Source organism: Paracidovorax sp. (assembly GCF_057642795.1).
Map to the genome: position 1 here is coordinate 223,492 of NZ_JBXYZY010000001.1, position 224,219 is coordinate 447,710.

Sequence of the window (224,219 nt, forward strand, 5' to 3'; positions counted from 1 at the left end):
GCCAGCGATTCGAAGGCCGGCGGGCTCAGCTGCGAGGCGCGCAGGAAGTCCAGCAGGCTCTCGCGCCGGCCGTCACTCTCGGCCAGCAGCAGCACGCGGTGCTGCGTGTTGCGGATGTGCGCATGCAGGCGAGCCAGCGGATCTTCGGCGCCGCGCACCACGGAGAGATCGCCCAGCTTCTGGAAGTTCGGGTGGTCGGCCACGTCTTCCGTGCCCGGCCGCAGCGCGAGCTGCGCATGCGCGTTGGCGCGGGTGTAGAACTGCTCGGTGCCGAGGAACAGCGATTCGGGCGGCAGCGCGGGCCGGTCCGGGTCGCCCTGCACCAGGCGAAAGCGCTCCTTCGTGTCCTGCCAGAAGCGCTGGAAGGCCGGCTCCAGGTCGCCGTGCAGCACCACGGTGGCGTCCTCGCCCAGGTAATCGAACACGGTGGCCGTCTCGTCGAAGAAGAGCGGCAGGTAGTACTCGATGCCGGCGGTGGCCACGCCGTTGCCCATGTCCTTGTAGATGCGGCTTTTCGTGGGGTCGCCCTCCAGCAGCTCGCGCCAGCGGCTGCGGAACTTGGCCCGGGCCGCGTCGTCCATGGGGAATTCGCGGCCGGGCAGCAGGCGCACTTCCGGCACCGGGTAGAGGCTGCGCTGCGTATCCGGATCGAAGGTGCGGATGGAGTCGATCTCGTCGTCGAACAGGTCCACCCGGTAGGGCACGGGCGAGCCCATGGGGAAAAGGTCGATCAGCCCGCCGCGCACCGCGTATTCGCCGGGGCTCACCACTTGCGAGACATGGCTGTAGCCGGCCAGCGTGAGCTGGGCGCGGAACTTCGCTTCGTCCAGCTTCTGCTTGACCTTGAAGTGGAAGGTGTAGGCCGCCAGGAACGAGGGCGGCGCGACCCGGTAGAGCGCCGTGGTGGCGGGGACCAGCACCACGTCGGCGCCGGTGTCCTTGTCCTTTTGGCTGATGCGCCAGAGCGTGGCCAGCCGCTCGCTGATGAGGTCCTGGTGGGGCGAGAAGGTGTCGTAGGGCAGCGTCTCCCAGTCAGGGAACAGCGCGCAGCGCAGCCCAGGCGCGAAGAACGCCATCTCGTCGATCAGGCGCTGCGCGTCGGTGGCGTCGGCCGTGACGATGGCCACCGTGCGGTGCTGGGCCTTTTCCCGCTCGCCCAGGCGCGCCAGCAGCAGCGCATCGGCGCTGCCCGCGGGGCGGGGCAGGGTGAATCGTTTTCCGGGGGAGAGTTTGGGCAGTTCCATGCGAGGGGGCGGATTGGCGGGCGTCGGGCCGAAAGGCCCAGGCGCAGAAGGCACACGGGCTGAAGCCGCATGATTCTAGGGGGCGAGGATTGAAGGCATATGTGTCCTTTCCGTATCCCTGCAAGGGCCCCATGGCGGGGAGCCGGTCGCCCGTAGAATCGTTCGCCCATGACCCTCGACTCCGCCCTCGCTTCCATGCCCCCCGTGCCGCTGGCCGCCACCGGGCGCTTCTGGGCGATCATCCCCTGTGCGGGCGTTGGCGCCCGGGCGGTGGCGCCTTCCGCTGCGGGCGCGGCGCAGGGCGCGACGCCCCCCCAGCCCAAGCAATACCAGCCGGTGGCCGGCCAGCCCATGGTGCTGCACACGCTGGCGGCCTTCGCCGGCGTGGGCCGGCTGCTGGGCACGCTGGTGGCCGTGGCGCAGGGCGATGATTTCTTCGAGCGGCTGGCGCCCGTCAGCCCGCAGTTCTTCGTCATGCCCTGCGGCGGCGCGACGCGTGCGGACACCGTGCGCGGCGGCCTGCTGGCGCTCAAGGCGCGCGGTGCGGGCGAGGACGACTGGGTGCTGGTGCACGACGCGGCCCGCTGCCTGGTCACCACGGCGCAGATCGACGCGCTGATCGACGCCTGCGCGCACGATGCGGTGGGCGGGCTACTGGCGCACAAGCTGGCCGACACGCTCAAGACAGCCACCGACGGGCCTGGCGGCGTGCGGGTTGGTGCCACGGTGGACCGCAGCGACAAATGGCTGGCCCAGACGCCACAGATGTTCCGCCTGGGCCCCTTGCTGCAGGCTCTGGAGCACCTGGGGGCCGAGGCCACCGACGAGGCCAGCGCCATGGAGGCCATGGGCCACCACCCGCGCCTGGTGCCGGGCGGGGCGCAGAACTTCAAGGTCACTTATCCCGACGACTTCGCGCTCGCCGCCGCCGTGCTGACCCAGCGCGCGCACGGCGCCACGCTGGATCGCTTCGGCGGCCAGCGCGGCGAGGCCTCGGCCTTGCCGGCGCGCACCATTTTCTGAAACCGGGGCGGCCCGGCCATCGCGCGGCCGCCCAGCGCAGCACACACAAGGAATCTCATGGATCTGCGAATTGGCGAAGGCTGGGATATCCATGCTCTCATGCCCGGGCGCAAGCTCATCATCGGCGGGGTGGAGATCCCGCACACCCTGGGCCTGCTGGGCCATTCCGATGCCGACGTGCTGCTGCATGCCATCACCGATGCGTTGCTCGGCGCCGCCGCTCTGGGTGACATTGGCAGCCATTTCCCCGATACCGACCCTGAGTTCAAGGGCGCCGATTCGGTCGTGCTGCTGGTGGAGGCCGCGCGCCGCGTGCGCGCCCGTGGCTACGAGATCGGCAATATCGACAGCACGGTGATCGCCCAGGCGCCCCGGCTGGCGCCGCACATTCCGGGGATGCGCGCACGCATCGCCCAGGCGCTGGGGCTGCGCGAGGACCAGGTGAACGTAAAGGCCAAGACGGCTGAGCGCATGGGCCCGGTGGGGCAGGGGCTGGCCATGGAAGCCCGCGCCGCCACGCTGCTCTTCGGGCGCCCTGCGGCGGCCGCGGCGGCCTCCGCCTGAGCCCGCCGGAGGGCTTGGGCGTTCAGGTCAGGTTGCCCGCTTCATCTTCCGCACTGGGGCGCGGCGGCAGGTGACGCTTGATCTGCGGGCGCTGCAGGCGTTGCTTGGGGTCCTTGCCGCTGGGCAGCTCGGCGCGCTGTAGCTGGATGTGGGCCACCAGTCCGCCCGAGGCCGCATTCGCCAGCGCGAAGATGCCGCCCATGCGCTGAACGGTCTTGTCGACGATGGACAGGCCCAGACCGGCCCCGGCGGCGGCGGTGCGGGCCGAATCGCCACGGAAGAAGGGCTTGGTCAGATTGGCCAGCTGCTCGGGCGGAACGCCGCTGCCGTGGTCGCGCATCTTCAGCAGCACCCATTTTTCTCGGCCCTTGGCGGCGATATCCACACTGGCGGTGCCGCTGTCGGCCGACTTGCCGTAGCGCCGAGCGTTCTCCAGCAGGTTGGAGATGACCCGCGCCAGCTCCACCTCGTCGACCATCACGTTCAGGTCTTCGGGCACGTCCATGGTGATCTGCAGCTCCCGGTGGTCCTGCACGGCATACACGCAGGACGACACCACTGCATGCAGGTTGACCGGCGTCAGGTTCACGTGTTCGGGGCGGGCGTAGTCGAGGAACTTGTCGATCGTCGCGTCGAGCTGGACGATGTCGGCCACCATGTGCTCGCGTGCCACGTCGTCGTTCACGCTCATCTCGGTTTCCAGGCGCAGCCGCGCGAGCGGGGTGCGCAGGTCGTGCGAGATGCCGGCCAGCATCACGGCGCGGTCCTGCTCCAGCTTGGCGAGCTTCTGCGCCATGCGGTTGAAGCCGATGTTCACCTCGCGGATCTCGCTGGTCACCACCTCTTCGTCGAGCTGGCTGGCTGCGAAGTCGCCGTCGCGCACGCGGTTGGCCGCATACGAGAGCTGCTTGAGCGGCCGGTTGATGAGCCGTGCGATGGCCGCGGCGCCCGCCAGCGACAGCGCGCCGGCGGTGATGAGCCAGATCATCCAGGTCTTGCCGCCAGCCGCGCTCAAGCGCGAGCGGTCCATCAGCAGCCAGTTCGGGTCGCCGTTGATGGTGAAACCCACCCAGAGGCCCTTCTCGCCGTTCACGCTGCTGGCCACGATGGTGCCGGGGCCCAGGCGCAGCGTCAGCTCTTCGGTGAGGCGCGTACCCAGGGCGGAAGGGTCCAGCAGCTCGAACTTGTCTCCCGGCTCGCGCGGCAGGATGCGCACGCCCTCCTGGTCTGCCATGGTCTTGATGAGCGACACGCGGGCGATGGCGTCCGCATGGATCAGGGCGGCGCGGCTCAGGTTGACCAGCGAGGCGACCTGCTGCGCGGTCTGCAGCGTTCGGGGCTCGAACTCTAGGGCGCGCAGCGTCTGCAGCCAGGCCAGGATGCTGCCCACCAGCAGGAGGGCCAGCAGGAAGAAGGTGCGCCAGAAGAGATTCAGCCCCACGCGCGTGCGGGCGTTGCGTTCAGGGCGCGCGGCATCAAGCGGTGCGGGGCCGGTCGCATCGGAGGATGCTTCGTAGGTAGCGCTCATGTCATTCAGAAAGAAGGGCCTAGCGCTGCATGCCGTGCCGGCCCGGAGGGCTGCAGGGCGCCTGGGGCACCGAGCAAGCTGGATGGTGACTCGAAGCGACGCTGGAAAGGTCGCGGGCGCTCCGGACCGCAGTCGCGCCCATAGGCGACGACTGCGGTTGCGCTCGATGTCTTCGATGGCATCCCGGGCCAGCAGCCGCGCCAGGGTGTGGAGCGGTTCAGCATTGGCTGGGCCGTATCAGTTCGCTCCGTCCGGAACGAACACATAGCCCACGCCCCAGACGGTCTGGATGTAGCGGGGGGCGGCGGCATCGACCTCGACTAGCTTGCGCAGGCGGGAGACCTGAACGTCCAGGCTGCGGTCGAAAGGCTCGAACTCGCGCCCCCGTGCCAGCAGGGCCAGCTTTTCGCGCGACAGCGGTTGGCGCGGGTGGCGTACCAGCGCCTTGAGCATGGCGAATTCGCCGGTCGTGAGCGGCAGTTCCTCACCGTTGCGCTGCAGCGCGCGGGTGCCCAGGTCGAAGGTGAAGGGGCCGAAGGTCACCACTTCGTTGTCGCCGGAGGGCGCGCCAGGCGCTTCCTGTGGCGGGCGGCGGCGCAGCACGGCGTGGATGCGGGCCAGCAGCTCGCGGGGGTTGAACGGCTTGCCGAGGTAGTCGTCGGCGCCCACTTCCAGACCGACGATGCGGTCCACGTCCTCGCCCTTGGCCGTCAGCATGATGATGGGAGTGCGGTCGTTGGCGGCACGCAGGCGGCGGCAGATCGACAGGCCGTCCTCGCCGGGCATCATCAGGTCCAGGACGATGAGGTCCACCGTTTCGCGCAACAGGATGCGGTTGAGCGCCTTGCCGTCTTCGGCCACCATGACCTCGAAGCCTTCCTGTGTCAGGTAGCGCCGCAGCAGATCACGGATGCGGGCATCGTCATCCACTACGAGAACTTTGTCGGTACGGTTGGTTGTTGAGGCCATTTCTTTCCCAAATCCAATTTGTAACAGCGGCGATTCTGACCACCTTGCGTCCCAAAATTCGACTTTTTTGCGACGCCCTGACCAACTGTTACAAGTCTTGCGCCATCACGCCAAGACGTGCCGTGCGCTTCATGAACGCGGGCGCAAACCCCGTTAAGGTGGCGTTTCGGCGTCCCGAGTGGGGCGCTGCAACTGACGGAGCGTTGCGGATGACCATGAAAATCACTTCTAAATTGATAGCTGCAGGCGCACTGATCGCTTGCGCTGGCGCGGCTTTTGCCCAAGCCGCTCCGGCCCCGATGGAAAACGTGCTTCAGCTGTCGGCCCAGGGTTCGGTGGACGTGCAGCAGGACGTGCTGGTCCTGACGCTCGGCACCACCAAGGAAGGCTCCGACGCCGCAGGCGTGCAGACGCAGCTCAAACAGGCTCTTGACTCCGCGCTGGCAGAAGCTAAGCGCAACGCCCAGCCCCAACAGATGGAAGTGCGCACCGGCAACTTCGGCCTCTTCCCGCGCTATGGCAAGGACGGCAAGATCACCGGCTGGCAGGGTCGGGCGGAACTGGTGCTGGAAGGCCGTGACTTCGGGCGCATCACCTCTACGGCCGGCCGCATCCAGAGCATGCCCATCACGCAGGTCGCGTTCGACCTCTCGCGAGAGGCCCGTGCCAAGGTGGAGGGCGAAGCCCAGAGCCGCGCCATCGAAGATTTCAAACGCCGCGCGACGGAGCTCGCGCGCGGGTTCGGGTTCACCGGGTACACGCTGCGCGACGTGGTGGTGACCAACAACGAATCCATGCCCGGCCCGCGTCCGCGCATGATGGCGATGCAGGCCAAGGCCGAGGCCTTCAACGATGCACCCATGCCGGTCGAGGCGGGCAAGGCGCAGGTGCAGGTCACCGTGTCTGGCAGCGTGCAGATGCGCTGACGCCCCAAGGCCTGCGGCGCCCCGGCGCAACGATGCCTGTACCGCACCGCAGCTTTCTGAAGTCCCCGCATCGCGGGGTTTTTCTTGTGCGGCAGGATGTGGGGGTTGGGTGTTTCGGCCCAGGCGCCGCATTCGCAAGAAGGGGCGTGCGGGATGAATTAGGATGGCCGTGAAGGATCGGGCAACAGGCCCGACCCGTGATCTGCCGTCTCGCGGCGCGCACAGCAAGTCCCCGTTGTCCCATGACTGAACCCATCCTGCATCACGTCCTCTGCCCCGGGGTCCCCGCTGCGACATTCGAAGCCTCTCGGCTTGCGGAGCAGGCCCCTGCCCACCGCATGGCGTACTGGGAGTGGAACCGTACGGGCAACCCCCGGCACCCGCATGTGGTCGTCTGCGTGCATGGCCTCACCCGCCAGGGGCGCGATTTCGACGTGCTGGCGCGGCGCCTGAGCGCGCATGCCCGCGTGATCTGTCCCGACGTCGTGGGCCGTGGCCGCAGCGACTGGCTGGCCGATGCGGTCGGCTACCAAGTTCCCGTCTATGCGGCCGACATGCTGGCGCTGCTCGCGCAACTGCATGCGCAGGCGCCGATCAGCACGCTGGACTGGGTCGGCACCAGCATGGGCGGGCTGATCGGCATGGCGATCAGCGGTCAGCCCGGCTTGCCGCTGCCGGCGCCGGTTCGGCGGCTCGTGCTCAACGATGTGGGGCCGGTCCTTGAATGGGCGGCGCTGCGCCGCATCGGCAGCTATGTGGGGCAGCCGGTTCATTTCAAGTCGCAGCAGCAGGCGGCCGACGCGCTCTGGGCCATCTCCAGCAGCTTCGGCCCGCACACGCAGGCGCAATGGCTGGAACTGTCACGGCCCATGCTGCGCGCGGACGGGCAGGGCGGCTTCACGCTGCATTACGACCCGTCCATCGCCGTGCCGTTCCGGTCGTTGACCGAAGAGGGTGCGCAGGCCGGCGAGGCGGCGCTCTGGCGGCTCTACGATCAGATCACCGCTCAGGTGTTGCTGCTGCGCGGCGCGCAGTCGGATCTGCTCTCGCCCGCCACGGCGCAAGCCATGGCGCGGCGCGGCCCGCGTGCGCAACTGGTGGAATTCGCTGGTGTGGGGCATGCCCCCACGCTGGTGGCCGAAGATCAGGTGCTGGCGGTGGCCGACTTTCTGTTGCGGAGTGACGGTGAGGTGCCGACATGAAGAGCAGCGTCGTTGGGCAGGCCGTGCCTGGCGCCCAGCCGCAGGGCAGCCGGCCGGAATCCATGCCACAGCTCCTTGCGGCCACGGCGCAAACCTTGCCGGAGCAGGTCGATGCGTTGGCCCGCGCGCGTGCCTTCGCCGAGCCCCTGCTGATTGGCGAAACCCTGGAGACCGGCGAGAACACGTTGGCGCATGCTGATGCGGTGGCCGCCATCCTCAAAAGCATCGGCGGCTCCGAAGCCATGCAGGCGGCCTGCTATCTGGTCCATGCATCGTCGCACCTGAACAAGCCGCAGGAAGTCATCAGCAAGGCCTTCGGCGAAAACTTCGCCACGCTCGCCATCGAGACCACCAAGCTCATGCGCGTGCAGCAGCAGGCCCGCGATGCGCAGGTGGCGGGGACTCTGGTGGACGACCCGGCCGTGCAGACCGAGAACGTTCGCAAGATGCTGCTTGCGTTCTCACGCGACCTGCGGGTGGTCATGCTCCGGCTGGCCTCGCGCCTGCAGACGCTGCGCTACTACGCGGCCTCCAAGCGGCCGGTGTCGCCAGGCATCGCCCGCGAGGCACTGCAGGTCTTCGCGCCGCTGGCCAACCGGCTGGGCATCTGGCAGATGAAGTGGGAACTGGAGGACCTCTCCTTCCGCTTCCTGGAGCCCGATACCTACAAAGAGGTGGCCCGGCTGCTGGACGAAAAGCGCACCGAGCGCGAGCTCTATATGGAGCAGCTGCGTAGCCGCGTTGAATCGGAACTGCGCTCGCGCAGCATCAGCGCCAGCGTGCAGGGTCGGCCCAAGCACATTTACAGCATCGTCAAGAAGATGCGCGGCAAATCGCTCGACTTTGACCAGGTCTTCGACATCCGCGCGCTTCGCGTGGTGGTGCCGTCCGTCAAGGACTGTTATGCGGCGCTCTCGTGGGTGCATCAGCAGTTCAAGCCGATCGAGGCCGAGTTCGATGACTACATCGCCCGGCCCAAGCCCAACGGCTACCAGTCGCTGCATACCGTGGTGCGCGACGATGCCGGCAAGCCGATCGAGATCCAGATCCGTACCCAGGCCATGCACGACCACGCCGAGCACGGGGTGGCGGCGCACTGGGCCTACAAGGAGGCCGGCACCAAAGGCTATGCGGGCGTCACCGCCAGCGGTGAATACGACGCCAAGATCGCCGTGCTGCGGCAGCTGTTGGCCTGGGAGCGCGACTTGGTCGGCTCGGCCAGCCACAGCGGTCTCTTCGAGGATCGTATCTACGTGCTGACCCCGGGGGCCGCCGTGGTCGAGCTGCCCCAGGGGGCCACGCCCGTGGACTTTGCCTATGCCGTGCACACCAGCCTGGGCCATCGTTGCCGCGGTGCCCGCGTGGACGGTGCCATGGTGCCGCTCAACACCACGCTGCAGAACGGGCAGACGGTGGAGATCACCACCGTGAAGGAGGGGCGGCCCTCGCGCGACTGGCTGAATGCGGAGCTCGGCTATCTCACCAGCCATCGGGCGCGCGCCAAGGTGCGCGCCTGGTTCAACGCCCAGGCCACGCACGAAACCGTCGCGCGCGGCCGCGAAGCCGTGGAAAGGCTGCTGCAGCGCGAGGGCCGGACTGCCATGCGGCTGGACGATCTGGCGGTGCAGCTGGGCTTCAAGACGGCCGATGCGCTCTTCGAGGTCGTCGGCAAAGACGAGTTCTCCCTGCGCAGCATCGAGACGCTTCTGCGTCCGCCGCCAGAGCCGGCCATCCAGCCCGAAGACTTCCTTCCGGTGAAGAGGGCGCGTGGCGCTGATGCCAGCGGCAAGGGCGGCGTGCTGGTGGTCGGCATCGACTCACTGATGACGCAACTGGCCAAGTGCTGCAAGCCCGCGCCGCCCGACGCCATCCGTGGCTTCGTGACGCGTGGCAAGGGCGTAAGCGTGCATCGCGCCGACTGCCGCAACTTCCACGAAATGGCCGCGCGCAACGGCGAGCGTGTCATCGAGGTGGAGTGGGGCCCACCCAAGGCGTCGGCCGCACAGACCGCTGGCACCGCCGTGTATCCGGTGGACGTGTCGGTGGAAGCCTCCGACCGCCAGGGCCTGCTGCGCGACATCTCGGACGTCTTCGCCCGCGAGAAGACCAATGTCATCGGCGTGCAGACGCAGTCCGTCAAAGGCACGGCCTGGATGACCTTCACCGTGGAGGTCGCCGATTCGGGCCGCCTCGGCAAGGTGCTGGGTATCGTCGCCACCGTGCCGGGCGTGCGCTCGGCGCGGCGGCGTTGAATCGAAAAAATGCAATTCTTTCGGAGATCCGTTTTTTACTGCTATACTCTCGCTTCTCGAATACACACAGGCGCGTAGCTCAGCTGGTTAGAGCACCACCTTGACATGGTGGGGGTCGTTGGTTCGAGTCCAATCGCGCCTACCAACTAACCATTGGTACCCAAGCCCTCTAGATTAACGGTCTAGGGGGCTTTTTCTTTGTGCCGACCGTGCGGCATGTGTGCCTCCCGCCGTCCGGTGGCGGGCTGTGCAAGTCCTCCTTTCCCCCTCCCGTCCATCTGCGCTCGTTCATGGCCTTGTTGCCGTGGTGCCCAGTCGCGTGTGGCCCGTGCATGCGCATGGGTTGCGCCCGGATGTGTCTTTCCAAGGGGCGGCTAAGGGGCGTGCTGGCCCCGGGACCTTCCGCAACCTCTCTTGCGCAAGGTGCTGAAAATACTGTAAATTTAACCAGTATTTATCAGGAGTCCCTCATGGAAACGACGATCGCTGAATCCCCCTACCGCATCATGCTGTGCGATGTCCCTTCGAGCTTGCCTTGCGAGGCGAGGCTTGCCGCAGAGCGGCGTTATGCCCGCGAACTGGAGCGTGCCCTCGGTGGGCCGTATGAAGTGGTGGCGGCTTGCGAGGTGATCGCATCGTTGGAAGGAGCAGATATGGTTTCCGCGATCGATCAGGCCGTGGCTTTTCGCTGGCAGAGGGCTTCTTCCACCGCACGCGAGCGCGCGCTCTCGCACATCGGCGATGCTGAAGAAGCCTATTTCGACGTGCGGCTGAATTGATCGGCGCGACAGCGTTGTCCTGACGCCAGCCCGGGGCTCGCTTTCGGGCTTTGCGTTGCTGTCTTGCCGTGCGTTGCGGGGCGATGGTCGGCTTCGTGCAATTTGCCAGGCCCCCAAAAAGAAACCCGCCATTGAGGGCGGGTCAACTTGCGAGCTTCGCAAGGGAGGGAGGTGTCGAGGGTGTCGACGTAATGGAGTGTGAACTTGCTTTATCCCCCCGCTCGTAGGACTGCAGGCCGCCGCGGCAGAGGACGGCGCAGTTGCTTTGCAGCGGGCGCAAGTGGTGCAAGGGCATGGCGTCAGCACAGGAACACGTCTGACAGGCCCCAGCTTGGTGTGCGGCTAACTTTGCACACGTGGCTTTAAAAATGTTGCGAACCTTAAGGGAGTTTCCTATGCGCCATCTCTCAGACACCATGGTCTCAGCCGACTCGACAGGCACGCACGGTGCTGCCGCCGATGGCATGGGCGATGTGCGCTTGTTCTGGATTGCAGCAGCTATCGCAGTGGCCGCTGTGGTGGCTGTAGTGGCTTTCAAGATGGAAGGCCGTGAGCTGCGCAGCTCTTTGTTGTCGAGTTTTCCGGTACTGGCTCAGCAGTCTGTCGCTTCTGCGGCCGCTGGCGCCGGAACCCAAAAGATAGCCTTGCGGGCGGATTCGAAGCCGATGGGCGGCGGGGCGCGTTGATCGGGCCCTGCCCGCGTGCCCCTCAGGCGGGGTGGCCCGGCTCGCTGCTGGGTCTTTTGACTTTCCTGTATGGCATCTGTCAGCGCTTGTAGGCCACAGGCGGTGTGCAGGTTTCTTCCAGTCCGGCCATTTCGGCCAGCTTTCTGATCCGTGAGCGCCTTTCCTGGCAAGCGCGATATTGCGTGTCCGCTGCCTGTTGTTGGGCCAGGCGCGCAGCTTCGACGCGCTCTGACTGCAACTGCGCTACCCGTGCCCGGATGCGGGGCATGGCGGCAAGCGCGGCCTTTTCCCCTTCCATGATGGCGTGGGATCGCTGGCTGAAGTCCGCTGCGCCGATGTCCAGCACCTCTGGTCGGATGACGACGTCGGCGCGTGACAGCTCCGCCTGGCCCAGCTTCTGACCCATGATGGCGATCGATTGCCCCACTGTGCCCAGGAGGTCGCCAGGGGCCTTGCCACGCGCCTTACTCGAGATGTCGACCGCGATGACGATGTCAGCTCCCAGCTGTCGGGCTGCATCCACCGGAACGGGGCTGACCACGCCGCCATCCACGAAGTGGTATTTCCCGATGGTCACGGTCTGGAAGACTCCGGGCACGCTGCTGGATGCACGTACGGCCTGACCCGTGTTGCCGCGCGCGAAGACAGTGCGCTCGCCGTCTTCCAACCGCGTGGCGACGGCCACGAAAGGCTTGGAAAGCTTTTCCAGCGGAGCGTTGTGTACCTGCGCGTTCACATAGTCCTCCAGCTTCTGGCCCAGCAATAGGCCGCCCGAAGACAACTGCAGGTCGTGGATCTGCGATTCGTCCAGCGCCACCGCCTTGTCCTGCAGCTCGAAAGGGCTCATGCCGCTGGCGTAGAGCGCTCCCACCACGCTGCCCGCGCTGGTGCCTGCCACCATGGCAGGGGCGAAGCCGTTGGCTTCCAGCATCTTGATGACTCCGATGTGCGCAAAACCCTTGGCGGCGCCACCGCCCAGGGCAATACCGATTTTGACGGGCGGCACGCTGCTGGACGCGGTCTGCGTGGGGGTGATCGCGCCAGCGGCGGAGCGCTGGGTGGGCGTGGTGTTGCTGCAGGCGGCCAGCGCAGCCAGGCTCAGGATGGCAAATGGGCGCAACAAGGCGGTCAGGCGCATGCCGTCAATCCTGCTCTCGTGAAAGAAAACGCAGGAGTTTAGCGAGCCGATTTAAGGCATACGCCGCAGGTGTCTTTGCGGCCATTTGTTGCTTTGCCCGGCAAGGTCGGCTGCCTGGTGGCTGCCGGCTCAGCCTGCAGCCACGGCTTTCGCTACGGCCTCGCCGACCTGAGTGGTACTCGCCGTGCCGCCCAGGTCCGGCGTGCGCGGCCCGCTCTTGATCACCTCCTCGATCGCCGCCACGATGGCGTCGTGCGCCTGGCGCCCCGCGCCCTGGCCCTGCGTGAGGAAGTCCAGCATCAGCGCGCCCGACCAGATCATGGCGATCGGGTTGGCGATGTTCTTGCCGTAGATGTCCGGCGCCGAGCCGTGCACGGGCTCGAACAGACTCGGGAAGTGGCGCTCGGGGTTGAGGTTGGCCGAGGGGGCCAGGCCGATGGTGCCGGTGGTGGCCGGCCCCAGGTCCGAGAGGATGTCGCCGAAGAGGTTGGTGGCGGCCACCACGTCGAAGCGCCCGGGCTCCAACACGAAGCGGGCGGTGAGGATGTCGATGTGCTGCTTGTCCAGCGTCACTTCGGGGTAGTCCTGGGCGACGGCGTCGGCGCGCTGGTCCCACCAGGGCATGCTGATGGCGATGCCGTTGCTCTTGGTCGCGAGGGTCACGTGCTTCCTGGCGCGGCTTTGGGCCAGATCGAAGGCGAACTTCAGCAGCCGCTCGGCGCCCTTGCGCGAATAGACTGATTCCTGGATCACGATCTCGCGGTCGGTGCCCTCGTACATGATGCCGCCCAGAGAGGTGTATTCGCCTTCGGTGTTCTCGCGCACGACGAAGTAGTCGATGTCTCCAGGTTTGCGGCCGGCCAGCGGGCAGGGCACGCCTTCGAATAGGCGCACGGGGCGCAGGTTGATGTACTGCTCGAACTCGCGCCGGAACTTCAACAGCGAACCCCAAAGCGAGACGTGGTCGGGCACAGTGGCCGGCCAGCCCACGGCGCCGAAGTAGATCGCATCGAAGCCCTTGAGCTGCGCCTTCCAGTCGTCCGGCATCATCTGGCCGTGCGCTGCGTAGTAGTCGCAGCTCGCCCAGTCGAATTCGGTGACCTGCAGGTCGATACCGAACCGCTGGGCCGCAGCGCGCAGAACGCGCAGGCCTTCTGGCATGACTTCCTTACCGATGCCGTCCCCGGCGAGAACTGCGATGCGGGTGGTGATAGGTGCTTGCATGATGGTGTCTCCGATGACGTGGGGCCGCCGGCGCCTGAATGCGGAAACCGACGGCATGGCTGCATTGTTGTGCGGCGCCCGCATTCATACAATGGCCTTCCTGTGGTCTCATTGTTCACACATCGTGCATAGATTTCCTGCGACCGACGACCTGCGCGTATTCACCGTGGTGGCGCGCAAATCCAGCTTCGCAGATGCGGCGGTGGAACTGGGTGTGTCGCCGGCTTATGTGAGCAAGCGCATCCGGCTGCTGGAGGAGGACTTGGCCGTCAAGCTGCTGCACCGCACCACGCGCCGCGTGGCGGTGACGGAGGAGGGCGAGCGGGTCTTCCACTGGGCGCAGCGCATCCTGGACGACGTGGACCAGCTGATGCAGGAAGTGGCTGTTACCCGCCGCGAGCCGCGCGGCCTGCTGCGGGTGAGCTGCAGCTTCGGCTTCGGCCGGCGCGTGCTGGCACCAGCGCTCTCCACCCTGGTGGAGCGGCATCCGGCGTTGCAGGTGCGCCTGGAGGTGTTTGACCGGCTGGTGGATGTGGCGGGCGAAGGCTTCGATCTGGACGTGCGGGTGGGCGACGAGATTGCGCCGCACTTGATCGCGCGGCGGCTGGGAAGCAACCACCGCGTGCTCTGTGCGGCGCCCGCCTATCTGGCGCGCCAGGGTGTGCCGCGCACGGTGGCGGATCTTTCCGCTCATGATTGCCTGGTCATCAAGGAGCGCGACCATCCTTTCGGTGTGTGGCGGCTGCGCAGCGGCTCGGCGGAGCATACGGTCAAGGTGCGGGGGCCCTTGTCGGCCAACAACGGCGAGATGGCAGTGCAGTGGGCGGTGGATGGGCGCGGCATCGTGCTGCGCTCGCTGTGGGACGTGGGTGATGAACTGGAATCGGGCCGGCTGCTGCGCGTGCTGCCCGAATGGCAGCAGGAGGCGAATATCTGGGCGGTCTATCCGACGCGGCTGGACCGCTCCGCCAAGGTGCGTGTGTGTGTCGAGTTCCTGGAGGAATACGTCGCCCAGGCCGTGCGCGGCGGAGGGGGGCGGCCAGATGGAGCCGATCGCTCACCGGCGTAGCCACCAAGAAAAATGCCGGCACTCCAGGGATGGAGTACCGGCATCCGGTGTGCGGCTTCTGGCGTTAGGCCAAGCCCGGCGCTGCGGGCTCTGGCGGATCAGTTGGCCAGCGCGGCCTTCACAGCGGCGGACACCTGGCCCATGTCGGCCTTGCCGGCCAGTTGCGTCTTCACCGCACCCATGACCTTGCCCATGTCGCCGGGGCCCGAGGCGCCCAGCTCGGTCACGATGGCCTTGACGGCAGCGGCGACCTCGTCGGCCGACATGCGTTCGGGCAGATAGGCCTGCAGCACGCTCATCTCGGACTTTTCCTTGTCGGCCAGATCCTGACGGCCTGCGCCTTCGAAGGCAGCGATGGAGTCCTTGCGCTGCTTGATGAGCTTGTCCACGATGGCGACGATGGCTGCGTCGTCCAGCGTGATGCGCTCATCGACTTCCTTTTGCTTCATGGCGGCCTGCAGCAGGCGGATGGTGCCCAGGCGCTCGGAGTCCTTGGCGCGCATCGCGGTTTTCATGTCTTCGGTGATCTGGTCCTTGAGGCTCATGGGATGCTTTCTGTCGGTTGGTGGCGGTGGACAGGGTTTGCCCAAAGGCTTTCGATGTGGGCGCAGTGTCGTGCGCTGCAGGCGAAGGCGCGAGCGCGCCGGAAAGCGCTTGGGCAAACCCGATAAACGAAAAAACCCGCGCTCGGCGTCCCTAGCGCGGGTTCTCGGCGGTAAGGCCGGCTGTCTGGATCAGTACAGCTTCTTGGGCAGCTGCATGCTGCGCACGCGCTTGTAGTGGCGCTTGACGGCGGCAGCCTTCTTACGCTTGCGCTCTGCGGTGGGCTTTTCGTAGAACTCACGGGCGCGCAGGTCGGTCAGCAGGCCCAGCTTTTCGATGGTGCGCTTGAAGCGGCGCAGCGCCACGTCGAAGGGTTCGTTCTCTTTAACGCGAATGGTGGTCATTAGCTCAATTTTTCCAAAATGTGCCGGCAGAGGGTTTCCAGGAGATCGGGCCTGAAAGCCATACGCGGCGAAAATTCCCCGTCTATAACTAGTATTGGCCGACGGGGTTTGCCAGCAAAGCCGGAGATTATAGCCGGCTTGCAGGATGCATGGGCTTCAGTCCGCGCGGGGATGGTCCCGTGCTGCCTTCGAGCCTATGGGAAGGCGCCTTTCGGGCGTGCCGGGCTTGGCTCTTGCTTCGCTCTTGAGGCATCCCAAGCAGCGTATCGTCCGCCCAGGGCCTGACTACCTATTTTTTGTTCCAAGGGTCGCTTCACCGCGCTGCCCAACGCGCTTCCCATCGGGGTTTCCATCACATGTCTATCGTGCAACGAGTTTCCCGCTGGCTGGGCCGGCTCAGCGTGGGGCGCAAGCTCATGCTCATCTATTTGCTCGATCTGACGGCGGTGATCTACGTATCGGGCATCCTGATTCACGAAAAATTCCTGGCCATCGATTTCGCACGCAAGGAGATCGTGGGAACGGCCTATGCCTCGGCGGTGCGCGATGTGTTGCTGGAGGCCTTCCTTCATCAAGACGGCGGCCCCCCGACCCTGGTGGTGGAGCGTTTGCAGCGCGTGCGCTTGCAGTACGACGGCCAGCTCAAGACCGCGGACAGCGCGCAGCGTTTCGAGACGCTGCTGCGACCGCCCGAAGGCGATGCGGCGTCTACCGAACCACGCGATGCCGGCCGAGCCCGGCTGCTGAGCGAGGGGCGGGAGTTGATGACCACCGTGGGCAACCAGTCCAATCTCATCCTTGATCCCGATCTGGACAGCTACTACGTGATGTCGCTGATCCTGCTGCGCTTTCCGGAGCTCTTGCAGGTCACTCACGACATCGCCGGCTTCATGGGGGAGCCCGAGCGGCCTGGCCCGGCGGCGCATCGCGCGGCGGAACTGCTCACCCTCGCGGGCCGGCTGGACGCGGTGATGGTCGGCATTGATTCGGACTACAACCAGGCTTTTATCGCCGGCTCGCCTGCCTTGCGCTCTGCGCTGGCTCAGCATCGACAGGCGCTGGCCGCTGCGGGTGCCGACTTCCAGGCGCTGCTGCAAGCCATCGCGCAGGGCGATACGCATGCGGCCCAGGCGGAGCTGCCCGACCGCCAGCGCTCCCTGCTGGCCAATCTGCAGGTGGCCTGGGAGCAGGGAACGCTGCAGCTGGACGGGCTGCTTCAGACGCGCGTGCATGACCTGTTTGCCCGGATGTGGCTGCACATGGGCACGGCCCTGGTGCTGCTGGGCTGCATCCTGAGCGTGGTCACGCTGGTGGCTCGGCAGATCGCCAAGCCGCTGCAGCAGCTATCCCGCGTGGCCGACGAGGTGCGCCGGACCGGCGACCACAGCCTGCGCGCAAACTGGAGCAGCAGCGACGAGATAGGCCGTCTGGTGACAGCCTTCAACAGCATGCTGGCGCAGCTGGACCGCGAGCGCCTGCTGCAGCAGGAGCTGGCCGCCAGCGCCCGTGCCGCCGAGGCGCAGCGCGAGCTGGTGGAGGCCTTTCCGATCCCGATGGTGGTGACCTCGGTTCCCGAGCACGAGGTACTGCACGCCAACGAGCCAGCCATGCCCTGGCTCAACGGCACGATGCGCGACCCATGGCGCCGCGGCATGGACCCGGGTGTGCGCGCCCGGTTCTTTCAGCGCTTGGCGGACCAAGGCGTGGTCGATGAGTTCGAGGTGCGCTGGAAGGGCAGTGCCGAGCCGCTCTGGGCCGTGCTGTCGGCGCGCAGACTGCAATTCCAGGGGCGCGAGGCGATGCTGACGGCCTTCACTCCGATCAACGTGCTGAAGTTGATGGAGCAGCGCCTGGAGCTCTGGGCCAAGGTGTTCGAAGCCTCCTCCGAGGGCATCATCATCATGTCGGCCGACCAGCGCATCCTGAGCGTGAACCATGCCTTATGCCGCAGCACGCACCACGACTTCTACGAACTGCTCGGCGAAGACCTCGCTTTCTTGCTTGAGGACGCGGGCGACCCACCCCTTGGTGCCGTCATAGCCCGCACGCTGCAGGACAAGGAATCCTGGCAGGGTGAGGTGAGTCTGCGCCGCCGCTCTGGCGAAACTTACCCGGCCTGGCTGATGGTGTCGGCCGTGCGCGAGGGGGGCAAGGGCGGGGTGGTCACCAACCACATCGGCATCGCCATCGACATTACCGACCGCAAGCGCAACGAGGAACGCATCGAGTTCCTCGCGCACCATGACGTGCTGACCGAGCTGCCCAACCGCTCGCTGTGCGTGCAGCGGCTGCAGGCCGCGCTGGCGCAGGCCAGCGCCAGCGCGGAGCGTGTGGCCGTGCTCTTCATCGACCTCGACCGCTTCAAGGCCATCAACGACACGCTGGGCCATCACATCGGCGACGGATTGCTGCGCTCCGTGGCCGGGCGGCTGGCGCAGGCCACGCGCCATGGGGATACGGTGAGCCGGCTGGGTGGTGATGAATTCGTCATCATCATGCGAGACGTGGAAGGGCCGGCGGACGTGCTGCAAACCGTGGAGCACCGTCTGATCCCGCTGATCCGCCAGAGCCATATGGTGGAGGAGCACGAACTCAACGTGTCGTGCAGCGTAGGCATTGCCGTCTTTCCGGAAGATGGCGCCGATCTGGATGAACTCATGCGCCGAGCCGATGCGGCCATGTATGAAGCCAAGACCGCCGGCCGCGACATGGCGCACCTCTATTCGCTGGAGACCGACCAGCGCGTGCAGGCGCGGCAGGCCATGGAGCAGTCGCTGAGGCGAGCGCTGGATCGCCGGGAGTTCGCTCTGCACTACCAGCCCCGTATGTCGACCCGGACGTGCCAGCCCACCGGCCTGGAGGCGCTCCTGCGTTGGCGCCACCCGTCGCTCGGCGAGGTGCTGCCAGGCGAGTTCATTCCCATCGCGGAAGAAGCGGGGCTGATCCGGCCCATCGGCGCGTGGGTGCTGGACCAGGCCTGCGCGCAGTGGGCGCTCTGGCACGCCTCTGGGGCCCAAGGCGGGCTTGCCGGCTTGCCGGTGTCGGTGAATCTCTCGGCCGAGCAGCTAGCCGACCCGCAACTGGTGCCCGACATCGCGGCGCTGCTGGCGCGACATGGCATGCCTGCCGACCGCCTCGAACTGGAAATCACCGAATCTCAGCTGATGGACCACGCGGGCTTGGCGCAGGGGCAGCTCGCGGCACTCAAGCAGTTGGGCGTGCAACTGTCCATCGACGATTTCGGCACGGGCTATTCGAGCCTGGCCTACCTGAAGCGCTTCGCGATCGACAAGCTGAAGGTGGACAAGTCCTTCATCCGCGACATGCTCGCGAGTCCGGCCGACATGGCGATCACCCGCGCCATCATTGGTCTGGGACATACGCTGGGGTTGCAAGTGGTGGCAGAGGGCGTGGAAGACGAGGCCACGCGGGGCATGCTGGAGTCCCTTGAATGCGACGAGGTGCAAGGCTATCTTTTCAGCTGCGCGCTGCCGCCCGATGCGTTGCAACGCTGGATTGCAGACGCGCCTGCGAGGCCGCCGCAGCCTGCCCGTTGCGCAGAATCGACGGAGCAAGCCTGACGGCCATGCTTGCTCGCGATGCGGAACTGAGAGCCCGTTCAATCCCCCTGAAGGTGAGCGGCGCTCGGGGAACGAAAAGAGCGCTGGCGGAGATCATCAGGAGCCCGCCGTTCGAGATCCTCACGCCCGCTGCGGGACGGGGGCGCAAGGTGGATGGACATGGGGTGCGTTATGCACTCCCTTATGGAAGCAGGCCGTTCGCAACAGGTTCTGGGCACCCCCCCTGGGTGGGGATATGGTGGCATTGACGGCGCGATCTCCCTTCCGGCAAAGGAGGGGCCGTGACGTGGCGCACGGGTGCGGCTTCGCCCGCGCAGTGAACTTTTCGCGCATACACTGGGTTGCATCACCACAATGGAGTCCGCCCTCATGAAATCCCTGATCGCACTGGTTCTGCTGGCATCGTCCGTCGCCGGCTGCGCGGTATATACCCCGTCTGGTTCTGTCGTCGTCGACCCTGCCGGCCCCCAAGGCTCCGGGGGCGGAAAGTTCTGCCCTCCGGGCCAAGCCAAAAAAGGCAATTGCTGAGCGGAGATGCCCTGCCCGCGCTTCGTGCGGGCGTTTGTTCGTCCAGCCCGGGCGTCGGACCTCTCCCCTCCGGCAGCCCGATATGCGGGCTTCAGGAGTCCGCTGGGTTGAAGGCGGCTTTTTGATGGGCTAGCCTGGGCCGACCTGCGGCCTGGGGCGCGGCGGATCACCGAACGACCGCCGCCCTCGCGGCCGGGCCGCTGCGAGACTCGATACGCGCTCACCAGCAAGAGCCACGAAACCGAGACGTGTCGGTGGCGACTCCGGCCCGACGGAGTGGCGCAGGCAAACGGCCCCTTCGTTTGCTGGGATGCTCACGCCGACCGGGATGCGCCATTTGCTTTTGCATGCGCAGTGCCCCCCGCCATGGGATGCGGCAGGCGTTAGCCACGCATCTGCCGCAGGTGGGAAGATTGGCTGGGCGCAGCCCTCGCTGAACAAAGTCCAGCCGCCGCGCAGTGCTTGATTTTCGGGTGCTTTCTGCTCTCTAAATGATAGCGAATCCGGTCTATCAGAGCACAAATATCTTTCCGGGATTCAAGATGTTCTGCGGGTCCAGGGCCTGCTTGATCGCGCGCATCATGGCCACGGCGCCGGGGCCGGTTTCGTCAAGCAGGAAGCCCATCTTGTGGATGCCCACCCCGTGTTCGCCGGTGCAGGTGCCGCCCATGGACAGGGCACGGGCGACCAGCTGGTGGTTCAGGGCTTCGGCGGTCTGGCGTTCGGCGGGGCTGTCCGGGTCGATTAGGTAGCCGAAGTGGAAGTTGCCGTCGCCCACGTGGCCGACGAGGAAGTAGGGGATGCCGCTGGCGTCGGCCTCGGCCACGGAGTCCAGCAGGCAGTCGGCCAGGCGGCTGATGGGCACGCAGGTGTCGGTGCTGATGGCGCGGCAGCCGGGGCGGCTCTGCACGGCAGCGAAGTAGGCGTTGTGCCGCGCGGTCCACAGGCGCGTGCGCTCCTCGGGCGTGGTGGCCCATTCGAAGGCGTTGCCATTCCACTCTTGCGCGAGGGATTGCACGGTCTCGGCCTGTTCCTGCACGCCGGCGGGGGAGCCGTGGAATTCCATGAGCAGCATGGGCTCTTCGCGCAGGCCCAGCTTGCTATGGGCGTTGACCATGCGCACGGTGTTGGCGTCGATCAGCTCCACGCGGGCAATGGGCACGCCCAGCTGGATGGTCTGGATGACGGTGCGCACGGCGGCCTCGATGCTCGGGAAGGAGCAGATGGCGGCGCTCACGGCTTCGGGCAGGGGATAGAGGCGCAGCGTGACTTCGGTGATGACGCCCAGCGTGCCTTCGCTACCCACCAGCAGGCGGGTCAGGTCGTAGCCGGCGGCGCTCTTCTTGGCGCGGGTGCCGGTGCGGATGGCCTCGCCCGCAGCCGTGACCACTTCCAGCGCCAGCACGTTCTCGCGCATGGTGCCGTAGCGCACGGCGTTGGTGCCGCTGGCGCGCGTGGCGGCCATGCCGCCGATGCTGGCGTCCGCGCCCGGGTCGATGGGGAAGAACAGGCCCGTGTCCTTGATGGCTTCGTTCAGCTGCTTGCGGGTGATGCCGGGCTGCACGGTGACGGTGAGGTCGTCGGCATCTACGCGCAGCAGGCGGTTCATGCGCGAGACGTCGATGCTGATGCCGCCCTGGATGGCGAGCAGGTGGCCTTCGAGCGACGAGCCCGCGCCGTAGGGGATCACGGGCACGCCGTGTTGCGCGGCCAGGCGCACGGCATCCATCACATCCTGCGTGCTTTCGGCGAACACCACGGCCGAGGGCGGCGGCGCCTGGATCGAGCCTTCGTCGCGGCCGTGCTGCTCGCGAACGGCCTGAGCCTGCGAACACTGGCTGCCGAACCGGTCCTGCAGCGCCTGCAAAAAGGCCGGAGGCACCGGGCGCAGGTGGAACGTGGGCAGCAGGTGGGCGGTGGTGGTGGGGGCGTTCATGGCATGTGTCTCCGGGCAGCCGGGGGGGCTCTGGGGATTGTAGGCAGCGGATCGGGACGCTGCACCAGCGATGGCGAGGCCAGGAAAAAGGCCCGCCGCCCCCGGTGGAGGACGGCGGGCCGCAGGCCATGAAGTTTCAGTCAGTGAGGAATGAATGAGCGAGTGAGAAGAGGAAGTGTGCGATCTTCAGCGTTGGCGTCCTCCTGTTCTGGCGGAGCGATCCGCCCGGGTGGTTTCGGCAAGGGTTGCGCCACCCAATGCGGCGCGGGTTGCAGGACTGCTGGAGGTCGATGAAGACGTAGACAGCCTGGCTGAACTGGCCGGCGTGGGGCTTTGCGCCTGCGCTGTCACGCCGCCTACCGCGATGGCTGCGAACAGCATCACGCTGCGGGCATCGAACGGAAAAGACCTTCCTGACGGGGATCGGGGCATGGGGTCTGGCTCCTCGAATTGCGTTGAACAGGCCTCTATTGCACCGTGCCGTGGCGCTGCCAGCCAGCACTTTTGCCAGCCGTTGCCCGGTCACACAATCGGTTGGACCGTGTAACGCAAAAGCGCCGTCACGGCGTGGATTCAGGAGAAATCGCGCTAGGGGAAACCCACAGACACACATCGCCACAAGCGCATGGGCATGGGCATGGGCATGGGCATGGGCATGGGCATGGGCATGCAGCGTCCTGCTGCGGCGCGGCGCGATGGCCGGCGATGCCTCGCGGTCCTCACGCCAGCGGCGTGACGTGGTCGGCGAAGCGTTGGGCCGACGCGGGCAGGTCGGCGAAGCTGCGGGCGTACAGGTTGAGTTCGCGGTCGGCCCAGGCGTCGGTGAGCGCCACGGCGCGCAGCGTGGTCGCCTCGCCGAGCGCGCGGAAGGCGCCGGCCGGCATCACGCCCAGGCCCAGGCCGCTTTCGACCATGCGGCACATCGCGCTCAGGCTGTCTACTTCCATGCGGCGGCCCAGCACGCGGCGCGTGGCACGCGCCTCCTGCGCCAGCGCCTGCTGCACGGTGCTGCTGTCGCGCAGGCCGATCTGCGGGTAGGCCAGCGCGCGTTCGTAGGCCACCTTGCGCAGGCGTGCCAGCGCGTGGCCGCGCGGCACTACCAGCACCAACTGCTCGCGCCGGTAGGGGCGGGCCTGCAGGCCCAGCACTTCTTCGCTGGCGCCGCAGATGCCGATGTCGGCCGTGCCCTCGCGCACAGCCTGTGCTACCGCGCGGCTGGCTGCCTGGCGCAGGTCGATGCGGATGTCCGGGTGGCGCTGCATGAAACCGGCGATCTCGGCCGGCAGGAATTGCTCCACCACCGACGCGCTGGCGCACACCGTGACGTGCCCGCGCACGCCCTGGGCGAAATCGCCCAGATCTGCATGCAGGTGCTCCACCGCCACCAGGATGGCGTGCGCGTGCAGCAGCAGTTGCTGGCCTGCAGGCGTGGGCCGCGCGCCGCGCGCATGGCGTGTCAGCAGCGGGGCCTGGGCCAGCGCTTCCAGCTCGGCGATGCGCTTGCTCACTGCGGACGCAGCCATCTGCCCGCGTTCGGCTGCCCGCGCGATGCTGCCGGTGTCGCAGACCAGCATGAAGAGGTCGAGCGATCCCAGGTCGAGCTGGCGCAGGAAGTTGCGGGGAGAGAGCAGGCGGGACATGGACGCAGTGGGGGGCTGATGCGGGGGAATGGGCGAAGTCGGCAAGCCATCGCGGTTGGGAACGGCTGCCGGAGATTTTTGCACTTCTCTGCTGAGGGGCTGCGGCCTAGGATGGGTCGCTTGGCTTTTGGCACGCTTAGCAATGATCTTCTCTTCCCAGGATGCCGCGCGCATGGCGCTGGCACTCGTCGCCACTGATGCGGTACGCATCGCCGGCGACACGCCTTTCTTCTATACCTCGGGCTGGGCCAGCCCGGTCTATGTGGACCCGCACGCGCTGCTGTCCGATGTGGCCTGGCGCACCGAGCTGATGGATGCGGCTGCTCGCGCCGTGGCGCCGCTGGTGGGGCAGCGAGGCATTTGCGCCGTGGTCGGGGCAGAGAGTTCCGGCATCGCCTTCGCCGCGTGGCTGGCCGATCGGCTCGGCCTGCCCATGCTCTATTTGCGCAAGCGCCCCATCGGCTGGGGTGTGCAGGCCCAGTTGCAGGGGCGTCTGCCGCGCCGCAACGACGGGCTGCCGGCACGTGTGCTGCTGGTGGACGATGTGACCACCGATGGCCGCTCCAAGATGGCTGCGGCGCAGGCGCTGCGCCAGCTGGGCGTGGATGCGGGCGACGCACTGGTGCTGTTCGACTACGCCATCTATCCCGACACGCCGCAGCGTCTGGCGCAGCAGCAATTGAAGCTGCACGCGCTAGGCTCGTGGGCGCAACTGCATGTAGCGCTGCTGGAAGCAGGGCGCCTGAGTGCCGCGCAGGCGCAGACGCTGGCGGAGTTCACCGCTTCGCCCGCGCAGTGGTCCCTGGCGCACGGCGGCACGGGCGAAAGCCCCGCGGGAGTGACGGCATGAGCGCAGGCATCCACTTTGTGGGGGAAGCCGGAGCCGCAATGCCGTCGTCCGATACCTGGCGCCGCCAGGCCCAAGCGCTGCTGGCCGAGGTAGCCGACGCCACCCGCGACGGCCCCGGCATCACGCGCGAGAGCTATGGTGCCGGCGAAGACGCGGCGCTGCGGCTGCTGGAGCAGCGCGCCGCGGCCATGGGCCTGGCGTGTGAATACGACCGCGCCTGCAATCTCTGGATGCGCCTGCCGGAGGACGCGCGGGACGAGCCGGTGGTGGTGATCGGCTCGCATGTGGACTCCGTTCCCCAGGGCGGCAACTATGACGGTCTGGCCGGCGTGGTGGCCGGCATGCTGGTGCTGGCCACACTGCGTGGCCGCCATGCGGATGCGCCTCCAGTGCGCGTGCTGGCCCTGCGCGGCGAGGAGAGCGCCTGGTACGGCCGCGCCTACATGGGCTCCATGGCCCTGCTGGGACGGCTGCCCGCCGCGGCGCTGCAACTGCCGCACCGCGCCGGGCCGGCTCACGGCACGCTGGGCGAGGCCATGGCGCGGTGCGGCGCGGACGTGTCCGCCATCGCGCAGGGCACGCCGCTGCTGCCTTGCCCCATAGCCGCCTATCTGGAACTGCACATCGAGCAGGGCCCGGTGATGGTGGCGCGTGGCTGGCCGGTGGCGGCGGTGACGGGTATCCGCGGCAATGTGCGGCACAACCGCGTGCGCTGCCTTGGGGAGGCGGGGCATTCCGGCGCCGTGCCGCGTTGGCTGCGCAAGGATGCTGTGCTGGCCGTGGCTCAGCTGCTCTCGCGCATGGATGAGCATTGGCGGGTGCTGCTGCAGATGGGCATGGACCTGGTGATGACCAGCGGCATCTGCACCACGCCGGCCCATTCGCATGCGGTGTCGGTGATTCCGGGCGAGGTGCAGTTCAGCTTCGAGGCGCGCAGCCAGGACGCCGGCACGCTGGAGCGGTTCCACGCGCTGATGCTGGAAGAATGCCGGGCCATCGCCGCCGAGCGGGGCGTGCGTTTCGAGTTCGACGACCGGCTCCACACCCCGCCCGCCACCATGGACGAGGGCTGGATTCAGCGTTTCGAGGATGTGGCTGCGCGCGCGGGCCAGACGCTGGAGCGCATTCCCAGCGGGGCGGGTCACGACGCGGCGGTGTTCGCAGCTGCCGGCACTCCGGCCGCCATGCTGTTCGTGCGCAACGCCCACGGCTCGCACAACCCCCAGGAGGCCATGGACATCGGTGACTTCATGCAGGGCACGCAGTGGCTCGCCGAGGGCCTGCTGCGCGACTGAGCCCGGGCCGAGGCGCATGGCTGGCGGGGCGGGTGGCGCCGACTTGGTGCCGCCTGAGCCCTTCGAGTCCCTTGCTGAACCAACTTTGTGCGTCAATCTTGCATGCAAGCGGGCACGCTTCATGCTGGCATGCAAGGCATGGCGATTTCTTCCACCGATATCAGCGAACGCATCATCGAAGCGGTGATGGCGCAAAAGCTCGCACCCGGCGCACGCCTGGGCGAGCAGCAGCTGGCCATGCTGTTTGACTGCAGCCGCACCATCGTGCGCGAGGCGCTGACGCGGCTGTCGGTGCGTGGCATCGTCACCGTCAGTGCGCGGCGCGGCTGGTACGTGGTGGAGCCCTCGCAGGACGAGGCGCGCGAGGCCTTTGAGGGCCGCCGCGTGATCGAGCTGGGCCTGATCCGCAGCGCTCGGCCGCTGGGCAAGCCGGCGCTGAAATCCCTCAAGGCCCATCTGGCGCGCGAGCAGGCCGCAGTGTGCGGCAGCGACGTGGGCGCACGCAGCTTTCTGCTGGGCGACTTCCACGTCTGCCTGGCCGAGTGCCTGGGCAACTACCTGCTGGCCGACACGCTGCGCGACTTCACGGCGCGCACCACGCTCATCGCCATGCTTTACCAGTCGTCGCACGACGCCGCCCAGTCGTGCGAAGACCACGTGCGCATCGTCGCGGCGCTGGAGGCGGGCGACACCGCCGGCGCAGAAGCGCTGATGTCCGAGCACATCGACTCGGTGCAGAACCACTTGCGGCTACCGGCCCATGCCGACCCGCTGGCGCAGCTGCGCGGGGCCCTGGCCCCCGTGGTGCGCCAACCTTTGGCGCGCCCCACTGCACGCGCATTGCATTCCAAGGCCGGCAACGCACCGGCTGCAGTCCCTTCCTCGCCGATCGGCGGCAACGACGAACCCCCCTCACCTACCTAGGAGCGCTTCTATGACCCCCATCCGTCGCCACCTCACCCTGGCCCTGGCCGCTGCCGCACTGCTGGGCGGCTCGGCCGCCGTGTACGCGCAGGGCGTGCTGGACAAGATCAACCAGACCAAGACGGTCAAGATCGCCGTGCCCACCGACTACCCGCCCTACGGATTCGTCGGCCTGGATCTCAAGCCTCAGGGGCTGGATGTGGCCATGGCCGAGCTCATCGCCAAGCAGCTGGGCGCCAAGCTGGAGATGGTGCCCGTCACCAGCGCCAACCGCATTCCCTACCTGCAGACCAAGCAGGTGGACTTGGTGATCTCCACGCTGGGCAAGAACCCCGAGCGCCTGAAAGTCATCGACTTCACGCACGCCTATTCACCCTTCTTCCAGGCGGTGTACGCGTCCAAGAGCCTGCCGGTGAAGTCCTTCGACGACTTGGCCGGAAAGACCATCGCCGTTGCCAAGGGTGCGATGGAGGAGCAGGAGCTGGCCAAGGTCGGCCCCGCTTCCATGCAATTCAAGCGTTACGAAGACCAGGCCGCTTCGACCGCCGCCTTCGTGGCCGGACAGACGCAGGTCATCGCCACGAGCGTGTCCAACGCCGGCTTGATGATGCAAAAGAATCCGCAGCTGAACGCCGAGTACAAGCTGCTCATCAAGGACAGCCCCAACTTTGTGGGCGTGGCTAAGGGCGAGGACGCGCTGCGCTCCAAGGTCAACGACATCATCCTGGCCGCCAAGAAGGACGGCACGCTGGATGCAATGTCCAAGAAGTGGCTGGGCCGGCCTGCCGGCGACCTGCCGTTGAGCGAGTGAACATCTTCTTCTGAGGCGCTGCGCGCCTCTCGCCTCCCTCTCTCACGTTGCACGTGGCAGGACGGCGACGCCTGAGGCGGTGCGAAGCCCCTTGCGCGACGTCCGCTGCCGTGGCTTGGTCGTCGGCCCTCGGGCCGTTGACGGTGTGACAGTTTCCATGGGCCGCGCGCTGCGTGCAGCGCGCGGATGATCGATATGCAAATCCAACTCGACTTCGCGGCTGTGCTGGTGCAGTGGCCGTTCCTGCTGCGCGGCATGCTGTGGACGCTGGGCCTGACGGCCGTGTCCATGGCCATCGGCATGACGGTGGGCATCGCCTGTGCCTGGGTGCGCGTCAGCGGCCCGCTGGCGCTGCGCGTGGTGGTGGGCAGCTACGTGGAGCTGATCCGCAACACGCCCTTCATCGTGCAGCTGTTCTTCATCTTTTTCGGCCTGCCGTCCATGGGTGTGAAGCTCAGCCCGGAGGTGGCCTCCGTCATCGCCATGGTGATGAACCTGGGGGCCTATTCGACCGAGATCATCCGCGCCGGCATAGAGGCCACACCGCGCGGCCAGATCGAGGCGGCGCAGAGCCTGGCGCTCAGCCGCATGCAGGTGTTCACCCGCGTGGTGCTGCCGCCCTCGCTCAAGCGCGTGTGGCCGGCCATGGTCAGCCAGATCATCATCGTCATGCTGGGTTCGGCCGTCTGCGGGCAGATCTCGACAGAGGAGCTGAGCTACTCGGCCAATGTGATCCAGGCGCAGAACTTCCGCACCTTCGAGGCCTACATCGTCGCCACGGGCATCTATCTGCTGCTGTCGGTGGGCCTGCGCCACGCGCTGCATTGGGCGGGGCCGCGTTTCATCTTCGGAAAGTGAGAGAGGGCACCATGGTCGATTTCACCTTCTGGGACATCTTTCGCAACCTGCTGTTGGCCGCGCGCTGGACGGTGGTGCTGTCGCTGATCGCCTTCGTCGGCGGGGGCCTCGTGGGGGCGCTGCTGCTGGTGGCGCGCCTCACGCGCGTGCGCTGGCTGGACCGGCTGATCGGCATCTACGTGCAAGTCTTCCAGGGCACGCCGCTGCTGATGCAGCTGTTCCTGGCGTACTTCGGCATCGGGCTGTTCGGCATCAACGTGTCGGTCTGGGTGTCGGTCTCGCTGGCACTCACCCTCTACACCAGCGCCTTCCTCGCAGAGATCTGGCGCGGGTGCGTCGATTCCATCCCCAAGGGCCAGTGGGAAGCAGCGCAGAGCCTGGCTCTGAGCTTCGGCGAGCAGCTGCGCCACGTGGTGGTGCCGCAGGCGCTGCGCATCGCCATCGCCCCCACGGTGGGCTTCATGGTGCAGGTCATCAAGGGAACGGCCCTGGCCTCGGTGGTGGGCTTCGTCGAACTCACGCGCGCCGGCAACATGATCTCCAACGTCACCTACCAGCCGTTCACGGTGTTCGCCTGCGTGGCGCTGCTGTACTTCGCGCTGTGTTATCCCATCAGTCTCTATGCCAAGTTCCTGGAAAGGAAAGTCCATGCAAGCCGTCGCTGAAACCGCAGCTGTAGCCCCGCTGGCCGCCGCGCCCGCATCGGGTGCGCCCATCGTGCAGATCACGGCGCTGCGCAAGTCCTACGGCACCAACGAGGTGCTCAAGGGCATCGACCTGAAGGTCGCGCGCGGCGAGGTCATCGCCATCATCGGCAAGAGCGGCTCGGGCAAGAGCACGCTGCTGCGCTGCATCAACGGCCTGGAGGCGTTCCAGGACGGCGCGCTCACCGTGGACGGCAAGCCGCTGCTGCACGACAGCCCCATGGCGATGCGCGAGCTGCGCCAGCGCGTGGGCATGATCTTCCAGAGCTTCAACCTCTTTCCGCACCTCAGCGTGGGGCGCAACATCATGCTGGCTCCCACGCTGGTCAAGAAGAAGGACAAGGTCGATGCGGCGGAGCAGGCGCGCAAGCTGCTGCTGCGCGTGGGCCTGGCCGAGAAGTTCGACGCCATGCCTGACCAGCTCTCAGGCGGTCAGCAGCAGCGCGTGGCCATCGCACGCGCCCTGGCCATGGACCCGGCCGTGCTGCTGTGCGATGAAATCACCAGCGCGCTCGACCCCGAGCTGGTGGGCGAGGTGCTGCGGGTGGTGGAGAGCCTTGCCGCCGAGGGAATGACGCTGCTGATGGTCACGCACGAGATGGCCTTCGCTCGCAAGGTGAGCAACCGCGTGATCTTCATGCACCAGGGCCGTGTGCACGAGATGGGCCCGCCCGCCGATATCTTCGGCAATCCGCAGACACCGGAGCTGCGGCAGTTTCTGTCATCGCTGCACGACTAGGCGGGTGTGGACGAAATCACCGTCCGAGTGCGAGGCTGCTGAGCAAAGCACGCACCTCGGCGAAGCAGCCCCGGCAGCGGATGCCGGCGTCTCGCGATCGCGGTGAACGTGCATGCGGCGCCAGCGTTCATCCCCGGCATGCGTTCGTTCGGCAACCTCACACGCTGGGGCCTTGCGGCGAAGTCTCGGACGCGGGCCTGCCGGCTGCGCGGCGGTGCGCTGCGGGGGGGGCGCCATGGCGCTTGCTCTGGAGGGGGATGTTTCAGGTCTGACCGATGCGCCCCGGCCTGGTCGCGGTGGCTCGAACGCACGCGCCCCGGCGCCCCTGGGCCCCTGCGCGCGTCCTGCTGGTGGACGCTGTGCCGCCGCGCACGCTGCCGCGGTGATCGGGCTGGCAGTCTTGGCTTGTTGGCCATCCGCCAGAACGCCGACAGGCTCAGTGGGCCGGCAGTGCCTGTGCGCAGGCATGTGCGCTCGCCCAGGCCCACTGGAAGTTGTAGCCGCCCAGCCAGCCGGTGATGTCCACCACCTCGCCGATGAAATACAGGCCCGGCTGCGCGGTGGCCTCCATGGTCTGCTGCGAGAGCGCGCGCGTGTCGATGCCGCCCAGGGTCACCTCGGCCTTCTTGTAGCCTTCGGTCCCGGTAGGCGTCAGCTCCCATCGAGCCAGCTGTTCTGCCAGCCGCGCCAGGGCCTTGTCGGAGGCCTCGTTGATGGGGCGCTGCCAGTCGGGGCTCTGCTGCGCCCAGGTGTCGGCCAGGCGGCTGGGGACATGGCCGGCCAACTCGTTGGCGATGAGCTTCTTCGACCGGGCCTTGCCCTGGGATAGCGCCCCGGCCAGATCCGTACCCGGCGCCAGGTCGATGGCCAGCGGCGTACCCGGTTGCCAGTAGCTGGAAATCTGCAGCACCGCCGGGCCGGAGAGGCCACGGTGGGTGAACAGCAGGTCTTCGAGAAAGGCGGTGCGGGCCTTTTTCGAGCCGGTCGCGATTTCCACCGGCAGCGCCAGCCCGGCCAGCTGTGCATACGGCGCCCAGGCGTCGCCATCGAAGGTGAGCGGCACGAGGCCCGGGCGGCGCTCCACCAGCGCAATGCCGAACTGCTGCGCGAGTCGGTAGCCGAAGTCGGTCGCACCGATCTTGGGGATCGACAGCCCGCCCGTGGCGATGACCAGACTGCGCGCCGTCACGGGGCCGCGGTCGGTATCGATTTGATAGCTGGGTGCGCTGGTTCCTTCGGGGCTGGTAGCCGAAAACGCCACCTTCTTGACGCCGCAGGGCTGCCAGCGCTCGACCTGGCCCGCTGCACATTCGGCCAGCAGCATCTGGATCAGGTCTTCGGCCGAGCGATCGGCGAAGAGCTGGCCCTTGTGCTTTTCGTGATAGGCGATGCCGTGGCGCTCCACCAGCGCGATGAAGTCCGCCGGTGTGTAGCGCGACAGCGCCGAGCGCGCGAACTGCGGGTTCTGCCCCACGAAGTGCCGGTGCGGCGCACGCGCGTCCAGGTCGCGGTTGGTGAAGTTGCAGCGTCCGCCGCCCGAGATGCGGATCTTTTCGGCCACCTTCTCGGCATGGTCGATCAGCAGCACCTTCAGACCGCGCTGGCCGGCCTGCGCAGCGCAGAACAGGCCGGCAGCGCCCGCGCCCAGGATGACGGCGTCGTATCGGTGGGCGGCAGCAGCTTTCTGGGAGTCGGGCATGGAAGGACGCGGCCGGGCAGGCCGCTAAAAAAGAATGGGCGCGAGTGTAGCGAAGCCGCATCAACGCAGGCGCCGCCTTCATGTCCTGCTCCTAAAATTGACATATGACTTCCCAGCTCCCCGCGCACCAGCTCAGCATGACGGTGCTGATGTCCCCCGACATGGCGAACTTCTCGGGCAACGTGCACGGCGGTGCCGTGCTCAAGCTGCTCGACCAGGTGGCCTATGCCTGCGCTGCGCGCTATTCGGGCTGCTATGCGGTCACGCTGAGCGTGGACCAGGTCACCTTCCTGCAACCCATCCACGTGGGCGAACTCGTGAGCTTCCTGGCCAGCGTGAACTACACAGGCACCTCGTCGATGGAGATCGGGGTGAAGGTGGTGGCTGAAGACATCCGCAGCCAGGTCGTGCGCCACGTCAACAGCTGCTTCTTCACGATGGTCGCGGTGGACGAGGAGCGCAAGCCCACGGCCGTGCCGCCGCTCTCGCCGTCCACGCCGGACGAGCGCCGCCGCTGGGAGGCTGCCCTGCTGCGCAAGAGCCTGCGCAAGGAACTGGCCGAGCGTTTCGCGCAGATCCAGCGCGATGCAGCGCTGGCGCACCACTGATCGGGCCGGCGCTGCGCGGAGCTTTCAGGAGGCCTTGCGGCCACGACCGGCGAGCGACACGGCCTGCAGCGACAACCGGTCGATCTCCGCCGTGATGCCCGAAAGCACATTGGCCACCACGGCGAATTCGCGCCCGTGGGATGCGGCGCGGGCCGCCATCACCTGGGCGTTGAAGCTCACCACCTTCGCCTCGCGGGCGACGGTCTGGATGGAGCTGACGATGCCGGCCAGCTCGTTCATCATGGTTTCGGACTGTCGGCGCTGGATCTGATCGAAGACGGTGGTAGCGGCGTCGAGCGCCTTGAGAACTCCGTCGGTCGTGCCCACCAGCGTGGCCAGTGCGTCCGCCGCGCGAGCGCTGCCCTGGTCGGCCAGATCGAGCACCGTGCGCGCCTGGCGCGCGAAAGCGTCGATGGCGGGGCCCACGCCCTGGGGCCCGTGATAGGTGGCCTGGACTTCGCGGGCCGAGGCCGCGTCCAATTGCCGGGGCGTCTGCACCAGGCGGGCCTGGCTGGTCTCGAACAGCTCCAAGGTCTGGCGCGCGGCGCGCGCCTGGGCGGCCTGCCCCTGCACCGCCAGCACCGTCTGCAGCACGATGCGCTGCGACAGCATGCGCTGGCGCCCAGCGATGTTCATCAGGGAGACGTTGCCTGCGTCCTTGCCCGCATCGCCGGCGGGGCCGGTGCGTACCGCCGGCGGTTGGATTGCGGGGGCGGGGAGGGCGGCTGCCATGGCGGTGCGGGCGTTGGTGTGGGCGGTTCTTCGTGGTGCGTCGCTGTGGGCGTGCGGAGCGGCCTGCGTCAGCCGGCGTGCCGCAGCGGTGGGGGCGGCGCGATGCTGGCGCCGGCGGCTGCAGTGGTCTGCCTTTGCGTGGCGGCGGCCACGCCGCTCACCACGTCGCCGATGACGATCACCGAGGGGCTGCCGAGCTGTTCGCGCTCGATGGTGGCGTGCAGTTCGCCCAGCGTGGTGAGCGCGTGGCGCTGGCAGGGCATGCTGACGTGCTGGATGACGACCACCGGTGTGCTGGCGGGCAGGCCGGTGAGCAGTTCGTCCTGGATGTGCTGGGCGCTGCTCACGCCCATGTAGATGACCAGCGTGAGCTTGGCCGCGCGGGCGGTGGCGGCGAGCTGGCGCCAGTCGGTGCCGGCATCGCCGGGCTTGGCGTGGCCGGTCACGAAGATCACGCCGTGGGCATGTTCGCGATGGGTGAGGGGCGTTCCCAGCAGCGTCATGCCGGCCAGGCCTGCGGTGATGCCGTTGATGACCGTCACCTCGATGCCGGCGGCACGCAGGTGCTCCACCTCTTCGCCGCCGCGGCCGAAGATGAACGGGTCGCCGCCCTTCAGGCGCACCACGTTCTCGCCCTCATTCACCGCCATGACCATGAGCTTTTCGATAAAGGCCTGCGGCGTGCTCTTGCAGCCGCCGCGCTTGCCCACGTGGACGATGCGCGCGGTGGGCGCGGCGTGGGCGATGACTTCGTCGCTCACCAGGTCATCGACCAGCAGCACGGTGGCTGCCTGGATGGCCTTGAGCGCCTTGAGCGTGAGCAGTTCGGGGTCGCCCGGGCCGGCGCCCACCAGCGTGCAGGTGCCTCGCAAGGCGGCGCTTTCCTGGGTGTGGAACGTGGAGGTGGGGCGGCTGCTCATGGTCGGGTCTCCGTGTTGATTGTGGTGCTCAGACGCAAGATGTGTTCCACCTGCCGCTCCAGGGCTGCGGGCACCGGCAGCTCGCCGGCCAGCACGCGGCGCGTGTAGTCGGCGGTGGTCTGCACGTCGATCTCGGACGGCAGGCCGGGCACCTCGCTGGCGGTGCCCGGTTGCTGCTCTTCCAGCAGCTGGTGGGCGCCGGAGACGAAGGCGTCGTAGCGCGGCGTGCGGCGCGGGTCGGTGGCCACCTCGCCTTCCAGCCCGCGCGAGAGCAGGGCGTGCATGCCCATGCTGGCGAAGGTGGTGCAGAGCATGTCGAAGTATTCGGGATGGGTGTAGCTGGTGACCACCAGGGCCGGGCCGGCGCAGGGGTTCATGAGCTTGGCCACGCTGTGGCCAGGGTTGCGCAGGCCGATCACCTCGCGGGCGGCCAGCAGGCGGGCCAGGCCGGGATGCAGCCGGTCGGTGCGCAGATGGGCGACGCAGCCGTTCGCGATCTTCTCGGGCGCTTCGAGCGCGGGAATGCCCAGCGCCTCGAGCACGTCGGAGGCCAGGATGCGGCGCGCCTCGGTGCGCATGCCGTGCAGCAGCACCGGCAGCCCTTCGCGGGCCAGCAGCAGCGCCAGCAGGGGCGTGAGCACCGGCAGCTTGCGCGCGCCGTTGTAGCTGGGCAGCACGATGAGCGGCGCGTCGCCGGCCGGCACCAGGGCCATGCGGGCGTGCACCGCGTCGAGAAAACCGCACATCTCTTCGCTGGTTTCGCCCTTGATGCGCATGGCGATGCAGAAGGCGCCGACCTCCAGGTCGGTCACCTGGCCGTCGAGCAGCTGGCCGAACAGGTCGGCGGCCTGTGCGCGGTCGATGGCCTTGGCGCCGCGGGCGCCGCGGCCGATTTCCTTGATGTACTGGCTGATGCCCATGGCGGCTTGGCTGGAAAGAGAAGAAGGGTGCTGAAAGGGGCGCGAATGAACGCTGGAGTGCCAGAACGTGGTGCGACCGGTTAACCGGCGATTGTCCCGCACCTCAGATAACCGGCCGTTATATGGTGGCGAGCAATGCGACGGCCGCTCACGCCGGTTGCAGCCCCCGTTCCGTCTGGCCGGCGGCGGTAGCGCGCACCATGCGTTTGAGTTCCGGCACGCACGAGCCGCACTGCGTGCCGCAGCGCAGGGCGCCCTGCAGCTGTGCGAGGCGTTCCGCATCACTGCCTTGGCAGGCGGCCAGCTGCGTGGCGATGGCCGCGTCGGTCACATTGAGGCACACGCATACCGGCTTGCCGCGCGACTGCACGGCGACGGGCGGGGTCGTGCTGGGCACCAGCAGCAGGCGGCCGTAGGCCTGTGCGGGCAGTTCTTCCTGCAGCACGGTGCGCAGCCAGGCGCCCGAGCGCGTGTCGCCGCCCAGCAGCACGGCCTGCAGGGTGGCGCTGCCGTTGGCCTCGCGCGCCAGCCGGGCGCAGCGGTGCTGGCCCCGGCGCCGGTCCTGGTAGCGCACGGTGTCGGGTGCGTCCAGGCCCAGCAGGCGCTCGATGCGTGCGAGCAGAGCGCCTTCGGGGGCCTCGTAGGCCGCGCCGCGCAGCAGCACGCCGGTGCGCGGGCTGGCGCCTTCGGCCGCAGCGGAGGCGAAAGGCACGCAGCTCGCGAAGGGCAGCTCGCGCATCAGCGCTGCCAGCTGGCTGCGCGACGCCAGGGCGTCGCCCTCCGGCAGCCAGGCCAGGGCCAGCAGGTTCCAGGGCAGCTCGGCCTTGAGCACCTTGACGGCGGCGTGCTTGAGCTCGGGCTGTTTGGAGCTGGGGCAGTAGGCCGAGGTGGTGAGCGCGTTCACGCCCGCCAGCGGCTGGCCGGTGGACGAGCGTCCGCTGAGGTATTCGCTGCCCCAGTGCATGGCCATGAAGACCTGCTGCCGTGCCAGCGTGGCGTCGGGCTGCACCGGCACCACGATGGAGCCACGCTTGGAAGTGACGTGGACGAGCTCGCCGCCCGCCAGGCCCTGCTGCGCCATGTCGTCCGGATGCATCTGCAGGCTGGGTTCGGGCACGTGGCCGAACAGGCGCCCCAGTGTGCCGGTGCGGCTCATGCCGTGCCACTGGTCGCGCAGGCGGCCGGTGGTCAGGCTGAAGGGCCAGCGCGAGACGGGTGGCTCGGCCAGCGGCTCCCACGCGTGGGCGGCGAAGCGCGCGCGGCCGTCGGATGTGGGAAAGACGCCATCTTCGTAGAGCCGTGCCCGCCCGGCGGCTGCGCCTTCGGGCAGCGGCCATTGCTGCGGGCCGCGCTCCTGCAGCAGGCGCCATGAGAGGCCGGTGATGTCCAGGTCGCGCCCGCGTGTGCTTTCGCGGTGCTCGTTCCAGATGGCTTCGGCACCCGCGTCGGCATCCTGCGTGGAATACGGGAACAGGCTCGGCCCGCCCGGGCGCAGGCGCCCTTCGAGGCGGCGCGCGAACTGCACGGCCGCCTGCCAGTCGTGGCGGGCGTGGCCGGGCGCGGCCACGGCGGGGCGCACGCGGGAGATGCGACGCTCGCTGTTGGTGACGGTGCCGGTCTTTTCGCCCCAGGTGGTCGCGGGCAGCAGCAGGTCGGCGAAGTCGCAGGTGGCGGTGGTGGCGAAGGCTTCCTGCACCACGACGAACTCGGCACGCTCCAATGCGCGCCGCACGGTGGCCTGGTCGGGCATGCTCTGGGCCGGGTTGGTGCAGGCGATCCAGAGGGCGCGGATCTCGCCGTCTGCGGCCGCCTGGAACATCTCCACCGCCGTCTTGCCGGGCCGGGCAGGCACGTCGGCCACGCCCCAGTGCGCGGCGACCTCGGCGCGGTGCTGGGCGTTGCCCAGGTCGCGGTGGGCCGAGAGCAGGTTGGCCAGGCCCCCGACCTCGCGCCCGCCCATGGCGTTGGGCTGGCCGGTGAGCGAGAACGGCCCCGCGCCTGCGCGCCCGATCTGCCCGCAGGCCAGGTGCAGGTTGATGAGCGCGGCGTTCTTGGCCGTGCCGTGGCTGCTCTGGTTCAGGCCCTGGCAGTAGAGGCTGAGCGTGGGCCGACGCTGACCCGGCGCGGCGCCATCCGCACCCGCGAACCAGCGCGCGGCGGTGACGATGTCTTCCGCCTGGAGGCCGCAGACCTCTGCGGCGTGCGCGGGCGTGCAGGGCAGCACCAGCGTCTGCAGGGCTTCGAAGCCGTTGGTGTGGCGGGCGACGTAGTCGCGGTCCACCCAGCCTTCGCGCAGCATCACGTGCAGCATGGCGTTGAACAACATCACGTCGGTGCCGGGCAGCAGGGGCAGGAACAGGTCGGCCGAGCTCGCGGTGTCGGTGCGGCGCGGGTCGGCCACGATCATCTTCATGCCGGGGTTGGCGGCGCGGGCGGCCTCGATGCGCCGGAACAGGATGGGGTGCGCCCAGGCCGCGTTGCTGCCCACGATGAAGAGGCACTGTGCGTGGTCCACGTCGTCGTAGCACGCGGGCGGCGCGTCTGCGCCCAGCGTGGCCTTGTAGCCGGCCACGGCGCTGCTCATGCACAGGCGCGAATTGGTGTCGATGTTGTTGGTGCCGATCAGGCCCTTGGCGAGCTTGTTGAAGACGTAGTAGTCCTCGGTCAGCAGCTGGCCCGAAACGTAGAACCCCACTGCGTCGGGGCCGTGGCGGTCAATCACGTCGCCGAAAGCCTGGGCGGCTGTGTCCAGCGCCGCATCCCAGTCCAGGGCCTGCAGGGGGCCGCCGCGTTCGCGGCGCTGCAGGGGTTCGAGCAGGCGCGTTTGCAGCGAGACCGCGCTGGTGGCCGTGAGGTGCAGCGTCGAGCCTTTGGTGCAGAGCCGGCCGTAGTTGGCCGGATGGTCCGGGTCGCCGCGCACGCCGGTGATGGCCTGGCCGTCGGTTTCGATGAGGACGCCGCAGCCGACGCCGCAGTAGGGGCAGGTGGAACGGGTGGCTTGCATGCGAGGGCAGGGTCGTTGGAGTTTGGGGTGATTGGGGCTTCAGCGCAGTCAGCGAGCGGGCATCTGGCTATTTTTTCGATAGCGGTTCGTCGGTCGCGGGCGAGGGCGCGGCTTCTTCGGCTGGCGGCTCGCCGAACATCAGCACGTCGCGGATCTCCGCCACCGTCATGCCCGCGCGCAGCAGGCGCCAGTACCAGTTGCCGTCGGTCGTGTCGCCGTAGAGGCAGGCGCCCACCAGCCGGTCGTCCTTGAGCACGAGCTTCTTGTAGATGCCGCCGGCCGGATCGCTCATCACGATCTCTTCCGTGCCTTCGCCGCCCTGGAAGTCGCCCGCGCTGAAGAGGTCGATGCCGGTCACCTTGAGCTTGGTGGAGACGAGCGAGCCCTGGTAGCGCCCGATGCCGTGCTCCGCCAGGTGGTTGGCCAGCACCCGGCCTTGCTCGAAGAGCGGCGCGACCAGCCCATAGGCGATGCCGCGGTGCGCGGCGCATTCGCCCACGGCGTAGATGCGCGGGTCGGTCACGGTCTGCAGGGTGTCGCTCACCACGATGCCCCGGTTCACATGCAGGCGCATCTGCTCGGCCAGCCGGGTGTTGGGGCGGATGCCCACGGCCATCACTACCAGCTGGGCGGGGATCTCGCTGCCGTCCTGGAAGCGCACGGCGCGCACGCGGCCGGCCGTGCCCGGGCCTTCGCCCGTATCGGCATCGCCCAGCAGCGCTGCCGTCTGCGCCTTGAGCCGGAAATGCAGGCCGCGCTGTTCCAGCGCCCGCTGCAGCAGGCCGGCGGCGGTGGCGTCGAGCTGACGCTCCAGCAGCCAGCTGCCCACATGCACCACGGTCACGTCCATGCCGCGCTTCATGAGGCCGTTGGCCGCCTCCAGGCCCAGGAGGCCGCCGCCGATCACCACCGCCTGCCGGTAGCGGGTGGCGGCTTCGATCATGGCCTGGGTGTCGGCGATGTCTCGGTACGCCAGCACGCCCTCCAGCTGGTGGCCGGGCACGGGCAGCATGAAGGGGTTGGAGCCGGTGGCGAGGATCAGCCGGTCATAGGGCGCGCTCACGGTTTCGCCGGCCGCGTTGGTGGCATGCACCACGCGGCGCACGCGGTCCACCTCGGTCACGGTGCAGCCGGCGTGCAGAGCGATCCCGTGCTGCGCGTACCAGTCCCAGTCGTTGAGGACGATTTCGTCCAGCGTCTGCTCGCCCGCCAACACAGGCGAGAGCAGGATGCGGTTGTAGTTCGGGTGCGGCTCGGCGCCGAAGACGGTGATGTCGTAGAGGCCGGGCGCGATCTTCAGCAGCTCTTCGAGCGTGCGCACGCCGGCCATGCCGTTGCCCACCATCACCAGCCGGGGTTTGTCCATCGTCGCCACTCCAGGTCAGGGCGGCGCAGTGCGCTCGCCGAACACCAAAAAGAAAAGGCGCCCACACGGAGCGCCCGGCCTTCTCAATGGCCCGACACCCGTGGGGACGCCTTCGTCCTGACCGGCAGCGCTTTCCGTCGTTGGAGCGGCCGGCTATGCGGCACATGAAGCAATGGCTGTGCCAATGCGGTCGGAGGGTTGTCCATGGAATGGCCTGCCGCGCTGGTTTTTCCTGCGTGGGTAGCTATCTTTTGCATAGCGGTTGTGCGCCGGGTACCTGCTGGCGCAGCGGGGCAGGAGACTCAAGAATGCTGCAGTGCACCAGTGCAGTGCGTGAACCGGGTGCGGCGCGTTCCCGCCATGGGAGCCTGTGCGGCCATGAAAAAAGGTGGCCGAAGCCACCTTTCCAGGGGAGCGTCTGCAAGCGCTCAAGCAATGGTCAGCTGCTGGGCGCGGCTCACGGGAACCACCTTGGCAAGCACCAGCGTGAGCACGCCGTTTTCCAGCTTGGCGGAGCTGGCGGCCACGTCGATCTCGTCGGCCAGCTCCCAGGCACGCTGTACCTGGCGCGGAGCGCCTTCCACGCTGGCCAGGCGCACCTGATGGCCTTCGATGGTGAGGGAGAGCTGCTCGCGCGAGAGGCCCGGCACGTCGATCTGCAGTGTCACGGTCTTGTCGTCCTGCGAGACCTGGGTGCCGGGCTGCTGAGGCGCAGCCAGGGTGCTCTGCAGGAAGCGCTGCAGTGCCAGATCGGCGGCACGGGGAGCTTGGAACGAGGCGTGGCGGATGACGGGGGTGAAAAACATGTTGACTCCATTTGGTTGGGGTTGGCGGAGTTTGTTTGTTCTTGACATCTTTTGCCTGAACTTGCATTCCGCTTGGATCGAACATGCGAGCGGGTTTTTGCATTTCAAGAGCTTTTTTTTCCGCGCTCGCCACCTCCGCCGCGACCCTGCGTTGAACCCCGCAGGCCTTCCGGGCTCTGAGAGCCTGTTGACGCTGTGGTGACCTGCGCGTCGGCACAATGCTCGATTCGACTGGAACCCATGCCCATGAACCTCACGCTCCGTCCCCGTCATGCCCTGTCCATCGGCGGCACGTCCCTGGTCGCCCTTGTCTGCACGGTGCTGGCGGGCTGCGCCACGGTGTCCGATTCAATGCCTGGCCTGGCTGGCGCCACCCGGTTCGATCCGGACGACTTCGAGAGCATCAACGTCCACACCCGCCACATCAACGCGCCCAAAGCCCAGGCCTGCGAAGCGGCCCGGCGCGCGCTGCTGAGCCAGGGCTACCTGGTGAACACCGCCACCGACGACATGGTGGCGGGGCGCAAGTATTTCCAGCCCTCCACCGACATCCACTACGAAGTGGAGATGCGCGTGGTCTGTGCGCCCGAGGGGGCGGACGGCAAGCGCACTGCGGCCTTTGCCAGCGCGCTGCAGGACCGCTACGTCATCAAGAAGATCAACAACTCCGCCTCGCTGGGGGTGGGGGCGCTGGGCTCGCTGTCGCTGCCCGTTTCCGCCTCGGACGACACCCTGGTCAAGGTGGGTAGCGAGACGGTGACCGACAAGCGTTTCTACGAACGTTTCTTCGACTTGTTCGGCCGCTTCGTGCAGCCGCCCGCCGCGCCAGCCCCGGAAAGCGCCACGCCCATGCTGGTGAAGCCGCAGTCACAGATCGAGGAACGGGCCCTGCCGGCGGCGCAGCCCGTGCAGCCCGCGATGCAGCCGCCAACGCAGCCGGCGGCGGAGCCCGCGGGTCAACCCGGCATGCCGGCAGGCCCCACCGGGGCCGCAGAGCCCGCAGCGCCCCCCGCTGCGGCTGCCTCGGCCGTTGCTGCCGTACCGGTTGCTCAAGGCGCCTCGGGCGTGGCCGACAGCGCCAGCCGTGAGCGCGCCGACAGCACCGCCGACCTGCCGCTGCCTGCCCTGGCCGACGCCACCTTGCGGGCCGATGCCTCCGCGCCCGGTGGTGACGCCTCTGCGGTGTCGGCCCGCGCTGCGGCGCGGCCCTGATCCCCGCGCAGATACACTGCCCCGCTTTTTCACGGGCCGGCGCCCCGCATCACCGCATGCGGCGGGCGGCTGCCCTTTCCGTTCCTTACCGTATCCGGTGTGTCTTCCATGACTCTTTTCTCGCGTCGCCGTGCCTGCCAGGCCGGCGCCCTGGCCGCTTTCTCGGCTGCCGCTGGGGGCCTCGCCCGAGCCGCCCAGCCCGCGGCCGCGCCCATTCCGCTGGCGCTGATCGAAAGCCTGTCGGGCCCCTTCGCCAATACCGGCGAGGCCGTCTTCCGCAACGTGCTCTGGGCGACGGAGCGCGTGAACGCGCGAGGCGGCGTGCCGCTGCCCGGCGGCGCCCGGCCGCTGGCGGTGAGCCGCTACGACAGCAAAGGCCAGAACGAGGAGGCGCTGTCGGCGCTGCGTTCGGCCATCGACGACGGGGCCCGCTTCGTGATGCAGGGCAACTCCTCGGCCACGGCGGCGGTGCTGATCGACGCCATCAACAAGCACAACGAACGCGACCCGGCGCGGCGCGTGGTGTTCCTCAACTACTCGGCGGTGGACCCCATCCTCACCAACGAGAAGTGCAGCTTCTGGCATTTCCGCTTCGACGCGCATGCCGATATGCGCATGGCCGCGCTGATGGAGGTGGTGCGCGAAGACCGCGCCCTCACGCGTGCCTACCTGATCGGGCAGGACTACAGCTTCGGCCAGGCCGTGCTGCGCGAGGCCAGGCGCCAGCTCGCAGCGCAGCGCCCCGACGTGGCCGTGGCCGGCGAAGAGCTGCACCCCGTGGGCCGCGTCAAGGACTTCGCGCCCTACGCCGTGAAGATCAAGGCGAGCGGCGCGCAGGCCGTCATCACCGGCAACTGGGGCAACGACCTGACCCTGCTGGTCAAGGCCGCGCGCGAGGTGGGGTACGACGGCATGTTCTACACCTTCTACGGCAACGCCCTGGGTGCGCCCGCCGCGTTGGGCGATGCCGGCGTGGGCAAGGTGGTGGCGGTGGCCGACTGGCTGCCCAATCTGCCCACCGCGCAGAGCGAGGCCTTCTACCGCGCCTTCCGCCAGCGCTTTCCCAAGCCGGCCGACGACTACGTTCACATGCGCATGCAGCTCATGGTCGAGGCGCTGGCGCAGTCCATGGCCCGCGCCGGCAGCACCGATGCGCTGGCCGTGGCGCGGCAGCTCGAAACCGCCCAGGTGCAGCTGGCGGGCCAGTCCGGCCACATGCGCGCGGGCGACCACCAGTTCCAGCAGCCGCTGGTGGTGGGCGTGATGGACCGCCTGGGCGCGCCGGGCGTGAAGTTCGATGTCGAAGGCTCGGGGTACGGCTTTCGCGTGGTGCGGCAGATCGCGGCCGACAAGGCCGAGCAGCCGTTCATCTGCCGCATGCAGCGGCCCTGAGGTGGCCCCTGCGGGCGAAAGCCTGCCAGGGCGGGAATGCGGAGAAATCCGGGGAAAGTGAAAGCGTCATGACGCTGACACGAAGGTGTTTTGCAATCGTTGCGCTCGGATGGATAGCCGGGCGCTACGGCCCGCACAGCGTGCGGGCGGCCTCTCGCATCCCTTGGTACCCCTTCACTCTGCGGCATTCCCATGGCAAGACCTCTTCCCCTTTTCAAGCCCTCCCTCGTCGCGTTGGCCCTGGCGGGCGCCTTTGCCGTCGCCGGTTGCGGGGGCGGCGACGGCGACTCCGGCGCCACGCCGGCCACGCCGCCGGCCGGTAATGGCGGTGGTGGTGCGGGCGGCTCGGGCGGTGGCTCGCCCACCGTGCGCATGAACGGCACCTTCCTCGATTCGGCCGTCGAAGGCCTGGCCTATCGCGCGGCCAGCGGATCGGGCACCACCGATGCCCTGGGCCAGTTCAGCTGCGTGCAGGGCGAGATGGTGGCTTTCTCGCTGGGCGGCGTAGCGCTGGGCCAGGCCGCCTGCGGCAGCGTGCTCACGCCGCTGGATCTGGCGGGCACGGCCGATAGCACCGATGCCAAGGTGGTCAACCGCCTGCAGCTGCTGCAGAGCCTGGACGAGGACGGCGACCCGGCCAACGGCATCCGCATCACCGCGGCCTCGGCACAGGCGCTGGCCGGCAAGTCCATCGACCTGGCGCAGGCCGGCGATGCCTTCGGCACGGCGCTGGCGGCGCTGCTGCCCGCCTTCAACGATGCCCGGGGCCTGCCCTACAACCTGCGCGACATCAGCGTCACGGCCCGCCAGCTGGCGCGCGAGCATTTCGAGAACACCCTGGCCACGGCGCTGGCCAAGCCCACCACCAGCACCGTGGCCGACAGCGTGGCCGGCGCCGTGCAGTACACCAAGTATGTGGTGCAGGCCGATGGCAAGTTCTTTGTCCCCTACGAAGGTGACAACGCGGCCGTCAAGCGCGACTTCCCACGGGGCTTCTACCCGGCGGCCGGCTCGGGCCTGGCCTTCAAGGGCCGCGCGGCCGATGGCTCCCTGCAGTTCTACGGCGTGACCGACCGCGGCCCCAACGGCGACGGCCCCACCGCGCCCACCCCGGCCGACACCACGAAGACCGGCGCCAGCAAGGTCTTCCCGGCGCCGAGCTTCGTGCCCTCGCTGGGCCTCTTCAGCGTGGGCAAGGGCGGCGCGGTGCTGCAGTCGCTCACGCCGCTGTCGGTGAGCGACACGGTCAAGGCGAGCGGCCGGCCGCTGCAAAGCGGCGTGGGCGCCACCATGGAAACGCCGCTGACCGACAGGCTGGTCTATGACGCGGCCAAGGCCGGCTTCGACGCCAACGGCATCGACCCCGAATCGGTGGTGGTGGACGAGGCGCGCAAGGCGCTCTGGATCTCCGACGAATACGGCCCCTTCATCGCGAAGGTGGATCCGGCCACCGGCCGCATCCTGAAGAAGTACCAGCCCGGCACGGCCGCGGCCGACCTGCCGCTGGTGCTCTCCAAGCGCCGCGCCAACCGGGGCATGGAAGGCCTCACGCTGGACAAGAGCAGCGGCGTGCTGCACGGTTTCCTGCAAAGCCCCATCGACGACGGCAAGGCCACGCTGGCGGCCACCGGCAAGAGCGAGAAGGTGCAGAACTACGCCCGCTTCCTGCGCTGGGTGGCGTTCGATCCGGCCACGGAAACGAGCCGGCTCTACGCCCTGCCGGTGGATGCGGCCCTCTACAAGGACGGCAAGACCGGCAACGCCAAGATGGGCGATCTGGCCTGGCTGGGCGGCAACCGCTTCTTGGCGGTGGAGCAGGGCGCCGGGCCCGACGGCAAGGTCTTCAACGGGCTGGTGCTGATCGAGATCCCCACCAACGCCACCGACATCACCGCCTGGGGCAGCGACCTGGAAAAGAGCAGCATGTCCGGCAAGGCCGTCAACGGCGCCGACTTCTCCACCGTCGTCACCCTGCGCAAGACCCGGTTGCTGGATCTGAACGCCGCCGGCTGGGTCGCAGAGAAGGCCGAGGGCCTGGCGGTGGTGGACGCCAACACCGTGGCGCTGATGAACGACAACGACTTCGGCCTGCGCTCCATCCTGGTGGATGCCAACGGCAAGGAAGTGGCCGGCAGCCTGGAAGACTGCACCGTGAACGCCCAGGGCCAGATCGTCGCGGGCTGCCCCGCCGGCACCGCCGGTGCGCGCGTGGCGCCGGGCGTGGCCAGCGAACGCCCGGTGCGCCTCTGGCTCATCAAGTTCCCGCAGGCGCTGACCAGCTACAAGATGCCGCAGTGAGGTAGCGACGTCGCTGCGCCGGGCGCTTTGGCGGCGCCCCCTTTGCGATCCCTTCGGCCCTGCCTTCCTCGCCCGGAAGGCGGGGCCTTTTCACATCGGAGGGCGATGGCGGGTTAGCGGGCGCGCGCCGCCGCCACCTCGCGCCCCAGCGTGTCCACGGCCAGGGCGTAGTAGCTCGACCAGTTGTAGCGCGTGATGGCGTAGAAGTTCTCGGTGCCTGCGATGTAGGTGGGCACGTCGCCGCCGTTCTGCAGTTCCACCAGCGCCAGCGGGCCGGCGTGCGCGGCGCCCGCGCCCTGGGGCCGGGCGCCGAGTTCGGCCATGCGTGCGGCGCTGAAGGTGGGCAGGATGTCGGGCGCCAGCAGTTCGGGCAGCTGCAGCCGTTCGGCGTCGAACCGCACGTCGAACCACACCGGCATGCCGGTTTTCCAGCCGTGGCCCTTGAAGTAGTTGGCGACCGAGCCGATGGCGTCGGCCGGGCTGTTCCAGAGGTCGATGCTGCCGTCGCCGTCGTAGTCCACCGCATAGCGCACCCAGCTCGACGGCATGAACTGGCCCAGGCCCATGGCGCCCGCGTAGCTGCCGCGCGGCGTGAGCGGGTCGGTGCCGGTGCGGTCCATGAGGCTCAGGAACTGTTCCAGCTCGCCGCGGAAGAAGGCCCTGCGCTCGGCCGCGCGAGGGTGGGCGTCGGGGAAGTCGAACGACAGCGTGGCGAGCGCGTCGATCACGCGGAAGCTGCCCATCTGCTGGCCATAGATGGTCTCCACGCCGATGATGCCGACGATGATTTCGGCCGGCACGCCGTATTCGCGTTCGGCGCGGGCCAGGGTCTCGGCGTTCTCCTGCCAGAAGCGCAGCCCGGCGCGGATGCGCACCGGCTCGACGAAGCGGCCGCGGTAGGCGCGCCAGTTCTTGGCCGTCTTGCCCGCGGCCGGCGGCAGCATGAGGCGCGGCACCTGCGGCAGCAGCCGGGCCTGGCCGATGGCCTGGCGCACCCCTTCGCGGTCCAGGTTGCGGCGGGCCGCGATGTCGTCGGCGAGAGCCATGGCGTCGGCCCGGTCGGCATAGAACACGGGGGCGGGCTGGGCCTTGGCCGCGGAGGTGGTGGCAGCCGTCTTTTTCTTCTTCGGCGTGGATTGCGAGTGATTTTGGGCTGCAGCGCCGATGGAGAGCGCGCAGGCTGCTATGAAAAGCGTAGCGATTCGGGAGGGTCGGGAAAGTCGGGCGAAGTCGGCGGTCATTGAGCGGGCGCGGGTTCGGTGGGTTCGGTCAGCGCGAGGTGTCGGGCAGGGCGGCCGGCCAGCGCAGGCCGCGCAGGCGGCGCTGCAGGTCGGCCAGCGTCTCGGCGGGATGGGCGGCGTAGCGGGCATTTTCCATGCGCAGCAGCCAGTCGGCGCAGTCGTCGGCCGCGGGGCCGAAATGCGCGCGGGCGCGCTCGGCCAGGGCCCGGGGCGGCAGGGGGGCGGGCTGGGGCAGGCCGGCGCGGGCCAGACGGCGGCGGGCGCGTTCCAGCAGGCGCAGCCAGGGGTCGTGCCGGCGGCGGCGCCAGCCGGCCCAGGCCGCGCCGCCCAGCGCGGCGGCGGCCATCAGGCCGGCCAGCAGGCGGCCCAGGTCCTCCCAGTCGGGCGAGCGCACGCCAAGGGCGCGCAGCAGGTCGAACTGCCGGTCCTGCGTGTAGTTGAGCACCCACTGATTCCAGCGGGTGTTGACGGCGTCCCAGGCGGCGCGCAGGGTCTGCACCATGCCGGGCGCGATCACCGCGTCCATGGCGTTGCCGAATGCGCCGCGCGGCGCCTGCAGCCGCTGCAGCGCGCCGATGCGTCCGGGCGAGACCGCGCCTGTCGGGTCCACGCGCACCCAGCCGGCGCCGCTCTGCCAGACCTCGGCCCAGGCATGGGCGTCGCTCTGGCGCACCGTCCACGCGTCGTCGAAGCCGTTGAACTCGCCCCCCTGGTAGCCGGTGACGATGCGCGCGGGCACGTCCAGCGCCCGCATCAGCACGACGAAGGCCGAGGCGATGTGCTCGCAGAAGCCCGCCTTCACGTCGAACCAGAAGGCGTCGGCCGTGTGCTCGCCATAGACGCCCGGCTCCAGCGTGTAGGTGTAGCCGCCCGTGCGCAGGCGGTCGAGCGCGGCCTGCACATAGGCCGGCGTGCCGCCTGCCGCCAGGGCCGGGTCGGCGCGCATCTGGGCGGCCAGGGCCAGCGTGCGCGGGTTCAGGCCCGGGGGCAGCTGCAGGTAGGGCTGCAGCTGGCGGGTGCGCTGCAGCGGGCCGTGACTGAAGCGCAGGTGGCTTTCGGCGCGGTAGCGCAGCACCTCGGCGATGGGGCGGCTGGCCTGCCAGCTGAGATCGGGCGACATGAAGGCGCGCAGGCCGGCGGGCAGCTCGGGCGGCGGCTGCGTGGCGTCCAGCGTCAGCAGCCAGCGGCGGCGGTGGGGTTCGAGGAGGGCTTCGTAGCGCACGGCCTCGCCCTGCACCTGCAGCTGGGCGGGCGCGGGCGGCGGGTCCAGCCTGCCGTCCTGGGTCTGCGCCCCGAGGGCCCGCCAGTGGCGCCCGTCGAACACGCTGAGCACCGGGCCGCGGAAGTAGAGCTGGTTCTGCGGCGGAGGCCGGCCGCCGGGCGTGTCGAAGCGCACGCGCAGCGCCACGCCCTCGTCCAGCGCCAGGCGGGTGACCTGGCCGATCTCCATGTCGTCGGAGAGGCCGCTGCGCCCGCGCGCCTCGTCGGCCGGCATGCCCCAGAGCGGCGCCATGCGCGGGAAGAGCAGGAAGAGCGCCAGCATCACCGGCGCGCCCAGCAGCATGAGCCGCGCCGCCATGCGCAGCGACAGCGCCAGCGGCGGCCGGCCTACCGGCAGGTGTGCGTTGACCAGGGCCGTGAGCAGGCCCAGCAGCGCGACCAGCATGGCCGCCGCCGTGGCCAGCGACTGCGTGACGAAGAAACAGCTGAGCAGCGTGAAGAAGCCCAGGAAGAAGACCACCATGGCGTCGCGCCGCGCGCGCAGCTCCAGCGTCTTGAGCGCGAGCAGCACCACGATGAGCGTCACGCCCGCCTCGCGCCCGACGATGGTGCGGAAGGTGGCCAGCGTGAGCCCCACGGCCAGCACCAGCAGCGCGCCCGTCAGCCAGCGCCCGGGCAGGGGACGGCCCTGCCAGGTGAGCGTGCCGCGCCAGAGCAGCACGGCGGCGGCGAAGGCGCTGGTCCAGCCGGGCAGGTAGGGCACCTGCGGCGCGATCACCCAGGCGATGACGGCCAGCAGGAACAGCGTGTCCCGCGCATCGCGGGGCAGGCTGGCCAGGGTCCGGCGCAGGTTCACGGGCGGCCCCCCTGGTGCAGATTGCTATTGAAAAGATAGCTACATGCGCTCGACCCGCAAGGGATGCAGGCGAAAAATGCCATGAATTGGAGCGGGTTCATGACAGCGCCAGCGCCTCCAGGCAGCGGTGGCGGTGGGCGGTGCCGGTGTCGGGGGCGATCTCCACGCCGGGCAGCCGCAGGCCGTATTTCACGCCCAGGCGGTCGGCCTGGATGACCCAGGCCGCCAGACGCGAGAGGCGCGCCTCCGGGTCGGCCAGGCTGGTGAGGGCGGGGTCGAGCCACAGCGCCTGGCGCTGGGCCTGCTGCGCGTCGCGGCTCACCAGGCCGTCGGTGCCGGCGGCCAGCGCCTGGGCGGCCTTCTTCCAGACCACCAGCTTGAGCGGGTCGCCGCGCCGGTAGGCCCGCACGCCGTCGAATTCGCCGATGCCCTGGGCCGGCGCGCTGCCGGCGCCGCCGGCCTGGGGCTCGCCCGCGGGCAGCGGTGGCGGGGGCAGCTCGGGCTGCGGATAGACCAGCAGCTGCGCGGCGGGCTGCCAGATCGTCCAGACGCGGAAGGCGCCCAGCGGAAAGCGCGTTTCTGCGGTGAGCGCGGGCACCTCGTGCAGGCCGCGCCGCTGCGGCCGGAAGGCCACCTGCACGGTGGCGCTGCCCGCGCCGGGCACGTCGGTCCACACCCATTGCCCGCTGCCGTGCAGCGCCAGCGCGATGCCGTGGCGCGGCGCGGCGCGGGTGCTGGAGAGCTGCACCTGCAGCGTGGCGCTGCCGCCCAGAAACTGCGGCTCCGGGGCGCTGAGGTGCAGCGACAGCCCGCGCAGCGTGCCGTGGCCCACATGCATGCCCGCGACCGCGCTGCCGGCCAGCAGGAAGGTGAGGAGATAGCCCAGGTTGAGCTGGAAGTTGATGGACGCCACCAGCAGCACCAGTAGCGTGGCGGCCAGCATCCAGCCCGCGCCGGTGGGCAGGATGTAGACGTTGCGCTGCGTCAGCTCGGTCGTGTCGCTGCGCGGCAGGCGCGCGAGCCACCAGCGCTGCCAGCGGTGCCTGGCGGGTGCCAGCAGGCCGGGGCGGCGGCCTGGCGTGGCGGGGGCTGGCAGGGCGGTTTCGCTCACGCCGGCGCTTTCAGGGCAGCGGCACGGCCTGGGCCATGGCGCGTACCTGCTCGGCCGCGCCCCGGCCGGCATCGCCCACGGGCACGAGGCGGTGGGCGATGGTTTGCGGCAGCACGGCCTGCACGTCGTCGGGTGCCACGTAGTCGCGCCCGGCGATCAGCGCCTGCGCCTTGGCCGCACGCATCAGCGCGATGCCCGCGCGCGGCGACAGGCCCTGCAGGAACCAGCGGCCCGAGCGGGTGGCGGCGATGAGGTCCTGCACGTAGTTCAGCAGCGGCTCGGCCGCGTGCACGGCCAGCACCTGGCGCTGCAGCTCGGCCAGCTCGTCCTGCGAGAGGAGCGGCAGCAGCGAATCGACCAGGTCGCGCCGGTCGCTGCCGGCCAGCAGCAGGCGTTCGGCGGCGCGGTCGGGGTAGCCGATGGAGATGCGCATCAGAAAGCGGTCCAGCTGCGATTCGGGCAGCGCGAAGGTGCCCAGCTGGTCGTGCGGGTTCTGCGTGGCGATCACGAAGAAGGGGTGGGGCAGGGCACGTGTCTCGCCTTCCACCGAGACCTGCTTTTCTTCCATGGCTTCGAGCAGCGCGCTCTGCGTCTTGGGGCTGGCGCGGTTGATCTCATCGGCCAGCAGCACCTGGGCGAAGACCGGGCCGGGGTGGAACACGAAGGACTCGCGGCCACGCTCATAGACCGACACGCCCGTGAGGTCGCTGGGCATCAGGTCGGCGGTGAACTGCACGCGCGAGAACTGCAGCCCGAAGGTGCGCGCCAGGGCATGCGCCAGAGTGGTCTTGCCCACGCCGGGCACGTCCTCGATCAGCAGGTGCCCCCCCGCCAGCAGGCAGGCCACGCAGTCCTGGACCTGCGCCTTTTTGCCCACAATCACCGTGTTAAGCTGGTTCAAAAGCGACTGGATCTTGGGCTGTGCATGCATGGCCGGACGTTATCCGAAAAAGTTTGGGGACAGGCAATGACTGTGAGCAAGACGGGCTATTTCACCCACCGCGACTGCTGGAAGCACGAGATGGGTGCGGGCCATCCGGAATGCCCGGCGCGGCTCGATGCGATCGAAGACCGTCTGCTCGTCACCGGCGTGGCCGACGCGCTGGAGCGCTTCGAGGCGCCGCAGGCGTCGCTGGCCGACATCGAGCTGGCGCACGACCGCATGTACGTGGCCTCGCTGCGAGGCATGACCGACCGGCTCGTCGAAGAGCTGCAGGCCGGCGGCCCGGCCCACGCGCAGATCGACCCCGATACCTCCATCAACGCCCACACCTGGAATGCCTCGCTGCGCGCCGCCGGCGCGGCCCTGGCGGCCACCGACGCGGTGATGGCCGGCGAGATCGAGAACGCCTTCTGCAGCGTGCGCCCGCCGGGCCACCATGCCACGCGCAACAAGGCCATGGGCTTTTGCTTCTTCAACAACGTGGCCGTGGCGGCGCGCTATGCGCTGGAGCGCTACAAGCTGCACCGCGTGGCGGTGGTGGACTTCGACGTGCACCACGGCAACGGCACCGAAGACATTCTCGCGGGCGACCCGCGCGCGCTCATGGTCAGCATCTTCCAGCACCCGTTCTACCCGTTCAGCGGCGACGCCGACCCGGCGCCCAACATGCTCAACGTGCCGGTGGCGGCCTATACCAAGGGCATGGACGTGCGCGAGATCGTCGAGATGCTCTGGATCCCGCGCCTGGAGGCCTTCAAGCCCGAGATGATCTTCGTCTCCGCCGGCTTCGACGCCCACCGCGAGGACGACATGGGCCAGCTCGGCCTCAACGAGCAGGACTACACCTGGATCACCCAGCGCATCAAGGACGTGGCACGGCGCTTCAGCAAGGGCCGCATCGTCTCGTGCCTGGAAGGCGGCTACATGATGGACCCGCTGGCGCGCAGCGTCGAAGCGCACATCCGCGTGCTCGCCGATCTCTGAACCCTCTTTCTCCCGCGGCCTGCCGTGCGCGGACGCGGGACCTTCCCTCCGCCTGCCATGACCGCCACCCCGCAAGACCCCACCCGCGCCCCGCTGCGCACCGAACGCGACGCCCGCGGCGTCGTCACCCTGACCCTGGCCGACCCCGCCCGCTTCAACGCGCTGGGCGAGCCGATGATCGCCGCGCTGCAGCAGGCGCTGGACGACGTGGCACGCGATGACGGCGCTCGCGTGGTGGTGCTGGCCGCCGAAGGCAAGGCCTTCTGCGCGGGCCACGACCTGAAGGCGATGGCGCAGCGGCCTGAGCAGGCCTACTACCAGAAGCTCTTCGCGCAGTGCAGCCGCGTGATGCTCGCCATCCAGCGCCTGCCGGTGCCGGTCATCGCGCGCGTGCAGGGCATCGCCACGGCGGCGGGCTGCCAGCTGGTGGCGCAGTGCGACCTGGCGGTGGCGAGCCGTGCGGCGCGCTTTGCCACCAGCGGCATCCACTACGGCCTGTTCTGCGCCACGCCCAGCGTCCCGCTGGTGCGCAACCTGCCCGCCAAGCAGGCCATGGAGATGCTGCTGACGGGCGACTTCATCGATGCCGAAACCGCCCGTGCCCAGGGCCTGGTCAACCGCGTGGCGGCGCCCGAGGCGCTCGATGCCGAGGTCGAATCGCTCGTCGCTGCCATCCTGCAAAAGCCCCGGGCCGCCATCGCCCTCGGCAAGGCCGTTGTCTATCAGCAGCGCGAACTGGGCGTGGACGCCGCCTACCAGCTGGCCGGCCAGGCCATGGCCCTGAACATGATGGACGAGGCCGCCCAGGAAGGCGCCCGCGCCTTCGCCGAAAAGCGCACGCCCGCATGGAAGGCGCAGCCGTGAGCGAGCTGTTCGACCGCCTGCTGCGCGACTTCAACCACTCCAGCACTTGGCTGGAACTGGCCGTGCTGGCCGCCTGCCTGGCCGTGGCCTTCGGCGTCAGCCGCGCCGTGGGGCGTAACCAGCCGCCCGACTCGGTCTGGTTCGGCCGGCGCACCTTCGACGGGCTGATGTTTCCGCTGCTGGCGCTGGCCCTGGTCTATGCGGGCCGCGCGGGCGTGGAGCACTATCAGCCGGTCTTCGTGCTGCGCGTGGCGGTGCCGGTACTGAGTTCGCTGGTGCTGATCCGCTTCTTCGCGCGCGTGCTCGCCACGGCTTTCCCGCGCTCGCCGGCCATGCGACTGCTCGAACGCATGATCTCGTGGCTGGCCTGGGGCGTGGCGGTGCTGTGGATCGTCGGGCTGTTGCCCATCGTGCGCGAGGAGCTGGCCGGCATCGGCATCAGCTTCGGCAAGACGCAGACCAATCTGCTGATGCTGCTGCAGGGCGTGCTCTCGGCCGCGGCAGTGATGGTGACCGCGCTCTGGGTGTCGTCCACCTTCGAGCGGCGCGTGCTCAGCAACGCGGTGGCCGACCTGTCGATGCGCAAGGTCGCCGTGAACGCCACGCGCGCGTTGCTGCTGCTCATCGGCATGCTGTTCGCGCTCTCGGCCGTGGGGGTGGACCTGACGGCGCTCTCGGTGCTGGGCGGCGCGGTGGGCGTGGGCCTGGGCTTCGGGCTGCAGAAGCTCGCATCCAACTACGTGAGCGGCTTCGTCATCCTGCTGGAGCGCTCGCTGCGCATCGGCGACAACGTGCGTGTCGATGGTTTCGAGGGCCGCATCACTGACATCAAGACCCGCTACACGCTCATCCGGGCGGGCAACGGGCGCGAATCCATCGTGCCCAACGAAACGCTCATCACCCAGCGGGTGGAAAACCTCTCGGACGCCGACCGCAAGTTCAACATCACCACCGACATCACCGTGGGCTACGACAGCGACGTGGCCCAGGTGCAGCAGATCCTGTGCGCAGCAGCGGCCGCCCAGCCGCGCGTGCTGAAGGACCCGGTGCCCGTGGCCTACCTGGTCAGCTTCGCGCCGGACGGGCTGGAATTCAGCCTCAACTTCTGGGTGAGCGACCCCTCCGCCGGCACGGTCAACCTGCGCTCGGCCATCAACATCGCCATCCTCGACGGGCTGCGCACGGCCGGCATCGACATCCCCTATCCGCAGCGCGTGGTGCAGATCCGGCCGGCCGCGCAGCCCGCGCCGGCTGAGCCGCACGCGACACCTTGAACGTGCGGATGCAGGGCTATAATCCTGAAAAAGCACGATCGTTCGTTTTTGTCCCCAAGCCCTGGAGGGCCGCGCTGGTCGGCCCGGGCGGGAGCCCGGACATAGAATGAATCCGGTTTACGTAACGTCAATTCAACCAGCAAGAATGAAGGAGCCGCAGCAATGAAGGTTTTGGTCCCGGTCAAGCGTGTGGTGGACTACAACGTGAAGGTCCGCGTGAAGTCGGACGGCACGGGTGTGGACATCGCCAACGTGAAGATGAGCATGAACCCCTTCGACGAAATCGCGGTGGAAGAAGCCGTGCGGCTGAAGGAAAAAGGCGTGGTGACCGAGGTCATCGCCGTGAGCTGCGGCGACGCCAAGTGCCAGGAGACCCTGCGCACGGCCATGGCCATCGGCGCGGACCGGGGCATCCTGGTGGAAACCACGCAGGAGCTGCAGCCCCTGGCCGTGGCCAAGCTGCTCAAGGCCCTGGTGGACAAGGAACAGCCCCAGCTGATCATCCTGGGCAAGCAGGCCATCGACGACGACTCCAACCAGACCGGCCAGATGCTCGCCGCCCTGGCGGGCCTGCCGCAAGCCACCTTCGCCTCCAAGGTCGAGGTGAGCGGCGATGCGGTCAACGTCACCCGTGAAGTCGATGGCGGCCTGGAAACCCTGGCCCTCACGCTGCCGGCCGTGATCACCACCGACCTGCGCCTCAATGAGCCGCGCTACGTCACGCTGCCCAACATCATGAAGGCCAAGAAGAAGCCGCTCGACACCGTCAAGCCTGAAGACCTGGGCGTCGATGTCACGCCGCGCCTGAAGACGCTGAAGGTCTCCGAGCCGCCCAAGCGCGGCGCCGGCATCAAGGTGCCCGACGTGGCCACCCTGGTGGACAAGCTCAAGAACGAAGCCAAGGTCATCTGAAGAACAACCAGCGCAGGAGAACACGAACATGACCGCACTCGTCATCGCTGAACACGACAACGCCAGCATCAAGCCCGCCACGCTCAACACCGTGACCGCAGCCGCAGCCTGCGGCGGCGACGTCCACGTCCTCGTGGCCGGCCAGGGCGCCGATGCCGCCGCGCAGGCCGCCGCACAGATCGCCGGCGTTTCCAAGGTGATCCAGGCCGACGGCGAAAGCCTCAAGGACGGCCTGGCTGAGAACGTGGCCGCCCAGGTGCTGGCCATCGCCGGCAGCTACAGCCACATCCTCTTTCCCGCCACGGCCGGCGGCAAGAACGCCGCGCCACGCGTGGCCGCGCAGCTCGACGTCGCCCAGATCAGCGACATCACCAAGGTGGACAGCCCGGACACCTTCGAGCGCCCCATCTACGCCGGCAACGCCATCGCCACCGTGCAGAGCGCGGATAGCGTGAAGGTCATCACCGTGCGTACCACCGGCTTCGACGCCGCTGCCGCCACGGGGGGCTCGGCCGCTGTCGAGAAGGTCGCTGCCGCAGCCGATTCCGGCAAGAGCCGCTTCGTCGGCCGCGAAGTCACCAAGAGCGACCGCCCCGAACTCACCGCCGCCAAGATCATCGTCTCGGGCGGCCGGGCCCTCGGCAGCGCCGAGAAGTTCAACGAAGTCATGACCCCCCTGGCGGACAAGCTGGGCGCGGCCATCGGCGCGAGCCGCGCTGCCGTCGATGCGGGCTACGCCCCCAACGACCTGCAGGTGGGCCAGACCGGCAAGATCGTGGCGCCGCAGCTCTACCTCGCAGCAGGCATCTCGGGCGCCATCCAGCATCTGGCCGGCATGAAGGACTCCAAGGTGATCGTGGCGATCAACAAGGACCCCGAAGCGCCGATCTTCAGCGTGGCCGACTACGGCCTGGAGGCCGACCTGTTCACCGCCGTCCCAGAGCTCGTCAAGGCTCTTTGACTTCCAGCCAGCGCTGACAAAGGCATCGTTCGCGATGCCTTTTTTTCGACAATTTTTGCCCGGAGACAAGAATCATGAGCTACGTCGCCCCCGTGAAGGACATGCTTTTCGCCATCGAACACCTGGCCGGCATCGCCCAGGTCGCCCAGTTGCCCGGCTTCGAGGAAGCTGGCCTGGACACCGCGCAGGCGGTGCTCGATGAATGCGCCAAGTTCACCGAAGGCGTGGTGGCGCCGCTCAACGTGGAGGGCGACCGCAATCCGTCCAGCTTCAAGGACGGCCGCGTCACGACCACGCCCGGCTTCAAGGAGGCCTTCCGCCAATACGCCGAAGGCGGCTGGCAGGGCCTGCAGCACCCGGTGGACTTTGGTGGGCAGGGCCTGCCCAAGACCATCGGCGCGGCCTGCAGCGAGATGCTCAACAGCGCCAACATGAGCTTCGCGCTGTGCCCGCTCTTGACCGACGGCGCCATCGAGGCGCTGCTGACCGCCGGCAGCGACGAGCTCAAGGCCACGTATCTGGAAAAGCTGGTCACGGGCGAATGGACCGGCACCATGAACCTGACCGAGCCCCAGGCCGGCAGCGATCTGGCCCTGGTGCGCACCAAGGCCGAGCCGCAGGGTGACGGCAGCTACAAGGTCTTCGGCACCAAGATCTTCATCACCTACGGCGAGCACGACATGGCCGCCAACATCGTCCACCTGGTGCTGGCCCGCGTGGCCGGCGCGCCCGAGGGCGTCAAGGGCATCAGCCTCTTCGTGGTGCCCAAGTTCCTGGTGAATGCCGACGGCTCCCTGGGCGAGCGCAACGACGTGCATTGCGTCTCCATCGAACACAAGCTGGGCATCAAGGCCTCGCCCACGGCGGTGCTGCAGTTCGGGGACCATGGCGGGGCGGTGGGCTATCTGGTGGGCGAGGAGAACCGCGGCCTCGAATACATGTTCATCATGATGAACGCGGCGCGCTACGCGGTGGGCCTGCAGGGCATCGCCGTGTCCGAGCGCGCCTACCAGAAGGCCGTGCAATACGCCCGCGACCGCGTGCAGAGCCGCCCGGTGGACGGCAGCCTGCCCGGCAGTGCGCCCATCATCCACCACCCCGACGTGCGCCGCATGCTCATGACCATGCGCGCCGTGACCGAGGGCTGCCGCGCCATGGCAGCCACGGCCGCCGCCGCCTACGACGCATCGCACCACCATGCCGATGCGGACATGCGCCAGGCCAACGCCGCGTTCTACGAATTCATGGTGCCGCTGGTCAAGGGCTACAGCACCGAGATGAGCCTGGAAGTGACCAGCCTGGGCGTGCAGGTGCACGGCGGCATGGGCTTCATCGAAGAGACCGGCGCCGCGCAGCACTACCGCGACGCGAAGATCCTGACCATCTACGAAGGCACGACCGCCATCCAGGCCAACGACCTGGTGGGCCGCAAGACGGCACGCGATGGTGGCCGCTCGGCCCGAGCCATCGCCGCGCAGATCGAGAAGACCGAGGCCGATCTGGCCGCCAGCGGCACCGAAGACGCCCAGGCCGTGGCCCGCCGCCTGAAGGCCGCGCGCGAAGCCTTCCTGCAGGTGGTGGACTTCGTCGTGGCCCACGCCAAGACCGACCCCAACGCCGTCTTCGCGGGCAGCGTGCCGTACCTGATGCTGGCCGGCAACCTGATGGCCGGCTGGCAGCTGGGCCGGGCGCTGCTGGCGGCCCAGGCGCTGCTGCCGCAGGGCCGTGACGAAGCCTTCCTGCGCGCCAAGATCGCCACCGCGCGCTTCTATGCCGACCACCTGCTGGTGCGCACCGGCGCCCAGCGCGACGCCATCGTCGAAGGCGCGGCCAGCGTGACCGCACTGGCGCTGGAAGCGTTCTGATGGAGCACATCGCCCTCAGCGGCTGCGCCACGGCCTGTGCCGTTGGCCGTGCCTGATGATTTGCTATTAAAATAATAGCTGTAAGCGCAGGCTGGATAAGCGCTACAGCCGCTTTTTATTCATAAAAGGAGACTCCCCATGTCCCGCCTGCCGCCCGTGCTGCAAAAGCTCTCGCTGCCCGTCATCGGGTCGCCGCTGTTCATCATCAGCAATCCCCAGCTCGTCATCGCCCAGTGCAAGGCCGGCATCGTCGGCTCCATGCCCGCGCTCAACGCCCGCCCGGCCGAGCTGCTGGACGAATGGCTGGCCGAGATCACCGAGGCCCTGGCCGCGCACGACCGCGACCACCCCGAAAGCCCCGCCGCGCCCTTCGCCATCAACCAGATCGTGCACAAGAGCAACGACCGGCTGGAGCACGACATGCAGGTCTGCGCCAAGTACAAGGTGCCGATCGTCATCACGTCCCTGGGCGCGCGCGAGGACGTCAACCAGGCCGTGCACGGCTGGGGCGGCGTGGTGCTGCACGACATCATCAACAACAAGTTCGCGCACAAGGCCATCGAGAAGGGCGCCGACGGCCTGATCGCCGTGGCGGCGGGCGCGGGCGGCCATGCGGGCGTGAAGAGCCCGTTCGCGCTGATCCAGGAGATCCGCCAGTGGTTCGACGGCCCGCTGGCGCTGTCGGGCTCCATCGCCTCGGGCGGCGCCATCCTGGCCGCGCAGGCCATGGGCGCCGACTTCGCCTACATCGGCTCGGCCTTCATCGCCACGCACGAGGCGCGCGCGCAGGAGGCCTACAAGCAGGCCATCGTCGATGGCACCTCCGACGACATCGTCTACAGCAACCTCTTCACCGGCGTGCATGGCAACTACCTGGCGCCCTCGATCCGCGCGGCGGGCCTGGACCCGGAGCACCTGCCCGAATCCGACCCGAGCAAGATGAACTTCGGCGGCGACGCCAAAAAGGCCTGGAAGGACATCTGGGGCTGCGGCCAGGGTATCGGCGCCATCGACCGCATCAGCGGCGCGGGCGAACTGGTCGAGAAGCTGCGCCGTGAATACCAGGCCGCGCGCGAACGGCTGGCGCTGGGCTGAGCGCCGATCGCAGTTCCAACCACAGCTGATCCCTGAAACCGCCGCCGCACCCCTGCGCTGCCACGGCGGTTTTTCATGCCGCCGTTCGGCAGTTCAGCCGCTCAGCGGTGCAGATCGCCCGCGCGCTCGGGCTGATAGACGATCTGCTGCACCTGCATGGTCATCGGCTGGCCGCCCGGGCCGGGCCAGCTCAGTTCGTCGCCCACCGAGAGGCCCAGCAGCGCGCTGCCCACGGGCGCGAAGATCGAGACGCGGTCCGCGCTGCCGTCGATGTCGCGCGGATAGACGAGGCTCAGGCAGAAGGTCTTGCCGGTCTCGCGGATCGAGAACTCCACCGTCGAATTCATCGTCACCACGTCGGGCGGCATGTCGGCCGGCGCCAGCACCTCGGCGCGGTCCAGCTCGGCCTGCAGCGCGGCCTTGCCGGCGAAGGCGCTGGCCGGAATGCCGGCCATCAGGGCCTCGATACGGTCCACGTCCAGCGACGAAAGGGTGATGGAGGGCGAGCGTGCAAGAGCCATGGTGAAGTCCTCGGTCAAGGCGGGAGAAAAAAACGGAAAGAAGTGCGGGAGGGAAGTCCTCGTGCGGTGAAAGGGCGGGACTGTAGCCCAGGGGCTCCGGCGCCGCTGCGCATTCCGCACCCGGGTGCCGGGGTAATCACAGCGGCCGGCACGCAAAGCCGCGCTCACTACAATGGCTGTATGTTTGAACAGTATCTGACGCAGCCATGAACGATGAGGTCCGCATTCCGGTCGCGGCCCTGAAGGGCCGAGGCATCGCTGCGCAGACGGCCCACCGTTTCATGCGCGACGAGCGCGACGCGTTCGACGACGGCTGGGGCACGCTCGAATCGGGCGCGGCCGAGCCTGCTCAGCCGCCGGCCACCGAGGTGATCTGGGAGACGGCGCGCAGCGCGCTCACCCGCAACGATTCGCCCGACATCTTCTTCGAGCAGGCGGTGAACCCCTACCGCGGCTGCGAGCACGGCTGCGTCTATTGCTACGCCCGACCCACGCACAGCTACCTCAACCTGTCGCCGGGGATCGACTTCGAGACGCGCATCATCGCCAAGCGCAACATCGCCGAGGTGCTGCGCGCCGAACTCGCGCGGCCCTCGCACGTGCCCACGGCCGTGAACATCGGCTCGGCCACCGACTGCTACCAGCCGGTGGAGCGCGAGCTGCGCCTGACGCGCGCGCTGATCGAGGTGATGGCCGAGACGCGGCATCCGTTCTCGCTCATCACCAAGTCCAGCGGCGTGGAGCGCGACCTGGACCTGCTCGCTCCCCTGGCCCGCGACCGGCTGGCCGCCGCCTACGTCACCATCACCACGCTCGACGGCGCCCTGGCACGCGTGCTGGAGCCGCGAGCCGCCGCGCCCCACCGCCGGCTGCGCACCATCCGCGCGCTGGCCGAGGCCGGCGTGCCGGTGGGCGTGAGCGTGGCGCCGCAGATCCCGTTCCTCACCGAAGACATGGAGCAGGTGCTCGAAGCCGCGCGCGAGGCCGGCGCCACCTCGGCCTTCTATACCGTGGTGCGCCTACCCTGGGAACTGAACCCGCTCATGCGCGACTGGCTGGCACTGCACTACCCGCAGCGCGCCGCCCGCGTGATGGCCCGCATCCAGGACCTGCACGGCCTGGACGAGGCCGCCCGCAGCGCCGGCAAGGCCTACCAGAGCGACCACGCCACGCGCATGAAGGGCACCGGCCTCTGGGCCGATCTGCTGCGCCAGCGCTTCCACACGGCCTGCCGCCGCCTGGGCCTGAACCGCGAGCGCACGGTGCTGGATGCCTCGCAGTTCCGCCATGCGCTGGCGCGGGGGCAGGGCACCTTGTTCTGACGGGGGCTGGGGCCCGCCGCTGCCTCACAAACTCCGGCGCCGGAGGGCCACAACGCAATTCGCTGCCGTGGCGCGCCCCGTGTTCAGAAATTTCTCACCCATGACCGTCGCTATTTCCGCGTCGCCCATGGTGGAACTGGGACGGTCGGCGCACGCCAGCTGTGACCCGGCCCCATCAGGGCGGCGGCGGACCGCTTCGACATCGCGGTGCCCGGGCCCGGCGGACACGCGGCGCACCCGCGGCACACGCCCGATGCCAACCTGGCCGCGAACCTGCGGGTGACGCCGCTCAACACCATCTTCGCTCGGCGCATCGAAGGCGGCCAGAGCCACAACGTGCGGCCGGCCGAGGTGCCGTTCACCGGGACGGGGCGCAGCTTCGACGTCGCCTCGCAGGACCGCATCGGAGCCGCGCTGTGCGCGGCGGCAGCCGGCGTGGCGCTGGCGCGGACTTGAGCGCGGCTGTCGTGCCCGAGCCGGGCATGGCGTCGATGGGGAGACATTTGAAAGAAAAATAGCTGCAGCGCTTATGGAAAAAGCGCGTGCAGCTATTTTTTCAGGAGCGGATCCGCAGTGCTGAACCACCCCAAGACCATTCGCCTGTCAGCCCAGGCGGTAATGCCCGCGTGCGCCTTCCACCAGCACGCCGGCCTTCAGCAGCCGCTTGACGGCCACGCCGATGGAGCCCAACGGGATGCCTGCGCCGCGCGCCATGGCGGCATGGGTCATCTCGGTCCAGCCCTCGCTCTTCAAGGTGCGTTGCAGATAGCCCAGCACCTTGGAATCATTGCCGCTCAGGCGGGGGGCGGAGGACAAGCGGCGTGCGCGCCCGGCAGGACCAGGCGCGGCCCGGGGGTGTTTGACCTCGGCATCCTGCGCCAAGGCGTTGCCCTGGGCGGTATGCGCGGCACGCGGGGCTGAAGAATCGGCGCCCGCCCGTGCCTTGCGGGCTGCGGGGGCATGGAGCGCCAGCGCGGCCAGCACCTGGGTTTCGGGCGCCTGCATGGCGGCGGCCGAGCCGTAGAGGGCGCGGAGCTGCTCATCCATGGCCTGCAGTTCCTGAGAGAGGCGGGCCACGGTGCGCAGTTGGGCATAGGCCCGGTCCGCGTCCGGGCTGAACGGGGTGGTGGCTACGGCGTGGACCACGCCTTCGGCCTGGGACTGGACTTCCTGCGCTACGGCGCGCTGGGCGGCATACAGCGCTTCACCGGCGCGCTGCAGCAAGGAGAGGGTGGTGCGGTTCAACATGTGATGGGGGTGAGGTCGGGTGAGTCGTCCGAGCCCGGGGGCTGCACCCTTGCCCGGAGCTCTGCACCGTATCGCGTGCAGCCGCCCGCCGGGCGGTTGCAGCGCTGCGCCGCTATCCGTGCGCTCCGCAAGAGTGTCTCCCCCCAGCCCTGCGGCGCTGGGGAAAGACGCAAAGTATGCGCCAAATTGTTCAACAACGTGCCAGAAGCCTGTGCCTGGGGCGCTTTTGCTTCTGGTTCGCAGGTCAGCCTTCAGCGCTGGTGCTGGAGCAGCCGTTCGCTGGGGCAATGCGTGTGGTTGAACGGCGACTGGATGACGATGTGGCGCAAACACTTGGCGATGCCCGCATCGCCTTCAATGTCGCATTGGCGAAGGGCGCCTCGGTGCTGGCCGGTGCCAACGCCGAGATCGCCGCCGCCAACGAAATGCCCTTCGGCGGTGTGAAGGAATCGGGCTACGACCGCGAGGGTTCGACCCACGGGCTGGACGACGATCTGCACACCAAGTACCTCTGCCAGGGCCAGTTGGACTGAGTCGAGGGGCTGATGGGGCCGGGCCTTGATTCAGGCCGATAAAGAAAGCCCGCGCTGCCTGTGAAGGCGGCGCGGGCTCTTCGCTTGCAAGGCACGCAAGGCGCCAGGGCCTCGGGGGCGCTGCGTGCCGTTCGGATCGCTAGCGCTTGGCTTGAGGCGCCTTGCCTTCACAGCCGTTGAACAGGTCGAGCTGGGGCTTGTACACCCCCGTCTGTACATCCAGCAGGCCCAGCACCGAGTGGAAATAGTTGTCGTGCGTGATGTGCTTGTCGCCCATGGCCGAACGCATGCAGGCCGTGGTGAGGCCGCGGCGCTGCTCCATGGTCGGCGAGACCCAGGTGATCCAGGCCACGTGCTTTTGCACGTCGGGCGCGATGGAATAGGGCATGCCGTGCAGGTAGAGGTTGTTCTCGCCCAGCGATTCGCCGTGGTCGGACACGTAGATCATGGAGGTCTGTGCGGTGTCGGCACGCGATTGCAACCACCGTATCGTTTCGTTCAGGAAGTGGTCGGTTTCCACGATGCTGTTGTCGTAGGCGTTCCAGAGTTCTTCCTTGCTGCATTCCTGCAGGTTGACCGACTTGCATTCGGGCTGGAAGGGCTTGCGGTCCGGCGCTGAGCGGCGGAAGTACGCAGGGCCGTGGCTGCCCATCTGGTGCAGCACCACCACCGTGCCGCGGGCGCGCCGTTCGGCGGGCAGGGCGGCGATGCGCTGGTCCAGGTCCTTGAGCATCACCATGTCCAGGCATTCGCCGTCGGGGCACAGGCCCGGTACGTTGGCGGACGATGTGTTGGTCTCGCCGATGCGGTCGCACACGCCCTTGCAGCCGCCCTGGTTGTCCACCCACAGCACGGCCAGGCCCGCATGGTGCAGCACGTCGATCAGGCTTTCATAGCGGCCCTTGCGCGATTCGTAGGCCTCCTTGCCCAGGTGCGAATACATGCACGGCACCGAGGTGGCCGTGCTGGTGCCGCAGGACCAGGCATCGCGTGCCGTCACCAGGTCGTCGCGTGCCGACAGCAGCGGCGTGGTGGGCCGCCCGTACCCGTTGAGCGCGAAGTTGCCGCTGCGACCCGTCTCGCCCAGCACCAGCACCAGCAGCGGCGGCTTGGCCTGCGCGGTGTAGCTCGCACCCAGCCGGGCGTCTGCGCCCACGGGTTGCAGCGGGCCGCGGTCTTGCCGGAAAGGCTGGGCCGCCAGGTTGCCCACGGCGTAGAAGCTGTTGAGCGGGTTGATCATGTAGCGCAGCTGGGTGTGGTTGCGCATGGTGGAGGCGAAGGGCTGGAACACCCACAGCAGCATCAGCGCGGCCACCGCCGTGCTGCCCACGATCAGCAGCACCTGGTGCAAGGCCAGGCGCAGCCAGGGCAACCGCGTGACCCGCTGGCGCAGCAGCCACCAGATGGCGGGCACCGATAGCGCCGCCACGGTGATGGGCAGGCGCGGCGTGAAGAGGCTGGTGGCTTCGCGCGTATCGGTCTGTAGCACGTTGGCCAGCATGCTGGCGTCGATCACGATGCCGTAGGCCAGCATGAAGTAGGCGCCGAAGGCCGCCGCCAGCACGGCGAAGATCAGCACCGGCTTGGCGGCGCGCCCCCAGGCCAGCAGGGCCAGTACGGCGGCGGTGCCGGCGGCCACGATGACCATGAAGGCCGCCAGGAAGCCTGCGCGCTGCAGGCTCATGCCGCCTGGCAGGTCGATCACAGCGCGCCACAGGGGCAGGTTGCAGGCCGTGGCCAGCCACAGGCTGATCAGCACGATCAGGCGGGCGGGGTGGACGGTGGGGGAGGCGGCGGCAGGAGCTGCATGGCCGTTGCGCGACGAAGCGGGCACGGCCGATTGCAGCGCGAGAAAAGGCGGTATCAGGCGCATGGGGCGCGATTGTCGTGCCGCGCGCTTAACTCTGCATTAAGAATCTTTTGACTTTTTGTGAGCGCGCGGTCCAGGGGGCTGCTGCTTCGGCGCGGTCATGGGGTCTGATGTGCCGACGGCGCTTGATTCTCCTGGGTATCATGCTATTGAATAAATAGCAGATTCGCAGCGTGCGCGCCCCGTCTCTGGCGCTCTGCGGCCTACTGCGTCGGCCCCGCCGCGCGGCGCCTGGAAACGCGGCAGCAGATGCTCATTCGGGGGGCATCCGTATGTCGAGGGTCAGGTGCAGCCCCTCGGTCTTCACGTACCTGCGAATGCGGCCAATCATGTCCGCCGACAGCACGTGGCCGGCCGACAGCAGCAACACGCCTTCCTTGGACAGAAGGTCCTTGCCGAGGGTCATGCCCGGTTGCAGGTCGTCGAGAGCGACGGATTCCAGCCGGATGGGCTTGGGTTTTTCCTCCAACGTGACGTGGAGGAAGACGTCCAGCACCTCGGGGTCGAACTGGGTGCCGCGCCCGCGTTGCATCAGGGTGCGGACTTCGGCCTCGTTCAGCGCGGCGCCCGTGAGGTGTCCGTGCGTCAGGTCATCGTAGGTGTCCACCACGGCCAGGATGCGTGCGCCCAGCTTGATGTCGGCGCCCTTGAGCTGCTCCGGAAAGCCAGTGCCGTCGAACCGTTCGTGGTGCGAACGGATCAGCGCCGCAACGGCCTGGTGGTCGTCCAGCGCCATGAACGATTGGCCGCCGAGCACGGGATGGCGCTGGTAGAGCGCCATGTCCGGCGCGGAGAGCTTGGCCACGGGGGTGCTCAGGATGCTGTCGGGCAGGGCCATGAAGCCCACGTCGTGCAGCAGGCCGGCCACGAACACGTCCTGCACCGCATCTTCCGGCATGGCCATCGCGGCGGCCACCTTGCGCGCCAGGTGGGCGCAGCGCTTACCGTGCCCGGCCAGCACGCCGCTGCGCAGCTCCATGAGGTTGGAGAAGATCTTGATGCTGGTGAGATAGTTGCGCCGCAGCCGTTCGTTGGCCTCGCGCAGCTCCGTGGTGCGCTCCTGCACGCGCAGCTCCAGCCCGGTGTTGAGGGCGCGCAGTTCCTCGTTCTGCGACTGGGTCGTCGCCTGCAGGGCGTCGCGGTCGCGCTCGAGAAGGCGGCGCTCCGCCGCCTGGCGCACCGTGAGTCGCAGTTCGTCCTCTTCCCAGGGCTTGTGGATGTAGCGGTAGATTTGCCCTTCGTTGATGGCCGCGATGGTGGCCTTCATGTCGGCATATCCGGTGAGCAGGATGCGCGAGGTGCCGGGCCAGCGTGCCCGCACCTGTGCGAGCAGCTCGGCCCCGTCCATGCCGGGCATGCGCATGTCGCTCGCCACCACGTCCACCGGGTGTTCCTCCAGCAGCGCCAGTGCCTCCAATCCGCCACCGGCCAGCAGCACCTTGCAGTCTTCGGAACGAAGCACCCGCTTCAGGGCAGAAAGGATGCTGGGCTCGTCATCGACGCACAGCACCGTCCAGGCTGCGCCGGGGGCCGATGCGGCCGCCGTGAGTGCGGGGACTTCCGAAGCGGTATGGACCGCTTGCGGGACGGCAGGGGGCAGTGTGGTGGTGTCCATGGCGGTTGTGCGGGTGTGGGGCTTGGGTGCTGTCGCTGATCGTGCTGTGCCGCTCGGCGCCGCTGCGCTGCATTCAATGAGTGGCTTGGGCTTCGGCCTGCGGGGACGGGGCGTGGTGGATGGGGATGGTGATCCGGAACCGTGTGCCCACGCCCAGTTCGCTGCTCACTTCCATGCGCCCACCGTGCTTTTGCACGATGCCGTAGGACAGCGAAAGACCCAGCCCCGTGCCCTTGCCCACCGGCTTGGTGGTGAAGAAGGGGTCGAAGATGCGCTGCAGGTTCTCGGGCGCGATGCCGGCGCCGGTGTCGGCCACTTCCACCCAGGCGTTGGCGCCGTCCACCCCCGTGCTGATGGTGATGGTGCCCCGCTCGGCCGGGATGGCGTGCGCCGCGTTGACCAGCAGGTTCATGAACACCTGGTTCATTTCCGAGGGCAGGCACTGCACCTCGGGCAGCGGGCCGTAGTGCTTGACCACGTCGGCCTTGTACTTGATCTCGTTATTGACGATGTTGAGCGTGGAGTCGATGCCCGCGTGCAGGTCCACGCTCTCCCATTCCTGGCGGGCGTCCACGCGGGAAAAGTCCTTGAGGTCCTGCACGATCTTTCGCACGCGCTGGATGCCGTCGCGCGACTCGCCCATCAGGTTGGGGATGTCTTCCTTGAGGTACTTGATGTCCAGCTCGGCCTTGAGCTGGCGGATGCGCGCCAGCGTGTTGCCGTCGCCGATATGGGGCTCGGCCTTTTCGTAGGCGTCCAGCATCTGGAAGAGGTCATCGAGGTACTGTTCCAGCGTGCCGAAGTTGGAGAAGATGAAGCCGATGGGGTTATTGATTTCGTGCGCCACGCCGGCGGCGAGCTGCCCGATGGAGGCGAGCTTTTCGGACTGCATGAGCTTGCTCTGCGCATCCGACAGCTTGCTGTTGAGCTCCTGGAGGTCCTTGTTGGCCTTGAGCAGATCGCCCGCGATGGAGCGGATCTGCTCGTCCGACATTTCAGCCAGCTTCGCGGCATGGACCGGCGTGGAAAGGGCGAGGGATGTCATGTCGTCGTCTCCTTCGAGAGGCTGAGCAGGGACTGCAGTTCGTTGAATTCGCTTTCTATGCGGGCGAACAGGGCCGGCAGGTCATCTTCGGGCACGTTCAGCCGTTCCCACGCCATGGGATTCACGTCGGGGACGGCCTCGGTGTCCGCACAGGCGAGGTCCAGCGCGTGGGTGATGGCGTTGGCGGCGTGCACCACGTCGATCAACGATACCGGGCCCGCGGGCGGCGGGTGATGGTGGCCGGCGATCGCTTCCACGATGTCGCTGCCGAAGCGCCAGTGGCGGCACACCCATTCGCCCAATTCGGTGTGGTCTATGCCGAGCAGGAGGAGCTCCGCCTCGCAGTGGGACAGGTCGTTCTGTTCGGCCCAGGCGATGGCCTGCGCTGCTTCCACGGGATAGTGCCGGATCACCACCAGGCGGCCCACGTCGTGCAGCAGGCCGGCTGTAAAGGCGGCCGCGCTGTCCAGTCCCGCCAGCAGGGCGAGATGGCGCGATGCGACCGCGCAGCCGATGGAGTGACGCCAGAGCGTATTCATGGGCAGCGACTGTCCGTGGAGCTTGTTGAAGTGCATGGCGAGCGCCGCGGCGATCACCAAACCGCCGAGCTGCCGCAGGCCCAGGACATTGATCGCGTCGCGCACCGAGCCGATGCGCCCAGAAAGGCCGTAGAGCGGCGAATTGGCCAGCTGCAGCACCTTGATGGACAGGGCCTGGTCGAGCCGAAGGGTATTGGAGATGACCTCGATCGGGACTTCCTGCCGCAGCAGCCGCATGAGTTCCTGCACCACGGTGGGCAGGGAGGGTAGCGAGCGGATGTCGCGTGCCAGGGCTTCGCGGTCCAGCGCCAGGGGGGCGGGGATGCCTGTCATGGAAGGGGGACCTCCCGGTAGATGAACAGCGACTTCTGCAATACGTGCGGATGCCGCTGGATTCGGCGAAAGAGGTAGTTCAGGCGCTGTGCCAGGGCCTGCACGGCCACCGCGTCGCCGGGAGGCGCGGTGGCCGGCATGGCGGGGTTGTCTGCACACATCGCTTCCGATGCCGCGGCATGGCCACTGCGGGGAGGCTCCGGCGGGAGGGGTGGGGGAATGTCCATGGCCTGGGTCCTTGTCTGCTTTCTGGGGCGGCTGGGTGCTTGAAGCGTGCGCAGTTCTTTATTCCCTGTGCTCCACCTGGCTGGCGGATGCTGGCGGGGCAGCGGCAGAGCCCACCGGGGCCCCGCCTTTCGCCGGGTGCGGCTCGCGGTGGCGCTGTGTGAGTACCACCAGCAGCCCGCGTGGCCCGGAGTCGGCAAGGGCACGCACCTTCATGCTCCAGTGCGCGCCCTGCCAATGCAGGGGCGGCGACTTCGCGTCCGGCAGACCGGTGGCCAGGCCTGCACCCGGCTGGGGAAGGTCTTGCTGCAGCACCTCGGCCGCAGATTCCCCCAGCAGCGGGGTGGACAGGCCCAAGGTACGCTGCGCTTCCTGGTTGGCCAGCACGATGGTGCCGTCTGGGTCGATGCCCAGCAGGGGGACCGGCAACTGCTCCACCAGATCGCGTACCGCATCGGCGCGGGCGCTTTCCTGGTCGATCTGCTGCTGTCGCGAGCCCAGCACCCGCTCCAGCCTTTCATTGGCGGCCGCCAGCGCTTCGCTCGCGGTGACCACCGCCGATGCGAGGCGCTTGTTCTCGTCGGCCATCTCCTTATGGGCGAAGGCTTCCCGAACATGCACCAGCAGGCGCTGGTCGTCCCAGGGTTTGGTCAGGAAGCGGTAGATGGCTCCTTCGTTCACCGCATCGGTGATGGATTGCAGCTCGGTATAGCCGGACAGCACCATGCGCACGGTGTCGGGATACAGCTCCTTGGCACGGCGCAGGAACTCCACCCCCGTCATGCCTGGCATGCGTTGGTCTGACAGCACCACGTCCACATCGCATTCGGCCATGCGCTGCAGCCCTTCGGTTCCGCTGCTGGCCGTAGCGATGCGGTAGCCCTCGCGCCGGAAGAGGCGGCGCAGGGCCGAGACGATGTTGGGCTCGTCGTCCACCAGCAGCAGCGTGCGCTCGCGTCGGCGTGTGAGAAGGTGGTCAGGCAGACGCACCCGGTCGGACAGCATCTGCGCCATCCCCTGCGCGTCAACGGGATCGGCCAGCACGGGGCCCTGCATGCGGTCGCAGCCGTTGGCGATCAGCAGCGTGAGCTGGCCGGTCGTTTCCACGCCGTCGGCCAGCACCTTCATCTGCAGGCTGTGGGCCATGTTGATGATGGCGCGGGTCAGCGAGACGTCGCCCGTGGCCGCGGTCACGTCGGGCACGCACGAGCGATGGACCTTGATCACGTCCACCGGCAGGGTGCGCAGCAGGCTCAGATTGGTGAAGCCGGCGCCGAAGTCGCCCAGCGAGATCTCCAGCCCCAGGCCGCGCAGCTCGGTGAGCGTGCGCACGAGAGCGGGCGATGCATTGATGAGCGCGTGTTCGCTGATCTCGACGCCCAGCGCCTGGGGAGTCAGCCCGTGGCTGGACAAGGAGGTGCGCAGCTTGTCCGCCATATCGGGCTGCTGCAGCTCCAGCAGCGAGACGCGCAGGGACAGCCGGGGGGCACGCACGCCGGCCTGCTCCCACGCGCGTAGCTGGCGACAGGCGGCATCGCGCTTCCAGTCGCCCAGCATGACGATCAGGCCGGTCTGCATCGCCACGGGCATGAATTCACTGCCCGGTACGACCCCCAGTTCCTGGCTGTGCCAGCGCAGCACGAGCTGCATGCCCGCGATGTCGCCGGTGGTCAGATCGGCTTGCAGCAGGTAGCTGAGCGTCAGCTCGTCGCGCTCTACCGCGTGGCGCAATCCGGATTCGATGGCCAGCTTGCGCAGGGCCATGGTCCGGGTAGCTGGGGTATACACGGCCACCTGCTCGCCACTGGCATCAATGCCCATGCGCGCGGTCTGCGCCGCCTCCAGCAGGCCCCCTGCGCCGCCGGCGTCTTCGGGAAAGCGGGCTACGCCCACCCGCGCGCCGGGCACTATCTCGACCGAGCCCAGGCGCTCGGCCTGGGACAGGGCCTGCACGACATCCCGGGCCTGCTTGAAGCCCTTTGGGTCCAGCACACTGCTTTCCGGACTGAGCAGGAGGGCGAATTCGCCCCCGTCCACACGCGCCACGGTGTCGCCCGGGCCGGCCAGGGTGCACAGGCGCGCCGCCACGGCCATGGCCATGGCGTCGCCAGCGCCGTAGCCCATGGCCTGCTTGAGCTGATCCACTTGATCGACCTGGATGGACAGCAGCAGGAAGGGTTGGGGATTCCACTTCGAACTGTGCACCGCGGCATCGATGCGGTCCAGCAGCTGCGTGCGGTTGGCGAGCCCGGTCACTTCGTCGTGGTTGGCCAGCTCCTGAATGCGCTGTTCGGCTTCGCGCTGGGCGGTGATGTCCTGGATGATGAGGTAGCCGTGGCGGCGGCCCGATGGGTCCGTCTCCACCATGCCGCGCTGCAGCACTTCGAGCCGCGTGCCATCGGCTCGCAGCAGCCGGTGCTGGAACTCGAACGGTTCATCAGGCAGGGCCCCGCGCCAGATGGAGGCCGCATAGCCGCGCTCATTGGGCGGCACGCAGCGCAGGAGGCGCCAGCTGGGCCAGGCATCGGGCTGGAAGGGCTGGCCCAGCAAGGCATGCAGGCCCTTGGACAGCACGGCCTTGCCATGGTCAAGGTCGAGTTCCGCGGAACCGCTGCGCCCCATGGTCTCGGTCTGCTCGAGCATGCGGGCGCGCCATTGCGACGAAAACGCGATCTGCGCCCGTTGCGGGTCGTCCACGACGGTGATGAGTTCGGCATGCTCGCCCAGGGCTGGCAGCTGTCGGGAATAAGCCCGGCCATTGAAGACCATACCGCAGGAGTCCGTGCTGCTCACATGCCGTTGGCTGCGGCCGATGCCTCGCAGCTGGGGCCATAGGGCAGGCCACTGCTGCTGCAGCCAGCTGGCGGGGCGCTCTGCATCGTCGGCGCTGGCGCCCAGCAGTTCCGCGAACCGCGCGTTGATGAGTTGCGGGGCGCCTTCCACCATGAGGCACAGCCCCATGGGCGTCGCATCGAATATCTGCTGCTTGAGACGCTCCACCTCTGTAGGGGAGAGCACGGCGGCAGGCCCTGTCGGGCCGGTGGGGGTGCTGGTCGGCACGGAGTGCATCGAGGTCATGCGTTCCTTTCCGGGGCATCCTGCATAGAGCGAAGGGTGGATTCGGCGCTCCGTTGGGCTTCATTATGGAGACCGGCTTCCCTCATGAAAACATAGCTTTCATTTCATTGGATGCGTTTGATCTGTGCGATGCGGGTGAGGTCTATGAAGGCAGTTCAGGAACTGAGCGGCCGTTCTCACCGTAGCGCAAGGGGACTCCGGCTGCATCGGTTAAGACACCAACACGATGAGCGTTCGGCGGCGGCTGCGCCTTGGGCCCCGCTCCTCGCTGCCAGGTGAGACACCATGAAAAAAGGGCCGCCCTATACGGGCAGCCCTTAAGCGATGGGGAAAGGTGGCGTTGCGTTCAGCCCGCCAGGCCCAGCTGCCGCGCATGGTGGCGCAGGTGGTCTTCCATGAAGCTCTGGATGAAGTAGTAGCCATGGTCGTAGCCCGCATGCCGGCGCAGCGCGAGCGGCTGGCCGATGGCGATGCAGGCCGCCTCGAACAGATGGGGATGCAGCTGCTCTGCGAGGAATTTGTCGTCCAGGCCCTGGTCGATCAGGATGCCGGCCGGGTAGGGCGCGATAGGCTGGTTCTCCATCAGCACGGTGGCGTCATGCTCGCCCCAGGCCGTGCGGTCCGAGCCCAGGTAGCCGGTGAAGGCCTTCTCGCCCCAGGGGCAGCGCGTGGGTGCGCAGATGGGCGCAAAGGCCGAGAGCGACCGGAACATGCCGGGGTGCCGCAGCGCCAGTGTGAGCGCACCGTGCCCGCCCATCGAATGGCCGAAGAGGCCCAGTCGCTGCAGGTCGATGGGCTGGTGCTGCGCCAGCAGGGGCAGCAGCTCGGCCGTGAGGTAGCTTTCCATGCGCCAGTGCGTGCGCCAGGGCTGCTGCATCGCGTCGAGATAGAAGCCCGCGCCGATGCCGAAGTCCCAACTGGCGGTGGCCCCTTCCAGCGATTCCACCGCCGCGCCGCGCGGGCTGGTATCGGGCGCGATGAGCGCTATGCCCAGCTCGGCCGCGAGCCGCTGCGCGCCGGCCTTGACCATGAAGGTTTCCTCGTTGCAGGTGAGGCCCGCCAGGTAGAGCAGGGCGGGCACGGGGCCGTGTTCGGCCTGCGGCGGCAGGTAGAGGGCGAGCTTCATCGGCAGGCCGATCTCGCGCGAATCGTGCTGCAGAAAGAGCTGCCGCCCGCCGAAGCAGGCGTGGCTGGAAAGCGTCTGGAAAGGCGCGGTGCTGGTCATGGGGGGTTCCGTTCGGGTGGGCGCCGGCTCAGTAATGCACGACCGAGCGGATCGACTTGCCTTCGTGCATCAGATCGAAGGCTTCGTTGATTTCCGGCAGTGGCATGGTGTGCGTGACGAAGGGCTCCAGCTGGATGCGGCCGGCCATGGCGTCTTCGACCATGCCGGGCAGCTCGCTGCGGCCCTTGACGCCGCCGAAGGCCGTGCCCAGCCACTTGCGGCCGGTGACCAGCTGGAAGGGGCGGGTGGAGATTTCCTGGCCCGCGCCCGCCACGCCGATGATGACCGACTGGCCCCAGCCGCGGTGCGCGCATTCGAGCGCGGCGCGCATCACGTTGACATTGCCGATGCACTCGAAGCTGTGGTCCACGCCCCAGGTGGTCATCTCCACGATCACCTGCTGGATGGGCTTGTCGTGGTCCTTGGGGTTCACGCAGTCGGTGGCGCCGAAGGTGCGGGCCAGGTCGAACTTGGAGGGGTTGGTGTCCACCGCGATGATGCGGCCGGCCTTGGCCAGCTTGGCGCCCTGGATCACCGCCAGGCCGATGCCACCCAGGCCGAACACGGCGACGGTGTCGCCCTCCTGCACCTTGGCGGTGTTCTTGACCGCGCCCAGGCCGGTCGTCACGCCGCAGCCCAGCAGGCAGACCTGCTCGGGATTGGCGTCGGGGCTGATCTTGGCGAGCGAGACCTCGGCCACCACGGTGTATTCGCTGAAGGTGGAGCAGCCCATGTAGTGGTAGATCGGCTGGCCGTTGTACGAAAAGCGCGTGGTGCCGTCGGGCATGACGCCCTTGCCCTGCGTGGCGCGCACAGACACGCAGAGGTTGGTCTTGCCGCTCTTGCAGAAGAGGCACTCGCCGCATTCGGCGGTGTAGAGCGGAATGACGTGGTCGCCGGGCTTGACGCTGGTCACGCCTTCGCCCACTTCCACCACGATGCCGGCGCCTTCATGGCCCAGCACCACGGGAAAGAGACCTTCCGGGTCCTCGCCGGACAGCGTGAAGGCGTCGGTGTGGCACACGCCGGTGTGGGTGATGCGGATCAGCACTTCGCCCTTCTGCGGCGGGGCGACGTCGATTTCCACGATCTGCAGGGGTTCTCCGGCCTTGAAGGCCACGGCGGCTTTGGATTTCATGGGGGGGTGTTCTTTCACAAAAAGGGGTGGGCGGGGCCGTAGAAGGCGCGTCAGGGCTGCACTGTAGGCCATGGCGGCGCAGCGCGGCGGGGCATGTCCGCCGCCCCTGCCGTTATGTCCGAATCTGAGGGGTGATGGCTGCGCCGGACGTGCCGACTGCAGCCGAACCCCTATAGTGCCGCCTTTTCCGGCTCTCCTTTTCCCTGCTCCATGGACCATCACCACGACAGCGCCCACCGCGTCGATCTCGTCATCTATCCCGGTTTCAAGGCGCTGGAGGCCATCGGCCCCATGTCGGTGTTCGACTATGCCAACGTCCACCTGCGCCGGCATGGCCGGCCCGATGGCTACGCGGTGCGCGTGGTCGCGGCCCAGGCCGGCCCCGTGCCGTCCGATACGCTGATGTCGCTGACCGCCACGCGCACCCTGTCCGAGGTGGAGGAGGACGGCATGGGCTGCACCGTGCTGCTGGTCGGCTCGCGCCACATCGAACAGGTGCTGGCCGCCTCGCCCGATCTGGTGGCCTGGACGGCGCGGGTCGCGCCTCGGGTGGCGCGCCTGATCGCGCTGTGCTCGGGCAGCTTCTTCCTGGCGGCGGCGGGGTTGCTCGATGGCCGGCGCGCCGCCACCCACTGGGGCGTGGCGGGCCTGCTGCGCCAGCGCTACCCCGCCATCGACGTGGATCCGGACGCGATCTACGTGCGCGACGGCGCGCTCTGGACGTCGGCTGGCGTCACGGCCGGCATCGACCTGGCCCTGGCGGTGGTGGAGGAGGACTTCGGCCATGAGCTGGCGCTGGAGGTGGCGCGCGATCTGGTCATGTACCTCAAGCGCCCGGGCGGGCAGTCGCAGTTCAGCGTGCAGCTGGCCAGCCAGGCGACGGGGCACCGCGACATCCAGGCCGTGCAGAACTGGGTGCTGGAGCATCTGCATGAGCCCATGCCGCTCGCCGCGCTGGCCGGGCGCGCGGCGATGAGCGAGCGCCACTTCCGCCGCGTGTTCGTGCAGGAGACCGGGCAGACGCCCACGGCCTTCGTGGAATCGGCCCGGCTGGAGGGCGCCCGCCGCCTGCTGGAATCGCATGCCGGCCTGCCGCTCAAGACCGTGGCAGCGCGCGTGGGCATGGGCTCGGAGCAGGCGCTGCGGCATCTTTTCGTGCGGCACCTGGGCATCACGCCGCAGGCCTACCGCGAGCGCTTCGGCGGGCCTGTGCGGCGCTGAAAGACACCGCTGGTGCGCTGCTACCGCGCGCGCAGACCGTCTTCGACCTGGCTCACGCCAACAAAAAAGCCCGCAGGCTGGGCCTGCGGGCTTTGGGGAATGTGCTGGCACGGGCGCGTGTGCGCCCGGGTGCGCCGATCAGCGCTGGGCCAGGGGCTGCACGTCGCGGCGCTCGGAGCCCACGAACAGCTGGCGGGGGCGGCCGATCTTGTACTCGGGGTCGCCGATCATTTCGTTGAGCTGGGCGATCCAGCCCACGGTGCGTGCCAGGGCGAAGATGCCGGTGAACAGGTTCACGGGGATACCGATGGCGCGCTGCACGATGCCGGAGTAGAAGTCCACGTTCGGGTACAGCTTGCGCGACACGAAGTACTCGTCTTCCAGGGCGATTTTTTCCAGTTCCTTGGCCAGCTTGAACAGCGGGTCGTTTTCCAGGCCAAGCTCTGCCAGCACTTCGTTGCAGGTTTCCTGCATGAGTTTGGCGCGGGGGTCGTAGTTCTTGTACACGCGGTGACCGAAGCCCATCAGCTTGACGCCGGAGTTCTTGTCCTTGACCTGCTTGATGAACTCGCCGATCTTTTCCACACCGCCTTGGGCCTGGATGTCGTGCAGCATGTTCAGGGCCGCTTCGTTGGCGCCGCCGTGGGCGGGGCCCCAGAGGCAGGCCACGCCGGCCGCGATGGCGGCGAACGGGTTGGTGCCCGACGAACCGCACAGGCGCACGGTGGAGGTGGAGGCGTTCTGCTCGTGGTCTGCGTGCAGGATGAAGATACGGTCCAGCGCGCGTTCGAGCACGGGGTTGACCTTGTACTCTTCGCAGGGCGTGCCGAACATCATGCGCAGGAAGTTGCCTGCATAGCTCAGGTTGTTCTGCGGGTACATGTAGGGCTGGCCCACGCCGTACTTGTAGGCCATGGCGACCAGCGTCGGCATCTTGGCGATCAGGCGGATGGCCGAGATCTCGCGGTGCTGCGGATTGTTGATGTCCGTGCTGTCGTGATAGAAGGCCGACAGCGCGCCCACCAAGCCGGTCAGCACGGCCATGGGGTGAGCATCGCGGCGGAAGCCGCGCAGGAAGAACTGCATCTGCTCGTTGACCATCGTGTGCTGGGTCACGCTGTCATTGAACTGCTGTTTCTGCGTGGCGTTGGGCAGTTCGCCCTTCAGCAGCAGATAGCAGGTTTCCAGGTAGTCGCAGTTGGTGGCCAGCTGCTCGATGGGGTAGCCGCGGTACAGCAGCTCGCCCTTGTCGCCGTCGATGTAGGTGATGGACGACTGGCACGATGCCGTCGAAAGGAAACCGGGGTCATACGTGAACATGCCCGTCTGCGCGTACAGCTTGCGGATGTCCACGACGTCGGGGCCGATGCTGCCTTGGTACACCGGGAGTTCCACGCTGGGGCTCCCATTGCTGAACGATAGCGTTGCCTTGTTGTCTGCCAGTTTCATTTCAGATTCCTTCTGTTGTTAGCCCGCAAGCGCAGGAGGGGGTGCCGACACCCGGGGGCGCAGCTGTTCAAGCACGGTCTTGATGTTCGGCGTGTCCAGTTCGCCTGACAGTTCCTTGCGCCGCAGCAGCAGGTCCAGCAGGTCGTTGTCGGGCAGATCCATCAAGGTCGTGAGACCTTGCGCCTGGCTGGCAGTCAGGCGCGAGCCGTAGGTGGCGAAGAACTGTTCGATGAACAGATCGTTCTCCACCAGACCGCGGCGGCAGCGCCACTTGAGCTTGGCTGCCTCGCGTTCATCCAGCAATTCTTCGGACATTGCTGGACGATCAGATGGCGCGACGCACCATCAGTTCCTTGATCTTGCCGATGGCCTTCGTGGGGTTCAGGCCCTTGGGGCAGACGTCCACGCAGTTCATGATGGTGTGGCAACGGAAGAGGCGGTAGGGGTCTTCCAGGTTGTCCAGGCGCTCGCCCGTGGCTTCGTCGCGGCTGTCGGCGATGAAGCGGTAGGCCTGCAGCAGGCCGGCGGGGCCCACGAACTTGTCGGGGTTCCACCAGAAGCTGGGGCAGCTGGTCGAGCAGCTGGCGCACAGGATGCACTCGTAGAGGCCGTTGAGCTCGTCACGTTCCTCGGGCGACTGCAGGCGCTCCTTCTCGGGCGTCAGGCCTTCGGTGATCAGGTAGGGCTTGATCGAGTGGTACTGCTTGAAGAACTGCGTCATGTCCACGATCAGGTCGCGGATCACCGGCAGGCCAGGCAGGGGCTTGAGCACGATGGTGCCCTTGAGCGTGTTCATGTTCGTGAGGCACGCCAGGCCATTCTTGCCGTTGATGTTCATCGCGTCCGAGCCGCAGACGCCTTCGCGGCAGGAGCGGCGGAAGGAGATGGACGGATCCTGCGCCTTGAGCTTGACCAGGGCGTCCAGCAGCATGCGCTCGTGGCCGTCGAGTTCGATCTCCACGGTCTGCATGTAGGGCTTGGCGTCCTTGTCCGGGTCGTAGCGGTAGATTTGAAAGGTGCGCTTCATGGTGTTGTTCTCTCGTGGGACTGCGGGTCTTAGAACGTGCGGACCTTGGGAGGCACGCTGTCCACCGTCAGGGGCTTGAGGTTGACCGGCTTGTAGGTCAGGCTGTTGTCAGCGCTGTGCCACAGCGTGTGCTTCATCCATTCCTTGTCGTTGCGGCCCAGCGGGAACTCGGCGTGATCGGCCGGGTGCTCGTAGTCGTAGACCGTGTGCGCGCCGCGGCATTCCTTGCGGGCTGCGGCCGACGTCATGGTGGCCTGGGCCACTTCGATGAGGTTGTCCACTTCCAGCGCTTCCATGCGGGCGGTGTTCCAGACCTTGGACTTGTCCTTCAGCGTGACGCTGCCCACGCGGTCGCGGATCGCGTTGATCTTGACCACGCCTTCGTCCATGCCGGCCTGCGTGCGGAACACGCCTGCGTGTTGCTGCATGCCGGAGCGGATGTCGTTGGCGATGTTCTGGGCGTATTCGCCGCCGGTGGATTCCTGCAGCTGGTTCAGTCGCGTCAGCGTGCGTTCGGCGCCGTCGGCCGGCAGCGGCTTGCGTTCGCCCGAGCCCTTGACGAATTCGACGATGTGCTTGCCAGCGGATTTGCCGAACACCAGCAGGTCCAGCAGGGAGTTGGTGCCCAGTCGGTTGGCGCCATGCACAGAAACGCAGGAGCATTCGCCCACGGCGTAGAGGCCGTTCACCACCTGGTTCTGCACGCCGTCATGCACGACCACCTGGCCGTTGATGTTGGTCGGGATGCCGCCCATCTGGTAGTGGATGGTGGGCACCACGGGGATCGGTTCCTTGGTGATGTCCACGTTGGCGAAGTTGTGGCCAATCTCTTCCACCGAAGGCAGGCGCTTGCGGATGGTGTCGGCACCCAGGTGGTCCAGCTTCATCAGGATGTAGTCCTTGTTGGGACCGCATCCGCGACCTTCCTTGATTTCCTGGTCCATCGAGCGCGAGACGAAGTCGCGCGGTGCCAGGTCCTTCAGCGTGGGCGCGTAGCGCTCCATGAAGCGCTCGCCATTGCTGTTGAGCAGGATGGCGCCTTCGCCTCGGCAGCCTTCCGTCAGCAGCACGCCCGCGCCGGCCACGCCGGTGGGGTGGAACTGCCAGAACTCCATGTCCTGCAGCGGGATGCCGGCACGAGCCGCCATGCCCAGGCCGTCGCCGGTGTTGATGAAGGCGTTGGTCGACGCCGCGAAGATGCGGCCCGCGCCACCCGTGGCCAGCAGCACGGCCTTGGCCTGCAACTGGTAGAGCTCGCCGGTTTCGAGCTCGAGGGCGGTCACGCCCACGACGTCGCCCTGGCTGTTGCGGATCAGATCGAGCGCCATCCACTCGACGAAGAAGTTCGTCTTGGACTTGACGTTCTGCTGGTAGAGCGTGTGCAGCATGGCGTGACCGGTGCGGTCTGCCGCGGCGCAGGCGCGCTGCACGGGTTTTTCGCCGTAGTTGGCCGTGTGGCCGCCGAACGGTCGCTGGTAGATCGTGCCGTCGGGGTTCCGGTCGAACGGCATGCCGAAGTGTTCCAGCTCGATCACGACGTTGGGCGCTTCGCGGCACATGAACTCGATGGCGTCCTGGTCACCCAGCCAGTCGGAGCCCTTGATGGTGTCGTAGAAGTGGTAGTGCCAGTTGTCCTCGCTCATGTTGCCCAGCGAGGCCGACACGCCGCCCTGCGCCGCCACGGTGTGCGAGCGGGTGGGGAAGACCTTGGAGAGCGAGGCCACGTTCAGGCCCGCGCGGGAGAGTTCCAGCGCGGCACGCATGCCGGAGCCGCCCGCGCCGACGATGACGACGTCGAAGCTGCGGGTGGTGATGTTCGCTTTGGTGTAGCTCATTGTTGTTTGCCTTCAGTCGCGGGGTATTGCTGTCACAGACGCCAGAGGACCTGGATGCCCCAGCCAGCGCAGCCGATCAGCCAGAAGATGCTGGCCGCTTGCAGTGCCAGGCGCAGGCCAACGGGCTTGACGTAATCCATCCAGATGTCGCGCACGCCCACCCAGGCATGCCATGCCAGGGCGACGATCACGGCCAGCGTGAGCACCTTCATCCATTGCGCGGAGAAGATGCCGGCCCAGCGGTCGTAGCCGATGGGGCCGGAGGTGAAGATGACCTGCACCAGCAGGACGATGGTGAACAGAGCCATCAGGCAGGCCGTCACGCGCTGGCTGAGCCAGTCGCGCATGCCGTAGTGGGCACCGACCACGGTGCGCTTGGAGCCGTAATTCACGGACATGGTGTGGTTTCCTTCTATCGTGTGTGGGGGCTGATGCGTAGCTGTGGGCCGGATCAGTACAGGCCGAAGAGCTTGGCGCCGAGGATGACCGTCAGGCCGGTGCCCAGGGCCAGGGTGACGAGGGCGGTGGTCTCGCCGGTCTGCTTGTTGACGGCCGAGTGGCTCACGTCCATCCAGAGGTGGCGCAGGCCCGCGATGAAGTGGTGCAGATAGGCCCAGAGAAGAGCCAGCGTGACCAGCTTGACCAGCCAGCCCGGCACGAAGCCGATGCCTGCGGTGAAGGCGGAGGTGAAGCGCGCAAACGAGATCTCGGAGGACACGGAGGTGTCAAACATCCAGAGCACGAAGGGCAGCAGCACGAACATGATGGCGCCGCTGATGCGGTGCAGGATCGACACGATGCCGGCGGGAGGCAGGCGGTAGGTCGGCAGGTCCTTCAGGGCGTTGATGTTGCGGAATTCGGGCCGTTTCTTGGCAAGCTCGGTCATGGCTGGTGGGCTTTCGTGGGTGTAACTGCGTTGTAATTGCGCATCGCAAACAACTCAAAATTCTATTGCAATGCAACAAGAGGTCCAGTCCGTGGGACTGCGTATTTTCCGGCGTGCTGCGTTGCTGAAGACGCCAATGTGGTCTTTCTTGTCTGCGTTTGGCGGTCAGTTCAGGTCGTTGCGATAGTGATGGGTGTCGGTTCGATACAGGCCTCGGCGTAACTCCATGGGAACATCGTTATATGTGTAAGCGAGTCGCTCCACGCTGAGCAGTGGCGTGGCGGGACTCACGTCCAGCGCCTGTGCCTGGGCTTCGTCAGGCAGCACGGCGCGAATCTTCTCTTGCGCGCGGACCATGCGCACGCCGAATTCGATCTCAAACATGGCGTAGGTGGGGCCCTGATAGTTCGCCAGTTGCTCTGCCGTCAGGCCTTTGAAGGCGTGGCCGGGCAGCCAGATGTCTTCGAGGATGGTGGGCACGTTCTTGAAGGCCAGGATACGGCGCGCGAGGATCACTGGATCACCCGTGCGCAGGGTGAGCGCGCGTGCCACTTCGGCGCTGGCGCGCAGGCGTCGGCATTCGAGGATGTTGCGCTGCGCCGGACCTTCCGCGCTGGCGTCGCCCACTTCGGGCTGCAGCTTCAGAAAGCGGTATTGCACGTGGCGTTCGGCATGAGTCGCCACGAACGTGCCCTTGCCCTGGCGGCGAGTGACCAGGTTCTCGGCTGCCAACTCGTCGATGGCCTTGCGCACCGTGCCCTGGCTCACCCGAAAGCGCGCGGCCAGATCCATTTCGCTGGGGATGGCTTCGCCAGGCTTCCATTCGCCATGCTGCAGGCTGTGCAGGATCAGGCCCTTGATTTGCTGGTAGAGCGGGCTGAAGGCCGGGGTCGGTGCAGCCGCGGCGCCCTGGGAAAGGACGCTGCTGTCGGTGGCGGCGGAGGGCGGGGTGGACATGTCGATGCGTGCAACGGCTCTCGCCGCCGAGCCTGGGGGCGTGGCGATGCCGGGCCCGATCATATCTTATATAAGACATAAGACAAATTGACCCTGTGCCGAAATCGGCAGTACACTCCAAAGCTGTTCTGCAGGGCACGGGCTGCTGGTGACTGGCGCTGGTGCTACCTTGCACCGACACCTGTTTCTTCATTCTTTTTGGAGTTTTCACATGAGCAAGAAGCCCGTCCGTGTCGCCGTTACTGGCGCAGCCGGCCAAATCGGTTACGCCCTGCTGTTCCGCATCGCCTCCGGCGAAATGCTCGGCAAGGACCAGCCTGTCATCCTGCAACTGCTGGAAATTCCGGATGAAAAGGCCCAGAAGGCGCTCAAGGGCGTGATGATGGAGCTGGAAGACTGCGCCTTCCCGCTGCTGGCCGGCATGGAAGCCCACAGCGATCCGATGACCGCCTTCAAGGACACCGACTACGCCTTGCTGGTTGGCGCCCGTCCCCGCGGCCCCGGCATGGAACGTGCCGACCTGCTGGCCGCCAACGCCCAGATTTTCACGGCCCAGGGCAAGGCCCTGAACGCCGTCGCCTCGCGCAACGTGAAGGTGCTGGTGGTGGGCAACCCCGCCAACACCAATGCCTACATCGCCATGAAGTCGGCTCCTGATCTGCCGTCCAAGAACTTCACGGCCATGCTGCGCCTGGACCACAACCGCGCTGCCAGCCAGATCGCAGCCAAGACCGGCGGCAAGGTCGGCGAGATCGAGAAGCTGACGGTGTGGGGCAACCACTCGCCCACGATGTACGCGGACTACCGCTTCGCCTCCATCGGCGGCAAGAGCGTGAAGGACGCCATCAACGACCAGGTCTGGAACGCTGACGTGTTCCTGCCCACGGTGGGCAAGCGCGGCGCCGCCATCATCGACGCCCGCGGCTCCTCGTCGGCTGCCTCGGCCGCGAACGCCGCCATCGACCACATGCGCGACTGGGCCCTGGGCTCCAACGGCAAGTGGGTCACCATGGGGGTGCCTTCCAAGGGTGAATACGGCATTCCCGAAGGCATCGTCTTCGGCTTCCCGGTGATCACCGAAAACGGCGAATACAAGATCGTCGAAGGCCTGGAAATCGACGAGTTCTCGCAAGAGCGCATCAACAAGACGCTGGCCGAGCTGCAAGGCGAGCAAGACGGCGTCAAGCACCTGCTGTAATCGCAGGGCGAAGAAGGGGCTGCGCGTGCTCGACTGGAATCCAGCGCTCTATCGTCGTTTCGAAGACGAGCGTACGCGCCCCGCTCAGGAACTGCTGGCACGCGTTCCGCATCCCGCGCCCCTCCATGTGGTGGACCTGGGCTGCGGACCTGGCAATTCCACCGAACTGCTGGTGCAGCGCTACCCTCAAGCGCGGGTCACCGGCATCGACAATTCCCAGGCCATGATCGAAAGCGCCCGCGAGCGACTTTCGGGCGTGGCCTTCGCTCTGGGCGACATCGCCTGCTGGGAGCCGGCGCCAGGCGCCGCCCCGGATCTCATCTACGCCAACGCCTCCCTGCAGTGGGTGGGTGGGCACGAACAACTTATCCCCCGGCTCTTCAGCTGCCTCGCGCCTGGTGGCGTGCTGGCCATCCAAATGCCGGACAACCGGCAGGAGCCCACCCATCGCCTGATGCGCGAGGTGGCTGCCGACCCCCGCTGGAGCAGCGCCATCGGCAATCCCGATGCCGTGCGTACCGAACTGCTGGGCATCGGCGGCTATTACGACCTGCTGGCGCCCCTGGCGGCGCAGATCGACGTCTGGCACACGGTGTATCAGCACGTCATGCCTTCGGCTGCCGCCATCGTCGAGTGGGTGCGCGCCACGGGGCTCAAGCCTTTCATTGATCCCCTGGCCGAGCCGCAGCGCTCGGACTTCCTGGCCGAATATGAGCGGCGCGTGGAGTCCGCGTACACGGTGCGTGCCGACGGGCGGCGGCTGCTGGCCTTTCCGCGCCTCTTCATCGTGGCGCAGCGCTCTGCATGAACGTGGCTGTCAACGAAAGTCCTGTCTCGACCGCCGTCCATCCGGCGCAGGCGTTGCTCGGCGCCCAGGCGGGCGCCGTGGTGCTGCCCGTCTGCGACCATTACAGCGGCGTCGAGTCCCGCATGCGCAAGAGCCTCGCCTTGCAGTCCGCGATGGCTGCCGAATTCGGTCATTGTGTGTTCGACGTCACGCTGGACTGCGAAGACGGGGCCCCGGTGGGCCAGGAGCGCGCCCATGCCGAACTGGTCTCCTCCCTGGCGCGTGATGCGGCTCCCGGCGCGCGCGTGGCGGCCCGGGTGCACACGGTGGACCATCCGGCGTTCGCCGACGACATGGCCATCATCGCGGGCGAAGCCGGCCACCGCCTCTGCCACATCATGATTCCGAAGGTGGAGTCGGTGGATGACGTGCTGCAGGCAGAGCGCGCCCTGCAGGCCGCCGGTGCCGCGCATTTGCCCCTGCATGTGCTCATCGAATCACCCGCAGCCGTGCACCGCGCTTTCGAGATCGCAGCGCACCCCCGTGTGCAGAGCCTGAGCTTCGGGCTCATGGATTTTGTCTCTGCGCACGGCGGCGCCATTCCCTCTGCCGGCATGAGCGTGGCAGGCCAGTTCTCACACCCGCTGGTCACGCGTGCCAAGCTGGAGATCGCCGCGGCCTGCCACGCGCATGGCAAGGTGCCGTCTCATTGCGTGGTGACCGAGTTCAGCGATGTCACCGCACTGGAGGCCGCTGCAGGCCGAGCTGCGCGAGAATTCGGCTTCACCCGCATGTGGAGCATCCACCCGGGTCAGATTCGGGCCATTCTTTCGGCGTTTTCGCCGCCAGAGGGCGAGATCGCGCAGGCGGTCCGCATCATTTCTGCCGCCCTGCAGGCTGACTGGGCTCCGGTCAGCGTGGATGGCGTGTTGCACGATCGCGCCAGCTACCGCTATTTCTGGCAGGTGCTGACGCGTGCTCACCAGACTGGCCGAGTGCTGCCCGAGGCGGCTCAGGCCTGGTTCACCGCTGCGGCCCAGTCGTCGTCCTGATCTTCATCGGCAGGGGCGCCCTTTTTTTCTGTACGCAACCGTTCCCGAGTAGGAGCTAGATTCCCATGAAGTCCTTGATCGCCTCTGCACTGGTGGTGCTGGCACCCGCGCTTGCGCTGGCGCAAACGTCCGACGCCGCCAAGCCGGCCGCCAAACAAGTCACGTCCAAAACTGCGGCCAAGCACAAGGACGCCGCCGTGTCCAAGAAGTCGGCTGCCGCCAAGGCTCCGGCCAAGGTGCCTTCGACCCGTGTCGCCAAAGCCACCAGCAGCCGCACGCAGCTCAAGAGCGCTACCAGCCAGGTCGCCAGCGGCCTGATGGCGGCAGAGGCCGCTTTGTCGCCCGCTGAGCTGGCCATTGCCGATCGCGTCTACACCGGCCACATCGCCTGCGAACTGGGCGCCTACGTGAACCTGCAGCGTGACCCGGCCTCGCCTGGCCGCTTCAACCTTGAGGGCAAGGGGTACAAATACCGCATGACCCCGGTCGCAACGAGCACCGGCGCCGTGCGCCTGGAAGACCAGGCTGGCGGCGCTGTCTGGCTGCAGATCGCCAACAAGTCGATGTTGATGAACCAGAAGGCCGGTCAGCGGCTGGCCGACGACTGCATGAGCCCAGAGCAGCTGGTGGTCGCCCAGAACCTCAAGACCCATCCGCAGGCCAGCCTGCTGGACTCCTCCGCGGCCACGACCCCTGCGGCGGCCGAACAGTCCCCGGCCACGAAGTAACGGCAGACGGCGCTGGCAGTGACTTGCCGGCAGCCGCTTGCGGCCCCACTTGAAATCAGAAACCTATTAGTCCCACTGGAGAACAAAATGTTGAAAGCCTATCGTGACCATGCGGCCGAGCGCGCCGCACTGGGCATCCCGCCGCTGCCGCTCGACGCCAAGCAGGTGGCCGAGCTGATCGAGCTGATCAAGAACCCGCCGGCAGGCGAGGAGGCTTTCCTCATCGAACTGCTGACCCATCGCGTGCCCCCGGGTGTTGACGATGCCGCCAAGGTCAAGGCCAGCTTCCTGGCCGCCGTGGCACATGGCGACCTGAAGGTGGGACTGATCTCCAAGGCCCAGGCGACCGAGCTGCTGGGCACCATGGTGGGCGGCTACAACGTCCACCCGCTGATCGAGCTGCTGGACGACGCCGAGGTGGCGGGTGTGGCTGCCGAAGCACTGAAGAAGACGCTGCTGATGTTCGACTTCTTCAACGACGTGGCCGACAAAGCCAAGGCCGGCAACGCCAAGGCCAAGGAAGTCATGCAGTCGTGGGCCGACGCTGAGTGGTTCACCAGCCGTCCCGAAGTCGAGAAGAAGATCACCGTCACCGTCTTCAAGGTGCCCGGCGAGACCAACACCGACGACCTCTCGCCCGCGCCCGACGCCTGGAGCCGCCCGGACATCCCGCTGCACTACCTGGCCATGCTGAAGAACACCCGTCCCGACGCGGCCTTCAAGCCCGAGGAAGACGGCAAGCGCGGTCCGATGCAGTTCATCGAAGACCTGAAGAAGAAGGGCCACCTCGTGGCCTACGTGGGCGACGTGGTCGGCACGGGCTCTTCGCGCAAGTCGGCCACCAACAGCGTGATCTGGGCCACGGGCGCGGACATCCCCTACGTGCCGAACAAGCGTTTCGGCGGCGTGACGCTGGGCGGCAAGATCGCCCCCATCTTCTTCAACACGCAGGAAGACTCCGGTTCGCTGCCGATCGAAGTCGATGTCTCCAAGCTGGAGATGGGCGACGTGATCGACGTGCTGCCCTATGACGGCAAGCTGGTGCGCAATGGCGAGACCGTCGCCGAGTTTCAGCTCAAGAGCGACGTGCTGCTCGATGAAGTGCGCGCTGGTGGCCGTATCAACCTGATCATCGGCCGCTCGCTGACCGCCAAGGCGCGCGAGTTCCTGGGCCTGCCGGCCTCCACCACCTTCCGCCTGCCGCAGGCGCCCGCCGAAACCAAGGCCGGCTTCACGCTGGCGCAGAAGATGGTTGGCCGCGCCGTGGGCCTGCCGGAAGGCCAGGGCGTGCGCCCCGGCACGTACTGCGAACCCAAGATGACCACCGTGGGCAGCCAGGACACCACCGGCCCCATGACCCGCGACGAGCTGAAGGACCTGGCCTGCCTGGGCTTCTCCGCCGACATGGTGATGCAGTCCTTCTGCCACACGGCCGCCTATCCGAAGCCCGTGGACGTGAAGACGCATCGCGAGCTGCCGGCCTTCATCAGCAACCGCGGTGGCGTGGCCCTGCGCCCCGGCGACGGCGTGATCCACAGCTGGCTGAACCGCCTGCTGCTGCCCGACACCGTCGGCACCGGCGGTGATTCGCACACGCGCTTCCCGATCGGCATCTCGTTCCCTGCGGGCTCCGGCCTCGTGGCCTTCGGTGCCGCCACTGGCGTGATGCCACTGGACATGCCCGAATCCGTGCTGGTGCGCTTCAAGGGCGAACTGCAGCCCGGCGTGACGCTGCGCGACCTCGTGCACGCCATTCCGCTGTACGCCATCAAGGCGGGCCTGCTGACCGTGGCCAAGGCCGGCAAGAAGAACATCTTCTCCGGCAAGATCCTCGAAATCGAAGGCCTGCCCGACCTGAAGGTGGAACAAGCCTTCGAACTGTCTGACGCCTCCGCCGAGCGCTCGGCCGCCGGCTGCACGATCAAGCTCAACCCCGAGCCGATCAAGGAATACCTCACCAGCAACGTCGTGCTGATGAAGAACATGATCGCCGACGGCTATGCCGACGCCCGCACGCTCAAACGCCGCATCGAGAAGGTCGAAGCCTGGCTGGCCAAGCCCGAACTGCTCGAAGCCGACAAGGACGCCGAATACGCGGCCGTGATCGAGATCGACTTGGCCGACATCACCGAGCCCATCGTCTGCTGCCCCAACGATCCGGACGACGCCAAGTTCCTCTCGGAAGTGGCTGGCACCAAGATCGACGAAGCCTTCATCGGTTCGTGCATGACCAACATCGGCCATTTCCGCGCAGCTGCCAAGCTGCTGGGTGGCCAGCGTGACATCCCCGTCAAGCTGTGGGTCGCGCCGCCGACCAAGATGGACCAGAACGAGCTGATCAAGGAAGGCCACTACGCCGCCTTCGGCACGGCCGGTGCCCGCACCGAAATGCCGGGCTGCTCGCTGTGCATGGGCAACCAGGCGCAGGTGCGCGAAGGTGCGACGGTGATCTCCACCTCCACCCGCAACTTCCCGAACCGCCTGGGCAAGAACACCAACGTGTTCCTGGGCTCGGCCGAGCTGGCCGCCATCGCATCGCGCATCGGCAAGCTGCCCACCAAGGAGGAATACCTCAAGGAAATGGGCGTGATCGATGCCGACAAGGCCAGCGTCTATCGCTACATGAACTTCGACCAGATCGAGGAATACGCGGACGCCGCCAAGTCGGTGGCAGCCTGACGCCGCGGGCCCAGCGGGGCCCGTGCGCTGCAAGGTGCCGCAACGCGATGCCCCGGGGGAGTGATCCCCCGGGGCATTTCTTTTGCCCATTTCCGCCGTCTTTTTCTTCAAGCATCTGCTGGCAGGCCTCCTGCATAGCAGCAGGGCCGCGGAACATTTCCCGCTCGCCCGGCATCCGACTCAGCAGAACCACGATAACGAGCTTTCCCATGTTCAAGTCCTTCTTTCTGTCCCGCCGCTGGTGGGCATGGTCCATTGCAGGTACGGTGCTCATCCTGTTGGCCACTTGGTACCGCGTCGAGCTTGACGTGCAGATCAACGACTGGTTCGGCAGCTTCTACGACTTGATCCAGAAATCGCTGGGCCAGCCCGGCAGCATCACGGCAGGGCAGTTCTGGGGACAGCTTTCCACGTTCACGCGCATCGCCATGATCTATGTGACCACGGCGGTTCTGGTGGACTTCTTCAGCAAGCACTACATCTTTCGCTGGCGCCAGGCCATGAACGAGCACTACATGGCCGTCTGGCAGCGCTTGCGCCATATCGAAGGCGCAGCGCAGCGGGTGCAGGAAGACACCATGCGCTTCGCCAGCACGATGGAGGGCCTGGGCCTGACCTTCCTGCGCAGCCTGATGACGCTGGCGGCCTTTCTGCCGGTGCTGTGGATGCTTTCGGACAAGGTGACTGCGCTGCCGGTGCTCGGCGCCGTGCCGCATTCGCTGGTCTGGGTCGCGCTGCTGTGGTCGCTCGGCGGCACGCTGCTGCTGGCAGTGGTGGGCGTCAAGCTGCCGGGCCTGGAATTCCAGAACCAGCGTGTGGAAGCCGCATACCGCAAGGAACTGGTGCTGGGCGAGGACGACCCACTGCGCGCTTCTCCACCTACCGCCGCCGCGCTGTTTGCGCATGTGCGGCGCAATTACTTCCGGCTGTTCTTCAACTATCTGTACTTCGACGTGGTGAAGTGGTCGTATCTGCAGGTGAGTGTCCTGGTGCCGCTGGTGGCCCTGGGCCCCACGCTGATCGCGGGCGTTATCACGCTGGGCGTGATGCAGCAGATCTCGCGTGCCTTCGACAAGGTGATGGATTCCTTCCAGTTCCTGGTGCAGAACTGGAGTACCGTGGTGGAGCAGATCTCCATCTACAAGCGCCTGGCCGCTTTCGAACGGCAGATGCTGACAGAGGACCCCATCGTCGCCTGATGTGTTGGAGCCGCGGTGGCCGGGCGCGGCGATGCGGGAGGGGCGGGAGGATGGCGAAGTGGCAGGCCATACAGCGGGCCCTTCGCTGTTGCTGGCCCGTGCGGGCCAGAGCGATCGCCATGACCAATTGCCTCACTCGCATTCCCCCGGTCCTCTGCCCGCCGAGGGCTGGCCGGCTCATCGCTACCGCTGCCGCTGCCTTGCCTTGGTGAATGGCTGCCTCCGGACATGCCGCTGCAGTCTCCGCAGATGGAGCCTGCTTCCGTCCGGTCCGCCCGTCTGCCCGTGCCTTTTGCGTTGGGAGCCAACGCCCCCTTCAATCGCGGCGGCTGTCAGGTCGCGGCCCAGGTCTTCGTACGACGGGTGTTCGGGCAGGGTGCCGTGTGAAATAGGGTGCGATCACTAGGGAGAAATCACCCTGTAGCCCTCTTGCCGTAGGGGTGGAGTGCTATGTTTTTTGAAGCAATGCCTGGCCCGCCCTGGGCGCGGGCGCTCGGTGGTCAGTTCACCTGCCGCTTTTCCAGCTTGCGCGTCAGCGTACGCCGATGCATGCCCAGCCGGCGCGCGGCCTCGGAGATGTTGAAGTCGGTCTCGGCCAGCACTTCGTGGATGCGTTCCCATTCCAGCGTCTTGATGGAACTGGAGCGATTCGTCAGTTCTACCTCGGTGTTGCCTTCAGTCAGACCGAAGGCGGCTTCGATGTCGTCGGTGTTGGAGGGCTTTGCCAGGTAGTGGCAGGCGCCCAGCTTCACGGCCTCCACGGCTGTGGCGATGCTGGCGAAGCCGGTGAGCACGACGATGAGCATGTCCTCGTCATGGGCATGGAGCTTCTGCACGCAGGCGAGACCCGAGGCCTCCCCTTTGAGCTTCAGATCCACCACGGCATAGCCCGGGCGGTGATGCGCCAGTACGTCGTCGAGGCCGCTCAGGCTGTCGGCCTGCAGCACGCGGTAGCCGCGCCGTTCGAACGAGCGGGCGAGGGTGCGTGCGAAGGCGTCGTCGTCTTCGACGATGAGCAGCAGGCGGTCGGAATCAGTGGCGTCCATGGTGCGATGGGGTTCCGGTATCGGGCAGCGAGATGGCGGCGAGGGGCAGCTGGATGACGACCTCGGCGCCGCACCGGGGTTCCGGTAGGTTGCGCGCGACAAGGCTGCCGCCCAGGGTTCGCGCGACCGTCATCGCCAGGAACAGGCCCAGGCCGCCGCCCGGGCGTCCCTTGGTGGACTGGTAAGGCTTGCCCAGGCGCGCGAGTATCGCCGGGTCGAAGCCTGGACCCGCGTCGATGACGGTGATACGCAGCTGGTCGCCCAGTCGGTCCACCGTCAGGTCCACGCGGTGGGGCGAGGCGTCCCGAGCATTGTCCAGCACATTGAAAACCATCTGCTCCAGCGTGGTGTCGGCCACCATGGCGGCGTCGGCACCGAACCGATTGTCGTAGCGGAACTCGTCCACCGAGCGAGTGGCGCGCCAGTCAGCGGCCAGCCGATCGGCGAACTGGCGCACGGTGGTCTGGGCCGACTCCTCGCCGCGGGTTTCGCCCGCCGACAGCAGAATGCCGCTGACAATGCCCTTGCAGCGCTTGACCTGGGCCTGCATCTCGGCGACCTCATCACGCAGCGCCGGATGGCCGTTGATGACCGAATCGTGCTTCCAGTCGCCCAGGATGACGGCCATGGTGGACAGCGGCGTGCCCAGTTCATGCGCCGCGCCGGACGCGAGCAGCCCCATGCGGACAATGTGCTCTTCTTCCGTGGCGCGCTGGCGGGCGGCGGCCAGCCGTGCGTCGCGCTGGCGGAGGTTGCGCCCGATGCGGGTGATGAAGATCACCACCAGGATGGCGTTGAGCAGAAAGCAGACCAGCAGGCCCAGGGTGTAGAGGCTGGGCGCGCCCTGGTGCAGGTCGGGAACCGGAGGCAGGGGCAGGTGGTGGCGCGAGAGGGCGGTGAAGCAGAGCGCGGCGATGAGCACCATGGACCAGATGTAGCCGCCGCGCAGCAGCACCGCGCCCACGGCGATCTGCAGCAGATAGAGAAAGACGAAGGGGTTGGAGGTTCCGCCGCTCAGGTAGAGCTGCACCGTGAGCACGGCAACGTCAATCAACAGGGCCAGGAAGAGCTCGACGTGCTGCACCCGCAAGCCGGTGCGCCAGCGCAGCAGGCTGACCACGTTGAAGAGGGCGAGGCAGCCGACGACGAGCAGCATCTCCTGGACCGGAACTGCCAGCGCCAGCGTGTAGTGCGCCACCTCGATGGTGAAGACCTGCCCTATTACCGCCAGCCACCGCAACTGGATCAATTGCTGGAGGTTCTTGAGTCCGGCGGCGGTGTTGGCGGCCTGGGCCTTGCGGGCGGCAGGGGCGGGCGTGGCCGCGGGGTGCTCAGTCGGAGTCGTCGTCATGCAGGGTGGATGGGGCGGATGCGGCGCGGGAACGGCGCTCGTATCGTGCCACATACACCAGGGCGCCCAGCGTCATCAGGGCGAGGCCGTACCAGGTCAGGGCGTAGACCAGGTGGCTGTTGGGAAAGCGGATGGTGGTCATGCCCGAACGGGGCGCGTCGGCGGCCTGCTGTTGTGGCTGCTGCGTGCCCGGAAGGCCTGCGTCGATGAAGAACGGCGCTGCACGATCCAGCCCTTGGTTGGAAGCGATGGCAGCGACGTCGCGCGAATACCAGCGTTGAGCCGACGGGTCGTTGTGGCGCAGAAAACCGCCGCCGGGCTCGGTCATGCGGAGCAGGCCTTGGACCTGCACGGTGTCCGCAGAGAGCTGTGGCGATGCGCTGGAGCCTTCGGCGGCCTGCGGCGCTGGCTGCCAGCGGGCGCGCTGGTCTGCGGGGATGAAGCCCCGATTGATCAGCACCTGCGTGCCATCGGCCTGTTGCAGGGGCGTGACGACCCAGAATCCAGGCCCCAGGTCGGTCACGGCCTGCGTGAGCACCGTCTTGCCCGCCAGCCAGCGCCCAGTGACGCGCACGGGCAGGTATTCGTAGCCGGCCGCATCCACGCGGGGCCAGTCCGCCGGCGGGGGCAGGGCCGCCGGAGCGGAATGCACGCGCTGGTCCACGCGCTCGATGAGGGCCAGCTTCCAGGAGCGGCGTTGTACCTGCCAGGTACCCAGCGCGATGAACCCCAAAAACAAAGCGATGCCCACCAGGATGAGCATCGCTTTTGCGAAGGGGGAGCGCCGGCCGCTGTGGCCGGCGCCGGAGCGGTACGCTCCGCCCGTCAAGGCGTCACGGCCGACGGAGCGGCGGCGGCAGGAGCTGTGCCCGGCATGGCGTGGTCGGGCATCATGTTCGTGTTCATGTGGAACATGACCCACAGCGTGCCGGCGATGGCGATGGCCACGAACACCACGGTGAAGATGGTGGACAGCATGGTCCAGCCGCCTTGCACCTTGCCGTTCATGTGCAAGAAGCACACCATGTGGACCAGGATCTGCACCACGGCGAAGCCGCCGAGCACCAGGATGGCGGTGTTGCGGTCGGCGATCACCTTGGCCATGACCAGCCAGAAGGGGATGGCCGTGAGGATGATCGACAGCACGAAGCCGGTCATGTAGCCCGAGAAGCTGCTGTGCGGCTCGTTGGCGTCGTGGTGGTGATCGTCATGCCCGTGGCCGCCATGGGCCGGGGCGTGCGTTGCGTGTTGTGCGCTCATGTTTACAGCACTCCCATCAGATACACGAAGGTAAAGACGCCGATCCAGACGACGTCCAAGAAGTGCCAGAACATCGACAGGCACATCAGGCGGCGGTTGTTCTCGGGGATCAGGCCATGCTTGCCGATCTGGACCATCAGCACCACGAGCCAGATCAGGCCGAAGGTGACGTGCAGGCCATGGGTGCCCACCAGCGTGAAGAAGGCGGACAGGAAGGCGCTGCGCTGCGGGCCCGCGCCTTCGTGGATGAGGTGATGGAACTCATAGAGCTCCAGGCCCAGGAAGCACAGGCCGAACAGGCCCGTGACGGCCAGCCAGAGCAGCGTGCCCTTCACGTCGTTCAGCTGCTTGCGCAGCATGGCGAAGCCGAAGGTGATGGACGATGCCAGCAGGAAGGCCGTATTGATGGCCACCAGCTTCAGGTCGAACAGCTCTCCGCCGGTCGGGCCTGCGGCATAGCTGCGGCCCAGCACACCGTAGGTGGCGAACAGCGCGGCGAAGATGAGGCAGTCGCTCATCAGGTAGAGCCAGAAGCCCAGCGCGGTGCCGTTTTCTGGATGGGGCTCGTGCGCGGGGTGGTATTCGCGTGCGGCCAGGGCGCCTGCGGCGCCTGCTTGGTAACGGATATCAGACATGGCGGGCCAGTTGGAGTGTGCGGGCTTCTTCGGTCGAGACGACTTCTTCCGAGGGGATGTAGAAGTCGCGCTTGTAGTTGAAGGTGTGGATGATCGCTGCCAGCACCACTGCCGCGAACGACAGGCCAGCCAGCAGCCACATGTGCCAGATCAGCGCGAAGCCGAGCACCAGCGACAAGGCCGAGATCACGGCGCCCGAACCCGTGTTGGCGGGCATGTGGATGGGCTGGAAGCCGGTCAGCGGGCGCTTGTAGCCGTGCTTCTTCATGTCCCACCACGCATCAATTTCGTGCACCACGGGGGTGAAGGCGAAGTTGTAGTTGGGAGGGGGCGAGGAGGTGGCCCATTCCAGGGTGCGTGCATCCCACGGATCGCCGGTCCAGTCGCGCAGCTCTTCACGCTTGAGGTAGCTGACCAGCAGCTGGATCAGGAAGCAGGCGATGCCGCCGGCGATCATCGCGGCGCCCACGGCGGCCACGATGAAATACGGCTGCAGCGAGACGTCTTCGAAGTGGTTGGCACGGCGGGTCACGCCCATCAGGCCCAGGACGTACAGCGGGCCGAACGCCACCCAGAAGCCCACCACCCAAAGCCAGAAGGAGCGCAGGCCCCAGGTGCGGTCCAGCTTGTAGCCGAACGCCTTGGGGAACCAGTAGTTGATGCCGGCGAACAGGCCGAACAGCACGCCGCCGATGATCACGTTGTGGAAGTGGGCGATCAGGAACAGGCTGTTGTGCAGCACGAAGTCGGCCGGGGGCACTGCCAGCAGCACGCCGGTCATGCCGCCGATGGCGAAGGTGACCATGAAGGCCACGGTCCACATCATGGGCAGCTCGAAGCGGATGCGGCCCTTGTACATGGTGAACAGCCAGTTGAAGATCTTCGCGCCCGTCGGGATCGAGATGATCATCGTCGTGATGCCGAAGAAGGTGTTCACGCTGGCGCCGGAGCCCATGGTGAAGAAGTGGTGCAGCCACACCAGGTACGACAGGATGGTGATCACCACCGTGGCATAGACCATGGAGGTGTAGCCGAACAGGCGCTTCTTGCAGAACGTGGCGACCACTTCGGAGAAGATGCCGAAGCAGGGCAGGATCAGGATGTAGACCTCAGGGTGGCCCCAGATCCAGATCAGGTTCACGTACAGCATGGAGTTGCCGCCCAGGTCGTTCGTGAAGAAGTTGGTTCCGACATAGCGGTCCAGCGACATCAGCACCAGGGCTGCCGTCAGCACGGGGAACGAAGCCACGATCAGGGCGTTGGTGCACAGGGCGGTCCAGGTGAAGATGGGCATCTTCATCAGGTTCATGCCGGGCGCGCGCATCTTGACGATGGTGACGATCAGGTTGATACCCGAAAGCGTCGTGCCCACCCCCGCGATCTGCAAGGCCCAGATGTAGTAGTCCAGCCCCACCCCGGGGTTCTGCGCCCCCAGGTTGGAGAGTGCCAGCCAGCCCGAAGTGGAGAACTCGCCCAGGAACAGCGACATCATCACGAGCACGGCGCCCGCCGTGGTCATCCAGAAGCTGAAGTTGTTCAGGAAGGGGAACGACACGTCGCGCGCGCCGATCTGCAGCGGCACGAGGTAGTTCATCAGCCCGGTGACCAGCGGCATCGCCACGAAGAAGATCATGATCACGCCGTGTGCGGTGAAGATCTGGTCGTAGTGGTGCGGGGGCAGATAGCCCAGGTTGTCACCGAAGGAGATGGCCTGCTGCAGGCGCATCATGACCGCGTCGGCGAAGCCGCGCAGCAGCATGACCAAGCCGAGGATCATGTACATGATCCCGATCTTCTTGTGGTCGATGCTGCAGATCCAGTCGTGCCACAGAGGGCCCCACAGGCGGAATTTGGTGATCAGGGCCAAGACGGCCAAGCCACCCAGCGCCACGGCGATGAAGGTCCACAGCACGATGGGCTCGTGCGCCATCGGTACGGAGTCCCAGCTGAGCCGGCCTAGGGCCCAATGGGACACAGCAGCGGTTTGTTCAGACATATCGAGTCTCTTTGATGCGGGCACGGCCTGTACGCAGGCGCGGGCCCTACGGATTTATTGTGGGGAAACGAGGGAGCGGGCGGCGGCAATGTCTGCCGAATTCGCGGTCGGCACGCCGAGCGATGCGACCACCTGGGCCGCGTTGTCCACCGTGCAGACGTCTTGCGGCAGGTTCAGGCCAGAGGCCTTCAGATAGGCGGCCCCACCGTTCTCGTCGATCGCCATCATGTGGTGCATGCACATCTTGCCTTCTTCGACGCAGCGGTTGAGCACCTTGTCATAGAGGCCTGCCTCGACGGAGCCGAAGTACTCGACGGGGTTGCGTTCACTGGGCTTGGCAAGCGCCAGATACGAAGTGCGGTCCAGCGGTTTGCCTGCCGTCTTGGCCTGGGCAATCCACTGGTTGAAGTCGGCGTCGCTCAGGCCACGGAACTTGAACGTCATGCCGGAGAAGCCCGCGCCGCTGTAGTGCGATGCCATGCCATGGTACGTGCCTGCCTTGTTGATGATGGCGTTCAGCTCCGTCTGCATACCGGGCATGGCGTAGATCATGCCGGCCAGGTCAGGCACGTAGAACGCGTTCATCGTGGAGGTGGAGGTCAGTTTGAACAGGATGGGGCGGTCCACCGGGGCCGCCACTTCGTTCACGGTGGCGATGCCTTGCTCGGGGTAGAAGAAGAGCCATTTCCAGTCCATGGCGACGACCTGCACTTCCAGCGGGCGCACGTTGGCGGGCAGGGGGCGGCTGGCGTCCACGCGGTCGAGGGGCCGATAGGGGTCCAGCTTGTGGGTGCCGATCCAGGTCACAGCGCCCAGGGCGATGATGATGAGGAGCGGCACGGTCCAGATCACCAGCTCCAGCGTGGTGGAGTGATGCCACTCGGGGTCGTACTCGGCCTCGGTGTTTGTCTGGCGGTATTTCCAGGCGAAGAACAGCGTGAGGGCGATCACGGGCACGATGATGATGAGCATCAGCAGGGTGGCGGTGATGACCAACTGGCCTTGCTGTGCGGCGACATCGCCTGCCGGGTTGAGCACGACGGCCTTCTGGCAGCCTGCGAGGAGGGCTGTCAGCAGGGGCGCGGCAAGCCACGCGGGCCTGCGGAGTTGCTTGAGTTTATGCATGCTGGAAGACGCAACAAAGGCGCACTTAGGTAGAAACGCGGGTTACTAGACTGCTCGGAATGTAATACCTGCAGCGCTTTTGTCGATTGGACATTTTGTCCACGGTCAAGCATTTGTCAGGATGCTGCACCAGAACCGTGCGTTTTCGTGATGGAGCCACGCCGTGCGTGCCCCTGGCCACGCGTAGGGTAACTCCCACCCCGCTATGGGGAAAAGTCGCCTTGTGAGGGGGGAACGTTGGGCGTAGAACCTCAGACATCAGTGTCAACAGGAGGTTCTTAATGAGTGGACTCACAGCAACTGCCGCGCTGCCGGCAGATGAATACAACGATTCAGGGTCACTCGCTCGCGCGGATACGCACGAGGATGTCACTCCCAGCGAGATCGCGGTCGGCGTGATCATCGGCAGGTCGTCCGAGTATTTCGACTTCTTCGTCTTCGGAATTGCCTGCGTGCTGGTGTTCCCGTCCTTCCTGTTCCCGTTCATGTCGCGGCTCGATGGCACCCTGATGGCCTTCGCCATCTTCGCGCTGGCCTTCATCGCGCGGCCTATCGGCACGGCCATTTCCATGGCCATCCAGCGCCGCTGGGGCCGGGGCACCAAGCTCACGCTGTCGCTCTTCCTCCTGGGCGCCAGCACGGCCGGGATGGCTTTCCTGCCCAGCTTCAACTCCGTCGGCACTACGGCCATCGTGGCGCTGGTGGTGCTGCGTATCAGCCAGGGCCTCGCCCTGGGCGGTACTTGGGACGGCCTACCGTCGCTGCTGGCCATGTCCGCCCCCGAGGGGCGGCGCGGCTGGTACGCCATGGTGGGACAGGTTGGCGCCCCCGTGGGTTTCATCCTGGCTGCGGGCCTCTTCGCCTATCTCTACAGCCGCCTGAGCGTGGCAGAGTTCCTGGAGTGGGGCTGGCGCTTTCCTTTCTTCGTCGCCTTCGCCATCAACGTGGTGGCCCTCTTTGCCCGGCTGCGGCTGGTGGTGGGCCAGTCCTACGCTGACCTGATGCAGCAGCGTGAGCTGGCCCCGGTCAGCGTGACTCGCCTGATGCGCGAGGAAGGCAGCAACGTGATCCTGGGCGCTTTCGCGGCGCTCGCCAGCTTCGCGCTGTTTCATGTCGTGACGGTGTTCCCGCTGTCTTGGATCTCGATGTTCTCCGAGCAGTCGATCACCCATGTCCTGAGCGTGCAGATCATCGGCGCATTCTTCGCTGCGGGTGCGGTGGTGCTCTCCGGCTGGCTCGCGGACCGGTTCGGCCGCCGCAACACGCTGGGCGCCATGGCGGTGCTGATCGGCGTGTTCAGCCTGCTGACGCCGTTGCTGCTCAATGGCGGCATCCTCGGCAACAACGTCTTCATCATCGTGGGCTTCATCCTCTTGGGGCTGTCCTACGGGCAGGCTTCCGGCACGGTCACGGCCAATTTCTCGCCGGGCTACCGCTACACCGGCGCGGCTCTCTCGGCGGATCTGGCCTGGCTCTTCGGTGCTGCCTTCGCCCCCCTGGTGGCGCTGGGCCTTTCGGCGAAGTTCGGCCTGGTGGCTGTGAGTGTGTATCTGCTGTCGGGTGTCGTCTGTACGCTCTTGGCGCTGCGCATCAACCGAGTGATCGAACGGCGCGAATGACCCCACACATTGGCGCTGAGGCGCCACGCCCATGAAAAAAAGAGGCCCGCTGTCGCGGGCCTCTTTGCTGTGGGGGCCATGCCGCTCTGAACGGCTCGCCCCGCACCTCCATGCGTGGCGCGCAGTCAGTGCATGAGTTGGGCCAGACCCCGCGCCTGCGTCAGATCTCCCATGGGCTTGCCGCCTTTGGGGCCAGTGCAGCGTCGCGCTGAGCCAGCCCGGGCACGGTGTCGAGGCCCCAGCGGCGCGTGATGAAGCCAAGTATGGAGGCTGTGTCGTACTCGGGAGGGTCCACCACGCCGGGCTTGGCCCATGGGGCCGCGATCAGTGTCGGGATGCGTGTGCCGGGGCCGCAGAGGTCGCCTCTCGGCACGGCCATGGGGTCCCAGAAGCCGCCGTTTTCGCCTTAGGTCACGACGATCAGCATGTTCTTCCATTGCGGGCTGGCCGGCAGTTGCGCAATCACGTTGGCGATGTAGGCGTCGCCCTCGGCCGCGTTGGCGTAGCCGGGGCGCCGGTTGAGATGGCCCTGGGGCTTGGAGAAGCTCACGGCCGGCAGAGTGCGGGCCGTGGCGTCCTGCAGCAACTGCGCGTCGAAGTCCTTCAGGTGCTTGGCGCGGTAGGCGGCAGCGCTGGCCTGCGTCGGGTTGAACTTGGCGTGGTAGTTGAAGGGCTGGTGGTGGAACTGGAAGTTCGGCAAGGGCCGGCCGAAGGTGCGGTCCGTGTTGGCCGATGCCAGCGTGGCATTGAAGCTCCCGGCGTACCGGGCCCAGTCCACATTCTTCTTGTCGAGCAGGTCGGAGATGGTGATGGCCGTCTGCGGGGGGCAGTGTCAAAGGGCCTCACAGCCGTTAGGACGATCTGCCTGTCGCCTACGAGGGCAACGTCAAAAACGAGGCGCCGTTCGACCTCAAGCCAGGCGAGGCGTGCCGCGTTCGAGCCAGGGCGAGATCGGGCGATATGGTGCCTTTCCTGCGCACGCCGACCGACAAGGATGCGTTGCCTGCGGCGGCAGCGGTGGCGAGGGCGGCGTGACGCCAGCCGGCGTGGCGCGCACGAGCGTAAAGGCCTCCGCCCCTGCTGCGCACTGAAAACAAGGGGGGCCGCGGAGCGCGACCGCAAGAGTCGACGCCAAGCCGACGAGGCAGTGGCTGCCGAAGGCCGGAGCGTGGGGCGGTGCGCGGAGGTCACCGAGGTGCCGCTGCGACGCCGGCGGGCGTCCGCACGCCGCTCGGACGCGCTCTGCCCCTATTCTTTGGGCTGGAAGCCGAGCACCAGTGACGACGGCACGCGGCCATCCACGTCGCGCGGCAGCGTATCGGTCTTTTGAAGAGCGCGTATGACCGCGTCGTCCCACGCCTTGTTGCCGCTGGAATGGGTGATGCGCGTGCCGACGATGGTGCCGTCCGGGGCGACGCGCACTTCGACCTCGGTGCGCGGGTTGCCGGAAATGGTGTCGGGATAGACGATGTTCGGCCGCACCTTGGCCGCCACCTTGCCATCATAGCTGCCGGACGGCCCCGAGTTGCGCTGCGCCGTGCCGGTGGCGGTCTCGCCGCCGGTGGCTCCCGCAAGGCCCTGCATGCGGCGCATTTGGTCGGCTCGGAATTGCTCGGCGCGCTTGGCGTCCGCATCAGCCTTCTTCTGCGCTTCGGCCTTCTTTTGGGCGTCCGCCTTTTTCTGGGCCTCGGCCTGCTTTTGCGCTTCGGCCTGCTGCTGTTGCTGCTTCTTCTTGTCCTGTTCGGCCTTCTCGCGGCGCTCCTGCTCGCGCTCGGCGCGGTCCTTCTCGGCCTTGTCGCGCAGGGCCTTTTCCTTGGCCTGCTGTTCCTTCTGCTTTTGCAGGCGCTCCTGCTTTTCCTGCTCCAGCTGTTCCTGGCGCTCGCGTTCGCGCTTGTCACGCTCGGCTTGCTGCTGGCGTTCCTTCTTGGCCTGCTCCAGCCGCCGCTTCTCGCGCTCGATGGCGATGTCGGCTTCGCGCGTGTCCGGCTCTGCCGCGCGCGGAGGGGGTGGGGGAGGGGGGGCGGGCGGTGGCGGTGGTGGGGCCGGTTCCGGCTGAGGCGCAGGCGTGGGTGCCGGAGGCTGTTCAGGGGAGACTTCGCGGGGCGCGGCCTGCTGCGGCACGGCCGACCACAGCTCGGCCTCGACGGCGGGCTGGTCGGCGCTGGTCTTCCAGTTCACGCCCCAGGTCAGCGCCGCGATCAGGGCGGCATGCGCCAGCACGGCCAAGGCCACGGCACGCATGCGTCCGGGAGGACGGGGCGGGGCAAACTGGTCGCGGTCGTCGTGGGCGTACATGCGGGAATCGTCGGATGAAATAGGGGCCGCGTGGGAAAGGGCTGGGTGCGGTGCTGGCCGGGCGTCAGGGCGCGGCAGCGGCGGATGCGACGGGCCTTAGCCCCCCGTCTTCACGGACAGGCCCACGCGCTGGACACCCGCCTTCTGCAGTGCGTCCATGGCTTTCACGACAGACTCGTAGGGCACCGTCTTTTCAGCCGTGATCACGACCGCGCTGCCTTCGGCCTGGCCCGATTGCCAGCGCTTGGCGGCATCGCCGATCTCACGCTGCGTGAGCGTGCGGGTAGCGTCCTGCGTCTTGAGCTCCAGCTGTCCATCCTTGCCGACCAGGATCTGCGCCACGGCCGGCGGCTGCTTCGATGCCTTGCCCACGGTGGGGACGTCGATCATGCCGGGCGTGAGCATGGGCGCGGTCACCATGAAGATGATGAGCAGCACCAGCATCACGTCGATGAAGGGCACCATGTTGATTTCGTTCATCGACCGGCGGCGGCTGCCGCTGCGCGAGGCCATTGCGGGCATGCTTGCCTCCTTGCGGTCAGTGGCCCGAGGCAGAACCGGGCTGGGCGCCCAGGTTGCGCTGCAGGATGTTGGAGAACTCTTCGATGAAGGTCTCCTGGTGGGTGGCCACGCGGTCGATATCGCGGGCGAAGCGGTTGTAGGCGATCACGGCCGGAATGGCGGCGAAGAGGCCGATCGCGGTGGCCACCAGCGCTTCGGCGATGCCGGGCGCCACGTTGGCCAGCGTGACCTGCTCCATGCCCGCGAAGCCGGTGAAGGCATGCATGATCCCCCAGACGGTGCCGAAGAGGCCCACATAGGGAGACACCGACGCGACGGACCCCAGGAAGGACAGGCTCGATTCGATCACGTCCATCTCGCGCTGGAAGCTCGCGCGCATAGCGCGGCGGGCGCCGTCGAGCAGTGTGCCGGGGTCGCTGATACGGCGCTCGCGCAGCTTCTGGTATTCGCGCATGCCGCTGGCGAAGATGCGCTCCATGGGGCCGGCGTTCTTGGCGTTCTGCGCAGCGCCAGCGTAGAGGTCGTTGAGGCTGGTGCCTGACCAGAACTCGCGCTCGAACTCTTCATTGAGCGAGCGCACGCGCTTCAGGGCGAACAGCTTGCGGAAGATGGCGGCCCAGCTGGAGATCGACACCCCGATCAGCAGCAGCATGACCAGCTGCACGACCCAACTGGCGTTGAGCACCAAACTGACGATGGACATGTCTTGGGAATTCATGGTCTTGTGAGAGTTGCGAGAAGGTGGCCGGGAATGCGTGCGGGGCGCAGCGTATCGGCTTGCACCCAGCCGATACGGACCGTGCCTTCACACAGCAGCACCGGCCCGGATTCGGTCGTTTGCTCTGTTTTCAGGAGCGCTTGCTGGCGTATTGTCAGGCATGCCCGTCCGCTTTCCTGGACAGCGGCCGTAACAATCAGTTCATCGTCCAGGCGGGCCGGCCTGATGTAGCGCAGCTGCGCGTCGGATACGACAAACATGCCGCCCGCGAGTTCCCGAAGGGACTGCTGGCCCACGCCCAGCGAGCGCAGCCATTCGGTGCGGGCGCGCTCGAAGAACTTCAGGTAGTTGGCATAGAACACGATGCCGCCGGCATCGGTGTCCTCCCAGTAGATCCGCACGGGCCATTCGAATGCCATCGTCTGCTGTCTCTGGATAGGGGGCGCGCCGTCAGCCAATGGCCGCCTGCAGACGACGCACGGCCTCCTGCAGCTGCGGCATCGAATTGGCCGTGGAAAAGCGCACGAAGCGCGCCGTGTCAGCGCTGCCGAAGTCGCGCCCCGGCGTGATGGCGAGGTGGGCCTCGCGCATCAGCGCGAAGCTGAAGTCCCAGCTGCCTTGCACGCCCAGGCGCTCGGCTGCCCGGGTGCAGTCGGCCCAGGCGTAGAAGGCGCCGTCGGGGAGTGCGGGCACATCGAGCCCCAGGGACTGCAGCGCGGGTACGAAGAAGTCGCGCCGGGCCTTGAATTCGGCGCGGCGGCGTTCGTATTCGGCCAGGCTCTCGGCCTCAAAGCAGGCCAGGGCCGCATGCTGCGCGATGGTTGACGCGCAGATGAAGAGGTTCTGTGCGAGCCGCTCCACCACCGGCACCATGGCCTCGGGCACCACCATCCAGCCCAGGCGCCAGCCGGTCATGTTGAAGTACTTGCTGAAGCTGTTGATGCTGATGACGTTGTCATCGATGGCGAGCGCCGTCTGGCCGAAGGCTTCGTCGTACGACAGGCCCAGGTAGATCTCGTCGATCAGCGTCACGCCGCCGCGCGCCTGCACCACGCCGTGGATGCGGCGCAATTCAGCGGGGTCGATCGACGTGCCCGTGGGGTTGGAGGGCGAGGCCAGCAGCACGCCGCGCGTCTTCGGGCCCCAGGCGGCCTCGACCTTGGCGGCGCTGAGCTGGAAGCGCTCTTCGGCCGTGGTGGGCAGGAGCACTGCCCGGCCTTCCGCTGCGCTCACGAAGTGGCGGTTGCAGGGGTAGCTCGGGTCGGGCATCAGCATTTCGTCGCCGGCTTCGATCAGGGCGAGGCAGGCCAGCTGCAGCGCGGCCGAAGCACCGGCGGTGACGACGATGCGGCGTGCCGGCACCTGCACGCCGAAGCGCTGGGCGTACCAGCCGCTGATGCGCTCGCGCAGCGCGTCCAGACCCAGGGCGTTGGTGTACTGCGTGGCGCCGGCCCGCATGGCGCGGTCGGCGGCTTGCTGCACCAGGGGCGGTGCGGTGAAGTCGGGCTCGCCGATGTTCAGGAAGATCATCGGGTCGCGGCTGCCAGCCACGTCGCGCGCCAGGGCCTGGGCGGCCTTGGCTACTTCCATCACGTAGAAAGGTTCGATGCGTTCGGCGCGGGAGGAGAACTTCATGGAGCGATTGACTTTGCGGCTGGCGGGCAGGCGTGGGTGGTCGGGCCGCTCGTGCGGCCCGTGCCAAGGCGGGATCAGGCCGGCGTGCCGGCGTCCTGGCCCTTGTCGGCAGCCACTTCCGCTGCGCGCAGCTGCGGCGCCAGGCCGTTGAGCACGCCGTTGACGTACTTGTGGCCGTCCGTGCCGCCGAATTCCTTGGCCAGCTCGATGCACTCGTTGATGACGACGCGCCAGGGTACGTCCATGCAGTGCTGGAATTCGAACACGCCGATCCACATGGCGGCATGCTCGATGGGCGAGATCTCGGCCATCTTGCGGTCGAGCTTGGGCGCGATCAGCGCGTCCAGGTCGTCCGCCGTGCGGATGCAGCCGTGCAGGAGCGCGTCGTAATGCGCCGAGTCGGCCTTGTGGAAGCCGGCCAGGTCGCGCGTGAAGTGGTCGATGGCGGTGGCGTCGTTGCGGCCCACCAGGTATTGGTAGAGCGCCTGGAGCGCGAATTCGCGCGCGCGGCTGCGTCCCGACTTGGAGGCAGCCTTGCGGGCGCCCGTGCTGGTGGTGCCGGTGCGCGGCTGGCGCGGCGGGCGCTTGTCGCCGTGGGTGGATTCGCTCAAGACAGTTCCTCCAGCAGGTTGGCCATTTCCACGGCGACCCGTGCCGCGTCCTGGCCCTTTTCGGTCTGGCGGGCGATGGCCTGTTCCATGTTCTCGGTCGTGATGATGGCATTGGCCACCGGCACGTGGTAGTCCAGCGAGATGCGCGTAACACCTGCGCCCGACTCGTTGGAGACCAGCTCGAAGTGGTAGGTCTCGCCACGGATGATGCAGCCCAGCGCGATCAGCGCGTCGTATTCGTCGCGTTCGGCCATGGCCTGCAGGGCCACCGGCACTTCCAGGGCGCCGGGAACGAGTACGTGGTGGATGTGCTTTTCCTGCACGCCCAGGGCGATCAGCTCGGCGCGGCACGCTGCCGCGAGGCTGTTGGTGATGCTCTCGTTGAAGCGGGCCTGCACGATGCCGATGTGCAGTTTCTTGCCATCGAGCTTGTCCGCTGTTCCTTTGTCTGCGCCAAACATGTTCTTTATTCCTTGGGGATGTATCCGGTGATTTCGAGGCCGTAGCCGGCCACGCTGGGCATGCGGCGGGGTTGGCCCATCAGCTGCATTCGGCTGACGCCGCAGTCGCGCAGGATCTGCGCGCCGATGCCGTAGGTGCGCAGGTCCATGCGGCCGCGCTCGGGTGCCTGGGCCGACTGGGCCCGGCCTTCGAACTGCGCGAGCAGCTGGTCGCCCGACTCGCCGCAGTTCAGCAGCACGGCCACGCCGTAGCCCTTGCTGCTGATGTATTGCAGGCTGGTGTCCAGGCCCCAGGAGTGCATGGCGCGGTTGACTTCCAGCGCGTCCAGCACCGACAGGGGCTCATGCACACGCACGGGTACGTCGTCGCTGTCCTTCCATTCGCCCTTGACCAGTGCCAGATGCACCGACTGGCTGGGGCCGTCGCGGAAGGCATGGGCGGTGAACTCGCCCCAGGCGGTCTGCAGCGTGCGTGTGCCGATCTTCTGCACCAGCGACTCGTTGCGGCTGCGGTATTCGATCAGATCGGCGATGGTGCCGATCTTCAGGCCGTGCTCGGCGGCGAACACCTGCAGGTCGGGCAGGCGGGCCATGGTGCCGTCGTCCTTCATCACTTCGCAGATCACGGCCGTGGGGCTGCAGCCGGCCATCGCGGCCAGGTCGCAGCCGGCTTCGGTATGGCCGGCGCGCATCAGCACGCCGCCGTCCACCGCCTGCAGGGGGAAGATGTGGCCCGGCTGGACCAGGTCGGCCGCCACGGCGTTCGGGGCGACGGCGGCCTGCACGGTGCGGGCGCGGTCGGCGGCCGAGATGCCGGTGGTCACGCCTTCGGCCGCCTCGATGGAGGCTGTGAAGGCGGTGCCCATCTTGGTGCCGTTGCGAGGCACCATGGGCGGCAGGTTCAGTCGCGCGCAGCGCTCGCGGGTGAGGGTCAGGCAGATCAGGCCACGGCCGTAGCGCGCCATGAAGTTGATGGCTTCGGGCGTGACGTGGTCGGCCGCGAGCACCAGGTCGCCTTCGTTCTCACGGTCTTCCTCATCCACCAGGATCACGATGCGCCCGGCGCGCATGTCGGCCACGATGTCTTCGACGGGCGAGATCGCCACGGGGGATGGGGAGGTGCTCATGACTGGGGCTTTCGGGGGTTGGGCCACCCGGCCGGGCACGGCGCGTGTTCCCGACGGGCGGATGGCCGGAGCCTGCGAGGCTGCCACCCGAAGAACAAGTGCCGCGGCCAAGGGCCGTGCGTAGGGGAGCGCAGTGCTCCCTCTGGAGGGGGCGATTCTAGTTCAGCGCGGCCCTGCCCGGCCCGGGGCGCGCCGCCGGCCCATCGTCAGATGCTCGGTGCTTCGAGGCGCACGTCGCTCACGGGATAAGCCACGCAGGGCAGCACGCAGCCCTCGAGCCGCTCTTCACGGGACAGTCCGGGCCATTCGATGCGGTATTGCACTTCGCCTTCGGACAGCACACCGATGCAAGTGCGGCAGGTGCCGTTGCGGCAGGAGGAGGGCCAGTCGATGCCGCCTTGCTCCAACGACTGCAGCAGAGGCTGTTCGGGCCAGGCATCGCATTGCGTGCCGTCGTCACCGACACGAGCGATGAAGAAGGGAGGAGTGAGCATGGGACGGTCGGACCAGGGATATGGATGGAGTGTGAAAAATGGCGCTGGCGCTTGATCTGCCAGAGCCCATTGCTATGCCATTGGCAGCATTCGCCGAGAGCGAAGCTGCCATAGCGATGAACCGCGAGGCTGCCTTAATTTTAAGCAGTGCAGGCAATTCCCTTCAAAATCAAAGACTTGCAACGTTCATACAAGACTTGTGCAAGGTTGTCCACATGATTGTCCAGCGTGAACAGGGATAAGTGGGGGATGGGCTGCCTGGTTTTTAATCAATGAGTGGAGTTTCCTTGTAAATCAAGGGCTTGCAGCGGCCGTACAGGGCTTGTCCACGGTTATCCACATGATTGTCCAGCGCGCAGAGGGATAACCGGGTGAACTTTGACAGCCCGTTTGGGACATCTTCCCTGCGTGGGCCCTTCAGGATGTGGGAGTAATGCTATGAAATTGGGAGTGCCCTGCCACCGTGATGGCGCGCACCCGATGAATTGCCGAACTGCCTTAATTTTGGGCAGATCAGCCAATGGCCTTGTGAATCAATGACTTGCAGCGGTCATACAAGGCTTGTTCAGTGTTATCCACATGATTGTCCAGCGCGGACAGGGATAAGTCGATGTGGGTCTGCCTGTTTTTTGGTCAATGGGTTTGATTTCTTTGTGAATCAATGGCTTACGTTAGCCGTACAGGCCTTGTCCAAGGTTATTCACATGATTGTCCAGCGCGGGGAGGGATAACCAGGGAAGACTGGTTCGTCGCTTCCTGGTGTTCCCGGGCACGGAGTGGCCTGAAGAGGGGAGGCAGGCGCGATGGAAGCAATAGGGCTGGCGCTCCACGACGCCGCCATGGGGCACTGCTGCAGTTCTGCCTCAATTTTGAGCAGTTCAGGCAATTTCTATATAAATCAATGACTTGAATTTGTCATACAGGGCTTGTTCAGCGTTATCCACATGCTTGTCCAGCACGGACAGGGATAACAGGAGGCGGTCGGTCGTGGTCGATGCCTCATTTTTCAGCATTGCGTCAAGAACCCTTACAAATCAATGGGTTGGATCTGTCGTTCGGCTGTTTTTCAGGGTTATCCACATCGTTATCCAGTGATCCTAGGGATAACCCTGTGCTTCGGACCCGGAAGCGGTTTCGAGGGCGCGGCGGGCCGGGGGCTGCTAGAACTGGCCTTGCCACCGGTCCTTGCCTGAGCGCTTGGCTTGATAGAGCTGCTGGTCTGCACGCTGTACGAAGTCGCTGAGTTGATCGCCTTTGCGCAGTCGCGATACGCCTGCGCTCACCGTGATGTGAGGCCCGTCGATTGCTGCCTTTGCGAGCAGGGGAAGCAGGCCATCCATGAAGGCATGTACGGCAGCGTCATCCAGGCCGTAGAGCAGGATGCCGAATTCCTCCCCGCCCAGGCGTCCGCAGGGGTGCGTCCCGCAATAAGAGCGGATGGCCGCTGCGGTTTCCTGCAATACCAAGTCGCCAGCGCCGTGGCCCTGCGTGTCGTTGATCTGCTTGAAGTCGTCAATGTCGAGCAGAGCAAAGTGCAGGGCCTGCCTGGTGTCGTCTGTCTGCTCGTCGGTGCATTTGTGAATCGCCGATTCGACGATTTGCAGGAAGGACCGGCGGTTGTGCAATGTGGTCAGCACATCGAAATCGGCCAGCCTCTGGAGGCGCACCGTGAGCAGCAGGTTCTTGCGATGCACGATATCGCATGCCAGGCACGCGGCCGCAGCCAGTCCTATGCCTGCCACGATCAGCAGTAGCAGGAGCGGCTGCTGTTCCGGCACACCGCTGCTGACGGCGCCGAAGTCGGTCATCAACGCCCAGCACAAGACGTTGAAGATCGTGTGGTTCCAGAAGTGGGTGAAGAAGACGGCTGTGGTGAAGGTGATCAGCATGGCCAGCGGAATCAGCCAGAAGCCCGGATTCGGGACTTTGTCCGCCAGGAGCCGATAGGCCAGGGTGACGGCCAGGCCATGCAGCAAGCCGCTATGGTTGAATTGGCGGGCTGTTCCCCAGACGGCCATGCACAGTGCCGCGACCAGGCCCAGGCTCAGCAGGGCCAGTAGCCCATACAGGTCGTGGCGGACAGGCAGGTTCACATACCGAGACAGCGCGATCGCCATCGCCAGCAGCGCAATGCTGACCAATTGAATCTGCACCGCGCCTGGGCGCATCTGGACGCCCCGTAACTCTTCGACCCTCCGCCGCTCCTGCGTCGTGATGGGGTTCTTGCTTTCGGAAGGCGTGAGAGGCATGGGCGGTTCTGGTGGTGGGTATGCGAGGCGTAAAGGGCATCGTCGCCGTCGCCCATAGTGTGCTGCCTGAAGGCCGTTATTCCGCCGTGTGGAAAAAAATCCCCGAGACCTGCGGGCTTGCTGCGGGACGGCCTGCAGGGGTGTCCCTACACGCAACGCGGGCCTCGTGGTGCTGAGGTCCAAGTGCCCCGCCGTCCGGCCACGGCTCCCGCTCGACCCACTACGCAGGCGGCAGCGCCGTGCTAAGTTCCGCCTCCACAAGAGATGGACCAGCGGATAAATACATGACAAAACTACACGAGCGCATCGGCGCGCAATCCTCGGACCGCCTGGCAGGTATCCGCCGGGGCGTGGAAAAAGAGGGCCTGCGCGTGTTGCCCTCCGGGGCCCTGGCCCTCACTCCGCATCCCGACGCCCTGGGGGCCGCACTGACCCACCCGTTGATCACCACCGATTTCAGCGAGTCACAGCTCGAGTTGATCACCGGCGCGCACCGCAGCGCTCAGGCCACCCTCGACGAGTTGGTCGAAGTCCACCAGTTCACGTACCGGGCGCTGGCACAGCAGCCAGGCGGCGGGGAGATGATGTGGGTGTCCAGCATGCCCTGCGGCCTGCCTACCGATGAGACCATTCCCCTGGGGCGCTACGGCTCGTCCAACATCGGGCGGGCCAAGAGCGTCTATCGGATGGGCCTGGGCCACCGTTATGGTCGGCGTATGCAGACCATTTCGGGCATCCACTACAACTGGTCGCTGCCCGGCGTGACAAGCGAGGAGTACTTTGCGCTGATCCGCAACTTCCGCCGCAGCGCCTTCGTGCTGCTGTACCTTTTCGGCGCATCGCCGGCGCTGTGCCCCTGTTTCGTGGCGGGGCGCGAGCACCATCTGCAGCCGCTGGGCGATGGCCGCAATGCGTTGTACCTGCCGCATGCCACGTCGTTGCGCATGGGGCGCCTGGGTTACCAGAGCGATGCCCAGGCCACGCTGGCGGTGAGCTACAACGGGCTCAAGGGCTACGCCGATTCGCTGCACGACGCGTTGACGCGGCCCTACCCGGACTACGAGGCCGTGGGCGTGATGAACCTCGGCGGCGAATACAACCAATTGGGGACCAGCCTGCTGCAGATCGAGAACGAGTTCTACGGCACCATCCGCCCCAAGCGCACCGTGCGCACGGGCGAGCGCCCGCTGCATGCCCTGCGCGAGCGCGGCGTCGAATACGTCGAGGTGCGGCTGATGGACCTGGACCCGTTCGAGCCGGTGGGCATCAACGCGCAGACCATGCGCCTGCTGGACGTATTCCTGCTGCATTGCCTGTTCTCGGACAGCCCGCCCGACACGCCGGCCGAGATCGCCGAGCTCAAGCACAACCAGCACCTGGCCGCCGAGCGCGGCCGCGAGCCCGGCCTGCAGCTCATGCGCGCCGGCCGCAGCGTGGCCCTGACCGACTGGGCTGCCGAGTTGCTGGCCGAGTGCGCCCCCCTCGCCCAGGCCCTCGATGCCGCCCAGCACACCGACGCCCACGCCCAGGCCCTGGCCGCGGCGCAGGCCCTGGTGGCGACGCCCGAGCAGACGCCTTCGGCCCGCGTGCTGCAGGTACTCGCCGAGCGTCATGCGGGCAACTTCACGGCATTCGCGCTGGAGCGATCGGCCGCCGCGCGCGACTATCTGCTCGCGCAGCCCTGGTCGGCCGACCAGCAGCAACGCCATGCAGGCTACGTGGCGCAGTCGATCGCGGAGCAAAAGGCCATTGAGGCCGCCGACACGCTGCCCTTTGAAGCCTGGCGCCAGCAATACATGTCCGTGGAGCAGTTGGGCTGACGGCCTTGCTGAACAGCGGAGGCAGGCGCGGCACGGGCGTGGCACCATCCGGTGCCGCCCGGTTGCCCGGCGATGGCCGCCCTTTCACACTGTGATCGTGAAACTCTTTCAGACCCCGAACGCTTCCCTGTCCCGCCGCCTGCGCGCCGCCATGCGCGGTGCCCTGAGCCACTACGTCGCCAACGGGCTGTCGGTCGCACTGGGGCTGATGCTGATCGCGGCGGGCGTCCATGTCTTCATCGGTGCGGCAGCCGCCTCCGCCGCAGCGGTAGGCGTGATCGTCACCACGCCGCCGGACCTGCCAGGGCCGCGCCGCGGCAAGTTCTGGCAGATGCTCCCGGCGCCGCTGCTGGGCCTGCCGCTCTTTTTCGGCGTGCAGCTGCTGCAGGACGATCCCGTGTCCCTGGGGGTGCTGATCGTGGTGGCGGCCTTCGTTTCCTTCCTGGCCATGGCCTGGGGCAAGCGGGGTGTGCCGGTCGCCATTGCGCTGATTTTCTCGGCCATCTTCAGCATGGCCGTGCCCACCCACGAAGGCCGCAATGCTCTGGACGCCGCCTTGCGCACCACTGCGTTCTTTGGTCTGGGCTCCGGGCTCTATGTGGTCTATTCGGTGCTGGCGCATCTGGCGCTCAACGGCCGCTACCGCGTGCAGTTGCTGGCCGACACGCTGCTGGCCCTGGCCGCGCTCATGCGCGCGCAGGCGCGGCATTTCGGCAGCGGCACGCAGCAGGGGCAGGGCGATGCCGCTCCAGCCTCGGGCGAGCCTGACCCCGACCAGGTCCTCATCGGCGACCTGCTGGCCCGCCACGCAGCGCTGGCCGACCAGCTGCAGTCCACCCGCGATGTGGTGCTGGAATCGCCGCGCACCCCGCGCCGTCAGCGGCTGGCGGGCATGCTGCTGCTGGTGCTGGAGATGCGCGACCATCTGCTCGCTTGCGAGCTCGATCTGGACACGCTGCTGTCGCAGCCCGGCCATGCCCATGGCCTGCGCCAGATCCAGGCCGTGCTGCGGGAGATGGCGGCCGACATCGCCCAGCTGGCCGATGCCTTGCTGCTGGCGCGCATGCCCCCGCCGATGACCGACCGACGTGCGAGGCTGGCGCAATTGCGCTGGTCTCCGGGCGACGACCAAGATCCGGCTGACGCCTTTGCGCCGTGGAACGGCCCCGGCCCGTCGCCGCAGCTGTTGGCGCGTGCGCTGGCCGACCGCATGGGGCACGTCAATGACGAGGCCCTGCGCCTGGTGGCGCTGGCCCGGGGCGAGGTCGAGCCCAACCTGGCGGTGGTGCGTGCCCACTGGCAGATGTTCGTCAGCCCGACGACCTGGTCTCTGGCTCCCTTCCTCTCGCTCTGGCGCTGGGACGCGCCGCCGCTGCGCCATGCGCTGCGCGCCGCTTTGGCGATGGGTGCGGGCTACACCGTTTCGCAGGCGCTGCCCTGGGGCACGCATCCCTACTGGATCCTGCTGACCATTGTGGTGGTGCTGCGCGGCAGCCTCGCGCAGACCCTGGAACGCCGCAACGCGCGGGTGGCAGGCACGCTGCTGGGCTGTGTGCTCGCGCTGTCGGTGCTCTCCGCCCATCCGTCGCCGCTCGCGTTGATCGCTGTGCTCACGCTGGCGCAGGCCGTGGCCCATGCTTTCGCCGTGCGGCGCTACCTCATCACGGCCGTGGCTGCCACCGTGCTGGGGCTGGTGCAGTCGCACATGCTGAACGTGGGAGTGAGCCCGTCCTTCGCGCTGTTCGAGCGCCTGGCCGATACTTTGATCGGCACCGGCATCGCCTGGGCGTGCAGCTACGTGCTGCCGTCCTGGGAGCGCGGGCAGATCCCGGCCCTGGTGACCCGCACGGTGGCCGCGCAAGCGCGCCATGCGCGCCTGGCACTGGGCCTGGGCCAGCTGCAGGCGGTGGACAACGCACCTGAGCTGGACTGGCGGCTGGCACGGCGCGAGGCCTACGACAGCCTCTCTGCCCTGGTGCAGGCGACCCAGCGATCGATCAAGGAGCCGCGCGCCGTGCGCCCGCCGATCGAGCGGCTGCAGCGGCTGCAGGCCTATTGCTACCAGCTGCTGGCTCAGCTGACCGCCGTGAAGTCCATGCTGTTGCTGCGCCGCGGACGCCTGAACGCGTCCTTCATCGCCGCACCGCTGGCGCAGGCCGCTGACCGCATCGACGCCATCTTGCTCGGCCCTGCGTCGCCGGCACCTGATGCTGCGCAAACCAGCCCGGAAGCAGCCCCCGGCCCCGAGCCTTTGCCTGACCCTTTTGAGAGCGACCTGAATCCGTGGGTGCTGCGGCGGCTCGATCTGGCCCTGCTGTTGGCCGGGCAACTGCGCCGCGAGGCCGATCAGGTACGGCAGCAGCCTTAGAGCGGCTCACACAAGCTGACTGGCGGCGTCGCGGGCCCTGTGTTGTCTTCAATGCGGAGCCTCGCCAGAACCGCGTTGCTGGGTGGTGTGAGCCGCGCCTGGAAGCGGTGCATTCCAGCTGCCATGGCCGCAGCGGGGATTCGGCTCCGGCTCAGTGCGTCATTCGCACGGCAGCGTGATGGTGACCGAGGTGCCCGCGCCTTCGCAGCTTTCGATGCGGACACGGCCGTGGTTGGCCTCCACCAGGGACTTGACGATGGCCAGGCCCAGACCCACTCCGTCGTCGCGTGCGCGGGCTGCGTCGCTCTGCCAGCCGGCGTTGAAGGCCTGTGCCACGTCCTGCGGGCTCATGCCCACGCCGTTGTCGCTGACCACGATGTCCACCAGGGGCGACCCGCCGATGCGCGCGCCGCTCACGCTCACCACGCTGCCTTGCGGGGAGTACTTGAGCGAATTTCCGACGAGGTTGCCCAGCACGCGCACCAGCTGGCCATAGTCCACGCGCACGACGGCTTCGGGCAGCGCGTGCAACTGCAGCGTGATGCGGCTCTTCTCGGCGAGCGGCGCCATCATGTGGACGGCGTCCCGCGCCAGCGTCCTCACCGGGATCGGCTGCATGGCGGGCGCCGCCTCGCTGGGTTTGAGTACGCCCTCGACCATGGTGGCCATCACGTCGATGACGGCCTGCATTCGCTGCAAAGTGGCCTCTTGGTGGGCCGCGGCCCCGCTGCGTTGCAGCAGCCGCGTGCTCAACTGCAGCACCTGCAGCGGGGTGCGCAGGTCGTGGGCCACCACGGCCAGTACCTGCTCCCGCGCCAGTGCCTGGCTGCGCGCGCTCTCTGCTGCCTGTTGCGCGGCCGTGAGCGCGGCGCGCAGGTGCAGTTCGCGTGCGGCCGAAACGGCCAACTCTTGGATGGTCTCGAGTTCGTGAGCCGTCCATGCTCGCGGTTTGACGTCGATCACGCAGAAGCTGCCGATGTTCTGGCCCCCGGACTTCAGCGGCACGCCCACGTAGGCGCGCACGCCCAGGCTCTGCACCGTGGGCACGCTGGCCCAGATGGGCGTGGCGTGGGTGTCCTCGATCACCAGCGCATCGCTGCGGTCCAGTGTGAAATGGCAGAAGGTCAGGCCTTCCATCTGCCGGGCCTGCGCCAGCCCGTCGGGAAAGCCGCACTGGCTCTTGTAGAAGTCCCTGTGCTCATCGACGATGGTGATGAAGCATGCTGCGGCATTGAGCAGCCGGGCCGCGGTGGCGGTCAGTCCGTCGAAGCCGGGCTCGGCCGGGGAGTCGAGCAGGTCTGTCGTGCGCACGGCCAGCAGCCGCTGCGGGTCGCGCTAGATGGCGAGCGCCTGGCCCCGCATATCGGGTGAACGAGCGACACCGGCTGCGTCAGGGGCGGTCTGGCGGGATGGTCGGACCTCAGGAGTCGGCATGGCGGGGCGGGATGTGCGAAAGAGAAGACGGGTTTGAGCGGTCGGCTGGTGTGCATGAGCCGCCGTCGCAGTGGGGCAAAGGAGCGCCGGAGCGCGGCGGCACAGGGCTGGAGGTCGCGCGGGAAGTGTCAGGCGGGGACGCGGCCAGCAGGTCCTCTGCGTCTTCGCACCACCACTCTGCCGCCGCGTAAAAGCCGTCCCACACGCAGCCATTGCAGCCGCGACCGCAGCAGGTGGTGGGCTCCGGCGGAGGTTCTCGTAGCGCCAGTCCTGCGTCGGTCAGATGCTGGCGCAGCAGCGCAAAGCGGCGGCGCATGCGCGGCAGCGCTTCGCACGATGGCGATGCTCCGGCATGCGGGGTGGCTGGATCGGTCGAGGGAGTCGGCGCCATCGGCCTGCGCGATGTGGGGATCAGTAGCGCCGGCGGCCACCGTAGCGCCGCAGGGCATAGCGAACGAGGAAGGCGATGCCCAGCACCAGGGCGAACCAACCCACCAGGTAGGCCTGCCGCATCATGTCGCCCACGCTGGATGATTTGGCCACGTAGGGTGCCAGCAGCACGATGAGCCCGATGAGCGCACAGGTCACCCCCTTGAACAGCAGTTCGGCTTCGGCCTTCTTGCTGGGGCGGTGGACGGGAGGCGAGGGCAGGGGCATGAGGGGCAATCGGTTCGTGGGGGAAAGGCCAGGCCGCGATTATCCTTGTCGCCCCGACAAGCTCCCCAGAACGCGAAAGAAAAAGCCCATGGCCATCCAGTGGTTCCCCGGTCACATGCACTCCACCCGCAAGGCGATCGCCGAGCGCATCAAGGACATCGACGTGGTGATCGAGCTGCTGGACGCGCGCCTGCCCGGCTCCAGCGCCAACCCGCTGCTGGCCGAACTGACCGGCCACAAGCCCTCGGTGAAGGTACTGAACAAGCAGGACGTGGCCGATCCGGCCCGCACGCCGCTCTGGCTGGACTGGTACAACGCCCGCGCCGAAACCCGCGCCATCGGGCTCGATGCCTCCGAGCCCGCGCCTGCCCGCCGGCTGATCGAGGCCTGCCACCAGCTCGCGCCCCAGCGCGGCGGCATGGCCAAGCCCATGCGGGTGCTTATCTGCGGCATTCCGAACGTGGGTAAGTCCACCCTGATCAACACGCTGAGCGACAAGCGCCAGGCCAAGACGGGCGACGAGGCCGGCATTACCAAGCTGGAGCAGCGCATCACGCTGGCCGACGATTTCTACCTGTGGGACACGCCCGGCATGCTCTGGCCGCGCATCACCATTGAGGAAAGCGGCTACAAGCTCGCCGCCAGCGGCGCCGTGGGCCGCAACGCCTACGACGAGGAAGAGGTGGCGCTGGAGCTTCTGGCCTACCTCAAGCGGCACTACGCGAGCCTGCTGGAGGCGCGCTACCGCCTGGGCCTGAGCGACGAATCGATCGCCGCGCTCCACGATGAAGAGCTGCTGGAAGCCATCGCCCGCAAGCGCGGTGCGGTGATGTCCGGCGGGCGGGTCAACCTGCAAAAGGGCGCCGAGCTGGTGATGACGGACCTGCGCAGCGCGGTGCTGGGCCGGGTGACCCTGGAGACTCCCGCCGAGTTCGAGGTGTGGCGCGCTGCTGCGGAGTTGAAGGAGGCCGAGCGGGCCGCGAAGAAGGCAGCGCGCAAGGGGCGGTAAGAGGCGCAGTCAGCGAGGGCTGCGGCTGCCCGGGGCGTCCACTCCTCGCTCCAGGCCTGCGCAGGGGCTGTGCTGCCGAGGTCGCGGCGTGCCTTGCGGTCACCACCGGATGCCCGCTTCCGCCTCGCCAGTCCAGAACAGCCAGCGCACTGCTTCCACATACCGCGAGTCGCCTTCCGCGAAAGGATCGGGCCCGCCGGACTTGCGCAGCACTGCCAGCTCGCCGCCGGCGGTGCCGGCCACCACGGTGCGCCCGTCGGGTGACACGGCCAGCCCGGTGATCGCCGTGGTCGACACGCGGTGTTGCCAGAGCCGGCGGCCGGCGGCTTGGTCTTGCGCCTGCAGCATGCCGTGCGCATCGCCGGAAACCGTCCACCCCGGACCGCAGGCCAGGACCGCGCCGCCGCTGCCATCGGGAATTCCCGCGGCAGGGGTTTCGGCGGCCATTGCAGCCGCCACTTCGACCTGTGCGGCCGACAGCGGCATGCGGCGCAACGTGCCCTGCAAATCGAACCCCATCCAGTGGACCTCGTGCGCGCCGGATGCGTCCGCTACCCCCGCCGCGATGAGCCCGCTCGCATCGGGCAGCCAGATCACGGGGCCCACACGCCGGCCGAGCGTGGCGGCCGGCTCCGCATAGCAGCTCGGCGCATAGGCGAAGCGCCGGCGAAAGCGGACGGCCATCTCGTCAGCGCCTTTTCCTGCGCTGCTCACCAGGCGGGCCAGGGCGAGCACCCGCGCTGCATGCAGGGTGCGGGGGTCGGCGCCTGCCGGCAGGCCGCGGCGCTGCCGTGCGGCGCGGGAGCGGCCAGACGTTTGCCAGGCGTGCGACAGCGCCAGCCAGGCGGCATGAGGCGGGGCTGGTGCGAGGTGCGAGTCCTCCGCTTCTGGCGAAGGCAGGGGATGGTCGTGGGTCAGCCATTGCAGGGCATGGGACCACCCGGCGGGATCGGCGTTCGTCTCGCCACCCTTGGTGCCGTGGCCCGCGTCGGGTGCATGGATGCGCTGCAGATGCGCCTCGGCCCGCGCCAGCAGCTGCAGCAAGTGTTCGGTGTGATCGACCGCCTCCGGCGGCAGAGGCTCACGGGCGTCGGTCCAGCGCTGGGCGTAAGTGATGCGCAGCTTGGCGTCCGCCCCCGCATGCGCCTGGTCGCGGCCGGCGGCGGCCTCCAGCTGATAGCAGGCGACGGCGTCATCGTGGTCGCCATCGTCGCTGTCGCCCGCATGCGTCGAGCCGCCGCTGCCTTCGATGCCTGCCGACGTTCGCCAGCCCAGACGCAAGGCCGCGCCCTCCTGCGCTCCGTGGCGCCGGACGCCGGGTGCAGCGGGGGCCAGGGGCGGGCGGGTGCCAATCCAGAGCGGGCCCTGCCACTGGCCCTGCAGCGCCGCCCAGCGCCCGCCCTGCGGCTGCTGTGCGAAGCGGGGCAGCAGCGCGAGCAGTTCGATGCGCTCGGGCGTCCACTCGGACAGCAGCCGATCGCGCAGCGGGTAGCGCAGCTGCCGGTGAGCCAGCGCCTTGCGCCAGTAGTCCAGCAGGCCCTGCCAGGCCTGCTGGCAGGCTGCAAGGGCGGCGGCGGCGGTGCTGTCCGCACCCGCACCTTCGGGCAGCGGGCGCCAGTGGGCTTCGCCGCGGCCGCTTGCGCCATGGCGGCGGTAGAGGCGGGTGAAGCCGCCCCGTGCCGCAGGCCGGCGCAACAGCCAGCCGCCGGCCTGAGCGGCCACGGCGCGCAGCACGCTGCCGGTGGCGGCGGCGGCGGCGGCGGCGGCGGCGGGCGCGTCTGCGACCCAGAAATCCCACTGCTGCCAGACGGTGAGAAAGAGGCCGTCGTGGTAGGTGTCACCGTCCTCGTCCACGTGGGCGCGGGTGAGCAGGAAGTCCGTGTCGCCGAACCAGCCTTGGGCCTTATGGTGGCTCTTGTCGGGCAGGGAGGCCCTCAGCAATAGACGCAGCCCGGCCGCATCGAGCGGTGTGCTTCCGTCCGGAAGGAGGGGCAGGCCGGGCAAGGGGTTGCCCTGCGGCACATGGGCCACCGGCGGCGACAGAGGCGTGGGAGAGGAGTTCATGCGGCAGCCGCCACTGTGCCATGGCCCGCATGCCTGCGTGGCGACCGCCTGGCAGCGCTAACACCGCCAGACGAGCCGGCGGGGCCGTGGAGGCCCCGCAGGTCAACGATGAGCGCAGTGCAGATGCGGCGCCGATAACTTTGCGCGTTCGTTCGCCGATGGTCAGGCAGCCCGGTCGCGCTGGGGCGCGTCGTCGTCCTGCGCCTGTGCGGCCTCGGCATAGTCATGTTCGACGGCATGTCCGTCCTGCGAGGTCTCGGGGTCCGGCACGGGCTGGCTGTCGGCGGAGTTCGCTGCCGCTTGCTGCTGTTGTTGCTGTTGCCCTTGCGCGTCAACTGGCTGTTCCGCCAAAGCGGCCGAGCCTTCAGCTTGAGGCGCCTCGGGGGCTTCGATGGGCCCGCCGTCCACACGGATCTTGCCTTCTCGGGCATAGCGATCGAAATCGTCCCGCGGGATGGCCGCTACGCCTGCGGCGTTGTTGTCGGCGGTCCAGCTCAGCGTCACGCTGTCGTGCGAGTGGACCAGCTCGACCGGGCCTTGGGGGATGGGGATGGGCATGCCGTCGCCTTCGCGGTAGGTGACTTCGCCCTGAATGATGCCTTGTTGTGTGGGATGGGATGTGCTCATATGCGTCCTCCTGGGGTGGATGGGCGCCGGGGGGCGCTGTGGTGTCCCCATTACACCGGGGTGGGCGCGCCGGGCGTGTCGGACAAAGCGCGATCCGGCGGTGCAGATTGAGGCCGAAGGCTTGTCCTGCGCAGGTTCCGCCAGGGCGGAATGCTATGCTTTTGATAGTGAATGCGCCCCGCCCGCAGCTTGAGCCCGGGCGAGCCGGCTGTCGTGCCAGCAGGCGACACCGTTGCACAGGGCGATCGCCGCGCCAGCGGCGCAGGTGGCGGGCCACCCGCCGTGCTGCCACGCCAGCGAACCGACGGCCGATCCGGCCGCCGCACCCGTGAAGTAGCCCGTCATGTACACCGCGTTCAGGCGCGAGCGTGCATCGGGTGCCAGCGCGTAGATCACGTTCTGGTTGCTGATGTGCACGCCCTGTAGCGCCAGGTCGATCAGCAGCATGCCGGCCAGGAACCACAGGATGCTGCCGCCGCCCAGCCAGAGCGGCAGCCAGCTCAGGAGCACCAGCAGCACCGACACGCGCGTGGTCCACTGCTCGTAGCCCTTGTCGGCCATGCGGCCGGCTACGTTGGCCATCAGCGCGCCGGCTACGCCGGCCAGCCCGATGAGGCCGATCTGCGCGTCGCCCAGGCCGTGCGCCGGGCCGCCCAGCATCAGGGCCATGGTGGAGAAGAGCGCACTCACCGAGGCGAATGAAAGCCCGCCCAGCAGCGCCCGGCTGCGCAGGCGCGGGTGGCGCGCGGCCAGCGTGCCCAGCGAGCGCAGCACCTGCAGGTAGCCCGGCGCATTGCGCGGGCGCGTGAGCGGCGGCAGCGCGAACCAGAGCGCCAGTGCCACCAGCAGCGTGGCCACGCCCGCCACGCGATAGACCAGGTTCCAGCCGCCCAGGCCCGAGAGCAGCCCGGCCACGCTGCGGGCGGCCAGGATGCCGATCAGCAGCCCGCTCATCACCAGGCCTACTGCGCGCCCGCCCCGCCCGGGCGCGGCCAGGCTGGCGGCCAGCGGCACCAGCACCTGCGCGGCCACGGAGAAGAGCCCCGTCATGACGGTGCCCACGGCCAGCAGCCAGAAGCTGCCCGCGAAGCCGCTCAGGAAAAGGCCAGCGGAGGCCAGCACCATCAACGAGACGATGAGCCGGCGCCGCTCCAGCTTGTCGCCCAGCGGCACCAGCAGCAGCAGCCCGCAGGCGTACGACACCTGCGCGAGCGTCACGGTGAGTGCGGCGGTGGCATCGCTCACCCGCAGGTGCTGCGCGATGGAGTGCAGCAGCGGCTGGTTGTAGTAATTGGCGCCGGCGCAAAGGCCGCAGGCCAGGGCCATCAGCAGCAGCACGGGCGTGGTGAGCGGGGCGGGCTCCGCAGGGGGTATGGCGTGGTCGGTCATGGGGCGAGCGAAGTGGATGGTTGTCTGGGGCGGGGAGGGTGTGCGCCCGGCTCAACGCGCGTCGTGGGGCGGCAGATAGGCCGTGGCGTCGATTTCGAAGAGCATGCCATCGAGCGCCAGGCGCGGCACCGGAATCAGCGTGCAGGCCGGCGTGGGCGCGTCGCCCCAGATCGCCTGCAGGGCCTGCGAGAAGGTCTGCAGCCGCGTCGGGGAATGGTCCACCACCAGTGCCGTGAGGCGCGCCACATCGGCTGGGCGGGCGCCCGCCGCTCCCAGGGCGGTGACCAGATTGGCCAGGGCCTGCCGTACCTGGGCGTCGAAGCCGTCGGCCAGCCGGCCCTCTGCGTCTTCGCCTCCCTGGCCGGCGATGTGGACGATGCATGCCGGCAGGCGAGCCACTGCGACGTGCGAATAGCCGTTGGGGCGCGGGTCGTAGAGCCCGTCGGGGTTGTGGAAAGAAAGCGGGGGTGCTGGGCGCTGTACTGCGCGGACAGATGGGGAGTGCATGGCCTTAGTATCGAACCTCAAGTTGACTTGAGGTCAATGGCTTCGCGTGCCTTTGCGGCCGTTGCGGCCTGGCGCGGTGTCAGGGGACCTTGTCCGCCGCGTGTGGGCCTTCGTGTGTCTCCGTTCCTTCCTGCTTGATTCCACATGTCTTCCGCTCCTTCGAGAAAGAACGCTGCAGAGCCTGAACTGTCCGTAGGCGAGGTCGCCGTGCGCAGCGGGCTGGCTGTGTCGGCGCTGCGTTATTACGAGTCCCAGGGGCTCATCGCCAGCCTGCGCACCGCCGGCAACCAGCGGCGCTATCCGCGCTCGGTGTTGCGGCGGGTGGCGGTGATCAAGGTGGCGCAGCGCATGGGTGTGCCGCTTGCCGAGATTGCCCAGGCCCTGCAGGCGCTGCCCGCCAGCCGAACGCCCACGGCGGCGGACTGGCGCCGCATGTCGGCCCGATGGCGCGACGGTCTGCAGGAGCGCATCCGCCTGCTCACGCAGCTGCGCGACCAGCTCGACGGCTGCATCGGCTGCGGATGCCTGTCGCTCAAGGAATGCCCGTTGCGCAACGCGCAGGATGTGCTGGCAGACGCCGGGCCCGGGCCGCATTTCGATCCGGCCATGGGGCCCGAACGGGCCAAATCCAGGACCCGCGGTGCGTCTCGCCCAGCGTCGCAGGCCGGCGTGCAGAGTAGCCCGGAATCCGCAGCGGCGCATCCGGCCTGGATTTGGCCAAAATCCTAGCCACGCAACGGGCGAATCGCGCTGAAATGGCTTCTAGCCCAGGTAGATAAAGCGTATTGCGCTATTAAAACAATAGCTGTGTGGGCGGGTTACCGGAGCTGGTTCGCCGCCTCGCCTTCGTCGGGCGGGAGTGCTTCATCTGCCGGTGGAGTGCCGAGCGTGAAGGCCCAGGGCCATTGCTGGAACACCTTCTGCCAGGCCCGCAGATCGGGTACTTCCATGGGTGCGAGGGAAGCGTCCAGCGGCGCACCGGGCCAGGGCAGGCCGCTGTCGAGCACCAGCGTTTCTCCCGTCACCGGATGCGGCACCTGCAGCCGCCAGGCATGCAGCCAGAGCCGCTGCCCGCCCAGCCGCTCGGCCCACCAGCGGTTGAGCGGGCCCTTGCCGTGCGTGGCGTCGCCGAGGATGGGGTGGGCGATGTGCTTGAGGTGCCGGCGGATCTGGTGGCGCCGGCCCGTGGTGGGCTCGGCATGCACCAGGCTCGCGCGCGTGGTGGGAAAGCGCGCGTCGGCGGACTCGGGCAGTTCCAGCCGCGCCAGGCAGCGCAGCCGGGTGTGGGCGCTCTGCACGGGCGCATCGGGCGGCGCGTCGTCGGGGCGCAAGGGGTGATCGACCTGCACCTGCGCGGGCGCCCAGCCGCGCACCAGCGCCAGATAGTGCTTGCGCACGGCATGGTGCTCGAAGGACTGCGACAGCGCCCGCGCTGCGGCCGGATGCAGGGCCATCACCAGTACGCCGCAGGTGCCCTTGTCCAGCCGGTGTACCGGGTACACGAGCTGGCCGAGCTGGTCGCGCAAGGTCTGCATGACGAAGCGGGTCTCGCCCGCATCCAGGCCGGTGCGATGCACGAGCCAGCCGGCCGGCTTGTGGACGGCGACGAAGTGTTCGTCACGCCGGAGGATGGTGAGCGGGGGCATGCGGGAAGGGGCGGCAAATGAGGAGTGCGGGCGGGCAGGGCGCTGATTGTCTGTCATGTGCTTTTCACGCAGTGGACACCGACATGTCATGCCAGGCCGGCACATTGCGGTCAGCGGCAGCTGCGACAGGCCCCGTAGGGGCGCTGCAGGCGGTTTGCCGTACGGCGCAGCTTCTTGCGTTCCTACCTCAGGAGAACCGAATGAACGAATTGCCCACGCCCACCATGGCGCTCAGCCCAGCCACTCTGCCTCGGGGGTCACTTCACCGCCCTGGCAGCGAAGTGGGCGTGGGCGGGGCTGCGCAGGCGCGCGGCGGGATTGCGGTGGCGTGGGCGCGCCATCTAGACGAGGTTCGCGAGGCTCAGCGCCTGCGCTTTTCCGTCTTCGCATCCGAAATGGGCGCCCGGCTGAATACGCCGCTGCCACAGCACGACGTGGACCTGTTCGATGACTATTGTGAGCATCTGCTGGTCCGCGATGCAGACACGCAACAGGTGATTGGCACCTACCGCGTGCTGACGCCGGCACAGGCCCGGCGCGTGGGCGGCACCTATAGCGATACGGAGTTCGACCTGACTCGCCTGCGCACGCTGCGCTCGCGCATGGTCGAGCTGGGCCGCAGCTGCGTCCACCCCGAACATCGCCATGGCGGCGTGATCCTGGCCCTCTGGGGCGCACTGGCCGACTTCATGGTACGCAACCAGCTCGACACCATGATCGGCTGCGCCAGCATCCCCATGCTGCATAACGGCGTGGTCGGCGGCGACGCGGCGGCCAGCATCTGGCAGCAGTTGCGCCAGACCCACATGGCACCCATCGAATACCACGTGCTGCCCCGTCTGGCGCTGCCGGTGGAGCAGCTCGACGGGTCGCTGGACATCGAGCCCCCCGCGCTCATCAAGGGCTATCTGCGCCTGGGTGCCCGCGTGCTGGGCGCTCCGGCCTGGGACCCGGACTTCAACACCGCCGACCTGCCCATGCTCATGCGGCTGGCCGATCTGCCGAGCAAGTACCGCAAGCATTTCCTCGGCGCCTGAGGCGCCGGCTTCCGCCGCTGGGCGCCCGGCTGCCGGGCCTTCCCCGCAACCCGTGTGCGCCGGTGCGCAGGGCAGGCATTGTGTCGCCTTCGCCCGCACGTACACGCGGCTCTGCGGCAGGCTTCATGCGGCTGCGTCCTGAGTCGGTGCCTTCGCGGCAGCATCTGTTTGGCCGGTGTCCAGGGGCGTTTCGTGACGTTTTCATGTCGATGTCATCAAGCTGTAACTCAAACGTCTCATACTGTTCAGTGTCCGTGATTCCCCAACTGCCTGACATGCCTCTTCCCCCTTCTGCCAGCTTGTCCCGGCCCTCATCCCATGCGATGGACCCCGACGAATCCGGCAGCCCGACGGCCGATGCAGCGGCAACCTCTGCCTCATCTTTGCCCCCCCCTGTTTCGTCCCCGGCGGATGCTCCCGCCGAACCTGTCGCGGATTCCGTGCCTGCGCCCGTGGCCTCGCCGGTGCTGACGCTGCTGGACCGGGACCACTCCATCCTCGCTTTCAACCGCCGTGTGTTCGACTGGGCCTGTCGCACCGATGTGCCGCTGCTGGAGCGCTTGCGCTATCTCTGTATCGTCTCTTCCAACCTCGACGAATTCTTTGAGGTGCGCGCGGCCGCCCACCTCACGGCTGCCTGCAGCGGCGAGACCAAGGGCCCGTACAGCGTCGATTCGTTCGCGGCCCTCGCGGCCGACGCCCACGACCTGGTGGCCAAGCAATACGCGCTGTACAACGACTCGCTGGTGCCCGCTTTCGCCAAGGTCGGTATCCGCCTGGTGTCGCATGGCGAGCGTAACGGGGCGCAGCGCCGCTGGGTGCGCGACTACTTCATGCGCGACGTGCGGCCGTTGCTCATCCCGGTGGGGCTCGATCCCGCCCACCCTTTCCCGCAGGTGGCCAACAAGTCGCTGAACTTCATCGTGCGCCTGCGCGGCGACGACGCCTTCGGCCGCGAGAACGAGATCGCCATCGTCAAGGTGCCGCGCGTCCTGCCGCGCATGCTGCGGCTGCCGAAAGAGGTGGCGCCCACCGGTGTGCAGTGCGTGAGCCTCTCGAGCATCATCCGCACCCATCTGGCGGACCTCTTTCCGGGGCGCGAAGTGTCGGAGTTCTCGCAGTTCCGCGTCACGCGCCACTCCGATCTGGCGGTGGACGAGGACGACGTGCGCGACCTGCGCACCGCGCTGCGCCAGGGCCTGCAGCATCGCCATTACGGCCAGGCCGTGCGGCTTGAAGTGTCTGCCGGCTGTTCGCGCTTTCTCTCCGATTTCCTGCAGTCGCAGTTCGGCCTGCCCGCCGCCGCGCTCTACCGCGTTCATGGGCCCGTCAACCTCGTGCGCCTCTCGCAACTGGTCGATCTGGTCAACGATCCCTCGCTCATGTTCCCGCCCTGGCGCTCGGCCTGGCCGGCCCAACTGCCGCAGGGGGTCTCCATCCTGTCGCAGATGCGCAAGCGCGATGTGCTGATCCACCAGCCGTTCGAGAGCTTCGACGGCGTGCTCGCGTTCCTGCGCGAGGCCGTCAACGACCCGGACGTGCTGGTCATCAAGCAGACCATCTACCGCACCGGGTCCGACTCCGAGATGATGGACCTGCTGCGCGAGGCCGTGCGCCGGGGCAAGGAAGTGATGGCCGTGGTCGAGCTGAAGGCGCGCTTCGACGAAGAGGCCAACATCAACTGGGCCGAGGCGCTGGAATCCATCGGCGCGCAGGTGGTCTACGGCGTGGTGGGCCTCAAGACCCATGCCAAGATGATGCTGGTGACGCGCCGCGAAGGTCGCCACCTGCGTCGCTATGGCCACCTCTCGACCGGCAACTACAACCGGCGCACGGCTCGGCTCTATACCGACCTGAGCTACCTCACGGCCGATCCGCAGATCACCGCCGACATGGATGCGGTGTTTGACCACCTGGCCAGCCAGAATCCGCTGCCCAAGCTCAAGCGGCTGGTGATGGCGCCGTTCCATCTGCAGCGTTCCATGATCGCCTGCATCGACGCCGTGGGCGCCGCAGCGGCGCGCGGCGAAGATGGCCGCATCGTTGCCAAGATGAATGCGCTCACCGACGATGCGCTGATCCAGGCGCTGGTCCGCGCCGGCCAGAGCGGCGCACGCATCGACCTCATCGTGCGGGGCGCCTGCATGCTGCCTGCCCAGGTGCCGGGCGTGACGGACAACATCCGTGTGCGCTCGGTCATCGGCCGCTTCCTGGAGCACACGCGCGTGTTCTATTTCCGCGGCGGCGAGCGGGAAGACCTCTATCTCTCCAGCGCCGACTGGATGAACCGCAACATGCTTCGGCGTGTGGAGCTGGCCTGGCCCGTGACCGATGCCAAGCTGCGCCAGCGCATCATCGACGAGTGCCTGGTGGCGTATTTGCACGACGATCGCGACGCCTGGACGCTGCAGCCCGACGGGCAGTACCAGCGCGCTCCGCGTCCCCTGGACGGACGGGGCGCACAGGCGGCGCTCACCCTGCGTTACGGCCCTCAGGTGGTGGCCACCGCGGGACCGAACGGAATGCCTTGATGGATCTCATCCTGTGGCGGCATGCCGAGGCCGAAGAGGCCGCCGAGGGTTGCGATGACCTGGAGCGCGCCCTGACGAGTCGCGGCGAGAAGCAGGCTGCACGCATGGCCGGCTGGCTCGACCGGCAGCTGCCGGACGGACTGCGCGTGCTCGCCAGCCCTGCCAAGCGGACCGAACAGACCGCACGAGCACTGAGGCGCAAATTCAAGCTGCGTGCCGAGCTGCTGCCGGGTGGCTCTCCCGCTGAGTTGCTGGAGTTGGTGCAGTGGCCCCGCTCGCGTGGGGCGGTGCTGGTGGTGGGCCACCAGCCCATGCTGGGCCAGGTGGTTGCCCAGCTACTGGCGCTACAGGCCAGCGACTGCTCGATCCGCAAGGGTGCGGTGTGGTGGCTGCGGCATCGTCAGCGGCTGGAAACGGAAGAAACCGTGCTCATGGCCGTGCAGTCACCGGAATTTCTCTAGGCGGCTCGCAGAGCTGCTGGGCGGCCATCGCCGCCTGTTGCAGGCGGGCAAAGGCGGTGCCTGGCTGGATGAGGACCTTTGCAGGCCCGCGCGCGCGACCTGCTCGGTTGCTGCGCAATTACTTGCGTTCTGCCTTGGTGCGCTTGGCGGCCGGTGCGGCTTCGGCCGCAGCCTTGTCGTCGGCCTTCGGGCGGCCGGTCTTGATGGAGGGGACGGCCTGCAGCGCCTGCAGCAAGGCGGCATCCGTCAGGCCCGATAGCAGCTTGAGGCCGGCACGCAGCAGTTCGCTCTTCTTGGCCGTTTGCGAAAGCTTGCCGCTGCGCTGCTTCAAGCTTTCGATGACGGCGTACTCGTCCTTCGGAATCGTGAAGCTGTCGCGCACCATCTTCGGCTTCTTCGGCTTTGCGGCCTTATCGGCCACGGGCGCCGGAGCGGGCGTCGCGGCGGCCTTGGCCTTCACTGCGCTGCCGCGTTTGGCGGGCGCCGCCTTCTTGGCGGGCGCGGCGACGGCTGCAGCCACGGCGGCGGCGACGGGCTTGATGGCGGCCTTGGCAGGCTTCGTTGCGGGCTTGGCAGGGCTGGCCTTGACGGCTGCAGGAGCGGTTGCGGCGGCCTTGGTTTCGGCGGCCGCAGCTGGTGCCGCGGCGGTGGTGAGGGTGGAGTCGGTGGAGATAGTGGTCATGGAAGCTGTGTTGCAGAAAACGATGTAAACAGTTTATACCGTTTGTGCCTCACTGCAGCCTCTCTCAGCCCAGCTCGGCAACGAACTCCCACGGCGTCTTCTGCCAGGCGATGGCTTCGTCTCGCAGCAGGTGAGCCGACTGCGGATAGCTGGCGGCCCAGCCGGGGCGCGAGCGCACCACGCAGCGGTTGTCCTCCAGATGCAGGGTCAGACCTTCGATGTCGGGGTCGCGCCGCGCATGGCACAGTCCCACGGCCACCCGGAAGCACATCAGCTGCAGCGCGAAGGAGGGATCGCCCAGGTCCGCTTCGAGTTTGCGTACCTTGCCGCGATGGCCCAGCACCAGCAGGCCGAGGCGGTGGAGTTCTGACATCGCGAAGCCAGCGGCGTCGGTGTGTTCGAGGATGTAGGCACCGTGCCGGTGGTAGTCGGTGTGGGAAATGCGGCAACCCACTTCGTGCAGGTGCGCGGCCCAGTCGAGCTCGCGCATTTCCTTCTCGCTGCCGGTGGGGGCGGCGGCGCAGAAAAGGCGGCTGGCCACGCGGGCAACGCGTTCGGCGTGCGGTGTATCCACGCTGAAGCGTTGCATCAGCCCGCGCACGGTGGAGGAACGCAGGTCCGTCGCTGGCAGCTCTCGGTCGAGCAGGTCGTAGAGGGCGCCCTGGCGTAGCGCACCCTGGGCCACATGCATCTGCTCGATGCCCAGCAGGTCGAACACCGCGCGCAGCACGCTGATGCCGCCGCCGATGACGGCACGCCGGTCTTCCTTCAGCCCTTCCATGCGGACGCGGTCTGCGCTGCGTGCCTGCAGCAGTTGGGCCAGAAGCCAGTCCAGGCCCTGGCGGGTGATGATGCCGGGAGTGTTGCCGGGAACCGTGGCGAGCATCTCGCCGATGGCGCCGGCTGTTCCCGAGGAGCCGTAGGCCACGTCCCAGGCGTCGCGCCGGTACACGCCCAACGCTTCGTCGAGCACGGCCTTGGCGGCGATCTCGGCCATCATGAAGGCCTGTGCGTTGAACTGTCCTTCCGGGAAGTACCGCGTAGACCAGGCGACGCTGCCTACCCGGAAGGAGGCGACGGCGGATGGCGTGAACTGCTGCCCGAGGATCAGTTCAGTCGATCGCCCGCCGATGTCCACCACCAGGCGGCGTTCGTCCGACTGCGGCAGGAGGTGTGCCACGCCCTGGTAGATCAGGCGCGCTTCCTCGGGGCCGGAGATCACGTCGATGGCATGCCCCAGGATTTCGTTGCCGCGCTGGATGAAGACGTCACGGTTACGCGCCTCGCGCAGGGTCTGGGTGGCCACTGCACGCACATGGGCCGGGGCAAAGTTCGCAAGCCGTTCGGCGAAACGCGCCAGGCAGTCCCAGCCGCGCTGCATGGCCGCCGAAGACAGGTTGCGGTTCTCGTCCAATCCGTTGCCTTGGCGCACCGTCTCCTTCAGGTATTCCACCCGTTGGATGTGGCCGTGCTCGAAGCGGCCGATTTCGAGGCGAAAGCTGTTGGATCCCAAATCCACAGCCGCGAGCAATGTTCCGTCTTGCATGGGTAGGCGCAAAGCGCTGTTGCTTTTGTCGGGCCAGCATAGCACCAGCTCCGGGCTGCTCCGGGCAGCGCCTGCCTCGCTGCGTGCGGGCGGCCTGCCCTTGGTGACGATGCTCATGGTTGCAGCCCCTCGCTGCCGTGAAATGGCGTCTCGTCCCGGGTGGGGCGTGAGGGGGATGTGGCTTGCAAGGGTGGGCCTTTACGCAACTGCTTTGCCTGAAGATTAAGCAGCGAACGCGACAGCTTTATGACGATTCCGTGTCAGTTTTCGGGGTGCTTTCCTCTGTGATGGATGCCTCACCTGTCATCTGTGTGTCACAAAGCGGCCATAGAGTGGCGTCATTGATTTTTCCAACCCAAGAGGTCTTTTCATGAAACTGTCTGCGATTCGTGTCCTGGTTGCTGGTGTCGTGGCGGCTGGCGCCTTCTCTGGCGCCTACGCCCAGCAGGAAGCTACCGGTGCCGGTGCGAGCTTCCCTGCTCCCCTGTATTCCAAGTGGGCCGCTGACTACAACAAGGCCACGGGCGTGAAGATCAACTACCAGTCCGTCGGTTCCGGCGCCGGCCTGCGCCAGATTGAAGCGAAGACGGTGGACTTCGGTGCCTCCGACGCTCCCGTCAAGGACGAAGACCTGGTCAAGAAGGGCCTGGTGCAGTTCCCCACCGTGATCGGCGGCGTGGTGCCCGTGGTTAACATCAAGGGTATCCAGCCCGGCCAGATCAAGCTGAATGGCCAGATCCTGGGCGACATCTACCTGGGCAAGATCACCCACTGGAACGATCCCGCCATCAAGGCGCTGAACGCCGGTGTGAACCTGCCCGACGCAGCCATCGCCCCCGTCCGCCGCGCCGACGGCTCGGGTACCAGCTTCATCTTCACGAACTACCTGAGCAAGGTGAATCCCGAGTGGAAGACCAAGGTGGGCGAAGGCACGGCAGTGAATTGGCCCACGGGCGCGGGCGGCAAGGGCAATGAAGGCGTCGCCGCCTTCGTGGGCCGCCTGCCCAACTCGATCGGCTACGTCGAGTACGCCTACGTCAAGCAGAACAAGCTGACCTATGTGCAGATGCAGAACGCTGACGGCGCATTTGTCTCCCCTGACGACGATGCCTTCAAGGCCGCCGCCGCCGGCGCCGACTGGGCCAAGAGCTTCTACCAAATCCTGACGAACCAGCCGGGTAAGGCATCCTGGCCCATCACCGGCGCCACGTTCATCGTGATGCAGAAGGTGCAGGACAAGCCGGCCCAGGCCACGACCTCGCTCAAGTTCTTCGAGTGGGCTTACCAACACGGCGACAAGACGGCGATCGACCTGGACTACGTGCCGATGCCCGACGCCGTCAAGAGCGTCATCATGAAGTCCTGGGGTGAGATCAAGGATACTTCCGGCACGCCGGTCTCGCTGAAGTAAATCCCGATTGCAAGGGGCCCGCTTCGGCGGGCCTTCTTTGTCTTATCCCACACAACAAGGCCCCAGACGTGTCCACTACGCTGCCTGTCCAACAGACGACGTCCCGGGAGGGGGTGTCCGGTATGTCTCGGACGACTCCTCCATCCCGCTCCCCCATGATCTCCGGCGTGTTGGCCGACCGCATCTTCGGTCTGCTGGCGCGCGGCGCTGCGCTGCTGACGCTGGGGCTGCTGCTCGGCATCCTCGCTTCGCTGGTGGTGGGTGCATGGCCCGCCATCGAAAAGTACGGACTGGGCTTTCTGACGAGCAGTGTCTGGGATCCGGTGCAGGAGGAATACGGCGGCCTGGTCATGATCTACGGCACGCTGGCCACGTCCTTCATCGCCTTGCTGATCGCCGTGCCGGTCAGCTTCGGCATCGCGCTCTTCCTGACGGAGTTGTCCCCGGCTTGGCTCAAGCGCCCGCTGGGAACGGCCATCGAACTGCTGGCGGCCGTGCCTTCCATCGTTTACGGCATGTGGGGCTTGATGGTGTTCGGCCCCATTCTGGCCACCTATGTGCAGCAGCCATTGCAGTCGCTCCTCGCCGGTGTGCCCTACCTGGGCGCGTTCGTTTCGGGCCCCCCGGTCGGTATCGGCATCCTGTCGGCCGGCATCATCCTGGCCATCATGATCATCCCGTTCATCGCAGCAGTGATGCGGGATGTGTTTGAAGTCACTCCCGCGCTGCTCAAGGAATCCGCCTACGGCCTGGGCTCCACTACCTGGGAGGTGGTGTGGAAGGTCGTGCTGCCCTACACCAAGACCGGCGTGCTGGGCGGCGTCATGCTCGGACTGGGGCGTGCGCTGGGCGAGACCATGGCCGTCACCTTCGTGATCGGTAACATGAACCAGCTCAACTCGCTCTCGATCTTCGAGGCGGCCAACAGCATCACCTCGGCGCTGGCCAACGAGTTCGCTGAAGCCGGTGAAGGCCTGCACCAGGCATCGCTGATCTATCTGGGTCTGGTGCTTTTCTTCATCACTTTCGTGGTGCTGGCCCTCTCCAAGGTGCTGTTGTCGCGCCTGAAGAAGAATGAAGGAGCCCGGTCGTGAACATGAGCACCACTTCGCAACAACTCATCTCTGCAGCAGAGTTGCAGAAGGTGCGCCAGAGCCGCTACAACAGCCGCAAACGCGTTAACCAGATCGCCCTCACGCTGTCGCTCGTCGCCATGGTGTTCGGCGTTTTCTGGCTGGTCTGGATTCTCTGGGAAACCGTGCGCCTCGGTCTGGGCGGCATGAGCGTCGCCCTGTTCACGCAGATGACGCCCCCGCCCAACGAGATCGGCGGTATCTCCAACGCCATCTTTGGCTCTTTCGTGATGGTGCTGCTGGCGACCTTCGTGGGCACGCCCATCGGCATCATGGCGGGTGTTTATCTCGCGGAATACGAAACGCAAAGCTGGCTCGCATCGGCCACGCGCTTCGTCAACGACATCCTGCTGTCGGCGCCCAGCATTGTGATCGGCCTGTTCGTTTACACGGTGGTTGTGGCCCAGTTCAAGAGCTTCTCGGCCTACGCCGGCATCCTGGCGCTGGCGCTCATTGTGATTCCCGTGGTGATTCGCACCACCGAAAACATGCTGACGCTCGTCCCCGCCAGCCTGCGCGAAGCCGCCTACGCCCTGGGAACGCCCAAGTGGAAGGTCATCATCATGGTGACGCTGCGCGCCGCTCGCGCCGGCGTGATCACCGGCGTGCTGCTGGCCGTGGCCCGCATCGCCGGTGAAACCGCGCCGCTGCTGTTCACCGCGCTGAACAACCAGTTCTGGAATGCCGACCTGTCCAAACCTATGGCCAGCCTGCCCGTGACGATCTTCAAGTTCGCCATGAGCCCGTACGAGAACTGGCAGCACCTGGCTTGGGCCGGCGTGTTCCTGATCACCGTCGCGGTCCTCGGCCTCAACATCCTGGCCCGTGTGCTGACGCGCCAAAAATAAAGCAGCCCACTTTCAGGGAAAGACATCATGCCCCTCCAAAAAAATGCTTCGCCCGTCGCGTCCAAGATCACGGTGCGTGACCTGAACTTCTACTACGGTAAGTTCCACGCCCTCAAGGGCATCAACCTCGACATCCCCGAGAAGAAGGTCACGGCCTTCATCGGCCCCTCGGGCTGCGGCAAGTCCACGCTGCTGCGCACCTTCAACCGCATGTTCGAGCTCTATCCCGAGCAGCGCGCCGAAGGCGAGATCGTGCTGGACGGCGAAAATCTGCTGACCAGCAAACAGGATGTGGCCCTGATCCGTGCCAAGGTCGGCATGGTGTTCCAGAAGCCCACGCCGTTTCCCATGTCGATCTACGACAACATCGCCTTCGGCGTGAAGCTGTTCGAGAACCTGAACGCGACCGACATGGATGACCGGGTGGAATGGGCGCTGCGCAAGGCGGCGCTGTGGAACGAAGTCAAGGACAAGCTGGGCCAGAGCGGCTCGGGCCTGTCCGGCGGCCAGCAGCAGCGTCTGTGCATCGCGCGGGGCATCGCCATCAAGCCCGAAGTGCTGTTGCTCGACGAGCCGTGCTCCGCGCTGGACCCGATCTCCACCGCCAAGGTGGAGGAACTGATCGCCGAGCTGAAGAACGACTACACCGTGGTCATCGTGACCCACAACATGCAGCAGGCCGCGCGTTGCAGCGACTACACGGCCTACATGTACCTGGGCGACCTGGTGGAGTTTGGGGAGACGGAACAGATGTTCTTCAAGCCGCAGCGCAAGGAAACCGAGGACTACATCACCGGCCGTTTCGGCTGAAGAACATGCGGCTGGCCGTGCGCGGCCATGCCGCTCCCCTTTCCACATGCCGGCCCGCAGTGGCTTGGCAAGAGGCAATGCCATGACAGAAAAACACCTCTCTTCCCAGTTCGACAGCGAACTCAACAACATCTCCGCACGCGTGATGGAACTGGGTGGGCTCGTCGAATCCCAGATCCGCCAGGCCGTCTATGCGCTGTCCCAATTCAGCGTGGAATCCGCATCGCAGGTCGAATCCATCGAGGTCCGCGTGAATGGCCTGGAGGTCGAGATCGACCATGAGCTCTCCTCCATCATCGCCCGTCGCCAGCCGACCGCCCGCGACCTGCGCCTGCTGATCGCGTTCTCCAAGGCCACGGCCAACCTGGAGCGTATGGGCGACGAAGCCACCAAGATGGCGCGTATGGTCAAGTCCATCATCGAAAGCGGTGCGGCCCGCTCGCTGCCCACGACCGACCTGCGCGTGGCAGCCGATCTGGCTTCGGGCCTGCTGCGCAAGGCGCTGGATGCCTTCGCCCGCCTGGACACGAAAGCCGCCGTCGCCATCCTCAAGGAAGACGACCTGATCGACCAGGAGTTCGACGGCTTCGTGCGCAAGCTCATCACCTACATGATGGAAGACCCGCGCACCATTTCGGCCAGCCTGGATCTGCTGTTCCTGGCCAAGGCCATCGAGCGCATCGGCGACCATTCCAAGAACGTGGCCGAGCTGATCATCTACCTCGTCAAGGGCAAGGACGTGCGCCACACCGCGCTCGACGAGATCGAGTCGACCGTGCTGTGAAAGGCGGAGGCTCCGCATGAAGAAATTACCCCGGGTTTTGATCGTGGAGGATGAATCGGCGATCGCCGAGCTCATCGCGGTGAACCTGCGCCACAACGGCTTCTCACCGATCTGGGCAGAAGATGGCGAATCGGCACAGCGCGAGCTCGACGCCGTGCTGCCCGACGTCATCCTGCTGGACTGGATGCTGCCCGGCCAGAGTGGCCTGCAGTTGGCCCGCAAGTGGCGTGCAGACAGCCGCACCAAGCCCATCCCGATCCTGATGCTGACCGCGCGCGGCGACGAGCCTGACAAGGTCGCCGGGCTGGACGCCGGTGCGGACGACTACATCACCAAGCCCTTCTCCACGCAGGAGCTGCTGGCCCGTATTCGCGCGGTGCTGCGCCGCCGTGCGCCGGAGCAGGCCGGAGAGAGCGTGACCATTGCCGAACTGGTGCTGGATGCAGCCACCTACCGCGTGAGTTACCAGGGCCAGCCGATCAAGGTCGGGCCGACCGAATTCAAGCTGTTGCACTACCTCATGACGCACTCCGAGCGCGTCCACAGCCGTGCGCAGCTCCTCGATAAGGTGTGGGGCGACCATGTCTTCATCGAGGAACGTACGGTGGATGTGCACGTGAAACGCCTGCGCGAAGCATTGGGCGCCGCTGGCGTGATGGTGGAGACCGTGCGGGGCGCGGGCTACCGGCTGACCGCTCAGCCGCAGCGGCTGATGCGCGCCTGATTTTGGCTGATGCCTCCGCGCCGCTGCGGCGGGTCGGCTTGGCCCCAACGGCGCCTGAAAGGCCTTTCGGCAGCCCCTCGCGGGGCTGCGCCGTTTGAGCTGTTCCGTTGGCCCGCTTCGTCTTTTCCATTAATCGCCCCATAGTCCCGCCATGCTTTCGAGATTCGTCCTATTTCTGCTGTGCCAACTCTCGGGGGCTGCTCTGGGCTGGTGGCAGGGAGGGGAACTGGGGGCGCTGTTTGGCGCAGCCATCGCGGCCTGGATCTGTTTCGCCTGGGACTGGTGGCGCAGCATCCGGGTGCTGGCCTGGCTGCGCGATGGCGAGCTGGATCGTGCGCCGCGGCTGCGAGGCAGCTGGGGCGAGGTCGCTGATCGAGCGCGCCGCATCTTGCGGCTGCGCGATCAGCAGATCCAGAGCAGCGAGCGCCGTACCGCCGAGATCCTGGAGGCGCTGCAGGCATCGCCCAACGGCGTGGTGCTGCTGGACGCGCAAGGCCGCATCGAGTGGTGCAACCAGACGGCTGCCTCGCATCTGGGTTTCGACGTCGATCGCGACATGCTGCAGACCATCGGCAATATGGTGCGTGACCCCGACTTCACGGCCTACTACTCGGGCCACGACTTCTCGCAGGGTGTCGCTCTGCAGGGCCGCGAGAGCACGGCCTCGCGGCCGGTGCGCATCTCGGTGCATCTGCACCCCTACGGGGATGGGCGCAAGCTGCTGCTCTCACGCGATGTGACCGCGCTGGAGCAGGCCGAAGCCATGCGGCGCGACTTCGTGGCGAACGTGTCGCACGAGATCCGCACACCCCTCACCGTGCTGACCGGCTTCGTCGAGACGCTGCAGACGCTGCGTCTTTCGGAGGATGAGCGCGACCGCTATCTGGGCATGATGGCCCAGCAGGCCGCCCGCATGCAGAGCGTGGTGCACGACCTCCTGACCCTCTCGCGCCTGGAGGGCAGCCCCTTACCCAGCATGCACGACTGGATGCCCATGGAGGCGTTGCTGCGCCGCTGCGAGGACGAGGGCCGGGCGCTGTCATCGGTGCTGGGCAACGGCCAGTCGCGCGAACACGTCATTACCTTCCCCGATGCCCAGCAGCTGCGCGAGGCGGGAATGATCGCCGGATCGGCCGTGGAGCTGCAGAGCGCGCTATCGAACCTAGTCAACAATGCCGTGCGCTACACGCCCCTGGGCGGCAGTATCCGCGTGACCTGGGAGCGGCTCGACGACGGGCGCGGATGCTTCGCGGTGACTGACACGGGGCCGGGCATCGAGGCCAAGCACATTCCCCGCCTCACCGAGCGTTTCTACCGGGTGGACCGCAGCCGTTCGCGCGAGACCGGCGGCACCGGTCTGGGCTTGGCCATCGTCAAGCACGTAGTGCAGCGCCACGGCGCGGCGTTGAATATTTCCAGCGTCGTCGGCAAAGGCTCGGTCTTTTCCGTGACCTTTCCTGCCAGCCGCCTGCAGCCTGCCCCGCGCGCGCAGTTGGCGCCGCCGATGGACATGGCGGCCTGAGGGCAGGACGCACCGCGCATGGTGGTGCCGTGGGGAGGGCAACGGCCCCAAGCGTTCCGATTTCGGCGTCGTTCGCCACCCGGGCAGCAGGCCGTCTCCGAGAAGGCGCGAGCTTTCGCCGCCGGCTTCAGGCAAGGAGTGCGGTCAAGCCGCCCGTGGCCGGCGCAATGCTCGCCACAGCATGCCGGCGAAGGCCAGCGCCGTGACGCCCAGCGCCATCGCGCTGGCGGCCCAGAACGGCGCCGGTGTGTCGCCATAGGGTCCCCAGCCAGCGAGGCCATGGTAGGCGAGCAGGTAGCCTCCGGCCATTCCGCCACCCCAGAGAAGCAGGCAGTAGATCAGTAGCGGCGCGATCGTGATGTGGTAGCTGCGCAGCACGAAGATACAGAGCGTCTGCAGCGCGTCCGCGAGGTGGTAGGCGGCCACCAGTGGCAGGATCGCCGCAGCCAGCGCGACGATCTGCATATTGTTCGAGTACAAGCTCGCGATGGCCTCTCTTGCTATGAATAGCGTAGCTGCAAGCCCAATTCCCATCAGGGCTGCAAGCCTGAATCCCATCCAGGCGACGCTGTGTGCCCGGGCCTCGTCGCCCGCGCCGCGCCAAAAGCTCACACGTGCGCTGGTAGCGATGGCGAGCGACAGCGGCACCATGTAGAACACGGCGCCGAGGTTGGAGGCGATCTGGTGGGCGGCAGACGACAGCGTGCCCTGGCGCGCAACGAAGAGCGCCACCAGCGAAAACGAGGTCACCTCCACCAGAATCGACAGCCCGGCCGGAATGCCCAGCCGGGCAAACCGCGCCAGCTGGCTGGGATCGGGTCTTTCCATCGGTCGCCACAGCGCCAGCGGGGCGTACATCGGGCGGGTGCGTAGCATCCAGACGCCCACGGCCAGCAATGCGTAGTTGACCGCCAGGGTCGCCCACGCGCAGCCGACAGCGCCCTGCGCGGGCAGCCCGAACGCGCCGAACGCCAGGCCGATGGAGAGAGGGACCTTGAGTGCCAGCGACCCCACCTGCAGCCAGGTGACCAGCTGGGGCTTGCCCAGAGCCTGGTTTAGGGTGCTGTAGATGCGAAAAAGCAGCGCGGGCGGCAAACCGAATGCCAGGATGCGCAGATAGGTCTCCACCTGGCCGCGCAGCGCCTCGGGGACCTGCGTCCACCGCAGCAGGGCGCCGGGAGCCAGCAGTGCGGCCATCCCCAGCGCGGTCACGATCAGCCAGAGGTAGAGGGCCTGGCGCACGCTCGCGCCGATGGCGGAGGGCCTGTGCGCGCCGCGCTGCTCGGCCCAGACAGGCAGCAGGGCCTGCAGCACGCCCATGAGCGCCACATAGACGCTGATGAACACGGCCGAGCCGATCGACAGCGCAGCGAGCGCGCCTTCGGAATGGCGGCCCGCGACGATGGTGTCGGTCACCCCGAAGGCCATGACGGCCAGCTGCCCGGCCAGCACGGTGCCGGCGTGGCGCAAGATCGTGGCGCGCTCGGAAGGCATCGGTTCGGCCCTCAGCGCCGGCCCGGGATACGGTGCAGCACGACGAGGCTGTCGTTCTTGTCGGTGGGCCGCATGATGGTCGCGATCTCTTTCCACTCGCGGGCGGGCAGCACGGTGGAAAAGTGCGGCACGGCGCCTGCGTCGGCCACCAGCCAATCGCAGTCGGCGCTCTGCTGGCCGGATGCCGGCGTGAGCCCGGCGTGGTAGATCAGGGCGGCCAGCTGGGCGCGGCCCATACCGTAGGTGGCCACGCAGCCGGGCTCGTCGCCGACGGTGGCGCGCACGGCCTCCATCTGCAGCCGGTAGCTGCGTGCGTGGTCCAGCAGCGGCAACCAGAGCGTCATCAGCAGCAGCCAGCCCAGCGCCGCGCCGCTCGCGGGAAGCACCAGGCTCTTCCAGATGGCGGTGCGGTTGCGTGCCGCGCGCCACCATACCAGCGCGCACCAGGCCAGCGTGGCGACCAGTGCGGTGGCGAAAGCCACGGGAGAGAACGAGGCCACGAAACCGGGCGCCAGCCGGGCGATATTCTGTGCGGGCTTGGCGGGTATTCCGGTCTGCAGCGACAGCCAGATCACCCAGATGGCAATGGCCGAAGCGCTGAAAAAGAGCAGGGTGAACCAGTCGATGAGTGCCGCAATGCTGCGCCGCAGCGTGGGCAGCGCGAAGGCTGCCAGCGCCGCGAGCGCGGGCAGGCCCAGCAGCAGCGCCCGGTCGGCCGGGCGCGTGGTGAGGGTGGCCGCCAGGGCCACTGTCAGGAACCAGAGAGGCAGCAGCAGGTGCCGATGAGGCTGCCGGCTCACGATCTGCCGGCGCCAGCGCCACAGCGTCCAGAGCGTGAGCGGCCAGGCGGGCCAGGAGAACCAGAGGAGCAGCCGTGCAAGGCTGCTCCACTCGGTGGCATCTTTCGCTTCGACGATGCGCCAGCGCCAGAGCTGGAGCTCCCAGCCCAGCAGGGCCGACGCCAGCGTGATGCCCGCCAGTGCGGCCGCCCAGGGCCAGCGGCGCCGGGGCGAATCGGAGGCGCTGAACAGCACCAGCAGTGCGCCGCCGCTGCCCAGCAGTGCCGCCAGCGTCGGCGCGCCGCTCAGCACCAGGCCGCCCAGCCCGGCAACGGCCGCGACCATGGGGAGCGCCGTACGCAGCGGCATGGCCGCCGCCGCATAGAAGACCAGTGCGGTGCAGGCCAGCTGCGTGAGGTGGCTGGTGATTTCGTGTGAGAGCTGCGCCAGACCCAGGCAGGCGATGAGGGCCAGCAGACCCGCGTCTGCCATGGCACGGGCATAGGCAGCCGGGCTGGCTTCGCCGCCGAAGGCGAAGGCCACCGGCTGCGCGCCTGGGCTGCGCGCGAGGTAATAGACGCTGTACCAGGTGGCGGCCAGCGTGAGTGCCAGCAGTGCGGCGAAGGGCAGCCGCGCGCCAAGTTCAGGCGAGAGCCAGGGGGATGTCCACTGGATGGCCCAGGCTCCCAGCCAGTAGGGCAGCAGGCCGTCAGTATCGGGTGACAGCCCCGCCATCAAAGGGTCCAGCCACGGCGTGTGGCCCAGCGCCAGCTCGCGCATGTAGCCGAAGGCCGTCACATCGGCGCTCTTCCATGGGTCGCGTCCAATGAAGCCCGGCACCACATAGGCAAGGCACAGCAGCAGCAGCGCCCAGCGCGGCAGGGTGCGTGCGGCGCTGTGGGGCACGATGGCAGGGGTGGGCTGGATCACGCGAGATTCGTCCGGTGCAAGGTAGGTGGCGGAAATCAGCAGGGCGATGTTGGCGGAGCGGGCCGGCATGCCGATCGCTGCCGTCAGCATCGCGTCCAAAGCCGCCGCGCTGGGGCGGCGAGCAGACTTCAGGAAGGAAAAAAGGCAGCGCGGCGAACCGGGCTGCCTTCTCGAAGCGGCGGGATGAGGCTCCCGGGCTTGCGGTCTTACTTCGCAGCGGCCGTGGTCTTGCCGAAGCGGTTGCGGAAGCGCTCCACGCGGCCACCCATGTTGTCCACCGACTTTTGCGTGCCGGTGTAGAAGGGGTGCGATTCAGAGGAGGTGTCCAGCTTGAACAGGGGATATTCCTTACCTTCGAAGGTGTCGGTTTCCTTCGTGTTCACGCACGAACGGGTCACGAACTTGAAGCCGTTGGACAGGTCCACGAACAGCACTTCGCGGTAGTTGGGGTGAATGCCTTCTTTCATGATCTTCCTTTTCGAATCAGATGCGGGAGCCGCGCCGGCCAGTCCGGCGTACTTTCCGCAAGAAAAAGCCCGCCATTATCGCATGGCGGGCCCGGTTGGCAAGATGAGGTGTGCGGGCGGTCAGCCGCCGCGGCGCATGGCTTCGAAGAAGTCGGTGTTGGTCTTGGTCTCGCGCATCTTCTTGATCATCAGTTCCATGGACTCGATCTCATCCATGTTGTACATGAACTGGCGCAGGATGCGGGTCTTCTGCAGGATCTCGGGCGCGAGCAGCAGCTCTTCGCGGCGCGTGCCGCTCTTGTTGAGCTCGATCGCCGGGAACACGCGCTTTTCGTAGAGGCGGCGGCTCAGGTGGACTTCGCAGTTGCCCGTGCCCTTGAACTCTTCGAAGATCACTTCGTCCATGCGGCTGCCGGTGTCCACCAGGGCCGTGGCGATGATGGTGAGCGAGCCACCTTCCTCGACCTTGCGGGCCGCGCCGAAGAAGCGCTTGGGGCGCTGCAGAGCGGCAGCGTCCACGCCGCCCGACAGCACCTTGCCCGACGAGGGCACGACGTTGTTGTAGGCGCGCGCCAGGCGGGTGATGGAGTCCAGCAGGATCACCACGTCCTTCTTGAGCTCGACCAGGCGCTTGGCGCGTTCGATCACCATTTCGGCTACGTGGACGTGGCGGGCGGCAGGTTCGTCGAAGGTGGAGGCGATGATTTCGCCCTTCACCGAGCGCTGCATTTCCGTCACTTCTTCAGGGCGCTCGTCCACCAGCAGCACCATCAGGTGCACGTCGGGGTTGTTGGCCGTGATGGCGTGTGCGATGTGCTGCATCATCACCGTCTTGCCACTCTTGGGCGGCGCGACGACCAGCGCGCGCTGGCCGCGGCCGATGGGGGCCACGATGTCGATGATGCGGCCGGTGATGTTCTCGTCGCCCTTGATGTCGCGCTCGAGCTTCATCTGCTCCTTGGGGAACAGCGGGGTCAGGTTCTCGAACATGACCTTGTGCTTGTTCTGCTCGGGCGGGCCGCCGTTGACGGCGTCGAGCTTGGTCAAGGCGAAGTAGCGTTCGCCATCCTTGGGCGTGCGCACTTCGCCTTCGATCATGTCGCCCGTGTGCAGGTTGAAGCGGCGCACCTGGCTGGGCGAGATGTAGATGTCGTCCGTGCTGGCGGTGTAGCTGGTGTCGGGGCTGCGCAGGAAGCCGAAGCCGTCGGGCAGGATCTCCAGCACGCCGTCGGCGAACACCTGTTCGCCGGCCTTGGCGCGCTTCTTGATGATGGCGAACATCAGCTCCTGCTTGCGCATGCGGCCGGTGTTTTCGATCTCAAGCTCTTCGGCCTGCTTGAGGACTTCAGACACGTGCAGTGCCTTGAGTTCGTTTAAGTGCATGGGGAGACTCCCTGGCGGAGTGGGATGTGGGTCAGAGCAGAGGGGAGGAGGCTGGGAGCGCCGTAGAGGCCGTCGTGCGGGCCGGGCGAGCCTGGGATCTGAGACCAGACGCCTATGCGGTGCGCGCTGGTGATCGCTGTGGATTATGACAGGAAAAATTTCGGGAGCGCCACCGTGAGGGCGGTGGGCGGCGCCAACTGCGTGAATGAGCTGCAGCGCCGGGGTTCGTCGCCCGTGCATGCCGGGCGGCGAGAGCGGGGGAGGATCAGGCCAGGCTCTGGTCGATGAAGGCCGACAGCTGGGCCTTGTTCATGGCACCGACCTTGGTGGCGGCCAGTTCGCCGTTCTTGAACAGCATGAGCGTGGGGATGCCGCGGATGCCGAACTTGGCCGGAATCTCGCGGTTCTCGTCCACGTTCATCTTGGCGATGGTCAGCTTGCCTTGATAGGTGGTGGCCAGTTCGTCCAGCACCGGGGCAATCATCTTGCACGGGCCGCACCATTCGGCCCAGTAATCCACCAGCACCGGACCGGAGGACTTCAGCACGTCGGCTTCAAAACTGGTGTCGGAGATGTGTTTGATGAGTTCGCTTGCCATGGCGCAATCCTTGTGTGTGCAGATATTGGTGGGCGGGTACGGATAAAGTCTCTTCATTGTGACAGAAACCGATTCCCCGCACCCCGTTACGCCAAGCGGCTCGCCCGCTATGACAGTCATAGCGAGAAACGATGGCCTGGAGCGCTCCTGGGCCGCTGTGCTGGAGCGCGTTCGGGCCCACGCCGAGGCCCGCGGCGCCCACCTGGCCGCCACTGTGGTGCTGGTGCCCTACGCCCAGCTCATGGCCGAGGGGCGGCGCCTCTGGGCGCGGCATTTTCCCGACGGCTTCTCGCCCCGCTTCGAGACAACCCGCAACTGGGCCCGACAGCTGGGTCAGCCGCAGATCGAGGGCAGCGAATTCACGGGCGATGTGGCGCGCGATGCCGTCAATGCGCGGGACCTGCTCGAACGCGCGGGCCTCGCTGCCCAGCGCGAGGTGCTGGCCGGCCCGCTGCTGGAGATGGCCGCGCAGCTCTTCGCCGCCGTGGCTGCCGTGCCGCCCGCGCAGCGCGACGCCTGGGCGCAGTCCGCCCGCGCGCTGCTGCCCGCCAGCGGCGACGGCGGCGCCCTGCGGCTCGAAGCCGCTGCGGCGCGCATCGCGCTGGAATGGGTGCTGGCTTCTCAGCCACCGTGCGACGTGCTGTTCGAGCCCGCCGTGCGCGAAGGCACCGAGGCGCTCGTCGTGCTGCAGGGCTACCAGCCCGACGCGCTGGCCCAGGCGCTGCTGGCGCAGTGGGGCGATGCCGCGCTCTGCATCGACCTGCCCGGCGCGCTGGGCCAGAGCGCCCCGCACCCGGCCGCGCTGCACGCCGCCATCGACGCCGAAGACGAAGCCCAGCGCGCCGCCGCCTGCGTGCTGCGTCACCTCGACAGCGGCCGCGTGCCCGTGGCCCTGGCGGCCAACGACCGGGCGCTCACGCGGCGCATCAGCGCGCTGCTGGACGGCGCGGGCGTGGCCGTGCACGACGAGAACGGCTGGACGCTCTCCACCACCCGCGCCGCCGCTCAGGCCATGGCCGCGCTGCGCGCCTGCGCCTGGGACGCCACGGCCGACGCCGTGCTCGACTGGCTCAAGCAGTCGCCCGCCGCGCCCGCGCCGGCCCTGCGTGCGCTGGAGAAGTGGCTGCGCCGCGCCGGCCCGCGCCAGTGGAGCGCCGCAGGCGCCATCGACGCCAGCCGCGACCCGGCCGTGGCCCTGGTCGCCCAGGTGCAGGCCTGGCGCGAGCCGCTGCGCGCCGCCCGCCCGCTGGCCGCCTGGATCGCCGCGCTGCGCGGGCTTCTGCAGGCCTGCGGCCTGTGGCCGGGCTTGATGGCCGACCCGGCAGGCGCCGGCGTGATCGCGGCGCTGCGGCTGGACGAGGGCCTGGATGCCGACCTGCAGGCCCTGGCCGGCGCCGGGCGGCGCATGTCGCTCACCGACTTCACCCGCTGGGTCAACGAAGTGCTGGAAGCCGGCCGCTACCGCCCCGATTACCTGGCCCAGGCGCCCGTGGTGGTGATGCCGCTGCCGCAGCTGCTGGGCCGGCCGTTCTGTGCGCTGGTGCTGCCCGGCTGCGACGAAAAGCGCCTGCAGGCCGCGCCCGAGCTGCCCGGCGCCTGGACCCAGGCGCAGCGCGAGGGCCTGGGCCTGCCCGGGCGCGCCGCGCTGGAGGCCGCGCAGCGCGCCGCCTGGCAGGGCGCGCTGGGCACGCCCTTCGTCGATGTGCTCTGGCGCACCGGCGACGAGGGCGGTGAGCCGCTGCTGGCCAGCCCCCTGGTGCTGGCGCTGGAGCTGGACCACCGCGCCCAGCCCGGCGGCGACTGCCGTGCCGAGCGCACCGTGCCCGCCGCGCCCACCGCCAGGCCCCTGCCCAGCGGCGAGCGTCTGCCGGTGCGCAAGCTCTCGTCCACCGCGTATTCCGACCTGCGCCACTGCCCGTACCGCTTCTTCGCGCTGCGCCAGCTGCAGCTGCAGGAGGCCGACGAGCTGGGCGCCGAGGTGGACAAGCGCGACTTCGGCACCTGGCTGCACGCCGTGCTGCAGCAGTTCCACGAAGCGCTGCACGACGCGCCCACGAGCGAGCCGGCCGCCCGCCGAGCGCTGATGGACGCCGCCGCCGAGCAGGTCACCCGCGCGCAGCGGCTGGCCGAGGCGGGCGAATTCCTGCCCTTCGCCTCCGGCTGGCCCGCGCTGCGCGACGGCTACCTGCAATGGCTGGCGGGGCATGAGGCCCAGGGCGCGAGCTTTCGCCAGGCCGAGGTCGCCGCCACCCAGCCGCTGGGCGCCCTGGAGCTGGTGGGCCTGCTGGACCGCATCGACGCGGTGCACCCGCCCGGCGGCGGCGAGCCGACGACGCTGGTGATCGACTACAAGACCGAGAACGACGCCGTCACCCGCCGCCGCGTGAACGCCGGCACCGAGGACACGCAGTTGGCCTTCTACGCCGCGCTGCTGGGCGACGACACTCTGCGCGCCGCCTATGTCAACGTGGGCGAGCGCGGCGAGACGCGCGCCCACGAGCAGGAAGACGTGGTCGCCCTGCGCGACCAGCTGGTCGAAGGCATCCTGCACGATTTCACGCGCATCGCCGAAGGCGCGCCCATGCCCGCGCTGGGCGAGGGCGCGGTGTGCGACTGGTGCGCCGCACGCGGGCTGTGCCGCAAGGACTTCTGGACATGACGGAGCAACGCGTGCAAGCCGCCTATGAACACAACGGCCGGCCCGTGTCGCGGCAGGCCTTCTATGCCATCGCCTGCGATCCGCAGCGCAGCGTGGCCGTGGAAGCCTGCGCGGGCGCGGGCAAGACCTGGATGCTGGTCTCGCGCATGCTGCGCGCGCTGCTGGACGGTTGCGCCCCGCACGAGATCCTGGCCATCACCTTCACCAAGAAGGCGGCCGGCGAGATGCGCCAGCGGCTGCAGGAATGGCTGGAGGCGTTCTCCGCCGCGCCGCTGCCCGAGCTGGAGCGCGAGCTGATCGCACGCGGAATCGGCCCGGAGCGCGCACAGGGTCAGGGCCCGCTGCTACAAAAACTGTATCGTCAGATGCTCGAATCGGGCCGGCCGGTGCAGATCCGCACCTTCCACAGCTGGTTCGCCGCGCTGCTGGGCACGGCGCCGCTGGCGGTGCTGGAAGCCCAGGGCCTGCCGGCGCATTTCGAGCTGCTGGAAGACGACGCCCAGGCCGTGCGTGAGGTGTGGCGCCCCTTTCTGCAGGCGGTGGCGCAGGATGCCGCCCTGCGTGCCGACTACGACGCCTGCATCGCCGCCCACGGCCGCTCGCAGACCCACAAGGCGCTGGCCAGCGCGCTGGACAAGCGCGTCGAATTCACCCTGGCCGACGAGTCCGGCGTGATCGACGCCTCGGTGCCGTCCTTCGCCGCCCACTGCCTCGAATTCGCCGGCCTGCCCACGCCCGCCCATGCGCTGGCGGGCGAGGCTGCCCAGTCGCGCTGGCAGGGCTGGGCGCGGGCGCTGGGCACCGAGTCCAACAAGACGCCGCAGAAGGCCGCCGACGCGGTGATCGACGCCTGGAACTGCACCGACCTGGACGAGCGGCTGGACCGCCTGCGCCGCGCCTTCTTCGTCGCCAAGGAAGACCGCCTCGGTAAGAACCTCGAGAAGTTCCCCGCCGCCCAGGCCGCCGAGCCCGAGCTGCAGCGCCTCTTGCTGGCGCGCCGCCAGCACCAGGCCTGGCTGCACCAGCAGCGCATGGCGCGGCTGGCGCGCTGCCTCATCGCCAGCTTCGCCGCGCTCAAGCGCGAACGCGGCTGGGTGGACATGAACGACGTGGAGCGCACCGCGCTGGTGATGCTGTCCGACGACGTGCTGAGCGGCTGGGTGCAAGAGCGCCTGGACACCCGCGTGCGCCACCTGCTGGTCGATGAATTCCAGGACACCAACCCGCTGCAATGGCAGGCGCTGCATGCCTGGCTGTCGGGCTATGCGGGCTCGGGCGGCGGGCAGGCCGCGCCCAGCGTGTTCATCGTGGGCGACCCCAAGCAGAGCATCTACCGCTTCCGCCGCGCCGAGCCGCAGGTGTTCCTCGCCGCGCAGGCCTTCGTGCGCGAGGCGCTGGGCGGCGACCAGCTCAGCTGCGACCACACGCGCCGCAACGCCCAGGGCGTGATCGGCGCCGTCAACGCCGCCATGCAGGCGGCGCAGGCGCAGGGCGAGTACGCGGGCTTTCGCGACCACACCACCGAATCGGCGGACCCGGGCAGCCTGCTCAGCCTGCCGCCCGTCATCGGCGACAGCGAGGGCGATGCCGATGGCGAGGAAGAGGGCACCCCCGCCGCCGACCCGATGGCCTGGCGCGACAGCCTGACCCAGCCGCGCCACGAGGCCGAGGAAACCCTGCGCATGCGCGAAAGCGCCCAGGCCGCGCGCTGGGTGGCCGCGCGCATCGCCGCCGGCGTGCCGCCGCGCGAGATCATGGTGCTGGCCCGCAAGCGCGACCGGCTCGCGGCCCTGCAGGACGCGCTGCGCGATCTGCATATCCCCTGCGTGCAGCCCGAAAAGGCCGACCTGGGCGAGGCGCCCGAGGTGCAGGACGTGGTGGCGCTGCTCGATGCGCTGGTCTCGCCCGGGCACGACCTCTCGCTGGCCCGCGCCCTGCGCTCGCCGCTTTTCGGCCTGCCCGACGAGGCCCTGGTGGAGCTGGCCGTGCTGCGCCGCCAGCCCGAGCATGCCGCCTGCAGCTGGTTCGATCTGCTACAAAAAGAGGAGCTGCTACCGCCCGCATTGCAAGGGCTGGGGCCGGTTCTGGCCCAATACCGCGGCTGGGTCGATACGCTGCCGCCGCACGATGCGCTGCATGCCATCTATGCCCAGGGCGACGTGCTGGCGCGCTTCGCCGCCGCCGCGCCCGCCACCCAGCGGCCAGCCGTGCTGGCCAACCTGCGCGCGCTGCAGGCGGTGTCGCTGCAGGTCGAGGGCGGGCGCTACCTCACGCCCTATGCCTTCGTGCGCGCCCTGAAGCGCCCGGGCCTGCGCGCGCCGGGCCGGGTCGATGCGCAGGCCGTGCGGCTTTTGACCATCCACGGCGCCAAGGGCCTGGAAGCGCACAGCGTGCTGCTGCTGGACACCGACGCCCGCGGCCAGAAGGCCGAGACCATGGGCGCGCTGGTGGACTGGCCCGGCGAGGCGCCCGTGCCGCGCCGCTTCGTCTTCATGGCCAGCGAGACCAGCCCGCCGCCCAGCGCCGAAGACGTGCTGGCGGCCGAGCGCGCCGAGCGCCAGCGCGAAGAGCTCAACACCCTCTACGTCGCCATGACGCGGGCCAAGCACTGCCTGGCGCTGTCCTGCGTACAGGCGCGCCAGTCCGCGCCCGGCAGCTGGTGGAACCGCCTCGTGCCGCTGCTCACGCCGGCCGAGCTGCCGCCCGAGCCGTCGTCCGACGACGCCGCCATCAACGGCGACGCGCAGGCCGGCGACACCGTGACCCTGGCCGAGCTGCCCGCCATCACCATCGCCGTGCCTGCCCGGCCCGAGCTGGCCGCGCTGCAGCGCGCGCAGGCCGAGGCCTCCACGCCGGCCAGCCGGCAGGGCGAGGCCATGCACCAGCTGCTGGAGCAGGCCGGCCTGCCCGGCGCGCCGCTGGGCGATCTGCGCAGCGCCGGCTGGGCCGCAGGCCGCATCGCCCAGCTGGTGCGCGACTTCGAGCTGACCGCCGATGCCGCCGCCGCCGCCGCCGCCATGGCCCGGCGCATCCTGGCGGGCGAGGGCGCCTGGGCCTGGGACGCCGCGCAGATCGACCGCGCCCTGAACGAGGCGCCCCTCGTTCACCAGGGCCAGAATCTGCGGCTGGATCGGCTGGTGCGCCGCCGGGCCACGGCACAATCGCCGGCCCGCTGGTGGGTGCTCGACTACAAGAGTGCCCCCCAACCCGAAAGGCAGCCGCAGCTGATGGCGCAATTGCGCATCTACCGCGCCGCCGTGCAGGCGCAGGTGGGGGCGGAGCCGGTCTCGGCCGCCTTCCTCGCGGGCGATGGCCGGCTGGTGGTGGTCGATGGCGACGTGGCCGCCCCGCCCGTGCCTCCGCCATCGGCTCCGCCCGCGCCCGTACCGGCCAACCGCAAGGCGGGCCCGGACACGCGCCAGCAGACGCTTTTCTGACGACCTTTCCTGGCGCTGGGGCCCTGATGCCTTTCGCCACAGCCGCTTCTTCGATCCCCTTTCCTTTCCCACAGGCCCGGCATGACCGCTTCCGAATCCGCTCCCGACAACGCCTCCCTCGCACCCACCTCCGGCCCCCAGCGCATCGACTGCGAGGTGGCCGTGATCGGCGGCGGCCCGGCGGGCCTGATGGCCGCCGAATCGCTGGCCCGCGCCGGCCACGCCGTGCATGTGTTCGACGCCATGCCCTCCGTGGGCCGCAAGCTGCTGCTGGCCGGCAAGGGCGGGCTGAACCTCACGCATTCCGAGGCCTTCGATCCCTTCGTGTCGCGCTATGGGGAGCGCCAGCCCGCGCTGGCGCCGCTGCTGCAGCGCTTCGGCGCGCAGCAGGTGTGCGAATGGGCGGGCGAGCTGGGCGTGCAGACCTTCGTCGGCACCTCGGGCCGCGTTTTTCCGGTGGACATGAAGGCCGCGCCCCTGCTGCGCGCCTGGCTGCACCGCCTGCGCGGGCAGGGCGTGCGTCTGCACATGCGCCACCGCTGGCTCGGCTGGGCGGGCGATGAGGCCGGCACGCCTGCCGCTGAGGGCACTGCCCCTGCGCTGCGCTTCGCGGCGCCGGGCGGCGAGGTGTGCGTGCAGGCCCGCGCCGTGGTGCTGGCGCTGGGCGGCGGCAGCTGGGCGCGGCTGGGCTCCGATGGTGCCTGGGTGCCGCTCTTGGCGGAGCGCGGCGTGGACGTGGCGCCGCTGCGCCCGGCCAACTGCGGCTTCGACGTGCCGCGCCTGACCGAGCCCGGCGGGCCGGTGGGCGAGACGCGGCGCGACTTCCTGCGCCAGCTGCTGGGCAGCCAGCCGCAGCCCGCCACTGGCTGGACGCCGTTCTTCGCCGAACGCTTCGCGGGCCAGCCCTTCAAGTCGGTGGCGATCGCCTTCACCGACAGCCAGGGCCGGCACTTCGAGCGGCGCGGCGAGTTCGTGGCCACGGCCACGGGCGTGGAAGGCAGCCTGATCTACGCCGTCTCACACCTGCTGCGCGACGAGATCGCCGCCCACGGCCACGCCACGTTCGCGCTCGATCTGCTGCCCGACCATTCGCCCGAGCGCGTGCTGGTTGAAGTGCGCCACCCGCGCGGCTCGCGCAGCCTGGGCAGCCATCTGAAGAGCCGGCTGGGGCTGGATGGCATCAAGAGTGCCATCCTCTACGAACAGTTGGGCAAGGACGGCGTGAACGACCCGGTGGCGCTGGCCCATGCCATCAAGGCGCTGCCCATCACCGTGGTGGCCCCGCGCCCGCTGGATGAGGCCATCAGCACCGCCGGCGGCGTGCCTTTCGAGGCGCTGGACGCGGGCCTGATGCTCCAGGCGCTGCCGGGCGTCTTCTGCGCGGGCGAGATGCTGGACTGGGAGGCGCCCACGGGCGGGTACCTGCTCACGGCCTGCTGGGCCAGCGGCCTCGCGGCGGGTGAGGGCGCTGGCCGGTGGCTTGCGCGTTGAGCCTGCTGCCGCCGGTTTTTCGTAACAAGCTTTAACATACCGCCCTACAACGTATTCATCGGGCCACACGTGCCGATGGGGCGTACCCGCCATGATGGGACGTGGCTGTCGTACCGCTCGGGGGGAAATGGCGATGCACAACACGGCGGTTTTCGATTTTCTGAATGCGATTCCGATGCCGGTACTGGTGTCCGAGAGGACCGGTAGCGCGAATTCCGACTACAGCCCGCGTTTCGTGAATGCGGCCTTTCTCGATCAGATCGGCTATGGGCTCGCAGACATTCCGGACCTCGAGAGCTGGTTCAGGCTCGCCTATCCCGATCCCGAGGTGCGAAAGGTGGTGGCGAACGACTGGTTCCTGGCGGTCGACAGGAGCTTGGCGCAGGGACGGAGCATCGCGGAAGTCAGCGCGCCCATCCAGTGCGAGAACGGCCAGAAGCGCTGGTTCATCATCACCGCGCAAGTGCGGTCGGAGAGCCTTCCGGACATGCACATCGTGACGTTCCGGGACATCCACGATCTGAAGACGCTTTCGGACAAGAACCACCGGCTGTCGCAGACGGACCAGCTGACGGGCGTCTTCAACCGGCGCGCCGGCCAGCAATTGCTCGAATCCGAACTGTCGCGCTCGCACCGCAGCGGGCTGCCTTTCGCCATCGTCATGTGCGATGTGGACCACTTCAAGCCCATCAACGACCGATGGGGTCATGTGTACGGTGACCAGGTGCTGTGCCGGGTGTCCCAGACCTTGAGGGGCACCTGCCGCAACATTGATACCGTGGTGCGCTGGGGCGGCGATGAGTTCCTGGTGATCCTGCCGGCCACCTCCTTGCGGGAGTCGCAGATCCTGGCGGAAAGGCTGCGGCAGTTGGTTCAGTCGCTGCAATGGCGTGGGGAGGCGGCAACGGTTACGCCGACCTTGAGCCTGGGGTGCGCCGCCAGTCAGCCGGGGCGGTCCCTCGTCGATCTGCTGAAGGCCGCGGATGCTTCGCTCTATGGGGCCAAGCAGCGAGGCCGCAATGCAGTCGGAGGATGAGGGGCTGGGAGGTGCAGGTCTTGAACCAAACGCCCCGCGGCTGAATGTGCCTGGGCGGAAAGGCCTGCAAAAGAAGAAGTTGACGAGCCTTACCCCCGGCACTGGCTCTACAGTTAGGGCTGCTTGGTTCCCCACCTGACCCGGTTGGCTGCTTCACCATGCGGGGAGGCCCGTCAGCGGCAATTGTAGCCACTGCGCGGGGCCGCTGCGGCGAGAAAGGCCACACGGCGTGCCGGGCGAGCCTCTTTTCGCCGTGTTTTCACCGCTGCGTCACGCGGAAAACGCCCACCAGTTCGTCCAGCCGTGCCGCCTGGTTGCGCAGCGATTCAGCGGCCGAGGCCGCTTCCTCCACCAGCGCGGCGTTCCGCTGCGTGGCCTGGTCCATGTGGGTGACGGCCAGGTTCACCTGGTCGATGCCGGCAGCCTGTTCCTGGTTGGCCGAGGCGATGCCCTGGATCAGGTGCGTTACCTTCTGCACGCTGTCCACCACCTCGTTCATCGTCGCGCCGGCCTGGTCCACGAGGCGGGAGCTTTCGCCCACCTGCTGCACCGAGGTGTCGATCAGCTGCTTGATCTCCTTTGCGGCCGAGGCCGAGCGCTGCGCCAGCGCGCGCACCTCGCTGGCGACCACGGCGAAGCCTCGGCCCTGCTCGCCCGCGCGGGCGGCCTCCACGGCGGCATTGAGCGCCAGGATGTTGGTCTGGAAGGCGATGCCGTCGATCACGCCGATGATGTCCACGATGCGGCGGGAGGAGTCGTTCACCGCGCCCATGGTGCTGACCAGCTGGCCGACCATCGTGCCGCCGCGCTGGGCCACTGCGGAGGTGGAGCCCGCCAGATCCGCCGCATGGCGCGCGTTGTCGGCGTTCTGCCGCACGGTGCTGGTGAGCTGTTCCATCGAGGCGGCCGTCTGCTGCAGGGCGCTCGCCTGCTGTTCGGTGCGGTGGGAGAGATCGTTGTTGCCCGCAGCGATCTCGGCCGATGCGGTGGTGATGGACTGGGTGCTGGCGCGTACCTCGCTCACGATGTGGGCGATGCTCCCGCGCATGCGTTCCAGCCCGTGCAGCAGGCTGGACTGGTCGCCCGTCCGCAGCACCACCGGCACGGAGAGATCGCCCTGGGCCATGGCTTCGCTCATGCGGTTGGCGTAGCGCGGCTCGCCGCCCAGCTCGCGCAGCAGCCCGCGGGCGATGAGCGCCCCCACGGCCAGCAGCAGCGCGCCCAGCGCCAGCGCGCCCAGGCCGAAGCGCAGGATGCGCGCATTGACCGTCGCGGCGACCGTGTCCACATAGACGCCCGAGCCGATCACCCAGCCCCAGGGCGCGAAGCCCTTGACGTAGGAGATCTTCTGCACCGGCTCCGTGGCCCCGGGCTTGGGCCAGAGGTAGGGCACGAAGCCCGCGCCGTTTTGCCGCGCCATGTCCACAAAGGCGACGAAGAGGTGCTTGCCGGTCGGGTCCTGGTTGGCCGAGAGGTTTTTGCCCTCCAGCTCCGGGCGGATCGGATGCATGAGCATGACCGGCCCCATGTCGTTGATCCAGAGGTATTCGTTGCCGCTGTAGCGCATCACGCGCAGCGCGTCCTTGGCCATCTGCTGGGCCTGCGCCTCCGTCAGCTTGCCTGGCCCGACCTGCGCCTGGTAGCTGGCCACCAGGCTGTAGGCGGTCTCGACCACCTGCCGCACGCTGGCCTGGCGCTCGTCCATGATGAGCTGCTTCTCGGACGCCAGCAGCACCGTGGTGATGAGCGCGATGCCGAGCAAGGCGCAGGCGATGAGCAGACCCAGGCGGCGGCCAATGCTCATGCGGTTGAGCCAGCTGTCTGCTTGCTTCATGGATTTCCCCTGGGTTGATGCGGGCCTCTGCCCGGCTCCAGCCGGGCCGCCCATGTAGGTGAACATGGTAGTGGCCGGCCCTGCGGTGCGGCGCTTCGCGGCCCCCGTAGAATCCCGCGGATGTCCTACCTTGTGCTCGCCCGCAAATACCGCCCCAAGACTTTCTCCGAAATGGTCGGGCAGGAGCACGTGGTGCAGGCGTTGTCCAATGCCCTCACGCAGCAGCGGTTGCACCACGCCTATCTGTTCACGGGCACGCGCGGCGTGGGCAAGACCACCGTCTCGCGCATTCTGGCCAAGTCGCTCAACTGCCAGGGGCCGGACGGGCAGGGCGGCATCACCGCCACGCCCTGCGGTGTCTGCCAGGCCTGCCGCGACATCGACAGTGGCCGCTTCGTGGATTACACCGAGCTGGACGCCGCCTCCAACCGGGGCGTGGACGAGGTCCAGGGCCTGCTGGAGCAGGCCGTGTACAAGCCCGTGCAGGGCCGCTTCAAGGTCTTCATGATCGACGAAGTGCACATGCTCACCAACACCGCCTTCAACGCCATGCTGAAGACGCTGGAGGAGCCGCCCGAATACCTCAAGTTCGTGCTCGCCACGACCGACCCGCAGAAGGTGCCCGTCACGGTACTCAGCCGCTGCCTGCAGTTCAACCTGCGGCCCATGGCGCCCGAGACGGTGCTCGACCACCTGAGCCGCGTGCTGGCGCAGGAAAACGTGCCCGCCGACCCGCAGGCCCTGCGCCTGCTCTCGCGCGCCGCGCGCGGCTCCATGCGCGATGCGCTCTCGCTCACCGACCAGGCCATCGCCTTCGGCAGCGGCCAGCTGCAGGAAGCCGGCGTGCGCCAGATGCTGGGCAGCGTGGACCGCAGCTATGTCTTTCGCCTCATCGACGCGCTGGCGCAGGGTGATGGCCGCACCGTGGTGGAAACGGCGGATGCGCTGCGTCTCAACGGCCTCTCGGCCGCCTCCACGCTGGAGGAGATGAGCACGGTACTGCAGCGCATGGCCGTGATCCAGGCCGTGCCCCAGCGCGCCGCCGATGCCGCCGCCGACGGCAGCGACCCGGAAGCCGCCGAGATCGCCCGCCTGGCCGGCCTGATGCCCGCCGACGAAACGCAGCTGCTCTACAGCATCTGCCTGCATGGCCGCACGGAGCTGGGCCTGGCGCCCGATGAATACGCCGCGCTCACCATGGCCCTCCTGCGGTTGCTGGCGTTCAAGCCCAACCATTCCAATGCCGCCGAAGACGGCTCACTGGAAAAAAAAACTCTGAAGCCGGCTGATCCGCCCTCCGCAGGGGCTGCGGCGGGCTCCGTTGCACCTGTGCGCGCGGCCGAGCCGCCGGTGGCGCGGGACTTCTCGCCTGTGGCGGCCGTCGCATCGCCGCTGCGCCCCGGCGCGGGCGCCCCCCCGGTCCCGCAAGCTGCAGCAGTGGCCACCGAGTCGCCGCAGGCCGATGTCGCGGTGCTCCCTGAAGCCGGTGCCGACGACGGCCCGGCGCCCGGCCATCCCGCCGCCTTCTCGGAAGTGGACTACGACTCCGTACCGACTTACGCATCGGAACCCGCTCATGCGCCTGTCGAGCTGGCCGTGCGTTCGCCTGAGGACTTGCGGCAGAATCGGCCTGTAGCCCGGCAGGATCGTGGGCGTGATGCTCCTGAATTTGTAGCAATCCCGGTGCGCGAGGCGCCCGAGCCGGGTGCCCGTCTGCAGCCCTTGCCGGCTGGCGGCCCGCGCGCCGCGTCGGCGCGCTACACCCGCACCGACGAAGGCGATGTCTGGTATGCCACCGTGCAGCAACTGGTGGCAGCCGAAGCCATTACCGCGCTGGTGCGCGAGCTGGCACTGCAGTCGCAACTGGTGGCGCGCGATGCGGGCCACTGGCTGCTGCGTGTCGAGCGTGAATCGCTCAACCAGCCCACCGCGCGCGAACGCCTGCGCGCGGCGCTCGAAGCCCACGGCCACGCCACGCAGATCAGCGTGGAATTGGGCGTGGTGATCGACAGCCCGGCGCGGCGCAATGCGCATGCGGCGGCCGAGCGCCAGCGCTTGGCGCAGGAGATCGTCGAAAACGACCCCTATGTGCAGACGCTGATGCGCGACTTCGGGGCGAAAATCGTGCCTGGCAGCATCAAGCCCGCCTGACGCGCCCGAGCCGGCCCAGCGATCGCAGGCGCCAGGGCAGGGCAGTGCATGCCGGTTCCTCTCTGCTGCCTTTCACTGCGCCGCTCCGACCCCATGTCACTCATTCATCCATCCGTTCGATTCATTCGATCCATTTCATAAGCAAAGGACACCTTTCATGTTCAACAAGGGACAACTCGCCGGCCTGATGAAGCAAGCCCAGGCCATGCAGGACAACCTGAAGAAGGCCCAGGACGAACTGGCCCACATCGAGGTGGAAGGCGAATCGGGCGCCGGCCTCGTCAAGGTGCTGATGACCTGCAAGCACGACGTCAAGCGCGTGACCATCGACCCCAGCCTGCTGGCCGACGACAAGGACATGCTCGAAGACCTGGTGGCTGCCGCTTTCAATGCGGCCGTGCGCAAGGCCGAGGAGACCTCGCAGGAAAAGATGGGCAAGCTGACGGCGGGGATGCCAGGCCTCCCCGGCGGCATGAAATTCCCTTTCTGAGGGGGGCTACTGCGCGGGCCATCTGCGTCGTTGGGCGGTGCTCGCGATCCTCACGTACATGCAGTACGTTCCGGTCGCTGCGCTCCGTCCGCCTCGCAGCTGATCCCGCTCGCTACGCCCTTTGCGCTGTCGTGAGCGTCGTTGGGCGGTGCCCGGAATCCTCACGTACCGCTCCAGTTCTTGCGCCATGCTGATGCGCTGCTCCAACGCCCGATTTCCAGGAGTTTGATGACCGATACGAGTTCTCTTGACGCCCTGATCCAGGCGCTGCGGCGCCTGCCCGGGGTGGGCGTGAAATCGGCGCAGCGCATGGCCTTCCATCTTCTGCAGCACGACCGCGCAGGTGCCGAGGCGCTGTCGCGGGCCTTGCACGAGGCGGCGCGGTCGGTGCGGCATTGCGAGCGCTGCCACACCTTTACCGAGGCGGCCGTGTGCGAGGTCTGCCTGGACCCGGAGCGTGACGCCACGCGCCTGGCCGTGGTGGAAACGCCGGCCGACCAGGCCGCTCTGGAGCGCACGGGGGCTTTCCGGGGGCTCTACTTCGTGCTGATGGGGCGGCTCTCGCCGCTCGATGGCGTGGGCCCGAACGATATCGGCTTCAAGCAGCTGCTGGAGCGTGCGAGCGACGGCGTCGTGCAGGAGGTGATCCTGGCGACCAGCTTCACGGCAGAAGGCGAGGCCACGGCCTATGCCATCAGCGAGACGCTCAAGAGCCGGGGCGTGCATGTCACGCGCCTGGCGCGGGGGGTGCCGGTGGGCAGCGAGCTGGAATACGTCGATCTCGGCACCATCGCGCATGCGCTGTCCGATCGGCGCTGACCGGCGGGCCAGGCGGTGTATTGCTATTAAAATGGTAGCTGTATGCCCTGTTTCCCAGGGCGCAGGCAGCTGAAAACACGAGAAAGCGAAGGTGTGCCATGAACACGACAATGCATGTGGCCCGGTTCACCGCCGCCTACTGGTGCGTACTGATCGCTGCGCTGCTGCCTATGGTGTGCGCGCTGCTGGCCAAGCGTGGCGCCTTCCGCCGCGACGACAACGCCGATCCCCGAAGCTGGCTTGACCGCCAGACCGGCTGGCGGGCGCGTGCGAATGCCGCGCAGGCCAACAGCTTCGAGGCGCTGCCTTTCTTTATCGGCGCGGTCGTCATCGCCCATCAGCTCGGGGCCCCGCAGACGCTGCTGGACATGCTGGCCCTGGCGTTCGTGCTGCTGCGCATCGGCTTCATCGCCCTGTACGTGGGCGGCATGCCGACGGCTCGCAGCCTGGTTTGGGCGGCGGGCCTTCTGGTCAACATCGCGATCTTGTTCGTCGGCTATCGCTGACGGCCCCGCGCAGGGGATGTGCAGGCCGCTGCCACGCCGGGTCATGGCTGGGTGGGGGTGGGGCGCTGCTCTGCCGCCGCACAGCCGTAGGTGGGGAACCGCCCGGGTAGGTACAACTCCCTGGTCGCGCCACGCGCGTGCTTCAGGCACACTCCATCCCTCATGTTGCACTGCAGCATGAACTTCCTTCGTCGTTCATCCAGCTCCATGTCATTACCGCACCTGACCCGGCGCCAATGGGGCGCCCATGCCGCTTCGGCCACCGCGACCGCCTGGATCGCGGCGCCGGTGGCTGGGCGCGCGCAGCCGCTGTCGGGCGGCGGAGAGCGCATTCGCGTGGCGGTGGGGGGCGGCAGGACCTTGTATTACCTGCCATTGGTGATTGCCGATGCGCTCGGGTTCTTTCATGCCGAGGGGCTGGACGTCAGGCTGCAGGACTATGCCGGCGGCTCCCTTGCGCTGCAGGCGCTGCAGACCGGCGATGCCGATGTCTGCTGCGGGGCCTACAGCCACGTGCTGCAGGCCGCCATCGGAAGCACTGGCACCAGCTTGCAGCAGCCGTCGCCCCGAGGGCTGGCATTGGCAGCGCCCGCTGCGCCTCTGCGCAGCCTGGTGGTGCTGGGCCGCGCTCCGCAGCTGGCGCTGGGCGCTTCGACGCGCACCTGGCCCTGGCGCAGCGTGACGCGCTTCAATGGCATGCGCGTGGGGGTGTCGGCGCCGGGTTCGGCGACACAGCTCCTGGCCGGCCTGTGGCTGGGGCTGGCGGGGGCTCCGCTCAATGAGGTCCGCTTCGTGGGCGTGGGCTCCGGCATGGGGGCCGTCACCGCTTTGCGGCAGGGAGCGGTGCACGCACTCTGCCACGCGGATCCGCTGATGACGCTGCTCGAGCAGCGCGGCGAAGTGCGCCTGCTGTGCGATACACGTACGCTCAAGGGCTCGTCCGACCTCTTCACCGGCCCCATGCCCTCGGCCTGTCTTTATGTACCCAAGGGGTTTACCACGCAGCGGCCGGCGCAGGCGCAGGCCCTGGTCAACGCGCTGGTGCATGCACTCAAATGGCTGCAGACCGCATCACCGACCGACCTGGTGCGAGCGCTGCCTGCCGGCTACATGATGGGTGACCGGGGGGGGTATCTGGCCGCCTTCCAGCGCAGCCGCGAAACCCTGTCGCCCGACGGCCTGATGCCCGATGAGGGCCCCGCCACGGCGCTGCGTGCCCTGGCGCGGCTGCGGCCGGAGCTTGATGCATCCCGAGTGGATCTTGCACTCACCTTCACCGACGCCTACGCGCGCAGGGCCAAGCTCAAGTACGCGCTTTGAAGAGGGATTGCCTCGGTGCCGCAGGCGAGAGGCCGGGGAGGGGGTTGGGCGGGATACGCGGGGCGGCTAAAGTGACGCAGGGCCTGCGCGGACGCTTTCCGCCGCCCATCCGCTTCCAATCGGCACCTCACCCTTTCAAGGTTCACCATGACGCTTCATTTCAGCATCGGTCCCCTCGTGTCCCTGATCGCCGGCATCCTGATCCTGGTGATGCCTCGGCTGCTCAACGTGATCGTCGCGCTCTACCTGATCGTGATGGGGATCCTGGGGCTGGTGGGCATGCACAACCTGCGCTTCTGACGTGCCGGGGCCATCAGAAGCGGAGCCGGTCAGCGCTTCTTCTTCTGCGCCTTCGGCGGCGTGCCGCCCTTGCGGCTGGTGGCTGCTTGGTGCTTGGCTGGCGAGCGCGTGCTGGCGGCGGGCGCTGGTCTGCCACGGGCAGAGGTCTGCTTGACGTCCGCAGACGGCACGCGGGCGGCTGAAGCAGTGGTGAGTCGCACCGGCAGATACATCACGACGGCCTGGCCGCTCTTGAAGTTGGCGGTCTTCTTCACGTCGTTCCAGTCGGCGACGTTGTCCACGCTGACCCGGTAGCGGTGCGCGATGCTGGCGACCGTCTCGCGCTTGCCGGCGCGCACGGTGGTGCGGCGGGTCACGATCTCGGGCGTGAATGCCACCTGTCCGTTGTCGGCCACCTGGCTGGAGACGTCCTCCCGCGTGGTGGTGGCGCGCGGCACCATCAGGGCCGAGCCGGCCTTGATGAGCATGCGCGGCGGAATGCCGTTGATCGCGCGCAGGTCGGCTTCGGACATGCCCACGCGCTGCGCGGCGGCGGCAGGGCTCAGGTTGGAGGGAGCCGTCCAGACCGTCCAGCTGGCGTACTGGCCCTCGGAATGCGCTTCGAGGTTCTTGCGGAAGACCTTGGCGTTGTCCCAGGGCAGCAGGATCTTCGGCGTGCCGGCCGCGAAGATGACCGGCTTGTGCAGCGACGGGTTCAGCGCGCGGAAATCCGATTCGCGGATCCCCGCCAGACTGGCGACCAGCGACACGTCGATGTCGTGGGTGATATCCACCACCTGGAAGAAAGGATGGTTCTCGATCAGCGGCAGTTCGGTGTGGAATTCATCGGGATGGGCGACGATGTTCTTCACGGCCTGCAGCTTGGGCACATAGAGCCGGGTCTCGGCGGGCATGTTGAGGTCGGTGTAGCTGGTGCCCAGGCCGGCCTTCTGGTTGCGCGCGATGGCGCGGCTCACGCTGCCTTCACCCCAGTTGTAGGCGGCGAGAGCCAGATGCCAGTCGCCGAACATGCCGTAGAGCTTCTGGAGGTAATCGAGCGCGGCCTTGGTGGAAGCCAGCACATCGCGGCGATCGTCGCGAAAGGCGTTCTGCTTGAGGTCGAAATAGGTGCCGGTCGCAGGCATGAACTGCCACATGCCTGCGGCCTTGGCGCTGGAGACGGCCTGCGGATTGAAGGCGCTCTCGATGTAGGGCAGCAGCGCCAGCTCGGTGGGCATGCCGCGCCGCTCCAGCTCTTCGACGATATGGAAGAGGTACTTGCTCGAGCGCTCCGTCATGCGCTGCATGTAGTCGGGCCGCGATGCATACCACTGCTCGCGGTCGGTCACCAGGTCGTTCTGCAGGTCCGGCATGGCGAAGCCACGGCGGATGCGATCCCACAGATCGGCGGGGGCGGAGAGCATGGCCACTTCGCGGCTGGAGGCCTTGGCGGCCGTGATGGGGCGCAGCGGCCCTGAAGGTATCTGTGCGCTGCTGCTGGCAGCGATGCTGCCGTCCTTGTTGCCCGCAGCGGCGGCCGTGGTGGTGTTGGTGCCGGTGGAGGCGCAGCCGGTCAGCCACACCAGGCTGGCGACGGCCAGGATTTTCAGGATCTTCATCGGAACTCGTTTTTCCATTGGCGCAGCGCTGCCAGAACCTGGACGGCATCGCCGCGATCGACGCTGCCGTCGAAATCGCATGCCGCCTGGGCCACAGCCGCTTCGCGGGTGCGCAGGAAGGGGTTGATGTTGCGCTCGGTCGCCAGGCGTGAAGGCAGCGTGGGCCGGCCTTGCGCGCGCAGGGATTCGCACTCGGAGCGGTAATGGAGCAGGGCCTGGTTACCCGGTTCCACGGCCTGCGCGAAACGCAGGTTCGAAAGTGTGTATTCGTGGGCGCAGCAGACCAGCGTGTCGCCGGGCAGGGCGGCCAGGGTGTCCAGCGAGGCCTGCATCTGCGCGGGCGTGCCTTCGAAGAGCCGCCCGCAGCCGCCGGAAAAGAGCGTGTCGCCGCAGAACAGAACCGGCGAGGCGGCTTCCACCGGGCCCGACGCTCCGGCGGCGCCGGGCACCGCGGGACAGTAGTAGGCGATGTGGCCGCTGGTGTGGCCCGGCACGTCGAACACCTCGAAGCGCAGATCACCCAGCACCGTGGCCGCATCGCCCTGTGCCACGCGGGCAACGGGCTCGGGAATCGCTTCGTGCGCGGGCCCGTGCACCACGGCACCGGTGGCCTCGCGCAATTCACGCACGCCGCCCGTGTGATCTGCATGGTGGTGCGTGACTAGAATCGCCTGCAATCGCAGTCCGGTGCGGCGCAGGGCTTCGATGACGGGCGCTGCGTCACCCGGGTCCACAACGACCGCATCCTGCGCGTCGTGCAGCATCCAGATGTAGTTGTCGGCGAAGGCGGGCAGCGGCAGCAAGTTCATGAGCGACGAAATTATAAGTTTGCACCGTTGGTTCGACTCCCCCCCCGGCCGTTACCTGCTGGCGTGGGAGCAAGAGCAGCATGATGAACTGGTTGCCGACCTGTTCGGCTACCACGCGGTGCAGCTGGGCATGTCGGGCCTGGAAGGCCTGCGCACCAACCGCATGCCGCACCGCTGGCTCGCTCTGGGTGAGGCGGAATCGCGCCTGGAACCGCAGCCTGGTGCTCCCGCGCAGCGCGCCCATCTCCTGGCCGATCCCGTCGCTTTGCCTTTCGAGCCGGCCAGCATCGACCTGGTGCTGCTGCCCCATGCACTGGAGCTCAGCGTCGATCCGCATGCCGCGCTGCGCGAGGTGGAGCGGGTGCTGGTGCCCGAAGGGCGTGTCGTCATCAGCGGCCTCAATCCATGGAGCCTCTGGGGCCTGCGCCAGCGCCGAGCGCGACTCTACCAGCGCTTCGGCGGCGGTGGTGATCTTTACCTGCCCGACGTCGGCGAGTTCATCGGCCCGGGGCGCGTGCGCGACTGGCTGCGGCTCCTGAACTTCGAGGTGGATACGTTCAGCTTCGGCTGTTACCGCCCGGCGGTGCGGCAGGACCGCTGGCTGGAGCGTTTCGACTGGATGGACGGCCTGGGCGCGCGCTGGTGGCCCATACTCGGGGCCGCCTACACGGTGGTGGCGATCAAGCGGGTGCATGGCATGCGCCTGCTCGCCGCGCCCTGGCGCCATGCGGCCAGCAAGGCCGCAGCGCCCGTGCCGGTGGCGCAGCGCCGCCGGCGCTGAAGCCGGCCGCGTTCGTTCTTTCCGCAGCCGGGCAGGGCCCGAGGCCGCTGGTTTGCCTGGTTGCTGCTTTCTTTCCCGAATCCGATGGAGTGTGTTGTTTGAATCAGGTGGTGATCTATACCGATGGGGCGTGCAAGGGCAACCCCGGGCCCGGTGGCTGGGGCGTCGTGCTGCGCTCGGGCGCACTGGAAAAGGAACTGTTCGGCGGCGAGCTGGACACGACCAACAACCGCATGGAACTGCTGGCGGTGATCGAGGCGCTGGCGGCGCTGAAGAAGCCCTGCGCGGTGACGCTGTTCCTCGACAGCCAGTACGTGCGCAAGGGCATCACCGAATGGGTGCAGGGCTGGAAGAAAAAGGGCTGGCGCACCGCGTCGGGCCAGCCGGTGAAGAACGTGGAGCTGTGGAAGCGCCTGGATGACCTGGTGGCCACCTCGGGCCACGTCATCGACTGGCGCTGGGTCAAGGGCCACGCGGGCGACCCCGGCAACGAGCGTGCCGACGCGCTGGCCAACAAGGGCGTGGACAAGGCGCTGGGGCGCTGATCCTCGAGCGCCGGCTTCAGGCCGCGGCCGTGATGCTCTGCAGCGCCTCGTGGATGCTCTGCGCATCCTGCGGGCGCACCAGCCGGGCCACTTCCTGGCCGTCGCGCAGGAAGACCAGCGTGGGCCAGAGCTTGACGCGAAAGCTCCGGCCCAGGGGCTGGCCGGGGCCGTCTTCCACCTTGAGATGCGCGACCTCGCTGCGGTCCTCCAGAGCCTGCTGGATGAGCGGCTGCGCGCGCTGGCAGTGGCCGCACCAGGGTGTGCCGAATTCCAGCACGGTGGCGCCGCTGGTCTGGTCCACGGTGTCGCGGGTGGGCGGTTGCACGAGATGGCGATCGGCGAAAGGCATGCGGTTTTCCTCTGATTGGGACGTGAGGTGGCAGACCCTGCTTCATACACGGCGCCAGCGGGCCGGCAGTGTCAGACGGCGCCGTCGAACATCATCACATCCACCGTGTCGCCGGCCGCGACGTGGCCCTGGCCGTGGTGCAGCACGATAAGCCCGTTGGCCTGCACCATGGAGCTGAGCACGCCCGAGCCCTGGTTGCCGGTGGTGCGCACCTGCAGCGTGCCGCCCGGCGCGGTGGAGACCCAGCCGCGCTGGTATTCGGTGCGGCCAGCCTTCTTGCGGATGGGTTCGGTGCTGACGGCTCGCAGCAGCGGCTGCGCGCCGGCACTGCTGCCCATCATGCGCAGCAGGGCAGGGCGCACGAAGGCGAGGAAGGTCACCATCACCGCCACGGGGTTGCCGGGCAGGCCGAAGAGCACGGCGCCGCTTGCTGTGGGCGCTGCCGCAGCGAGGCGCCCCACGGCCATGGGCCGGCCGGGGCGCATGGCGATGCGCCAGAAGGCCACGTCGCCCAGCTGCTTCATCATGGCGCGGGTGTGGTCGGCCTCGCCCACGCTCACGCCGCCGCTGGTGATGACGGCATCGGCTCGCGCGCCGGCCTCGCGGAAAGCGGCCTCCAGCTGCGCGGGCTGGTCGGGCACCACGCCCAGGTCGATCACCTCCACGCCCAGCCGCGTGAGCAGGCCGAAGACGGTGTAGCGGTTGCTGTCGTACACGGCGCCTTCGCGGGGCGGCTCGCCCAGGCTCAGGATCTCGTCGCCGGTGGAGAAATACGCCACGCGCAGGCGGCGGAACACGGTGGCGCGGGCCAGGCCCAGACTGGCCACCAGGCCCAGCGCGGCGGGCGTGAAGACGCTGCCCTGCGCCAGGGCCACACGGCCTTCCATCAGGTCTTCGCCCATCAGGCGGCGGTTGTCGCCGGCGCGCAGCACGTCGGCGGCGATGCGGATGCAGCCGTCGCCTTCGGTGGTGGTGAATTCCTGGGGCACCACCGTGTCGAGCCCGGCGGGCATGACGGCGCCGGTCATGATCTTCACGCACTCGCCGGGCGCGACGGTGCCGGCCCAGGCCTTGCCCGCCAGGGCCGTGCCTACACAGCGCAGCGTCAACGCCGCGCCGGGGCGCAGCTGCGCGCCGTCGAAGGCATAGCCGTCCATGGCGGAGTTGTCGTGCGGCGGCACACTCAGGGGCGAGACGATGTCCTGCGCCAGCACGCGGCCGAGCGCCTCGAAGATGCCGACCTGCTCGGTCTCGGCGACGGGCTGCACCAGCCGTTCGAGAAAGGCCTGTACGCCGGAGGCGCTGAGCGCCTGCGGGTCGTAGCCCTGCAGTTCGGCCGCGATCTCGGCGAGCGTCTTCATGGTGGTGGGCGGATGGGTGGGGGCCGGGGCGTTCACGCTGCGGACTCCAGTGCGCGCAGCTCTTCGGGCGTATTGGCGTTGCGGAAGGCGAGCGGATCGTCGTCCGGCTGGTCGAAAGGCACGATGGCACAGGCGTGCTGCGCGGTCCAGCGGTCGATCTTGCGGCCGCCGTTCTGGGTGAACTGCACCAGGCTTTCCAGCAGCGAGACGCGCAGCAGGCAGAACACCGGCTGCGGCCGCAGCACGGTCGTGCCGGTGGCGGCATCGGTCTCGCGCGCGGCGGCCATGGCGATGTCGGCATCCTCCGCCTGGGCGGCGGCCGCCAGCCGCGCGGCCAGATCGTGGGGAAAAAGGGGGGTGTCGCAGGGCACGGTCAGCAGCCAGCCGGTTTCGCAGCGCTCCAGCCCGGTGAGAAAGCCGGCCAGCGGCCCAGCGTAGTCGGCCAGCCCGTCGGGCCAGACCGGCGTGCCGAAGGCCTCGTAGGCCGCCAGATTGCGGTTGGCGTTGACCAAGGTGTGGCCCACCTGCAGCTGCAGGCGTATGAGGGCGTGCAGCGCCAGCGGCAGGCCGCGGAAGCTCTGCAGGCCTTTGTCCGCGCCGCCCATGCGGCTGCCGCGTCCGCCGGCGAGGACCAGGCCGGTGATGTCTTCAGGGTCGATCATGAGGAGGGGCTCGTTCGGTTCGTCGCTGTCTGAAAGAGGGGGGGGGCGCAGGGGCCGGGCGCCTGTTGTCTGCCGCGGTGCCGCTGTGCTGCTGTGTGCGTCAGCCGCCGATGTAGCTCATCTCCACGCGGCGCCGGCCCGCGCCGGCGGCGGCGGCGTCGGGCGGCAACTGGCTGCGCAGTTCGGAATAGCGGTCGCTGCGCTGCTGCCAGATGGGAGCGATGGCGGCGGCGATGGCCTCGTCGCTGGCGCCGCCGCGCAGCAGGCTGCGCAGGTCCCAGCCCTGGGTGGCGAAGAGGCAGAGGTAGAGCTGGCCTTCGGTGGACAGGCGCGCGCGGTTGCAGTCGCGGCAGAAAGCCTGGGTCACGCTGCTGATGACGCCGACCTCCCCCAGCGCCGCATCGTGGCAGCCCAGCGCGTCGGCATAGCCCCAGCGGGCCGCGGTTTCGCCGGGGGCGCTGGCTTCGAGCGGCACCAGGGGCAGCTGCTCCTGTAGCCGGGCGATCAGCGTGGCCGAGGGCAGCACCTCGTCCATGCGCCAGCCGTTGGTGGCGCCCACGTCCATGTATTCGATGAAGCGCAGCGTGACGCCGGTGCCGCGGAAGTACCGGGCCATGGGCAGCACTTCGTGGTCGTTCGTGCCGCGCTTGACCACCATGTTGACCTTGATGCGGTCGAAACCCGCGGCCTGCGCGGCCTCGATGCCGGCCAGCACGTCCGCGACGGGAAAGTCCACGTCGTTCATGCGGCGAAAGACGGCGTCGTCCAGGCTGTCGAGGCTCACGGTGAGGCGGTCCAGGCCCGCTTCCTTGAGGGCCCGGGCCTTGCGCGCCAGCAGCGAGCCGTTGGTGGTCAGCGTCAGGTCGGGCGCGCGGCCCTCGGGCGTGCGCAGGGTGGCGAGCTGCTCCACCAGCCGTTCCAGGTTCTTGCGCAGCAGCGGCTCGCCCCCTGTGAGCCGGATCTTGCCCACGCCGTGCGCGATGAACTGTCGAGCCAGGCGCGTGATCTCCTCGAAGCTCAGCAGCGCCGAATGGGGCAGGTAGGCATAGTCCTTGTCGAACACTTCCTTGGGCATGCAATAGCCGCAGCGGAAGTTGCAGCGATCGGTCACGCTGATGCGCAGATCGCGCAAGGGCCGGCCTAGCGCGTCGGCCAGCCGGCCCGTGGGCAGACCTGCCGCGCCCGTGGGCACGGTGGGCGCGCGCGTCGCGATGCGCTGGTCCACGAGAGGAATGACACGTTCAGCCATGCTGGCGATTCTGCCGCATGGGCGCGGCCCGTTGAGCGTGGCGGGCTTTGTGGCCGAGGGGCGATCCTGGAGGGCGGGCCGCCCGGTTTTCCGGCGCGATGCCGGGCCGGCTCAGACGCAGCGCGCGCCGTCCACTTCGATGCAGGTGCCGCTGATGAAGGCCGCCTCGTCGCTCGCGAGGTATAGCGCCGCGTTGGCCACGTCGAGCGCGGTGGAAAAGCGGCCCAGCGGGATGCTGGCCAGAAAGCGCGCGCGGGCCGCGTCGTCCACCGGGCCGCCCGCGAATTCGGCCGCCAGGCCCGTGTCGGGGTTGAACACCGGGTTGATGCAGTTCACGCGGATGTTGTCCGGCCCCAACTCGGCCGCCATCGACTTGCTGGTGGTGATGACCGCACCTTTCGAGCCGTTGTACCAGGTCAGGCCGGGCCGGGGCCGCAGGCCGGCCGTGGAGGCGATGTTGATGAAGCTGCCGCCGCTGCCGCCGGGGTTGGCGCGCATGGCGGGCACGGCATGGATGGCCGACAGGTAGAGGCTCTTGACGTTCACCGCATAGACCTTGTCGAACTCCGCCTCGCTCACCTCCAGCATGGGGCGGTTGCGGTGCGTCCAGCCGGCGTTGTTGACCACCACATCCAGCCGGCCGTGAAGGCGCAGGGCTGCAGCGACCAGGGCGTGCACGTCATCCGAGCGCGTCACGTCGCCCTGCACGAAGGCGGCTTCACCGCCCGCGGCCTGGATGGCCTTGGCCACGCGCTGGCCCGCCTCGGCGTTCAGGTCGTTGACGACGACCCGTGCGCCTTCGACTGCGAGGCGGCGGGCGATGCCTTCGCCGATGCCGCTGCCGGCGCCGGTAACGAGAACGGATTTATGGGCGAGGCGCATGGAGGCTCCTTTGTGCCGGGGTAAGGTTTGCTATTGTTTTTATAGCTATTGGCGCAGGTGGAATGTGGGCTGTGGGCCGATTCATTGCCGAATGTCGGTGGTCTGACCGCGAGCCCACTATAGCCAGCGTGGGCATTTCTGGCATGGCGGGTCTTTATTGATAATAATTATCATTTGCATGCATGGCGACCCACGGGGCGCGGTTCGGCGTCTTGGCCGGAGCCTGCATTGCGTCCCACTGGGGCGCTCTCCCCGGGTCGAGCCGCGCTCCGTTCGTTTCCCCGCCTCAGAAAGTCCATCGTCATGCCCTACACGCTGCCCGCACTGCCTTATGCCTACGACGCGCTCGAACCCCATCTCGACGCCCAGACCATGGAGATCCACCACAGCAAACATCACCAGACCTACGTGAACAATCTGAACGCGGCGCTGGAAGGCACGCCCCATGCGGGCCAGAGCGTGGAGGCGCTGGTCGCCGCCATTGGCCAGCTGCCCGAATCGCTGCAGACGGCGGTGCGCAACCACGGAGGCGGCCATGCCAACCACAGCCTCTTCTGGACGGTGATGTCGCCCCGGGGCGGCGGCCAGCCTGCAGGCGAGCTGGCCCGCGCCATCGACACCGACCTGGGCGGGTTCGAGACCTTCAGGCAGGCTTTCACCCAGGCCGCGCTCACGCGCTTTGGTAGCGGCTGGGCCTGGCTGGTGGTCACGCCGCAGGGCCGGCTGGCGGTGGAGAGCACGGGTAACCAGGACAGCCCGCTCATGCCCGGCATCGCCTCGGGCCACACGCCCATTCTGGGGCTGGACGTGTGGGAGCACGCCTACTACCTCAAGTACCAGAATCGCCGCCCCGACTACATCGCCGCGTTCTATAACGTGGTGGACTGGGTCGAGGTGGCGCGGCGCCACGCACAGGCCCTGGCCGCAGCGCGCGGCTGAAGGGCCCCGCGAACGCTGCCAGCCCGCTCTTCCGATCTCGCCATGCCCTCTGCAGGAACCCGCCCCATGATCCCTGACGACGCGACGTCCCCTCGCCCTGCCGGCCCCCTTCGCTGGCCTGCCCGCCGGTGGCTGGGCGGTGCCATCGCCGTGCTGGGGCTGGTCGCGCTGGTGCTGCAGTTCTCGGCCTACCTGCAGGCCAACGAACAGGTCGCGCAGGCCTGGCAGGGCGGGCTGGTGGCGGCGCTGGCGACGGCGCTGGGCACGGCGCCGGTGATGTTCTCGCAGCGGCTTTCCGACAAGGTGCAGGACACGCTCTTCGGCTTCGGCGCCGGGGTGATGCTGGCGGCCAGCTCGTTCTCGCTGATCCTGCCGGGGCTGGAGGCGGCCCGGTCATCGGGCGCCGGCCCCTGGGCTGCGGGCGGCACCATCGGCGCGGCCATCCTGCTGGGGGCGCTGGCGCTGCTGGTGATGGAGCGGCTGCTGCCGCACGAGCATTTCATCAAGGGAGCCGAGGGCCAGCCCTCTCGCACGCTGCAGCGCACCTGGCTCTTCGTCTTCGCCATCGCGCTGCACAACCTGCCCGAGGGGCTGGCCATCGGGGTGGCCTATGCGGGATCGGGCAGCGTGGGCGGCAGCACGCTCACGGCGGGCATCGCCATCCAGGACGTGCCCGAGGGGCTGGTCGTCGCCGTCGCGCTGCTGGCGGCCGGGTACCGGCGGCGGGTGGCAGTCGGCCTGGGCATGGCTTCGGGGCTGGTCGAGCCCATCGGGGCGGTGCTGGGCGCGGCGGTGGTCAGCGCATCGGCCATGCTGCTGCCCTGGGGGCTGGGCTTCGCGGCGGGCGCGATGCTGTTCGTCATCAGCCACGAGATCATTCCCGAATCGCACCGCAAGGGCCATGAGGCCTGGGCGACCGGCGGGCTGATGATCGGCTTCGTCACCATGATGCTGCTGGACACGGCGCTGGGCTGAGCCGGTCTGCCGCCTTGCGGGGGCGGGGCGGCATCAAAAAATGGCTGCAGCCCAGGCAATTCAATGGTTATCAGCTATCGAAAGCGTAGCGAGTGCCGCTGCTTACCCGTGCCGTATCGCCACCGTCTTGAGCGTGGTGAAGCCGTAGAGCGCCTCGAAGCCCTTCTCGCGCCCATGGCCGCTCGAGCGCACACCGCCAAAGGGCAGCTCGACCCCGCCGCCCGCGCCGTAGTTGTTGATGAACACCTGCCCGGCGCGGATGCGCCGCGCCATGCGCAGCTGGCGGGCGCCGTACCGCGTCCACACGCCGGCCACCAGGCCGAAGGCCGTGCCGTTGGCCAGCTGCACGGCTTCGTCCTCGCCCTCGAAGGGCAGGGCGGCCAGCACCGGGCCGAAGACCTCTTCCTGCGCCAGCCGGTGGCCGGGCGGCACGTCGCGCAGCAGGGTGGGGGCCTGGTAGAAGCCGGTCTCGGGCGCCAGGTCCACCACTGTGCCCTGCGCCACCATCGGAATGCCGGCCACCTGCGCGTCGGAGAGAAAGTCCCACACGCGCTGCTGCTGGCTCTGGCGGATGAGCGGGCCCAGGTCCAGGTCCATGGCCGCTGGGCCCACGCGCAGCGCCTCGAAGGCCGTGGCCAGGCGCTCCAGCAGCGGCTCGTAGATGGCCCGCTCGATCAGCACACGCGAGCCGGCCGAGCAGGTCTGCCCGGCGTTCTGCACGATGGCGTTCACCACGGCCGGCACGACGGCTTCCAGGTCGGCATCGGCGAAGACGATCTGCGGGCTTTTTCCGCCCAGCTCCAGGGTCACCGGGCAGTGCCGCTCGGCCGCGATCTGCTGGATCAGCGTGCCCACGCCGGGGCTGCCGGTGAAGCTGATGTGGTCGATGCCCGGATGCCGCGCCAGCGCATCGCCCGCCTCATGGCCGTAGCCGGTCACGATGTTGAGCGCGCCCGCCGGAAAGCCTACTTCGGCCGCGAGCTGCGCCACGCGCAGCAGCGAGAGGCAGGCGTCTTCGGCGGGCTTGACCACGCAGGCATTGCCTGCCCCCAGCGCCGCGCCCACGCTGCGCCCGAAGATCTGCATGGGGTAGTTCCAGGGAACGATGTGGCCGGTGACGCCGTGCGGCTCGCGCCAGGTGAGCACGCTGGTGCCTTCCATGTAGGGAATGGTCTCGCCGTGCAGCTTGTCGCACGCGCCGGCATAGAACTCGAAGTAGCGCGCCAGCGCCAGCGCGTCGGCTCGGGCCTGGCGCGTGGGCTTGCCGCAGTCGCGCTGCTCGATGGCCGTGAGCTCGTTGGCGTTCTCGGCCACCGCGTGGGAGAGGCGCATCAGCAGCCGGCCGCGCTCCGCGGGCGCCAGCTTGTGCCAGACGGCGTCGTAGCACTGGCGCGCGGCGTGCACGGCGGCGTCGATGTCTTCCGGCGTGCCGCGCTGGATCTCTTCATACGGCGCCCCGTCGGACGGATCGATGACCGCGATGGTGCGGCCGGAAGACGAGGGCACGGGGGCGTTGGCGATGGAGTGGAACTGCATGGTGGCCCATTGTGGCGGGGCCGGCCACACTGACACAATGGATGCGCCATGCCAACGCCCCACATCTTCCGCTGCGCGCTCTGGTTCCAGGTCGCGGCTGTCGCCGCGCTGCTGGCCGGTTGCGCCGTCAGCCAGGCGCCGGCGCAATCGCTAACGCCGATGTCGGACGATGGGGCCGCCGGGCCCGCATGGCACGCCCCTGCCGCCGGCTCCGCCGTCGAGTCCGAGCCCTTGGCCGTGGGCTGCCCCTCCGAGGTGCCCCGCACGGCCCGCTGCTGGAACGGCCGCGACTCCGCCGGCGCCTATTACTACATCGCCGTTCCTAGGGATTGGCAGGGCACCCTGGTGCTGCACGACCACGGCGGGCCCGAACTGGGCGCGCCCAAGGCCGAGCGCACGGCGGACGACCTGAATCGCTGGGCGGTGATGGTGCGCGCCGGCTACGCCTGGGCCGGTTCCACCTACCACCAGGGCGGCGTGGCGGTGCGCGACGCGGCGGCAGATTCCGAACGGCTGCGCCGCATCTTCAGCCAGTACATCGCCGTGCCGCGCATCACCGTGCTGCACGGGCAGTCCTGGGGCGCCAGTGTGGCGGTCCGCCAGGCGGAGATCTTCACCGAGCAGACCGTGGGCCGCCCCTACGACGCCGTGTTGCTGACCAGCGGGGTGCTGGGCGGCGGATCGCGGTCCTACGACGTGCGCACCGATCTGCGCGCCGTCTATCAGTACCTCTGCCACAACCACCCCCGGCCCACCGAACCGGCCTATGCGCTCAACCTGGGCCTGCCGGCGGGCGTGAACCTGTCGCGGGCCGACCTGAAGGCGCGCGCCGACGAGTGCCTGGGTCTGCACCGGCCGGCCGCGCAGCGCACGCCCGCGCAGCAGGCCCGCATCGAGACGCTGGAGCGGGTGCTGCGCATTCCGGCCAGCGCCATCCTGGCGCACCTCTACTGGGGCACCTTCCACTTTCAGGACATCAGCAGCCACCGCACCGGCGGCGCCAGCCCGTTCGGCAACGTCGGGGCGGTCTACAGCGGCTCGGCCGACGACGCGGCGCTCAATGCCGGCGTGCCGCGCCTCGCGGCCGACCCGGTGGCCTACGAACGCTTCGCGGCAGATACCGATCCCACGGGCCACATCCCCGCGCCGGTGCCGGTGTTGAGCGTGAAATGGATCAGCGACCCGACGGCCTTCGTCGAGCTGGACGCGCAGTTCCGCTCCACCATGGACCGGGCTGGCAGCGGCGACCGGCTGGTGCAGACCTTCACCCGCCAGGGCACGCACAGCTACATCAGCGACCCGACCTACGTGGCGCTGATGGGCGCGCTGCTGGACTGGACCAGGAGTGGCGACAAGCCCACGCCCGAGCGCGTGGCCGCGCGCTGCCGTGCGGCCGAGACGCGCTTCGGCGCCGGCTGCACCTTCGAGCCAGCCTATGTGCCCGCGCCGCTCGCCACTCGGGTGCCGGTGCGCCAGCGGCCCTGAGCCTCGGGCGGTGGCGGTGCGCGGTCGCCTAGAATCCGGGCCACCCGGCTGTGCCGGGCCGCTCGGGAAGGCGCATGTGTGCCGCCGAGGGCCTGGCGCGGCCACCGCCGTTTTCACCCATCACTACGCGAGATCGCATGTCCCTGAACAACGTCAAACCCGGTAAGAACCTGCCCGAAAACTTCAACGTCGTGATCGAGATCCCGATGGAATCGGACCCGATCAAGTACGAAGTGGACAAGGAATCCGGCGCCATCTTCGTGGACCGCTTCATGACCGCGGCCATGCACTATCCCACCAACTACGGCTACGTGCCGCAGACCCTGGCCGGCGACGGTGACCCGGTGGACGTGCTCGTGATGACGCCTTACCGCCTGCCCCCGGGCGTGGTCATTCCCTGCCGCGCGCTGGGCATCCTGAAGATGGAAGACGAGTCCGGCGTGGACGGCAAGGTGCTGGCCGTGCCCACGGCCAAGATCCTCAAGGCCTACGCCAAGATCCAGTCGCTGGACGACGTGGAGCCGATCAAGCTCAAGGCTATCTCTCACTTCTTCGAGCACTACAAGGACCTGGAAGAAGGCAAGTGGGTCAAGGTGCTGGGCTGGGACGGCATTGAGGCCGCCCACCAGGAGATCACCGACGGCGTCGCCGCCTACCAGAAGACCCTGGGCTGAGGCCGCCTCCAACCCCGATCGCCCTACCACCCGCTGGTGAGCCGCCGGCGGGTTTTTTCATGGCGCTCGATGCCCGGGTTTTGTCGTTTTGTCACTGGGTGTAACAGAAAATGTTATGCTGCCCGAATTGAGGCGCGTTGCGTGCCTGCCATCTGAAGGATTTGCCCGCCATGTCGTCATTCAATCTCTCCCAGCGCTCCGCTGGCGGTGCTGCTGTCAATGCACCCGCAGAGTTCCTGACCTTCCGTCTGGGTGAGGAGGAGTACGGCATCGACATTCTCCGCGTGCAGGAGATCCGCTCTTACGAGCAACCTACGCGCATGGCGCATGCACCCGATTTCATCAAGGGTGTGATCGACTTGCGCGGCGTGATCGTGCCCATCGTCGATCTGCGGGTGAAGCTGCGCTGCCCCCAGGCCGACTACACCGACTTCACCGTCGTCATCATCCTGAACGTGGGTGGCACGGTGATCGGCGCGGTGGTGGATGCGGTGGCCGACGTCGTGGCCCTGTCGGAAGACAGCATCAAGCCCGCGCCCCAGTTCGAGAGCCAGGTGGACGCCGCCTTCGTGCGCGGCATCGCGACCGTGGGCGAACGCATGCTGATCGTGGTGGACATCGAATCCCTGCTCAGCGGCTCCGAAATGGGGCTCGTGCGATCCGTCGCCACCGCCTGAGCGAGCGTTTCGGCTGCGCGCCGCAGCACGAGCCGCTGCAGGCTCCGGCCCGCCCTGAAAGGCGCTCCCCACGGAGCGCCTTTTTTTTTGTGGGCTAGTCCCTGGGTTGTAAGACGCTGAGCGGCCCCTCCGAGGGGTCTCAGCCAGGCTCGCGCCGGAACGGGCTTCGCGCCTGCAGGTGCTCCAGATAGTTCGAGACCCCTTCGCCCTCGCGTTCCAGGAAGCGGTCCACCGCTTCGGCAAAGGCCGGATGGGCCAGCCAGTGGGCGCTGCTGGTCTGCACCGGCAGTAGGGCGCGGGCCATCTTGTGCTCGCCTTGCGCGCCGCCCTCGAATCGCTGCACGCCGTGCGCAATGCACCAGGCGATGGGCTGGTAGTAGCAGGCCTCGAAATGCAGGCAGTCCACGCGCTCGATGGCTCCCCAATAGCGGCCGAAGGCTACATCGGCGCATGCGGAAGGAGAGCCTTCAACATTCGCTGTGCCCGGCCCCACGCCGATCAGGCTGCAGGCGATCGGTGTGCCGTCGCGCTCGGCGATGAACAGCACCCAGGCTTCGGGCATGTCGCGCTCCATGCGGTGGAAGAAGTCGCGCGAGAGGTACGGCGGGTTGCCATGTTCCAGGTAGGTGCGTTCGTAGCAGCGGTAGAAGAAATCCCAGTCCGACGAAGGAATGGCCGTGCCCCGCGCCCAGCGGAAGCAGACGCCGGCCTCGGCCACCCGCCGACGTTCCTGGCGGATCTTCTTGCGCTTGTCCTGCGACAGCGAGGCGAGGAAATCGTCGAAGTCGCGAAACGGCCTGCCGGGCGCCTCCAACGCCGCCGCCTCCGCCGAGCGTGCGCGTGCGGTGGGGGCATGGTTCTTCCAGTGGAATTGCACCGTGTGGCGCAGCATCAGGCCGGCCGCCTGCGCGGCCTGCAGGTCTTCCTGCGCGCCGAAGAGCAGGTGCAGCGACGAGAGTTGCGACTCTCTACACCAGGCCAGCACGCCCTGCAGCAGCGCCAGCCGGTCCTGCGCGCCGCGCGCCAGCAGGCGGGCGCCGGGCACGGGCGTGAAGGGGACGGCCACGACGGCCTTGGGGTAGTACTCCAGGCCATGGCGCGCATAGGCGTCGGCCCAGGCCCAGTCGAACACGTATTCGCCGTACGAATGCGGCTTGGCGTAGAGCGCACAGGCGGCCCGCAGCTCGTCGTCCAGCCAGAGTGTGAAAAAAACGGGCGTCCAGCCGGTGGCGGGCGTGGCGCTGCCGCTGTCGTGCAGGGCGGCCAGATAGGCGTGGCGCAAAAAGGGCGTGGGGTGGGGCTGCGTTGCCAGCAGGGCATCCCACGCTGCGGCATCGACCTGCGCGGGGGCGGCGTCGATCCGCAGTGTGTAGTCTGGCGCGGCAGGTGCCGGCCAAGCAGCAGGAGGGATGGGGCGGTGTGGCAAGAGTAGCGGCTTTCTTCTGGGGGCTGGGTGTCGCCCGATGGTGCCACCAGATCGAAGACACCGTGCTCCGCCCGATCTTGGGCCGCCTGGCGGTCCGCGGCAGGCACCGGCAAACGGCGCGGCGGGTTGGGGCCTGGCGTGAGCGCCCGTATCGCATCGACGACGGGCGCCACGACGGTTTCACCCCGTTGGCAGTCCCCGGGTCGTAGCTGGGGGCCTGGCTGGAGAGGCCGCCTTTTCGATCGCGTTGTGGCGATGCGGCAGACCGCCGTGCCCTTGCGTTCGGGCGTCCGAGGCGTCAGGCATGTCCAGCGCTTTGCCGCAGGGGCTCCGGGTCTGTGTTCCAGCGGGGTGCCGCCCGCGCTGGCGGAAGGCCCCCAAGGGCCTGTCGGATCAACGACTGCGTTCGGCGGGGGGGGGGGTGCGGGCCTTCACCGGCCCCTGGCTCTTTTCGCCGTTCATGGCCCGGTGCCCGCCTCGTGGTGCATGACCAGGTCGCGGTCGTGGCGCCGCGCGTCGGCCTTGGTGAGTGCCTAGCCGGAAAGGAAGTCGTACACCCGGCGCGGGGTTGGCCTGGGACCGCTTCGGGAAGCCCAGATCGGCGTGCTGCAGCCCTTGCCGTGGACGCGAGGCACGCTGTTGTGATCGTTGGCGATCCGGGCATGCTGCGGCAAGCGTCCGACGACTGCCTGCGCCAGACGATGCAGAACCTGATCGGCGTTCTCATCCAGAAGGAGAAAGAGGAAAAGGGGCAAGCCGGAGGGCGCCAGCGCCGCCACCGGCGCGCCGCGACAATGGCGCATGACCTATCGCAGACCCGTTCCCCTCGATCGCGCCACGCGCCTGCTCAACCACGGCCCCACAGTGCTGGTCAGCGCCGCTCACGGCGGGCGCTCCAACGTGATGGCCGCCGCCTGGAACATGGCCCTCGACTTCATGCCGCCCAAGGCGGCGGTGGTGATCGACAAGGCAACCTTCACGCGCGGCCTGATCGAATCCTCGGGCCACTTCGCGCTCAGCGTGCCCTGCAGCGCACAGGCAGCGCTCACCACGGCCATCGGCGGCGTGAGCGGCAAGGACGTGGACAAGGCCGCCACCCTGCCGGGCCTGGCATGGATCGATGAGCCAGAAAGCCCCGCGCCGCTGGTGGAGGGCTGCGTGGCCTGGCTTGCGTGCCGGCTCCTGCCGGAGCCGCACATCCAGCAAACCTATGACCTCTTCCTGGGGGAGATCGTGGGTGCCTGGGCCGACGAGCGCGTGTATTCGGCGGGCCGCTGGCATTTCGAGGGCCATGACGCGCTGCGCACGCTGCACCATGTGGCGGGTGGCCATTACCTGCTGCCCGGCAAGTCGGTGGACGGCGGCTCCGCCGGCTGAATCGGACCCCGGATGACATAATGAGCCGAGTTCTTATTCGCGCTCCGCTTCCTTCTCCACGTATGCCATTCGCCATCAGCATCGCCCAGTTCAACTTCATCGTGGGCGATCTGCCGGGCAACGCCCAGAAGATCATCCAGGCCGCGCGCGATGCGCACGCCGCCGGCGCCCGCCTGCTGCTGACGCCCGAGCTGGCCCTGTGCGGCTATGCCGCCGAGGACCTGTTCCTGCGGCCGGCCTTCCTCGCCGCCTGCGATGCCGCGCTGGCCGAGGTGGTGCAGGCATCGGCCGCGCTGGAGGGCCTGGCCATCGTCGTCGGCCACCCCCGCAGCCTGCCCGACGACCCGGCCGGGCGCTGCGCCAACGTCGCCAGCGTGGTGCGCGCGGGCCGCATCGAGCAGACCTACGTCAAGCAGGAATTGCCCAACTACCGCGTGTTCGACGAGCGCCGCTATTTCACGCCCGGTACCGATACCTGTGTGTTCGAGATCGAAGGCGTGCGGGTGGGCCTGTTGATCTGCGAAGACGCCTGGTTCAGCGGCCCGGCGCGCCGCGCCGCCGATGCGGGGGCGCAGCTGCTGGTCAGCATCAATGCCTCGCCGTTCCACATCGGCAAGAGCGCCGACCGTGAGCAGATCATGCGCGACCGAGTCACCGAGACGGGCCTGCCCCTGCTTTATGCCCACTTGGTCGGCGGCCAGGATGAGGTGGTGTTCGAGGGCCGCTCGTTCGGCCTGAACGCAGACGGCTTTGTTGCCTTCCGCGCTCCGGGTTTCGAGGAAAAACTGCTCTCCGTGCAGGTGCAATCTGCACAGGATGCTATTGAATTGAGAGCGGATATCGCTGCCGTACCGTCGCTGGAGGCCGATCTCTGGTCCGCGCTGGTGATGGGCGTGCGCGACTACGTGGGCAAGAACGGCTTTCCTGGCGCACTGCTGGGCCTGTCGGGTGGCATCGATTCGGCCCTGGTGCTGGCCATCGCGGTCGATGCCCTGGGTGCGGACAAGGTGCGCGCCGTGATGATGCCTTCGCCCTACACAGCCGACATCAGCTGGATCGACGCGCGCGACATGGCGGAGCGTCTTGGCGTGCGGTACGACGAGATCTCCATCGCCCCGCAGTTCGAGGCGTTCAAGGCCGCGCTCGCCAGCGAATTCGCCGGTCTGCCCGAAGACGCTACCGAAGAGAATCTGCAGGCGCGCATCCGCGGAACGCTGTTGATGGCGCTCTCGAACAAGTTCGGCGCCTTGGTGCTCACCACCGGCAACAAGAGCGAGATGGCGACCGGCTACTGCACGCTCTATGGCGACATGGCGGGCGGCTTCGCGGCCATCAAGGATGTGGTCAAGACCCAGGTCTTTGCGTTGGCGCGCTGGCGCAATGCCAACGACCCGTTCGGGACGGGCGCCAGCCCCATCCCCGAGCGCATCATCACGCGCCCGCCCAGCGCCGAGTTGCGGCCGGACCAGAAGGATCAGGACAGCCTGCCCCCCTATGAGGTCCTCGATGCCATCATCGCGCGCTACATGGAGAACGACGAGCCCATCGCAGCCATCATCGACGCGGGTTACGACCGCGCCGACGTGGAGCGTGTCACGCGCCTGATCAAGCTCAACGAATACAAGCGCCGCCAGGCGCCGGTGGGCACCCGCGTCACGCACCGCAGCTTCGGCAAGGACTGGCGCTATCCCATCACCAGCCGTTTTCGCGCCTGACGCGGCCGGCTGGATCACTCATCCCAGGGGCCCGCGCAGCATCGCAAGGCGCAGCCTTTCTTTCCCACTTCCAGGAGACCCGCCATGAAAATGATCACCGCCGTCATCAAGCCCTTCAAACTCGAAGAGGTCCGCGAAGCGCTGGCCGATTGCGGCGTCACGGGCCTGACGGTGACCGAGGTCAAGGGCTTTGGCCGCCAGAAGGGCCATACCGAGCTCTACCGCGGCGCTGAGTACGTGGTGGACTTCCTGCCCAAGGTGAAGGTGGAGGTGGTGGTGCGCACCGAAGACGTGGAGCGTTGCGTGGACGCCATCGTGGGCGCGGCGCGCACCGGCAAGATCGGCGACGGCAAGATCTTCGTGACCGCCGTGGAGCGCGTGGTGCGCATTCGCACGGGCGACCTGGACGAAGCTGCCGTCTGACGCTGGGCACTGATCGTCGGCTGCAGGGGCGGGCGCCGGAGCGCCGCCTGCTGCCGATCCGCCGCTCCCGACGTCAGATTACTTCGCGCAGCGGGACCTCGTCCATGTTGTTGCCCGCTTGCTGCACCAGCGTGCGCAGCAGCGCATCGACCTCGGTGTGGGTGGAGAGCAATCCCATCTGCCAGTCGCTCATCAGGCCGCTCTGCACGCTGGTGCGCAGAAACGCCAGCAAGCCGTCGTAATAGCCATCGACGTTGAGCAGACCCAGAGGCTTGTCGTGGTAGCCCAATTGCCGCCAGGTCCAGACCTCGAACAATTCCTCGAACGTGCCGATGCCGCCTGGCAGAGCGATGAAGGCATCGCAGCGCTCGGCCATCATGGCCTTGCGCTCGTGCATGTTCTTCACGATGTGAAGCTCATCGCACTGATGGTTGGCCAGCTCCTTGTCCACCAGCGCCTGCGGAATCACGCCCAGCACCCGGCCACCGGCCAGGCGCGTGGCCTCGGCCACGGTGCCCATCAGGCCGCTGCGGCCGCCCCCATACACCAGTTGGCCGCCTCGCTCGCCAATCCAGCGGCCCACGGCCGTGGCCGCTTGTGCGAAGCGCGGGTTGTCGCCGTGGCGCGAGCCCAGATAGACGCAGATCGAGAAAGCGGGTTCGGCGGTGTCAGGCATGGATGAAAAACCTTTGGTACAGGGCGGCCGCCCATATGCCCAAGCACAGCAGCAGGCTCAACAGGACTGCCGCACTGCCCAGGTCTTTGGCGCGCTTGGACAGTGAATGCAGTTCAGGGCCCACGCGGTCGATGGCCGATTCCACCGCCGAATTGAGCAGCTCGGTGATCAGCACCAGCACGACGACGCCGACCAGCAGCGCCACCTCGACCCAGTCGCCGCCCACCCACCACGCCATGGGCAGCAGCACGCAGGACAGGGCGATCTCGGATCGAAAGGCTTTTTCGGACCAGCCCGCGCGCAGTCCTTGCAGCGAGTAGCCGGTGGCGTGCCAGACGCGGCGCAAGCCGGTGCGGGCCTTGTGGGGGTGGGGGGGGGGGGGCAGGGATGACATGGGTGCGGGAAGGCTATTTTGTCGCAGGAAAGCGGGCGATGGATGACGGCGGGGCCGTCGCCAGCGCCAAGGCGTGCAACGCGGTGGGCGGAAAGAGGCGGGCTTTGCTCCAGGCATTCAGCGCCGCAACGTGCGCGGTAGCTGGAAATGCACCAGTCGCGTGCCGGCCAGGGCGTCGTGCCAGAACTGCCGCTCCGGATGGAAGCGGCTGAGCAGGGCCCAGACGGCCACCCAGCCCAGCACGATCACCGTGGATTCACCCGCCGGCAGCTGGAACGGCGCGATGGCTGCCAGTGGCGGCAAAAACCACAGCCAGCTGAGCGCGTAGCGGGCCAACGCGCGCCGCTGGCTGATGGCGTGCCCGTCCAGGCCCACGATGCGGATGTGCCAGGTCTTCATGGCCAGCGTTTGGCCCTTCGCCCAGAACCAGGTGAAATAGATGCCGAACACCACAAACACAAAGGCCTGCAGCGCATGCCGGTTGTCCAGCGCGTTACGGGTCTGGCTCAGCGTGCCGAAGAGGTAGCCTGCGATGAAGACGATGCCGAACATCAGCATGCCTTCGTAGAGCCAGCAGGCCATGCGGCGCCAGAGGGGCGGGGCCCGGAGGATGAGGGCGGCACCCAAGGGTGGAGCTGCCGGTTTGGTGGCCTGGGGTGGGCTGGAGATGGGTGAGGCGGGCATGCGGCGGATGGGCGGCGGGTCGGATCGGCGGAAACAGCGAAGCAATGCGACACGCTGGAAGCGGCGCAGCACTTATTGTGGCGGGTGCAGCGGCGAGAGGTCCCGTGCCAGGGGTTCGACCTGTGATGCCGCAGGTGCCCCAGACGTTCCGCCAGGCGGCAGCGGAGTCACGACGGCGGCCGCCGGCATGTGGACGGGGGCCGTTTCAACGCCTGCCCCACTGGCGGAGGCCGGCATCATGGGCCAGGCCGCGGGCACCGGCAGTGCCTGCAGAGTGTGGGCTGCGGTCACGCGCGGGATCTTGGGTAGATTGGGGGTGCTAGCCGATTTGGCGGCTGCGGCCGTGGCCGCCGGCACCTTGGCCAGCTTGCGTGCTGCACTGGGGCGCAAGGCCGTGGCAGCGCCCGACGGCTTGGGTGCGGCGTGCGCTGCGAGTCGGTGCTTTTCTTCCGGGCTCAAGGCCTGATAGGCCTCCCACTGCGCGCGCTTGCTGTCGGCGGTCAGGCGGGCGGTGGCAGCATAGTTGAACCGGGCCTGGTTGCGCTGCTGGATGCTGAGGTTGGCCCATTCGGTCATGCGTTCGACCATCTTGCGGCGTTCTTCGTGGGGGAGCGATCTGAAGCTGGCCGCGAGGTTCAGCCAGTGCCGCTTCTGCGCTTCGCTCAGCACGGGCCAGCGCTCGTTCAGCGGCGCGAGGGCTTCCTTCTGGGCAGTGGTCAGGTCGTCCCATGCCGGTCCACCGGTTTCGGTGGGTTCAGGCGCCCGCACGGGGCGCACGGTGGAACTGCGGGCGGCATGCGGCTGCGGCGACAGGGCCTCGGCGGGAATCACCGTGCCGGGCGCCATGCGCACCTGCGTCACCGCACGCCATCCCCCCCAGCTCAGTGCGCCCAGCAATGCAAAAGCCAGCACGGCGGCTGGCAGGATGCGGGGAGCGTCGGTCAGGCTGGAGTGCATGCAGTGGGGTCGTGCAGGTTCAGCGGCTCTCGTTGGCCGTCTTGAGGTATTGGAGGAAGCCCGGGTCGGCATAGGCCTGAGGGGGCAGGTCGTCGGTGAGCAAGGCTGTGTCCACTTCGGTGATCTCCGAGGTGCTGGATTCGTCCTGCGTGACGTTGATGAACACCAGGCCGACCAGCAGGGCCGTGAGCGGCACGGCCGACACCAGCGCGCGCCACCAGTTGCCGCCTTCGCCGCCCCAGCCCATCGTGGCGACGCCGTTGCCGGCGGCCACCACCGAAGGGGCCGTGGCCGTCTGCCGCATGGGGGCGGCCACCGGCTTTCGGCGCTTGTCCAGCGCCTGCATGCGCGCGGCGCGCAGGCGCTCGGAAATGTCGTAGGGCAGGGCGCTCGTGCCTTCCGTCAGGCGCGCGGCAACGCGGCGCGCATAGCGGTCGGCGAAGAGTTCGGCAGAGACGGAGGGTGGGCGGTTCATAGTTCGATTCCTTTGGCCTTGAGCACCTTGGCCAGGGTCTGGACTGCGCGGAAGCAGTGTGTCTTCACGCTGCCTTCTGAGCAGCCCATCGCGGCTGCAGTTTCTGCAACATCCATTTCCTCCCAGTAACGCATCAGGAAGGCTTCCCGTTGACGGGGCGGCAGTTCCTGGATCTCGGCCTCGATGTCGCGGAACACCTGGGCGCGGCGCGCAAGGTCTTCGGCGCTCTGCGCGGTTTCGCCGTCCTCGGGGCCCGCATAGGCTTCCAGCAGGTCGAAATCGCCGCCATCGTCGTCGGGGCCCTCGAAGTCGCTCATGCTGGAGAACAGCGCGTTGCGGGTCTTTTGCCGGCGGAACCAGTCGAGCGTGCAGTTCGAGAGGATGCGCTGAAACAGCATGGGCAACTCGCCGGGCGGCTTGTCCCCATAGTGCTCGGCCAGCTTGAGCATGCTGTCCTGGACGATGTCCAGGGCGGCTTCCTCGTTGCGAACATGGTAGAGCGAGCGCTTGAACGCTCGCTTTTCAACGCCTTTGAGGAAGTCTGACAGTTCTCGTTCGGTGGCCAAGAGTCGGAGAGCCCGCGTTGGGCGGGCGAAAGGGCGAGGCAGGCTGCCTGTGCCGCAGTCCCGCCGAAGCCCGCGATTATGGCATTGGCCGTTTATTTTTCCGACATGCGGACTACCCCAGGGCCGGCAGTGACATAATCCGCCTTGCAAGTCAAAAGGCAAACGGGTCCCGGTCCGGCGCAGCAATCATCTCGCCCATGGCCGCGGCCTCAAGTTCTGAGGCGGCTTCACAAGAGCCGGTCCAAGGGGCACCCAAGGTTTTTCGTCAGAGAAATTCGCAAAGGTTGATCATGGAAATCTCCAAGGCCGAAATCGCATCGGCAACGGCCGCCGCCCAAGGCGCCGCAGGCTCCCAGGACCTCATGGGCGCCGAAATCCTCATCAAATCCCTGCAGGCCGAGAACGTCCAATACATCTGGGGCTATCCCGGTGGCGCCGTTCTGTACATCTACGACGCGCTGTACAAGCAGGACACCATCCAGCACGTTCTGGTGCGCCATGAACAGGCAGCGGTGCATGCAGCCGACGGTTATGCCCGCGCCACCGGCGAAGTGGGTGTGGCCCTGGTGACCTCCGGTCCCGGCCTGACCAATGCGGTCACCGGCATTGCCACGGCGTACATGGATTCGATCCCGATGGTGATCATTTCCGGCCAGGTGCCCACGGCCGCGATCGGCCTGGATGCTTTCCAGGAATGCGACACCGTCGGCATCACGCGCCCCATCGTCAAGCACAACTTCCTGGTCAAGGACGCACGCGATCTCGCGTCCACGCTGAAGAAGGCTTTCCACATCGCCCGCACCGGCCGTCCCGGCCCGGTGGTGGTCGATATCCCGAAGGACGTGTCCTTCAAGAAGGTGCCCTACAGCGGCTACCCGCAGTCGGTGGAAATGCGCTCGTACAACCCGGTGCGCAAGGGCCACGGCGGCCAGATCCGCAAGGCGCTGCAGCTGCTGCTGACCGCCAAGCGCCCCTACATCTACACCGGCGGCGGCGTGCTGCTGGGCAATGCCACCAACGAGCTGCGCACGCTGGTGGACATGTTGGGCTATCCGGTCACCAACACGCTGATGGGCCTGGGCGCCTATCCGGCCAGCGACCGCAAGTTCCTGGGCATGCTGGGCATGCATGGCACGATTGAGGCCAACAACGCCATGCAGCACTGCGACGTGCTGCTGGCCGTGGGCGCGCGCTTCGACGACCGGGTGATCGGCAACGTGAAGCACTTCGCGCAGAACGACCGCAAGATCATCCACGTGGACATCGACCCGTCGTCCATCTCCAAGCGCGTGAAGGTCGATATCCCGATCGTCGGCGATGTGAAGGACGTGCTGACCGAGCTGATCTCCATGATCCGCGAGACCACGACCCGCCCCGACGCTGGCGCGCTGGCCGCCTGGTGGGATCAGATCGAAGGCTGGCGCAAGCGCGACTGCCTGAAGTACGACCGTGGCAACCAGGAAGTCATCAAGCCGCAGTTTGTCGTCGAGACGCTCTGGAACATGACCAAGGACGCCGATGCCTACATCACGTCCGACGTGGGCCAGCACCAGATGTGGGCCGCGCAGTACTACCGCTTCGACGAGCCGCGCCGCTGGATCAATTCCGGCGGCCTGGGCACCATGGGTGTGGGCATTCCGTACGCCATGGGCATCAAGCTGGCCAAGCCCCAGTCCGAGGTGTTCTGCATCACGGGTGAAGGCTCGGTGCAGATGAACATCCAGGAGCTGGCCACCTGCCGCCAGTACGACACGCCCATCGTCATCTGCGCGCTCAACAACCGCTTCCTGGGCATGGTGCGCCAGTGGCAGGAGATCGAATACTCCGGCCGCTACAGCCACAGCTACATGGATTCGCTGCCCGACTTCGTGAAGCTGGCCGAGGCCTATGGCCACGTCGGCATGCTGATCGAGCGCCCGGAGGATGTGGAGCCCGCGCTGCGCGAGGCCCGCCGCCTGAAGGACCGCACCGTCTTTATCGACTTCCGCACCGACCCCACCGAGAACGTGTTCCCGATGGTGCAGGCCGGCAAGGGCATCACCGAAATGCTGCTGGGATCGGAAGATCTCTGAGGCGAATCGGTCTGCAGCGCTTGTCCATCAAGCGCTATCAGCTATCGAATAGATAGCAAAATCACTTCGAAGAATCGACGAATCTATTGCCTGCCAAGCCCGACGCTTACCGGCGCCGGGGGAGGGCAGCAAAAAGAGGAATCTGCATCCATGAAACACATCATCGCCGTCCTGCTGGAAAACGAACCCGGTGCGCTGTCGCGCGTCGTCGGCCTCTTTTCCGCGCGGGGCTACAACATCGAATCGCTGACCGTGGCACCCACCGAGGACGCATCGCTGTCGCGCATGACCATCCAGACCCATGGCTCGGAAGACGTGATCGAGCAGATCACCAAGCACCTGAACCGCCTGATCGAGGTGGTGAAAGTGGTCGATCTGACCGAAGGCGCCTACACCGAGCGCGAACTGATGATGGTCAAGGTGCGCGCCGTCGGCAAGGAGCGCGAGGAGATGAAGCGCATGGCCGACATCTTCCGCGGCCGCATCATCGACGTGACCGAGAAGAGCTACACCATCGAGCTGACGGGCGACCAGTCCAAGAACGATGCCTTCCTGCAGGCCATCGACCGCACGGCCATCCTGGAGACGGTGCGTACCGGCGCCAGCGGCATCGGCCGGGGCGAGCGCATCCTGCGCGTGTGAGCCGCGTCTGACATCCCTTCCTTTTTCAATTTCCCCCTGACAACGCATATCAACCGGAGCGACCCATGAAAGTTTTCTACGACAAAGACACCGACCTGAGCCTCATCAAGGGCAAGACCGTGGCCATCATTGGCTACGGCTCGCAAGGCCATGCCCATGCTCAGAACCTGAACGACAGCGGCGTGAAGGTGGTGGTCGGCCTGCGCAAGGGCGGCGCCTCGTGGGACAAGGTCGGCAAGGCCGGCCTGACGGTGATGGAAGTCAACGACGCAGTGAAGGCCGCCGACGTGGTCATGATCCTGCTGCCGGACGAAGACATCGCAGCCGTCTACAAGAACAACGTTGAGCCCAACATTAAGCAAGGCGCATCGCTGGCTTTCGCCCACGGCTTCAACGTCCACTACAACCAGGTCGTGCCCCGCGCCGATCTGGATGTGTGGATGGTCGCGCCCAAGGCCCCCGGCCACACCGTGCGCAACACCTACAGCCAGGGCGGCGGCGTGCCCCACCTGGTGGCTGTGCACCAGGACAAGTCCGGCAAGGCCCGTGACCTGGCCCTGAGCTACGCGGCAGCCAACGGCGGCGGCAAGGCCGGCATCATCGAGACCTCCTTCAAGGAAGAGACCGAGACCGACCTGTTCGGCGAACAGGCCGTGCTGTGCGGCGGCGCCGTCGAACTGATCAAGATGGGCTACGAAACGCTGGTCGAAGCCGGCTACGCGCCTGAAATGGCCTACTTCGAGTGCCTGCACGAGCTCAAGCTCATCGTCGATCTGATCTACGAAGGCGGTATCGCCAACATGAACTACTCGATCTCGAACAACGCCGAGTTCGGCGAGTACGTGACGGGCCCCGAGGTGATCAACGAGCAGTCGCGCGCCGCCATGCGCAACGCCCTGAAGCGCATCCAGAACGGCGACTACGCCAAGATGTTCATCCAGGAAGGCCGCCTGAACTACCCGAGCATGACGGCCCGCCGCCGCAACACCGCCGACCACAGCATCGAAGTGGTGGGTGGCAAGCTGCGCGCCATGATGCCCTGGATCGCCAAGAACAAGCTGGTGGACCAGACGCGCAACTGATCTGATCGCGTCTCCACCGGCCGGAGCCCCCGGGCGCCGCGACCTCGAAGGCCACCGCTTGCGGTGGCCTTTTTCATGGGCGCACGGCTTCGGGGCCCGGCCGAGCCGGCCACAAGCCCTACACTGCGCACTTCGCGCGCTGGCAGTCGGTGCCGATGAGTATGATTTTGATAGCGCCATGCCCAGGTTTTGCATGCGCTGGAGGCCAATTTAATGCATAAAGAAAATGAGGGTGCGCGCTCGGCGGACGTGCTGGTGCGCCGGCGGCGCAAGGGCATCTACATCCTGCCGAACCTCTTCACCCTGGCCGCGCTGTTCGGCGGCTTCTATGCCATCGTGATGGCGATGGACGGCCGTTTCGACATGGCGGCCGTCGGCATCTTCTGCGCCATGGTGCTCGACAGCCTCGACGGCCGCGTCGCGCGCATGACCAACACCCAGAGCGCGTTCGGCGAGCAGATGGATTCGCTCTCCGACATGGTGTCCTTCGGTGCCGCGCCCGCGCTCATCGCCTACGAATGGTCGCTGCGCGGCCTGGGGCGCTGGGGCTGGATCGCTGCCTTCGTCTATTGCGCCTGCGCGGCTTTGCGGCTGGCGCGATTCAACGTCAACACCGGCGTGGTGGATAAGCGCTACTTCCAGGGCCTGCCATCGCCCGCGGCGGCGGCGCTGGTGGCCGGCTTCATCTGGCTCATGAGTGCGATCGGCGTGCAGCCGGGCATGAGCGATGGGTGGCTCACCTGGACGCAGATCACCTGGCTCACCTTCGGCTTCACCCTATATGCGGGTCTGACCATGGTGACCAATGTGCCGTTCTACAGCTTCAAGGACATCCAGATGAAGCGCAGCGTGCCCTTCGCCGCCATCGTGCTGATCGCGCTTGTGATCGCGGTGATCAATATCCATCCGCCGACGGTGCTCTTCAGTGTGTTCGTCCTGTATGGCCTCTCGGGCTATGGGGTCTATGCCTGGCGCAAGGCCAACGGTCAGCACAGCAGCGTTATCAGCATCTCCACCGACGAGCCGGACGAGCGCGGGCTGCACAAGTGAATCGCCAGCGGTCGTTGTGCTACATTGCCCGGCTATGCCGCCGGGCGCCCGAGCGCAAACCCCAAGGCCCGTCTGCCTCCGCAGCGGGCCTTTTGTCTGTGTGACAAGTTCGTCGCGGCTGCACGTTGCAGTGCCGCCCCGGCGAGCGGAACCCCACCAGAGGAGTAAAAAAATGGCTGACAAACTGATCATTTTCGACACCACCCTGCGCGACGGCGAGCAGTCGCCCGGCGCATCGATGACCCGCGACGAGAAGCTGCGCATCGCCCGCCAGCTCGAGCGACTCAAGGTGGATGTGATCGAAGCGGGCTTTGCCGCCAGCTCCAACGGTGACTTCGAGGCCGTGCAGTCCATTGCGCAGGCCATCAAGGATTCGACCGTCTGCTCGCTCTCGCGCGCCAACGACCGCGACATCAGCCGCGCGGCCGAGGCCCTCAAGGGCGCCAACAGCGCCCGCATCCATACCTTCATCGCCACCAGCCCGCTGCACATGGAAAAGAAGCTCCGCATGACGCCGGAGCAGGTGCTGGAGCAGGCCAAGCAATCGGTGCGCTTTGCGCGCAATCTGGTGGGCGACATCGAATTCAGCCCGGAAGATGGCTACCGCAGCGAGATGGACTTCCTCTGCCGCGTGCTGGAGGCCGTGATCGCCGAGGGCGCTACCACCATCAACGTGCCCGACACTGTGGGCTATGCCGTGCCCGAGCTCTACGGCAACTTCATCAAGACGCTGCGCGAGCGCATTCCCAACAGCGACAAGGCGATCTGGTCCGTGCATTGCCACAACGACCTGGGCATGGCCGTGGCCAACTCGCTGGCCGGCGTGCAGATCGGCGGCGCGCGCCAGGTGGAATGCACCATCAACGGCCTGGGCGAGCGTGCCGGCAATTGCTCCCTCGAAGAGGTGGTGATGGCCGTCAAGACGCGCCGCGACTACTTCAACCTTGAACTCGGCATCGACACGCAGCACATCGTCGCGGCCAGCCGCATGGTCAGCCAGACCACCGGCTTCGTCGTGCAGCCCAACAAGGCCGTGGTGGGCGCCAACGCCTTCGCCCACGCATCGGGCATCCATCAGGACGGCGTGCTCAAGGCCCGCGACACCTACGAGATCATGCGCGCCGAAGACGTGGGCTGGTCTGCCAACAAGATCGTGCTGGGCAAGCTCAGTGGGCGCAATGCGTTCAAGCAGCGCCTGCAGGAACTGGGCGTGCAACTGGAGAGCGAAGGTGAGATCAACGCCGCCTTCTCCAAGTTCAAGGAACTGGCCGACCGCAAGAGCGAGATCTTCGACGAGGACATCCTGGCGCTGGTCAGCGATGAGAGCGTCACGGCCGAGCGCGAGACCTACGGCTTCGTCTCGCTGTCCCAGCACAGCGAGACCGGGGAACGCCCGCAGGCGAGCATCGTGTTCACAGTCGGGGGCCGGGAGGTGCGCGCCACCTCCGAAGGCAACGGCCCGGTGGACGCATCGCTCAAGGCCATCGAGACGCAGGTCCAGAGCGGTGCCGAGATGGTGCTCTATTCGGTGAATGCCATCAGCGGCTCCACAGAGAGCCAGGGCGAGGTCACTGTGCGCCTGCAAAGCAGTGGGCGGGTGGTGAATGGGGTCGGTTCGGACCCCGACATCATCGTGGCGTCAGCCAAAGCCTACCTCAGCGCGTTGAACAAGTTACAAAGTAAAGCCGAGCGGGTTGCGGCCCAAGGCTGATCCGCAAATTTATAATTCAGGCAGTTTCTAAAAGAGTCGCGCAAGGCCTTGATCTTGCGCGACTTTTTTTGATTTCGTACACTGCTATACAAATTTTTCCGCTTGGAGCACTCTGATGCATGCACGCCCTGGCATCGCCGCCCGTTTCGCCCACGCCCTGGCCTTTCTCGCTCTGAGCTTCGCGCTCGCGTCTCCCGCAGCCCATGCGGCCGAGCGAAAGAAGGTCGTGGTGAAGAAACAGGCCACTTCGGCGACGGCCAAGCGCGCGGTGGCGAGCTCCTCGACCAAGGTGTCGCGCAAGACGGTGACGCGGGTGAAGGCGACGCGCGTCGTGTCTCGCAGCGCTGCGGCCCCGGTTCGCGCTGCGGCCTTCGTGCCTGAACGCCAGTCTTTCGGCCAGCAGGCCGGTCTGCATCAGGTGACCGATCCGCTCGACCTGAAGTCCAGCGTGGCCCTCGTGGTGGACCAGGACACCAACGAAGTGCTGCTCAGCAAGAACGACCATGCGGTGCTGCCGATCGCGTCGATCACCAAGCTGATGACCGGCCTGCTCATCTCCCAGGCTCGCCTGCCGATGGATGAATCCATCACCATCACCCAAGAGGACGTGGACATGGAGAAGTTCAGCAGTTCGCGGCTGCGAGTGGGCACCACGCTCACGCGCGGTGAACTGCTGCACCTGGCGCTGATGTCCAGCGAGAACCGCGCCGCCCACGCCCTGGGCCGCACCTACCCCGGCGGCCTGAATGCCTTCGTGGCCCAGATGAACCTCAAGGCCAAGCTGCTGGGCATGACCGAAACGCACTATGTGGAGCCCACGGGCCTGTCGAGCCGCAATCAATCCAGCGCGCGCGATTTGGCGACTCTGGTGAATGTGGCACACGGCGATCCGTTGCTTCGTGAGCTGACCACTTCGCCCAGTTATGCTGTGGAAGTCGGCCATCGCACTCTGCAGTTCAACACCACCAACCGTCTGGTGAAGAACCCCAGCTGGGATATCGGCCTGCAGAAGACGGGCTACATCTCCGAAGCTGGGCGCTGCCTGGTGATGCAGACAAAAATCGCTGGCCGCAAGCTGATCATGGTGTTCCTCGATTCCGCAGGCAAATTCAGCCGCCTGGGTGATGCCGAACGCGTGCGCAACTGGGTGGAATCGCTGCCGGCGCTGGGCAGCGACAAGAGCTTTCATGCTGGGGTTTCTACCCCTTCGATGAAGTAAAACCCGGTCGTGGATTGGCGCGGCAGACCTTTGCCGCGCCCAGCGGCCCTGCACTGGGGCGCATTCGAGGGAGCGTGTTGCCTTATTCTGTGGTCGTACGCTCGCAGACGCCCGGCGCTCCCTGATCAGTTTTAGTTTGCGATCGCCTGGGTCAGCGCCGTACGCCTGCCGCTGACATAGCCCAAGGCCTGGGAGATCGCGTCCGCAGTGGACTGCAGCTTGGGCAGCCAGTCTTCATCCAGGCGATCCGCTGGGGCCGAGATGGAAAGACCCGCCACCAGCTGGCCTTGGTCGTCGAAGATCCCCGCGGCCATGCAGCGCACACCCAGTTCCAACTCTTCGTTGTCCCGTGCAATGCCGTACTGGCGCGCCTTGCCCAGCTCGCGTTCCAGTATCGGCAACTGCGTGATGCTGTTGCGCGTGTGGCCGGCTAGCCCGGTTCGTGTGGCGTAGGAGCGCACGCGCTGCGGATCGTCGGTTGCAAGAAAGAGCTTGCCTGTGGAGGTGAGATGCAAAGGGGCACGGCCCCCGATGGCGCGAACGACCTGCATCCCTGAGCGTTCGCTGTAGGCGCGCTCGATATAGACGATCTCGTCGCCTTGGCGCATGCTGAGGTTCACTGGCTGCTGGATCAGTTTGTGCAATTGGCGCATGGGCGCAAGCGAGGCATCGCGCACGCTCAGCCGTGCCTTGACCAAATTGCCTAGTTCCAGAAGCCGCATGCCCAGGCGGTAGCTGCCCGATTCCGGGCGGTCCACAAAGCGGCCGATGGTCAGGTCGTTGAGGATGCGATGTGCGGTGGAAGGATGCAGGCCCGTTTTTTCGCTGATCTCCTTGAGCGATATCGCCTCCTCACGCGAAGCAAGCACGTCGATCAGGGTGAACATTCGCTCCAGCACCTGCACACTGGGCCTGGACTGAACGTCGGAAGGGTTATTTTTCATTTCACCATGACTCCAGCACCGAACTTCGCTGGACTACGCCGAAGCCCGATACAGCGGGTTTATCAATAATTGGGGCGAGTTCAACATAGGCCGGTACCTCCGGAACCAGATCCGGCTTTTTCTCTGCGGGCCCCTGCAAGGCTGCTCAGAATCGGGCCGCTCTGAGGGCTCATCATGGAAGAGATCAATCTCACCAAGAAGGCCGTGGAAGCGGCGTATCCCCAGGCGCAAACTGTTGAACTGCCGGACACGCTGGCGCCCGGCTCACGGTGCAAGATTACACCAGCGGGCACCCCGGTGGCCGCAGCCCGGTGCCGCATGAAGGACGGGCGGGGCGCGCCGTGCCCGGGCGCGTCAGAGCGCCAGTCAATGATTAGGTGCCTTGGGGAGAAAGGATGCCCAGCCAAGCAACGCTCGCCAGGACCAGAACGGCCAAGCTCGCTTCCGTGAACAGGCTGTGTCGAAGTTGGCGGACGGCCTTCGCGCGATTGCCAGACCGCAATGCGGCTTCCAGGCCCGGACTCAACCGATACCGATTGGCCGCAGCCAGTGCCAGCATTCCTGCGAAAAGCAAGAGCTTTGCCGTCAGCACCCGGCCATACAGCGTAGAGAAGAGCAAATCAAAAGACGGCCCGGCGATCAATACGTAATTGAGGATTCCGCTCACGACGAGCGCAGCCACGATCACTGTACCTATGCGGGCGAACCCATTGGATGTCCGACTGAGGATCGCTATCGGGTCTGGGGGCAGATCCGACTTGCGGGCTGCAAGCATCAAAAACGCCACCAATGCACCCACCCAGGCCCCAGCGGCCCAGAGGTGCGTGATATCCGACGCAAGGTGGATATACCCACGCACGCCTTCGTCCATCGCCCCGTGACCGGTCCATGCAAGGGTTGCCAGTGCCACGCCCGTGGACAGCGCCATCACCGCAAATCGCGCAGTGGCGTTCAATTTCGACATTGCGGCGAGCGCACACACCCCCAGCGCCAGGATGCGAATGCACCAGGCGATGCCCATGGGCGTGCCCGTGATGAGCATGTCCAACACGTGCGTTGACAGCTCGGCGTAGCTTGACGCACCGGACATGGCCCTGGCCATCTCTGTCATGCCCCACATCGACAGTGCGATGCCGATGGCAGCGGATAAGCCAACGAAGATGCGATAGCGGCGCGAGACCGCCGAGGAGCGCTCGTCCCTGCCCAGAGCGTAGAGACCGAACATGGCCACGCCAAACGCCGCTGCCATGTCCAGATACAGCGCCAGGCGCAGGGCGACGGTCAACCAGTCCCCTGCCATGTGCTTAGTTCACCTTGAAGGTGACATTGCCCGTGATCGGATGCGTATCCGAGGAAACCGCACGCCATTCGACGCGATAGTCGCCCTGCTGGAGCGCCTGTGCGGGGGTGATGACCATGGTTTTTCCGTCGGCGGCGCCGGTGACGCGGGCATTGATCTTCATCGGCCCGTGGTTCGCCATGCCGGGCATTCCCGTCATGACAAGACTCGCTGCCGAGAACTGCGGGACCAGCGTTTCGGAGAACTTCAGTTCGATGGTGGCTGGCGCGGATACCTGCGATTTGTCGGCCGGCGTCGAAGACACGAGCGAAGGATGCGCGAATGCGGCGGTGGCGAACAGGCCTGCAGCGATCGGCGCAACGAGCTTGGGGATGAAATATGAACGGGTCATGAGATTCCTATCGTGATGTTTGACGGTGGTTTAAGAAAGAGATGCCCAGACAAGGCTTTCACCTTCGCCGCGGGCTGGAAAGAAAGAAAAGGGAGGTGGGCGACAGAAGGCCCCTGTGGATTCGGAAAAGCGATTCGCTCACGGTCGGCTGGCTCTCAGGCGCAAGGCGTTGCCCACGACCGACGCCGAACTCAAGCTCATGGCCAAGGCTGCGATCAGGGGTGACAGCAGCCAGCCCGTGGCGGGGTAGAGCACCCCGGCGGCGATGGGGATGCCCAGCGCGTTGTAGGCGAATGCGAACACGAGGTTCTGCTTCATGTTGCGCACGGTGCTCTCCGAGAGTGCACGAGCGACCGCGATACCTCGCAGGTCGCCCTTGATCAGCGTGACCTGCGCGCTGTTCATCGCCACGTCGGTTCCGGTTCCCATGGCAATGCCCACGTCTGCCTTGGCCAATGCCGGCGCGTCGTTGATGCCGTCCCCGGCCATGGCCACGATGCGGCCCTCCTTCTGCAACCGCTCGATCAACATGAGCTTGTCCGCCGGCTTCACTTCACCATGCACCTCGTCGATGCCCAGGCGTGCCCCAACCGCTTTGGCGGTGGTCTGCCCATCCCCGGTGGCCATGATGACGCGCAGGCCAGCCGCCTTCAACGCGCCCAGTGCCTCAGGGGTAGTGCCTTTGATCGGGTCGGACACGGCGAGCAGGCCCCCGAGCCGATCGTCCACAGCCAGGTACATGACGCTGGCCCCCTCGACCCGCAGAGCTTCGGCCTGGCGCACCAGTGGTTCCACTGACACGCCGGACTGCTCCATCAGGGCCGTATTGCCCAGCGCCAGTTGTTGGTGCTCAACGGTCCCTCGCACGCCGATGCCCGTTTCCGATTCAAACGTTTGGGGCTTCGCGAGTTGGAGACCCTGGGCACGTGCTGCCTGAACGATGGCGTCGGCCAGGGGGTGTTCACTGCCCTGGTCCAGGCTGGCCGCGAGACGCAGCACCTCGTCCGTCGTGAAGCCGGGTGCTGCGACGACCTGGTCGAAAGCCGGTCGGCCTTCGGTCAGGGTGCCAGTCTTGTCGATGACGAGGGTATCTATCTTGCGAAAATTCTCGATCGCTGCAGCATCGCGGAACAGTACTCCCTGGGTGGCTCCCCGGCCCGTAGCCACCATGATCGACATCGGGGTGGCCAGACCCAGCGCGCACGGGCAGGCGATGATCAACACAGCCACCGCATTGATCAGTCCATACACCCATGCGGGCTGCGGCCCGAAGAATCCCCATACCAAGAACGTCGTGACCGCAATGGCCACGACGGTCATCACGAAATAGCCGGCGACGACATCGGCCATGCGTTGCATAGGCGCCTTGGAGCGTTGTGCCTGGGCGACCATCTGCACGATCTGCGAGAGAACGGTGTCCGAGCCGATCCGCTCCGAACGCATGACCAGCGCGCCACTGGTGTTGAGTGTGGCTCCGATGACTTTGTCGCCCGCATGCTTGCTGACGGGCAGCGGTTCGCCGGTCAGCATGGATTCGTCAATCGCACTGCTGCCCTCATGCACGAGGCCATCCACCGGTACCTTCTCGCCGGGTCGGATGCGCAGCAGGTCACCGACGTGCACATGGCTGAGCGGCACGTCTTCCTCGCTCCCGTCCGCATTGATGCGCCGAGCGGTCTTGGGCGCGAGCCCCAGCAGCGACTTGATGGCTGCCGAAGTCTGGGAGCGCGCCCTGAGTTCCAGCATCTGGCCGAGCAGGGTCAGCGAGATGATGACTGCGGCGGCCTCGAAATACACACCGACCCGTCCCATGGACATGAAGGATGCTGGAAATGCACCTGGCGCAACGGTGGCCACGACGCTGTAGATGAAAGCGGCCCCCGTCCCCAGGCCGATGAGCGTCCACATGTTCGGGCTGCGGTTGACCACGGACAGCCAGCCGCGCGAGAAGAAGGGCCCGCCAGCCCACAATACGATCGGCAATGACAGCACCAGCTCGACCCAGCTCTGCGTGGCCATGTCCATCAGGTGAAGCGGATCGCCCAGCATCGCCAGCGCCAGAACCACGACCGTCAATGGCAAGGTCGTCCAAAAGCGACGCGAGAAGTCACGCAACTCCGGGTTGTCGTCCTCGAGTTCGGGCAGCAGGCGCTCGAGCGTCATTCCGCATTTCGGGCAGTTCCCCGGATGATCCTGGCGGATCTCTGGGTGCATCGGGCAGGTGTAGATTGTTCCCGGTGCCGCAGGCGATGGGGGCGGCGCGGCAGTCGTCGTGCGGGCGTGGCGATGCGGTGAATGATGCGCTGTGCCCGCGCCCGCCCTGTCACCGGCATACCGCGCCGGCTCGGCGTCGAACGCCCGTTTGCACCCCGGGCTACAGAACCGGTACGTGTTCCCTTGGTGAGCGGATCGGTGCTCCGACTCCGCCGTTACTGCCATGCCGCACACGGGGTCCCGCTGTGGCGCATCGGCCTGAGAGCGGGCTGAGATTTCAGCTTCGCCACCACTCCCAGTAGGGGGGGCGTGATCGTGTTGCGTGTGCGCGCGCGGCGCCGCAGTATCCAGGGGCATGCCTGCATGTGCGTGGCCCTGTTGCGAGGTCTTGCTGGATGAGTTCATGGCAGTGAGCGACCTTGGCGGTGAGCCGTTGGTGGTCGTTGCGCGCTGATGGCCGCCCGCAGGCCGATAGCCACGCGCATTGCAGCGTCTCGTACGGATCGGTTGCATTGACTCACTGATTCGGCTCCCTGGAGGCTGCGGCGCCGCCTTGGCCGCGCCGCGTGGCATGACGTTGTCCGCCGTGGCTGTGACTCCGACCCCGGCGCCCGAACAGGTGCACCAACGGACAAGTCGCCAAGAGCAGGGTCGGGAGATCGCCCGCTACTTGCACCGTATGGTCCTTGAGCAGGAAATACGCGGCGACAAGGGCGACGAGCAGGAACGCGACCTCGGTAGCGCAATTGCCAGAGCCGGAACGATCGCAGGGGATCTGAGTGCGCTGATGCTGCATGCACGGCATATCTCCACGGAGAAGGGTTGATGGATGGTCAGCGGTGGGACTGGTAGACCGTGCTGCTACCGTTTTTTCCGATCAGCAGCACGTCGTAGGGGTCCTTGCGTCCACCATAGGCCGGGCCATCCATGCCGGGTGAGCCGATGGGCATGCCCGGCGCCGCGAGGCCGATGGCCTGCGGAGCGTCGCGCAGCAAGCGTTGAATGTCAGAGACAGGCACATGACCTTCTATGGCATAGCGGCCGATCTGCGCTGTGTGGCATGAGCCGTACTTCTGAGGGATGCCCAGCCGCGCGCGCGCTTCGGCGTTCCCGGTGTCCAGCACCTGTACATCGAAGCCTGCACCCTGCAGGTGGGAGACCCAGTCTTTGCAGCATCCGCAGCTCGGGTCCTTCCACACCTTGGCGATCGGGCGGTTTTGCGACAGGCTGGGCCTTGCGAGTGCCAACCCCAGCAAACCAGCGATGAGTGCTCGGCGTCTTGGCGCTTTGTCCCGGTATGTGTCGGTGTGCGTGTTCATGGATGGCCTCTCATCAAATGCTCAAAACCGAAAGTTCCTAGAACCAGAATCGCACGCCCGCGACCCAGCGTGTCTGCTGCACGCGGCCGCCTTCGGCGCGTACATAGTCGGCTGTGCGTCCGAAGCTGCCTGCGCGTTCCACCCCGATGTAGGGGGCGAGCTGACGACTGAATTCATAGCGCAGGCGTAGGCCAGCAGACGCTTCGGCCAAGCCCTTGCCGATACGTCGTTCCGGGTCGTCCTTGCCGTACAACTGCAATTCGGCACGGGGCTCCAGAATCAGTCGCTGGGTTAGCAGCAGCTCATAGCTTCCTTCGACACGCAACGCGGTGCGACCGCCACTCCCCACATAGCCCGTCGCCCCCAACTCGAACCAGTACGGAGCGAGGCCCTGTACGCCGAAAGCCAGCCACTGACGGCTCGGCCCTTCTCCGTTGTCCACCCGAACGCCGAGCTGGGTGTCCCAGTACGGTGACACGGCGTGCCCCCAGAGAAGCTCGGTCCGCGACTCTTCCAGCTGGCCTTTGGCGAGATCTCCTTCAGCCTTCAAGACGGCCTTGTTGTAGGTCGTCCCATACCAAGCCTGGAGGTCGTAGCCCGTGGAGTTTTCCCCTTTGCGCGTGAAGCGGCGCTCGAGGGTTTCGCCGCGCAGCGAGAAAAAAGTGTGCTCATCGGCCATCATCAGTCGCGGGACACCGGGGACTGCGTAGTCTCCCGATCCCAGTTTCAGGCCATTGGAGTAGCCGTGTGGATCGCGGGCGTCAGGAGGCGCCGAACCGCCCTGCATCTGCATGTTGCCGTGGTCCATGGCTGGGGCCGCGGTCGAACCGCCCGCCGCGGCCGTGTGACCTGCGTGTGGGTCGGTGGCAGGAGGTGCGGTCTCGGCGGATGGCGTGGCCATCTGCGAATTGGCCTCGCTGTGTGCTGCGTGGTCGCTTTGTGCCTGTGCCTGGGGGGCGGCGCTCACCAGGGCCAGAAGCATCGTGGCGAGTGCGCGGGGAGGGAGTGCTTTGGACATTCTTGATCTTTCTAGTGCGCTGGGGTCAAGACACCACGACTTCGCGGAACATTCCGGCATCCATGTGGAACATCAGGTGGCAGTGCCAGGCCCACCGGCCGAGTGCGTCGGCTGTCACCAGAAAACTGATACGTTGTGCCGGTTGCACCGGCAGGGTGTGGCGGCGGGCGAGGAAGCGACCATCGGGGCTTTCCAGCTCGCTCCACATGCCGTGCAGGTGCATGGGGTGGGTCATCATGGTGTCGTTGTGCAGAATGACCCGCAGCCGCTCGCCGTGCTTGAAGTGCACCGGTGTGGACTTTCCGAACTCCAGCCCGTCCAGGGACCATGCGTAACGTTCCATGTTGCCCGTGAGGTGGAGCTCCACCTCCCGGCCCGGGCCTCTTTTGTCCAGTGGCCCCGACGGGGTATGCAAGTCCGCAAGAGTCAACACACGCCGACCGTTGTTGCGCAGTCCGATGCCGGGGTCGTCGAGGTTGGTGCGCGCCATGTCAACGCGCATGTCCGTGCTGGCGCCGTACTCGGTGCGAGCGTGGCGAGCCGTGGTGCTGGGCACGGCCAGCGCGCCCGCAGCCGCGGCGTGCTGGCTGTGATCCATCGCCATGCCACCGTGGTTCATGGCGCCGTGGTTCATGCCGGCCATCCCTCCATGATCCATCCCGGTCATCCCGGTCATCCCGGTCATTCCGGTCATTCCGGTCATTCCGGTCATCTCCATGGCTGGACCTGACCCGCCGTGGTCCATGCCGCCCATCATGTCGTTCATGGTCAGCCATTCGACTGGATCGAGTGCGGGCACGGCAGCTTGCAGACCTTCACGCACTGCCAACGTGGCACGTGCATAGCCCGAACGGTCCATCGTCTGAGCGAAGATCGTGTAAGCGTCATCCTTTGGATGGACGATCACATCCACGGTTTCGCCGGGGCCGAATCGGAACTCATCGACCGTCACGGGCTCCACGTCAACACCATCGACGTGTACCACCGTGAGTTTCAGTCCGGGGATGCGCACGTCGTAGAAGGTGTTGCCCGCACCATTGACCATGCGCAACCGCACGCGCTCACCCGGACGGAACAATCCTGTCCAGTTGCCAGCGGGGGTGACGCCGTTGGCCAGATAGGTCAGCGTGGCGGCAGACAGGTCGGCGAGATCCGTCGGATTCATCCGCATCTCGTTCCACATCTTGCGCTTGTCGATCGCAGCGGCCATGCCGTCGCGCGAGGCGTCCCGGAAGAAGTCGAAGACGGTGGGCTGGCTGTAGTTGTAGTAGTCGCTTTGGGACTTGAGCTTGGTGAACACCCGCATCGGGTCTTCGTCGGTCCAATCCGAGAACAGCAGGACGTGGTCGCGGTCTGCGCGGATGGTCTCCGCGCCAGCGGGGTCGATGATGATCGCCCCGTACATGCCCGTGAGTTCTTGGAAGCCGGAGTGCGAGTGATACCAGTAGGAGCCGCTCTGCTGAACCTTGAATCGGTACGTGAAGGTCTCTCCTGGGGGGATTCCGTTGAAGCTGATGCCCGGAACACCGTCCATCTGATACGGCAGGATGATTCCGTGCCAGTGGATGGACGTGGCTTCACGCAGCTTGTTGGTCACCCGGATCGTGACGGTGTCGCCCTCGCGCCAACGCAAGGTCGGCGCCGGGAGCGACCCGTTGATCGTCGTGGCCACGCCAGGCGAGCCCGTGAAGTTCACGGGGGATTCGGCGATCACCAGGTCGAACTCGGTGCCCTTCAGGACAGGAGCGGCACCGCGTCGCGCCCCCGAGCCTTGCTGGGCAAATGCCCGCAGCGCCGGGGAGGATAGACCGGCCAGGACCCCGCCAGCGGCCAGTCCCTGGACAAAACGCCGGCGTGACAGGCCCAGTGGGGGCGCGATTGCAAAGGGCGAACGAAGCGGCATGCCTGAAATCCTCCATAGATCACTTGAAAGTCGTCTTCAGAGCCGCCTTGGATACATGGCGGAACGGTTCGACGCATGCAGGTGATGCTATGCAGGGACCACTTTCGCATGAATGACCCTTGGATTACATTCATGTAATGGTCGCGTCATCTTCGTGGCAGGTGGCGACCATTAAATTGCCCCCCAGACTCAACTGAATGGGGCATCGTGGGCGGCAAATTCCTTGCGCCGTCGCGATTACATGGGGCACGTGATGAAGCTGTTGGTCGTTGAAGACGAGAACAAGACGGCGGATTACGTCCGCCAAGGTCTCATGGAGGCGGGGTTCGTCGTGGATTTGGCGCGCAACGGACTGGACGGATACCACTTGGCCATGAGCGAGACCTACGATTTGGTGGTCTTGGATGTCATGCTTCCGGATGTCGATGGCTGGCGCATCGTGCGTTCGCTGAGAGATGCTGGCAAACAGGTCCCTGTGCTATTTCTGACCGCACGGGGCAGCGTGGATGACCGCGTCAAAGGATTGGAATTGGGCGCGGACGACTATCTCGTCAAGCCTTTCGCATTCTCGGAGTTGCTGGCGCGGGTGCGGACGCTGCTGCGGCGCGGAAGCGCTCCGAGCCAGCCTGATCGCGTACAGGTTGCCGATTTGGTGCTGGACTTGCCGCGCCGGCGTGCAACGCGCTCAGGTCAGCGCATCAATCTCACCAGCAAGGAATTCGCATTGCTCGAACTACTGGCGCGCCGGCAGGGGGAAGTTCTGCCGCGTTCGCTGATTGCGTCTCAGGTTTGGGACATGAACTTCGACAGTGACAGCAACGTCATCGATGTGGCCATTCGTCGGCTGCGCGCGAAGATCGACGACGCGTTCAATCCCAAACTCATCCACACTGTGCGTGGCATGGGATACACGCTTGATGCGCCGGACGATGCCCTCGCGCCATAAGCTGCAGCGAAGCCGTCCCGCGTCGCTGGCCTTGCGGGTCACCGCTCTGGTTGGCATCGCCACGACCTTGGTGTTTCTCGCGTTCAACTGGGTTGTCGTGAGGTCCCTGGAGCATCACTTTGCCCAGCAGGACGCCCATGAACTGGAGGCCGTGGTCAAGGCTCTGGCTGAGCCCCTGCGCCCAATCGCCAATCGAGCGGACGAAGAGGCGTTACGGCAGCATTTGGCCAATGCGGTGGCAGGACATCATGGGATCACCTACGGCGTCTATGACGGGGCGGGCAATACCATCTATGCCACGCCGGGTCCCGACCTTTCGAAGCTTGCCAGCAGAAAAACATTGGTAAGCCGCATTACTGCTGATGACTTGCCAGTGTGGCAAGAGGGGCCGCGGTCTTATCGAGGTGCGGCGCTCCGACTGCCCGCAGACCATTCGGCCGCGCCTGGCTACCTGATAGTGGCCGCTATGGATATCGGCTTCCATCTCGATTTCTTGGCGGAGTTCAAGCGCATGCTTTGGTGGGCGACCTGCCTCGTCCTCTGTATTGCGCTCGGGGTGGCTTGGCTGGCCGTGCAATGGGGCCACCTTCCAATCCGCAAGGTCAACGAGGAGATTCGCGCGATCCGCTCTTCCAAGCTGGATGTGAGGCTTGATCCTCTGGACGTGCCGATAGAACTGGCGGAGCTCGTGGTTGCCTTCAACGACATGCTGGCCAGAATCGAGGAAGGGTTTGTCCGGCTGTCGCACTTTTCTGCCGACATCGCGCACGAGTTGCGTACACCCGTTACCAACCTGATTACGCAGTCCCATGTCGCGCTCGGGCAACCCCGCAGTGCGGACGAATATCGGGAGATCCTGTACTCCAACTTGGAGGAGTTTGATCGCATGAGCCGCATGATCGGCGACATGTTGTTTTTAGCTCAAACTGAAAATGACCCTCGAAATCTGCGTCTCGCCGAAATCGAATTGGCTGAGTTGATCCGAGGTGTGTTTGACTACTTCGAGGCATTGGCGGAAGACCGCAGCATCACGTTGTACGCACAGGGTGTGGCCGAGCCCATACGGGCGGACCGTGAGATGTTGCTGCGAGCGCTCAACAATCTTCTTTCCAATGCAATCCGCCATACTCCCCGTGGGGCGCGTATTACAGTCGCTTTGGAGCAAGACGAGCGATGGACAACGATAAGTATCGAGAATCCGGGCGAACGAATTTCGGAGGCTGATCTCCCGAAGTTATTCGATCGATTTTTTCGAGTCGATCCGGCTCGTCAGCGAAAGAGCGCGGGTGCGGGGCTGGGGTTGGCCATCGTCAAATCCATTACCGAGGCGCATGGCGGATATGTGCAGGTGACCTCCAGTGACAGCGCGACTCGATTTGCTCTCACGCTGCCTCGCATCGTTTGAATGCGCCACTGCCCGTTTGACACCTGCCTTGTGGGGGTGAAAGACGAAACCGCAGCGGGTTCATGGGGAAAGAAGGACTGACCCAGTCTTCGATGTCGCGTGCAGGAAGACGTTGGAAAATTCAAAGGTGCGGAGAATCGAGATCAAAGAGCGCAGGTCACTCGGCCAACGGCTACCTCGCCCCCGTGACGCGGGAGAGATCTCCCGCGTGGCTGCATGAATGGATGTACGTGGCAACGGAGCCGGTCCAGTCACCGGGGGTTCGCGGGCCCCGCCTGCCAGATATCTCTGTGGCGGATCTCATTCGGCTGGTACTGCGTCTTGTAGTTCATCTTGGGACTGGCCTCGATCCAGTAGCCCAGGTAGACATACGGTAGGCCCAGGGCGCGTGCCTGCTCGATTTGCCAGAGCACGTTGAAGGTCCCGTAGCTGGCGCGAGCCTCGGGCTCGTAGAACGTATAGACCGCCGAAAGGCCGTCGCCCAGCACATCGAGGATAGAGACCATCTTGAGCGCGCCGGGTGTGCCATCGGCACTTTCTGGTTCGCGGAACTCGACCAGTCGCGAGTTCACGCGGCTTTGCAGCAGGAACTGCGTGTACTGATCGATGCTGTCATGGTCCATACCGCCGCCGGCATGGCGGGTGTTCTGGTAGCGCAGGTAGAGGGCGTAGTGCTCCGGCTCGTAGCCGAGGCGCAGCACGCGCGCCTGCAGGTGGCGGTGCCGCTGCCAGGCGCGACGCTGGCTGCGGTCAGGCTGGAAGCGGTCAGTCAGCACCCGCAGCGGCTTGCAGGCTTGGCATCCATCGCAGTAGGGGCGGTAGGTGAACATGCCGCTGCGGCGGAAGCCCCGCGCGACCAGGTCGGTATAGACGTCGTTCTGGATCAGGTGGCTGGGCGTGGCGACCTGCGAGCGCGCCTGCCGATCGGGCAGGTAGCTGCACGGGTAGGGGGCGGTCGCGTAGAACTGCAGGGTCTGCAGCGGAAGGTCATTAAGTTGCGTCATGCCAAAGGCGTTTCGGGCAGAAGCTCGCTCCAGTATAGGGGCTGGAAAACCCATTGCATGGGGCGCTCCCGCCGTGCGCGCCCGACGTGGTCGATGAACGCGCTGCGTGGGATCTCGCGTGCGCCCAGCGAGGCCAAGTGCCGCGTGTTCTGCTGGCAGTCGATCAGTTCTACGCCCTGGTACTTGCAGAGCGCCACGAGGGCCGAGAGCGCGATCTTCGAGGCATCGGTGGCATGCGCGAACATCGATTCGCCGAACACGGCCCGTCCGAAGGCGACGCAATAGAGGCCGCCGACCAACCGTCCGTCCACCCAGGTCTCCACGCTGTGGGCGTAGCCTGCCTCATGCAGCGCTTCGTAGGCGCGCACCATCTCGGGAAGGATCCAGGTGCCCGCCTGCCCCTCGCGTGGCGTGAGCGCGCAGGCGTGGATCACCGCGCTGAAGTCGCGGTCCACACAGATCTCATGGCCCGGCGTGGCGCGAAAGCGTTGCAGTGTTTTGCGCAGCGAGCGGTGCAGCCTGAAGTCTGGCACGTGCAGCACCATGCGGGGATCGGGGCTCCACCACAGCGTCGGCTGGCCCGCGCTGTACCAGGGGAAGATGCCCTGTTGGTACGCTGCGCACAGGTGGGGCACATCCAGCACACCGCCTGCGGCTAGCAGGCCCGGCGCCGGTGAGCGGTGGTCCCACGCGCTGGCGGCGGCAGGGAAGGGGTCTTCAGGTTCCAGCCACGGCAGAGTGGGCTTCATGGAGTGCCGCCAGTGAGGCTTAGGCGCTTTGAGGCAGGTTGTGCTGCGCGGAGCATCATGTGCCCAGTCCGTGGCCCGGCAGCGCTGCGTAGAGGCCGAGCCGGACCATGGTTCGGTGGTTGAGCTCCAGCGGCACGGCCGAGCGTGCCAGCGCAGACTGTATGCGTGGCTTGCCGGTTCCCGTGTGGTGCAGTGCAGGGCGCGCAAGCTGCCCGCCTTGCCGGTCGAGCAGACTGGCGACCAGTGGATACATGGGCCGGTCGCCGTGCCGTAGCACGACGGCGGTGTCGCCGTTGTCCAGGCGCACGAAGGTGCCCGGTGGACACAGGCCCACCCGGCGCACCAGGGCGAAGCCGACCTCGTCGCTCTGGTCCACGACCTCCTGGCTGACAATGGCGCGCACCGAATCCGTGGAACTGCGGCCGATACGGGATTTGCGTGGGCTGATCATGGCTGCGTAGCGGTCGATGGTGGCCAGGATGCGGCAGAGCCTGCCCTCGGCACCCAGCAGTCGCAGAGGGGACGCGCGCGTGTCGCTGTCTGCGGCCGCAGCATGGTGCTGGCCCACGACCTCGAGCCAGACCTCGTCGCGAATGCCCAGCTCTTCCAGCAATTCCATGCCCAGGCGCGGGTGCGCGTCAATCACGCGTTGCTGCGCGGCCGTGGGGCGCTCGCGCTGATGGGCAAGCTCGTCCTGCAGCGCTGTCATCCCGATGTTCATGGTGAAGGCTGCCCGCACCAGGCTGTCGCGCTCGATGGAGGGCAGCTTCAGCTCGTGGGCCAGGATGTGGCAGAGGGTGCCGCACACCAGCGCGTGAGAGGCGCTGTAGCCTACCGTAGAGGTGGCGGCCAACTGAAACATCAGGTAGAGCGCGGCGTCGGTGTCGTGCGCGACCAGGTCCTGCAGCCAACGGTCGCACTGGCGCAGTTTGGCGGGGAAATCCTCCGTCAGCCGCGGACGCAGCAGCAGCCAGGACAGGGAGGTCTCCAGGTCGGCCCAGAGGCCGAGCAGATCCTCGTATTCATTCGCGTCGGGCGCGGCGGAGCCCGGCTGCGTGATCGGAGTGTGCGTGTTCGCGGGCATGGGCTCTTCAGCGGCGCTTTTCCAGCACCATCTCGTCGTTGGCCCGCGTCATGTGAAAGGCCGACAGGAAGCTGTTGCCCAGCAGCACGTAAGGCATGGGCTGGGGAACGACCACGGCGTCCACGGAGCGCACGTCAACGTCGCCCGCGCGGACCACGTCCAGCGTGATCCGCCAGCCCTGTGTCGTGCCATTGGCGGTGTTCATCATTACCGGCTTGCCATTGCGAAACGGCAGGCCTAGCCGCTCGGCATCGGGCTGGCCGATCGCGACTGCGGTGGCGCCGGTGTCCACCATGTACTGCATGGCGCGGCCGTTAATGGCGCCGTCACCCGTGAAATGTCCCCGGCCGTCGGAGCGAAGCACGATGCGCTGGCCCTCCGATCCCGAGCGGACGCTGACCGGCGACGCGCCCAGGGCCACCGTGTGGCGCTGGCCGCCGATCTCCACCACGGCGTCGTCCCGTCCGACTGCAACGACCTTCACGCCCCGGTAGGTCTCGCCCGGCGCGACGCCGCGAGGCTGCGTGCCGTCCACCACGAGCAGGGCGCGGTTGCCGAGAACACCGCTCAGGGCCACCGCCTGCGCGGCCGCTGCCAGTGGCAGGACGGCCAAGCAGGCCGTGATGGTCCAGGGCCAGGCAGCCTTCCGGCGGCGGATGGGGGGGCTGGACGTTGGCATGGATTGGATTGGCGCGGGGCCGCGGCTTCAGTCGCGGAAGTTGTCGAACGACAGCGGGATGTCGGCGACTTCCTTGCGCAGCAGGGCCATGGCGGCCTGCAGGTCGTCGCGCTTGGCGCCGGTGATGCGCACCTTCTCTTCCTGGATGGCGGCTTGCAGCTTGAGCTTGCTTTCCTTGACGAGCTTCTGGATTTTTTTGGCCAGCTCGCTCTCGATGCCGTTGCGCACCTTGACCAATTGCTTGACCTTGTCGCCGCCAATCTTCTGGGGCTTGTCCATGTCGAGGAAGCGCACATCGACATTGCGCTTGGTGAGCTTGTTGCGCAGGATGTCCTCGACCTGCTGCAGCTGGAATTCGGCATCGCCGAACAGCGTGATTTCCTTGTCCTTGATTTCGATGGCGGCGGATGTGCCCTTGAAGTCGAAGCGCGTGCCGATCTCCTTGGCGGTGTTTTCCACGGCGTTCTTCACTTCAACAAGGTTGGCTTCACAGACGGTATCAAAAGAAGGCATGGCATCACTCTCGGCAAACGGGGGGAACCCTGCCCCGCATCGGGGCGGGTGCGACAATCCGACCGATGTTAGTCGAGAAAAACGCCCCTCTCCAGTCCTGCAATACCTTCGGCATCGTCGCGCGCGCCCAGACCCTGGTGCGCGTGCGATCGGTGCAGGACGTGCAGGCGCTGCTGGCTGACCCGGAGCTGGGCCGCCAGCCGATCTTTGTGTTGGGCGGAGGCAGCAACATCGTGCTGACGGGCGACGTCAAGCCCGTGGTGCTGAAGATGGAGATCAGGGGGCTGCGCCTGGCGGCCGAGACCGACCGGCACTGGATCGTCGAGGCCGGCGCGGGCGAGGTCTGGCACGAGGCCGTGACCTGGACATTGGCGCACGGCTATCCGGGGCTGGAGAACCTGGCGATGATCCCCGGCACGGTGGGCGCTTCGCCCGTGCAGAACATCGGTGCCTATGGCGTGGAGCTGCAGGACCGCTTCCATTCGCTGGACGCCATTGACCTGGCTACCGGCCAGGCCTTCTCGCTCGACGCCGGGCAGTGCGCCTTCGGCTACCGCGATTCGGTGTTCAAGCATGCGCCGCAGGCGGCGGGCGAGGACGGCGGCCTGCCGCGCGGCATGGGGCTGGCCGGGCGCGCCGTCATCACCCACGTGCGCTTTCTGCTGGCCAAGGCCTGGAAGCCGGAGCTGGGCTACCTGGACCTGGAGCGCAAGCGCGTCGAAGCCGGCGTGGACGTGCCCACGCCTCAGCAGGTGTTCGACTGGGTCTGCGAGGTGCGCCGCGCCAAGCTGCCCGATCCGGCGGTGGTGGGCAATGCGGGCAGCTTCTTCAAGAACCCCACTGTCACGGCAGACCAGTGCGCCGACATCATCGCCCGCGAGCCCCGCATCGTTCACTACCCCATGCCCGACGGCAGCATCAAGCTGGCAGCGGGCTGGCTGATCGACGCGTGCGGCTGGAAGGGCAAGAGCGTGGGCAAGGCCGGCGTCTATGAGAAGCAGGCCCTGGTGCTGGTCAACCGCGGCCGGGGCGCCGACAGCGTGACCGGAGGCGAGGTGATGACCCTGGCGCGCGCCATCCAGACCAGCGTCTATGAGCGCTTCGGCATCCTGCTGGAGCCCGAGCCTGTGGTCGTCTGACCGCCCGGCAGCGCCAGCACTGGCCGGGAAAAACAAAAGCCGCACCGCCCGAAGGCGATGCGGCTTTTTCATCTGCTCTGCTTTTGATAGCTGCCAGCGCTTGATGGACAAGCGCCAGCGGGCTATTGAGGCCTGATTTCGGCGCTTGGCTTACTTCTTGTCGCTGCCGTCGCCCAGCTGGGCAAGCGCGGCATTGCCGCCCAGCGACAGCAGGCCGGACTGGGCGTAGATGCCCAGCTTGGCGCGCGTGTCCACGATGTCCAGGTTGCGCATGGTCAGCTGGCCGATGCGGTCGGCCGGGCTGAAAGGCGCGTCCTCCACCTTTTCCATCGACAGGCGCTCGGGAGCGTAGGTCAGGTTGGGCGACTCGGTGTTCAGGAGGGAGTAGTCGTTGCCGCGGCGCAGTTCCAGCGTGACGGTGCCGGTGATGGCACGGGCCACCCAGCGCTGGGCGGTTTCGCGCAGCATGATGGCCTGCGGGTCGAACCAGCGGCCCTGGTAGAGCAGGCGGCCGAGCTTGAGGCCGTTCATGCGGTACTGCTCGATGGTGTCTTCGTTGTGGATGCCGGTCACCAGGCGCTCGTAGGCGATGTGCAGCAGCGCGAGGCCGGGGGCTTCGTAGATGCCGCGGCTCTTGGCCTCGATGATGCGGTTCTCGATCTGGTCGCTCATGCCCAGGCCGTGGCGGCCACCGATGCGGTTGGCTTCCAGGATCAGCGCCACGGGGTCGCTGAATTCGACGCCGTTCAGGGCCACGGGCTGGCCTTCCTCGAAGCGCACCGAGACCTCTTCGGCCTTGACCTGCACGTCGTCCTTCCAGAACGCCACGCCCATGATGGGGTTCACGATGCGGATGCCGCTGGACAGCAGTTCCAGGTCCTTGGCTTCGTGCGTGGCGCCCAGCATGTTGCTGTCGGTGCTGTAGGCCTTCTCGGCGCTCATCTTGTAGCCGAAACCTTCCTTGGTCATGAAGGCCGACATCTCGGCGCGGCCGCCGAGCTCGTCGATGAAGAGCTGGTCGAGCCAGGGCTTGTAGATCTTCAGCGACGGGTTGGTCAGCAGGCCGTAGCGGTAGAAGCGCTCGATGTCGTTGCCCTTGAAGGTCGATCCGTCGCCCCAGATGTGGACGTCGTCCTCCTTCATGGCGGCCACCAGCATGGTGCCCGTGACGGCACGACCCAGCGGCGTGGTGTTGAAGTAAGTGATGCCGGCGGTGCTGATGTGGAAGGCGCCGGCCTGCAGGGCGGCGATGCCTTCGTGGGCCAGCTGCGTGCGGCAGTCGATCAGGCGGGCCTGTTCGGCGCCGTATTCCATGGCCTTGCGGGGAATGGCGTCATAGTCGGGCTCGTCCGGCTGGCCCAGGTTGGCGGTGTAGGCATAGGGCAGGGCGCCCTTGTTCTTCATCCAGCGCAGGGCCGCGCTGGTGTCGAGGCCGCCAGAGAAGGCGATGCCGACCTTCTGGCCGGCGGGGAGGTTCTGGAGAATGGTGGCCATGGAGCGATGGTGCTTTCGTTCTGTCTGTCCGGATCAGCCGAAGTGGCAGATGTAGTGGTAGGCCTCGGTCACGCGGATCTCGAACTTCGAGTTGCCGGGCACGCTGAATTGTTCGCCCTCACCGGACTTCACCCAGGTGTCGGTACCGTCCAGCTTGTATTCGCAGGCGCCGCCCACGCATTCCATGATTTCCGGCGCACCCGTGTTGAAGGTGAGGGTTGCGGGCAGGATCACGCCGACCGATTTCTTCGTGCCGTCGGGGAAAGTGACGCCGTGGCTCACGCACTTGCCGTCGAAGTACACGTTGGCTCGGGTGGTGACGGACACGCCGTCGATCTTTTCGGTGGTCATGGATGCGGGAATGAGGGATGGGAAACCGCAGATTTTAGGCATGCCCTAACGGCCACTGGCCCCACGTGCAGGCCAAGCATGAAAAAAGGAGCCCGAAAGCTCCTATTTCTTCAGCGGACTGCGCTCTCAAGTGGCGCCGTCTCAGCGCCAGTACGGGTCGGGCCGGTAGGGGCGGCCATAGCCATCGCGGTAGTCGATTACTGTGGCCGGCGGCGGCACGATGTAGGCCACCGGGCCTGGTCGGGTCGTCACCACGCCGGGCTGCTCGTAGCCGCCTTGCGGGTAGCTCGTCATGCCCTGCACGGCGGGCTGCACGTTGAGCGGAATCCAGGCGCCCGGGTCGTTCTGCGTGCGGGTGCTGTATTGGCGGCCCGCGTATTCATAGACCACGTTGTAGCCCACGGCGCGGTTCTCGTAGTAGTTCTGCGAGTAGCAGCGCTGCACGTTCTGGTAGCCGCCGCGCGTGCCTTCCACGTTGTTGCCCAGCACCGCGCCGCCGATCAGGCCCAGCGCCGTGGCGGCCGCGCGTCCGCCGCCGTGGCCCACGGCATTGCCCACGGCGCCGCCGGCGATGGCGCCCAGCAGCGCACCGGCACCGCTGGGCTGCTGTTCGGTATAGACGGCATCGTTGCTGCACACCTGGCGCGGAATGGCGACCTGTTCGGTGATCGGCGTGGCCGACAGGACGCGGCCCATTTCCTGGGCGCTGGCACCTGCGGCCATGGCGGCAAGTGCGGTCAGGACGATGATCTTTTTCATGATGAAAAGCTCCTTGAGGTCGGTGTACAACGCACCAGACACATGAAAAGTTTAGGCGGGCACCTCATAGTCCAGACGCGTGCAGGGTAAAACTGCGTAAAGTTCTGTGCGCGAAGGCTTCGGCTTGCAGAGGGTGGCGCCGTACTCGCCGCGCTCAGGCGTTGGAGGCCCGGGCCGCGCGTTCGTTCCAGGCGGCGGCGTCGAACCCGACCGAAACCTCGCGGTCCGGCTGGCCGGCCCATTCGACCACCGGCCGCTTGATGACCGAGGGCAGGTTTTCCATGAGCGCGCTGGCGCTGGCTGCATCCATCACCGCAGCCTGCTGTGCGGCATCGAGCTTGCGCCAGGTCGTTCCCTGGCGGTTCACCAGCTTTTCCCAGCCGACGGCGCCGATCCAGCCCTGCAGGCGGTCGGCGGGCAGGCCCTGTTTCTTGAAGTCGTGAAACTGGTGTTCCAGGCCGTTGTCGGCCAGCCAGCGGCGGGCTTTCTTGACGGTGTCGCAGTTGGGGATGCCGTAGAGGGTGATAGCGGGGGTACTCATGGCCCCGATCATCGGGCATGCGCCGGTCGGCGACAATCGGAGGCTGTATGAGCACTGCACCCCTCACCCTCGAAGACTGGCTCGCCCACTGCGAGCGCCTGCACCCCAAGAACATCGACATGGGGCTCGACCGCGTGCGCGAGGTGGCCGTGCGCATGGGCCTGCGTTTCGACTGCCCGGTGATCACCGTGGCGGGCACGAACGGCAAGGGCTCCACCTGCGCCATGCTGGAGGCCGTGGCCCTCCAGGCCGGCTTCCGTCCGGGCGTCTATACCTCGCCGCATCTGGTGCATTTCGAGGAGCGCTGCCGCATCCATGGCGACATCGTCGCCGCGGCCGACCTCGTGCCGCATTTCGAGGCCGTGGAGCGCGCCCGCACCGAAGGCAGCGAAGTGTCGCTCACCTATTTCGAATTCACGACCCTCGCCATCCTGCGGCTGATGAGCCAGGCACGCCTGGACGTCGCCATCCTCGAGGTGGGTCTGGGCGGCCGGCTCGACGCGACCAACGTGATCGATGCCGACTGCGCCGTCATCACCAGCATCGACATCGACCACGTCGAATTCCTGGGCCCCGACCGCGAATCCATCGGCCGCGAGAAGGCCGGCATCATGCGTGCCGGCCGCCCGGTGGTGGTGAGCGACCCCATGGCGCCGCAGAGCGTGATCGACCATGCCCAGGCCATCGGGGCGGATCTCTGGCGCTTCGGGCACGACTTCAATTTCTCGGGCGACAAGCAGCAGTGGTCCTGGGCCGGCCGCGGCCGGCGCTATGCCGGGCTGGCCTATCCCGCCCTGCGCGGGGCCAACCAGTTGGTGAACGCCAGCGGCGCGCTGGCCGCCCTGGAGGCACTGCGCGACCGCCTTCCGATCACCGCGCAGGCCGTGCGGACCGGCCTGGCCATGGTCGAGCTGCCCGGCCGTTTCCAGATCGTGCCCGGGCAGCCCACGCTGGTGCTGGACGTGGCACACAACCCGCACTCGGTGGCGGCGCTGACGGCCAACCTGGATGCCATGGGCTTCTTCCCCGCCACCCATGCGGTCTTCGGTGCCATGGCGGACAAGGACCTGGCCCCCATGTTTTCGAAGATCGCCCCGCTTATCGACCGCTGGTATTTCACCGATCTGCCTACGCCCCGTGCTGAAACTGCGGCCGGCCTGCAGCAGAAGTGGAACGCGCTGCAGATGGTGGCCGGAGGCTGCCGCCCGGTGCAGACCAGCCTGCATGCAAGTCCAGAGCGGGCCCTGCAGGCGGCCGTGGAGGCTGCGGACCCCACTGATAGAATTGTGGTCTTTGGCTCGTTCTACACCGTCGGCGGCGTCCTCCAGGACGGAACGCCGCGTCTGCACGCCAAGCATCTCGGCGCATAACGGGTCCGCACTCCATGGCATTTTTCAAGTTTCGTTGGCCTGGTCAGAAGGCGCAGGACGAGGGCGCCAAGCCCGCTCGGCGGTCGCGCAACGCCCACGCCGAGAGCATCGACGCGCTGCGGCGGCGTGCCCGCCACCGCCTGATCGGGGCCGCCGTCCTGGTGCTGCTCGGCATCATCGGCTTTCCCATGCTCTTCGACACGCAGCCGCGTCCGGTGGCGGTCGATATTCCGATCGAGATTCCCGACCGCAACAAGGTCGCGCCCCTGGTCGTGCCCGAGGCGGCGAAGGCGCCGGCGGTCGTGGCCGAGGTCAAGCCCCAGCCTTCCACGCAGGCGTCTGGCACTGTTTCGGGTAGCAATGCCGCGGGTCTGGATGCGGGAGAGGAAATCGTTTCTCCGCGCGCCGATGCCAAGCCGGCGACAGCCCCCGTAGCGCTGCCCGCACCGCCCGTAGCGCCGCGTGCCGAGGCTCCGGCGCGCAGCCGGACCGAAACCAAGGTGGAAAAGGCCGAGACTCGCAGCGAGCCGAAGGCTGAAACGCGGCACGAATCGCGTGCCGAGTCCAAGCCTGCAGCCGCTGCTGCGGCGCCTGAACCCGCCCGCCAGCCCTCCCGCGCCGACGACGCGGCCCGTGCCCGGGCTCTGCTCGAAGGGCGGCCGACTGCTTCTGCAACGCACACTGCGGCGCCCGCTGTTGCCACCTCCAAGTCGGATGAGGAAGGCCGTTTCATCGTGCAGGTGGGTGCCTTCGCCGATGGCGACAAGGCCCGAGAGGTGCGGAGCAAGCTTGAACATGCCGGGGTCAAGACTTATACCCAGGCGGTGGATACCAAGGACGGCAAGCGCACGCGTGTGCGTGCGGGGCCTTTCGCCAACCGGGCGGAAGCCGACAAGGCCGCCGGGCGCATCAAGGCGCTAGGATTGTCTGCCACCGTATTGACGCTGTAGTAGTTTCATGGACGCTTCGGCGCTGGATGCAGGGTGGCATCTTGCCGCGCTGGACTGGGTGTTCCTGGCGCTCGTGCTGGGCTCCCTGCTGGTGGGAGCGTGGCGCGGCCTGGTGTTTGAATTGATCTCGCTGGCGGGGTGGGCCGCGGCTTTTGTCGTGGCCCAGTGGCTCGCCAGCGACGTTGGGGCCTGGCTGCCCATGGGCGATACGCAGGGCCCGTTCCGCCATGCGGCTGGGTTCGTGCTGGTTTTTGTGGGGGCGCTGTTTTTTTTCGGCTTCGTGGCGTGGTTGAGCAAGAAGCTCGTCGATGCCGTGGGGCTTCGGCCGACCGACCGGGTGCTAGGCGCATTGTTCGGCGCGCTGCGTGGTGTGCTGCTGCTGCTGGCTCTGGCGCTCTTTGCCAGTTGGACGCCTCTGCGCGAAGCGCCCTGGTGGAAAACGTCGGTGGCGGCCCCCATGTTGCACAAGGCACTGGTCCGGCTCAAGCCGGTGGTGCCCGAGGAGTTTGCAAGGCATATGCCTTCGTGATGCGCCGGCTGCAGTCTTCTGCGGTGGGCGGGTCTTCTTTCGGCGGGATGGTCCCGCCTATCAATGGAACGCGAATATGTGTGGAATCGTCGGCGTAGTGAGTGCTGCTCCCGTCAACCAACTGATTTATGACGCCTTGCTGCTGCTGCAGCACCGGGGGCAAGATGCCGCGGGCATCGTCACCCAGGAGGGGCGCAAGTTCTTCATGCACAAGGCCAAGGGCATGGTGCGTGACGTCTTCCGCACGCGCAACATGCGCGCGCTGCCCGGCTCGGTCGGCCTGGGCCAGGTGCGCTATCCCACGGCGGGCAATGCCTACAGCGAGGAAGAGGCGCAGCCCTTCTACGTGAACGCGCCCTTCGGCATCGTGATGGTGCACAACGGCAACCTGACCAACGCCCAGGCGCTGCGTGCGGAACTGTTCTCCACCGACCACCGCCACACCAACACCGAGAGCGACTCCGAAGTGCTGCTCAACGTGTTCGCGCACGAGCTCGAGCGCGCATCGCGCGGCGTGCCGCTGCAGGTCGAAGATGTGTTCTCTGCCGTGAGCGCCGTCCACAAGCGCGTCAGAGGCTCCTACGCCGTGATCGCCCTGATCGCCGGCCACGGCCTGGTGGCCTTCCGCGATCCGCACGGCATCCGCCCGCTGTGCATGGGCCGCAGCGCCGACGGCACGGTGATGGTGGGCAGCGAATCGGTGGCGCTGGAAGGCACCAGCCATGTGTTCGAGCGCGACGTGCAGCCCGGCGAAGCCGTGTTCATCACGCAGGACGGCACGGTGCATGCGCGCCAGTGCGCCGCAGCGCCCCAGCTCAACCCCTGTATCTTCGAATTCGTCTATCTGGCCCGTCCTGATTCGGTGCTGGACGGCATCTCCGTCTATCAGGCCCGCCTGAACCTGGGCGAATCGCTGGCCAAGCGCGTGATCTCCACCGTGCCGCCGAGCGAGATCGACGTGGTCATCCCCATCCCCGAATCCAGCCGCCCCAGCGCGACGCAGCTGGCGCATCTGCTGGGCATTCCGTACCGCGAAGGCTTCGTCAAGAACCGCTACGTGGGCCGCACCTTCATCATGCCGGGGCAGGGCGTGCGCAAGAAGTCGGTACGCCAGAAGCTCAACGTCATCGGCAGCGAGTTCAAGGGGCGCAACGTGCTGCTGGTGGACGATTCCATCGTGCGCGGCACGACCTCGCGCGAGATCGTGCAGATGGCGCGTGACGCCGGTGCCCGCAAGGTGTACCTGGCCAGCGCAGCGCCGCCGGTGCGCTATCCCAACGTCTATGGCATCGACATGCCCACCAGCAGCGAACTCGTGGCCCATGGCCGCACGGTCGAAGAGGTGCGCGAATCCATCGGCTGCGACGCGCTGATCTACCAGGACGTCGATGCCATGAAGCGCGCCGTGGGCTCGCTCAACAGCCGTATCGAAGGCTTCGATGCCTCGTGCTTTGACGGGGTCTATGTGACGGGCGACATCACCGCGAAGGAGATCGCCGAGCTGAACGAAGGCCGCATCGGCGTGGAAGACCCGCAGGAGGAAGACACCTCCCGCCTCGCACTGCCGAACGCGCAGAACGCCTGAGGCGGGCAAAGTCTTGTGACGGGCGGCGGGCTGCAATGGTCCGCCGCAGTGCCTCTTTTTTATCACCTTCTTATTGAGCCTGAGCCATGATCGATCGATCCGTCCTGCCCCCGGGGCTGCATCCCGATACGCTGGCGGTGCGCGAAGCCATTCCGCGAAGCGCCTATGGCGAGCATTCCGAAGCGCTGTACCTGAGCAGCAGCTTCGTGCAGCCCGACGCCGCCACTGCTGCGCGCCGTTTCGCCAACGAAGAGCCCGGCTATACCTACACTCGCACTGGGAACCCCACGGTGACCAGCTTCGAGCGCCGCTTGGCCGCCATGGAGGGCACCGAGTCCGCGGTGGCCACGGCCTCTGGCATGTCGGCGATCCTGCTCATGTGCCTCGCGTTACTGAAGGCCGGCGACCATGTGGTGTGCTCGCAGTCGATGTTCGGCTCGACCATCAAGCTGATCGGCGGTGAACTGTCGCGCTTCGGCGTGCAGGCTAGCTTCGTGCCGCAGACCGATGCTGCGGCCTGGAAGGCCGCCCTGCGGCCTGAGACCCGACTGATGTTCGCCGAAACGCCGACCAACCCGCTGACGGATCTGTGCGACATCCAGGCGCTCGCCGGCATCGCCAAGGAAGCCGGCGTGCTGCTGGCGGTCGATAACTGCTTCGCATCGCCGGCGCTGCAGCAGCCGGCCCGGCTGGGCGCCGATCTCGTCGTCCATTCCGGCACCAAGTTCCTCGATGGACAGGGCCGTGTGATGGCAGGCGCTGTGTGCGGCTCCAAGGAGCTGATTGAGGGCAAGCTGGCGCCGCTGATCCGCAGTGCCGGCATGAACCTCTCGCCCTTCAATGCCTGGGTCGTCCTGAAGGGGCTGGAGACGCTCTCGCTGCGCGTGAAGGCGCAAAGTGCCAACGCCCTGCAGCTAGCGACCTGGCTCGAAGCGCATCCCCGAGTGGCACGTGTCTACTACCCCGGCCTCGCATCGCATCGCCAGCACGAGCTGGCCATGCGCCAGCAGTCTGGCCTGGGCGGCGCGGTCCTGTCCTTCGACGTGAAGGCGGCTGCCACCCCTGAGGCAGCACGCGCCGGCGCCTTCCACGTGATCGACAGCACACGAGTGTGCAGCATTACCGCCAACCTCGGTGACACCAAGACCACCATCACTCACCCCGCCAGCACCTCGCACGGGCGCCTGTCCGAAGAGCAGCGCGCCACGGCCGGCATCGGCCAAGGACTGATCCGCGTGGCCGTCGGCCTCGAACACATTGATGACCTCAAGGCAGACCTCGCCCGCGGCCTCGATACCCTGCAATGAACGAACTCCCAGACATGTCCGATCGCATCCGTACCCGTTTTGCTCCCTCGCCTACCGGCTTCATCCACCTCGGCAACATCCGCTCCGCGCTCTATCCCTGGGCTTTCGCCCGCGCGACGGGTGGCGACTTCGTTCTGCGGATCGAAGACACCGACGTGGAGCGTTCCAGTCAGGCGGCCGTGGACGTGATCCTGGAAGGCATGGAATGGCTGGGCATGCAGCCCGACGAGGGCCCGTTCTATCAAATGCAGCGCATGGACCGCTACAAGGAAGTGCTGGCGCAGATGCAGGCCGACGGCCTGGTCTATCCCTGTTACATGAGCATGGAAGAGCTGGACGCCTTGCGTGAGCGCCAGATGCAGGCCAAGCAGAAGCCGCGCTACGACGGCACCTGGCGACCCGAGCCCGGCAAGATGCTGCCGCCCGTGCCGGAAGGCGTGAAGCCGGTGCTGCGCTTCCGCAACCCGACGGAAGGCTCCGTCGTCTGGGAAGACAAGGTTAAGGGCCGCATCGAGATCAGCAACGACGAGCTCGACGATCTGGTTATCGCGCGGCCCGACGGCACGCCCACGTACAACTTCTGCGTGGTGGTCGATGACGTGGATATGGCCATCACGCACGTCATCCGTGGCGACGACCACGTGAACAACACGCCGCGCCAGATCAATATCTTCCGTGCCCTGGGCAAGGAGCCGCCGGTCTATGCCCACCTGCCCACTGTGCTCAACGAGCAGGGCGAGAAGATGAGCAAGCGCAACGGCGCCAAGGCCGTCACGCAGTACCGCGACGAGGGCTATCTGCCCGAGGCCATGATCAACTACCTCGCGCGGCTGGGCTGGAGCCATGGCGACGACGAGATCTTCAGCCGCGAGCAGTTCCTGCAGTGGTTCAACCTCGACCACCTGGGGCGTAGCGCCGCGCAGTTTGATGAAGCCAAGCTGCGCTGGGTCAACGCCCAGCACCTGAAGGCCATGTCCGACGACGCCCTGGCCGCGCTGATCGCTCCCTTGCTGCAGCAACGCGGAGTGGCTGCCGATGCGCTGGCCGATGGCCGACTGCCGCGCATCTGCGCACTCTTCAAGGATCGTTGCGACACGACGCTGGCGCTCGCGCAATGGGCATCGGTGTTCTATGCCGACGTCACGCCCGATGCCGAGGAGAAGGCCAAGCACGTGACCGAGGCCATCTGGCCGGCCATCGAATCCCTGCGCGCGGCTCTGGCAACCTGCGATTGGGACAAGGCTGCGATCGCGGCTGCCTTCAAGGCGGTGCTGGCCGAACACGGTCTGAAGATGCCCCAACTGGCGATGCCGGTGCGGGTGCTGACGGTGGGCACGGCGCATACGCCGTCGGTGGATGCCGTGCTGGAATTGCTGGGTCGCGAAAAAATTGAAGCAAGATTGCGAAAGGCTTAAAAACCTGTCTATAATTCAAGGCTTAGCAGATGACGACAAGCAATTAACTGAATTGCAAGTCTGAGTCAGTTAGTGGGGGTATAGCTCAGCTGGGAGAGCGCTTGCATGGCATGCAAGAGGTCATCGGTTCGATCCCGTTTACCTCCACCACTGAAATTTGTTAGAGAACGGTTAGTTCCCAGGTTTTGACCCTATCGTCTAGAGGCCTAGGACATCACCCTTTCACGGTGAGTACCGGGGTTCGAATCCCCGTAGGGTCGCCAAGTTTGTAGCACTTGGCTTGGAGCATCAGCACCAAGCGAAAAGCTGCCTGCCAGGAGTGGTAGTTCAGTTGGTTAGAATACCGGCCTGTCACGCCGGGGGTCGCGGGTTCGAGTCCCGTCCACTCCGCCAGTTCAAGCTTCTTGGCCCAAGCCAGGAAGCAGTGGGGGTATAGCTCAGCTGGGAGAGCGCTTGCATGGCATGCAAGAGGTCATCGGTTCGATCCCGTTTACCTCCACCACTGAAATTTGTTAGAGAACGGTTAGTTCCCAGGTTTTGACCCTATCGTCTAGAGGCCTAGGACATCACCCTTTCACGGTGAGTACCGGGGTTCGAATCCCCGTAGGGTCGCCAAGTTTGTAGCACTTGGCTTGGAGCATCAGCACCAAGCGAAAAGCTGCCTGCCAGGAGTGGTAGTTCAGTTGGTTAGAATACCGGCCTGTCACGCCGGGGGTCGCGGGTTCGAGTCCCGTCCACTCCGCCAAAAATAAAAGGTTTGCTGCTATGAAAATAGCGGCAAACCTTTTTTCTTTGGTGCTCCGGAATCAGGGGCATTGCAGTCGGTGGCGCGGCGAATGTCATAGGCGGCGGGCCGTAGGTGGCTCGGCCGGCGCTTTTTCGAGGTGAGATTGCCTGCCTGGAGGGGGTATCCCGGCTCTCGAAGGCTGACCCCCTGCACAGCCACCTGGCGGGGCGGCTGTTTCTTCTCCTGATTTCAGCGCGGAGCGAGTCGGATGGCGCCATCCAGGCGAATCACCTCGCCATTGAGCATGTCGTTTTCTACGATGTGGCGCACGAGCTTGGCGTAGTCCTGCGGCGTTCCGAGGCGGCTTGGGAAGGGTACTCCGGCGGCCAGTGCGTCCTGGACTTCCTTCGGCATCCCGAACAGCATGGGCGTACCAAAGATGCCGGGTGCGATCGTCATATTGCGGATGCCATTTCGTGCGAGATCGCGAGCGATCGGCAATGTCATTGCCACGATGCCGCCTTTTGACGCCGAATATGCGGCTTGGCCGATCTGACCATCATAGGCCGCCACGCTGGCGGTAGAGATCAGCACGCCGCGCTCGCCCGTGGTCTCGGGTTCGTTGTGGCTCATGGCTTGCGCCGCCAGTCGGATCATGTTGAAGCTGCCTATCAGGTTCACCGAGATGGTCTTGGTGAAACTGGTGAGCGCATGGGCGCCGTTCTTGCCCGCGGTTTTCTCAGCAGGGGCGATGCCCGCGCAGTTCACCAGGCCCATGAATTTGCCTAGCGATCCGGCTTTCTCCACTGCAGCCTGCGCGTCAGCCTCCTGGCTGACATCGCATCGCACGAAACTTCCGCCGATGTCTTGGGCCACGGCCTGGCCCTTGTCCGACTGCATGTCCGCAATGACGACCGTGCCGCCCGCAGCGGCCAGCATGCGCGCCGTGCCTTCGCCCAGGCCTGATGCGCCACCGGTCACGATGAATACCTTACCCTGGATGTCCATGCGCTGTCTCCTTTTGACGTTGACGTAAACGTCAATTATGTCTCAAGGTTTCAACTACGGCATTCTTTGTTCAGGCGCAAAAAAGCCCGGCAAGCCGGGCTGTGCGGAGGGCGGGAGTGTTGGCAATGCTCAGCGGAAGCCGACCCGGTCCAGCATCTGCTGTACCTTGGTGGTGTTGGCGCCGACTGCGCTGATCGGAATGGTTTCGCTCTTGAACGGCTTTCCGTCTGTCATCGCCTGGAGGGCGGGATTGGCGGGATCCACGCCCTTGGCTGCGGGCCATTCGTTGTTGCCGTTGGCAAAGTAATTCTGGGCCTGTGGGCTGGCCAGGTACTCCAGGAACTTGATGGCATTGGCCTCATGCGGGGTATGGCGCGCCACGGCTCCGCCCGCGATGTTCAGATGGGTGCCCCAGGATTGCTGGTTGGGAAACACCACGCCGACCTTGTTGGCGACGGCAGTGTCTTCGGGCTTGCCAGAGCGCAGGATGCGGGCCAGGTAGTAGCTGTTAGTGACAGCGATCTCGCACTCTCCCGAGGCGACGGCCTTGATCTGGTCGGTGTCGCCGCCCTTGGGTGCGCGGGCCAGATTGGTGACCACGCCCTGGAGCCAGGCTTCGGTCTTCTGTTCGCCCATGTGTTCCATCACGGCCCCGAAAAGGCTCAGGTTGTAGGGGTGTGACCCGGAGCGGATGCAGACCTTGCCCTTGTTCTTGGGGTCGGCCAGTTCTTCGTAGGTGTCTACATCCTCCTTGTTGACCTTGGCCTTGTTGTAGACGATGACCCGCGCCCTGGTGGAGAGGCCGAACCAGGGGATGCCCCCGTTTGCATCGGGCTTGGCACGCAGGTTGGCGGGAATCGCGTCTTCCAGCACCTTGGACTTGATCGGCAGGAAGAGACCGTCGGCTTCGCCGCGATAGAGCCGGGCCGCATCCACCAGCAGGATCACGTCGGCAGGGGAGGAGGCGCCTTCGGCCTTCAGCCGCGCCATGATGCCGGCGTCGTCGGCATCGACGCGGTTGACCTTGATGCCCGTGGCTTTGGTGAAGCCTGAGTAGAGCGCTTCGTCCGTCGCGTAGTGCCGGGCCGAATAGAGGTTGACGACTTGCTCCTGTGCGGCGCCGACGCCGGCCGCAGCCATCAGGCACATGGTGAGAAACGATTTCGCGACAGTCTGCATGACAAAGTTCTTTCAGGAATGAAGCTTGGAACGCCGTGCATGATAGTCTGAACGCGAATGGTTCTTAACAATGGCCCAAGTCCGGCAAGGTATTGATACTGAGCCACACCGCTGTGCGTCTCGTGCCGTGATGCAGTGACTGCGGAAAGAAAAAAAGCCCGACAAGTGACGTGTCGGGCTTTCAAGGGACTCCTGAAGCAGTCTTCCGAGGAGTCCAAGGAGACAACCGTGTGGCCGGTGCGCGCCGTGTGTGCGCTCGTCCGGCGACGACTGTTGAGGCGAGCCGCTACGGTGGTAGCCGCGCGCCTCGTGGATCAGCGCTTGCGCGGCACGGCATTGGCCGTGGCGGACTTGGCAGCGTTGGTCGCAGTGTTGGCGACAGCGCTGAAGTTCGCTTCGGCCACGTCGCTGGCGTGCTTCACGGCCTTTTGCACGGATTCGTAGGCGGTGTTGGCCGCGGAAACTGCGCTCTTGAACACGGCCACGCCGGTTTCGGTGCCGGCAGGAGCGTTGCGGGCGGCCGTATCCACCATGTTGCTGAAGTTGCGTTGCACTTCGTTGGCCTGGGCTTCGAAAGTCTTGCCGATTTCGGTGCTGGTGCCCGAAGCGATGTCATACAGGTGGCGGCTGTAGGCGGCAGTCTTTTCAGCCAGGGGCTGGAACAGGCTCGCTTGCAGGGCCAGCAGTTCTTGCGCGTCCTTGGCGCTCAGCATGGCCTGGGTGTGGCTGGCGGCTTCGGACAGGGCCGCGCGAGATGCCGTCACGTTGAGCTCGACCAGTTTTTCGACGCCTTCAAAGGCCTTGTTCGTCAAGCCGAACAGGGTTTCCAGGTTGGCTTTGTGCGAGGCCAGCAATTGTTCGGGGGTGAGGGACATGACGTATCTCCTGATAAGGTGCTTTGAAAGCGGTTGGGAAGAACTCATCTGCGGCAATCTGACTTTTCATGTTGCAGTGCAGCATGGGTTAAATTTTAGAGACTTCGTCCAGCGCCGCAAGCCTTTTTGTTGCAGTGCAGCAATTTTAGAGGGCGCACTCCATTTGTGCATCCGGGGCCCGTGTCGCCTGGTTGTCACCCAGCGGTCTGCAGCCTGCGATGAAACTGCCGAAAATGCCGGGCACCATGCCTCAGCAAGATGAGATCCCCAGCGCGTTGGCGCGCCCTGTTCCGCAGCCCCGCTCCGCCTACGCCGTCTTCCGTTCCATCGGAACACGCTGGGCGGACAACGATGCCTATGGTCACGTCAATAACGTCGTCTATTACAGCTGGTTCGACACGGCCGTGAATGCGTATCTGATCGAGCAGGGCGCGCTGAACATTCATCAGGGTGGCACCATCGGGCTGGTGATCGAGACTCAATGCAACTACTTCGAGCCGCTGGCATTCCCGCAGACGGTGGAGGCGGGTATCCGTGTGGCGCGGATCGGCACGAGCAGCGTGCGCTACGAAGTGGGCCTGTTTGCGCAAGGCGCCTCGATGACGGCGGCTTGCGGCCACTTCGTGCATGTGTATGTCGATCGAGAGCATCGCCGTCCTTGCGCGCTGCCCCTTGAACTCCGCGCTGCGCTGCAGCCGCTGCGGGTGGGGGCGCCGCCAGCGTGATGGCGGCAGGCGGAAGGGGTTGTCCTCTGCCCGGTGAGGCTGCCGCCTTGATGCCACAATGGCGTGAGAGACAAGCGCCGCCCGGCGCGCCAGCCTGATCCGCGGAATCCTCCCGCGGCGTTCACATGATCATCACCAGCCTGCTCGACACCGACCTTTACAAGTTCACCATGATGCAGGTGGTGCTGCACCAGTTCCCCGGAGCGCAGGTCGAATACCGGTTCAAATGCCGGAACCAGGGCGTGTCCCTTGCGCCATATGCCAACGAGATCCGCGACGAGATCCGGTCGCTGTGCAGCCTGCGTTTCCAGGATGCCGAACTGGCCTACCTGCGGTCTTTGCGGTTCATCAAGAGCGACTTCGTGGACTTCCTCGCGCTCTTCAAGCTCAACGAGAAGTACATCACCATCACGCCGCAGCCTTCTGGCGAGTTGGACATCTCCATCCAGGGGCCGTGGCTGCACACCATCCTCTTCGAGATCCCGGTGCTGGCCATCGTCAACGAGGTGTATTTCCGCAACACCCAGAAGGTGCCCGACTTCCCGCAGGGCCGCCGCCGGCTGGATACGAAGATCGCCCAGTTGCAGGGCGAAGGCCTGGCGGACCTGAAGATCGCCGACTACGGCACGCGCCGGCGCTTCAGTCGCGCCTGGCACGAAGAAGTGCTGCGCGTACTCTGCGCTCGCCTGGGCACGGCCGAGCGCAAGCCCGACGGCCGCACGGCGCCGGGTCAGTTCGCCGGCACCAGCAACGTGCTGTATGCGATGAAGCTGGGCCTCACGCCGCTGGGCACCATGGCGCATGAATACCTGCAGGCCTGCCAGGCCCTGGGCCCGCGCCTGCGCGACAGCCAGATCTTCGGCTTCGAGATGTGGGCGCGCGAATACCGGGGCGACCTGGGCATCGCGCTCTCCGATGTCTATGGCATGACGGCCTTCCTGCGCGATTTCGACCTGTACTTCTGCAAGCTCTTCGACGGCGCCCGGCACGATAGCGGTGACCCCTTCGCCTGGGGCGAACGCCTGCTGGACCACTACCGCAAGAACCGCGTCGATCCGCTGACCAAGACGCTGATCTTCAGCGACGCGCTCACCGTGCCGCGCACCATCGAGCTCTACCGCCAGTTCCAGGGCCGCTGCCAGCTGGCCTTCGGCATCGGCACCAACCTGACCAACGACCTGGGCGATCCGCCTGCGCACGTGCCGCTGCAGATCGTCATCAAGATGACGCGCTGCAATGGCCAGCCCGTCGCCAAGCTGTCGGACACACCCGGCAAGGGCATGTGCGACGACGAGAAATACCTGGCCTATCTAAGGCAGGTGTTCGAGATTCCCTCCGCAGCCTGAACGCAGCGCCTCCGCTGCACGCTGCGTCAGCGCAGAAGGTCGCCTGCTGCGGCCCGGCTGTTTCTTTCCCGCTCTTCCAAAGGATGACTTCCGCCATGTCCAAGCCCCGCATCCTCATCGCCCGCAACATCTTTCCCGAAGTGGTGGAGCGCCTGTCGCAGCACTTTGAGGTCGAGGCCAACCCCGATGACGTGATCTGGTCCCCCGCGGAGCTGGCCGAGCGCCTGGCGGACAAGGACGGCGTGCTCACCACGGGCAGCCAGCGCGTGGATGCAGGCCTGCTGGCCGCCGCACCCCGGCTGAAGATCGCCGCCAACATGGCCGTGGGCTACAACAACTTCGACGTGGACGCCATGACCGCTGCCGGTGTGCAGGGCACCAACACGCCCGACGTACTGACCGAGACCACGGCCGATTTCGGTTTCGCCTTGCTGATGGCCACGGCCCGCCGCGTGACCGAGAGCGAACACTACCTGCGTGCCGGCCAGTGGACCCGCTGGAGCTACGACCTGTTCGCCGGCAGCGACATCCACGGCAGCACACTGGGCATTCTGGGCATGGGGCGCATCGGCCAGGGCATCGCCCGCCGGGGCGCGCACGGCTTCGGCATGAACGTGATCTATCACAACCGCTCGCGCCTGAGCCCGGAGCTGGAAGCCGAGTGCAAGGCGCGCTACGTCGGCAAGGAAGAGCTGCTGCGCACGGCCGACCACCTGGTGCTGGTGCTGCCCTACACGCCGCAGTCGCACCACACCATCGGCGCGGCGGAGCTGGCGCAGATGAAGCCTACGGCCAACCTGATCAACATCGCGCGCGGCGGCATCGTCGATGACGCGGCGCTGGCTGTGGCCCTGAAGGAAAAGCGCATCGCCGCCGCCGGTCTCGACGTCTTCGAGGGCGAGCCCGAGGTCCATCCGGCGTTGCTCGAGGTGCCCAACGTGGTGCTGACCCCGCACATCGCCAGCGCCACCGTGCCCACGCGGCTGGCCATGGCCAACCTGGCGGCGGACAACCTGATCGCCTTCTTCGACGGGCGCGGGCCGCTCACCCCGGTGAACACGCCCGCCGGGCGGGGCGCCTGACTGTCTTTTTGGATGAAATCAGCTGTCAGCCCTTATTTTAAAAGGGCTGACAGCTATCTTTTTTGTAGTTATTGAGACATGAACTTCGAGATGATTCTTGCCCTGGCGTTGCTGCTGCTCATCGCCGTGCTGGTGGGTGCCGTGCTGCTGCGCCGCCCGCGCGTGGAGCTGCCGCCGGAATGGCTGGAGCGCCTGCAGGCGCTGGAGCGCGGCGTGCAGGCCACGCAGCTGTCGGTGGCCAAGAACGACGGCGCACTGGACGCCGTGGGCCAGCAGCTGAGCGGCTTCACGCAACTGACGCAGGGCACGCTGGAGAGCCTGCGCGGCGCGGTCGATGAGCGCCTGGCGCAGGCGGTGGCCGAATCGCGCACCGGCCGCGCCGAGCTACTGGCCGCCTTCGGCGCCTTCGAGGCCAAGCTGGAGCAGCGCCTGGCCCAGGGGCAGTCCGAGGCGGCCGTGGCGCGCAAGGAGCTGTCGGAAACGCTGGCCGCCTTCCGCACCGAGCTCACGCAGACCGCGCAGCAGCTGGCCTCCGACAGCGCCCGTTCGCGCGAGGCCATGGCCGAAAGCACCCAGCTCTTCGAGCAGCGCATTCAGGAGCGCTTCGAGGCACTCACCGCCGCCACGCGCGGCACGCTCGACTCGCTCAAGGGCGATATCCACACGCAGCTGGGCACCGTGTCCGCCGCGCTCAAGGACCAGCTGGACGCCAACGGCCAGCAGATCCGCAACCAGTTCGCGGTCCTGCAGGACGCCGTCTCGCAACAGCTCGGCGCCATGGCCCAGGGCAGCCAGCACAACGCCGAGGCGCTGCGCGGCGCGCTCAACGAGCGGCTCGCTGCCATCCAGGCCGACAACACGGCCAAGCTCGAAGAGATGCGCCGCACGGTGGATGAAAAACTGCACGCCACGCTGGAGCAGCGACTGGGTGAGTCCTTCAAGCTCGTCAGCGACCGGCTGGAGCAGGTGCACAAGGGCCTGGGCGAGATGCAGACCCTGGCCGGCAGCGTGGGTGACCTGAAGCGCGTGATGACCAACGTGAAGACGCGCGGCACCTGGGGCGAAATGCAGCTGGGCGCCATCATCGAGAACGTGCTGACGCCCGACCAGTTCGCGCGCAACGTCAAGGCCGTGCCGGGCAGCGACGAGCTGGTCGAATTCGCGATCCGCCTGCCGGGCCGGCAGGACGAAAAACCCGTCTGGCTGCCCATCGACTCCAAGTACCCGGTCGAGCAGTACCAGCGCCTGCTGGACGCGCAGGACGCGGCCGACAAGGCTGCCATCGCCTCTGCCGGCAATGCCTTCGAGACCTCCATCAAGCTCGAAGCCAAGAAGATCTTCAGCAAATACGTTTCGCCGCCGCACACCACCGACTTCGCCGTGCTGTACCTGCCCACCGAAGGCCTCTTCGCCGAGGTGATCCGCCGCCCCGGCCTGGTGGAGGCGGTGCAGAACGACTGCCGCGTGATGATCACCGGCCCGGCCAACCTGGCGGCCATGCTCAGCAGCCTACAGATGGGCTTCAAGACGCTGGCGATCGAAAAGCGCTCGTCGGAGGTCTGGGGCGTGCTGGGCTCGGTCAAGACCGAGTTCGCCAAGTTCGGCGAGATCGTCGATTCGGCCAAGAAGTCCATCGACGCGGCAGCCAAGAAATTCGACGACGTGGGCGTGCGCACCCGCGCCATCCAGCGCAAGCTGCGCGACGTGCAGGAACTGCCCGCGCCCACGGCATCGACGGCGGCGGGCACCGCGCTGCCGGGCGTGGCCGCGCAGACGGGACTGTCGCTGGAGGACGAGGGCGAGTGACGTGAACTGGGCGCTCGCGCGGCTGATCCTGGGGCAGATCTGCATCCACGCCAGCATGGCCGGCATGCGCCTGGCCGCGCCGCTGCTCGCGCTGCGGGAGGGCTACAGCGCGATGGCCGTGGGCCTGCTGCTGGCGCTCTTCGCGCTCACCCAGGTCTTTCTGGCGCTGCCCGCCGGCCGCTATGCCGACCGGCGCGGGCTCAAGCGTCCCGTGGGTTGGTCGGTGGCGGTGGCCGCCACGGGCGCTGGGCTGGCCTTTCTGTTCCCCGTGTTCCCGGTGCTGTGCCTGGCCGCGCTGATGACCGGCGGCGCTTCGGGCGCGGCGCTGATCGCGCTGCAGCGCCACGTGGGCCGGGCCGCGCACGACGCCACGCAGCTGCGCCGGGTGTTCAGCTGGCTGGCCATCGGGCCGGCGGCATCGAACTTCCTGGGGCCCTTCTTCGCCGGCCTCTTGATCGACCATGCGGGCGCGCTGGTGGGGGAGGGCGCGGGCAGCACGGCGGGCTACCGCGCCGCCTTCGCCCTGCTGGCCGCGCTGGCGCTCGCCACCTGGTTCTGGGTGCGTGCCACGGTGGAGCTGCCGCCGGTCGAGGCTGCGTCCACCGACGGGCCGCGCCCCCGCGCCTGGGATCTGCTGGCCGAGCCGCGCTTTCGGCGCCTGCTGCTGGTCAACTGGCTGCTCTCGTCCTGCTGGGACGTCCACACCTTCGTCGTGCCGCTGCTGGGGCATGAACGCGGTCTGTCGGCCTCGGTGATCGGCACCATCCTGGGCGGCTTCGCCATCGCGGCGGCGCTGGTGCGCATGCTGATGCCGCTGCTGGCCGCGCGCCTGAGCGAGGCGGTGGTGGTGACGGGCGCGATGGTGGCGTCCGCGTTGCTCTTCGGCATCTATCCGCTGCTGCCCACGGCGCTGTCGCTGGGCATCTGCTCGGTGCTGCTGGGCTTTTCGCTGGGTTCGGTGCAGCCCATGATCATGAGCATGCTGCACCAGATCACGCCGCACCACCGCCATGGCGAGGCGCTGGGTCTGCGGCTGATGACCATCAACGCGTCCAGCGTGCTGATGCCGGTGCTGTTCGGAACGGCCGGCGCGCTGATCGGCGTGGGCGGGCTCTTCTGGGTGGTGGGCGCCACGGTGGGCGCGGGCGCGCGGATGGCCTGGCGCATGGAGGCCGCCGGGCCGGCCGGCCCCTGAGCGGGCCGGTCAGCCCTGCTGCTTCATCGCGGTGACTTCGATCTCGATCTTCATGCGTGGATCGAGCAGCCGGGCCGAGATCATCATCGCGGCCGGGCGCACCGCGCCGAAGTACTTCTGCAGCACTGGCCAGCAGGCCTCGAAGTCTTCGCCGTCGGGCAGCACATAGGTCACCCGCACTACGTCGGCCAGGCTGGAGCCAGCCTGGTGCAGCGCCTGGTCGATGTTCTTCAGGCACTGCTCGGCCTGGGCCGCGACGCCGTCTTCGATGGTCATCGTGGCGTAGTCGAAGCCCGTGGTGCCCGAGACGAAGACGAACGGCCCCTGCGCGACCGCGCGCGAGTAGCCGATCTGCTCTTCGAAGACGGAGCCGGAGCTGATGAGCCGGCGCTGCATGTTCCTTGGCCCCGGCTCAGATCGCGTAGAAGGCCTTGATGATGTCCCAGGCTTGCTGGGGCTCGTCAACGTAGTGGAAGAGCTTCAGGTCGGCTTCGGAGATGGTGCCTTGCTCCACCAGCGCATCGAAGTTGACCAGCTTCTTCCAGAACTCGGAGCCGAACAGCACGATGGGCACGGCCTTGGCCTTGCCGGTCTGCACTAGGGTCAGCACCTCGAAGAGCTCGTCCAGCGTGCCGAAGCCTCCGGGGAAGGCCACCAGCGCTTTGGCGCGCATCATGAAGTGCATCTTGCGCAGTGCGAAATAGTGGAACTTGTAGCTGAGCGACGGCGAGATGAAGCGGTTGCCGCTTTGCTCGTGCGGCAGCGCGATGTTCAGGCCCACGTTCAGCGCGCCCACTTCGTGCGCGCCGCGGTTGGCCGCTTCCATGATGCCGGGGCCGCCGCCGGTGCAGATGTAGAGGCGCTCGGCCGGGGGCTGGGCCTCGCTGTGTTCGGCCACGATGCGCGCGAACTGGCGGGCCAGGTCGTAGTAGCGGGCATTCTTCACGGCCAGCCGGGCGCGTGCGATGCGGGCTGCGTCGCCGCTCGCCTCGGCGGCCTGCAGCTGCTCTGCCGCCTCCTCGGGCGCGAGAAAGCGCGCGCTGCCATAGACCACCACGGTGTTTTCGATGCCTTGCGCAGTCTGGCCCAGGTCGGGCTTGAGCATTTCCAGCTGGAA

197 protein-coding genes, 7 tRNA genes, 1 other RNA gene and 4 pseudogenes (2 of these 209 only partly in view) are annotated in these 224,219 nt (G+C 67.2%); 100 read left to right on the forward strand and 109 right to left on the reverse strand.

The genetic code is table 11. From position 1 onward, the window contains the following. Window positions 1-1,244 carry the 5' portion of a transcription-repair coupling factor gene (gene mfd / locus AC3A84_RS01035; RefSeq protein ID WP_487967896.1) on the reverse strand. 2,239 nt of this gene lie to the left of the window's left edge, so only the first 1,244 of its 3,483 coding nucleotides appear in the window; the start codon lies at window positions 1,242-1,244; the stop codon falls past the left edge of the window. A 168-nt stretch (window positions 1,245-1,412) separates the two neighbouring features. Between mfd and ispD the strand changes: the two genes are divergently transcribed. Next, window positions 1,413-2,267 carry a 2-C-methyl-D-erythritol 4-phosphate cytidylyltransferase gene (gene ispD, locus AC3A84_RS01040; RefSeq protein WP_487967897.1) on the forward strand — a complete coding sequence of 285 codons (855 nt, stop codon included), beginning with the start codon at window positions 1,413-1,415 and terminating at the stop codon, window positions 2,265-2,267. A gap of 57 nt (window positions 2,268-2,324) precedes the next feature. Continuing rightward, window positions 2,325-2,831, forward strand: a complete 507-nt coding sequence (gene ispF, locus AC3A84_RS01045; RefSeq protein ID WP_487967898.1) for a 2-C-methyl-D-erythritol 2,4-cyclodiphosphate synthase — start codon at window positions 2,325-2,327, stop codon at window positions 2,829-2,831. 22 nt (window positions 2,832-2,853) lie between these two features. Here the strand turns inward: ispF and AC3A84_RS01050 are convergent, their stop codons facing one another. Continuing rightward, window positions 2,854-4,359, reverse strand: coding sequence for a sensor histidine kinase (locus AC3A84_RS01050; RefSeq protein ID WP_487967899.1), 1,506 nt, complete (start codon window positions 4,357-4,359; stop codon window positions 2,854-2,856). Window positions 4,360-4,596: 237 nt separating this feature from the next. Continuing rightward, window positions 4,597-5,328: an osmolarity response regulator transcription factor OmpR gene (gene ompR / locus AC3A84_RS01055; RefSeq protein ID WP_092937039.1), complete on the reverse strand. Its 732-nt coding sequence runs from the start codon at window positions 5,326-5,328 to the stop codon at window positions 4,597-4,599. Between the two features lie 215 nt (window positions 5,329-5,543). Between ompR and AC3A84_RS01060 the strand changes: the two genes are divergently transcribed. The 6 genes from AC3A84_RS01060 (at window position 5,544) to AC3A84_RS01085 (ending at window position 11,173) form a co-directional block, all read left to right on the forward strand. After that, the gene (locus tag AC3A84_RS01060) at window positions 5,544-6,254 is read left to right on the forward strand and encodes an SIMPL domain-containing protein (RefSeq protein ID WP_487967900.1); all 711 of its coding nucleotides are present in this window, start codon (window positions 5,544-5,546) and stop codon (window positions 6,252-6,254) included. Window positions 6,255-6,496: 242 nt separating this feature from the next. After that, a complete protein-coding gene (locus tag AC3A84_RS01065) occupies window positions 6,497-7,456 on the forward strand; it encodes an alpha/beta fold hydrolase (RefSeq protein ID WP_487967901.1) in 960 nt (319 codons plus the stop codon). Continuing rightward, complete coding sequence (locus AC3A84_RS01070; RefSeq protein WP_487967902.1) at window positions 7,453-9,708, forward strand: RelA/SpoT family protein; 2,256 nt, start codon at window positions 7,453-7,455, stop codon at window positions 9,706-9,708. The genes AC3A84_RS01065 and AC3A84_RS01070 overlap by 4 nt, the downstream gene beginning before the upstream one ends. Window positions 9,709-9,776: 68 nt before the next feature. Then, window positions 9,777-9,853 (forward strand) — tRNA-Val (locus tag AC3A84_RS01075). A 325-nt stretch (window positions 9,854-10,178) separates the two neighbouring features. Beyond that, the gene (locus AC3A84_RS01080) at window positions 10,179-10,487 is read left to right on the forward strand and encodes a hypothetical protein (RefSeq protein ID WP_487967903.1); all 309 of its coding nucleotides are present in this window, start codon (window positions 10,179-10,181) and stop codon (window positions 10,485-10,487) included. A gap of 395 nt (window positions 10,488-10,882) precedes the next feature. Continuing rightward, window positions 10,883-11,173 carry a hypothetical protein gene (locus AC3A84_RS01085; RefSeq protein ID WP_487967904.1) on the forward strand — a complete coding sequence of 97 codons (291 nt, stop codon included), beginning with the start codon at window positions 10,883-10,885 and terminating at the stop codon, window positions 11,171-11,173. Window positions 11,174-11,252: 79 nt separating this feature from the next. On the opposite strand, the gene AC3A84_RS01090 is transcribed toward AC3A84_RS01085, so the two are convergent. Together AC3A84_RS01090 and AC3A84_RS01095 are read right to left on the reverse strand one after the other, a co-directional pair. Beyond that, window positions 11,253-12,311 (reverse strand): patatin-like phospholipase family protein, encoded by a 1,059-nt coding sequence (locus tag AC3A84_RS01090; RefSeq protein ID WP_487967905.1) that lies wholly within the window; start codon window positions 12,309-12,311, stop codon window positions 11,253-11,255. A gap of 129 nt (window positions 12,312-12,440) precedes the next feature. Then, window positions 12,441-13,535 carry a tartrate dehydrogenase gene (locus AC3A84_RS01095; RefSeq protein ID WP_487967906.1) on the reverse strand — a complete coding sequence of 365 codons (1,095 nt, stop codon included), beginning with the start codon at window positions 13,533-13,535 and terminating at the stop codon, window positions 12,441-12,443. Between the two features lie 124 nt (window positions 13,536-13,659). Between AC3A84_RS01095 and AC3A84_RS01100 the strand changes: the two genes are divergently transcribed. Beyond that, window positions 13,660-14,604: a LysR substrate-binding domain-containing protein gene (locus AC3A84_RS01100; protein WP_487967907.1), complete on the forward strand. Its 945-nt coding sequence runs from the start codon at window positions 13,660-13,662 to the stop codon at window positions 14,602-14,604. Between the two features lie 98 nt (window positions 14,605-14,702). Here AC3A84_RS01100 and AC3A84_RS01105 read toward each other — a convergent pair whose 3' ends face one another. Both AC3A84_RS01105 and rpsU read right to left on the reverse strand, forming a co-directional pair. Then, window positions 14,703-15,149, reverse strand: coding sequence for a GatB/YqeY domain-containing protein (locus tag AC3A84_RS01105; RefSeq protein WP_487967908.1), 447 nt, complete (start codon window positions 15,147-15,149; stop codon window positions 14,703-14,705). 189 nt (window positions 15,150-15,338) lie between these two features. After that, a complete protein-coding gene (rpsU, locus tag AC3A84_RS01110) occupies window positions 15,339-15,551 on the reverse strand; it encodes a 30S ribosomal protein S21 (protein ID WP_007833691.1) in 213 nt (70 codons plus the stop codon). A gap of 356 nt (window positions 15,552-15,907) precedes the next feature. On the opposite strand from rpsU, the gene AC3A84_RS01115 reads away from it, so the two are divergent. Next, window positions 15,908-19,132 carry a putative bifunctional diguanylate cyclase/phosphodiesterase gene (locus AC3A84_RS01115; RefSeq protein WP_487967909.1) on the forward strand — a complete coding sequence of 1,075 codons (3,225 nt, stop codon included), beginning with the start codon at window positions 15,908-15,910 and terminating at the stop codon, window positions 19,130-19,132. Window positions 19,133-20,171: 1,039 nt separating this feature from the next. On the opposite strand, the gene AC3A84_RS01120 is transcribed toward AC3A84_RS01115, so the two are convergent. Continuing rightward, entirely contained in the window at window positions 20,172-21,596 is a 1,425-nt protein-coding gene (locus AC3A84_RS01120; RefSeq protein ID WP_487967910.1) for an FAD-binding oxidoreductase, read from the reverse strand. Window positions 21,597-22,315: 719 nt separating this feature from the next. Continuing rightward, complete coding sequence (locus AC3A84_RS01125) at window positions 22,316-23,236, reverse strand: LysR family transcriptional regulator (RefSeq protein ID WP_487967911.1); 921 nt, start codon at window positions 23,234-23,236, stop codon at window positions 22,316-22,318. A 142-nt stretch (window positions 23,237-23,378) separates the two neighbouring features. On the opposite strand from AC3A84_RS01125, the gene AC3A84_RS01130 reads away from it, so the two are divergent. The 7 genes from AC3A84_RS01130 (at window position 23,379) to AC3A84_RS01160 (ending at window position 29,417) form a co-directional block, all read left to right on the forward strand. Next, window positions 23,379-24,086, forward strand: a complete 708-nt coding sequence (locus tag AC3A84_RS01130) for an orotate phosphoribosyltransferase (protein WP_487967912.1) — start codon at window positions 23,379-23,381, stop codon at window positions 24,084-24,086. A 38-nt stretch (window positions 24,087-24,124) separates the two neighbouring features. Further along, a complete protein-coding gene (locus AC3A84_RS01135) occupies window positions 24,125-25,381 on the forward strand; it encodes a hydantoinase/carbamoylase family amidase (RefSeq protein WP_487968220.1) in 1,257 nt (418 codons plus the stop codon). Window positions 25,382-25,519: 138 nt separating this feature from the next. Continuing rightward, a complete protein-coding gene (locus AC3A84_RS01140; RefSeq protein ID WP_487967913.1) occupies window positions 25,520-26,305 on the forward strand; it encodes a GntR family transcriptional regulator in 786 nt (261 codons plus the stop codon). Between the two features lie 10 nt (window positions 26,306-26,315). Beyond that, window positions 26,316-27,116 (forward strand): transporter substrate-binding domain-containing protein, encoded by an 801-nt coding sequence (locus AC3A84_RS01145; RefSeq protein ID WP_487967914.1) that lies wholly within the window; start codon window positions 26,316-26,318, stop codon window positions 27,114-27,116. 195 nt (window positions 27,117-27,311) lie between these two features. Next, window positions 27,312-27,974: an amino acid ABC transporter permease gene (locus tag AC3A84_RS01150; RefSeq protein ID WP_487967915.1), complete on the forward strand. Its 663-nt coding sequence runs from the start codon at window positions 27,312-27,314 to the stop codon at window positions 27,972-27,974. 11 nt (window positions 27,975-27,985) lie between these two features. Further along, window positions 27,986-28,639, forward strand: a complete 654-nt coding sequence (locus AC3A84_RS01155; RefSeq protein WP_487967916.1) for an amino acid ABC transporter permease — start codon at window positions 27,986-27,988, stop codon at window positions 28,637-28,639. Further along, the gene (locus tag AC3A84_RS01160; RefSeq protein ID WP_487967917.1) at window positions 28,623-29,417 is read left to right on the forward strand and encodes an amino acid ABC transporter ATP-binding protein; all 795 of its coding nucleotides are present in this window, start codon (window positions 28,623-28,625) and stop codon (window positions 29,415-29,417) included. The genes AC3A84_RS01155 and AC3A84_RS01160 overlap by 17 nt, the downstream gene beginning before the upstream one ends. A 436-nt stretch (window positions 29,418-29,853) precedes the next feature. Here the strand turns inward: AC3A84_RS01160 and AC3A84_RS01165 are convergent, their stop codons facing one another. Next, window positions 29,854-31,116: a BaiN/RdsA family NAD(P)/FAD-dependent oxidoreductase gene (locus tag AC3A84_RS01165; protein WP_487967918.1), complete on the reverse strand. Its 1,263-nt coding sequence runs from the start codon at window positions 31,114-31,116 to the stop codon at window positions 29,854-29,856. 104 nt (window positions 31,117-31,220) lie between these two features. Between AC3A84_RS01165 and AC3A84_RS01170 the strand changes: the two genes are divergently transcribed. Then, window positions 31,221-31,724, forward strand: a complete 504-nt coding sequence (locus tag AC3A84_RS01170; RefSeq protein ID WP_487967919.1) for an acyl-CoA thioesterase — start codon at window positions 31,221-31,223, stop codon at window positions 31,722-31,724. A gap of 24 nt (window positions 31,725-31,748) precedes the next feature. On the opposite strand, the gene AC3A84_RS01175 is transcribed toward AC3A84_RS01170, so the two are convergent. The 6 genes and pseudogenes from AC3A84_RS01175 to AC3A84_RS01200 form a co-directional block, all read right to left on the reverse strand. Then, complete coding sequence (locus tag AC3A84_RS01175; RefSeq protein ID WP_487967920.1) at window positions 31,749-32,456, reverse strand: type IV pili methyl-accepting chemotaxis transducer N-terminal domain-containing protein; 708 nt, start codon at window positions 32,454-32,456, stop codon at window positions 31,749-31,751. A 68-nt stretch (window positions 32,457-32,524) separates the two neighbouring features. Beyond that, the gene (cobA, locus tag AC3A84_RS01180; protein ID WP_487967921.1) at window positions 32,525-33,376 is read right to left on the reverse strand and encodes a uroporphyrinogen-III C-methyltransferase; all 852 of its coding nucleotides are present in this window, start codon (window positions 33,374-33,376) and stop codon (window positions 32,525-32,527) included. Beyond that, complete coding sequence (gene ybiB / locus AC3A84_RS01185) at window positions 33,373-34,296, reverse strand: DNA-binding protein YbiB (RefSeq protein ID WP_487967922.1); 924 nt, start codon at window positions 34,294-34,296, stop codon at window positions 33,373-33,375. The genes cobA and ybiB overlap by 4 nt, the downstream gene beginning before the upstream one ends. A gap of 148 nt (window positions 34,297-34,444) precedes the next feature. After that, window positions 34,445-37,300 (reverse strand): nitrate reductase, encoded by a 2,856-nt coding sequence (locus tag AC3A84_RS01190; protein ID WP_487967923.1) that lies wholly within the window; start codon window positions 37,298-37,300, stop codon window positions 34,445-34,447. A 127-nt stretch (window positions 37,301-37,427) separates the two neighbouring features. Continuing rightward, window positions 37,428-38,666, reverse strand: a pseudogene (locus tag AC3A84_RS01195) (NAD(P)/FAD-dependent oxidoreductase); the annotation flags it as partial. Window positions 38,667-39,094: 428 nt separating this feature from the next. Beyond that, entirely contained in the window at window positions 39,095-39,472 is a 378-nt protein-coding gene (locus AC3A84_RS01200) for an Hsp20/alpha crystallin family protein (RefSeq protein WP_487967924.1), read from the reverse strand. Between the two features lie 246 nt (window positions 39,473-39,718). Here AC3A84_RS01200 and AC3A84_RS01205 point away from each other — a divergent pair, with 246 nt between their 5' ends. From AC3A84_RS01205 to AC3A84_RS01215, 3 genes are all read left to right on the forward strand, one after another. After that, window positions 39,719-40,684, forward strand: coding sequence for a DUF2242 domain-containing protein (locus AC3A84_RS01205; RefSeq protein WP_487967925.1), 966 nt, complete (start codon window positions 39,719-39,721; stop codon window positions 40,682-40,684). 108 nt (window positions 40,685-40,792) lie between these two features. Continuing rightward, window positions 40,793-42,076 carry a branched-chain amino acid ABC transporter substrate-binding protein gene (locus tag AC3A84_RS01210; RefSeq protein WP_487967926.1) on the forward strand — a complete coding sequence of 428 codons (1,284 nt, stop codon included), beginning with the start codon at window positions 40,793-40,795 and terminating at the stop codon, window positions 42,074-42,076. Window positions 42,077-42,268: 192 nt separating this feature from the next. Beyond that, window positions 42,269-44,374, forward strand: a complete 2,106-nt coding sequence (locus AC3A84_RS01215) for an esterase-like activity of phytase family protein (RefSeq protein ID WP_487967927.1) — start codon at window positions 42,269-42,271, stop codon at window positions 44,372-44,374. A 113-nt stretch (window positions 44,375-44,487) separates the two neighbouring features. Here the strand turns inward: AC3A84_RS01215 and mltB are convergent, their stop codons facing one another. The 4 genes from mltB to AC3A84_RS01235 form a co-directional block, all read right to left on the reverse strand. Continuing rightward, the gene (gene mltB, locus AC3A84_RS01220) at window positions 44,488-45,615 is read right to left on the reverse strand and encodes a lytic murein transglycosylase B (RefSeq protein WP_487967928.1); all 1,128 of its coding nucleotides are present in this window, start codon (window positions 45,613-45,615) and stop codon (window positions 44,488-44,490) included. Window positions 45,616-45,643: 28 nt separating this feature from the next. Then, window positions 45,644-47,692 carry a transglutaminase TgpA family protein gene (locus AC3A84_RS01225; protein ID WP_487967929.1) on the reverse strand — a complete coding sequence of 683 codons (2,049 nt, stop codon included), beginning with the start codon at window positions 47,690-47,692 and terminating at the stop codon, window positions 45,644-45,646. A gap of 97 nt (window positions 47,693-47,789) precedes the next feature. Further along, window positions 47,790-48,803, reverse strand: a complete 1,014-nt coding sequence (locus tag AC3A84_RS01230) for a DUF58 domain-containing protein (protein WP_487967930.1) — start codon at window positions 48,801-48,803, stop codon at window positions 47,790-47,792. A gap of 10 nt (window positions 48,804-48,813) precedes the next feature. Beyond that, entirely contained in the window at window positions 48,814-49,734 is a 921-nt protein-coding gene (locus AC3A84_RS01235) for an AAA family ATPase (RefSeq protein ID WP_487967931.1), read from the reverse strand. A 36-nt stretch (window positions 49,735-49,770) separates the two neighbouring features. Between AC3A84_RS01235 and AC3A84_RS01240 the strand changes: the two genes are divergently transcribed. The 7 genes from AC3A84_RS01240 to AC3A84_RS01270 all read left to right on the forward strand — a co-directional run bounded on the left by AC3A84_RS01240 (window position 49,771) and on the right by AC3A84_RS01270 (window position 57,701). Next, window positions 49,771-50,730, forward strand: coding sequence for a histone deacetylase family protein (locus AC3A84_RS01240; RefSeq protein ID WP_487967932.1), 960 nt, complete (start codon window positions 49,771-49,773; stop codon window positions 50,728-50,730). Between the two features lie 57 nt (window positions 50,731-50,787). Next, window positions 50,788-51,594: an enoyl-CoA hydratase gene (locus AC3A84_RS01245; protein WP_487967933.1), complete on the forward strand. Its 807-nt coding sequence runs from the start codon at window positions 50,788-50,790 to the stop codon at window positions 51,592-51,594. After that, a complete protein-coding gene (locus tag AC3A84_RS01250; protein ID WP_487967934.1) occupies window positions 51,576-52,868 on the forward strand; it encodes a mechanosensitive ion channel family protein in 1,293 nt (430 codons plus the stop codon). Before AC3A84_RS01245 ends, AC3A84_RS01250 begins: the two co-directional genes overlap by 19 nt. A gap of 162 nt (window positions 52,869-53,030) precedes the next feature. Then, window positions 53,031-53,780 (forward strand): electron transfer flavoprotein subunit beta/FixA family protein, encoded by a 750-nt coding sequence (locus tag AC3A84_RS01255; protein ID WP_092936983.1) that lies wholly within the window; start codon window positions 53,031-53,033, stop codon window positions 53,778-53,780. 28 nt (window positions 53,781-53,808) lie between these two features. Beyond that, window positions 53,809-54,741 (forward strand): electron transfer flavoprotein subunit alpha/FixB family protein, encoded by a 933-nt coding sequence (locus tag AC3A84_RS01260; protein WP_487967935.1) that lies wholly within the window; start codon window positions 53,809-53,811, stop codon window positions 54,739-54,741. Window positions 54,742-54,815: 74 nt separating this feature from the next. Further along, window positions 54,816-56,606, forward strand: coding sequence for an acyl-CoA dehydrogenase (locus AC3A84_RS01265; RefSeq protein WP_487967936.1), 1,791 nt, complete (start codon window positions 54,816-54,818; stop codon window positions 56,604-56,606). Between the two features lie 138 nt (window positions 56,607-56,744). Beyond that, window positions 56,745-57,701 (forward strand): NAD(P)H-dependent flavin oxidoreductase, encoded by a 957-nt coding sequence (locus tag AC3A84_RS01270; protein ID WP_487967937.1) that lies wholly within the window; start codon window positions 56,745-56,747, stop codon window positions 57,699-57,701. Between the two features lie 101 nt (window positions 57,702-57,802). Here the strand turns inward: AC3A84_RS01270 and rnk are convergent, their stop codons facing one another. Then, the gene (rnk, locus tag AC3A84_RS01275) at window positions 57,803-58,222 is read right to left on the reverse strand and encodes a nucleoside diphosphate kinase regulator (RefSeq protein ID WP_487967938.1); all 420 of its coding nucleotides are present in this window, start codon (window positions 58,220-58,222) and stop codon (window positions 57,803-57,805) included. 206 nt (window positions 58,223-58,428) lie between these two features. Between rnk and AC3A84_RS01280 the strand changes: the two genes are divergently transcribed. Both AC3A84_RS01280 and AC3A84_RS01285 read left to right on the forward strand, forming a co-directional pair. After that, entirely contained in the window at window positions 58,429-59,544 is a 1,116-nt protein-coding gene (locus tag AC3A84_RS01280; RefSeq protein ID WP_487967939.1) for a PA0069 family radical SAM protein, read from the forward strand. A gap of 165 nt (window positions 59,545-59,709) precedes the next feature. Next, window positions 59,710-59,991, forward strand: a pseudogene (locus AC3A84_RS01285) (amidohydrolase); the annotation flags it as partial. A gap of 156 nt (window positions 59,992-60,147) precedes the next feature. Here the strand turns inward: AC3A84_RS01285 and AC3A84_RS01290 are convergent. Continuing rightward, window positions 60,148-60,792 carry a PIN domain-containing protein gene (locus tag AC3A84_RS01290; protein WP_487967940.1) on the reverse strand — a complete coding sequence of 215 codons (645 nt, stop codon included), beginning with the start codon at window positions 60,790-60,792 and terminating at the stop codon, window positions 60,148-60,150. Between the two features lie 338 nt (window positions 60,793-61,130). On the opposite strand from AC3A84_RS01290, the pseudogene AC3A84_RS01295 reads away from it, so the two are divergent. Continuing rightward, a pseudogene (locus AC3A84_RS01295) lies at window positions 61,131-61,325 on the forward strand (aldehyde dehydrogenase family protein); the annotation flags it as partial. 139 nt (window positions 61,326-61,464) lie between these two features. On the opposite strand, the gene AC3A84_RS01300 reads toward AC3A84_RS01295, so the two are convergent. From AC3A84_RS01300 to AC3A84_RS01335, 8 genes are all read right to left on the reverse strand, one after another. Next, the gene (locus AC3A84_RS01300; RefSeq protein WP_487967941.1) at window positions 61,465-63,198 is read right to left on the reverse strand and encodes a phosphoethanolamine transferase; all 1,734 of its coding nucleotides are present in this window, start codon (window positions 63,196-63,198) and stop codon (window positions 61,465-61,467) included. Window positions 63,199-63,448: 250 nt separating this feature from the next. Then, window positions 63,449-64,810 carry a response regulator c-di-GMP phosphodiesterase, NosR family gene (gene nosR, locus AC3A84_RS01305; RefSeq protein ID WP_487967942.1) on the reverse strand — a complete coding sequence of 454 codons (1,362 nt, stop codon included), beginning with the start codon at window positions 64,808-64,810 and terminating at the stop codon, window positions 63,449-63,451. 73 nt (window positions 64,811-64,883) lie between these two features. Further along, window positions 64,884-65,855: an ATP-binding protein gene (locus tag AC3A84_RS01310; RefSeq protein WP_487967943.1), complete on the reverse strand. Its 972-nt coding sequence runs from the start codon at window positions 65,853-65,855 to the stop codon at window positions 64,884-64,886. Then, window positions 65,852-66,727, reverse strand: a complete 876-nt coding sequence (locus AC3A84_RS01315) for an HDOD domain-containing protein (protein WP_487967944.1) — start codon at window positions 66,725-66,727, stop codon at window positions 65,852-65,854. Before AC3A84_RS01315 ends, AC3A84_RS01310 begins: the two co-directional genes overlap by 4 nt. Continuing rightward, window positions 66,724-66,954, reverse strand: a complete 231-nt coding sequence (locus tag AC3A84_RS01320) for a hypothetical protein (protein WP_487967945.1) — start codon at window positions 66,952-66,954, stop codon at window positions 66,724-66,726. Before AC3A84_RS01320 ends, AC3A84_RS01315 begins: the two co-directional genes overlap by 4 nt. Window positions 66,955-67,012: 58 nt before the next feature. Then, window positions 67,013-70,030: an EAL domain-containing protein gene (locus AC3A84_RS01325; RefSeq protein ID WP_487967946.1), complete on the reverse strand. Its 3,018-nt coding sequence runs from the start codon at window positions 70,028-70,030 to the stop codon at window positions 67,013-67,015. Between the two features lie 346 nt (window positions 70,031-70,376). Further along, window positions 70,377-71,255 carry an S-formylglutathione hydrolase gene (gene fghA, locus AC3A84_RS01330; protein ID WP_487967947.1) on the reverse strand — a complete coding sequence of 293 codons (879 nt, stop codon included), beginning with the start codon at window positions 71,253-71,255 and terminating at the stop codon, window positions 70,377-70,379. 28 nt (window positions 71,256-71,283) lie between these two features. Then, window positions 71,284-72,393 (reverse strand): S-(hydroxymethyl)glutathione dehydrogenase/class III alcohol dehydrogenase, encoded by a 1,110-nt coding sequence (locus tag AC3A84_RS01335; RefSeq protein ID WP_487967948.1) that lies wholly within the window; start codon window positions 72,391-72,393, stop codon window positions 71,284-71,286. A 210-nt stretch (window positions 72,394-72,603) separates the two neighbouring features. Between AC3A84_RS01335 and AC3A84_RS01340 the strand changes: the two genes are divergently transcribed. Continuing rightward, on the forward strand, window positions 72,604-73,614 hold the full coding sequence (locus AC3A84_RS01340; protein ID WP_487967949.1) for a GlxA family transcriptional regulator: 1,011 nt from the start codon (window positions 72,604-72,606) through the stop codon (window positions 73,612-73,614). Window positions 73,615-73,752: 138 nt separating this feature from the next. Here AC3A84_RS01340 and AC3A84_RS01345 read toward each other — a convergent pair whose 3' ends face one another. The 7 genes from AC3A84_RS01345 to AC3A84_RS01375 all read right to left on the reverse strand — a co-directional run bounded on the left by AC3A84_RS01345 (window position 73,753) and on the right by AC3A84_RS01375 (window position 79,768). After that, window positions 73,753-75,063 carry a citrate synthase gene (locus AC3A84_RS01345; RefSeq protein ID WP_487967950.1) on the reverse strand — a complete coding sequence of 437 codons (1,311 nt, stop codon included), beginning with the start codon at window positions 75,061-75,063 and terminating at the stop codon, window positions 73,753-73,755. 18 nt (window positions 75,064-75,081) lie between these two features. Further along, entirely contained in the window at window positions 75,082-75,378 is a 297-nt protein-coding gene (locus tag AC3A84_RS01350; protein ID WP_288510150.1) for an FAD assembly factor SdhE, read from the reverse strand. Window positions 75,379-75,388: 10 nt separating this feature from the next. After that, window positions 75,389-76,090 carry a succinate dehydrogenase iron-sulfur subunit gene (locus AC3A84_RS01355; protein WP_092936923.1) on the reverse strand — a complete coding sequence of 234 codons (702 nt, stop codon included), beginning with the start codon at window positions 76,088-76,090 and terminating at the stop codon, window positions 75,389-75,391. Between the two features lie 29 nt (window positions 76,091-76,119). Continuing rightward, entirely contained in the window at window positions 76,120-77,925 is a 1,806-nt protein-coding gene (gene sdhA / locus AC3A84_RS01360) for a succinate dehydrogenase flavoprotein subunit (protein ID WP_487967951.1), read from the reverse strand. Between the two features lie 32 nt (window positions 77,926-77,957). Beyond that, window positions 77,958-78,323 carry a succinate dehydrogenase, hydrophobic membrane anchor protein gene (gene sdhD / locus AC3A84_RS01365; protein WP_487967952.1) on the reverse strand — a complete coding sequence of 122 codons (366 nt, stop codon included), beginning with the start codon at window positions 78,321-78,323 and terminating at the stop codon, window positions 77,958-77,960. Between the two features lie 53 nt (window positions 78,324-78,376). Further along, the gene (gene sdhC / locus AC3A84_RS01370; protein ID WP_487967953.1) at window positions 78,377-78,811 is read right to left on the reverse strand and encodes a succinate dehydrogenase, cytochrome b556 subunit; all 435 of its coding nucleotides are present in this window, start codon (window positions 78,809-78,811) and stop codon (window positions 78,377-78,379) included. 165 nt (window positions 78,812-78,976) lie between these two features. Then, window positions 78,977-79,768 carry a GntR family transcriptional regulator gene (locus tag AC3A84_RS01375; protein ID WP_487967954.1) on the reverse strand — a complete coding sequence of 264 codons (792 nt, stop codon included), beginning with the start codon at window positions 79,766-79,768 and terminating at the stop codon, window positions 78,977-78,979. Window positions 79,769-79,979: 211 nt separating this feature from the next. Here AC3A84_RS01375 and AC3A84_RS01380 point away from each other — a divergent pair, with 211 nt between their 5' ends. The 6 genes from AC3A84_RS01380 (at window position 79,980) to AC3A84_RS01405 (ending at window position 87,411) form a co-directional block, all read left to right on the forward strand. Continuing rightward, the gene (locus AC3A84_RS01380; protein WP_487967955.1) at window positions 79,980-80,966 is read left to right on the forward strand and encodes a malate dehydrogenase; all 987 of its coding nucleotides are present in this window, start codon (window positions 79,980-79,982) and stop codon (window positions 80,964-80,966) included. Window positions 80,967-80,991: 25 nt separating this feature from the next. Further along, on the forward strand, window positions 80,992-81,774 hold the full coding sequence (tam, locus tag AC3A84_RS01385) for a trans-aconitate 2-methyltransferase (RefSeq protein WP_487967956.1): 783 nt from the start codon (window positions 80,992-80,994) through the stop codon (window positions 81,772-81,774). Then, the gene (locus tag AC3A84_RS01390; protein WP_487967957.1) at window positions 81,771-82,805 is read left to right on the forward strand and encodes an HpcH/HpaI aldolase/citrate lyase family protein; all 1,035 of its coding nucleotides are present in this window, start codon (window positions 81,771-81,773) and stop codon (window positions 82,803-82,805) included. Before tam ends, AC3A84_RS01390 begins: the two co-directional genes overlap by 4 nt. Window positions 82,806-82,870: 65 nt before the next feature. Continuing rightward, the gene (locus AC3A84_RS01395) at window positions 82,871-83,533 is read left to right on the forward strand and encodes a hypothetical protein (protein ID WP_487967958.1); all 663 of its coding nucleotides are present in this window, start codon (window positions 82,871-82,873) and stop codon (window positions 83,531-83,533) included. Between the two features lie 87 nt (window positions 83,534-83,620). Continuing rightward, complete coding sequence (gene acnB, locus AC3A84_RS01400; protein ID WP_487967959.1) at window positions 83,621-86,212, forward strand: bifunctional aconitate hydratase 2/2-methylisocitrate dehydratase; 2,592 nt, start codon at window positions 83,621-83,623, stop codon at window positions 86,210-86,212. 209 nt (window positions 86,213-86,421) lie between these two features. Next, window positions 86,422-87,411 carry a putative transporter gene (locus AC3A84_RS01405; RefSeq protein WP_487967960.1) on the forward strand — a complete coding sequence of 330 codons (990 nt, stop codon included), beginning with the start codon at window positions 86,422-86,424 and terminating at the stop codon, window positions 87,409-87,411. A 500-nt stretch (window positions 87,412-87,911) separates the two neighbouring features. On the opposite strand, the gene AC3A84_RS01410 is transcribed toward AC3A84_RS01405, so the two are convergent. The 7 genes from AC3A84_RS01410 to cyoA all read right to left on the reverse strand — a co-directional run bounded on the left by AC3A84_RS01410 (window position 87,912) and on the right by cyoA (window position 94,824). Then, window positions 87,912-88,457, reverse strand: coding sequence for a response regulator transcription factor (locus AC3A84_RS01410; protein ID WP_486158753.1), 546 nt, complete (start codon window positions 88,455-88,457; stop codon window positions 87,912-87,914). Then, window positions 88,444-89,808 (reverse strand): ATP-binding protein, encoded by a 1,365-nt coding sequence (locus tag AC3A84_RS01415; RefSeq protein ID WP_487967961.1) that lies wholly within the window; start codon window positions 89,806-89,808, stop codon window positions 88,444-88,446. Before AC3A84_RS01415 ends, AC3A84_RS01410 begins: the two co-directional genes overlap by 14 nt. Continuing rightward, on the reverse strand, window positions 89,789-90,571 hold the full coding sequence (locus AC3A84_RS01420; protein ID WP_487967962.1) for an SURF1 family protein: 783 nt from the start codon (window positions 90,569-90,571) through the stop codon (window positions 89,789-89,791). The genes AC3A84_RS01415 and AC3A84_RS01420 overlap by 20 nt, the downstream gene beginning before the upstream one ends. Window positions 90,572-90,633: 62 nt before the next feature. Beyond that, window positions 90,634-91,068: a cytochrome o ubiquinol oxidase subunit IV gene (cyoD, locus tag AC3A84_RS01425; protein WP_487967963.1), complete on the reverse strand. Its 435-nt coding sequence runs from the start codon at window positions 91,066-91,068 to the stop codon at window positions 90,634-90,636. A 2-nt stretch (window positions 91,069-91,070) separates the two neighbouring features. Continuing rightward, entirely contained in the window at window positions 91,071-91,703 is a 633-nt protein-coding gene (cyoC, locus tag AC3A84_RS01430) for a cytochrome o ubiquinol oxidase subunit III (RefSeq protein WP_092936890.1), read from the reverse strand. Further along, window positions 91,696-93,699: a cytochrome o ubiquinol oxidase subunit I gene (cyoB, locus tag AC3A84_RS01435; protein ID WP_487967964.1), complete on the reverse strand. Its 2,004-nt coding sequence runs from the start codon at window positions 93,697-93,699 to the stop codon at window positions 91,696-91,698. The genes cyoC and cyoB overlap by 8 nt, the downstream gene beginning before the upstream one ends. A 54-nt stretch (window positions 93,700-93,753) precedes the next feature. Continuing rightward, window positions 93,754-94,824: a ubiquinol oxidase subunit II gene (gene cyoA, locus AC3A84_RS01440; RefSeq protein ID WP_487967965.1), complete on the reverse strand. Its 1,071-nt coding sequence runs from the start codon at window positions 94,822-94,824 to the stop codon at window positions 93,754-93,756. 281 nt (window positions 94,825-95,105) lie between these two features. Here cyoA and AC3A84_RS01445 point away from each other — a divergent pair, with 281 nt between their 5' ends. After that, complete coding sequence (locus AC3A84_RS01445; protein ID WP_487967966.1) at window positions 95,106-96,443, forward strand: MFS transporter; 1,338 nt, start codon at window positions 95,106-95,108, stop codon at window positions 96,441-96,443. 125 nt (window positions 96,444-96,568) lie between these two features. Here AC3A84_RS01445 and AC3A84_RS01450 read toward each other — a convergent pair. From AC3A84_RS01450 to AC3A84_RS01495, 10 genes and pseudogenes are all read right to left on the reverse strand, one after another. After that, a pseudogene (locus AC3A84_RS01450) lies at window positions 96,569-97,269 on the reverse strand (alkaline phosphatase family protein); the annotation flags it as partial. Window positions 97,270-97,691: 422 nt separating this feature from the next. Then, complete coding sequence (tolA, locus tag AC3A84_RS01455; protein ID WP_487967967.1) at window positions 97,692-98,738, reverse strand: cell envelope integrity protein TolA; 1,047 nt, start codon at window positions 98,736-98,738, stop codon at window positions 97,692-97,694. Between the two features lie 96 nt (window positions 98,739-98,834). After that, window positions 98,835-99,260, reverse strand: a complete 426-nt coding sequence (locus tag AC3A84_RS01460) for a biopolymer transporter ExbD (RefSeq protein WP_487967968.1) — start codon at window positions 99,258-99,260, stop codon at window positions 98,835-98,837. A gap of 16 nt (window positions 99,261-99,276) precedes the next feature. Further along, on the reverse strand, window positions 99,277-99,978 hold the full coding sequence (tolQ, locus tag AC3A84_RS01465; protein WP_487967969.1) for a protein TolQ: 702 nt from the start codon (window positions 99,976-99,978) through the stop codon (window positions 99,277-99,279). Beyond that, a complete protein-coding gene (gene ybgC, locus AC3A84_RS01470; RefSeq protein ID WP_487967970.1) occupies window positions 99,975-100,397 on the reverse strand; it encodes a tol-pal system-associated acyl-CoA thioesterase in 423 nt (140 codons plus the stop codon). The genes tolQ and ybgC overlap by 4 nt, the downstream gene beginning before the upstream one ends. A gap of 31 nt (window positions 100,398-100,428) precedes the next feature. Next, on the reverse strand, window positions 100,429-101,613 hold the full coding sequence (locus AC3A84_RS01475) for a pyridoxal phosphate-dependent aminotransferase (RefSeq protein WP_487967971.1): 1,185 nt from the start codon (window positions 101,611-101,613) through the stop codon (window positions 100,429-100,431). Between the two features lie 74 nt (window positions 101,614-101,687). Continuing rightward, the gene (gene nusB, locus AC3A84_RS01480; protein WP_487967972.1) at window positions 101,688-102,224 is read right to left on the reverse strand and encodes a transcription antitermination factor NusB; all 537 of its coding nucleotides are present in this window, start codon (window positions 102,222-102,224) and stop codon (window positions 101,688-101,690) included. Beyond that, window positions 102,221-102,685 (reverse strand): 6,7-dimethyl-8-ribityllumazine synthase, encoded by a 465-nt coding sequence (ribH, locus tag AC3A84_RS01485; RefSeq protein WP_487967973.1) that lies wholly within the window; start codon window positions 102,683-102,685, stop codon window positions 102,221-102,223. Before ribH ends, nusB begins: the two co-directional genes overlap by 4 nt. A 5-nt stretch (window positions 102,686-102,690) precedes the next feature. Continuing rightward, window positions 102,691-103,812 (reverse strand): bifunctional 3,4-dihydroxy-2-butanone-4-phosphate synthase/GTP cyclohydrolase II, encoded by a 1,122-nt coding sequence (ribBA, locus tag AC3A84_RS01490; RefSeq protein WP_487967974.1) that lies wholly within the window; start codon window positions 103,810-103,812, stop codon window positions 102,691-102,693. Between the two features lie 206 nt (window positions 103,813-104,018). Then, window positions 104,019-104,306, reverse strand: a complete 288-nt coding sequence (locus AC3A84_RS01495; RefSeq protein WP_487967975.1) for a 2Fe-2S iron-sulfur cluster-binding protein — start codon at window positions 104,304-104,306, stop codon at window positions 104,019-104,021. A 38-nt stretch (window positions 104,307-104,344) separates the two neighbouring features. Between AC3A84_RS01495 and AC3A84_RS01500 the strand changes: the two genes are divergently transcribed. Further along, window positions 104,345-104,548: a hypothetical protein gene (locus AC3A84_RS01500; RefSeq protein ID WP_487967976.1), complete on the forward strand. Its 204-nt coding sequence runs from the start codon at window positions 104,345-104,347 to the stop codon at window positions 104,546-104,548. Between the two features lie 918 nt (window positions 104,549-105,466). Here AC3A84_RS01500 and AC3A84_RS01505 read toward each other — a convergent pair. Next, entirely contained in the window at window positions 105,467-106,555 is a 1,089-nt protein-coding gene (locus AC3A84_RS01505) for a GGDEF domain-containing protein (protein WP_487967977.1), read from the reverse strand. A gap of 284 nt (window positions 106,556-106,839) precedes the next feature. Here AC3A84_RS01505 and gshA point away from each other — a divergent pair, with 284 nt between their 5' ends. Next, on the forward strand, window positions 106,840-108,375 hold the full coding sequence (gshA, locus tag AC3A84_RS01510) for a glutamate--cysteine ligase (RefSeq protein ID WP_487967978.1): 1,536 nt from the start codon (window positions 106,840-106,842) through the stop codon (window positions 108,373-108,375). 151 nt (window positions 108,376-108,526) lie between these two features. Continuing rightward, window positions 108,527-110,743: an FUSC family protein gene (locus tag AC3A84_RS01515; RefSeq protein ID WP_487968221.1), complete on the forward strand. Its 2,217-nt coding sequence runs from the start codon at window positions 108,527-108,529 to the stop codon at window positions 110,741-110,743. A 159-nt stretch (window positions 110,744-110,902) separates the two neighbouring features. Here AC3A84_RS01515 and AC3A84_RS01520 read toward each other — a convergent pair whose 3' ends face one another. The 3 genes from AC3A84_RS01520 to AC3A84_RS01530 all read right to left on the reverse strand — a co-directional run bounded on the left by AC3A84_RS01520 (window position 110,903) and on the right by AC3A84_RS01530 (window position 112,834). Next, the gene (locus AC3A84_RS01520; protein WP_487967979.1) at window positions 110,903-112,054 is read right to left on the reverse strand and encodes a GAF domain-containing sensor histidine kinase; all 1,152 of its coding nucleotides are present in this window, start codon (window positions 112,052-112,054) and stop codon (window positions 110,903-110,905) included. A 109-nt stretch (window positions 112,055-112,163) separates the two neighbouring features. Beyond that, complete coding sequence (locus AC3A84_RS01525) at window positions 112,164-112,568, reverse strand: oxidoreductase-like domain-containing protein (RefSeq protein ID WP_487967980.1); 405 nt, start codon at window positions 112,566-112,568, stop codon at window positions 112,164-112,166. A gap of 20 nt (window positions 112,569-112,588) precedes the next feature. Further along, window positions 112,589-112,834 (reverse strand): hypothetical protein, encoded by a 246-nt coding sequence (locus tag AC3A84_RS01530; protein ID WP_092936854.1) that lies wholly within the window; start codon window positions 112,832-112,834, stop codon window positions 112,589-112,591. Between the two features lie 88 nt (window positions 112,835-112,922). Here AC3A84_RS01530 and ylqF point away from each other — a divergent pair, with 88 nt between their 5' ends. Beyond that, window positions 112,923-113,843: a ribosome biogenesis GTPase YlqF gene (gene ylqF / locus AC3A84_RS01535; protein ID WP_487967981.1), complete on the forward strand. Its 921-nt coding sequence runs from the start codon at window positions 112,923-112,925 to the stop codon at window positions 113,841-113,843. 99 nt (window positions 113,844-113,942) lie between these two features. Here ylqF and AC3A84_RS01540 read toward each other — a convergent pair whose 3' ends face one another. The 4 genes from AC3A84_RS01540 to AC3A84_RS01555 form a co-directional block, all read right to left on the reverse strand. Then, window positions 113,943-115,907, reverse strand: coding sequence for a hypothetical protein (locus tag AC3A84_RS01540; protein WP_487967982.1), 1,965 nt, complete (start codon window positions 115,905-115,907; stop codon window positions 113,943-113,945). A 162-nt stretch (window positions 115,908-116,069) separates the two neighbouring features. Beyond that, window positions 116,070-116,534 (reverse strand): hypothetical protein, encoded by a 465-nt coding sequence (locus AC3A84_RS01545; protein ID WP_487967983.1) that lies wholly within the window; start codon window positions 116,532-116,534, stop codon window positions 116,070-116,072. A gap of 153 nt (window positions 116,535-116,687) precedes the next feature. Continuing rightward, window positions 116,688-117,923 carry an MFS transporter gene (locus tag AC3A84_RS01550; RefSeq protein ID WP_487967984.1) on the reverse strand — a complete coding sequence of 412 codons (1,236 nt, stop codon included), beginning with the start codon at window positions 117,921-117,923 and terminating at the stop codon, window positions 116,688-116,690. A gap of 51 nt (window positions 117,924-117,974) precedes the next feature. Continuing rightward, the gene (locus AC3A84_RS01555; protein WP_487967985.1) at window positions 117,975-118,430 is read right to left on the reverse strand and encodes a RidA family protein; all 456 of its coding nucleotides are present in this window, start codon (window positions 118,428-118,430) and stop codon (window positions 117,975-117,977) included. Window positions 118,431-118,574: 144 nt separating this feature from the next. Between AC3A84_RS01555 and soxR the strand changes: the two genes are divergently transcribed. Beyond that, window positions 118,575-119,159, forward strand: coding sequence for a redox-sensitive transcriptional activator SoxR (gene soxR / locus AC3A84_RS01560; protein WP_487967986.1), 585 nt, complete (start codon window positions 118,575-118,577; stop codon window positions 119,157-119,159). An 89-nt stretch (window positions 119,160-119,248) separates the two neighbouring features. Here the strand turns inward: soxR and AC3A84_RS01565 are convergent, their stop codons facing one another. Next, on the reverse strand, window positions 119,249-120,076 hold the full coding sequence (locus tag AC3A84_RS01565; protein WP_487967987.1) for a pseudouridine synthase: 828 nt from the start codon (window positions 120,074-120,076) through the stop codon (window positions 119,249-119,251). A 200-nt stretch (window positions 120,077-120,276) separates the two neighbouring features. On the opposite strand from AC3A84_RS01565, the gene AC3A84_RS01570 reads away from it, so the two are divergent. The 3 genes from AC3A84_RS01570 (at window position 120,277) to AC3A84_RS01580 (ending at window position 124,105) form a co-directional block, all read left to right on the forward strand. Further along, on the forward strand, window positions 120,277-121,113 hold the full coding sequence (locus AC3A84_RS01570) for a GNAT family N-acetyltransferase (protein ID WP_092936840.1): 837 nt from the start codon (window positions 120,277-120,279) through the stop codon (window positions 121,111-121,113). 323 nt (window positions 121,114-121,436) lie between these two features. Next, entirely contained in the window at window positions 121,437-123,644 is a 2,208-nt protein-coding gene (gene ppk1 / locus AC3A84_RS01575) for a polyphosphate kinase 1 (RefSeq protein ID WP_487968222.1), read from the forward strand. After that, window positions 123,641-124,105, forward strand: a complete 465-nt coding sequence (locus AC3A84_RS01580; protein ID WP_487967989.1) for a SixA phosphatase family protein — start codon at window positions 123,641-123,643, stop codon at window positions 124,103-124,105. Before ppk1 ends, AC3A84_RS01580 begins: the two co-directional genes overlap by 4 nt. A 118-nt stretch (window positions 124,106-124,223) precedes the next feature. Here the strand turns inward: AC3A84_RS01580 and AC3A84_RS01585 are convergent, their stop codons facing one another. Both AC3A84_RS01585 and AC3A84_RS01590 read right to left on the reverse strand, forming a co-directional pair. Continuing rightward, window positions 124,224-124,787 carry a hypothetical protein gene (locus AC3A84_RS01585; protein ID WP_487967990.1) on the reverse strand — a complete coding sequence of 188 codons (564 nt, stop codon included), beginning with the start codon at window positions 124,785-124,787 and terminating at the stop codon, window positions 124,224-124,226. 64 nt (window positions 124,788-124,851) lie between these two features. Beyond that, window positions 124,852-126,333: a Ppx/GppA phosphatase family protein gene (locus AC3A84_RS01590; protein ID WP_487967991.1), complete on the reverse strand. Its 1,482-nt coding sequence runs from the start codon at window positions 126,331-126,333 to the stop codon at window positions 124,852-124,854. A 370-nt stretch (window positions 126,334-126,703) separates the two neighbouring features. Here AC3A84_RS01590 and pstS point away from each other — a divergent pair, with 370 nt between their 5' ends. The 7 genes from pstS to phoR all read left to right on the forward strand — a co-directional run bounded on the left by pstS (window position 126,704) and on the right by phoR (window position 133,565). Then, window positions 126,704-127,744, forward strand: coding sequence for a phosphate ABC transporter substrate-binding protein PstS (pstS, locus tag AC3A84_RS01595; protein ID WP_487967992.1), 1,041 nt, complete (start codon window positions 126,704-126,706; stop codon window positions 127,742-127,744). A gap of 155 nt (window positions 127,745-127,899) precedes the next feature. After that, entirely contained in the window at window positions 127,900-128,838 is a 939-nt protein-coding gene (gene pstC / locus AC3A84_RS01600; RefSeq protein WP_487967993.1) for a phosphate ABC transporter permease subunit PstC, read from the forward strand. 2 nt (window positions 128,839-128,840) lie between these two features. After that, complete coding sequence (gene pstA / locus AC3A84_RS01605; protein WP_487967994.1) at window positions 128,841-129,725, forward strand: phosphate ABC transporter permease PstA; 885 nt, start codon at window positions 128,841-128,843, stop codon at window positions 129,723-129,725. Window positions 129,726-129,752: 27 nt separating this feature from the next. Further along, entirely contained in the window at window positions 129,753-130,535 is a 783-nt protein-coding gene (pstB, locus tag AC3A84_RS01610; RefSeq protein WP_487967995.1) for a phosphate ABC transporter ATP-binding protein PstB, read from the forward strand. A gap of 82 nt (window positions 130,536-130,617) precedes the next feature. Next, window positions 130,618-131,319 carry a phosphate signaling complex protein PhoU gene (gene phoU / locus AC3A84_RS01615; RefSeq protein WP_487967996.1) on the forward strand — a complete coding sequence of 234 codons (702 nt, stop codon included), beginning with the start codon at window positions 130,618-130,620 and terminating at the stop codon, window positions 131,317-131,319. Window positions 131,320-131,335: 16 nt separating this feature from the next. After that, window positions 131,336-132,043, forward strand: coding sequence for a phosphate regulon transcriptional regulator PhoB (gene phoB, locus AC3A84_RS01620; RefSeq protein WP_487967997.1), 708 nt, complete (start codon window positions 131,336-131,338; stop codon window positions 132,041-132,043). A gap of 151 nt (window positions 132,044-132,194) precedes the next feature. Continuing rightward, a complete protein-coding gene (gene phoR, locus AC3A84_RS01625) occupies window positions 132,195-133,565 on the forward strand; it encodes a phosphate regulon sensor histidine kinase PhoR (RefSeq protein ID WP_487967998.1) in 1,371 nt (456 codons plus the stop codon). 144 nt (window positions 133,566-133,709) lie between these two features. Here phoR and AC3A84_RS01630 read toward each other — a convergent pair whose 3' ends face one another. From AC3A84_RS01630 to trxA, 5 genes are all read right to left on the reverse strand, one after another. Beyond that, the gene (locus AC3A84_RS01630) at window positions 133,710-135,059 is read right to left on the reverse strand and encodes an MATE family efflux transporter (RefSeq protein WP_487967999.1); all 1,350 of its coding nucleotides are present in this window, start codon (window positions 135,057-135,059) and stop codon (window positions 133,710-133,712) included. 11 nt (window positions 135,060-135,070) lie between these two features. After that, window positions 135,071-136,768: a hypothetical protein gene (locus AC3A84_RS01635; RefSeq protein WP_487968223.1), complete on the reverse strand. Its 1,698-nt coding sequence runs from the start codon at window positions 136,766-136,768 to the stop codon at window positions 135,071-135,073. Window positions 136,769-136,974: 206 nt separating this feature from the next. Continuing rightward, window positions 136,975-137,235: a type B 50S ribosomal protein L31 gene (locus AC3A84_RS01640; RefSeq protein WP_092936816.1), complete on the reverse strand. Its 261-nt coding sequence runs from the start codon at window positions 137,233-137,235 to the stop codon at window positions 136,975-136,977. 120 nt (window positions 137,236-137,355) lie between these two features. After that, complete coding sequence (gene rho, locus AC3A84_RS01645; RefSeq protein WP_092936814.1) at window positions 137,356-138,618, reverse strand: transcription termination factor Rho; 1,263 nt, start codon at window positions 138,616-138,618, stop codon at window positions 137,356-137,358. A 265-nt stretch (window positions 138,619-138,883) separates the two neighbouring features. Then, on the reverse strand, window positions 138,884-139,216 hold the full coding sequence (gene trxA / locus AC3A84_RS01650; protein ID WP_487968000.1) for a thioredoxin TrxA: 333 nt from the start codon (window positions 139,214-139,216) through the stop codon (window positions 138,884-138,886). 109 nt (window positions 139,217-139,325) lie between these two features. Here trxA and AC3A84_RS01655 point away from each other — a divergent pair, with 109 nt between their 5' ends. The 4 genes from AC3A84_RS01655 to AC3A84_RS01670 all read left to right on the forward strand — a co-directional run bounded on the left by AC3A84_RS01655 (window position 139,326) and on the right by AC3A84_RS01670 (window position 147,839). Beyond that, a complete protein-coding gene (locus AC3A84_RS01655) occupies window positions 139,326-141,875 on the forward strand; it encodes a PD-(D/E)XK nuclease family protein (RefSeq protein WP_487968001.1) in 2,550 nt (849 codons plus the stop codon). Beyond that, complete coding sequence (locus AC3A84_RS01660; protein WP_487968002.1) at window positions 141,872-145,312, forward strand: UvrD-helicase domain-containing protein; 3,441 nt, start codon at window positions 141,872-141,874, stop codon at window positions 145,310-145,312. The genes AC3A84_RS01655 and AC3A84_RS01660 overlap by 4 nt, the downstream gene beginning before the upstream one ends. 81 nt (window positions 145,313-145,393) lie before the next feature. Beyond that, window positions 145,394-146,803 (forward strand): TIGR03862 family flavoprotein, encoded by a 1,410-nt coding sequence (locus AC3A84_RS01665; protein ID WP_487968003.1) that lies wholly within the window; start codon window positions 145,394-145,396, stop codon window positions 146,801-146,803. A gap of 127 nt (window positions 146,804-146,930) precedes the next feature. Further along, the gene (locus tag AC3A84_RS01670; RefSeq protein ID WP_487968004.1) at window positions 146,931-147,839 is read left to right on the forward strand and encodes a GGDEF domain-containing protein; all 909 of its coding nucleotides are present in this window, start codon (window positions 146,931-146,933) and stop codon (window positions 147,837-147,839) included. Between the two features lie 78 nt (window positions 147,840-147,917). On the opposite strand, the gene ffs is transcribed toward AC3A84_RS01670, so the two are convergent. Next, window positions 147,918-148,014, reverse strand: an RNA gene (gene ffs / locus AC3A84_RS01675) — signal recognition particle sRNA small type. 84 nt (window positions 148,015-148,098) lie between these two features. Further along, complete coding sequence (locus tag AC3A84_RS01680) at window positions 148,099-149,673, reverse strand: methyl-accepting chemotaxis protein (RefSeq protein ID WP_487968005.1); 1,575 nt, start codon at window positions 149,671-149,673, stop codon at window positions 148,099-148,101. A 120-nt stretch (window positions 149,674-149,793) separates the two neighbouring features. Between AC3A84_RS01680 and dnaX the strand changes: the two genes are divergently transcribed. The 6 genes from dnaX to AC3A84_RS01710 all read left to right on the forward strand — a co-directional run bounded on the left by dnaX (window position 149,794) and on the right by AC3A84_RS01710 (window position 155,259). Further along, window positions 149,794-151,824 (forward strand): DNA polymerase III subunit gamma/tau, encoded by a 2,031-nt coding sequence (gene dnaX / locus AC3A84_RS01685; RefSeq protein ID WP_487968006.1) that lies wholly within the window; start codon window positions 149,794-149,796, stop codon window positions 151,822-151,824. Window positions 151,825-151,981: 157 nt separating this feature from the next. Continuing rightward, entirely contained in the window at window positions 151,982-152,314 is a 333-nt protein-coding gene (locus AC3A84_RS01690; RefSeq protein WP_092936800.1) for a YbaB/EbfC family nucleoid-associated protein, read from the forward strand. 228 nt (window positions 152,315-152,542) lie between these two features. Next, on the forward strand, window positions 152,543-153,133 hold the full coding sequence (gene recR, locus AC3A84_RS01695) for a recombination mediator RecR (protein ID WP_487968007.1): 591 nt from the start codon (window positions 152,543-152,545) through the stop codon (window positions 153,131-153,133). Between the two features lie 98 nt (window positions 153,134-153,231). Then, window positions 153,232-153,639 carry an MAPEG family protein gene (locus AC3A84_RS01700; RefSeq protein WP_487968008.1) on the forward strand — a complete coding sequence of 136 codons (408 nt, stop codon included), beginning with the start codon at window positions 153,232-153,234 and terminating at the stop codon, window positions 153,637-153,639. 207 nt (window positions 153,640-153,846) lie between these two features. Continuing rightward, window positions 153,847-154,959 carry an ABC transporter substrate-binding protein gene (locus AC3A84_RS01705; protein WP_487968009.1) on the forward strand — a complete coding sequence of 371 codons (1,113 nt, stop codon included), beginning with the start codon at window positions 153,847-153,849 and terminating at the stop codon, window positions 154,957-154,959. 147 nt (window positions 154,960-155,106) lie between these two features. After that, a complete protein-coding gene (locus AC3A84_RS01710) occupies window positions 155,107-155,259 on the forward strand; it encodes a DUF3096 domain-containing protein (RefSeq protein ID WP_487968010.1) in 153 nt (50 codons plus the stop codon). A gap of 29 nt (window positions 155,260-155,288) precedes the next feature. On the opposite strand, the gene AC3A84_RS01715 is transcribed toward AC3A84_RS01710, so the two are convergent. Both AC3A84_RS01715 and gloB read right to left on the reverse strand, forming a co-directional pair. Next, a complete protein-coding gene (locus tag AC3A84_RS01715; RefSeq protein ID WP_487968011.1) occupies window positions 155,289-156,857 on the reverse strand; it encodes a transglycosylase SLT domain-containing protein in 1,569 nt (522 codons plus the stop codon). Then, complete coding sequence (gene gloB, locus AC3A84_RS01720) at window positions 156,854-157,666, reverse strand: hydroxyacylglutathione hydrolase (RefSeq protein WP_487968012.1); 813 nt, start codon at window positions 157,664-157,666, stop codon at window positions 156,854-156,856. Before gloB ends, AC3A84_RS01715 begins: the two co-directional genes overlap by 4 nt. On the opposite strand from gloB, the gene AC3A84_RS01725 reads away from it, so the two are divergent. Next, window positions 157,665-158,447 (forward strand): class I SAM-dependent methyltransferase, encoded by a 783-nt coding sequence (locus tag AC3A84_RS01725; protein ID WP_487968013.1) that lies wholly within the window; start codon window positions 157,665-157,667, stop codon window positions 158,445-158,447. The two genes, gloB and AC3A84_RS01725, sit on opposite strands and share 2 nt — an antisense overlap. A 98-nt stretch (window positions 158,448-158,545) precedes the next feature. Further along, window positions 158,546-158,992 carry a ribonuclease HI gene (gene rnhA / locus AC3A84_RS01730; RefSeq protein WP_092936784.1) on the forward strand — a complete coding sequence of 149 codons (447 nt, stop codon included), beginning with the start codon at window positions 158,546-158,548 and terminating at the stop codon, window positions 158,990-158,992. 16 nt (window positions 158,993-159,008) lie between these two features. Here the strand turns inward: rnhA and AC3A84_RS01735 are convergent, their stop codons facing one another. The 5 genes from AC3A84_RS01735 to AC3A84_RS01755 all read right to left on the reverse strand — a co-directional run bounded on the left by AC3A84_RS01735 (window position 159,009) and on the right by AC3A84_RS01755 (window position 163,495). Next, complete coding sequence (locus AC3A84_RS01735; RefSeq protein WP_487968014.1) at window positions 159,009-159,341, reverse strand: thioredoxin family protein; 333 nt, start codon at window positions 159,339-159,341, stop codon at window positions 159,009-159,011. Window positions 159,342-159,412: 71 nt separating this feature from the next. Then, the gene (gene moeA / locus AC3A84_RS01740) at window positions 159,413-160,702 is read right to left on the reverse strand and encodes a molybdopterin molybdotransferase MoeA (RefSeq protein ID WP_487968224.1); all 1,290 of its coding nucleotides are present in this window, start codon (window positions 160,700-160,702) and stop codon (window positions 159,413-159,415) included. A 32-nt stretch (window positions 160,703-160,734) separates the two neighbouring features. Next, complete coding sequence (mobA, locus tag AC3A84_RS01745) at window positions 160,735-161,364, reverse strand: molybdenum cofactor guanylyltransferase MobA (protein ID WP_487968015.1); 630 nt, start codon at window positions 161,362-161,364, stop codon at window positions 160,735-160,737. A gap of 100 nt (window positions 161,365-161,464) precedes the next feature. Then, window positions 161,465-162,613: a GTP 3',8-cyclase MoaA gene (gene moaA, locus AC3A84_RS01750; protein WP_487968016.1), complete on the reverse strand. Its 1,149-nt coding sequence runs from the start codon at window positions 162,611-162,613 to the stop codon at window positions 161,465-161,467. Between the two features lie 111 nt (window positions 162,614-162,724). After that, window positions 162,725-163,495 (reverse strand): SDR family oxidoreductase, encoded by a 771-nt coding sequence (locus AC3A84_RS01755; RefSeq protein ID WP_487968017.1) that lies wholly within the window; start codon window positions 163,493-163,495, stop codon window positions 162,725-162,727. Window positions 163,496-163,798: 303 nt separating this feature from the next. Here AC3A84_RS01755 and AC3A84_RS01760 point away from each other — a divergent pair, with 303 nt between their 5' ends. Both AC3A84_RS01760 and AC3A84_RS01765 read left to right on the forward strand, forming a co-directional pair. Then, window positions 163,799-164,434, forward strand: a complete 636-nt coding sequence (locus tag AC3A84_RS01760; RefSeq protein ID WP_487968018.1) for a superoxide dismutase — start codon at window positions 163,799-163,801, stop codon at window positions 164,432-164,434. A gap of 66 nt (window positions 164,435-164,500) precedes the next feature. After that, entirely contained in the window at window positions 164,501-165,409 is a 909-nt protein-coding gene (locus AC3A84_RS01765; protein WP_487968019.1) for a ZIP family metal transporter, read from the forward strand. A 102-nt stretch (window positions 165,410-165,511) separates the two neighbouring features. On the opposite strand, the gene AC3A84_RS01770 is transcribed toward AC3A84_RS01765, so the two are convergent. After that, a complete protein-coding gene (locus AC3A84_RS01770) occupies window positions 165,512-166,945 on the reverse strand; it encodes an aldehyde dehydrogenase family protein (protein WP_487968020.1) in 1,434 nt (477 codons plus the stop codon). Window positions 166,946-167,104: 159 nt separating this feature from the next. Between AC3A84_RS01770 and AC3A84_RS01775 the strand changes: the two genes are divergently transcribed. From AC3A84_RS01775 to AC3A84_RS01785, 3 genes are all read left to right on the forward strand, one after another. Beyond that, window positions 167,105-168,430: a hypothetical protein gene (locus AC3A84_RS01775; protein ID WP_487968225.1), complete on the forward strand. Its 1,326-nt coding sequence runs from the start codon at window positions 167,105-167,107 to the stop codon at window positions 168,428-168,430. A 137-nt stretch (window positions 168,431-168,567) separates the two neighbouring features. Then, on the forward strand, window positions 168,568-169,104 hold the full coding sequence (gene ppa / locus AC3A84_RS01780; protein WP_487968021.1) for an inorganic diphosphatase: 537 nt from the start codon (window positions 168,568-168,570) through the stop codon (window positions 169,102-169,104). A gap of 170 nt (window positions 169,105-169,274) precedes the next feature. Then, complete coding sequence (locus tag AC3A84_RS01785; RefSeq protein ID WP_487968022.1) at window positions 169,275-169,781, forward strand: chemotaxis protein CheW; 507 nt, start codon at window positions 169,275-169,277, stop codon at window positions 169,779-169,781. A gap of 139 nt (window positions 169,782-169,920) precedes the next feature. On the opposite strand, the gene AC3A84_RS01790 is transcribed toward AC3A84_RS01785, so the two are convergent. Beyond that, window positions 169,921-171,207, reverse strand: coding sequence for a GNAT family N-acetyltransferase (locus tag AC3A84_RS01790; protein ID WP_487968023.1), 1,287 nt, complete (start codon window positions 171,205-171,207; stop codon window positions 169,921-169,923). 801 nt (window positions 171,208-172,008) lie between these two features. Here AC3A84_RS01790 and AC3A84_RS01795 point away from each other — a divergent pair. The 3 genes from AC3A84_RS01795 to AC3A84_RS01805 all read left to right on the forward strand — a co-directional run bounded on the left by AC3A84_RS01795 (window position 172,009) and on the right by AC3A84_RS01805 (window position 174,722). After that, window positions 172,009-172,584, forward strand: a complete 576-nt coding sequence (locus AC3A84_RS01795) for a flavin reductase family protein (protein ID WP_487968024.1) — start codon at window positions 172,009-172,011, stop codon at window positions 172,582-172,584. 62 nt (window positions 172,585-172,646) lie between these two features. Next, window positions 172,647-174,299 carry an NAD+ synthase gene (locus tag AC3A84_RS01800; protein ID WP_487968025.1) on the forward strand — a complete coding sequence of 551 codons (1,653 nt, stop codon included), beginning with the start codon at window positions 172,647-172,649 and terminating at the stop codon, window positions 174,297-174,299. An 84-nt stretch (window positions 174,300-174,383) separates the two neighbouring features. After that, window positions 174,384-174,722 (forward strand): P-II family nitrogen regulator, encoded by a 339-nt coding sequence (locus tag AC3A84_RS01805; RefSeq protein WP_092936752.1) that lies wholly within the window; start codon window positions 174,384-174,386, stop codon window positions 174,720-174,722. A gap of 73 nt (window positions 174,723-174,795) precedes the next feature. On the opposite strand, the gene AC3A84_RS01810 is transcribed toward AC3A84_RS01805, so the two are convergent. The 6 genes from AC3A84_RS01810 to AC3A84_RS01835 form a co-directional block, all read right to left on the reverse strand. Continuing rightward, window positions 174,796-175,398, reverse strand: a complete 603-nt coding sequence (locus AC3A84_RS01810) for an LOG family protein (RefSeq protein ID WP_487968026.1) — start codon at window positions 175,396-175,398, stop codon at window positions 174,796-174,798. Beyond that, window positions 175,391-175,792, reverse strand: coding sequence for a diacylglycerol kinase (locus AC3A84_RS01815; protein WP_487968027.1), 402 nt, complete (start codon window positions 175,790-175,792; stop codon window positions 175,391-175,393). The genes AC3A84_RS01810 and AC3A84_RS01815 overlap by 8 nt, the downstream gene beginning before the upstream one ends. A gap of 117 nt (window positions 175,793-175,909) precedes the next feature. Next, window positions 175,910-176,476, reverse strand: coding sequence for an RDD family protein (locus AC3A84_RS01820; RefSeq protein WP_487968028.1), 567 nt, complete (start codon window positions 176,474-176,476; stop codon window positions 175,910-175,912). A 72-nt stretch (window positions 176,477-176,548) separates the two neighbouring features. Then, window positions 176,549-177,433: a DUF3106 domain-containing protein gene (locus AC3A84_RS01825; RefSeq protein WP_487968029.1), complete on the reverse strand. Its 885-nt coding sequence runs from the start codon at window positions 177,431-177,433 to the stop codon at window positions 176,549-176,551. A 19-nt stretch (window positions 177,434-177,452) separates the two neighbouring features. Next, the gene (locus AC3A84_RS01830) at window positions 177,453-177,908 is read right to left on the reverse strand and encodes a DUF3619 family protein (protein ID WP_487968030.1); all 456 of its coding nucleotides are present in this window, start codon (window positions 177,906-177,908) and stop codon (window positions 177,453-177,455) included. Beyond that, a complete protein-coding gene (locus AC3A84_RS01835) occupies window positions 177,905-178,474 on the reverse strand; it encodes an RNA polymerase sigma factor (protein ID WP_092936740.1) in 570 nt (189 codons plus the stop codon). The genes AC3A84_RS01830 and AC3A84_RS01835 overlap by 4 nt, the downstream gene beginning before the upstream one ends. Window positions 178,475-178,764: 290 nt before the next feature. Here AC3A84_RS01835 and AC3A84_RS01840 point away from each other — a divergent pair, with 290 nt between their 5' ends. The 6 genes from AC3A84_RS01840 (at window position 178,765) to pbpG (ending at window position 186,250) form a co-directional block, all read left to right on the forward strand. Continuing rightward, entirely contained in the window at window positions 178,765-180,546 is a 1,782-nt protein-coding gene (locus tag AC3A84_RS01840; protein WP_092936738.1) for an acetolactate synthase 3 catalytic subunit, read from the forward strand. A gap of 150 nt (window positions 180,547-180,696) precedes the next feature. After that, window positions 180,697-181,188 carry an acetolactate synthase small subunit gene (ilvN, locus tag AC3A84_RS01845; RefSeq protein ID WP_011805034.1) on the forward strand — a complete coding sequence of 164 codons (492 nt, stop codon included), beginning with the start codon at window positions 180,697-180,699 and terminating at the stop codon, window positions 181,186-181,188. 65 nt (window positions 181,189-181,253) lie between these two features. Then, complete coding sequence (gene ilvC, locus AC3A84_RS01850) at window positions 181,254-182,270, forward strand: ketol-acid reductoisomerase (protein ID WP_487968031.1); 1,017 nt, start codon at window positions 181,254-181,256, stop codon at window positions 182,268-182,270. A gap of 213 nt (window positions 182,271-182,483) precedes the next feature. Then, window positions 182,484-183,320 carry a CDP-diacylglycerol--serine O-phosphatidyltransferase gene (gene pssA, locus AC3A84_RS01855; RefSeq protein ID WP_487968032.1) on the forward strand — a complete coding sequence of 279 codons (837 nt, stop codon included), beginning with the start codon at window positions 182,484-182,486 and terminating at the stop codon, window positions 183,318-183,320. 172 nt (window positions 183,321-183,492) lie between these two features. Beyond that, entirely contained in the window at window positions 183,493-185,031 is a 1,539-nt protein-coding gene (locus AC3A84_RS01860; RefSeq protein WP_487968033.1) for a 2-isopropylmalate synthase, read from the forward strand. A 115-nt stretch (window positions 185,032-185,146) separates the two neighbouring features. Beyond that, entirely contained in the window at window positions 185,147-186,250 is a 1,104-nt protein-coding gene (gene pbpG, locus AC3A84_RS01865; RefSeq protein WP_487968034.1) for a D-alanyl-D-alanine endopeptidase, read from the forward strand. A gap of 131 nt (window positions 186,251-186,381) precedes the next feature. Here the strand turns inward: pbpG and AC3A84_RS01870 are convergent, their stop codons facing one another. From AC3A84_RS01870 to AC3A84_RS01905, 8 genes are all read right to left on the reverse strand, one after another. Next, the gene (locus AC3A84_RS01870; protein WP_487968035.1) at window positions 186,382-187,194 is read right to left on the reverse strand and encodes an IclR family transcriptional regulator; all 813 of its coding nucleotides are present in this window, start codon (window positions 187,192-187,194) and stop codon (window positions 186,382-186,384) included. Between the two features lie 373 nt (window positions 187,195-187,567). Then, window positions 187,568-188,494, reverse strand: coding sequence for a copper homeostasis membrane protein CopD (gene copD, locus AC3A84_RS01875; RefSeq protein ID WP_487968036.1), 927 nt, complete (start codon window positions 188,492-188,494; stop codon window positions 187,568-187,570). 4 nt (window positions 188,495-188,498) lie between these two features. Further along, entirely contained in the window at window positions 188,499-188,885 is a 387-nt protein-coding gene (gene copC, locus AC3A84_RS01880; protein ID WP_487968037.1) for a copper homeostasis periplasmic binding protein CopC, read from the reverse strand. A gap of 138 nt (window positions 188,886-189,023) precedes the next feature. Next, entirely contained in the window at window positions 189,024-191,504 is a 2,481-nt protein-coding gene (locus AC3A84_RS01885) for a heavy metal translocating P-type ATPase (protein ID WP_487968038.1), read from the reverse strand. Between the two features lie 112 nt (window positions 191,505-191,616). Next, window positions 191,617-191,904 carry a DUF2933 domain-containing protein gene (locus AC3A84_RS01890; protein ID WP_487968039.1) on the reverse strand — a complete coding sequence of 96 codons (288 nt, stop codon included), beginning with the start codon at window positions 191,902-191,904 and terminating at the stop codon, window positions 191,617-191,619. A 28-nt stretch (window positions 191,905-191,932) separates the two neighbouring features. Next, window positions 191,933-192,418, reverse strand: a complete 486-nt coding sequence (locus tag AC3A84_RS01895; protein WP_487968040.1) for a DUF411 domain-containing protein — start codon at window positions 192,416-192,418, stop codon at window positions 191,933-191,935. 37 nt (window positions 192,419-192,455) lie between these two features. After that, complete coding sequence (locus tag AC3A84_RS01900; protein ID WP_487968041.1) at window positions 192,456-193,436, reverse strand: copper resistance protein B; 981 nt, start codon at window positions 193,434-193,436, stop codon at window positions 192,456-192,458. 25 nt (window positions 193,437-193,461) lie between these two features. Next, window positions 193,462-195,339: a copper resistance system multicopper oxidase gene (locus AC3A84_RS01905; protein ID WP_487968042.1), complete on the reverse strand. Its 1,878-nt coding sequence runs from the start codon at window positions 195,337-195,339 to the stop codon at window positions 193,462-193,464. 253 nt (window positions 195,340-195,592) lie between these two features. On the opposite strand from AC3A84_RS01905, the gene AC3A84_RS01910 reads away from it, so the two are divergent. Together AC3A84_RS01910 and AC3A84_RS01915 are read left to right on the forward strand one after the other, a co-directional pair. Then, window positions 195,593-196,285, forward strand: coding sequence for a heavy metal response regulator transcription factor (locus AC3A84_RS01910; protein WP_487968043.1), 693 nt, complete (start codon window positions 195,593-195,595; stop codon window positions 196,283-196,285). After that, window positions 196,269-197,690: a Cu(+)/Ag(+) sensor histidine kinase gene (locus tag AC3A84_RS01915; protein WP_487968044.1), complete on the forward strand. Its 1,422-nt coding sequence runs from the start codon at window positions 196,269-196,271 to the stop codon at window positions 197,688-197,690. Before AC3A84_RS01910 ends, AC3A84_RS01915 begins: the two co-directional genes overlap by 17 nt. A gap of 251 nt (window positions 197,691-197,941) precedes the next feature. Here the strand turns inward: AC3A84_RS01915 and AC3A84_RS01920 are convergent, their stop codons facing one another. The 5 genes from AC3A84_RS01920 to AC3A84_RS01940 are packed head-to-tail and all read right to left on the reverse strand — an operon-like array spanning window position 197,942 to window position 201,719. Beyond that, a complete protein-coding gene (locus tag AC3A84_RS01920; protein WP_487968045.1) occupies window positions 197,942-198,694 on the reverse strand; it encodes an arginyltransferase in 753 nt (250 codons plus the stop codon). Further along, on the reverse strand, window positions 198,691-199,443 hold the full coding sequence (gene aat / locus AC3A84_RS01925) for a leucyl/phenylalanyl-tRNA--protein transferase (protein ID WP_487968046.1): 753 nt from the start codon (window positions 199,441-199,443) through the stop codon (window positions 198,691-198,693). The genes AC3A84_RS01920 and aat overlap by 4 nt, the downstream gene beginning before the upstream one ends. A 55-nt stretch (window positions 199,444-199,498) precedes the next feature. Then, complete coding sequence (locus AC3A84_RS01930) at window positions 199,499-200,527, reverse strand: HD-GYP domain-containing protein (RefSeq protein ID WP_487968047.1); 1,029 nt, start codon at window positions 200,525-200,527, stop codon at window positions 199,499-199,501. Between the two features lie 7 nt (window positions 200,528-200,534). Beyond that, window positions 200,535-201,206, reverse strand: a complete 672-nt coding sequence (locus tag AC3A84_RS01935; RefSeq protein ID WP_487968048.1) for a retropepsin-like aspartic protease family protein — start codon at window positions 201,204-201,206, stop codon at window positions 200,535-200,537. A gap of 27 nt (window positions 201,207-201,233) precedes the next feature. Next, window positions 201,234-201,719, reverse strand: coding sequence for a YajQ family cyclic di-GMP-binding protein (locus AC3A84_RS01940; protein WP_487968049.1), 486 nt, complete (start codon window positions 201,717-201,719; stop codon window positions 201,234-201,236). A gap of 65 nt (window positions 201,720-201,784) precedes the next feature. Here AC3A84_RS01940 and murB point away from each other — a divergent pair, with 65 nt between their 5' ends. Continuing rightward, a complete protein-coding gene (gene murB, locus AC3A84_RS01945) occupies window positions 201,785-202,858 on the forward strand; it encodes a UDP-N-acetylmuramate dehydrogenase (protein ID WP_487968050.1) in 1,074 nt (357 codons plus the stop codon). Between the two features lie 150 nt (window positions 202,859-203,008). On the opposite strand, the gene argG is transcribed toward murB, so the two are convergent. The 4 genes from argG to AC3A84_RS01965 all read right to left on the reverse strand — a co-directional run bounded on the left by argG (window position 203,009) and on the right by AC3A84_RS01965 (window position 206,003). Then, window positions 203,009-204,352, reverse strand: a complete 1,344-nt coding sequence (gene argG, locus AC3A84_RS01950; protein ID WP_487968051.1) for an argininosuccinate synthase — start codon at window positions 204,350-204,352, stop codon at window positions 203,009-203,011. Between the two features lie 33 nt (window positions 204,353-204,385). Further along, window positions 204,386-204,703, reverse strand: coding sequence for a pyrimidine/purine nucleoside phosphorylase (gene ppnP / locus AC3A84_RS01955; RefSeq protein WP_487968052.1), 318 nt, complete (start codon window positions 204,701-204,703; stop codon window positions 204,386-204,388). 141 nt (window positions 204,704-204,844) lie between these two features. Beyond that, entirely contained in the window at window positions 204,845-205,462 is a 618-nt protein-coding gene (locus tag AC3A84_RS01960) for a glycine zipper 2TM domain-containing protein (RefSeq protein ID WP_487968053.1), read from the reverse strand. A 154-nt stretch (window positions 205,463-205,616) separates the two neighbouring features. Further along, complete coding sequence (locus AC3A84_RS01965) at window positions 205,617-206,003, reverse strand: ArsC family reductase (protein WP_487968054.1); 387 nt, start codon at window positions 206,001-206,003, stop codon at window positions 205,617-205,619. Window positions 206,004-206,050: 47 nt separating this feature from the next. On the opposite strand from AC3A84_RS01965, the gene folC reads away from it, so the two are divergent. From folC to AC3A84_RS02025, 12 genes are all read left to right on the forward strand, one after another. Continuing rightward, window positions 206,051-207,373 (forward strand): bifunctional tetrahydrofolate synthase/dihydrofolate synthase, encoded by a 1,323-nt coding sequence (gene folC / locus AC3A84_RS01970; protein ID WP_487968055.1) that lies wholly within the window; start codon window positions 206,051-206,053, stop codon window positions 207,371-207,373. A gap of 14 nt (window positions 207,374-207,387) precedes the next feature. Continuing rightward, on the forward strand, window positions 207,388-208,323 hold the full coding sequence (locus AC3A84_RS01975) for an SPOR domain-containing protein (protein ID WP_487968056.1): 936 nt from the start codon (window positions 207,388-207,390) through the stop codon (window positions 208,321-208,323). Window positions 208,324-208,330: 7 nt separating this feature from the next. Then, window positions 208,331-208,852, forward strand: coding sequence for a CvpA family protein (locus AC3A84_RS01980; protein WP_487968057.1), 522 nt, complete (start codon window positions 208,331-208,333; stop codon window positions 208,850-208,852). A gap of 76 nt (window positions 208,853-208,928) precedes the next feature. Next, window positions 208,929-210,437, forward strand: a complete 1,509-nt coding sequence (purF, locus tag AC3A84_RS01985) for an amidophosphoribosyltransferase (protein WP_487968058.1) — start codon at window positions 208,929-208,931, stop codon at window positions 210,435-210,437. 86 nt (window positions 210,438-210,523) lie between these two features. After that, the gene (locus AC3A84_RS01990) at window positions 210,524-211,744 is read left to right on the forward strand and encodes an O-succinylhomoserine sulfhydrylase (RefSeq protein WP_487968059.1); all 1,221 of its coding nucleotides are present in this window, start codon (window positions 210,524-210,526) and stop codon (window positions 211,742-211,744) included. Between the two features lie 14 nt (window positions 211,745-211,758). Beyond that, a complete protein-coding gene (gltX, locus tag AC3A84_RS01995; protein WP_487968060.1) occupies window positions 211,759-213,159 on the forward strand; it encodes a glutamate--tRNA ligase in 1,401 nt (466 codons plus the stop codon). Between the two features lie 74 nt (window positions 213,160-213,233). Then, window positions 213,234-213,309, forward strand: a tRNA-Ala gene (locus AC3A84_RS02000). Between the two features lie 37 nt (window positions 213,310-213,346). Then, window positions 213,347-213,422 (forward strand) — tRNA-Glu (locus AC3A84_RS02005). 53 nt (window positions 213,423-213,475) lie between these two features. Continuing rightward, window positions 213,476-213,552: transfer RNA gene (locus AC3A84_RS02010), tRNA-Asp, on the forward strand. A 33-nt stretch (window positions 213,553-213,585) separates the two neighbouring features. After that, window positions 213,586-213,661: transfer RNA gene (locus AC3A84_RS02015), tRNA-Ala, on the forward strand. A 37-nt stretch (window positions 213,662-213,698) separates the two neighbouring features. Continuing rightward, window positions 213,699-213,774, forward strand: a tRNA-Glu gene (locus AC3A84_RS02020). 53 nt (window positions 213,775-213,827) lie between these two features. Then, window positions 213,828-213,904, forward strand: a tRNA-Asp gene (locus tag AC3A84_RS02025). Between the two features lie 231 nt (window positions 213,905-214,135). Here the strand turns inward: AC3A84_RS02025 and AC3A84_RS02030 are convergent. The 3 genes from AC3A84_RS02030 to AC3A84_RS02040 form a co-directional block, all read right to left on the reverse strand. Further along, entirely contained in the window at window positions 214,136-214,894 is a 759-nt protein-coding gene (locus tag AC3A84_RS02030; protein ID WP_487968061.1) for a 3-hydroxyacyl-CoA dehydrogenase, read from the reverse strand. 129 nt (window positions 214,895-215,023) lie between these two features. Continuing rightward, entirely contained in the window at window positions 215,024-216,073 is a 1,050-nt protein-coding gene (locus tag AC3A84_RS02035) for an extracellular solute-binding protein (RefSeq protein WP_487968062.1), read from the reverse strand. Between the two features lie 314 nt (window positions 216,074-216,387). Next, entirely contained in the window at window positions 216,388-216,948 is a 561-nt protein-coding gene (locus AC3A84_RS02040) for a phasin family protein (RefSeq protein WP_487968063.1), read from the reverse strand. Window positions 216,949-217,193: 245 nt separating this feature from the next. Here AC3A84_RS02040 and AC3A84_RS02045 point away from each other — a divergent pair, with 245 nt between their 5' ends. From AC3A84_RS02045 to AC3A84_RS02065, 5 genes are all read left to right on the forward strand, one after another. After that, window positions 217,194-217,673: an acyl-CoA thioesterase gene (locus AC3A84_RS02045; protein WP_487968226.1), complete on the forward strand. Its 480-nt coding sequence runs from the start codon at window positions 217,194-217,196 to the stop codon at window positions 217,671-217,673. A gap of 125 nt (window positions 217,674-217,798) precedes the next feature. Then, a complete protein-coding gene (gene pncB / locus AC3A84_RS02050) occupies window positions 217,799-219,019 on the forward strand; it encodes a nicotinate phosphoribosyltransferase (protein WP_343590174.1) in 1,221 nt (406 codons plus the stop codon). 95 nt (window positions 219,020-219,114) lie between these two features. Then, complete coding sequence (locus tag AC3A84_RS02055) at window positions 219,115-220,101, forward strand: 2-hydroxyacid dehydrogenase (protein WP_487968064.1); 987 nt, start codon at window positions 219,115-219,117, stop codon at window positions 220,099-220,101. 78 nt (window positions 220,102-220,179) lie between these two features. Further along, window positions 220,180-221,907, forward strand: coding sequence for a DNA recombination protein RmuC (locus AC3A84_RS02060; protein ID WP_487968065.1), 1,728 nt, complete (start codon window positions 220,180-220,182; stop codon window positions 221,905-221,907). Between the two features lies 1 nt (window position 221,908). Beyond that, window positions 221,909-223,102, forward strand: coding sequence for an MFS transporter (locus tag AC3A84_RS02065; protein WP_487968067.1), 1,194 nt, complete (start codon window positions 221,909-221,911; stop codon window positions 223,100-223,102). A gap of 9 nt (window positions 223,103-223,111) precedes the next feature. Here AC3A84_RS02065 and AC3A84_RS02070 read toward each other — a convergent pair whose 3' ends face one another. Together AC3A84_RS02070 and AC3A84_RS02075 are read right to left on the reverse strand one after the other, a co-directional pair. Next, window positions 223,112-223,498, reverse strand: coding sequence for a RidA family protein (locus AC3A84_RS02070; protein ID WP_487968068.1), 387 nt, complete (start codon window positions 223,496-223,498; stop codon window positions 223,112-223,114). 16 nt (window positions 223,499-223,514) lie between these two features. After that, window positions 223,515-224,219: the 3' portion of an LOG family protein gene (locus AC3A84_RS02075; protein WP_487968069.1), read on the reverse strand. 159 nt of this gene lie beyond the right edge of the window; the window shows 705 of its 864 coding nt (coding positions 160-864); its start codon lies off the right edge, out of view; the stop codon is at window positions 223,515-223,517.

Bases quoted from the DNA above. Each gene is read 5' to 3' on its own strand.
- AC3A84_RS01070 (WP_487967902.1), top strand. From the start codon at position 7,453: ATGAAGAGCAGCGTCGTTGGGCAGGCCGTGCCTGGCGCCCAGCCGCAG.
- AC3A84_RS01530 (WP_092936854.1), bottom strand. From the start codon at position 112,834: ATGCCCCTGCCCTCGCCTCCCGTCCACCGCCCCAGCAAGAAGGCCGAA.
- AC3A84_RS01545 (WP_487967983.1), bottom strand. From the start codon at position 116,534: ATGAGCACATCCCATCCCACACAACAAGGCATCATTCAGGGCGAAGTC.
- AC3A84_RS01235 (WP_487967931.1), bottom strand. From the start codon at position 49,734: ATGCATGCACAGCCCAAGATCCAGTCGCTTTTGAACCAGCTTAACACG.
- cobA (WP_487967921.1), bottom strand. From the start codon at position 33,376: ATGAGCAGCCGCCCCACCTCCACGTTCCACACCCAGGAAAGCGCCGCC.
- AC3A84_RS01710 (WP_487968010.1), top strand. From the start codon at position 155,107: ATGACGCTTCATTTCAGCATCGGTCCCCTCGTGTCCCTGATCGCCGGC.
- ybgC (WP_487967970.1), bottom strand. From the start codon at position 100,397: ATGGCATTCGAATGGCCCGTGCGGATCTACTGGGAGGACACCGATGCC.
- pncB (WP_343590174.1), top strand. From the start codon at position 217,799: ATGATCATCACCAGCCTGCTCGACACCGACCTTTACAAGTTCACCATG.
- AC3A84_RS01930 (WP_487968047.1), bottom strand. From the start codon at position 200,527: ATGCCCGCGAACACGCACACTCCGATCACGCAGCCGGGCTCCGCCGCG.
- recR (WP_487968007.1), top strand. From the start codon at position 152,543: ATGACCGATACGAGTTCTCTTGACGCCCTGATCCAGGCGCTGCGGCGC.
- purF (WP_487968058.1), top strand. From the start codon at position 208,929: ATGTGTGGAATCGTCGGCGTAGTGAGTGCTGCTCCCGTCAACCAACTG.
- nosR (WP_487967942.1), bottom strand. From the start codon at position 64,810: ATGGACACCACCACACTGCCCCCTGCCGTCCCGCAAGCGGTCCATACC.
- AC3A84_RS01260 (WP_487967935.1), top strand. From the start codon at position 53,809: ATGACCGCACTCGTCATCGCTGAACACGACAACGCCAGCATCAAGCCC.
- AC3A84_RS01170 (WP_487967919.1), top strand. From the start codon at position 31,221: ATGACTTCCCAGCTCCCCGCGCACCAGCTCAGCATGACGGTGCTGATG.
- AC3A84_RS01570 (WP_092936840.1), top strand. From the start codon at position 120,277: ATGAACGAATTGCCCACGCCCACCATGGCGCTCAGCCCAGCCACTCTG.
- AC3A84_RS01760 (WP_487968018.1), top strand. From the start codon at position 163,799: ATGCCCTACACGCTGCCCGCACTGCCTTATGCCTACGACGCGCTCGAA.
- AC3A84_RS01665 (WP_487968003.1), top strand. From the start codon at position 145,394: ATGACCGCTTCCGAATCCGCTCCCGACAACGCCTCCCTCGCACCCACC.
- AC3A84_RS01890 (WP_487968039.1), bottom strand. From the start codon at position 191,904: ATGCCGTGCATGCAGCATCAGCGCACTCAGATCCCCTGCGATCGTTCC.
- AC3A84_RS01410 (WP_486158753.1), bottom strand. From the start codon at position 88,457: ATGGACGCCACTGATTCCGACCGCCTGCTGCTCATCGTCGAAGACGAC.
- AC3A84_RS01135 (WP_487968220.1), top strand. From the start codon at position 24,125: ATGCCGTCGTCCGATACCTGGCGCCGCCAGGCCCAAGCGCTGCTGGCC.
- AC3A84_RS01095 (WP_487967906.1), bottom strand. From the start codon at position 13,535: ATGCAAGCACCTATCACCACCCGCATCGCAGTTCTCGCCGGGGACGGC.
- AC3A84_RS01555 (WP_487967985.1), bottom strand. From the start codon at position 118,430: ATGCACTCCCCATCTGTCCGCGCAGTACAGCGCCCAGCACCCCCGCTT.
- AC3A84_RS01735 (WP_487968014.1), bottom strand. From the start codon at position 159,341: ATGCCTTTCGCCGATCGCCATCTCGTGCAACCGCCCACCCGCGACACC.
- AC3A84_RS01785 (WP_487968022.1), top strand. From the start codon at position 169,275: ATGTCGTCATTCAATCTCTCCCAGCGCTCCGCTGGCGGTGCTGCTGTC.
- AC3A84_RS01975 (WP_487968056.1), top strand. From the start codon at position 207,388: ATGGCATTTTTCAAGTTTCGTTGGCCTGGTCAGAAGGCGCAGGACGAG.
- AC3A84_RS01145 (WP_487967914.1), top strand. From the start codon at position 26,316: ATGACCCCCATCCGTCGCCACCTCACCCTGGCCCTGGCCGCTGCCGCA.
- AC3A84_RS01770 (WP_487968020.1), bottom strand. From the start codon at position 166,945: ATGCAGTTCCACTCCATCGCCAACGCCCCCGTGCCCTCGTCTTCCGGC.
- ilvN (WP_011805034.1), top strand. From the start codon at position 180,697: ATGAAACACATCATCGCCGTCCTGCTGGAAAACGAACCCGGTGCGCTG.
- AC3A84_RS01420 (WP_487967962.1), bottom strand. From the start codon at position 90,571: ATGCTCATCCTGGTGGGCATCGCTTTGTTTTTGGGGTTCATCGCGCTG.
- AC3A84_RS02055 (WP_487968064.1), top strand. From the start codon at position 219,115: ATGTCCAAGCCCCGCATCCTCATCGCCCGCAACATCTTTCCCGAAGTG.
- sdhC (WP_487967953.1), bottom strand. From the start codon at position 78,811: ATGACCGAGCTTGCCAAGAAACGGCCCGAATTCCGCAACATCAACGCC.
- AC3A84_RS01265 (WP_487967936.1), top strand. From the start codon at position 54,816: ATGAGCTACGTCGCCCCCGTGAAGGACATGCTTTTCGCCATCGAACAC.
- mltB (WP_487967928.1), bottom strand. From the start codon at position 45,615: ATGACCGCCGACTTCGCCCGACTTTCCCGACCCTCCCGAATCGCTACG.
- AC3A84_RS01960 (WP_487968053.1), bottom strand. From the start codon at position 205,462: ATGAAAAAGATCATCGTCCTGACCGCACTTGCCGCCATGGCCGCAGGT.
- AC3A84_RS01495 (WP_487967975.1), bottom strand. From the start codon at position 104,306: ATGCTCACTCCTCCCTTCTTCATCGCTCGTGTCGGTGACGACGGCACG.
- copD (WP_487968036.1), bottom strand. From the start codon at position 188,494: ATGGCAGGGGACTGGTTGACCGTCGCCCTGCGCCTGGCGCTGTATCTG.
- dnaX (WP_487968006.1), top strand. From the start codon at position 149,794: ATGTCCTACCTTGTGCTCGCCCGCAAATACCGCCCCAAGACTTTCTCC.
- AC3A84_RS01210 (WP_487967926.1), top strand. From the start codon at position 40,793: ATGACTCTTTTCTCGCGTCGCCGTGCCTGCCAGGCCGGCGCCCTGGCC.
- AC3A84_RS01280 (WP_487967939.1), top strand. From the start codon at position 58,429: ATGAACGATGAGGTCCGCATTCCGGTCGCGGCCCTGAAGGGCCGAGGC.
- AC3A84_RS01805 (WP_092936752.1), top strand. From the start codon at position 174,384: ATGAAAATGATCACCGCCGTCATCAAGCCCTTCAAACTCGAAGAGGTC.
- AC3A84_RS01190 (WP_487967923.1), bottom strand. From the start codon at position 37,300: ATGCAAGCCACCCGTTCCACCTGCCCCTACTGCGGCGTCGGCTGCGGC.
- AC3A84_RS01375 (WP_487967954.1), bottom strand. From the start codon at position 79,768: ATGTCCACCCCGCCCTCCGCCGCCACCGACAGCAGCGTCCTTTCCCAG.
- gltX (WP_487968060.1), top strand. From the start codon at position 211,759: ATGTCCGATCGCATCCGTACCCGTTTTGCTCCCTCGCCTACCGGCTTC.
- AC3A84_RS01920 (WP_487968045.1), bottom strand. From the start codon at position 198,694: ATGACGCAACTTAATGACCTTCCGCTGCAGACCCTGCAGTTCTACGCG.
- AC3A84_RS01870 (WP_487968035.1), bottom strand. From the start codon at position 187,194: ATGAAAAATAACCCTTCCGACGTTCAGTCCAGGCCCAGTGTGCAGGTG.
- phoU (WP_487967996.1), top strand. From the start codon at position 130,618: ATGACAGAAAAACACCTCTCTTCCCAGTTCGACAGCGAACTCAACAAC.
- ispD (WP_487967897.1), top strand. From the start codon at position 1,413: ATGACCCTCGACTCCGCCCTCGCTTCCATGCCCCCCGTGCCGCTGGCC.
- AC3A84_RS01205 (WP_487967925.1), top strand. From the start codon at position 39,719: ATGAACCTCACGCTCCGTCCCCGTCATGCCCTGTCCATCGGCGGCACG.
- AC3A84_RS01165 (WP_487967918.1), bottom strand. From the start codon at position 31,116: ATGCCCGACTCCCAGAAAGCTGCTGCCGCCCACCGATACGACGCCGTC.
- AC3A84_RS01885 (WP_487968038.1), bottom strand. From the start codon at position 191,504: ATGAACTCATCCAGCAAGACCTCGCAACAGGGCCACGCACATGCAGGC.
- AC3A84_RS01395 (WP_487967958.1), top strand. From the start codon at position 82,871: ATGAAGTCCTTGATCGCCTCTGCACTGGTGGTGCTGGCACCCGCGCTT.
- AC3A84_RS01150 (WP_487967915.1), top strand. From the start codon at position 27,312: ATGCAAATCCAACTCGACTTCGCGGCTGTGCTGGTGCAGTGGCCGTTC.
- AC3A84_RS01815 (WP_487968027.1), bottom strand. From the start codon at position 175,792: ATGTCATCCCTGCCCCCCCCCCCCCACCCCCACAAGGCCCGCACCGGC.
- AC3A84_RS01640 (WP_092936816.1), bottom strand. From the start codon at position 137,235: ATGAAAGAAGGCATTCACCCCAACTACCGCGAAGTGCTGTTCGTGGAC.
- mobA (WP_487968015.1), bottom strand. From the start codon at position 161,364: ATGATCGACCCTGAAGACATCACCGGCCTGGTCCTCGCCGGCGGACGC.
- copC (WP_487968037.1), bottom strand. From the start codon at position 188,885: ATGACCCGTTCATATTTCATCCCCAAGCTCGTTGCGCCGATCGCTGCA.
- AC3A84_RS01320 (WP_487967945.1), bottom strand. From the start codon at position 66,954: ATGGACATTCCCCCACCCCTCCCGCCGGAGCCTCCCCGCAGTGGCCAT.
- AC3A84_RS01050 (WP_487967899.1), bottom strand. From the start codon at position 4,359: ATGAGCGCTACCTACGAAGCATCCTCCGATGCGACCGGCCCCGCACCG.
- pstB (WP_487967995.1), top strand. From the start codon at position 129,753: ATGCCCCTCCAAAAAAATGCTTCGCCCGTCGCGTCCAAGATCACGGTG.
- AC3A84_RS01585 (WP_487967990.1), bottom strand. From the start codon at position 124,787: ATGACCACTATCTCCACCGACTCCACCCTCACCACCGCCGCGGCACCA.
- ylqF (WP_487967981.1), top strand. From the start codon at position 112,923: ATGGCCATCCAGTGGTTCCCCGGTCACATGCACTCCACCCGCAAGGCG.
- AC3A84_RS01630 (WP_487967999.1), bottom strand. From the start codon at position 135,059: ATGCCTTCCGAGCGCGCCACGATCTTGCGCCACGCCGGCACCGTGCTG.
- AC3A84_RS01460 (WP_487967968.1), bottom strand. From the start codon at position 99,260: ATGCCCGCAATGGCCTCGCGCAGCGGCAGCCGCCGCCGGTCGATGAAC.
- AC3A84_RS01175 (WP_487967920.1), bottom strand. From the start codon at position 32,456: ATGGCAGCCGCCCTCCCCGCCCCCGCAATCCAACCGCCGGCGGTACGC.
- pbpG (WP_487968034.1), top strand. From the start codon at position 185,147: ATGCATGCACGCCCTGGCATCGCCGCCCGTTTCGCCCACGCCCTGGCC.
- rnk (WP_487967938.1), bottom strand. From the start codon at position 58,222: ATGGCTCTTGCACGCTCGCCCTCCATCACCCTTTCGTCGCTGGACGTG.
- AC3A84_RS01405 (WP_487967960.1), top strand. From the start codon at position 86,422: ATGTTCAAGTCCTTCTTTCTGTCCCGCCGCTGGTGGGCATGGTCCATT.
- AC3A84_RS01340 (WP_487967949.1), top strand. From the start codon at position 72,604: ATGGACCATCACCACGACAGCGCCCACCGCGTCGATCTCGTCATCTAT.
- pstS (WP_487967992.1), top strand. From the start codon at position 126,704: ATGAAACTGTCTGCGATTCGTGTCCTGGTTGCTGGTGTCGTGGCGGCT.
- ybiB (WP_487967922.1), bottom strand. From the start codon at position 34,296: ATGGGCATCAGCCAGTACATCAAGGAAATCGGCCGCGGCGCCCGCGGC.
- AC3A84_RS01565 (WP_487967987.1), bottom strand. From the start codon at position 120,076: ATGCCCCCGCTCACCATCCTCCGGCGTGACGAACACTTCGTCGCCGTC.
- AC3A84_RS01810 (WP_487968026.1), bottom strand. From the start codon at position 175,398: ATGCCTGACACCGCCGAACCCGCTTTCTCGATCTGCGTCTATCTGGGC.
- argG (WP_487968051.1), bottom strand. From the start codon at position 204,352: ATGGCCACCATTCTCCAGAACCTCCCCGCCGGCCAGAAGGTCGGCATC.
- AC3A84_RS01290 (WP_487967940.1), bottom strand. From the start codon at position 60,792: ATGTTGAACCGCACCACCCTCTCCTTGCTGCAGCGCGCCGGTGAAGCG.
- AC3A84_RS02070 (WP_487968068.1), bottom strand. From the start codon at position 223,498: ATGCAGCGCCGGCTCATCAGCTCCGGCTCCGTCTTCGAAGAGCAGATC.
- AC3A84_RS02045 (WP_487968226.1), top strand. From the start codon at position 217,194: ATGCCTCAGCAAGATGAGATCCCCAGCGCGTTGGCGCGCCCTGTTCCG.
- tolQ (WP_487967969.1), bottom strand. From the start codon at position 99,978: ATGAATTCCCAAGACATGTCCATCGTCAGTTTGGTGCTCAACGCCAGT.
- AC3A84_RS01660 (WP_487968002.1), top strand. From the start codon at position 141,872: ATGACGGAGCAACGCGTGCAAGCCGCCTATGAACACAACGGCCGGCCC.
- AC3A84_RS01965 (WP_487968054.1), bottom strand. From the start codon at position 206,003: ATGAGTACCCCCGCTATCACCCTCTACGGCATCCCCAACTGCGACACC.
- AC3A84_RS01670 (WP_487968004.1), top strand. From the start codon at position 146,931: ATGGCGATGCACAACACGGCGGTTTTCGATTTTCTGAATGCGATTCCG.
- ribH (WP_487967973.1), bottom strand. From the start codon at position 102,685: ATGTTTGGCGCAGACAAAGGAACAGCGGACAAGCTCGATGGCAAGAAA.
- AC3A84_RS01445 (WP_487967966.1), top strand. From the start codon at position 95,106: ATGAGTGGACTCACAGCAACTGCCGCGCTGCCGGCAGATGAATACAAC.
- ppa (WP_487968021.1), top strand. From the start codon at position 168,568: ATGTCCCTGAACAACGTCAAACCCGGTAAGAACCTGCCCGAAAACTTC.
- AC3A84_RS02060 (WP_487968065.1), top strand. From the start codon at position 220,180: ATGAACTTCGAGATGATTCTTGCCCTGGCGTTGCTGCTGCTCATCGCC.
- AC3A84_RS01795 (WP_487968024.1), top strand. From the start codon at position 172,009: ATGACCTATCGCAGACCCGTTCCCCTCGATCGCGCCACGCGCCTGCTC.
- AC3A84_RS01240 (WP_487967932.1), top strand. From the start codon at position 49,771: ATGACTGTGAGCAAGACGGGCTATTTCACCCACCGCGACTGCTGGAAG.
- sdhA (WP_487967951.1), bottom strand. From the start codon at position 77,925: ATGAGCTACACCAAAGCGAACATCACCACCCGCAGCTTCGACGTCGTC.
- pssA (WP_487968032.1), top strand. From the start codon at position 182,484: ATGCATAAAGAAAATGAGGGTGCGCGCTCGGCGGACGTGCTGGTGCGC.
- AC3A84_RS01335 (WP_487967948.1), bottom strand. From the start codon at position 72,393: ATGAAATCCAAAGCCGCCGTGGCCTTCAAGGCCGGAGAACCCCTGCAG.
- AC3A84_RS01900 (WP_487968041.1), bottom strand. From the start codon at position 193,436: ATGTCCAAAGCACTCCCTCCCCGCGCACTCGCCACGATGCTTCTGGCC.
- AC3A84_RS01550 (WP_487967984.1), bottom strand. From the start codon at position 117,923: ATGACCGACCACGCCATACCCCCTGCGGAGCCCGCCCCGCTCACCACG.
- fghA (WP_487967947.1), bottom strand. From the start codon at position 71,255: ATGACCAGCACCGCGCCTTTCCAGACGCTTTCCAGCCACGCCTGCTTC.
- tolA (WP_487967967.1), bottom strand. From the start codon at position 98,738: ATGTACGCCCACGACGACCGCGACCAGTTTGCCCCGCCCCGTCCTCCC.
- AC3A84_RS01825 (WP_487968029.1), bottom strand. From the start codon at position 177,433: ATGCACTCCAGCCTGACCGACGCTCCCCGCATCCTGCCAGCCGCCGTG.
- AC3A84_RS01105 (WP_487967908.1), bottom strand. From the start codon at position 15,149: ATGAGCCTCAAGGACCAGATCACCGAAGACATGAAAACCGCGATGCGC.
- AC3A84_RS01115 (WP_487967909.1), top strand. From the start codon at position 15,908: ATGTCTATCGTGCAACGAGTTTCCCGCTGGCTGGGCCGGCTCAGCGTG.
- AC3A84_RS02040 (WP_487968063.1), bottom strand. From the start codon at position 216,948: ATGTCCCTCACCCCCGAACAATTGCTGGCCTCGCACAAAGCCAACCTG.
- AC3A84_RS01680 (WP_487968005.1), bottom strand. From the start codon at position 149,673: ATGAAGCAAGCAGACAGCTGGCTCAACCGCATGAGCATTGGCCGCCGC.
- AC3A84_RS01355 (WP_092936923.1), bottom strand. From the start codon at position 76,090: ATGAAGCGCACCTTTCAAATCTACCGCTACGACCCGGACAAGGACGCC.
- AC3A84_RS01415 (WP_487967961.1), bottom strand. From the start codon at position 89,808: ATGACGACGACTCCGACTGAGCACCCCGCGGCCACGCCCGCCCCTGCC.
- AC3A84_RS01060 (WP_487967900.1), top strand. From the start codon at position 5,544: ATGAAAATCACTTCTAAATTGATAGCTGCAGGCGCACTGATCGCTTGC.
- trxA (WP_487968000.1), bottom strand. From the start codon at position 139,216: ATGGCAAGCGAACTCATCAAACACATCTCCGACACCAGTTTTGAAGCC.
- AC3A84_RS01380 (WP_487967955.1), top strand. From the start codon at position 79,980: ATGAGCAAGAAGCCCGTCCGTGTCGCCGTTACTGGCGCAGCCGGCCAA.
- AC3A84_RS01080 (WP_487967903.1), top strand. From the start codon at position 10,179: ATGGAAACGACGATCGCTGAATCCCCCTACCGCATCATGCTGTGCGAT.
- AC3A84_RS01725 (WP_487968013.1), top strand. From the start codon at position 157,665: ATGAGCGACGAAATTATAAGTTTGCACCGTTGGTTCGACTCCCCCCCC.
- AC3A84_RS01705 (WP_487968009.1), top strand. From the start codon at position 153,847: ATGTCATTACCGCACCTGACCCGGCGCCAATGGGGCGCCCATGCCGCT.
- phoR (WP_487967998.1), top strand. From the start codon at position 132,195: ATGCTTTCGAGATTCGTCCTATTTCTGCTGTGCCAACTCTCGGGGGCT.
- AC3A84_RS02030 (WP_487968061.1), bottom strand. From the start codon at position 214,894: ATGGACATCCAGGGTAAGGTATTCATCGTGACCGGTGGCGCATCAGGC.
- folC (WP_487968055.1), top strand. From the start codon at position 206,051: ATGAGCACTGCACCCCTCACCCTCGAAGACTGGCTCGCCCACTGCGAG.
- ribBA (WP_487967974.1), bottom strand. From the start codon at position 103,812: ATGAGCACCTCCCCATCCCCCGTGGCGATCTCGCCCGTCGAAGACATC.
- AC3A84_RS01935 (WP_487968048.1), bottom strand. From the start codon at position 201,206: ATGCCAACGTCCAGCCCCCCCATCCGCCGCCGGAAGGCTGCCTGGCCC.
- AC3A84_RS01860 (WP_487968033.1), top strand. From the start codon at position 183,493: ATGGCTGACAAACTGATCATTTTCGACACCACCCTGCGCGACGGCGAG.
- AC3A84_RS01300 (WP_487967941.1), bottom strand. From the start codon at position 63,198: ATGCGCCTGATACCGCCTTTTCTCGCGCTGCAATCGGCCGTGCCCGCT.
- AC3A84_RS01840 (WP_092936738.1), top strand. From the start codon at position 178,765: ATGGAAATCTCCAAGGCCGAAATCGCATCGGCAACGGCCGCCGCCCAA.
- AC3A84_RS01325 (WP_487967946.1), bottom strand. From the start codon at position 70,030: ATGACCTCGATGCACTCCGTGCCGACCAGCACCCCCACCGGCCCGACA.
- moeA (WP_487968224.1), bottom strand. From the start codon at position 160,702: ATGAAGACGCTCGCCGAGATCGCGGCCGAACTGCAGGGCTACGACCCG.
- AC3A84_RS01655 (WP_487968001.1), top strand. From the start codon at position 139,326: ATGACAGTCATAGCGAGAAACGATGGCCTGGAGCGCTCCTGGGCCGCT.
- pstA (WP_487967994.1), top strand. From the start codon at position 128,841: ATGAGCACCACTTCGCAACAACTCATCTCTGCAGCAGAGTTGCAGAAG.
- AC3A84_RS01940 (WP_487968049.1), bottom strand. From the start codon at position 201,719: ATGCCTTCTTTTGATACCGTCTGTGAAGCCAACCTTGTTGAAGTGAAG.
- AC3A84_RS01525 (WP_487967980.1), bottom strand. From the start codon at position 112,568: ATGGCGCCGACTCCCTCGACCGATCCAGCCACCCCGCATGCCGGAGCA.
- AC3A84_RS01085 (WP_487967904.1), top strand. From the start codon at position 10,883: ATGCGCCATCTCTCAGACACCATGGTCTCAGCCGACTCGACAGGCACG.
- AC3A84_RS01390 (WP_487967957.1), top strand. From the start codon at position 81,771: ATGAACGTGGCTGTCAACGAAAGTCCTGTCTCGACCGCCGTCCATCCG.
- cyoC (WP_092936890.1), bottom strand. From the start codon at position 91,703: ATGTCTGATATCCGTTACCAAGCAGGCGCCGCAGGCGCCCTGGCCGCA.
- AC3A84_RS01500 (WP_487967976.1), top strand. From the start codon at position 104,345: ATGGCGCTGGCGCTTGATCTGCCAGAGCCCATTGCTATGCCATTGGCA.
- AC3A84_RS01125 (WP_487967911.1), bottom strand. From the start codon at position 23,236: ATGTCCCGCCTGCTCTCTCCCCGCAACTTCCTGCGCCAGCTCGACCTG.
- AC3A84_RS01905 (WP_487968042.1), bottom strand. From the start codon at position 195,339: ATGCCGCTTCGTTCGCCCTTTGCAATCGCGCCCCCACTGGGCCTGTCA.
- AC3A84_RS01820 (WP_487968028.1), bottom strand. From the start codon at position 176,476: ATGCCCGCCTCACCCATCTCCAGCCCACCCCAGGCCACCAAACCGGCA.
- AC3A84_RS01270 (WP_487967937.1), top strand. From the start codon at position 56,745: ATGTCCCGCCTGCCGCCCGTGCTGCAAAAGCTCTCGCTGCCCGTCATC.
- rho (WP_092936814.1), bottom strand. From the start codon at position 138,618: ATGCACTTAAACGAACTCAAGGCACTGCACGTGTCTGAAGTCCTCAAG.
- AC3A84_RS01215 (WP_487967927.1), top strand. From the start codon at position 42,269: ATGGCAAGACCTCTTCCCCTTTTCAAGCCCTCCCTCGTCGCGTTGGCC.
- AC3A84_RS01700 (WP_487968008.1), top strand. From the start codon at position 153,232: ATGAACACGACAATGCATGTGGCCCGGTTCACCGCCGCCTACTGGTGC.
- cyoB (WP_487967964.1), bottom strand. From the start codon at position 93,699: ATGTCTGAACAAACCGCTGCTGTGTCCCATTGGGCCCTAGGCCGGCTC.
- AC3A84_RS01475 (WP_487967971.1), bottom strand. From the start codon at position 101,613: ATGAAGTTCTCCTCCCGCGCCGAACGCATCGAACCTTTCTACGTGATG.
- AC3A84_RS01065 (WP_487967901.1), top strand. From the start codon at position 6,497: ATGACTGAACCCATCCTGCATCACGTCCTCTGCCCCGGGGTCCCCGCT.
- AC3A84_RS01160 (WP_487967917.1), top strand. From the start codon at position 28,623: ATGCAAGCCGTCGCTGAAACCGCAGCTGTAGCCCCGCTGGCCGCCGCG.
- aat (WP_487968046.1), bottom strand. From the start codon at position 199,443: ATGAAGCCCACTCTGCCGTGGCTGGAACCTGAAGACCCCTTCCCTGCC.
- gloB (WP_487968012.1), bottom strand. From the start codon at position 157,666: ATGAACTTGCTGCCGCTGCCCGCCTTCGCCGACAACTACATCTGGATG.
- murB (WP_487968050.1), top strand. From the start codon at position 201,785: ATGTTAGTCGAGAAAAACGCCCCTCTCCAGTCCTGCAATACCTTCGGC.
- AC3A84_RS01120 (WP_487967910.1), bottom strand. From the start codon at position 21,596: ATGAACGCCCCCACCACCACCGCCCACCTGCTGCCCACGTTCCACCTG.
- phoB (WP_487967997.1), top strand. From the start codon at position 131,336: ATGAAGAAATTACCCCGGGTTTTGATCGTGGAGGATGAATCGGCGATC.
- ompR (WP_092937039.1), bottom strand. From the start codon at position 5,328: ATGGCCTCAACAACCAACCGTACCGACAAAGTTCTCGTAGTGGATGAC.
- AC3A84_RS01310 (WP_487967943.1), bottom strand. From the start codon at position 65,855: ATGACATCCCTCGCCCTTTCCACGCCGGTCCATGCCGCGAAGCTGGCT.
- AC3A84_RS01690 (WP_092936800.1), top strand. From the start codon at position 151,982: ATGTTCAACAAGGGACAACTCGCCGGCCTGATGAAGCAAGCCCAGGCC.
- AC3A84_RS01350 (WP_288510150.1), bottom strand. From the start codon at position 75,378: ATGTCCGAAGAATTGCTGGATGAACGCGAGGCAGCCAAGCTCAAGTGG.
- AC3A84_RS01155 (WP_487967916.1), top strand. From the start codon at position 27,986: ATGGTCGATTTCACCTTCTGGGACATCTTTCGCAACCTGCTGTTGGCC.
- pstC (WP_487967993.1), top strand. From the start codon at position 127,900: ATGATCTCCGGCGTGTTGGCCGACCGCATCTTCGGTCTGCTGGCGCGC.
- AC3A84_RS01830 (WP_487968030.1), bottom strand. From the start codon at position 177,908: ATGAACCGCCCACCCTCCGTCTCTGCCGAACTCTTCGCCGACCGCTAT.
- AC3A84_RS01715 (WP_487968011.1), bottom strand. From the start codon at position 156,857: ATGAAGATCCTGAAAATCCTGGCCGTCGCCAGCCTGGTGTGGCTGACC.
- ppk1 (WP_487968222.1), top strand. From the start codon at position 121,437: ATGGACCCCGACGAATCCGGCAGCCCGACGGCCGATGCAGCGGCAACC.
- AC3A84_RS01140 (WP_487967913.1), top strand. From the start codon at position 25,520: ATGGCGATTTCTTCCACCGATATCAGCGAACGCATCATCGAAGCGGTG.
- rpsU (WP_007833691.1), bottom strand. From the start codon at position 15,551: ATGACCACCATTCGCGTTAAAGAGAACGAACCCTTCGACGTGGCGCTG.
- AC3A84_RS01765 (WP_487968019.1), top strand. From the start codon at position 164,501: ATGATCCCTGACGACGCGACGTCCCCTCGCCCTGCCGGCCCCCTTCGC.
- ilvC (WP_487968031.1), top strand. From the start codon at position 181,254: ATGAAAGTTTTCTACGACAAAGACACCGACCTGAGCCTCATCAAGGGC.
- AC3A84_RS01245 (WP_487967933.1), top strand. From the start codon at position 50,788: ATGACCGCCACCCCGCAAGACCCCACCCGCGCCCCGCTGCGCACCGAA.
- cyoA (WP_487967965.1), bottom strand. From the start codon at position 94,824: ATGCATAAACTCAAGCAACTCCGCAGGCCCGCGTGGCTTGCCGCGCCC.
- AC3A84_RS01345 (WP_487967950.1), bottom strand. From the start codon at position 75,063: ATGAAACTGGCAGACAACAAGGCAACGCTATCGTTCAGCAATGGGAGC.
- moaA (WP_487968016.1), bottom strand. From the start codon at position 162,613: ATGGCTGAACGTGTCATTCCTCTCGTGGACCAGCGCATCGCGACGCGC.
- AC3A84_RS01090 (WP_487967905.1), bottom strand. From the start codon at position 12,311: ATGCGCCTGACCGCCTTGTTGCGCCCATTTGCCATCCTGAGCCTGGCT.
- AC3A84_RS01980 (WP_487968057.1), top strand. From the start codon at position 208,331: ATGGACGCTTCGGCGCTGGATGCAGGGTGGCATCTTGCCGCGCTGGAC.
- AC3A84_RS01315 (WP_487967944.1), bottom strand. From the start codon at position 66,727: ATGACAGGCATCCCCGCCCCCCTGGCGCTGGACCGCGAAGCCCTGGCA.
- AC3A84_RS01505 (WP_487967977.1), bottom strand. From the start codon at position 106,555: ATGCCTCTCACGCCTTCCGAAAGCAAGAACCCCATCACGACGCAGGAG.
- AC3A84_RS01255 (WP_092936983.1), top strand. From the start codon at position 53,031: ATGAAGGTTTTGGTCCCGGTCAAGCGTGTGGTGGACTACAACGTGAAG.
- AC3A84_RS01200 (WP_487967924.1), bottom strand. From the start codon at position 39,472: ATGTTTTTCACCCCCGTCATCCGCCACGCCTCGTTCCAAGCTCCCCGT.
- acnB (WP_487967959.1), top strand. From the start codon at position 83,621: ATGTTGAAAGCCTATCGTGACCATGCGGCCGAGCGCGCCGCACTGGGC.
- AC3A84_RS01915 (WP_487968044.1), top strand. From the start codon at position 196,269: ATGCCCTCGCGCCATAAGCTGCAGCGAAGCCGTCCCGCGTCGCTGGCC.
- ppnP (WP_487968052.1), bottom strand. From the start codon at position 204,703: ATGACCACCGAAAAGATCGACGGCGTGTCCGTCACCACCCGAGCCAAC.
- soxR (WP_487967986.1), top strand. From the start codon at position 118,575: ATGTCTTCCGCTCCTTCGAGAAAGAACGCTGCAGAGCCTGAACTGTCC.
- AC3A84_RS01990 (WP_487968059.1), top strand. From the start codon at position 210,524: ATGATCGATCGATCCGTCCTGCCCCCGGGGCTGCATCCCGATACGCTG.
- AC3A84_RS01250 (WP_487967934.1), top strand. From the start codon at position 51,576: ATGGAAGGCGCAGCCGTGAGCGAGCTGTTCGACCGCCTGCTGCGCGAC.
- gshA (WP_487967978.1), top strand. From the start codon at position 106,840: ATGACAAAACTACACGAGCGCATCGGCGCGCAATCCTCGGACCGCCTG.
- ispF (WP_487967898.1), top strand. From the start codon at position 2,325: ATGGATCTGCGAATTGGCGAAGGCTGGGATATCCATGCTCTCATGCCC.
- AC3A84_RS01590 (WP_487967991.1), bottom strand. From the start codon at position 126,333: ATGCAAGACGGAACATTGCTCGCGGCTGTGGATTTGGGATCCAACAGC.
- AC3A84_RS01800 (WP_487968025.1), top strand. From the start codon at position 172,647: ATGCCATTCGCCATCAGCATCGCCCAGTTCAACTTCATCGTGGGCGAT.
- AC3A84_RS01130 (WP_487967912.1), top strand. From the start codon at position 23,379: ATGATCTTCTCTTCCCAGGATGCCGCGCGCATGGCGCTGGCACTCGTC.
- AC3A84_RS01755 (WP_487968017.1), bottom strand. From the start codon at position 163,495: ATGCGCCTCGCCCATAAATCCGTTCTCGTTACCGGCGCCGGCAGCGGC.
- AC3A84_RS01910 (WP_487968043.1), top strand. From the start codon at position 195,593: ATGAAGCTGTTGGTCGTTGAAGACGAGAACAAGACGGCGGATTACGTC.
- cyoD (WP_487967963.1), bottom strand. From the start codon at position 91,068: ATGAGCGCACAACACGCAACGCACGCCCCGGCCCATGGCGGCCACGGG.
- AC3A84_RS02035 (WP_487968062.1), bottom strand. From the start codon at position 216,073: ATGCAGACTGTCGCGAAATCGTTTCTCACCATGTGCCTGATGGCTGCG.
- AC3A84_RS01775 (WP_487968225.1), top strand. From the start codon at position 167,105: ATGTCGGACGATGGGGCCGCCGGGCCCGCATGGCACGCCCCTGCCGCC.
- AC3A84_RS01895 (WP_487968040.1), bottom strand. From the start codon at position 192,418: ATGAACACGCACACCGACACATACCGGGACAAAGCGCCAAGACGCCGA.
- sdhD (WP_487967952.1), bottom strand. From the start codon at position 78,323: ATGTCCGTGAATTACGGCTCCAAGCGCACCGTGGTCGGTGCCCACTAC.
- AC3A84_RS01540 (WP_487967982.1), bottom strand. From the start codon at position 115,907: ATGAACTCCTCTCCCACGCCTCTGTCGCCGCCGGTGGCCCATGTGCCG.
- AC3A84_RS01515 (WP_487968221.1), top strand. From the start codon at position 108,527: ATGCGCGGTGCCCTGAGCCACTACGTCGCCAACGGGCTGTCGGTCGCA.